Origin of the sequence: Parasynechococcus sp. (genome assembly GCF_045559935.1) — a bacterium.
Taxonomy (GTDB): Bacteria; Cyanobacteriota; Cyanobacteriia; order PCC-6307; family Cyanobiaceae; genus Parasynechococcus.
Map to the genome: position 1 here is coordinate 557,881 of NZ_JBJLJL010000008.1, position 224,521 is coordinate 782,401.

Consider the following 224,521-nt stretch of genomic DNA (forward strand, 5'->3'; position numbering starts at 1 on the left):
TCTGAAGTTGTTCTGGCCCATCCGCTCCCATGGCGTTCACCACATAGCTGCGATCAGCTCTGATCCAGTTCTCCAGGCTGGAACCGGAGACTTCCAGATGGCACTGCAAGCCGATGGCATGGCGTTTGACCCGGAACACCTGCTCCTTGCAGTGCAGTGATGAACCCAGCAGTGTTGCTTCGGAGGGCAGGCGGATGCGATCGCCATGCCAATGCAGCACGGTCTCGCTGGGATGAAGCCCCTGCAGCAGCGGCTCCTCGCTTGGGTCAACAACCCAGTGGATGGCACCGAAGCCAACCTCCTTCAAGGGGTGCGCCGGGTGGCCCACCAGCAGCTGTTCAACGCTTCCCCCGGCCGCCATCGTCAGGAGTTGTGCGCCCAGGCAGATCCCCAGGACCGGTTTCTGCTGCTGATGCCAGGACGTCAGCCAGTCCAGTTCCCGTTGCAGCCAGTCCATGCCTGGCTGCAGGCGGTCGTTCACGCTCATGGGGCCTCCCAGCACCAAGGCGATGGTGTTGCGGCACCCATCCGGATCAGGGAAGGGATCTCCCAGAGATGGCCGCCGGACGTCGATCTGCATTTGCCGTTCCCGGGCCAGATCGGCAATCAGGTCGGGACCTTCGTGGTCGACATGCTGCACCACCAGCAGGGTGGTGCTCAAAGCAGCAGATAGCGCTGCGCGAGGGGAAGCACCTCCGCGGGTTCGCAGGTGAGCAGTTCGCCGTCGGCGAACACTTCATAGGTCTGCGGGTCCACGCTCACATTGGGCAGGCTGGAATTGAGCTTCAGAGCGCTTTTGCCAACGCTGCGGGTGTCTTGGACGGCCAGGCAGGTCCGTTCCAGCCCGAGTTGGCTCTGGATGTCGGCATCCATCGCTGCCTGGCTGACGAAGGTGAGGCAGTTGTGGACCAGTGCCTTGCCGAACGCTCCGAACATCGGCCTGCCATGCACAGGGCCCGGGGTTGGGATCGAGGCGTTGGCATCACCCATCTGGGCCCACACGATGGAACCTCCCTTGAGCACCAGTTCAGGACGGATGCCGAAGAAACCAGGCTTCCAGAGCACCAGATCGGCGAGTTTGCCGGTTTCGACGGATCCAACCTCGCTGCTGATGCCGTGGGCCAGGGCCGGATTGATGGTCACTTTGGCGATGTAGCGCTTGAGCCGGTGGTTGTCGTTGCGATCGGAATCCTCCGGGAGCGCTCCCCGCTGCACCTTCATCTTGTGGGCCGTCTGGAAGGTTCGGGTGATCACTTCGCCAACGCGGCCCATGGCCTGGGAATCGCTGGCAATGATCGAGAAGGCACCCAGGTCGTGAAGGATGTCTTCGGCGGCAATCGTTTCGCGGCGGATGCGTGATTCGGCAAAGGCCACGTCCTCAGGGATCTTCGGATCCAGGTGGTGACACACCATCAGCATGTCGAGGTGCTCCTCGAGCGTGTTGCGGGTGTAGGGCCGGGTGGGGTTGGTGCTGCTGGGCAGCACGTTCGCTTCACCGCAGATCTTGATGATGTCGGGGGCATGACCACCGCCGGCACCTTCTGTATGGAACGTGTGGATGGTGCGACCCTTGATCGCGGCGATCGTGTCCTCAACGAAGCCCGCTTCGTTGAGGGTGTCGGTGTGGATGCAGACCTGCACATCCATCCGGTCCGCGACCGACAGACAGGCATCGATCGCTGCCGGTGTCGTGCCCCAGTCCTCATGCAGCTTGAGCCCGCAGGCCCCTGCCAGCACCTGCTCTTCCAGGGCCTCAGGTGTGCTGGCGTTGCCTTTGCCGAAGAAGCCCAGATTCACCGGCAGGCCTTCAGCGGCCTGCAGCATGCTGGCGATGTGGAAGGCGCCGGGGGTGCAGGTGGTGGCGTTGGTGCCGGTGGCTGGTCCGGTTCCGCCACCCATCAGGGTCGTCACACCACTGGCCAGGGCGGTTTCGATCTGCTGCGGGCAGATGAAGTGGATGTGGGTGTCGATGCCACCGGCGGTGAGGATGTGGCCCTCGCCGGCGATCGCTTCGGTGCCCGGTCCCACGATGATCGTCACCCCCTCCTGAGTGTCAGGGTTGCCGGCTTTGCCGATGCCCACGATCCGGCCGTCCTTCAGGCCCACGTCAGCCTTGACGATGCCCCACCAGTCGAGGATCAGGGCGTTGGTGATCACCGTGTCCACGGCGCCACCTGCCCGTGGGATCTGGGACTGGCCCATGCCGTCGCGGATGACTTTGCCGCCCCCGAATTTCACCTCATCGCCATAGACGGTGTAGTCCTTCTCGACTTCGAGGATCAGATCGGTGTCGGCGAGGCGGACCCGGTCGCCTGTGGTTGGTCCGTAGGTCTCGGCGTAGGTCTTGCGGGAGATGCGGAAAGGCATGGATCAGGCGTCAAGGGGTCCGTTGATCTGGCCGTTGAAGCCGACCACACGCCGTGCGCCGGCGAAGGGAATCAGGTTCACGTCCCGGCTGTCGCCGGGCTCGAACCGGATCGCTGTGCCGGCGGGGATGTCGAGCCGTTGCCCGCGAGCGGCGATCCGGTCGAACTGCAGAGCGGCGTTGGCTTCAGCGAAGTGGAAGTGGGAGCCCACCTGCACGGGGCGGTCGCCGCTGTTGGCGACGCTGATGGTGGTCACAGGGCGACCGGCGTTGAGTTCGATTTCGCCGGGTTCCGGAAGCAGTTCGCCGGGAATCAGGGGTGGCATCAGGGACGTCCTCAGCGAATGGGGTCGTGCAGGGTGACGAGCTTGGTGCCATCGGGGAAGACCGCCTCGATCTGCACTTCATGCACCAGCTCCGCGACACCGTCCATCACCTGATCACGGCTCAGCCAGGTGGTGCCCTCCTGCATCAGTTCCGCAACGCTTTTGCCGTCACGGGCGCCTTCCAGAACCAGGAAGCTCAGCCAGGCCGTCGCCTCAGGGTGATTGAGCTTGAGGCCGCGGTTGAGCCGTCGCTCAGCCAGCAGGGCCGCGGTCACGATCAGGAGCTTGTCCTTTTCCTGAGGACTGAGATGCATGGGAAGACTCGGTCATGGTCAGTGTGTCTCCGCAATGGCCTCAGCAGTGTTCTCCTTGAACATCAAGCTCTGCAACGGCTGGTCCTGCAAGGGCTGTTCTTGTAAAGGCCAGACCCGCGGGATGCGGGGAAGGGCGAGACCCCGCAATGCCCGTGTCCGAGCCCAGATGCGGCTGAACCAGAAGCGGGCATCCCGGCTCGAAGGACCGATGTAGCGGGCAACAAGCCCTTGATCCAGCGTGCTGCAGCGCATCGTGCCGATCAGGCCATGCCGGTCGTCCCGTGCATCCTTCAGCAGCATGGAGATCGCTTCGGGACTGAGCGGCTTGGGTGCCGCCCACACCAGGGACCCGAACACCGGTGCACCGGCCAGTCCGTGGCAGTCCGTCAGGCTCGATCCACCGAGCTCCAGCCGATCCACCAGCTCCCAGCGCGGTGATTCGGCTCCATGGCGCTGAATCTCCAGGCATGAGCGCCAGCATCCCTGATTCAGCCGTTCCTCCGCGGCGGTCCGCCCCAGCCGCACGATCTCCGCACTGAGAAATGAGGCGTTCTCCGGCAGGCACACCCTCAACGATTGGTGAAACAGTGCATCGGCGTACAGCACCATTTCCTGAGGCAGCCATTCCAGATCGCTGTTGTCATCCAGGGTGCAGGTCACGCCCTGCCTGGACCAGGCTCCATCGGGATTCAGGCGGCTGCGGCCGACAGAGCCATAGACCTTCTGAGCAGCCACGCTGGTGATCAGGCTGCGGCTTTCAGCTTTCAGGTTCAAGTCGATGCTGAGCTGATCGCCGCCCACCAGGCCACCGGCGGTGTGAAGAAGGGGCAGCTCGCAGCGGCCGTCGTCCCCCGCCTCCGCCCGCAGCAGTTTGAACGGAGCACGGCAGCCACCCTGGTGACGGGTTCTGCCGCCGTCATTGGTTGTGAACTGCAGCCTGCAGTGGCCGTGCCAGGGCTCGAGTCGTTGCATGGTTGCCACGCTCCATGGCTGCTCTCGACATCTCTGTAGCAATCCATACCAAGCCATCCGCTGCTGCTGGGCAGGCTCCCAACCAATCGGGATGGGATGGGTGATGGAATCGGTGCTTGTGCTGGAGCAGCGCCTCGCTCCCAATTCCTTGAAGCCAGATCTGCGATTGCCCCTGACGGCTGATGAAAGAACGGTGCTGCGAGGTCGTCGCCGCACGGTCTGCGGCCGGGAGGTGCTGCTGCAGTTGCCGCGGGACCAATCGCTCCAGCCCGGAGATCAACTCTGTGATGCTGATGGAATCACGCGGGTGGAGGTGACAGCGGCACCCGAGGCGTTGCTGCGCGTGCAGGCCGCGACTCCACTGGAGTTGATGCAGGCCGTCTATCACCTGGGCAATCGCCATGTTGCCCTCGAGCTTCATCAGCAGGAGCTGTTCTTGCTGGATGATTCCGTCCTCGCCGATCTGCTGAAGAGCCGAGGTCTCAAACTGAGTCGGTGCGTCCGGTCGTTCGCTCCGGAGGCGGGTGCTTATGGAGTGCATCAGCACGGATGACATCGCTTGCCCTGCTTCAGCTGGTGAGTCCGGCTTTACCGGTCGGAGGATTCAGTTATTCCGAGGGCCTGGAAGTGCAGATTCAGGCCGGCATGCTCGCGGACGAAAGGGCTCTCGAGGGCTGGCTGGAGGCAGAGCTGACCAGGGGCTCCCTGCGGCTGGAGGCAGCGTCGCTGGTGACTCTCGCCGATGACTGCTCGGCCTGGGTTCGGCGTGGGGATGCTGCGGCGCGCCAGCGTCTGTTGAATCTGGACGGCTGGCTCCTGGCGACGCGTGATGCCGCCGAGCTGCGCGCGCAGCATCGTCAGATGGGCCAGTCCTTGCTGCTGTTGTTGGCAGAGATGGGCCATTCCCTGCCGGCTCCTTTATCTCTGGCCTGGCCGGCGTCATGGGCCTGGGCCGCGAGGGCTTTGAAGCTGTCAGACAGAGAAATGGTGCAGGGTTACCTCTACAGCTGGGTAGCCAATCAGCTCAGTGCAGCGGTCAGGCTGTTGCCGTTGGGTCCGTCCCGGGCCCAGGTGCTGCAGCAAAGAGCGCTTCCCTTGATCGCCGATCAGGCTGAGCAGCTGCTTGATCGTGATCCTCGGACGTTGTGGAGTGGTGGTGTCGGTGTCGGGCAGGCGCAGCTCGCCCATGCTGAGCTCTATTCACGCCTGTTTCGAAGCTGATGAGCAGCAAGCTGCGTTTAGGAGTCGCCGGCCCGGTTGGCTCAGGAAAGACAGCGCTGGTGGAAGCGTTGTGCCGCCGCCTGCGTGATCAGCTTCAGCTCGCTGTCGTTACCAACGACATCTACACCCAGGAGGATGCCCAGTTCCTGACGCGGGCTGGTGCTCTGGAGCCTGAACGGATCCGAGGCGTTGAGACCGGCGGTTGCCCGCACACGGCGATCCGAGAGGACTGCTCGATCAACCGGGCTGCAGTGGCGGAGCTTGAGGCTCAGTTTCCGGGTCTTGATCTTGTGCTGGTGGAAAGCGGTGGTGACAACCTCGCCGCCAGTTTCAGTCCGGAACTGGTCGATCTCTGTATCTATGTCATCGATGTGGCTGCTGGAGACAAAATTCCACGGAAGGGAGGGCCTGGTATCACCCGTTCGGACCTTTTGGTGATCAACAAAATCGATCTGGCATCCATGGTGGGTGCAGATCTTGTGGTCATGGAGCATGACACCAAGCGGATGCGTGGTGAGCGCCCCTGGTGTTTCACAAACCTTCAAACCGGAGAAGGCCTCGAGAGCGTGGAGGCATTTGTGTTGCAACAGCTACCGAATTAAGTCAACGAATCGCGGCAATTCCCAAAATGTTATTGTCGATACAAAGCGGGTCCAAGTCGGTTCATACGGTCCCATGGTCGCCCTCATGGCGGTCTCATCCACCGTGTGTCTTTGCTTTATGAATTCAACGTTTACGAAGCGTCTGCTCGCTGCATTCGCGGCCACGACAGTGGGAGTCACGATGACCGCCTGTGGCGGTGGCAGCGATGATTCCGCTGGTGGTGGTAGCGACTTTGATGGTGAAATCAAGGTTGGCATCCTTCATTCCCTTAGCGGAACGATGGCGATCTCCGAAACGACTCTGAAAGAAGTCGAGGAGATGGCGATCAAGGAAATCAATGAAGCCGGCGGTGTCAAGGTCGACGGCAAGAGCTACAAGATCACCTACACCTCTGAAGATGGTGCCTCGGATTGGCCCACCTTCGCAGAGAAGTCTCAGAAGCTGATCGACGCCGACAAGGTTGCCGTTGTGTTCGGCGGCTGGACATCGGCTAGTCGGAAAGCAATGCTTCCGGTTTATGAAGCCAAGGATCATTTCCTCTTCTACCCGATTCAGTACGAAGGCCAGGAGTGCTCCAAGAACATCTTCTACACCGGCGCTGTTCCGAACCAGCAAGCTGAGCCTGCAGTTGATTGGCTGTTTGAGCAGTTCGCCGACAAGTACGGCAAGAAGGTCTACCTGGTCGGTTCTGACTACGTTTATCCCAGAACTGCTAACACCATCATCAAAGAGCAGGTCAAGAGCCTGGGTGGTGAGACGGTCGGTGAGGACTACATCCCTCTCGGCAACACCGAGGTGGCGCCTATCATCGCCAAGATCAAGAAAGAGTTCCCTGATGGTGGAATCATCATCAACACTCTGAATGGCGATTCCAACGTTGCCCTGTTCAAGCAGTTCAAGGCAGCAGGAATCACTCCTGACAAGTACCCGATCATGTCCTTCTCCATCGCTGAGGAGGAGATCCGTCAGATTGGACCTGAGTATGTGGGCGGCACCTACGCAGCCTGGAACTACTTCATGTCCCTCGGGACTGAAGCCTCCAACACCTTCAACGCAGCATTCCTTGCTGAGTACGGTGACGAGCGTGTGACGAACGATCCTATGGAGTCGGCCTACAACATGGTTTACCTCTGGAAGGCTGCTGTTGAGAAGGCCGGCACGTATGAGGATCTTGATGCAGTGCGGAACGCACTGATCGGCATCAAGCTTGATGCTCCTCAGGGTCCGATTGAGATGTATCCCAACCACCACATCTCGCAGACTGTGCGGATTGGTGAAGCCAAGGAGAATGGCCAATTCGAGATTCTCTGGGATAGCAAGACTCCCGTTCCTCCCATTACCTGGAACCAGTACGTTCCTGAGACCAAGGGTTACAAGTGCGACTGGACGCTTGATCGTCCTGACGCCGGAAAGTTCAAGATGTGATCGTTACGTCTGAACTCATTTGAATAGTGGGCCACAATAAACTTGTGGCCCCTTTTTTTTACCCCATGTACTGATGGAATTAATTTTTTCACAGCTCCTTGATGGGCTCAGCATCGGGTCAGTACTGCTTCTCGCAGCGACGGGCCTGGCCATCGTTTTTGGTTTGATGGGAGTGATTAATCTCGCTCATGGCGAGTTGATGATGGTTGGAGCTTATGTGACTTTTGTCACACAAAATATGTTCAAGCCACTCGGCGAAGGCATTTTCCAACTTTATTATCTTTTTGCGCTCGTTTTTGCCTTCATCATCACTGGCCTCGTCGGAGTTCTTCTGGAAAGAACATTAATACGACAGTTATATGGACGACCTCTTGAAACATTGCTCGCTACGTGGGGTGTCAGCCTCGTTCTGATTCAATTCATTCGTAGTGTTTCAACAAGCATGGTTGTAGGGATATTAGTTGCCATCATCCTTGGTTATTGCTTTCAGCGTTTCTCACCTACAAAACTCAAGAGCGCTTCGTTTTATCCCTATCTTTCAGGACTCGTTTGGGTTGTGGCATCAGTGATTGGTTTCATTTCAATCACTGCGATGTCAGCTTCTAAACCACTGTCTAAAGCCTGGTTCGGGCCTCGAAATATTGATGTGACGGCCCCGAAATGGTTGCAAGGAAGCTGGGGTTCGATTGCGGGGATTGAGTTGCCGGGTATTCGAATCTTCATCATTATCCTCTCTGCTCTGCTGCTTGGTTTTGTGGCATGGTTTCTTACAAAGAGTGTCTGGGGATTACGCATCCGTGCCGTGACTCAAAACCGTCAGATGAGCAATTGCCTGGGTATTCCCACTGACAGCGTCGATAGCATCACCTTTGGCATTGGATCTGGCCTGGCTGGTGTGGCTGGGAGTGCGATTACCTTGCTTGGCTCCGTGGGTCCCAATCTCGGTGCTGCCTATATCGTTTCCTGCTTCATGGTCATTGTTCTGGGAGGGGTGGGAAATCTTGTCGGTACTGTGATTGCTTCGATGATGCTTGGAATCATTCAATCCATCATTGGATCCGGCGCCATTCTGATTGCTTTCCCAGACATACCAGCTGCTCCTGCTGCTGTCATTGAGTTCTTCGCAACAACGAGTATGTCCTATGTGTTGATCTTTATCTTTATTATTTCGTTCCTTCAATTTAAGCCAACTGGGATGTTCCCCCAGAAGGGCCGATCCGTCGAATCCTGATCTTTGCATTTTCATTTTCCATGAAAATTTTCAAAAAGCTGCTTCCTTGGCTTCTTCTAGCCTTCGCATTCTTTGTTCTACCGACGATTCTTTCACAGTTCCGCCTCAATCTTTTTGGAAGGTATTTTTCTCTAGCTATCATTGCTTTAGGCATTGATCTTATCTGGGGATACACCGGACTTCTCAGCCTGGGTCAAGGTATCTTTTTTGCCTTGGGTGGTTATGCCATAGCCATGCATCTTCTGTTGGTGACCAATAATGATTTCACCACGGGAGCCAATGGGCTACCAAAGTTCTTCGAGAATTACGGTGTTGATAATCTCCCATTTTTCTGGCAACCATTCTGGTCCTTCCCTTGGACACTGATCGCTATTTGGTTGATTCCTGCGGTGGTTGCTGGTCTTGTTGGATATCTGATTTTTAGAAACCGCATCAAGGGTGTTTATTTTTCCATTATCACCCAAGCATCCTTGATGGTTTTTTACCATTTCTTCAATGGACAGCAGAAGCTCGTTAATGGAACAAATGGTCTTAAAACCAGCACCACTGAGATATTCGGAATGATTGTGGGCTCAGACGATGCTCAACTCATGTTTTATCGAATCACTCTCATAATTCTGCCTTTTGCCTACCTTCTTTGTAAGTTTCTGACCAGCGGACGTTTCGGTGATGCTTTGATCGGTATCAGAGACGATGAGGCCCGTTTGCGTTTCAGTGGTTTTAATCCAGTTCCATTCAAAGTCATTGTCTTTCTGGTTGCTGGCGCCTTAGCTGGTATCTCTGGGGCACTTTATACAGTTCAGTCAGGTATCGTTTCACCTCAATATATGGCCATTTCAATGTCCATTGAAATGGTGATTTGGGTTGCTGTTGGTGGTCGTGGAACATTGATCGGACCGATTATTGGTGCTGTTTTAGTCAATTATCTGCGAAGTCTGGTTAGTGAAGCGCTGCCTGAAGCCTGGTTGTTTGTGCAGGGTGGCTTGTTCATCTTTGTGGTTGTGTTGATGCCCGATGGCATTTATGGATGGTTTAAGAACGGCGGATTTACATCGATGATGGCAGCCTTTGGAATTGCAAAGAAATCTTCAACATATCCAAAGCTGGAAATGGATGAGGGTTATACGACTCAATCTCAATAATCTTTTCTTGCTCAACCTTCGCTTTCATGTCAACCAACACTGTTTAAGCTATGTCAACACCAATTCTTGAATTAAATGATGTCAGCGTTGATTTTGATGGTTTCTTTGCATTGACTGATCTCTCCATCTCTCTGGAGCATGGTGAACTAAGGTCAATCATTGGACCCAATGGCGCTGGTAAAACAACTTTTCTAGATGTCATCACTGGAAAGGTTAAGCCAACCAAAGGCTCAGTCTCCCTGAGAGGTTCTAGTATTATTGGTTTGTCGGAACAGAAGATTTCAAGATTAGGTGTTGGTCGAAAGTTTCAGACACCTCGCGTGTTTGAAAATCTTTCGGTCTCCAGAAATCTTGAGTTGGCTGCTTCACCGAGCAAGATGCCATTCAGCCTGATGTTTGAAAAGCTGAATAATACGGCTAAAGATGAGGTCTATCGCTTGATGGATTATGTGGGCCTTGCTCCTTACGCCAAGGTCTTGGCCGGTTCCTTGTCTCATGGTCAAAAGCAATGGCTTGCGATCTCAATGCTTGTTGCTCAATCTCCAGACATCATTCTTCTGGATGAGCCAGTGGCAGGTTTGACCGATGAAGAGACGAACAAAACAGCTGAACTGATTAAATCCCTTGCAGGTGAACATACCGTGGTGGTCATTGAGCATGATATGGAGTTTATTCGTGATCTTGCCGCACCAGTCACTGTGTTGCATCAAGGGCAGTTGTTGACGGAAGGTTCACTCGACGAAGTGAAGTCTGATCCAAAAGTGATTGAGGTTTATCTCGGTCAATCCGAATAACGTCATTATTTAATTTGCCAATCTCTGAAGAACCATGGTACAAACTAAAACCACCGCGCATCCCAGCTCCACAAAAACTATTCTTCGAGCTAGCGGCTTGAATGTGTATTACGGTGAGAGTCACATTCTCAGAAATGTTGACCTGCATATCCCTGAGGGGGAAATGATTTGTTTGATCGGTCGTAATGGAGTGGGAAAGACAACCTTTCTGAAGACGATCATTGGTCTTCTCGAGCAACGATCTGGTTCGATTGAATATGATGGAAAAATGTTGATGAATCAACCTCCTTATAAACGTGCCAGGGGAGGAATTGGTTATGTTTCTCAAGGTCGAGATATCATTCCTCGAATCACGGTTCGTGAGAATCTTCTGATTGGGATGGAATCACTCCCTGGCGGGATGGGACGAAATCGGCATATTGACCCGATTGTCTTTGAACTCTTTCCGATCCTGGAGCAGTTTTTGAATCGTCGTGGCGGTGATCTCAGTGGAGGTCAGCAGCAACAACTTGCCATTGCACGTGCACTGCTTGGTAAGCCAAAACTTCTTTTGTTAGACGAGCCGACTGAAGGGATTCAGCCTTCGATCATTCTTGATATCGAACGTGCTGTCAGGCGCATCATTGATGAAACAGGCATCAGTGTTCTTCTTGTTGAGCAGCATCTTCATTTTGTTAAGCAGTCCAGTTTTTATTATGCAATGCAACGCGGTGGTATTGTTTCGAGTGGCCCGACGTCTCAATTGTCTGATCAAGTGATTGGAGAATTCCTTACAGTTTAATGAGTGCAAAAAAAGGGGGGATGCGATCATGATGATCACATCCCCCCTTTTTTAATGTGCTGATTCTTTTCAGCAACCTCGATTCAACATCCAAGGACGTGAATCGTTTGTGCGTAGTCGAGGTTTGCTGGCCTCAGATGCGCGGGATGAGTTTTTCTTACTGATAAGTTTCGGTTCTTTTGCTTCTACTTTCAATCGGATTGAAGAGGATAACATCATGGGTGGATTGAAAACCCTCTTCCCTTCACTGCCACAGGTAGGACATTCTGTTTGTATGGCACGTTGATCAATAGATCGCCATACTTCATAGGTGTCACATTCACCAGATTGGCATGAATATTCGTAGACAGGCATGTTGCTGGTATCAGTGAATAATGAATAAGTAGATAGTGTTTAACATGGAAGAATGTCCTTGTCGAAGATCGACGTTGGTATGGCGAGCGTGCAGCATGCGTTTGGAATATCGACGATTCCGCTGATGCGTCCTTCGACTGGGGCGCAGCTCAGCAAAAGGTAAGCCTGTTCACCTGTGTAGCCAAACTTTTTCAGGTATTCAATGGCGTTGAGGCAGGCTCTGCGATAAGCGATATGTACATCCATATAGTATTGCTTGCCTTCGAATTCATCGACTGAAATCCCTTCGAAAACCAGATAGTCAGAGTAGTGAGGTTCAACAGGGCTTGTCTTAAACATAGGATTGACCATCCCATATTTAGCCATTCCGCCTTTGATCAGCTCAACATGAAGATCGAGATATCCAGACATCTCGATGGCGCCACAGAATGAAATTTCACCATCTCCTTGAGAAAAGTGAATGTCACCCATGGAGAGCTTTGCACCCTCGACATAGACAGGGAAATAGATGCGTGTCCCTTTCGTCAGGTTTTTGATGTCGCAGTTTCCTCCATGTTCGCGAGGAGGAACAGTTCGAGCTGCCTCGTTGGCAATCCTTTCGAAATCCCCAGAGGCAACGTTCCCGAGAATGGCACTGTTTGGATTCGGCAGAGCTGCCAGAACAGGTTCCGTTCCTGAGAGTCCAGCCCCGTAGGTTCTGCGGTCTGGAGCGGTCTGAACCAGCTCGGTTTCTCGGCGGTTCCACTCCTGAAGCAGCTCCATGGAGGGAGCACAGCCAATCAGGCCTGGGTGGGTGATGCCAGCGAAACGAACTCCGGGAATGTGGCGAGAGGACGTGTAGATCCCTTCCAGATCCCAGATTGCTTTGGCTGCTTTAGGAAAATGATCTGTCAGGAATCCTCCACCATTTTCTTTGGCGAAGATTCCAGTAAAGCCCCATTCATCTCCTTGAAGTGCTCCAACTTCGAGGATATCGACCACCAGGATATCTCCTGGCTGAGCACCATTGACCCAGATTGGTCCACTTAAGACATGAACGACCTCAAGATTGACATCAGCGATATCTTTCGGGTCGTCGTTATCTTTAATCTGACCATCGGTCCAATCTTTGCACTCAATGCGAAAGATGTCGCCTGGATTTACTGACGCGACCGCCGGAATATCAGGATGCCAACGATTATGTCCAGGCATTTCCTGTTGATCCATTGGCTTGGTGAGATCAACCTTGAAAAGGGTTTCGGGCATTGAGAATGAAAAGCCGACACCCTGTATTGAAGGCAATCAAAAAGGGCCAAAAAGTGACCCTTTATACGCAAAGCAAGATTGCGTCGTTTTGAAATTAAAACTTTGTTCTAAGTGCTACTTTTTAAGGCGCTTGCTTGTGATATTAAAGCTTATTTTTTTAAGTTAGCCGCACCTTGCTCTTGGTATGGAGTCAAGGTGCGGCAGTGACTTTGGTCAGCTTGCCGCTGCTGCGGGAATCGATTTTTTGACTCCGTTCTGTGGCATCGGTCCCAATTTGACTCCATCGGGGTAGTACTTCCAGCCATCGCGGATGCGCACTTTTTCGTCCCAAGGGAGTTTGTATTCTCCATTGGCAAGATCCTTGACCCACGTGAGGTAATTCTCTTTCTCTCCCCCGGGTTGACCGACATAAGCCCGGCATCCCAGGTTGAAGATGTTGTTTTCGAGGGCCCAGTTTTCTCTTGCTTTATCAACCAGTCGAGGGAACAGCTCAGCAGTAACGATTTCCCAAGGATTCCTGTGGCCCTGCTGGATTACATTTCCATCGTAATTGCAAACTGTTCCTTCGCCGAAGTAATAGAAGACGCCGTCATAACCAGCTAAGTTTACAGAAATCGTGTACATCAGATTCTGCCAAGCGTTGGTTCGGTTGGTCCAGATCCATTGATCATTCACCTGGGTTGAGTAACCAGAGATGCGGATATAAACGTTGGCTCCTTTGTAAGCAGCCTCCCGAGCGAGTTCTGGGAACATGCCGTCATGACAGATGCACACTGCAAGCTTGGAGCCCTTGGGGCCGTCGCACACCGGCATTCCGTAGTTTCCTGGAGACCATGGCTCAATCGGCACCCATGGCTGGAGTTTTCTGTAGTGAAGAGCAATTTCACCATCTGAATTGATGATGATGGCCGAGTTAAATGGAGGCAGGCTTGGGTCGTCGTTCTGCTCCATAAGAGAGAAAACACCCCAAACATCATTCTCTTTGCAAGCCTGTTTGAAGCGATCAATCTCAGGAGAATCGATGCGTAGCAGCATCTCGTCGTAGGTCCAAATCGCTGTGTTTAAACCTTGAGTGGAGTATTCAGGCATCACAATCAGATCTGCCTCCGGGTAACCAGCCTTGGTTGACGCTACGGCTTTGCAAATCTGATCAACTTGTGTCTGGATATCCGCTGGACCTGTAATGACAGGCACAGGATATTGAATCATTGCAACCAGCAATGATTCATCCCATGAGCTGACGCTGCCGGTACTAGCCATTGAGCGAGAATGAGAACCATTCCCATATTCGGGTCAGAAGGAGGGTTGATCCGTATCAACCGCAACTGTTGGATCATGTTGTTGATCGAACCGTTCGGCGAGTTCGGGATGTCTGGCCCCCCTCAGTCGCTCAGTTGTCCTGGAAGTCGCCTTTGCGGCAGAGGTTCTGCGCTAAACGTTTGGCCCAGCCAGGCGCTTTTTCGCGTCCTTTGTCCTTGGCCTCTCCATCGAAGTAGAGCAGCAGTTGCCAATCCGTCTTGCCTCCTTCCACTCCGGGTTTCTCATCGTCGGACAACCAGCGACCGTAAATGTTGTCGTACTCAGGCCAGTTGGGCAGGTCAGGCATGCTGCAAACCGCATTCACTTCTGCCCTGATCCCTTCGGAACCATCGGTGATGACGCTGATGCCTCCATCGAACAGACCATTGGGTTCTCCGGGCTTGAAGGCGTGGGTCAGGCGCACCTCTGTGTCTCCCTCCACCACGAGTGTGTCACCGAGTTCGGCTTCATGGCTGGGAGTTTCCCTGGCTTGATTTGTGCATGCCTGCATGGCTGTCATGGACAGCGCCATCAGGCATGCCATCGCCCCATTCCGTAAGAGATCCTTCACGTGCATCCAGACAGTGTCCTGCCATTCATGTGACGTCGTCCACTCTGCTTGGCCGTCCTTCTGTGAAGACTCATTACCAGTTGCCATTTTGTTTCGGCGCGAACGACACGTGAGGACGAATTCTTGCCAAGCTCTGTCTGTATCAAACGCTACCAAACGTTCACCCTGATACAGGGCGCAGTGGTTCGCAGGTCATGGAACGGGGGCCTGTTCATCAACGAGAGGACGCCATGTCCAAACTTCAGTCTCAAAGCCAGAAAGTCCAAACATCTCAACTGCTCTACCGGCCCTCCGGGCGGAAGACGACAAAAGGCGAGATCATCCGGTCCAAGAAAACGGCTGAGCTTCTCCGTCTGACGCAGGACGGGATCCAACAGTCTCAGCCTCCTCTTGCAACAGGATCAGCCAGTGTGAAGCCACTGCGGCGTGGAGGCTTCCTTCGCTCAAGGATGACTGCTGAGCTGCTCGGGGTGGATCTGATCGGCCGCTGACGATTCGGTCGGAGCCGGGTGGGGGGTGACGCCTCAGCAGGCTCCGAGTGTCTCTTCGGCTGGTTCATCCTGCGTTGCATATTCCTTGACATCAGCTCTGACCTGAAGCATCTGGCCTTGGAGTGACATCCTCCAGATTTCGAGGCGAGCATTTTCAGGTGCTTCGAACCAGAACAATTCAGTCGGCAACACGACTTTCTCTCGATAGAACTGATCCTGGCCGACGCATTTCACGATCACCATTCGATCGGTGTCGTTGTGATAGACGCATTCCATTGTTGAGCCATCTTGAATAGTGGCATCTTGAAGAATTTTCGCCCCAACAAGTGTTGGATTGGTCACCGATTGGATCCTGTTTCCGATTTGGTTTAGACGGCTTGATACCAAAGTCGATTTTTCTGTAGCGTTTGTAACTTTCAGCGTTCCCGGTGTTGCTTCGCCTGTGTTCCTGAGGGTTGTTTGCGTGGTGCTGGATCAGTGGTGCCGGATGGCAGCAGGGCCTTGTTCGTTTGAGATCAGAGAAAACACACAGTTGCAGTTTTTCGTCTCAAATGAAACATTTGTTTTTGTGGCGCCCCGAGAAACTGATTCTGTCTTGTCATAGAGGCTGTGATGCAGAACTCAATCAGCATCTCCATGAGTCAATCCTTTGAAATGGAGCGCATCAACCGTGCCATTGATGAAACAGCTGATCCTGCCCAGCTGCAGACAATTGCCAAGCAACTGTTGCAAGCATGGTATTCGCAAAAAGCTGCGACGAATTGGGTGATCCGCCAGCACCAGCAAGGGATCTGACAGTTCTATGTTGATGGGAAGGCCTGGACAAAGGCCTTCCGAATTGATATCAGTAGCCTTTTTTAGGCCACCAATTCAGTAGATGTTGTTCTGGGCTTGTGATTGGGTCGCCTCAGGGTCTGTGCTCGCGTCGACGTCGCAGACATGGTTCGATCCGCTTGCCCGGCATCACTCAAATCAGCTTGGAGAGATGGGTTACAGCTTTTCAGTCGCGACCAGCTCGGCAATTGGTGGGCAATCGGTGATGCCATGAGATCTGACAATCCACTTCTCAGCAGTTCAGCAAAACGATGCACGGCCAGTTCCTCTCCGTGTCGGTCGTACGGCAGACGGTTGATGGCTGAATCGATGCCGAACTGTCGGACCCGATCTTCACCGACCCGTCGATAAAGCACCTCAAGGGTTGGTATTTGATCCATGGTCATCACGGATCCTTCGTGTTCCATCAATCCTCGCAGCACGGTGCCGAAGATCTCACCAGCCATGCGCTGGAGCCCTTCGCTGGGTTTGCTGCCAAGTTCCTTGTGTTTGTGATCAAACAGGCCAAGGTCCACCTGAGCGATGCGGGTCGGGGCCACATGGCGAAAGACCTCCGACAGAAGTCCGACCTCCAGCCCCCAATCGGATGGGATGCGGAGGTTCATGGCCAGATCGGTTGTGAAGGCAAATTCTCCTGCGAGTGGATAACGAAAGGACTGCAGATACCGCAGGTAGGGAAGCGGGCCGAAGATCTGCTCCAGGCTCACGAGCAGGGGGCCGACAAACAGCCTTGTTGCGCGTCCCTGCAGCGCCTGCGTTTCCAGCGAGAGCCTGCTGTAGAAGGCTTTCACATAAGCCACTCCATGGGAGCGATCCAGCAGCGGACGCAGCATGCGTTCCGGGTAAGCGGAACCGAAGGTGCGGATGTCGGCATCGAACAGACCCACCACTTCAGCGTCCTGACAGGCGACACCGAGTCCTTGCCAGACCGCCCAACCTTTGCCTGGCGGTCCGGTGACATCCAGTCCCAGCTCACCCATCGATTCAAGGAGCTGCTTGACCGCCGGTCCATTGGTCCAGTGCACCTGAACCGGGAAGGGCATGCCGGCGAAAAAGGCTTCCGCATGCGCCACATCCTCCGCCGCCGGCGCCGCCAGGGCGATCACAAGGCGGTTCAGACCCTTCAAGGTTGAGAGGGTGTCGCGGATCAGGCCAAGGGCGGGTCGGCTGAATTCCTCCATCAGGCAAGGAATCAGCAGCGTCGTGGGCCGTTGCGTCAGCTCTCGGTTGAACGCGACGGAATCGAGATTGCCTAGGCTGTAGTCATGAACCGTGGTGATCAGGCTTTGCTGAAAATCCATGCGGTGTTCAATGCGACAACGGTGGCTGAGGTCCTGGCCCATACCTGAACGGTGTTCAGGAGAAACAGAATGCAGCTCCCGCGCGACGAAACGCTGCAGGCACTGCTCCATGACCTCTACCTCGACGATTCTTCCGTTGATCCCGAGGTGCTGTCGTCGCAATTGCTGCAGATTCTGCGTGGTAGTGCAAACGATGGCGATTGCATTGCCGTCGATGAGCGCTGGTCAGGGGCTGATGCCGTTCTGATCACCTATGCGGATACGGTGACAGAGCAGGAGAAGCCCGGCCTTCAGAGCCTGCGGCTTCTGGTGAACCGTCACCTCAACCCCTTCGCATCTGTCATTCACGTGCTGCCTTTCCTGCAGTCCACCAGCGATGGCGGTTTCGCAGTGGCCAGTCATGACCAACTTGAGTCGCGTCATGGTGACTGGGGTGATCTCTCCGCGCTTGCCGGGGGGCGACGCCTGATGGCTGATCTGGTGCTGAATCACATCTCGGCGTCCCATCCCTGGGTCCAACAGTTTCTGTGCGATGACGAACCGGGTCGCTCCTGTGTTCTGGAAGCCTCTCCCTCCACCTGCTGGGACGCTGTGGTCCGGCCCCGCAGTTCTTCCCTGTTCACCCAGCTCTGCGGTCCCGCGGGAGTGCGTCAGGTCTGGACCACCTTCGGTCCTGACCAGGTCGATGTGGACTGGCGCAGTCCGGAGGTTCTGCTCGGGTTCACGCGATTGCTGGCACGGATGGTCCGCCACGGGGTGCGCTGGGTGCGACTCGATGCCGTCGGTTTCATCTGGAAGACCCCAGGCACCGGATGTATCCATCTGCCCCAGGCCCACCGGATCGTCGAGGTGATGAGGCATCTCATGGATGCGGCCTGCTCACACGGCGTGGTGGTGACGGAGACGAATGTGCCGGAGCAGGAGAACCTGTCGTATCTGATCAGTGGCCGGGAGGCTCATCTGGCCTACAACTTTCCCCTGCCACCCCTGTTGCTGGAAGCAGCGATCAGCGGTCGTGCAGACCTGCTGAATGGATGGCTGAGCCGATGGCCTCAGCTCCCGGAAGCAACGGGTCTGTTCAATTTCACGGCCTGTCATGACGGGGTTGGGCTGAGGGCCCTCGAGGGGCTGATGCCTGAGAGACGTCTGCTGCAGCTGTTGATCGCCTGCGAACAGAGGGGTGGCTTGATCAGCCATCGTCGACTGACCAGCGGCGAAGAGGCGCCGTATGAAATCAACATCAGTTGGTGGAGCGCCATGGCGGATGGGGGAATCGATCCTGCCCACCACCAGCGGGCCCGGTTTCTGATGACTCAGCTGCTGATCCTTGCCCTGCCGGGAGTTCCGGCGTTCTACCTTCCCGCCCTGCTGGCTGCGCCCAATGATCTCGGACGCTTCCGTCGCACGGGTCACCGTCGGGATCTCAACCGACCTCAGTTCAAGGCCGAGGCTTTGGAGCGTCGTCTTCAGGATCCCGACAGTGATGCCACGGCGGTGACGACGATGCTTGCTCGGGCTCTGGACGTTCGCAAGACCCAGGCTGCGCTCCACCCGGACGCAGCGCTTGAGGTGCTCAGCACGGGCCGATCCGATCTTGTGGTTCTGCGCCGTTCCCGCCATGGTCAGGTCCTGCTGGCGATTCACAACCTCACTCCCTCCCGCCTGACGCTGGCGCTGGGGGGATTCGTCGACCCTGTGACAGGCCCCTGGGTCGATTGTCTCAACGGCTCGACTGAAGCGCTCAGCTCTCTGCTGCAGTTGGAGCCCTATGCCGTGCACTGGTTGATTCAGTCATGAGAGAACGCCTCAGTTCCCGGTGGTGGGTGGTGACGGATCTGGATGGCACCCTGCTGGACCATGCCTACGACTGGACTCCGGCCGAAACGGCCCTGAGATGGCTCCAGCAGCGTGGAATTCCTGTGATTCCCTGCACCAGCAAGACCGCGGAGGAGGTGCGTCAGTTCCGGGCAGCGGCTCAGCTGAACGATCCCTACATCGTTGAGAACGGCGGTGCCATCCACGGTTCATCCGACACAGGTGAGGACTGGGAGGAGGCTCTTGGTCCCGGTTGGACAGCTTTGAAGCCACAGTTGTCTGAGCTGGCCGAGGAGCTCGGTGAACCGCTGCAAGCTCTCGATGAACTGACGGATGATCAGGGAGAGCGCCTGCTTGGACTCTCCGGCGAGCGATTGCAGCAGGCCCAGCGCCGTCGTTGGAGTGTCCCTTTCGTTCCCCCGTCCGTGCAGATTCAGCCTCGCCTCGAGGCTCTGGCGTCAGTCCGCGGTCTGGCAGTTGTGCGCGGTAACAGGATGTGTCACCTCCTCGGAGCCGACGTCAGCAAAGGCAGGGCGTTGAATGTTCTGCGGCAACGTGTCGGTGCACCCGGGGTGAAGGTGCTGGCCCTCGGGGATTCGCCCAATGATCTTCCTCTGCTGGAGGTGGCTGATCTCGCCGTTGTTGTTCCTGGCCCTGCAGGTCCTCATCCGGAGTTGAGTGTGAACGTGGCGAGCGGTCGCTTTCAACTGGCTCGGGATATTCATGGCGCTGGCTGGGCTGAATCGGTCCGGCGCCTGCTTCCGGAGGATTAGCACGAAATCGTCTCAATATCAGCACGATACAGTGATTATATCGTGCTAATTCAGCAGGCTCTGCCAAAAGCGCTCTGTGTCAGCCAGAGTTCGCGGCAGTCCGTTCAAGGCGATCACCGGTCGGCAGCTCAGGCTGTTGATCAGAACGGCCTCGTCGTCTGGGTTCAGGTCTGATCCAAGCTCCGCTTCCTTCACCAATCCCAGCGTCAGCGCCCGTCCCCGCATCACCCCCGGCAGGCATCCGCTGCTCAGTGGTGGCGTCAGCCAGGAACCGTTGCGCCTCACCATCAGATTGGCCACTGTGCCGCAGCACAACTGACCTCGGGTGTTCAGAAGCAGGGCGTCATCGCACCCTTGCAACGTGGCTTCCCGACGTGCCAGAACCGCCTGGCTGTAGGCAAAGGTTTTGCATCGACTGATCAGGCTGTCGGCGTTGCGTCGTTCCTGTTGACAGATGATCGCTGTCACAGCGCTGAATGTCGGTGCTCCGGACTCGAGAGTCATCCAGAATCGATGTTGTGCCGGTTGAGGCACATCGATTCCCCGCCGGCCTGATTCGCCTCGGCTCCAGTTGAGTCGGAGGACAGCGCTTTGCCTCTGCAGACCACAGCGCTGGGTCGCTTCCTCGATCAGCGGCTGCAGATGGCTCCGCTCCGGGGGTGGTGCCATGCCAAGCAGGTTGGCGCTGATGCTCCATCGCTGCAGATGTTCCTCCAGCAGTCGAGGTTCACCACTCTCAATGAGCACAGTTTCGAAGAGGCCATCGGCGAGTTGCAGTCCACGGTCGTTGAGGGGCAGGCTCAGCTCATGCGGAGCCCCCCACTGCCCGTTCAGCCAGGCGATCGCTCGGGTCATGCAAGAGCCTCCAGCAGTGGTTGCAGTTTCCACATCAGCTCTTCCGCTTCGCCATCGGGGTCGGAGTCAGCGACGATGCCGCAACCGGCGTGGGCCCGCAGAGTGATGCCGTTTCGCATCAGCGATCGGATCAGAATGTTGCTGTCGAAACGTCCATCCCAATCAACGCGGATCAGTGACCCGCAATAGGGACCACGGCTGGTTGGTTCCAGTTCATGCAGGCGCTGACAGGCCCGCAGTTTCGGGGCACCGCTGATCGACCCCCCCGGCCAGCATGCCTGCAGCAGGTCCACCCAGCTCAGGTTCTGCCGCAGCTGGCCTTCCACCACGGAGGTGAGGTGGTGCACCGAGGCGTAACTCTCCAGACCCACCAGTTGTGGCACCTCGATTGAGCCCGGAATGCAGACCCGGCCGAGATCATTGCGCAGCAGATCGACGATCATCACGTTCTCGGCTCTGTCCTTGTCGCTGGAGACCAGCTCCGCTGCCAGGTCGGCGTCCTGTTCCGGTTCTGGGTGGCGTGGTCGCGTGCCTTTGATCGGTCGTGTCTGGACCCGGCCCGCGGAGTCAACCTCCAGGAAACGTTCCGGTGAGGAGGAGAGCAGCGCTTCTCCGTTATCGGCGATCACCAGTCCGGCAAAAGGGGCAGGACAGCGTTGCCGAATCCTCTGGAACAGCTCCAGGGCTGAGCCATGGGCCGGCCAGGTGGTGCTGCAGCAGGCGGTGAGGTTGGCCTGGAAAAGGTCGCCGTCCGCGATCAGTCTGCGGATGTGCCGAACGCCATCGGCGAAACTCCGCGCATCGGTGTGGTGCGTCCAGGAACCAAGAGGGATGGCCGGACCACGATCGAACTCCGAGGTCTGGCAGGCGGCAAGCCCTTCCGCAAGCTCTTCCATGGCTTGAGGATCCGTGCCAACGACCCACAGTTCCCTGCGCCGGAGATCGAAATTCAGGACGGGGTCATGGCGGGCGATCCAGAGACTGGCCATGCCATCGCGCGACCAGGGGTTGCCGGGTTCACACCAGGCGGCAGCTTCGTAACTGAGCCATCCGGTCCAGTGACCCGGGCCGAGTTGATGCAGGGCTGCAAAGGGATCCCGGGCGTTGGCATCTCCCGGCAATCCCCGGCAGCAGATGATCTCCCGGGGGTTGCTGGCGATGGTGACCCTGTGCCCCAGTTCGCTCCCGTCACCATCGAGCCAGATCAGTCCCCTCTCTCCGTTCTCTGCTGCCAGTTGCCGGGCCACCGCGACAGGCTCGCGCCAGGGCAGCTCCAACCTCTGGGGGGTGATCATGGTTGGTTGGCGCTGCAGAGATCAGCCCGGCCAGCCTCCCGCAGGGCGGCATCACGGATGCGACAGCTGTCGCAGACTCCGCAGGGTGTGCTGCCTCCGCTGTAACAGCTCCACGTTGCCTGGATCGGCACATTCAATCGAAGGGCTTCTTCCACAATTCGGGTTTTGCTCCAGTGCACCAACGGTGCCCACAGCTGTGTGCCATGTCCTTCCCGACCGGCTTTGCTGGCCAGATCCGCCAGATCCTGAAAGGCATGCAGGTAGTCGGGGCGGCAGTCGGGGTAGCCGGAATAGTCGACGGCGTTCACGCCCAACACCAGCCGTTCGGCGCCTCGGGCCTCAGCGAGGCTGAGGCCGATCGCGATGAACACCGTGTTCCGTCCCGGTACATACGTCGGCGGGATCACACCATCTTGAACTCCATCGGTGGGAATGGTGATGGCGGCATCGGTCAGAGCTGACCCCCCCCAGGCGGCAAGGTTGACGGCAATGCGGTGGTGTTCTGCGAGGCCAAGGTGATCCGCAACTGCGGCAGAGGCCTCCAGCTCTCGGCGATGGCGTTGGCCGTAATCAAAGGACAATCCGATCACCCGGAATCCATCCTCTAATGCGAGGGCTGCTGCTGTGGCGGAGTCCAGTCCTCCCGAGAGCAGGGCGATAGCCGTTGCGGACGTCATCCTTTCATTCTGAAGTCTGGCGTGTCATCCAGCTGTATGGTCTTCCAGGAAGGGTTGACTGACATCGATTTCTGGTTCTGATTACGATCTTCCAAACAATTTTATGCCGCGTAAATAATGTACGGCTTTTGCGAATCGAGCTTTGATGTCCGAATTGAACATCAGTGCTAGCGTCCAAATGAAGCATTCATCTGACCATGTCTGAAGAACAGCAGGCCTCTCAGCAGTCTCAGGCCAAGATCAAGCTTGGAGATACAGAATACGATTTCTCCTCTCTTTCGGACCCAGCCAAACAGCTTGTTGCTGCTCTTCGTTCGTCGGAAGCTGAGATGAAGAGTCTGCGCAACCAGATGGCTTTGATGGACGTGGGTCGTCGTGCTCTTGTCGCTCAGCTTCGTCTTGCTGTTGAGAATCCTGAAGCATTCGCTAAGTTACAAAATACGGAATCCAGCTCTGACGGCGGTCAGGGCTGAACCCATCAGCATGCGGCTTTGACTGAATGGCAACTGACAACAATCATCCAGTCTGGGAATACAGAGTCATTCATTTGAATGTCTCTCCTCCAGCCGGGTCCTCGCAAGCTAAGAGTGCCCGGCCTGTTTCTGATGGGCCCCCGCCTCCATCGGTGAAGCAGCCTCCAAAGCCCACTCCATCAGCTGAACCGCAGAAATCGGGTTCTCCAAACCCGATTTTCTCTCAGGCCTATCTTGAACAGGAGTTTCCAAGCTTCTACTCCCATCCTCCTTCCTCTCGCCAGGGTGCTGGTGGAGGAGGAGGTCAGAGTTCTCATCCAGCACACCAGCTTCAGAGCTTTCTGAACACCAATGGTGAGCATGGTTGGGAATTGGTTGGATTTTATCCAGTCGGCCCATTGATGCTGATGATTTTCAGACGTCAGAAATTCGTTGAGGCCGAGAAGGTTCTGATCGATCCAAGTGAATCTTCCGCAACGTCGTCATCTCCGGATTTGGTTTCGAAAATTCTCGACCGACTGGAGCAACTTGAATCAGCTGTTGGTGCTGGAGCTGCAGCAAAACCAGAGGTTGAGGATTCACAGGATTCCAGTCAGCCAAGAATTCTTTCCAGTGATGAATTGCGTTCACTTGAGAAGTTGCCACCTCTCACAACGCAGCAAGCTGCTGAAGCCATTGGCTATCGATCAGTTGAAACATTGCAACGCTTTTTAAGACGCTATGGTTCGAAGCCAGGATTGGTAAAGGCAAACATCAGTGGTGCCGCTGTTGTCTTTCGCGGTAAATTGGTAGATCCTGAATCGGGGCGAGAGCAGGGGATGTGGTGTGTCTTGCCTGATGCGATGTCTTGATTGCAATCAGGTTTCCACAGGAGTTGTCAGCTGATTCAGGGAATTCAACAAGTCTGAAGGATTTGTATCTTCGGCGATTCCATTTAAATTCTGTTGTAAGGACAGGCCTGGGAATGTGCCAAAGGCGTGTCTCAGCATCAGTTTGCCGTCCTGCAGATCGATATTTCGATTCTGATCAATATCGATGATGCTTTCTGTTTGACTTGATAGGGCTATTGAATTGATCTGTTCGTCTTCTTTGGTGTTCAAATGGTTGCTTAGGATCAATGCATTATCCAGGAGTTGCTGGTAGCCCGTTAGGTTGTCATTTGTACTGTTGAAGACGGGTATCAGTTGTTCAAGGTGTTGGCCACTAAGCTTTTCTGTCGCTCGTAATGTGAGCCAATCCATAGAGCTTTGTTCGATTATGGTTTCCGACGAGATCAGAGTTTGGCCATTTTCTAGAGTCGCTTTAATGGGGGTCTGATCTGCATTGTCAATGCTTAGTTCAAAATCGATTTCCTTGCGCTGGTCGATAATTTCAATTGATTTGAATCTCACGGTGTCAGGTGCTGTAATTGTATTGTCGGTTAGAGATAAATAAGGCAGAGTGCTGAATACGCCACCTGCATTGGCAACTGGTGAGCTTGCTAATATGTCGACAAAGAGCAAGTCTGTTTCTGTCTTTGTCTTTCCAAAGACAGTAAAACCGCCATTCTGGTTGTCTAGATTGTTGCTGTTGTCGGCAAGATTGAAAAACCACTGGTTGGTGGCGCTATCGGGATCGTTGCCAATTTTGGCCATCGCAATCGTGCCTCGTGTATTGCTTCGCTCACTGCTGAATTCGTTCTGTACTGGCGAAAAGCTTTCAATGGTGGATGGACTTGTCTGGTTGTCAGACCATTGAAAGCCTCCTCCCTGAAGCACAAATCCTGCAATCAGACGATGAAGAATAACGTCTGTATATTTTCCCTCTTCAACGTAGCGTTCAAAGTTAGCGACGGTCTGCGGTGCCCCGGATATTTCGTCGTCAAGTAGAGAGACATCAATCCAGTCCTGAGTAAGGACGATCGGTAGTTGATCGCCAAGAACGGAATTGATGCGTTCAGCTAAATTATCACTAAGGAGAAAACGTGCAATTCGATGCCCGCCTTGAAATGTTTGGAGGTCGATGGAATGAGTTTCACTGGAAGCCGATCGATAGATGATCGGCTTCCAGTGATCATTTTGAGTCAACCACTCATCAAAAATAGCCTGCAATTCCTGATATTCCAAAGCAGTTGATCTGTCCTCCCTTTATGTTGCCTGTTGATCTGAGATTAGACTGTTCAGATTTTCGATAATGTCGGCGTGCGTGACTGTGTCGTTGCTGAAACCGTTTGAGAGAGATGTGCTTGGGAAGGTGCCAGTGGCCTGACGCAGAATCAGTGCCAGATCACTCGTGTCGAACGTACCAGAGTTGTCAATGTCAAGCACCTTGTCTGGTGTTTGAATGCCAAGGTCAAGATATTTTCTAACGGAAGATTCCGTTGTGCGTTCTCCACTGGTCGACACCAGTTGATTCAGAACTGGATCAGTTTCCAGACTGCCTTCAAGATGACGGCGTGTGATAGCCAGTCCATCGGCGAGGGCATTGATGATGCCATCAGAGTCCACATCCAATTTCCAGAGTACTGTCTCAACTTCAACAGCTACACCATCTTCGTTGATGACAGTGGTGGTGGTTGTGTCTGGAGCAGCGGCCGTCAAGCTGGCGAATGCCAAGCCACCTGGTGAGACGATCTCACCATTCACTTGCTTGTCATCATCGCCACGCCCACCATCTCTGACATAGAGAGCCATGACATCGTTTGTGCCATTTGAATCTGAGTCTTCAAGGAGTGCTCCGGTACCGGTTGTGCTGTCGTACGTAAAGATGAAAGCATCACCATTATTTGGTTTGCGATACCAGATCAGGTCTCGAGTCTCTTCAGGATCACTCAACTGAGCAATGATTTCATCACTGAGTTGAATACCAATTCGTTGTAGTCCGAGATCCTGTGTGGTGGAAGCGTGATTGGAGTTGAAGTTCTCTCCTTGTAGTGCGTTTCCTGGATTCCCTTCAGCAAGGAACCCAGAGAGTGTGCTGCTTCTCGATCTTGCAGAAACATCAACTGGTTGGCTGATCGGAGTGAGATCTTCCGCTTCGTCCTTCGTGTCGTTGCCCAGTTCTGAAATTTCTTTCGCTCCGAACTCTTCTGTAGAACCGGTACTGGTGAGTTCTGCAGGCTCGTTGTTGTTCAGTTCGGTGATGTTCTCAGACGAGACCTGATCGGAAACCGATTCTGGAACGTCCTTCGTGACAACGACAGCGACTGTTGAACTGGTTGAGCTGCCATCCTCTGAGGTGAGGGAGCTCTTGAACGCGATTGGGTTTCCTGAGAGTTCCTGACCCATGGCACCCAATTCTTTTTCCAGCGCAGCTTTCAGCGTGTTGACTTCATCGGTCGTTGGTTCTGTTAGCTTGGCCAATCCCATTAAGTCGTTTTTATCAATCTTGACGGAATCAGACGAGTCACTGGTTTCTCCGAAGAAGCTGTCAAAAATGTCATCATAAGAAACGATTCCTGTGCTGATTTCAGTTTGTGCCGCCTCCAAAGTGTCGTGGCTTTTGGCTATTAGGCTGTAACTCGTTGGATTGAAGGAATAGATGTGAGGATTAACAGTGAATTGATAGGTCTTGCCACTTTCATATTTATCTGTGGAGAGATCAAATAGCAGTGTTTCATCTGAGGGAGTGAACGTGAAGGAGCCATCGTCGTTGACTGTTTCTGTCCCCCAGTTCACGCTCCATTCTTCGTAATTTAATAAATTATTCAGGGCAACCAGGTTCACGTCTTCGGTGAAATCAGTGGCTCTGAGGGTGTAGATTTTTCCACCATTCAGCTTCAGTGTCCACCAGTCTTCTGGATCAAGTGAATTTAACTCACCTTCTGTCGGCACACCATCGACTGTGATCGAGCCGCTGGTTGAATCTTTCGTGTCTGTATCAACGTCAAGACTTATGGATGTATCCAGAGTTGCACTTATTGCGACTGATGGAGCCTCAAGGCCTGGGGTTGGAGGTGTCCAGGAATTGATTTCGAGTCTGTAAGAACCTGCTTCGACATATTGGCTAAATGTTCCTGTCCAAGATTCATTTAACCATTGGCCGCCAAGGTCAAATAAATTCATGAATACATCACCTTCGAAATCTTCAGGCGTTGTCAGGCTAAAGGTGAGATTTCCTGCAACATCAACATTGAAAATCTTTTCTTTTCTATAGTTATCTAGGCTGACATTGAAGTCATGGCTGGTTGAATCTTCCGTGAATGTCTTTTCTGCTTCAAAGGTTGCAGCACTTGTGCTGATTTTTAATTGATAGTCTTGGCTGATTTCATTCCATGTTTCGCCATGTTCAACAATGAGTCTCCACTCGCCGGCAGGTAATTGGAAGCTGACATTCCGCTCATCATTTGTCGGGGATTCTTGCCAATCATCTTGTTTTGAATTGAATGAGCCACCGACATAGTCAAATGTTCTTTCATTCTCCAAGACAAAATCAAGGTTTGCATCGCCGTCGTCGTCGAGTGTTTCTCCATTGACGTCTGTCAGATCAATGGTGACTTTGGAAAACTCCTTTAGTTTGAATACGTATTCATCGATGAATTGAAAATTGCTGCTCAAGCTGGAGACATTTCCGTTGTCTTGAATGTAAAGTCCATCATTGAACACAACATTGGTAAGATCATTCAGTAAGAACCATGAGTTGGCATCTTCAAAGCTGAAGTCAACAGAGTTATTCCACACTTCAAAATCACGAATCTTGCTGCTGTTTTTCAGGCTGTCTTTCAATGAATTTCCTGAATATGTCAATTTGACGACATCAGTCGATGTGACAGCGCTGTCAAGTTGAAACTCGAGATCCCCCCACCGATTCAGGATGACACTGGTTGCTGTGATTTTTTTGGTTTTATTGTCACTGTCGGTTGCTTCAAGTGAGAAATTAGACGGATTTGGTAGATTCTCATTGCTGAGTTCAGCTTCTCCAATATAGATTCCGTTTGGATCTTCCAGTTGAAGGTGCATCATCTTGCCTGCTACATCGGCATACATGATGTGAGGCCCTTGTTCATCAGGTGATTCATTCTTCAGCGGTAAGAAGTAGAACGGTTCAGCAGCAACCCCATTGAGGTTCGTGAATGCGTTATCTGCTTCTGTGCTGCTGTCAGAGAAAGTAGAAAGGGACGGGTCATAGGTTGCCTCCACGAATGTTCCCGAAGGAACTGATTCACTCAGTGTGAAGACCAGTTTCTTTCCATCCACAGCAATGTCTTCTTCACTCAGTGTCAGACTGGTTTCAACACCACGTGCTGGGTCATAAGAATAGAATTGGAAGTCTGCTTTTTCAGGGACGGTTGCCTTTTCAGAATCCGTGGAGAAGTCAGCATCACCATAAAATTCAAGAGTGATTTTTTTGCCCTTCACTACGCTTGTCTCAGGATTGAGCATGATCTGCTCACTGAAATCAAAGCCCATTTGACTGAAAGCAGCCCAGTTATCGACTTTGACTTTTTCTCCAGCTTCAAGTCTTTGGCCATTGACGTCGACAAAGCCATGGCCGGCTTTGGTCAAGACACCTTCTTCATCATAAACATCATCACTTAGTTCGAAGGAGACTTTACTCTCCGGTGTCAGGATTATTTCGCCTTCTTCTTTCAAGGTAATGATGAGTTGGTGTCCCCATTCCACTCGAACGTCATATTTTTCAGGGTCAACAAGCTTTTTGTCGATCTTCAGTTTAATGTCGCCTGGCTTGTATGTTGATCCATTGGCCTCAATCTTGGCCAGTTCGTCCATCCCTACATAGTCCACTTGGATGCGTCGATTGGAATCTGAGTCCGGACCAAGAGGATCTGTCCATGCCCATTCAAAGCCGGGCTTGCGTAAACCGAAATTGTTGACCCATTCATAACTTTCTGTATGGAAGGAGCTGTTGTATGCCTCTTCTGCTTCCATGAATGCGAGGTCATTGCTTTCGTCAAAGACAACGTACCCCCACATATCAACCAAAGGCTTTTCGCCGTCTTCGGGAATATTGAAGTCAATGGTTGAACTTTTAAGAGTTCTGAATTCGTCACTTTCGTCAACGATATCTCCAAATGTCAGCACTTGATCTGCGAAGAGCTCAATCTCGTCAAGTGCTTTTATGGATTCCAGTTCTTGATCGGTAAAGCTAAGTCCTTGCCCATTCCGTGTTGCATGAGGACCTGTTCCCTCATCAGGGTCTCCACCATGGCCACTGACATTCCACGTGAAAATTTCGTCTCCAACAGTGATTTCTAAACCTGGGCCGTAATCCTTATCGGCTGGATCGCCATCGTGATGTTCGAAGTCGCCTTGAGGAGGCTGCTGCCCTTCGCCATTGTCATCTTCGAAGTCACCTTGAGGAGGCTCCTGATCTTCGCCATCGTGATCTTCGAAGTCGCCCTGAGGAGGCTCCTGACCTTCGCCGTTGTGATCTTCGAAGTCGCCTTGAGGAGGCTCCTGACCTTCGCCATCGTGATCTTCGAAGTCGCCTTGAGGAGGCTCCTGACCTTCGCCATCGTGATCTTCGAAGTCGCCTTGAGGAGGCTCCTGACCTTCGCCGTTGTGATCTTCGAAGTCGCCTTGAGGAGGCTGCTGCCCTTCGCCGTTGTCATCTTCGAAGTCGCCTTGAGGAGGCTCCTGGCCTTCGCCATTGTCATCTTCGAAGTCGCCTTGAGGAGGCTGCTGCCCTTCGCCATTGTCATCTTCGAAGTCGCCTTGAGGAGGCTGCTGGCCTTCGCCATTGTCATCTTCGAAGTCGCCTTGAGGAGGCTGCTGCCCTTCGCCATTGTCATCTTCGAAGTCGCCTTGAGGAGGCTGCTGGCCTTCGCCATTGTCATCTTCGAAGTCGCCTTGAGGAGGCTGCTGCCCTTCGCCATTGTCATCTTCGAAGTCGCCTTGAGGAGGCTGCTGCCCTTCGCCATTGTCATCTTCGAAGTCGTCTTGAGGAGGCTGCTGGCCTTCGCCATTGTCATCTTCGAAGTCGCCTTGAGGAGGCTCCTGTCCTTCGCCATTGTCATCTTCGAAGTCGCCTTGAGGAGGCTCCTGGCCTTCGTCCTCGTGCTGAAGGGCTACTGCATCGAGATCGTCTGGATTATCGGTGTCATCATCTTCACTGTCATCAGAATAAGGATTGACCTCAGTTACAACAGCTTCAAGCCCTTTGGATTCCGCATAAAGGTCGACCAGAGCCCTGAACTGTTGCCCATCAGTAATGGAGTTATGACCTGGGCTCGATACTGATCCGAAATCGAATGACTCATACAGTTCAAGACCGTCGAAGAAGCTTTCAAGCTTCTGCTGCAGATGGCCCGTAAGTAGTTCCGGTGTGAATGCTGTTTCTCCTTCCTCCAAGGCCAAGGGGATATGGATTTCAGATTCGTATTGAGGCCCGTATGGATCTTTAAAGCCTCCACCTGACATCATAAACAGTTCTTCCTTTTCAAGATCACTGAGAGGAGATTCTTGATTAGAATCACCCCCGTAGATGTCAACCAATAGTGTGTAATGGCGATATTCTGAGTGGGTGTGGCCTGCTTCATTTTCTTTTGGGATCTCGATTTCAACATTCAGCAAAAGATCATCGCCACTATCAAATGCTTTTCCTTCTACTTTCAGTGTTTTGGCAGCAAGTCTTTGCTGATCCCAGGGAAGATGCCATGGTGTTTCGAAGAAGACATTCGGGAAGTAATCAGACCACTCTGGGTAATCAACCGAATCATCAATGGCAAGGACACCCAGACCATCCCCGTAGCGATCAATCGTGACAACATTAGTTTCTTCCCAGTTCTGCCAGGAGCGAGTGATCAGGCTGAAGCCATCGGGATCAGCCGCTACAGCAGTTCCTTCTTCATTTAGTTTTCCAAACCAGATTGAGTTATAAACTCTATCGAGTTCCCCATCTTGATGTTGTAGAGTCAAAGTAACACTGAAGTCACTCAGCCCTTCTCCATCTGTCAGAGCGGAAAGTTTGAGGCCAGGGTTGACCACTTCAGTACTTTCAGCACCACCACCCATCTCCGTGTTGCCACCAGTTCCTTCCTGATCTGGATTGAAGGGGCCTTCTTGCATCTCGTTGGGCGCATCCTCCTCTTCACCGGGAGGATTTTCGGTATCGGCCTGATGGTTCGGTTGATTGCCAGTGATTGGGACTTCACCGGTGTTATCAATTTCATCGTTGTGCGATGTTGATACATTCTGTACATCGTTCTGCTCTGTCTCTTCCTCTTGCATGACTAGCTGAGTGGTATGGATGTCTTGATGTTCTTCGTTCATATCAGGCTCTCCCTCATTCATCATTCCGTTTTCATCATGTCCGATTGGTGGCTGGCCTTCTGGCATGTCATTCGGTCCTTCATCGCCACCCATCTCGTCATGCCCAACCCCATAACCAGGCATGAAGTGACTTTCGATGTATTTAGTCCACGTGACATCCGTTGCTTGCGCCCAAGCTGCTGCATCCGTGATTGAACCAATTAAGACCTCGAGGCTTTCTAATTGATGAATGTCCTCGAGGGTAATTTGAGAGGCGCCTGCTGGACCTATGGAAAGTGTGGCACTGGTCAGATCTTCATTGCCGATAACAACATCAAAAACAGACTTATCGAAAAACAGATAAGTTTCGTTTGCATTGATACTTTGTTCTGCATCTTGTTCGTCATTGCTTGCCAGTGCATCTGCTGGTATTGTTTCTTTGATCAGGTCGTCATATGACATTCGAATTTCCCATGATTCTGGAATCGCATAATCTGTAGCTTCGAGAGACGGAATAGCGCCCTCCTGTTTCAATGAGATTTCAATCTCGCTAAATGCTGCTTTTACGTCGTTGAGCTCAAGCTTTGTCCAGGTTGTGAACACATCTCCATCTGCAGCATCTGGATTCAAGGTTTCAACGACAAAATCTTCTGTGATGAGTGGGTCGAGACTTATAAAATCAATATCTCCTGCCATGTCCCAATCAATTCTGAATTGTGTTTCTGTCTTGCTGACTGCCATGCGAAGTCCATCATTTGCACCGTATGAGTTCTCAGACAAACTTTCGAGACGCTCGGAGATTTTGTCGTCATTGAACGAAACGACTTTCCCTGTTTTGTTTGTGAGATTAAAAATTGTTTCGCGTCCTGTCTCTTCGAGATTCGAAACTTTGTATGTCGCGAACGATTTGATTGAGTTAGGTAATCCCTCATGTTCGGCAAAGCCTAGTTCAACTCCATTATCGAGGCCAAGATTGGTTCCATTGAGAACGATTTGATTGTTGTTGATGTCAAAATATCCCTCAGCTTCTTCCATGCCATTAATTGAGTATTCGGCTTCTCCTATCCTGACGTCCAGTTGAAATGCATCAAGAGACCAGAAATCAGAAATTGGATAACTTTCAGCTAATAATGGTCCGACAACAACGTCGGTAGAACCCTCTGTCTCTCCCTCAATTTTGAAGTCAACTTCGAAGCTATAGCCTTCTTGAATTTCTTCACTGACAAAGACGAAGATGTAATCTTCTCTCATCCCTGGCATCATCCCTGAGTCGGGATACATGAGGCTGAATGGGTCAGTAAAGCTGGGTATATTGTTTTCAATAACTGTTCCGTCTTCATCTACTAGCTTGACCGTTCCTGTGAAATTGCCAAGATCATCAAAATGTTCAGATAGATCACCCATAAACGACAGTTCTGCCAAAGTTGCTTTATTAGCTTCGCTGTGTGCTGGTGCACCATTTGATCCATGGAAAAATTCACGGAAATTTGAGGAATCGTAGTCGTCGGTACCGCTTAATTTGTTGGCGATAGAAACGAACGTCGACGAGTAGTTCTCTGCAATGTCAGGATTTCCTTGAGTCTCTGAGATTGTGTCTTCGTCATTCCCTTCGTGTCCGTCATCCACGTCATTTGCAAATTCATCGTTGTTTTCATCATCTATCTGATTGTTGAAAATGGCGTCTTCTTCTTCGTTGTCAGGGTGCTGTAGTGCGATGTCTTCAAAATTGTCACCATCTTCGCCGTCGTCTAGCTCAGCATCGGGATCCAGCTCGTCGTCTTCGGCCTGGTTGTCGTCGATATCTTCTTCTTCGCCGCCGTCTAGCTCAGCATCTGGATCCAGCTCGTCGTCTTCGGCCTGGTTGTCGTCGATATCTTCTTCTTCGCCGCCGTCTAGCTCAGCATCCGGATCCAGCTCGTCGTCTTCGGTCTGATTGTCGTCGATATCCTCTTCGCCGCCGTCTAGCTCAGCATCCGGATCCAGCTCGTCGTCTTCGGCCTGGTTGTCGTCGATACCCTCTTCGCCGTCGTCTAGCTCAGCATCCGGATCCAGCTCGTCGTCTTCGGCCATGGTTGTCGTCGATATCTTCTTCTTCGCCGCCGTCTAGTTCAGCTTCCGGATCAAAGGGATCCCCTGGGCCATCACCATTCTCTCCATGGTCGGGCCCAAAGCCTTGATCTTCGTTTCCTGGTCCGTCCCCTCCCTCCGGTGGCTCCTCCTGTTCGTTGATGATCCCTGCCCAATTCTCTAATTCATCAATCATCCACATTCTGTGCTTGAGCAAATCGCTCCAGAACCACCCAAGAGCAGGTATCTCGCTGAGGCCACTGGTTTCCAGTTCACCATCGAGCCAAGCATTGACCACATATCCGTATGCATCGAGACCGTGGAGCTTGCTCATGATGAGAAACCAAGGGTGATTTAGCATTTCCTGCATTCGAAGCATGCTTTGCTTCGGCAGGAGCTCATCCTTTTATGATAGATATTTTTTTCATATTTGTCGAGTCTGCTTGGTCATTGGTCATGCTCATTATTGGATTCTTGATGCCCCCATATCTTAATTTCTTGTTAAGGGGTCTAGTAAATCAGTCATTGAGAAATTCGTGTTTCCGCAAGAATCTATCTATTGAATTTGATCAATGAGTCTATTGCGGATGATGTTATTTCGATTGTTTTTCAGTGCCCTTTGAGCCGCGACAACCCGTGAATGTCAGCCTGATATCTGTTCTGTGCGCTTCTGGTTTAGGTATTAATTTGTTGTATATCTGATATGAGTTCTTTCGCCCTTAATCAATAAAAAACCGCCAGCTGGTGACTGACGGTTTTGTGGGGATGTCATTAGTGCCTTATGGTGGCACTAGATGTCAGAGTTGTTATAGGAAGTCGAAGCCAGAAACAATATCAGAACTCGAATTATTCTCTTCGTCCTGGAAGTTGACCTCGATCTTTCCTAATGAACCATCAAGTTCTTGGAGGGCTTTAAAACCATATTTATCACCATCAACGATCAGCTTGTCACGCTTGCCAAAGTTGTCAATTGTCAGCTTTTTCTTGATGTTTTTCATTGAGTCGATTTGTATTTTGTCTTTTTGATTGTCGTCACCCATATTGAACTCGGCCTTTTTGACCTCACCCTCAATAACCACTTCGTCTTTACCGCTTCCAAGGTCAAAGGTTGCCTTTTTAACAGTTGCATCAGCTCCAATCACAATATCGTCTCCACCGGCACCGGTATCAACTGTCGAATTTTTGAGGGTCCCACTCTCAAACGTTGCCTTGTCTTTGCCTTCCTGCATGGTGAAGGTCGCGTTGTTCAGCACCTTGGATGTACTGACCAAATTTGCAGTAACGCCTTCCTCGAAAACAAATGTCGAGTTTTTGATTTTGGATCCATCAATACTGAGGTCAGGCTTGTTGGCGACAATTTCAACATCTTCAACTTTCTCAGTGGCTTTCAATGTCAGGCGACCAGTGTTGTCTTCGGCGACTTCGACCTTGTCTGCTGTTTCAGGTTTGACTGTGACCTTTGAGCCACCGGTTGTTGTCGCGACCACACCCTTGTCTGTCGCTTGAACTGCAATATCTGAGGAGGTTTTGATATTGTTGACAGCGGCTTTAGCTGCTTCGGAAGCGTTGCTGGTTGGTGCTTTGATAGCAGCACCCTGAGGCGTTGTTCCAATGGCAGGTTCACCCGCACTTGTTGTGATAGGAGGTGTTTGATTGGAAGCACTGGGTGCAGATGGAGGTGTGCTTGTCTCTGCGGGCGTGCTCGGAGTCGAGGGAGTTGAGGGAGTCGTTGGTGCAGTTGGCGTAGTTGGTGTAGTTGGTGTAGTTGGTGTAGTTGGCGGAGCGGGAATATCATTTTCAATGATCTCAGAAATCTCAACATTATTGAATGTATTGTTCTCGTCTTTGAAACTATTTGCAGGAATTGTAATTGTTGTATCGCCGGAAACGTTGTTTGCTGATGGTGTAAATGTTCCGTATCGGATCAACTGATCTGTTGAACTTGCATCTAGCAGAGTGAGCTCTCCGCCTGTAACGCTGATGTGTTCGAGCTTGAAGTCGGTTGGTACACTTTGAATGAACTGAATTGCGATCTGACTTGCGTCTAAGTCGACATCATTTAGGTCGTGGTTGATTGTTATTGTGGGAGGGACAAGTGTGTTGATGTCAATGAACGCTTGCGCTAGCTCGTTGTTAACGTTTCCGGTCAGGTCATTAAATTTAAATCTTGGTACTGTGATGACGCCGTCAGTTAAGCTATTGGCATTAGGAGTAAACACTGCGGTATAGGGGTTGTCACTTGCGTCAAAGTTGCTTAGAGCACCACCAGTGACCACGATGTCTTCAATTGCAAAACTCTGAGGAGATTGTGTTTGCACCTCTTCAGAGAGTGTAAAGGTGATGTTGGCAGTTTCTCCAATTGTTAGATTTTGGTCACTAACTCCGATCTCGACCGATGGAGGCGTTGTGTCCCTGGTGTCGACCGAGAGTGTTATTGATCGTTCAGTGTTGGCGTTCCCAGCAGCATCAGTGAATTTTTCGGCGTCAACAGTCAGAACACCATCAACATTGCTGTTGAGAGTGGGAGTAAAGGTCGCGGTGTAGGAGTTGCCGCTTCCGTCAAATCCGCTCAGAGTACCACCAGCCACGGTTATATCTTCGACCGCAAAGTTTGTTGAGGCCTCTGAGAGGGTGAAGCTGATGTTGGCCGTTTCACCAATGCCGAGAGAGTCGACGTTCGAGGTGATCGTTACCGTTGGAGCAGTGACATCGGTATTCACCGACATTGTGATTGATCCAGCAGTGTTGGCATTCCCAGCCGCATCAGTGAATTTGCCCGCGTCGATGCTCACGACACCATCGGCAATGCTGTTATCCGCTGGTGTGAACGTTGCGGTGTACGTGGTTCCTGTGCCGCTGAAGCTGCTGAGAGTACCGCCGCTGACGGTGACATCATCTTCGGTGAAGTCAGCTGAATCCTCTGAAAGGGTGAAGGTGATGGTGGCTCTTTCATTGGCGGCCAGTGCGTCATCGCTGGTGGTGATCGCAACTGTCGGAGCTGTGGTGTCAGGAACGACAGTGTTCACCGTCATGCTCACGGATGCATCGCCGGTGCTTGCATTGTCGGCGGCATCTTTGAAGGCACCTGCAGCCACGGAAACAACACCAGTTGTGGTGCTTTCGGGGGTGGGGGTGAACATGGCGGCGTAGCTTGTGCCGCTTCCAGAGAAGTTGCTGATGGAACCACCGCTGGCGGTGACATCGTCAACAGTGAAGTCTGTCGAGGCTTCAGACAAGGTGAAGGTGATGGTTGCTGTATCGCCAACACCCAGTTCAGCGCTGTTCGTTGTGATCGCCACCGTTGGGGGTGTCGTATCCCTGGTGTCAACAGTCATGGAGACTGAGCCAGCACTTGTATTGGCGTTGCCGGCAGCGTCCGTGAATTTGCTTGCGTCAACGGAAACAACACCTTCTGTGGTGCTGTTGGCAGTCGGCGTGAAGGTGGCTGTGTAAGCCGTGCCACTCCCTGCGAAGTCACTGAGCGCACCACCCGTCACTGCGACGTCGTCAATGGTGAAGTCGGTTGCTTCTTCCGAAAGCGTGAAGCTGATGCCAGCTGTTTCACCAATCGTCAGTGATGCGTCATTGGTCGTGATCGCGATTGTGGGTGGTGTTGTGTCTGGAGCGACAGCATCACCCAGTGTCACGACACCATCGATGACATCTGTTGTGGTGAGTGGGGTGTTCGATCCGTCAACAATTCCGTTGATCGAGACTGTCTCCTTGGTCAGATCGAAATCAAATATTGCGTCAGCGGTTCCGGCTGGAATTTTGAAGACAAGACTTCCAATTCTGATCGGGTTGTCTTCAGCAACGGCTGAGGCATCCGCCACCGGAATTCCGTTAGCACTTGCGCCACCAGCAACTTTGATAACACCGGACTCTCCATTCTCTGTTGCTGAGGCCGCAAGCGTCGTAAGCAGTGGATCATGATCTCCATTCATTTCGTAGCCGGGATCAACCAGCCACCCAACCATGTTGGATCCTCTCAGCCTTGAAACGTCGTTATCCGTGGGATAGTTGTTGAGCAGCTTGGAAATCTCAACTGCTGATCCATCTTCTACGAAATTGAGTACAGCGGCGTTGTAGCCAATCTCAATCTCAAAACCACTGATGTGAGTCGGGCCTGGGTCAAGGAAAACAATGTCAACCGGGAGAGTGACTGTTTGTTCCGTATCAGCGGATTCGACTGTCGCAGATCCGATCCTGACGATTGGGTCGATGGGATTGACGCCTGCACCGGCAAGCTGGGCGATGCTATCGCTCACGTAGTCGTTCACTTGCATGAATTCAGAGTTCTCTAGACCAACTATAGTTCGTAGCCCCTGAATTGCATCGCCAACACTCAGTGAACCGTTTCCATCTGTGTCACCGATGATCGCTGGATCAGTGTAGGAATAGCCAGTAAAGCCTTCATCCAGCCCGACGATGTTGCGCAGAACGCTGATGGCATCGCCGACTTTGATTTCTCCATCGCCATCGTTGTCGCCCATGATGGCGATCTTCATCAGAGCAGATGACCCCAGGATGTCCAGCGGCGCACCTGTGTCTTTACGGCCGGATGCCTCAACTCCGAACAGCTCTTCGGATCGGAATGTACTGTTCATCGGCACGCTGGCATCGATGCGGAACAGTTCACGATCGTCTTCGATAGCGGCCAGTTCAGAGGGTCCGGTCAAAGTCACGCTCAAGCGACCAACGCTCTGCTCGAGATCCGTGGTGCTGATGCTCCAGCCTGCATCGGTGAGGTCACTCGCCAGCGTGATCGTGTTGCTGCCGGCAATGGTGAGTGAACCGGGTTCAAAGTGAAGTGTGACGCTTAACTCGCGCAGATCAGTGGTGTCGGTGATGTAAACGGGGATTCCGTCTCCACCTTCAAGATTCACCTCCTGGCCAGGAGCACGGGTGAAGCTTGGCAGGTAAACCAGCCTGCTTTCATTCGTCACGGTCTGGATGGTGGTGGATTCCACCGTGTCGTCGGTGGTCAGCTGCAAGCTTCCAGCGACAGTTCCGATCAGAGCATTGCCGGTGGAGGGATCCATGGCCAGGGAGCCATCGGCATTCAGACCCTGCAGGTGACCTTTGCGGATGCGGAAGTCGTATTGACCCGGTTGGGCCATCTCAGCGGGATCACTGGGGACGAAGGACAGACGGCTGGTGACCGCATCCTTATGCACGGATCCAGCAATCTCGGTTTCAGCTCCATCGACTGTGCGAACCAGGAAGACCGATTTGCTGTTGCCAGCGACCCTCAAGCCACCGATGTTCACGGGAATGTTGAGGTTGAATCCTGCGGTTGTTCCGCTCTGCTCAGCTTCTGTGGTTTCCAGCACAGCCTGACGGATCTCGAACGCGTACTGGCCCATGTTGCGGCCGAGTTCGATGTAGTCAGCTTCCGTGAGGGAGCCATCGAAGCCAGGTTGTGAACCAGCTGTGTCTGTTTTGGTGTCGAGCTTCAGTTTCTGATCCGTTGCCGCACCTTCTCCGGAGAGCATGGCGACGTAATCGCCGACGGCCAGCTGAATCACCAGTTGTTCAGTGAGTCCTTGTGCAGGATGCTCCAGGCTTGCGGACGACGTCAGCTCAGTGCCATCGGCTTTGAACAGTCGGATGTCGGGATCTGCCTGCTGGGTGGAGTCACCCAGGATCTTGGTGCGGAGTTCATAGGACCCTGCCTGTTCGATCCGGAAGCGGAACAGGTCGATGTCGTCGGCTCCGACGAAATCACTGCGAACAGGTGCATCATCATCCAGTCCCAGCTCTGCGCGGTAGAGGGCCGCGAACGGGTGTGTGTTCTCACCACCATCGGCCCCGATTTCGCCCTCAAAGATCAGGCCTGTTGCGGGAACCGATGGGATGTCCAGTTCCACTGCTGCATTGTCCTCACCTGTAGTGATGCCAGTGGCTTCAAGGGAGTCGGCAATCAGATCGAGATCGAACGTGCTGCCCTGCAGGGTTGAGAGGTCTGATCCGTCGTAGCTGACGGAGTTGTTCAGAAAGCCTGTGAGGGTGCTGTTGCTTCGGCCGGTGACCGCTGCAGCCAGAGATGCTGCGATGGTGTAATCGCCCGTGCTTCCATCCACGGAGTGACTGAGGTTTTCTGGGTTGACGATGTCATTCCCTGAACCCCGTACTGCTAGGAAATACTCGGTGCCGGGGTTGATGCTTGCACTGAAGTGGGCGTCACGGTTTTCATCGTTGGGGTCAGTGATGCTGACATCACCTTGATTATCATTGCCATTGACGCGCAGGTATTCAGATCCAGCATCGTTCATCGTGTAAAGATCCAGAGCCACGTCGAGTCGCTCCGTGGCAGCAACACCTTTGGCTTCAACACTCAGAATTCGTGAGTTTGTGCTTGTTGCATTGCCTTCTCCATCGCGATCGAAGAAGATCCTGAAATAGTCAATATCTGAAGGCCCCACCAGTAGGTCGTTGGTGGTGATGTCATCCCCGATTGTTCCTGAACCTGTGAAGCTGTTGCTGCTGAGATCAATATCGGTGATTGAAGTCGCGCCGATGTAACCATCGGCATCCAGTTCTAGGCTGCTGAAATTGGGTTGATAATCAATGTGTATCTGATAACTACCTTCATTGACAGTGTTGACTGAGCGGCCGTTGATTGAGGTCGGCTCATAGTCCTGTTGACCTTCTAGTTGGGATACCCCGATGTAATACGTCTGATCTTCAAGGACTTCTACGTTGAGATGACTTCCTTTGTGATCCGCCTCAGTGCTTTCAGTGACATTGCCAGCGATGTCCTGGGCATAGCTGCTCGCCGTGTCGCTGGCAATTTCTTCTCCCCGAGAGTTGAAGACACGAAGCATGGTTGCTTTTGTCTTCTCATTGGCATCTGCTACCGCGTCGACATCAATCAGTAATCTGCCATCTGTCGTTGCGTTCAGGGTGTAAAGGTCAACGTCGTCGACGAGAAGCACATTCCTTGTAGTGCCATCCTCTCGGTTGAGATCGGTTCCGAAGGATTCGCTCAGGGAAAGACTGTTGCCGGGCGTTAATTCAATAGTGTCGGCATTGATGAGTGTTCCGTTCGGGTCAGATTGAACGTTGGTATTGACGATCACGTGCAACTGCGTAATGCCTGTAGACCCGCGGAATCGATCCGTGGCAGCAGCAGCGTCGTAGCCATCTACCGTTCCATCAGGGCTAGCGTCTGGTCCGGTTGTGTCAGCAGGAACAGCCTTATATTCCTCGTTGCCGTAGCCAGAAACCGCGACGGCGTAAATTCCTGGATCAAGGTTCAGATCAAGACGTGAATAAACATCATGGCCATAATCATCATTAACAGCCAGTTCGTTGCCATAAGTTTCACTGCTTGGATCGGCATCAAATAGTCTGAGGACTGTGTCAATCTCCGCATCGTAGAAACCATCCATGTCGGCATCCATATCGAAGGCTCCAATCACCCCGACATCGGTGTTGCCATCGGCAGCACGAATGCGGAAAGACGTGTCCCTTCTGTCTTTCCCGGGGTCAAAAGCCATGTCCTGCACAGGAGTGAATTTGACGGCAAACATGTTTGCGGTCGTGGTGTTATCTGCTGTTCCATCTGCCGTGACCTGATAGGAGGAATTGACGGCTGCAAGATATGAGGTATCAAATGTACCAATGGCATCTGAGATGGCGCTACCGTCGAACAGAACGATGTCTGCCAGATCAAAGTTGCTTACGTTCTCCCGATTGAAATCAAACAGGAGGTAATGTTGTGTATTTGCCTTCAACGTGTCGACCATATTCGTTGGGCTGCTGATTGCTGCTGTGAGTGTTCCCCCATTCACCTCATAAGCTTCCACATAAGCCATGGGACTTGCTTTCGGACTGGTGAGAATCGTGATGGGTGTCTTGACACCTGCACGATCTTCGCTGGGGATTTCGAACGTGATCATGTCGACATCTTTCTGGCCGACGGTGTACCAGTTGCTGGCAGCCTCACCAGTCACTGAATAGTCAATCGGATCTGTTCCGATCCAGACGGGGACATCGAAGCCGTTTTTGAAAGAAGCTGAATTGATGATGTCGAGCGCTCCTTCACCGGTGGTTGGGTCGGCTGCGAAGCGCGCCGTTGCCAAGGTGCCATTGCGATCCTGTGCTTCGACTTCTCGGAGGGGAGCTGTGGAGATGTTGAGTACGTAGCGGCCTGTATCGGCTTCGATAGCGTTCTCTTCGCGGAGAGGGTTGTAGCCGTCGTTGTCGTAACCGCTGACGCCGAGGTAGTACTCACCATCAGCAAGTCTGGCATTGATCTTCGATTGGAAGGGGAGTGTGCCGGAGTCGTCGTCGTAGCCGATCTGCTCGCCAAAAGCATTGAATAAGCGCAGGATTGTGTCGACGGAAGGGTTGACTACTTCACCGGCATTATTTTTCAGGAAGCTCGTTTCGATGGTGACGCGGGCCCCTTTGGCCTGCACAGGATCAGCTCCATCGACCAATTCTCCCGAGTTGTCGATGGCTGCAAAGTTGACATCAGAAGTGTCAACTACAAATTTGTACAAGTCGATGTCTTCTGGTATCCATCCACCAAACAGGGTGTCATCAGGTGCATTCCCAGTCGTCATCAGACGATCACGTCCGATCCAGTTTCCAGCAAATCCATCCGAGTTGATTACATGCGTCGCTGATGTTCCGTTCAGGGCGTTTGTTGTGATTGCCGTTGTGTCGATGGTCAGCGAGCCGAGATCGTCAGCTTCATGTTTTGTGGTGTCTTGATCCGTTCCTCGATACTCGAGGTTTGCTTCTTGCTGGTTCAAGCTCAGGTCGTAATGCACCCCTTCGGTTGACCAATCCCAACGCATGTCGGTCCAACCGTAAAAATTATCGTTCAGTGTTGATGTATTGCCGAAATAGATGTCAAAACTGACCTCGTCGTAATCGACGACTTTTCCTGCTTCACTGCCCAACCCAGATTCACCGTAGCCGATCACATCACGGGCGTAGAGACCTGCTTGCGTGTCGCCAGCCTCTCTGTTGAGAAAATCTGCATCGAAGTATTCGTCAACGCCAACGAGACCGAGCGCGGAGTCATCCAGCGGGGCATTAGCAAACACGCTATCGATAATGTAGTAACCCTCATTGTTGGCTGTGTATTTCAACTCACGTGATTCATCCACATCAGTTGTGCCGGCATCATCTGCTCTGCCGTTCTGGATGGCTTTCCAGTTTCCGTATAGATTGTTGTTCTGCTCTTGGGTGCTTAATCCAAAGGATCCCTCGTGAGCAAATCCGTAACCTTTGTAGAAGTCTCCATCACCTGCTCCAAAGTAATAAGTGAACGTGTAATAGGCGTAATCGGTTGGGTTGGTACCAACGACGTCGGCCTGAAGTTCAGGAGAGAATGCGTATTTTTCATTGTTCTGGAAGAAGTTGTAAGCTTCACCGGTTTCTGACCCGAGTCCAGCATTGCCTCCTCCCAGAGTGTGGATAGCGAATGCAGCTCGGGCGTTGGCATCCAGACTGCTGTCATCAGAACTCAGTTTGGTTCCGGCCGGTGTAACAACATTGCCATCCTCGTCCAGGATGTTGTGGGATACCTGGAAGTCGTAGTAGTCATCGATCAAGACTTTTTTATCAAGTTTCTCCACCTCATCGGCATCCCGCTTCAGGGTTTGTACTGAGGTGATGGTGTAAATACCATAATCACCAACCACTTGCTGGTTCAGGCTGTAAAGAGGGGTCTCATCGACGACACGGGCATAGCCATGACCTGTGTAGAGCTCAGAATCAATGGAATTAGCCTGTGTCTGCGCGCTGTCACCGCTCAGGAAACCGGGAAGTGTCGTGGTTCTTTCGACTACATCATTGATGTCAACCTGGACGTCGATGGTTTTGGTGATCTGATCACCGATGGCGCCTTCTGGAACATCATCAGAGATCTCAACTTGAAATTGAAAGTGCGGCCTTGATTCGCTTGCAAGAGTTTCATAATCAGGATCGACCTTGAAACTCAGCAAACCTGTTGATGAATTAATTGTGAAGAAATTGGCATCGCCGGTATCAGCGCCAACCAGGTTGAAGCTGAAATCTGTAGTGCCGTCGTCATCAATCGCAGTCAGTTGTCCAACAGTGCGATTGCTTCCTTCATTGATGGAGAAATTGGTTGCTGAGCTGAGTTCAAACTCCTCATTGAGGTTGACTAGTGGGATGGTGAATTGTGTGTCTGCGGTTGATCCATCTTCAGATGTCGCCCGTACAGTGACTGTGACATCGGGATTGGCTTCGAAATTGAGTGCGTCTGGAACCTGAACAGTGATGACACCTGTGTTGGGATTGATTGCGAAGGTATCCGCAGGTGCATCGCCCTCTGCCACCACAAGGCTGTAGGTCACACCGTTGTTGCTTCCATCGGCATCGGTGCTTGAGGCCTGGATCCCTGTTGCAGTGCCGGAGATGGCATTTTCGTTAAGAGAATCACCAGTGCTGTTGATATCGATCGGTGCACTGACCGGAGATTCGTTGACATCGTTAACCCTGATGGTGAGTAGCTGAGCTTTGGATGTACCCGCGCCGTTGCTGGCCGTGAGCTCGACGGAATAGACGTTGTCTGTATCGGTATCGGATGGAGCTTCGAAGTCTGGTGCTGCGACAAAGCTCAGGGAACCATTGCTGGCCTCAACGCTGAACAGATTTTGGTCTGCCCCTCCAGAAATACTGTAAGTGTATGGACCCTGAGATTCGGGGTCAGTGATTGCCTGACCGCCCACAAAGTCATCCGTTGTGCTAACAGTTGTGGTTCCTTCGTCTACACTTCGGCTTGCAGAACTGTTGAAGTAAGGATCGGCTTCACGCACATTTTCCACACCGATTGTGAACTGACGGCTTGTTGTGGATCCATCAGATGATTCCGCGACAACTTCAATCGTGTGGCTTTCTGCTGTTTCAAAATCAATACCAGCGCCGTTCTTGACCGTGACAACTCCGCTGTTGGGATGAATGGTGAAGAGAGCATCATCTGATCCATCACTCAGCGAATAGGTGATGGTGTTGTTGGTGGCATCTTGGTCGATTGCATTTGCTGTGATGTCAACCTCTGTGCCTGCTACAGATCCTTCGGCGACGACGCCATCAAACAATCCGTTGTTGATTTCGATGGTTTCACCCTGACGATCAGCCGGCTCGAGGAATTCGACGTCGTGTTGATCAACATCAGTAATCTGAACTTGAATGTAACGCCTCTTGCTAAGTGGAATGGCCTGACCACTCGCATCGAGCTCGTTTCCCGGACCACCGCTATCTCGAACTTCAATGGTGAGATCGAAAATCCAGTTTCCGTTTTGCTTCAGTGTTTCGTGATCAGGTGGAGTGATTAGGCTTAATTCTCCGGTCGCCTCATCGATCTGGAACAGTCCTGGTGTTGTATCGGTGGCTGAGCTGTCGTCAACGATGCTGAAACTAAGAGCATTCTGATCGGCTGCGTCAGGGTCGTTGGCGAGCAACGTGGTAACGGCCGTGCTGCCTTCCGGAACGAGGTAGACGTGTTTTTCTGTCGGGTCCTGATTGATCGGAGAATCAAGAAATGCTGGTCGCTCGTTGATATCGCTGACATTGATCGTAATTTCCTGAATTACACCAATTTCTGTATCTGCACCATTGATCGTGGCGACTTCGTTTGAGCGAACATTGACTTTGTAGATATTGTCTGAATTGCTATCAGCGGCTTGCTCGTAATCCGGACTTTCTTTGAAGTTGAGGACTCCAAAGGTGTTGTTGCCAATTTGAATTGGATTGATAGTGAACAATTCTTGATCATCACCTCCTACAATGGTGAAGTTCTCGTTGCTTCCGCTCAGTTGGGCGGCGAGCGTCACGTTTTCATCAACGGCATAACTTGCTTTGGTGCTGTAGCGGTAGACAAACCCATATTTCTGGATATCTAAATATGCATTTTCGACGAGATCTGCTTCGTTTTGATTTGTGAATCCTGAATCAAATGTTCCGTCGCTGCCGTCCTCACCAAAAGCATCTCCTTTTTCTGATCCCAGCCCTGATGTACCAAAGCCGTACACCTGAATGGCATTTCCGTGCTCGGTATCGACGTCGTTGTACGTTGTCAGTTCAACGCGGCCGACGTCACCTTCGGCGCCATTGACGATGCTGTGAATTACATACATTCCTGTTCCAGTTGTTGCTGACCCTTCTGTGTCTGTCAGTGAAACATTGGAGATTATGACGCTGTTATTCTCATCTGGTGTCAGGCCTTCTGCATAGATTGAATCTGCATCTGTTGCGTATCCATAGCCTTTGTATGAATCACCGTTGCTGTATGTGTAAGTGAAGTAATAGGTGATTTTATCTCCACCATCGGTTGGTGCTACAAACATTCTTTCAACCTGCTGAACGGCTGAGTAGACATTCATCCTTTTGTAGTTCTTGAATGTCGCCGTGACATTGTTATTTTCATCATCACCATCGAACACCTGAACAGCGGTGCGATCGAGGATGTCTGCCACTTCACGGGTGGACAGAAGACGGCCTCCGAAGGTGAGTGCAGCATCCTGGAGCAGAGCAACTGCTCCAGCGACCATTGGCGAAGCCATGGATGTGCCGGCTTTCGACCCGATTCCGTTTCCAGGCACTGTGGACGGGATCATCGCTCCTGGAGCGAACAGCATGCCGTCGTAAGTGCTCAGGCGTTGGGAGAAGGCTGTAATCCGGTCGGCTCCTGTTTCGAAGTCAATGGATCCTCCACCCGTCTGAACATTTTGGAGGGAGTTGTCTTTCCACACAGCTCCGACCGCCAGGGAACTTGCAATGGCGGGAGACATCAGGTTCTCCCTCAGTTCATTGCTGAGGTGGTTTGCGAAATAACTGTTGCCTGCTGCTGAAACAACAGTTATTCCGTGCTCTTCCAGCTCTTGAATGATCTCTCTGACCTGTTGAACTGATTCATCATTTTCTGGACGGGTGGCGAAGAAACCGCCTCCCAGAGACATGTTGACGGCAATAATGTTGTGCTCTGTCCGATTCTGAAGAACCCAGCGAAGAGCTTCATTGATATCAGCGGCATTCATTCCATAGGCGTCGCCGACGCGTAATCCAAGTACATCAACACCCGTTGCAACACCAATTTCTGGATCGCTGGAGCCAACGGTTCCAGCAACGTGAGTTCCGTGCCCCACATTGTCGATGAATTCCTCGGAGGCTGCTTGTAGCTCTGCGTCGGATATTGTCTTGTCATTGTTTGTGTCAAGCAGAGTTATCTGACGGGTCGTGCCATTCCCTGCACTGCCGATGAAATCGACATATCCAACAAAATTATCTTTCAGTTTGTCGTGAGTTCCCTCGACCCCTGAATCGAGAACAGCAACGCTGAAATTTTTGTAGTTATCAATGTTTTCACCGTTTACCAGAGGGCGTTCACCATCGATTTCGGAGTAACGAGGGTCGTTGCGTAGCCCCGTTAAACCGATCAGATCAAAGGCTGGGTTGTTGACCACCAGCCGTTCAGCTGGTGCGTCGTCGTTAACGATGATGGTGGAGGCACTGAACTGACCGGACTGCAGCACCGAGTTTCCGGTCGGATTGCTCAGCTCAATGCTCAGTTGCTCGTCAGACTCAAAGATGCTGTCTTGGCTGATGGACAGGGTGACGGTTTTGGCGTCACCATCTCCATCGCCGAAGCTGACCGTACCGCTGGTGGCGCTCAACAGGTCATCACTGTTGATCACACCATCACCAGTGGTTTTGATGTTCCAGTTGACGGTGGCTTGGCCGGTCAGATCGCCTGTGCGGGCGATGTTGAACGTGATAACTCCGGCTGTGTCTGCTTCGGAAACGTGTGCTGCGCTGGCCGTGACCGCGATGCTGCTCAAAGCCTGCGTGGCTGTCTCCACAACGGCGAAGCCATTGCTTGCCACTCCGCCGTAGTTGGGTGCTGTCGTCGACAGGTAGACGTTGATCGGACTCTGACCTTCGGTGAACGTCTCTGATGCCGTGAAGCGGAGATCAAACAGCTTGATACCACTGTCGCTGAGAGCCTTTTCATCTCCTGGCCAGTCCAGCTCTCCGTTCCAAGTGGTGTTGGGATCGTCGTCGAACAATTCGTTCGCGACGATGTAATTGAAGGCAATCCCTGTATCTGTTGATGCGTTTCCATCGATCTCACCCGCGTCCAGTCCTGTAAAGGTTCTACCGCTTGATTCGAGCGAGCCGCGCAGATCAGATTCACTGAATGCCGTGGGTACCTGGAATAGATCTGTTCCCAGGTCTGCGTTGTAGCCATCAAAGGTCAGGGCTGAACTGTCGAAAGTCACCACAGCTCCAACGCCAGCCAGGTTCACGCTTGCTGGATCATTGTCGACATCGTCAGACGCAACGCGATAGTACACAGGTACTAGCAGGGACTTGGAATCGTCTGCAAGAACTGGTGTTACGAGGATCGATTGCGTCTTCGACATGACTTCCTGCTGAGGATTGACACACTCACCTAAGTCTAGCCAGCATTCATCTGCTTGTCAGTTAAATCTAAGGTTTGAAATGGTGCGTTAATGCTTTTTCACTCAAGAAATATGCAAAGCAGGCTTCTATCGACCTGTAATGATCAATATCTTTTAACCAAAGTTTCACTTGCTTTCCGATTAATACCATATCAAAGCCGTTCCTTGGGTGATCCAGATCACCGAAAGTCAGATGGTTTGGATGAATGCCAATCCTTCGGTCAGGGCATTCAGGGGTTGGTTGTTGTCTCCTCCGAAGCCGCCGACTGCTTTTCCTTGCTCTAGCCAGGCCTCGGGTTGTCCGGCGTTTGTGTCGCTTCCAACCAGCATATGGTTTTCGGAGGCGAGCCCCTGAATGCCCTGAATCAGAGCTTCTCCAGGAAACGTTCCCAGAAGATGGCGTAGCAGAATGTGACCTTCCAGGGACGCTGTAGTTTCTCCATCGGCATTGAAGTCTGATTGCCAATTCGTAATTTCATCCGGCTCAGTGATCACATCAGCGACTGATTCCGGCGCTGTTTCACTCAGCTGGTTGATGCCGGCGTAGCGGATCACTGTTTCTGAGGCTCGCTCCCAGCGATCTACTTGTCGTACCTCCAGTGCCTGTGCTGCTTCATTGGTGAGTGTCAGGCTGTCACTGCCGTCACTGTGTAATTCCAGCACACTGGCATGACGGTCTATCGGATTGACTTGCGTTGTCCAGTCGGATTCATTTTCCCAGCGATATTGCCAGCTTCCAGCGTTGACCAGTTGATTGATCTGAAGTTGTGTTCCATTCTGATCAAGGGCAAGGATGGGTTCCGGTGGCTTCCCAGGAGCCTGTCCAATGACAAGATCACCGCTGCGTTCCTCTCGCAAGCGTTCATTGGCGGCGTCGGCCGTGAACAGCAGGGCATTGCCGTGTCGGTCGCCGATTAGCCAGTCCTCTCCCCTGTCATCCTCCAGTCCCCAGATGGCTGCCATTGCTGTGAGGTCAGCGTCGGAATAGAAGTCAGGCCATCCTTCGTCTGGCCGGGTGTACGACATTGTCGTCTCCGATGCATCCGGATCACCGAAGCGTTCTCCGGCGACGTCCCCATCGCTGTTGTCAAAAGGGTGTTCCAGGCCCATGACATGCCCGAGTTCGTGAACGATGGCAAAGTCGAGATAATCCTGGTCATTGGCCAGCACGGGAGCATTGATGACGATTTCCCACCAGGATCGACGTCGTCCCTCGTTGCTGAGTGCCAGGCCCAGTGTTGTTCCTGATCCGCCGACTTCGATTTCAGTGTCAAAGTAAATATTGATCTGACTGCCATTGGGTGTGTTGCTTTCGACGAAATCTAGATCAAGTTGTTGATCCAATTTCTGGAAAACATTCAAAATCCAGTTGTATCGTTCATCGTCGATTGCCATGGTGGTGATCCACTGAGGCCCGACGCTGCCGCCTCCGATGTAGGTGTCGCCACTCTCGTCATGGATATAAATGCGAACAACTTCGCTGTCGTCTCCAAAGATGCGTGCACTTGCTCCTGCTAATTCAGGGCTGATCAGTTCTGCAATCGATGGAATCATGGCACTTGTGTACTCCTTGCGCAGAGCTGCTGAACTTGATCGTTGCGACACTCATCTCGACCCTAGCCGTCTTACGGGGTCAGGTGATCGGTTCCCTGTTCTGTTTCACCATCAGTTCGTTCAGCAGGTTGACGATGCCCTGTTGAAAGCTTGTTCCATATCCACCATCGGCGAGCGCTGCCCGTATCGAGGCTTTGGACTCTGGCTGGACAAAGAAGGTGATGGCGGATCGACCCAGGCGGCTGGCCTGTACCTGGCTCATCGGTGAGTTCGAAGCTGTCATGGTTGTTCGACCTTTCAGGGTCTGAAGCGTGACCCCAGCCTCTTGGCATTAGCAGGCTTTTTGTACCCCCATTTGGGGGGTAAAAGCATGCTTTTTTTCCCCAATCGGGGGATCGGCCTCTTTCCCGCTACCGCAGTCCCAGCCATTTATGGGTCTGCAGTCCGAGCTTCCAGCGACGCTGGCACCGCACATGCTCAATGGACAGGCGTTGACCGTCTTCGCTTTGCCAACCCGGTTGCAGCAGAAGCACGGTTCCAGGACCGGTTTCTGAGGCCATCTCCTCAGCGAAGCTGAGATCGTCCTGTTCATGGACGATCACCTTGAGCTCGTCGCAACGCTGAAGCAGTTCTGTGCGCGGAGGAGAGTGGCGTTTGGGCGAGAGTGTGATCCAGTCCGGAGAGCCGCTGAGGCGGTCGACACCGCTGGTTTCCAGGTGTGTTTCGTTGCCATGTTCCGCGAGAACGTCTGTCAGGCGTGACAGGTCGTGGTGAAGGGGTTCTCCTCCGGTGATCACCGTGAAGGCTGCGCCATTGCGTGCGGCTTCGACGGCTTCCTGTGCCAGGGCATCGATGCTCCGTCGAGGATGGTTCTCCAGAGGCCATGAATGCTTGGTGTCACACCAGGTGCAGCCCACCTTGCATCCAGCCAGTCGGATGAAGAAGGCACTGCGTCCGCAGTGATGCCCCTCACCCTGAAGAGAGTGGAAGGTCTCCACAACGGGAAGCGAATCCGGAGGACTCATCGCTGAGTCTTCAGTGCCTCCACTGGAGATGCTGGCAGGCGTTGTTGAGCTGCCTCAATCAGGCCTCGAAACAGTGGATGGGGCCGACCAGGGCGTGAAAGGAATTCCGGGTGGTACTGGCAGGCTGTGAAGAAGGGATGTCCTTTCAGTTCGATCAGTTCCACCAGGCGACCGTCCGGTGAGGTGCCGCTCACCACGTAACCGGATTCGAGGAACAGGTTGCGGTAAGCATTGTTGAACTCATAACGATGACGATGTCTCTCGTAGACCACTTCATCGTCGTAGAGGCGATGCGCCAGGGTTTCCGGTGCAATGCGGCATGGATAAACCCCGAGACGCATGGTGCCCCCCAAGTCCACAACATCCTGCTGTTCCGGCAACAGATGGATCACCGGGTGAGGCGTGCCGGCATCGAGTTCAGCGCTCGTCGCTTCCGTGAGGCCAGCCAGGTTCCTCGCCCACTCGATCACGGCGGTCTGCATGCCGAGACAGAGACCGAGGAAAGGCACCCGTTGTTCCCTGGCCCAGCGGATGGCAGCGATCTTGCCGTCGACTCCTCGATTACCGAAGCCTCCCGGCACCACCACCGCGTCCATGCCGCGCAGCAGTGCATCGGCACCCTCACTCTCAATCTGTTCGGCACAGACCCAGTGCAGGTCCAGGGAGGCGTCCTGGGTGAGGCAGGCGTGCCGCAGGGCCTCCACAACTGAGAGGTAGGCATCGTTCAGCTGGATGTACTTGCCCACCAGCGCCACCTTCACCGCCGGGCCGGGGTTGCGGAGTTTGTGCACCAGCTGAGCCCAGCCGTCCATGTCGCTGTCGTGATCGGTGAGATCCAGCACGTCGAGCACTTCGCGACAGAGCCCCTCCACCTCAAGGTTGAGAGGAACGGCATAGATGCTGTCGGCATCCAGGGAGGGGATCACGGCTCGTGTGGGGACGCCGCAGAAGCCTCCGATCTTGCGCTTCATCTCCTCACCGAGTTTGCGGTCGCTGCGGCAGACGAGCACATCGGGCTGGATGCCGATGGATCGCAGCTCCTTCACCGAGTGCTGCGTGGGTTTGGTCTTCAGCTCTCCGGAGGTTCCGATGAAGGGCAGCAGTGTGACGTGGATGTAGGCGAGGTCGCGGCGCCCCACATCCCCCCGGAATTCACGGATGGCCTCGAGAAAGGGGAGCGATTCGATGTCGCCAACTGTGCCTCCGATCTCCGTGATCACCACATCGGCATTGCTGTTCGCTGCCACCCGGTGGATGCGCTCGCGGATCTCCCCTGTGATGTGGGGGATCACCTGCACCGTCCCACCGTTGTAGTCGCCTCGTCGTTCTTTGTTGATCACCGCCTGGTAGATCGATCCCGTGGTCACGCTGTTGAGGCGTGACATGGCGGTGTCGGTGAAGCGTTCGTAATGACCAAGGTCCAGATCGGTCTCGGCGCCGTCTTCGGTGACGAACACCTCACCGTGCTGGATCGGGCTCATCGTGCCCGGATCCACATTCAGGTAGGGATCCAGCTTGAGGATCGAGACGTTGTACCCGCGGGATTTCAGCAGTCGCCCCAGGCTTGCGGCCACGATCCCCTTGCCGATGCTGGAGACGACACCACCGGTGATGAAGACGAATTTGGCCATGACCTGCCTGGCGATTCTTTACGGTACCTTTCGTCGCCCTTGGCCTCCAGAGCCCCAGGCAACGATCCGTTCAGTCCTCTAGCAGGCTGCGCAACATCCAGGCGGTTTTTTCGTGGATCTGCAGGCGCTGCGTGAGCAGATCAGCACTGGGCTGATCGTTGGCTTCATCAGCCACTGAAAACACGCTGCGGGCCGTTCGCGCCACTGCCTCGTGACCGTCCACCAGTTCGCGCACCATCTGCATCGCTGCTGGTGTGAGGCTGGACGAATCCTCAAGCGAGGCCAAGGCGCTGAGGGTGCTGCCGAATGGTGCCGGTACTCCGAGGGCCCGAATCCGTTCTGCGATCTCGTCGAGGGCAGTCCACAGCTCCGTGTACTGCTCCATGAACATCAGATGGAGCGTGTTGAACATCGGTCCAGTGACGTTCCAGTGGAAGCCGTGCGTTTTGCCGTAAAGCACATAGGTATCGGCCAGCACCCGACTCAGACCTTCGGAAATCTGTTGACGTTGCTGGGCGCTGATGCCGATGTCGATGGAAGCGCCCATGGTTGCTGGTGTGATGACGATGGGATTGTGGATCAGGAATCCAAGCCCTGGATGTAATCGCGAACCTTGCTGCGGCGCTGGGGCTGCCTCAGTTTCAGCAGGGCACGGGTTTCGATCTGGCGCACTCTCTCCCTGGAGAGTTTGAGCTGCTCCCCGATCTGGGCCAGGGTCTGGGGCGTGTCGTCCTCCAGTCCGAAGCGTCGACGCAGCACAGCGGCCTCCCGGCTGGTGAGTTCATCCAGCAGGTGCTCCAGGTCGTTGTGCAGTTCATCGTGGGTGAGGGTCTGTTCCGGAGTGGCCTTGCCGTCTTCGATGAGATCCCCCAGTTGCGTGTCCTGATCGCGACCGACACGGGTGTCGAGTGAGACCGATCGGGGCACCCGCGCCAGGGTCTGCCGCACGGTGTCTTCCGAGAGACCCAGTTCACGGGCCAGATCGGAGATTGAGGCAATCCTCCCCTCGTTGCTGGCGATTTCCTGCTGCACCCGTTTGATGCGGTTCAATTTCTCGGTGACGTGCACCGGCAGTCGGATGGTGCGGCTCTGGGTCGCGATCGCCCGGGTGATGCCCTGACGGATCCACCAGTAGGCATAGGTGCTGAAGCGGAAGCCACGGGTGGGATCAAACTTTTCCACCGCCCGTTCCAGGCCGAGGGTGCCTTCCTGCACCAGATCCAGCAGTTCCATGCCCCGTTGTTGATATTTCTTGGCGACGGCCACCACCAGGCGAAGGTTGGCCTGGATCATGTGGTCCTTGGCCCGTCTCCCCTCACGCAGTGCCGTCCTGAGCGTTTTCGGCTCCAGAGAGGCCTGCTGCGCCCAGGCGGAATAGCCGGCCTCGAGCCTGTTCTGCAGTTCCTGAAGACTGATCCCTGCGGCCCTGGCCCACTCCTGTCGAGTCGGCCAGTGGCTGTGTTGATTCGCTTCGCGTCGCTGCAGTTCCTCCAGGCGATGCAGCTCGCTGATGGCGGGATCGTGCTCGGCAAGATCCTTCTGCTGGTGCAGCAGCGTTTCACGCTGTTGCACCAGGCGCGCCAGGGTCACCTCCTCCTCATTGGTCAGCAGATCAACGCGGCCGATGTCCTGCAGGTACAGCCGCAGCAGATCCGTCGTGCTGCGGCTGCGGCGTTCACGGGTTTCCCCTGTCCGTCGGGGTTGGCGGGGCAACAGCGCAAAGCAGAGGTATCCGACTTCACTGTTCCCTCTGGATTCTTCCGGTGCGAGAAAAGCGCCGAATCCCTTCGGGATCTGCTCAGGCTTCTGTGTCGGGATCCACCCAGGTGCTGGCGACGTGCAGCTCCTCCAGCTGCTTGTCGGCCACGCCGCCGGGGGCGCTGGTCATCAGGCAACGGGCCTGTTGGGTCTTGGGGAAGGCGATGGTGTCGCGGATCGATTCCTCACCGGCCAGCAGCATCACCATGCGGTCCACTCCGAAGGCCAGGCCGCCGTGAGGTGGGGCGCCCACATCGAGAGCATCCATCAGGAAGCCGAACTGCTCCTGGGCTGCCTCCAAGGGCAGACCGACGGTCTGCAGCACCTGGCGCTGCAAGGCGGAGTCGTGGATGCGCAGGGAGCCACCGCCCAGTTCCAGACCATTGAGCACCAGGTCGTAGGCCTGGGCACGGGCTGAGGGCAGAGTGCTTGCCCATTGGGTCGGATCACTGCCGAGATCCTGGATGTTCGGTGCGCAGAAGGGGTGGTGCAGCGCTTCGTAGCGGTTTTCGTCGCTGTTGAATTCGAACATCGGGAAGTCCACCACCCAGAGGAAGTTCCACTGGTCGTTGTCGCGCTCGGCCTTGACCATGCCCAGCTCCTTGGCCAGGTACTGGCGCACGCGGTCGAGCGCCTTGTTCACCGTGGCGGTGTCTCCGGCTCCGAACAGCAGCAGCGTTCCGGGTTCCGCGCCAGTGCGGCTGAGCAGCTCCTGCTTCTGCTCGTCGCTGAGGTTGTCCTTGATGGCGCCGATGGTGTCGATCTCGCCGCCATCCCGCACGCGGATGAAGGCCAGGCCACCGGCTCCGGCTTTCTGGGCTTCGCTGAACACGTCGCCGCCGGGCTTGATCCGCACATTGGAGAGGGCGTCGTTGCCGCCGGGGACGGCGATGCATTTCACCGATCCACCGGATTGGACGGCACCGCTGAACACCTTGAAGCCCATGTCCTTGACGATGTCGCTCACGTTGGTGAGCTCCATGCCGTAACGGGTGTCGGGTCGGTCGGTGCCGTAGCGCTCCATGGCGTCATGCCAGGTCATGCGCGGGAATGGCCTCGGCAGTTCGATGCCCTTCACACCCTTCCAGATGGAGCAGATCAGGGATTCGTTCAGCTCCAGGATCTGCTCCTGGTCCATGAAGCTCATCTCAATGTCCAGCTGGGTGAATTCCGGCTGGCGATCGGCGCGCAGGTCTTCGTCGCGGAAGCAGCGAGCCACCTGGTAGTACCGCTCGATGCCGCCCACCATCAGCAGCTGCTTGAACAGCTGGGGTGACTGGGGCAGAGCGAACCATTCGCCACCGCAGACGCGGCTGGGCAGCACGTAATCGCGGGCGCCTTCCGGGGTGGAGCGTGTGAGCACCGGGGTTTCCACCTCAATGAAGCCCTCGCTCTCGAGAAAGCGGCGGGCCGCCTGGATCGTCTGGGCCCGCAGACGCAGGTTGTCGTTCATGCGCTTGCGGCGCAGATCCAGGTAGCGATGGCGCAGCCGCAACTCCTCGCGTGTGTTTTCCTCGTCGTGCACCGACACCGGAAAAGGCAGATTGCCCTTCACGCTGTTCAGCACGGTGATGCCGCTGGCCAGCACCTCCACGGCACCGGTGGCCAGCTTGTCGTTCAGGGATTCCGCTGGTCGGGCCCGCACCTTGCCGTTCACTTGCAGCACGGTTTCGCTGCGCAGGTGTTCCGCAACGGCAAAAGCCTCGGCTCCGAGGTCAGGGTCCACTGTGATCTGGACGGTGCCGCTGCGATCGCGCAGATCGATGAAGATCACCCCGCCGTGGTCTCGACGCCGGTCCACCCAGCCGCAGAGCTGCACAGCGTCGTCGATGTTCTGCTCGCGCAGGTCGCCGCAACCGTTGCTGCGCATGGGGTGTCTCAGATGGTGACAGGCGAGTTTCCCATAGCTCAGGCCCGCCTCAGGCCCGTCGATAGAAGGGCCGTTTGACAACGGTGGCGGGTTGGGCCTTGCCGCGGATCTCAACGCTCAGTTCGGTGCCGACTTTGGCCAGCGCCGGTGGCACCGAGGCCAGGGCGATGGGCTCCTCAAGGGTCGGAGACCAGGTTCCGCTGGTGACGATGCCGATGTGTTCGCCGTTGTGCAGCACTGGGTAGTCATGGCGGGCGATGGCGCGTCCCTGCAGTTTCAGCCCCACCAGTCGTCGGGACGGGCCGACTTCGGCAGCCCGTTCCAGCGCCTGCCGGCCCACGAAGTCCGCAGGCATTTCGAGGTGCACCAGCCATCCCAGCCCTGCTTCGAAGGGGGTGGTGTCAGCGTCCATGTCCTGCCCGTAGAGATGCATGGCTGCTTCGAGGCGCAAGGTGTCCCGTGCTCCCAGTCCGCAGGGAGTGACGCCCTCCTCCAGCAGCTGTTTCCAGAACTTCGGCCCGTCGGCGGCGCTGAGCAGCAGCTCCGCGCCGTCCTCACCGGTGTACCCCGTCCGGGCCGTGAACACCGGTTGACTCAGCCCTTCAAGGGTCAGGTCTCGGTGCCCGAAGCGGGGAAGCCCACTCAGATCGCTGCCACTGAGACGTTCCAGCAGGGGGATGGCCTGCGGACCCTGGAGGGCCAGCAGCACACCGTCAGCCTTGCTGTCGGTGACCGTCAGTCCAGCCGGTTCCATCCGTTCACGGATCCAGGCGGTGTCGTTGTCGGCGCAGGCCGCGTTGATCACCAGAACAAGTGAGCCGCGATCAGCATCCAGGGCACCGCGGTCGTAGACGATCAGATCGTCGCGGATGCCTCCGCGGTCGTTGAGCAGCACCGTGTAGCAGGCTTCACCCGGGCCGATGCGGTGAAGGTCGGTTGGGACGAGCTGTTGCAGAGCATCCTTGGGCTTCGGGCCCTCCAGTCGCAGGACGCCCATGTGGGAGATGTCGAACATCCCCATCCGTTCACGGACAGCTTTGTGTTCCTGAATCAATCCGCTGAACTGCACCGGCATCTCCCATCCGGCAAAGGGGACCATGCGGCCACCGCCCTCGCGGCAGAGGTCGTGGAGCGGGGTACGCAGGAGTGCCATGGCCCATCAGTGGCGACGCGCAATCTTATGGACCGCTTCAGCAGTTGGAAGTGAAACCGGAAATTCGTGTGCTGACTTCGTCCATTTTCTGAACCGTCCTTACCCTGAGCTTTCATTCAGGGGATCTCCCCGTGTCCATGCGGCTCTGTTGCCGAACCTGTCAGCACTGCTCCGGTGGAGGAGCGGCTGCTGCCGGTTGGTGCCGCTTGCGCCGTCTGGAGGTTCACGCTGAGGTGGCTGATCTGGTGGTCTGTCACCACTGGACGCCAAGGTCGCCGGAGCTGCCCAGGATCGGCGCCGCCGTTGTCCAGGAGATGGACCATCAGCTGGAACTTGACCGGGCCTTGGCTTGAGGCCGACTCAAGAAACCGAGCCAATTTGCACATGTGTGCTCCTGCTCACCTTGTAAAAGCAGAGATGATCAGAAGATGATTGTTTGGATTTGATTGGACTTGAGTGCTTCCGGCACCAAAGCGACGCCGCTCGAGCTGATGGAGGAGCACCCTGAGGGGGACCGCCTCACCCTTCCGACCGGTGCGTTGGTGTTTCGGAGGGGAGAGCCGGTTCAGGCGATCCACGTCGTTCAGAGAGGCCTCGTGGAGCTCAGCAGTGGCCCTCGCAATCGCATGCGTTACGGGCCTGGTGAACTGTTCTTCTACGAAGATCTCGTTGCGGCCACCGAATATCACAGTCGTGATGCAAGGGCACTGACTCCGCTGGCGCTGATCCGATTGAATCGGACCGGTTTTCTGACCTTGATTCATCGGCATCCCACCCTCGTGCTCGATCTGCTGCTGAAGCAGCACCAGCGGCTGCGGCAGCAGCGCAGCCAGGCGCGGCACTTCTATTGACGGTTTCCGAGCAGCAGCAGCAGGCTGCGGGTGACCTTGGCGGCCAAGACAGCGCTGATCCCACTGGTGTCGAGCTGCGGAGCGAGTTCCACCACATCGGCCGCCACCAGCTGATGGTGTTGCAGGATCTCGATCACGGCGGCGAAGTCCCGCCAGTGGAAGCCTCCGGGTTCCGGTGTGCCTGTGCCGGGTAGGACCGCTGGATCAAACCAGTCCAGATCCACCGTGAGATAGATCGGTTTCCCTTGCAGTGGTGTCAGGGCTTGCCGCAACGCTTCTGCATCCGTGATCCGACGACCGCTGGCCTTCAGTTCCTGGAACTCTTCTCGGGTGCCGCTGCGGATCGCCAGTTGCAACAGCTGTCCGCTGGGCAGCACGTCCAGACAGCGACGCATGGCACAGGCATGGCTGTGCCGTGTCCCCAGCCAGCTGTCGCGCAGGTCAGCGTGGGCGTCGAGCTGCACCAGCACCAGATCGGGGTGCCGTTCCGCCACGGCGGCCACAGCGCCGGAGCTGATCGAGTGTTCTCCACCGAGCATCAAGGGCCGTAGTCCCTGGGTCAGAACCGTGGCTGTGGCCTGACGAACCAGCTCCAGCACCGGCTCGGGGGCTCCGAAGGGGATCTCCACGGCTCCCAGATCGGCGAAGCTCAGATCCTCCAGGTCCCGATCCAGCTGGGGGCAGTAGGTCTCCAGTCCCTGGCTCACCTCACGGATGGCTGCTGGTCCGAAGCGGGTTCCAGGACGGAAGGAGGTGGTGCCGTCATAGGGCACCCCGAAGAGCCCAACCTGGCAGCCGGAGGGATCGCGTTTCGCTGCCATGAAAATGGTGCCGCTCCTGTCGAACAAGGGCGGCTTGTCCGGATCAGCCATGGTTGATCTCCCGATCGATGAATGCGGGGACGGCCTGGAAGGCCCCTTGCTGCCAGCGCGGACTCCAGATCTCGCAGTCGGAGGTCACGACCGCTGCCCGCTGGCTGTCGCTGTGGAGATACCGGGGGCCATCCTTGGCTGCGAAGGTCCAGCTCCACCATCCGCTGGGGTACATCGGCACCCAGCCGTACATCGGATCCGCGTGGCCGAACACCTCCCGGATCAGTTGCACCATGGCGACATGCACCTCTCGGAAGGCTTCCGGTGATTCACTCTGGGTGCCGAACACGCCGCCAGGTCTGAGAATGCGTCGGCACTGCTCGAAGAAGCCCCGGTTGAACAGGCCTTCTGCCGGGCCGGCGGGGTCGGATCCATCCACCAGCACAACGTCATAACTGCTGTCCGGGGCGTCTGCAGCCCACGCAATGCCATCCCCCACGGTGAGATGCAGGCGGGGGTCGCTCCAGGCGGATCCGCCAAGCGATGGCAGATGGGTCCGGCACAGATTCACAACTTCGCCGTCGATCTCCACCATGTCCAGATGCTGCACGCCCTGATGGCGCAGACACTCCCGGGCGGTGCCGCCATCTCCGCCGCCGATCACCAGCACGCGCTCGATCGCCTCGGCGCCGCAGAGGGCCGGATGGACCAGAGCTTCGTGATAGTGACGTTCCTGCCTCTCGGCCGTCATCCAGCAGCCATCCAGCAGCAATGCATTGCCGTAGCGCTCACTGCGGATCAGGGTGATCCGTTGGAACGGACTGGTTTTCTCCACCAGCACCTCACCGGCGAGTCCGTAACGGACCTGCCGATGTTCCTCATCAACCCAAACGGGCATGGTGATCCGACCTCCGACTGTTTCCAGCTAACTCCGCAGCCGGGGGAAGATGCCAGCGTGAATGCATGGTGCAGGATCTCGTCGTCAACAAGCGCCTGGTGATCCCTGCCGGGGAGTTGCAATGGCGTTTCTCAAGGGCTTCAGGGCCCGGCGGACAGGGCGTGAACACCACGGATTCCAGGGTGGAGCTGCTCCTTGATCTGGAGGCCTGCTCGGTGCTCGGTCCCATCCGTCGGGCACGGTTGCTGGAGAGGCTGGGGTCAAGGCTGTCCGATGGTTGTCTGCGTGTCGTGGCCGCTGAGGAGCGGTCCCAGTGGCAGAACCGCCAAGCCGCCATGGCTCGGCTGTCGCATCTCCTGCGGGAGGGCCTCAAGCCCCCTCCTCCGTCGCGGAAGGCCACGCGTCCAGGTCGGGGTGCTGTGAAGCGGCGTCTGGAGGCCAAGAAAAAGCGCGGTGATCTCAAGCGGCAACGTCGCAACAAGCCAACACTTGAGGAGTGATCCACCGCCATCCATGCGGATCGAGCAGCAGACCATCGGGTTGACCGTTGATGACAGCCTGATGAGGATCCACGTGGCCCGGCCCGTGGCGCCTGGACCCTGGCCCGGCATTCTCTTCTATTCGGACATCTATCAGCTCGGGGACCCGATCCTGCGGCTGGCCAACCGGTTGGCGGGGTATGGCTTCGTGGTGGCTGCACCGGAGATTTTTCACCGGGTTGAGCCTGTGGGCACCGTGATTGAACCCGATGCAGTCGGGCGTCTGCGTGGCAATGACGCCGCACGCCGCACGGAGGTCAGCGCTTACGACACCGATGCCCATGCTGTTTTGCAATGGTTGGAGCTGGATGAGGCCGTGGATGCCGCTCGCCTTGGGGCAATCGGTTTCTGCATCGGCGGTCATCTTGCGTTCCGGGCGGCTCTACGCCCGCAGATCAAGGCCACGGCCTGCATCTATCCGACAGGCCTTCAGAACGGTGGGCTCGGCCGTGGCGTCGCCGATTCACTGCAGCGGGCCGGGGAGATTCAGGGAGCGCTTCTGACGGTGTTCGGGTCCGAAGATCCTCACGTTCCCGGAGAAGCTCGTGAGCAGATCCTCAGTGCTCTGGTTGAACTCCGGCACGAGACGGTGCTGTTTGACGCCAATCACACGTTTCTCAGGGATGACGGTTGGCGCTGGGATCCGCCACTGGCGGATCAGGCCTGGGCAACAGTCACGGCGTTTCTGCAGCGGGAGCTGACTGCTCAGCTTTGATCTGGGCCTTGGCCTGTTGCCAGAGAGTTTCCAGCTCAACGATGCTGCGGCCCTGAAGATCGCCGTCCAGGGCGGCTTCAACCCGGGAAAAGCGATCCAGGAAGCGCCGGTTGGTGCCGGCCAGCCCTTCCTCCGGTTCGATGCCACACCATCGGGCCACGTTCACCAGGGTGAACAGCAGGTCACCGAGTTCCTCCTGGGCATGGCCCCGATCGCCGCTCGCCACCGCTTCCTTGAGCTCATCGAGCTCCTCGTGCACCTTCTCCCAGACCCCGTCGATGCTGTCCCATTCGAAGCCCGCCTTGGCGGCCTGCTTCGAAATGGTCATGCTCGCGGCGAGAGCGGGCAGTGCGCGCACTTTCCCGGCGAGACGATCGCTCAGGGGGCTGTTGGAGCATCCGTGGATGTCCGCCTGTTCAGCCGCCTTGATCTCCTCCCAGCTGCGGAGGTCGCCACCGAAGACGTGCGGATGACGGCGGATCAGCTTGTCGGTGATGCCCCGAGCCACCGTGTCGAGGTTGAAGCGCTTCTCCTCACTGGCGATGCGGGCGTGAAGCACCACCTGCAGCAGCAGGTCACCGAGCTCTTCATTGATGTGGTCGTCATCGCCGTGGCGGATGGCGTCCGCCACCTCATGGGCCTCTTCCAGCAGGTATGGCACCAGGGATGCATGGGACTGGGCCAGATCCCATGGACAGCCGCTGACGGGATCCCGCAGCCTGGCCACCACATCGATCAGCTCCTGCAGGGCCTCGGAGCGGGTGGCAGCCATGGTGCTGGGTTCGCTTGCGCGCCCACCCTCTCACCGACGGTGCTGCCCGCGCCATTCCGATGGCCAGGGGTCACCGTCGAGGAGCAGATGCAGCCAGACGCTCGCCTCCAGGCTCAGCAGCAAGGCCAGAGCTGGTGCGGGATGACGACGGATTCCCTGCAACAGCGCCTGGGGCAGTTCGGCGATGGATCGGCCGGGCAGCAGCGCCATCACCAGACCTGCCCAGCCAAGCAACACCAGCAGGCGCAGCAGCGTGCCGATCACCGGACCGTGGGACCAGAACGACCGATGAGGCAAGAGGGTGCGGTAGGGCCACCAAAGCCACTGCAGGGCTCCCCAGCGACGAAGCGCCAGTGATCGGGTGTCAAGGTCCGGTGAAAGCCAAAGCCCCCCGATCAGAAAGGAGGCTGCCGCGATCAGTCCCGCCTGCCAGCCCAGAACCAGCGCGACAACGAGGCCCCATGGCAGGCTCCAGAGAGCTGTGGCGCGATCGTGATTCCGGCCTGAGGCCATCACGGGGTTCAGGCAGTGCTGGGATCAGCGTGCCGTGTTCAGGCAGAATCAGCAGCGAGGGCGATTAGCTCAGCGGTAGAGCACCTGCCTTACAAGCAGATTGTCACTGGTTCGATCCCGGTATCGCCCATTGGTCCATTCAGGTACGTCACTCCGGTTGATCTCCGTGTGTTCATGCCACAGGTGGAACGCAAGAGGTTGTGTCGGGAGATCGATCAGCACAATCAAACTGCCCTGCCTTTCCCTTTCGGGTTTTGTATAGCTTTCAGCCTGCCATTGTTCTTGGGGAGGCATCAGGCTTCCCGACAAATACTCAGATGGTGATGGCTGAGGTCATCTCCATCGTTTGAAGCACTGGATGTTGAAACGGTTCTGGGAAACTGAAGTCATCGGATGAATCGTGATTGTGAGGCTGAGTATTATTCGAATCCACTTTTGCAGGAACCACAAGCAATTCACTCCCCCAGTCGAGCTAAAGATGCTGAGAATTGTCTGAAAGTTTTTGCCTGAATCGTTACTTATATCGGGCATCACGATCACTTTGGCCAAGGAGTCACCGGCTGTCACTCACTGCCTTTCCCCGTTGTGCTCGCCGCGAGCTTGCTCGGTTTGGGCGGGATGGCTATAAGAAATTGTCCCGCCTGGCTTGCGCTTCGTGAAAATCTCGCAATCCATTGGAATTCAGTTGCAAAAACGGAAGGAACTGCTCTACAACCTCGGCGCGATTTCCTCCTATACGTCGATGCTGATATTTCTTTGGCATGGCATCGTCATCCTGTCGTCCAAACAGCAGCCAAAGCACACACTTGTTTTGTATGCCGCGTCTACATTATTTTCAATTCTTGTGATGGCTCCCTACAAGTGGGATAAAAAGTGGATGCGCATTAAAACGTCGATTGGCATGGCTGTGTTCGGCCTTTCGTTGCTGATCTATTTGTTCTGTTTCTGGGCGTACTGATTTTTTCTGCCACGGGAATCTTCGCGATGATCGATTGGCATCATTTCGGATTCAGTAACGGAAGCTCGGCCGTGTCGTTCTGTAAGCATGGCCAAAAGTTGCCTGATTCCACCCTTGATCGGCTCGAACATGTCCGTGTCCTGATGCGGCGGATGGCATGAAGGTTCCGAAGTTCCCGGTGCTGCTGTGCCGATAGTTGTAGCCGCCGCCGTAATGAGGCGTCGAAAAATAACTGTGATTCTGAGCGACGGCGGGAGTTGCGCTCAGAAGGGAAGCAACGACACAGGAGGCCAATGCGCGAATCATGGATTTCCATTCAGTCTGGTTCACTTCACTGTGATCAACTCTTTTCACCCATGGGTGAGCATTGCCTGAGAGGTATTTTGGAATTGCCTGGTTAGAAGATGATGGTTTCAGCGAATGCTGATGTTGTATTGCGTCATGTTGCTGATTAAATTCTCGAGCTGATGGCGGGTGATGGAGGTCTGTCTGATCATGCGCTCACGATTTTCGATGGGTGCCATGCCCTCAAGTTTTTCAAGAATTTTGCTCATCACCATGCAGCTCTGAATCACGTCTCGCTGGGCTTTGTTGAAATCTATTGTTCCGTTTTGGCTTAACTCTTCACGCAGTGATTGTCTGGCCGACTCGATCAATTCGCTGGCATGGCGTTGTCGATGGAGCGATCTCAGCTGTTGAGGTGAAGCGGATGTAGGAATGGAACTGGTGCCCTGAGATCCTTCAGGAATTTGCATGTTGACTGCTTCTCTTTCCATTCAGCCTTTCATGGCCGCGATCTCTGGAAAGAAGCAGCAGCTCAGTGCTGCATGAGAATTTGATGAAGCCCAACGCTCGTTGACTGTTCAAAGTCACACGGTCAGATCCTCTGAAGTTGAGTCACCGCTGTCGCAGCCTGTGAAAAGGCGCTGCAGCGATGACTTGCCTCTGTTCGCTGGAGGCTCGGAAGGATCAGAAGCAGAAGGGAAGGAACTGGGTACGGCAGGCTGCATAGCCGTCAATCAGAGCGCCGAGGCCGATCTGGTGAGCGATCCCGGCGCCGGTGAGACCTTCGGTGAGGATTCCGATCACGATTCCGAGCATGGCCGCGCGTCCGTTGAAGAGCTCAGCACGCTTGAGCTGCTCAAGATGAATGTCGCGGGCAGCAGTGGACTGAAACCAGGTCTCGTTGGCTTGGTTGGACTGCATGACCGTTACGCGATTGATACAAAATGTAACGCGTTTGTTTCGATTTGTCTCCTGCCCGCTTCTCCGCTCAGCGAAGCTGATACCTCTCGCCAGGGCTGGAATTCAGCCAGCGGGTCTCGGCGGGCAGGCATGTCGCTGTCTCTGCAGCCGATCCGGCCATCTGCAGCAGGCCGCTGAGTGCTCCTTCGAAGCGAACATCGCCGCCTGATGTGCTGGCGAGGACGGTTCGAGGCTGGAAGCGTTTCACCAGCTCCGGCACGACGGTGCAGCCTTTGACGAAGGCTCCTGCCAGCGGCAGTCCGAGATCCACCATCGGTGTGATCACGGCATCCAGGCGTTGTGGCGGAAGACTGGGATCCAGGAAGCCGTGTGGCTCCAGATACAGCTGGCCGTCGGGATGGTGCAGGAGATAGCCGTTCTCCACCTGCGGGACAGGCGCGCCGGCAGTGGCGCGAATGGTCAGCTGTTGATGTTGGCTGCTTTCGCCAGGCTTGAGCTCCGTCACCGCGTGGAAGCCGAGTGACTTCACCACACGGGCAGCAGCAGCCGAGCCGACCACCGGCAGATCCCTGGGCAGCAGGCGCAGCGTTGCTGGGTGGGCATGATCGGCCAGTCCCTGGGTGAGCAGCAGCAGATCGAGGTCACCAGGAATCGGCTGTTCTGTTCCGAGTTCCCCCCGGAGAAACCAAGGCCCTGGAGGGAAGCTCAGCATGCCCCGCAGCCATGGATCCACCAGGATCCGCAGCGAGCCCACCTCGAGCAGCCAGCCGTTCGCTCCCAGATAGGTGGCAGCGAGGGTCATGACGGCAGCTGCTGCCGATCCCGGCAGCGTTGACAGAGGCCGAAGAACTCAAGCGTGTGAAACAGCAGTTCAAAATCCTTCTGTGTGTCCTGGGGCACGCTCAGGCCATGGATCGGGCAGTGATCAAGCGGTCGTGTTTCTCCGCAGTCCACGCAGGTGAGGTGGTGCCGGTCCTGTTCCACCGGGGCATACAGCGCCTCGCCGGTCGGCAGATGGCGACAGCGCACCATCCCCTTCTGCTGCAGCTGTCTCAGGTTGCGGTACACCGTGGCCAGACCCATGGCTGAGGCGCCACCAGCCAGGCTGCGGTGCAGCTGCTGCCCGCTCATTTCGTCACCGCAGTCCCTGAGGGCGGCGAGCAAGGCTCTCTGACGGGTGCTTGGGGCGGGCAGGGTGTCCGTCATCCGATCAATGCGCCACCAGCCAGCGTCCGCCGACGCTAATCAAGAGAAGCCCAGCCATGCCGATCCGCCAGTTCCGGTCGAAGGATCGCATCAGCCGCTGCGACAGCGCCACTGCTCCGGCCCATCCGATCACCACCACAAGGGTCTGTGCAAATCCGATCACATGCGGGTCCGCCTGCCATTGCGGCCAGCCTTCAGGCAGCAGCGTGCCGCCTTCACCCATGCCGAGGGGCAGATGGCGCGCCAGCAGCAGCGACCAGAGCAATGGCAGGCCGGCGTACAGCCAGCGGCGGTCGAGCCAGAGTCCCGCCATGGCGGGCAGGGCGAGCGCCAGCACAGCGATGCTCAGCCGTGGAAGCAGAGCTCCCTCCTGAAGTGAGTCAGGAGTCAAGGGCAGCCAGCCGAGCAGTCGCTGCCAGTGATGCAGGCAGATGCCGCCGGCCAGCACGAGGATCAGACCTCGCTCCCCATCAGGGGGCTGCATGCGCGGCTGAAGGTCCGCGGCAGGCGGTCGCAGCCGCAGCTGCACGGAACGGTTCGGGCAAGCCTGTGCGCAGGTCAGACACAGCACGCAGTTGCGGTTGTCACTGAGGTGAGCCGGGTGCGTGCCCAGAGGACAGCCCTGGCTGGCCAGCCCTTCGCCGTCCGCAGGCCCCCCCTTGAAACAGGCGTAGCTGCTGCAGCTGCCTCCGCAGGTGCCCGCTTCAGCCCGCAGTTCCAGGATCGAGAGTTTGGCGAACAGGCCGTTCATGCCGCCCACGGGGCAGAGATGCCGGCACCAGAAGCGCTTTTCAAACACCAGGGAACCCAGCACGGCACCGGCGGTGATCAGCAGCAGCAGACAACTGCTCAGCCAGGCCGTGTCCTCCAGATTCCACACCTCCTCCCACACCAGGATCGCGGCGAATCCCGCCGCCAGCAGCGGAGCGGCCCAGCGATCACTGTCGCCATGGGGCCAGACCCGCTTGCGCCAGGGAGTCAGGCGCTGAGCGATCTCACCCCAGACCATGAAGGGGCAGACGGCACACCAGAGACGACCCACCAGCGGGTAGGTCAGCAGGATCAGCGGCCACCACCAGGCCCAGAACAGGATCAGAACCGGATTCTCAGCGCGGTTCTGGGGGCCGAGCCAGAGCGCCAGATTGGCCGCCACGAACAACCAGCTCACCAGGCCGAACAACAGACCGTTCCAAAGAGAGGGGGAACGCATCCATTCGCGCAGTTGCGGTTTCCAGCGCCAGAGGTCAAAACGAAGCCTCCGTTCCCGCTGGTTCGTCCAGAACACGGCTTCCGGCAACACCGTCGGCGGTGCTGCGGCGCTGGTCTGCCCCACCTGACTGTCCTGATGGGCCTGGCGCAGGGCCCGATCCACCAGTTGTTCCAGTTCGCGGATGTTGTTTGGAAAGTCGTGGTTCTGCAGGCGACGCACGATCGAGTCCGGCAGCTGCGGTGCTCGGCTCCAGCCGCGATTCGTGCTCTGCAGCCGCAGCTGGTACCGCAGCCAGTCCCCCAGGTCGGAGCGGCGCACCCGCAGAGGAGGCACCCTGATGGGGATCACGATGGCATCGAGGCATGGGACGGGGCTCTCACTGGTGAACATCACCCGCCCTTGAAATCCCGGCTCCTGACCGCGGGCCAGGGCCACCAGCCGCTGCTGCAGAAGTGGTTCCATCCGATCGATGCCACTCACCAGAAGGCTGTTCTCACCCAGATGGTCGAGAAGCTGGCGACCACTTCCCTGCAGATCCGCCGTGTCCAGGCGCAGCAGCAGCCGACGACGCTCCCCGGAGCCGAAATGGATGAGAGCTGCGAGATTGTCCTTCTCGAGACCAGGTTCACCACTGATCAGCACGGGCCGGCGATCAGCGTCACGGGCAGCCTCCAGCACGGCGGTGCGCAGACGCTGGGCATAGCGACTGGATCCCACCACCCCTCGGCGCGCCCGCCCCAGCACGTAGGGAGCGAGCCGTTGGAAGTCCGTGCCGGAGTCAGGCACCAATCAGCTGTTCGCTCAGGTTCCAGAGGCGTTCGCGTTCCACTGGATTGTTGGCGGTCGGGGCGACGCGACAGCGGCTGGGGTGGCCTCGAAGGCCACCGAGCTGGTTCGGTCCGTAGTGCTCTCCGCCCTGGGCCGAAGGGGCAGTGGCGGCATGCAGCTGGGGCAGGGCTCCCATGGCAGCGCTCTGGAACAGGGGATCCATCAGTCGGTAGACCAGGGCTTCGGCTCCGTTGCCGCCACTGGCGATGGCGGTGGGTTGCAGCTGGGTCCGAGCCAAACCGGGGTGGGCAGCCAGGGAGCGGATGGTGCTGCTGCGCTGACGCAAGCGGGAGTCCAGCTCCAGAGCGAACATCACGTTGGCCAGTTTGCTCTGGCCATAGGCGCCATAGCGCTCATAGCGTTGTTCCCAGTTCGGATCATCCCAGTGGATCCGTCCGAAGTACTGGGCCCCCGACGTGACGGTCACCACGCGGGCATCCGGACGGTTCTCCATCAGGGGCAGCAGCGCTTGGGTGAGGGCCTGGTGCCCCAGGTGATTCACGCCGAACTGAAGTTCATGACCTTGAACGGTGGTGCGGCGAGGGGGCGCCATCACCCCGGCATTGTTGATGAGCAGATCGAGATGGCCGTAGCGATCGCGAACGCTTTCGGCAGCGCGTTGCACGCTGCTCAGGTCGGCCAGGTCAAGCTCCAGCAGCTCCAGTCGGCTGAGCCCCTGATCCTGCAGCTGTTGCTGTGCTGCTTCGGCTTTCCTGCTTGAGCGACAGGCCAGAATCACGGTTGCCTGACGGGCGGCGAGTGCCTGGATGGTTGCCAACCCGAGGCCACTGTTCGCGCCGGTGACCAGGGCAAGGCGACCCTCCTGCGAGGGGATGTCCTCAGCGGTCCATGCCACGGGAGATCAATCTTCCGGGAAGAGCAGTTCGGCCAGTTCGTCAGCATCCACGTCGTAGACACGGGCGAGACTGGTCTCGATGGCGCTGGTGACCTCGCCGGGCAGGAAACGCATCGAATTGAGTGCGTCCTCGGCGATGTCGTCCGTGAGGAGTTTCTCCTCACCATCGAGCTTCTCGTCGTTGATCACCGCCATCACCCAGCTCTGATAGGCGTAGACCAGGTCGGCGAACTCAAGTTCGGGATCGTTCAGGTCCAGGGCCATCGGGGGTCCAGCCGTTCCTTCCAGTCTGACCTTTCGCCGGAGAGGATGTAGCCCATGGATTCCGCTGATGTCACTGGCCTCCAGGCCACCCTCTTCGATTTCGCGATCACAGAGCTGGTGCGTCAGCACCGTCAGAGCTTCCAGCCGCTCTGGACCCGTGACAGCTGGGTCAAGCTGTTGATCTGGCTGTCTCTCAACTGCGGTTCCCCTGGAGATGAGGAAGGGATGAAACAGTTCGTCGAGGCCCTCGGACCTGTGGTCACATCAAGGATGCGTCGTGTGTTCTTTGAGCGGGAACTGGATGATCTCGATCTGCAGGTGATGGGTGATCCTGCGGAGCAGCATGTGCTGGTGATGCCGATGGCTCCAGGTGTGCCGCTCGATCTGGAACGGGCCACCGCTGCCGTTCAGCGGGTCGGTCTGCAGGAGCTCGTGGTGGCCGATCAAAACCGCTGGCAACAGCTGGATGCGGTGGTGGCGATTCCAAGGCTGGAGGTGGCGACATGACGTTGATCGGCCGTTACCGGAATGGCGGTTTCGAGGCCGTTGCCGATGCCGTGATCGAGTTTTTCGGCCGTCGGGAGGATCTGCAAAGACCGGGGGTGGCTTTCGGGCCTGCCGCAGACCGGGAGCCGGCCAAGCAGAGCACCGATATCAGCCTGGTGGCCATCGACCGCAGCGATGCAGAAGCCTTTGCCTTGTCCCAGTTGATCCTGCGGGGTGTGAATGCTGGCCTTGAGCGATACCTGCAGGAGCGGCCGCTGTTCCGCGAGTGCTGTCCGGATCAGGAGTTGTTCGTAGTACCGATCTTCAATCTTCAGCACTACGCACCCGGAGAAGGCTTCAAGCGTTGGCACTGCGACTGGACCATCGGCGAGGAGGCCACTGAGCCGGTCCATCGGGTGCTGGCCTGGATTCTTTACTGCAACTCGGTTGATGAGGCAGGAACGGAGTTTCACTGGCAGGACCATCACGAACCGGCGGAGCGGGGCAAGCTCGTGATCTTTCCAGCCGGCCCGTCTCACATTCACAGGGGTCGTGTCAACGATCAGCAGAACAAGCTGATTGCCACCGGTTGGATCAATGCAGGATCAAGGGATGCTTATCTCACGCGCTTGGCAGCGGAGTGACGTCCATTGTTCAACGTCATTCCTTCTGCTGATCGTTGATCTGTGGCTCTGCTTCCTGCTGCTCGGGAAGCAGGCTCCGGTTGGCTTGATGTCTGATCTCGAGTGTCTGCTGTTTGGAAGGTGGCCACTCCATTGGATAAACCTGCCGTTGCGGAAAGGGAATTCCGATTTCGTTTTCTTCGAAGCGGCTCCAGATCACCTGGCGAAGATCGCTTTCAACCTGAAATGCTTCCAGGGGATTCCTGACCCAGAAAAGAACTTTGTAATTGATGGAAGAATCCGCAAAACCGGTTGTGAAGGCTGCTGGAGCTGGGTACGGCAGAACCTTTTCATGTTCTTTGGCGAGTTCGACAAGAATGTCGATTACGCGGCCCGGTTCATGGTGATAGGCAGCTCCAACATCCACGGCACCGCGACGTGACGTCTCTTGAGCCGTGAACGATTCCGCTTCCTGGGTGAAGAACGTTTGGTTGGGGATCAGCAATTCTGCGCCATCCCGTCCGCGTTTGAGTTGTGTGGCTCTCAGCCCCAGCTTTCGAACGGTGCAGGGGTCACCATTGATCATCAGGATTTCACCAGGTCTCACGGTTCCTTCAAACAACATCCAGATGCTGCTGATGAAGTTGGAGATGATTTCCTTCAAGCCGAAGCCGATGCCGACAGACAGTCCTCCAGCGATCGTCACCATGGCGGCTCCGTTGATGCCGAGATAATTGGCGACAACAACGATTCCCACCCCGATCAGGCTGTATTGGAGGATGACTTCCAAGGCGGTTCTGCTCTGCTTGCTGAGCCCGAAGAACTGGGTGAAGAAACCGGAGAGCAGTCCTGCCGGCTGTCTGGACAACGTGACAATGGCGTAACCCAACATCAAGGCTGTGAGCAATTTGCCGATGGTGAGCACTACGCCGAACACGGTTCCGATCGGGAGCATCGCCAAAGCTTCCCGGCTGCCCAGCATCTGAAAAAACGTCAGGATGATGACCACGAGAACGACGGGTCTCAGGATCGTCTGATCGATCTCATCAACTGGCCATCTTGGATGTCTTTCCTTGACCAGGTTTTTGATCGGAACCAGCGCACGCCAGAGCAGCCAAAGACCTCCCAGAAAGCTGAGGAAATGTCCGGGCAGCCCAAGGGCTCCCAGGAGGAATCCGCTCAGGAAGGCAAGGCCAGGTGTGACGATTCGGCGCACACCAATCGTCTGAATTCTGTGCAGTTGTTTGACGATCTGGTTTTCCAGAACCAGAAGGCTGACCATCAGAATGATCTGCAGAATAACTTCGCCGCGTTGTAGATAACCCAGCCAGCCAATGGCTTCAACAAAAATACCTTGAATCATGATTTTTTCTCCATCATGGTTTCAATGATGAGATCGGTTGTTTCTTCCGGAGTTTTAATGTCGTAAATCGTTCGTTGCAGTGCTGTGGTGATCACCTTGTATCGAGCGGGATCTCTGAAAACCACCGAGTTGGTGAAGCTTCTCCGAAGTTCATCGCTATCGTTTCGAAGCTCAAATTGAGCTAAGGCTTGTTCTCCTCCCACGATTTTTGAAGCAACAATCTTGGCGGCATTCTTATTCACAGGAAAGCTATTTCGGTTTTCCAACACATAGGTTTTCTGGGCCCAGGGCTTCGTGATGAAATCCATCAGCCCGAGAGCTTTCTCTCGTTGAGCTTTGCTGGAATTAAGGCCCAGTGACCAGACCTGGAGCTTTGTGATGGATTGGAATTTGTCCTTGTTGATATTTTTTGGCAAAGGTGAAACGCCAAGCTTGTCTTTCAGCTTTCTGCGAAGTTCTGGAAGGCTTGAGCTCCAGCATGTGATCCAGTCGAGATTGCCTTCCAGAAAAGAGGAGCGCAGAGATTGTTGACTATTCATAAATCGTACATTCTGTTGATAGCTCATGTGTTCAAGCCAGTGAAGCCAATCAGTTATCTTCTTCTTGGACTTTGCGTCGGGTGCTGTTCCGCGCATCGCTGAGGCCATAGGTTGTTCGGCTCCGTACAATTCAGTCGTCCAGAAAATGTCTTTCAGGTTAAGTGACATCCCGAACGTTGTGTCTTTATGAATATCGTTGCCGAACTCCTGCTTGGTTTTTGGTGGGTTTTTTATTTTCTCCTTGTTGTAACAGGCGACTTGGATGTACTGGGCCACGGGCCTGCCTAACAGGTTTCCCTGGCGATTGGTGACCAGTTGGAAAAGGTGATCTGGAGTGCCCTCTCGCTGTGGTGTTGTGAGTTCAACGGTATCAATTAATCCTTTTTCGTGAAGAGCGTGAGTTGTGTTGCTGTCCGTAATGATGATGTCTGGTCCGAATCCGGCCCAGGTTTGGTTGCTGATCTGATGGACGAAATTTTCGTTGTCGTAGAGGGCTAGTTTGATTCTGATGCTTGAGTCGTAATCACGAAATTCCCGGATCACGCTTTGAATTTTTGATTGGAGCTCGTCGTAGTCCTCGGCGTTGACAATTTCTTCAATACCGACTGTTTTTGCCACTCTCAGAACCACCGGAATGCCGGCGTTGCTGGTGCCGCATCCGTTCATGCTGAGACCGATGCCTGCAAAGGCGGCCAACATTGCCCAATGGCTGCGTCTGAGCACGGATCCACCAATCGTCCGACCCAATTTATGTGGATTTCCCGGTTGAGGCCCCCTTTTGCGACCATGACCCACGCACTGCTCCGCATCCGTGCCTGATCTGGCCAAGACCTACGACCCGGTTGGTACGGAAGCTCGTTGGCAGCAGGCCTGGGAGGACCAGGGGGCGTTTCATCCCGATCCCAAAGCGCCTGGTGAACCGTTTTCGGTGGTGATCCCGCCGCCGAACGTGACCGGCAGCCTGCACATGGGCCATGCCTTCAACACAGCCCTGATCGACACGATCGTGCGCTACCAGCGCCTGGCGGGAAAGAACGTGCTCTGCCTGCCCGGCACCGACCACGCCTCGATCGCGGTGCAGACGATCCTCGAGAAGCAGCTCAAGGAGGAGGGCAAAACCCGCCACGACCTGGGCCGGGATGCCTTTCTCGAGCGGGCCTGGCAGTGGAAGGCGGAAAGCGGTGGCCGCATCGTGGGCCAGCTGCGGCGGCTTGGGTTACTCGGTGGATTGGAAGCGCCAGCGCTTCACCCTTGATGAGGGTCTCAGTGAGGCGGTGAAGGAGGCCTTCGTGCGGCTGCACGAGCAGGGGCTGATCTACCGCGGTGAATACCTGGTGAACTGGTGCCCCGCCTCGGGCTCGGCGGTGAGCGATCTGGAGGTGGAGATGAAGGAGGTGGATGGCCACCTCTGGCATTTCCGCTATCCGCTCAGCAGCGGCGACGGCCATCTGGAGGTGGCCACCACCCGGCCCGAAACGATGCTGGGCGACACGGCGGTGGCGGTGAATCCCACCGACGAGCGCTACGCCCATCTGGTGGGTCAGACCCTCACGCTGCCGTTTGTGGGTCGCGAAATTCCGATCGTGGCCGACGACCACGTGGAGAAGGATTTCGGCACCGGCTGCGTCAAGGTGACGCCGGCCCACGACCCCAACGATTTCGCCATCGGCCAGCGCCACGGTCTGCCCCAGATCACGGTGATGCGCAAGAACGGCACGATGAACAAGGAGGCGGGGCAGTTCGAGGGGCTGGATCGCTTTGAGGCCCGCAAGGCCGTGGTGGCTGGTCTCGACGAGCTGGGGCTGCTGGTGAAGGTGGAGGATTACCGCCACAGCGTTCCCTATTCCGACCGCGGCAAGGTGCCGGTGGAGCCGCTGCTCTCCACCCAGTGGTTTGTCAAAACCGAGCCTCTGGCGGCTCGCTGTCGCGAGGCTCTTGAGAAGAAGGATCCCCGCTTCATCCCGGAGCGTTGGGAGAAGGTGTATCGCGACTGGCTCACCGACATCCGCGACTGGTGCATCAGCCGCCAGCTCTGGTGGGGCCATCGCATCCCCGCCTGGTTCGTGATCAGCGAGACCGGCGGCAAATACACCGACACCACCCCTTATGTGGTGGCCCGCAACGAAGCCGAAGCCCTGGAGAAGGCCCAGGCTGATTACGGCGCGGCGGCTGAGATCGAGCAGGACGAAGACGTGCTCGACACCTGGTTCTCCAGTGGTTTGTGGCCCTTCTCCACCCTGGGTTGGCCCGATGCCGATAGCGCTGATCTGCAGCGCTGGTACCCCACCAGCACCCTGGTGACGGGCTTCGACATCATCTTTTTCTGGGTGGCCCGGATGACGATGATGGCCGGCTCCTTCACCGGCGAGATGCCCTTCCAGGACGTTTACATCCACGGCCTGGTGCGGGACGAGCAGAACCGCAAGATGAGCAAGAGTGCCGGCAACGGCATCGATCCGCTGCTGCTGATCGAGCGTTACGGCACCGATGCCTTGCGCTTCGCTCTGGTGCGGGAGGTGGCTGGTGCGGGTCAGGACATCCGCCTGGACTACGACCGCAAGACCGACACCTCCGCCACGGTGGAGGCCTCGCGCAACTTCGCCAACAAGCTCTGGAACGCCACTCGCTTCGCCCTGATGAACCTGGACGGCGAAACGCCGGCTCAACTCGGTGACCCCGACCCCGCGGCCCTGCAGTTGGCGGACCGTTGGATTCTTTCGCGCCTGGCCCGGGTGAATCGGGAGACGGCCGAGCGCTACAGCAATTACGGCCTGGGTGAAGCTGCCAAGGGGCTTTACGAGTTCGCCTGGAACGACGTCTGCGACTGGTACCTGGAGCTGAGCAAGCGCCGGCTCAACCCGGGTGAGAACCCCTCAGCCGAGGCTCTCGCCGATCAGCGGGTGGCCAAGCAGGTGCTGGCCAAGGTGATCAGTCAGATGCACCTGATGCTGCATCCGTTGATGCCCCACCTCACCGAGGAGCTCTGGCACAGCGTCACCGGCGAGCCGGAGACCAACTTCCTGGCTCTGCAGCCCTGGCCGGCACTGGAGGAGAGCGCTCTGGATCATGCCTTGGAAGCCTCGTTTGCTGAGCTGATCGGCGCCATCCGTGTGGTGCGCAACCTGCGGGCGGTGGCGGGCCTCAAGCCCTCCCAATCGGTGCCGGTGCGTTTCGTCACCGGCCGCGGCGAGTTGGCGGCTGTGCTGAGCAAGGGCACGGCCGACATCACGGCCCTAACCCGGGCGGAGTCGGTGGCGGTGATGGCGCCGGCGGAGGCTGATGCGGCTCCGGTAGCCAAGGCTCTGGCGGGGGTGAGCGGTGAGCTGCAGGTGCTGCTGCCGATCGAAGGCCTCGTCGATCTCGATGCGCTCAAGGGCCGCCTCGAAAAAGACATCGCCAAGGCCGAGAAGGAGATCAAAGGCCTGGCAGGGCGGCTGGGGAACCCGAACTTCGCCGACAAGGCACCGCCGGAGGTGGTGGCCGAATGCCAGGCCAACCTGGATGAGAAGCAGGCTCAGGCGGATCTGGCCCGCAAGCGGCTGGCGGATCTGAGCTGATTCGGTGATTCAGGTTGAGGGGCTGAGCAAGATCTACCGGGTTGCCGAGAAGCAGCCCGGGTTGGCCGGCACCCTGCGCCATTTCATCCGCCGCCGCACCCGGGACGTGACCGCGGTGCAGGACGTGTCGTTCGCGATCGAGCCCGGCGAGATGGTGGGCTTTCTCGGTGCCAACGGCGCCGGCAAAACCACCACCTTGAAGATGCTCTGCGGCTTGATCCACCCCAGCGCCGGGGAGGTGCAGGTGGCGGGGTACCGGCCCCAGCGTCGCCAGGCGGAGTTCCTGCGCCGGATCACCCTGGTGATGGGGCAGAAGCAGCAGCTGCTCTGGGACCTGCCGCCGATGGATTCCCTGCGGGTGAATGCGGCGGTCTACGGCATCCCCGATGGGGTGGCCCGGCGGCGGATCAGCGAGCTGGCCGATCTGCTGGAGCTGGGGGAGGAGCTCACCCGGCCGGTGCGCAAGCTTTCTCTGGGCCAGCGAATGAAAGCTGAACTCCTGGCGGCGTTGCTGCACGAGCCGGAGGTGCTGTTCCTCGATGAACCGACTCTGGGGCTGGATGTGAATGCCCAGGCCCGGGTGCGGCAGTTTCTGGCGGACTACAACCGCCGCACGGGCGCGACGGTGCTGCTTACCAGCCACTACATGGCCGACATCACGGCGCTGTGTCCCCGGGTGCTGCTGATCCACCAGGGGAGGTTGTTCCACGACGGCCCCCTGGAGGCGTTGGCCGATCAATTGGCGCCGGAGCGGGAGGTGCGGCTGGAGCTGGAATCCCCCACGACCCCAGAGGCCCTGGCTGGTTTGGGGCGTCTCGAGCAGTTGGAGGGTTGTGATGTGCGGCTGCTGGTGCCCCGCGATCAGCTCACCGCCGTGGTGGCGCAGCTGCTGGACCGCTTTCCCGTGCGCGATCTGGATGTGACCGATCCACCGATCGAAGAACTGATCGGTGGCCTCTTCCGGCAGGGGCGCGTCTGATGCGGATCTTCGGGCTGAACCGTCGGATCATCCGGGTGCTGCTGGGAACCCAGTACGCCCACATGCTCGAGTACCGCGCTGAGATCGCCCTCTGGGCGCTTTCGGGTGTGCTGCCATTCATCATGCTCAGCGTCTGGAGCGGCAGTGACGCGCGGTCTGGGCTTGGGCTGGATGGTGTGGCCCTGGATCGCTATTTCCTCAGCGCCTTTCTGGTGCGTCAGTTCTCCGTGGTGTGGGTGGTCTATGCCTTCGAGGAGGACGCCCTGCTGGGCCGCTTGTCGCCCTACCTGCTGCAGCCCCTGCATCCGCTCTGGCGTTATGTGGCGGCCCACCTCGGTGAGCAGCTCACGCGTCTGCCCTTCGCGGCCCTGATCGCAGCCGTGTTCTTTACGGTGCAGCCCCAGGCCTTCTGGTTGCCGTCGCTGGGGGGCTTTCTGCTGGCCTGGCTGGCCATCTGGATGGCCTTTGCCATCGCCTTCCTGTTCCAGAGCCTGATTGCGGCCCTGTGCTTCTGGAGTGAGAAGGCCAGTGCCCTGGAGCGGCTCCAGTTCATTCCCTTCCTGTTCCTTTCCGGCCTGCTGGCGCCGCTCACGGCTTTTCCGCCGGCGGTGCGGGCCTTGGCCCAGTGGACGCCCTTCCCGTATCTGATCGACTTTCCCGCCCGGGTGCTGGCAGGCCAGCCGGTGGACCTGCTGGCGGGCTTCGGGGCGCAACTGGCCTGGATTGCCCTGCTGTTGCCGCTGGTGCTGCTGCTGTGGCGGGCCGGCGTGCGGCGCTACAGCGCCATGGGGGCCTGATGGGGCGGTACTGGCGAACCCTGCGTCGCTTCTGGGGCACGGCCGTGGCGGTGCAGCTGGAGTATCAGGCCAATGTGCTGATCGAGCTGCTGGCGGTGGCGATGAGCCTCAGCGGCAGCCTGTTTCTGCTCTCGCTGTTCTATGGCCCCGATCAGACGTTGGGGGGCTGGAGCTGGGCTCAGGCCCTGATGGTGCAGGGGCTCTACACGGTGTTCGACGGCATGGCCACCACCTGGCTGCGCCCCAACCTCGGGGCGATCGTCACCCATGTGCGCGAGGGCACCCTGGATTTCGTGCTGCTCAAACCGATCGACAGCCAGTTCTGGCTGTCGCTGCGCACGCTGTCGCCGGCGGGCCTGCCGGAAATTGGCCTGGGGCTGGGGCTCCTGGCCTGGGGCAGCCATCAGGCCGGTGTGGTGCTCACGCTGCCCTCCTTTTTCACCGTGGTGGTGATGCTGCTGGCCGGTGGCTTGATCCTTTATTCGCTCTGGTTTCTGATCGCCGCCACCAGCATCTGGTTCGTCAAAACCTGGAATGCCACCGAGGTGTTGCGAGCTCTGCTGGCTTCGGGGCGTTATCCACTCACTGCCTATCCACCGGCCTTGCGCCTGCTGTTCACCCTGGTGCTGCCGGTGGCCTTTCTCACCACAGTTCCCGCCCAGGTGCTGCTGGGTGAAGCCGCCGCTCCGATGTTGCTGGCGGGTCTTGCGCTGGCTGTCCTGTTTTTCGCTGCTGCCCGCGCGTTCTGGCTGTATGCCCTGCGGTTTTACACCTCGGCGTCCAGTTGAGTGCAATGCTCCGCACCGTCGGTGCGACGGTCTGTCTGATGTCAACGCTTCAGCAATGGCTCCCTGATCTGTTGGAGGTTCTGCGCTCACCGCTGGGGGCGGTGGCGTTCATTCCCCTCTATGCGCTCTGGGTCACGCTGCTGCTGCCTGGCGTGTGGGCATCGATGGTGGCGGGGGCGCTCTACGGCACCTGGATCGGCAGTGGACTCGTGTTCCTGGGAGCCTGCCTTGGAGCGGAAGTTGTGTTTCTGCTGGGTCGCAGCTGGCTGCGGGAGTGGGCGAGAAGGCGGTTGCAGCAGGTGCCGAAGCTGCAGGCGGTGGAACAGGCCGTGAGTCGGGAGGGCTTGAAACTGGTGCTGCTCACCCGGCTGTCGCCGGCGTTTCCGTTCTCCCTGCTCAACCTGGCCTACGGCCTCAGCGAGGTGTCACTCCGGGACTACAGCATTGGTTTGATCGGCATCATCCCCGGCACGGTGCTGTTCTGCGGCCTCGGAGCTCTGGCGGGCGATGTGGCTCGCTTCCGGGAGGTGCTGGCCGGGGAGGCAGATCCACTGACCTGGGCACTGCGGGTGGCCGGTGTGCTGGCGACGGTTGGGGTGGTGGTGCTTGTCAGCAGGACTGCGCGGCGCGCACTTCATGACGTGGAGTCGTCGCTCTGATCCGGGTCGGGCAGGGGCCAGTCGCGGATGGCGGCAAGGGCCACAAACCAGGTCAGACGCAACCGTGCCATTGGTCCTCGCCGTTGCTCCAACTCGGCCAGCTTGGCTCGGCCGCAGTCGGTCTTGATCCAGCGGTGAAGGGGCTGGTTCGTCATGCGTTCAGCAGACCTTTCAGCTCATTTTCATCGATCACCTTCACGCCAAGACTTTCGGCTTTGGCGAGTTTGCTGCCAGCTTCTTCACCTGCCACCAGATAGTCGGTCTTCTTGCTGACGCTGCCGGTCACCTTGCCGCCGGCGGCCTCGATCAAGGCTTTGGCGTCACTTCGGCTGAGGGTCGGCAGGGTTCCTGTGAGCACCAGGATCCTTCCGGCGAGGGCTTGATCAGCATCTGAGCCGGAGCTTGACCGGTCGTCCGGTGCCGCCTTCAGGTTCAGTCCCACACCCCTGAGCTCCTCCAGCAGCTGATGGTTGGCCGGGTTGGCAAACCACTGGCTGAGGCTGCGGCTGATCTCCGGTCCGATGCCATGCAGGGCCGCGATGCTGTCGGGCTGTTGACGGGCTGCCTCCGCCAGGTCATCCACGTTTGGGAAGGCGGCCGCCAGGGCTTTGGCATTCACCTCACCGATGTGGCGGATGCCAAGCCCATAGAGCTGTCGTGGCCAGGGTTTCCCGGTGGATGCCTCCAACGCACGCACCAGGTTGGCGGCGGACTTCTCCCCCATCCGCTCCAGACTTGCCAGCAGGGCGGCATCCAACCGGTAGAGATCGGCGATGGAACGCACCAGCCCGCGTTCCACCAGCTGCTCGATCAGCTTGCCCCCAAGACCATCCACATCCAGGGCACCCTTGCTGACCCAATGGCGCAGGGCCCCGCGCAGGATCGCCGGGCAGCTGCTGTTGATGCAGCGGGTGGCCGCCTCCTGCTCCTCCCTCACCAGGGTGGAACCACATTCCGGACAGACTGTGGGGAGGCTGACGGGTTTGGCATCAGCAGGCCGCAGCTCCGCCAGAACCCGCACCACCTCCGGGATGATCTCGCCGGCCTTGCGCACCACCACGGTGTCGCCTTCATGCAGGGCCAGTTCTGTGATGCGGTCGGCATTGTGCAGCGTCGCCCGGCTGACGCTGGTGCCGGCCAGAGCCACCGGTTCGAACTCGGCCACGGGGGTGACGGCTCCGGTCCGTCCCACCTGAACCACCACGCGAAGCAGCCGGCTGGGGGCTTCCTCAGCCGGGAACTTCAAGGCGATGGCCCAGCGGGGCGCCTTCTGCGTGAACCCGGCTTCATCCTGGAGACGCAGATCATTCAGCTTCACCACCACGCCATCGGTGGCGTATGGCAGTGCCTTCCGTTGCTGTTCCCAGCGATCGCAGAAGCCACGGATGGCCGCCAGATCCGGGCACAGCTCGCGGTTGGGATTGACGCGGAAGCCGGCCTCGATCAGCCACTGCAGCGCTTCCCATTGGGACGTGCCCTCCGCTTCAGGTGGCCGATGCAGGGTGTAAGCGAAGAAATCGAGGCGGCGCGCCGCCACCACCTTGGGGTCCAGTTGCCGCAGGGTGCCCGCGCAGGCGTTGCGCGGATTGGCGAACAGGGTCTCCCCCCGCCCCTCTCGCTCGGTGTTGATCGCAGCGAAGGTGTCGTCGGGGATGAAGGCTTCACCACGCACTTCCACCCATTCGGGCGGGTCTTCGACCTGAAGCCGCAAGGGGATCGAACTGATCGTCCGCACATTGGCGGTGATCTCTTCACCGCTGGCACCGTCGCCTCGGGTGGCTGCCCGTTCCAGCACCCCATGGCGGTAGCTGAGGGCAAGGGCGTTGCCATCGATCTTCAGTTCACCCACCAGTGGCAGTTGCGTGTCAGCTGGACGATCCAGCACCTTCAGCAACCGTTCATGCCAGGCGGTCAGTTCGTCCTGATTGAAGGCATTGTCGAGGCTGAGCAGAGGGATGCGGTGGGCAACGCTGACGAATCCCTCCGCCGGAGAACCGCCGACGCGTTGGCTGGGGCTGTCGGCGCTGACCAGGCGTGGGTCGGCCTGCTCGAGATCAACCAGTTCCCGGTAGAGGCGGTCATAGACCGCGTCCTCCAGCAGGGGGGCATCCAGCACGTAGTAGGCATGGGCTGCCCGGTTGAGCAGAGCCCGCAGTTCCGCTGCCCTGGCCTGCCCCTCAGGCATTGACCCTGTTGATGCGCGCGATGCGCCAGTTGTCCTCCACCTTGGTGAAGGTGAAGTCAAGAGGCAGCTCGTCGTCGTTGTCTGCCTTCAGTTTCACGGTGAGGATCACGTCGCTCTCCTGCATCCGGGGCCGCCCGGACTTGAGATTGCGATAGCGGTTGAGTTTGAGGCCGGCGAGGAAGCGCATGAACTGCTGACGGTTCACATGCTGCCGGTAGCCCTTGGTGGTGAGCAGGTAGGCCGCATCGATACGACCGGCAGCCACCTGGGTGAAGAACTGCTTGATCAGTGGATTGATGCCGCGGGCGCTGAGCACCAGGCGAACCGCGGTGTATGTCCAGAACAGGAGCAGAGCCCCACCACCGGCCAGCAGGGCCTTGATCCCCACCTCGCGTACAAGACCCAGTTCCATCGCCTGCCTTCAAAGCAGCGACGAGTCTGACTGACCAAGGCAGGATGACGCTCAACCGCAGCCTGTTCTCCGTTGCCGTTGCTGCCGTTGTTGCCGCTGTTCCACCGGCTCAACCGTGAACATTTCGAAGGTTCCCTGGTGAGTAGGAGCGCCGATCTCCCTCTGGTGGCCCTGCGCTGGAGCGATGGCCGCATGAGCCGCACGGCTGGCTGCTACCGGCGCGGCCCAGGCGTCGCAGGGGATCGCGGCTGTGAAATCGTTCTGTCCCGACCGGTGCTGGAGCCACTGCCCCGGGCTGCCACGGAAAGCACGCTCTGTCACGAGATGATCCACGCCTGGGTGGATCTGGTGCAGAAGGTGCGTGAAAGCCATGGGCCGCGATTCCGGGAGCGGATGGCGGCCATCAATGCCTCTCAGGACAGCTTCCAGGTGCAGGTGCGTCATTGCTATCCCGTTCCGGCTCGTGCACCGCGTTGGTGGGCGGTCTGTCCGATCTGTGGGCAGCGCTCTCCCTACAGGCGGCGACTGCGCAATGCAGCCTGCCGCCGCTGTTGCGATCGGTTGCATGGGGGGCGATGGGATGCCAGTTGCCTGCTGCGGTTCGAGCCTGCCGACTGAGATGGAGACCTTTCTGATGACCCTGCAGCTCGGCGGGATGACGATCGCGTTGATCGGCCTGCGACGGGAACGCTGGCTTCGGCGCCGGCGTCGGTAACGTCGAAGCATGGAGCAACGCATGGAACGCCGGTTGGACACCTGGCTGGAAACCGGTCGCCAGCTGGTGGATGGGGTGTCAGGTCGGCGTCCCGGTCAGCGTCGGACGTCTCTGGATCTGGATTCGATGGGGCGCTGGGTCGGCGAGAAGGTCGATTGGCTGTTGGACGACGATGACGACTGGCGTGAGCCATGGCAGGAACAGACGTCACCGGAGACATCCAGTCGAGGCGGCAAGCGGCCGCTCCAGGCGGTGTCCCGCCGCCGGCCACCGGCTGCCGACGACAGCTGGCCGGAGGATGAGAGTTTCCGTGTGCAGCGCTGGCAGAGAACCGCCGGGCTTGATGGGCAGCTCGATGAGCAGCCTGTCCGGCAACCGATGCGTTCTCCACGTCGCGTGCTGCCACGCTCAAGTCGTCGCCGAGACTGACAGCAACGGGTCCTCTGGATACGTTTCAACCAGAGTTATGGCTCCCAAATGAGTGACCTGATCGTGGTTGGCTTTCCGAAAGCCGAGGAAGCTGAGCAGGTGCGTCTCGAGTTGGCCAGCATTCAGCAGGAGCATCTGATCTCCCTTGAAGATGCTGTGGTGCTGGAGCATGGCGAGGACGGTCACGTCCATCTGCGCCAGGCCATCAACATGGCGGCGGCCGGCGCTGTCAGTGGCAGCTTCTGGGGCATGCTCGTCGGACTGCTGTTCCTCAGCCCACTGCTGGGTGCGGCTGTCGGCGCCGGTGCTGGTGCTGCCTCAGGAGCACTCACCGACATCGGCATCAATGATCAGTTCCTGCGGGAGCTGGCCGAAACCCTGCCCAAGGGCAGCGCTGCTCTGGCTCTGCTGGTGCGGGACGGCACGCCTGATCGCGTGATCGAGCGCCTGCGCAGCCATGCCCCCAACGCCCGCCTGGTGAAAACCAACCTCAGTCATACCGATGAGGACAAGCTGCGTGATCTGCTGAAAGCAGCTGCTCAGCAGGCTGAAGCACTGCGTCTTTCCTGACGCGCACGCCCTGACACCCGGTAGGTGCAGCCCCTGGCAGCGAGCTGGTCGTTGACTTCCTCGACCAGCTCCCGGGGCATGTCCTCGGCCATCTGATCGGCCGTGGCGTTGATGGACGGGGATCCCAGCTCAAGAGCTTCCAGCAGTCGGGTCCACTGATCCACAAGCAGACTGCGGCTCATGGGTTCGTAGCCCTGGGATTCCAGATGCGTCCCGCAGACCGTCCGGTTCCAGAGCACGGAGCGTCCCTGGCCGTGAGGACCGGCATTCATTGCGGCACCGGCTTCCAGGGCGGCAGGGGTCGGACGGCCGCGGCGATCACGCCAGCCCTGCTGTTCCAGGCTGCGCCCGCAGTGAATGGCCGAAATGCCGTAGATCCGACCGAGGTCGGTGAGGCTGAGCCAGAGAGGTGTAACAGCCATGACACGGAGAACCTGTGTGCTCACATGTTCCTCGGAGCACATGTATTGGCAAGTTGTCAAGAGCAAATCCCAACAAATTCGGGCATTTGTTCATGAATTCCTTTGAAGCTCCTGGCGCAATGTTGGGCCCAGCCAGGTTTCCAGCTGTGGGCTAAACACTTCCCGGATCACAGTCAGGGCCTTGCCTCCGCGGAAGAAGCGGTAGTGGCGACTCCAGAACGGTCCGCGCAGTCCGAAGGTCATCTCAAGCCAGTCGGCATTGACCAGGGCGAGGCCATCCACTTCTCGGAACAGTTCGGAACGGCCTTCCGTGAGACTCCGCCAGATGGGCTGGTTGCGATCGCGCAGGTGCAGATCCGCTTCCGTCTGGTTCCACCAGCTCTCTGCCCAGGCCAGAGGGAGACCGTCGCAATGAAGCCAGACCTGACGCCGCAGCAGCGGGGGGGTCAGCTCTTTCACTTCTGGGGGTGCATCGGGATGATCGAGCGGCTCCGGCGTCATGCCGATCAGATCAACGGCGACAGGCTGTCCGGTGAGCAGCCTGAGATGACGGGTCGGGCTGCCGTCACCCAGCAGCATCAAGCGCCACGGGCCCGGCAGCTGACGCGGGCCCTCCCCGGTCAGCACGGCCGCGGTGGGGGCCTGCCAGAGATGCTGCGGAGAGGGCAGAAGTGAGCCAGCAGATGTCAGTGGATCCCTCCCACCGCCAGGCTGCGGCGCTGGCCGTCGCGGCTGATCACGGCCCCGCTTTCGCTGACGGACTCCAGCACCCAGCCGCTCGACCCGATGGCGGTTCCAATCCCGCTGGAGAGGGAGTTGCTGCCCAGCTGAAAAATCGCCGAGCTGCTGTTGCCGGGTCCCTGCACCACACCGGTGAGCTGAGGCAGCTCGTCCTGAACCACTGGCGCGCGCGACGGGGGGTTGGGTGTGTCCGGAGAGGCAGAGTCAGCGGTTCCAGCGCGACTGTGGGTGCTGGCGAGAGCCTGGGTGCCGGCGTTGTCACGGCTGGAGGTTCCGGTTTCGGCTCTGCAGTGCTGATGGGTGGTTGCGGACGCAATCGCTCGATGAGCAGCAGCTGGCGTTCCTGCTCGAGGCGTGCACTGGTGGTCTGCCAGTTGCCGGTCAGCCAGGCCATGCAGACAACTGATGCTGCCGTGACGGCGGTCAGCAGTGGAATCTGCCAGCTGTCAGCCCCGCGTGGCGGGTTGTCCGCAGGGGGCAGCGGCTGTGGTTCGTGTACAGCAACATCAACCGGCACCAGATGGTTGGCATCCCTCCGAAGTGCCGGGTCGGCGAACACCCTGTCCATCACCTGCTCGGCGCGCAGGTTCCAGTAAGCACGCGACGTGGGAAGGCGTGATGCCAAGGCTGATGGCCGATGGTCCCAACGCTATCGAGCCTGACCGGCAGCGGCGAGGTCCTTCTGCTGCCGTTGACGCAGCTCCAGCCACATCAGCAGAGCTGTGATGTCCGCCTGGCTGACACCGGGAATGCGGCTGGCCTGCCCCAGGGTGGCGGGACGGATCTCACTCAGTTTTTCGCGAGCCTCGCGCGACAGGGTGCCGATGCCGGCGTACTCCACATCGGAGGGCAGCTTGCGCTGGCTCTGACGTTTCACCTGATCGATCTGCTGCTGCTGCCGTTGCAGATAGCCGCTGTACTTGATGTCGATTTCGGCGCCTTCCCGCACCGGCAGAGGCAGGTCGGCATCGGCGAGGCCGTGCTCCACCAGATCGGCGGCGTGCATGCCCGGTCGGCGCAGCAGGTCCGCCAGGGTGATCGAGCCCTTGATTGCCGCACCGGTCTGCTGCTCAACCGCCGCTGCAGAGGGATCGCTCGCTTTCAGCCGCACCGTTTCCAGCCGACGCTTCTCGGCCTCCATCGCCTGAAGTTTGTCTTCGAAGATCCGCCAGCGCCGGTCGTCGATCAGGCCGAGTTCGCGGCCGAGAGGAGTGAGGCGCCGGTCGGCGTTGTCGCCCCGCAGGATCAGCCGGTATTCGCTGCGGCTGGTGAGCACTCTGTAGGGCTCGCGAAGGTCCTTGCTCACCAGGTCGTCGATCATCGTGCCGATGTAGCTGCCCTCACGGGGGAAGTGCACCGGCTCCTGGCCTCCGATGAGCCGAGCGGCATTGATGCCGGCCACCAGGCCCTGAGCTGCGGCCTCCTCGTAGCCGGTGGTGCCGTTGAGCTGACCGGCGCTGAACAGGCCCTGGACCCGTTTGGTTTCCAGGGAGGGTTTGAGCTGCGTGGCGGGCAGGTAGTCGTAATCCACCGCATAGGCGGGTCGCAGCATCAGGCATTGCTCCAGGCCGGGCAGGGTGCGCAGCAGCTGCAGTTGGATCGATTCCGGCAGCCCTGTGGAGAAGCCCTGCACGTAGATCTCCGGGGTGTCCCGTCCTTCCGGCTCCAGGAAGATCTGGTGGCTGTCCTTATCGGCGAAACGAACGATCTTGTCTTCGATCGAAGGGCAGTAGCGGGGACCTTTGCTGTCGATCACACCTCCGTAGATGGCGGTCTGCTCGAGGTTGTCGCGGATGAGTTGATGGGTGGCGGCGGTGGTGCGGGTGATGTGGCAGCTCATCTGCTCACCGCTCGTCCAGGCTGCCGGATCAAAGGAGAAGAAGCGATCGGCTGCATCGCTGGGCTGTTCCTCCAGCTGATCGAGGGCGATGCTGCGCCGGTCCACCCGCGCGGGGGTGCCCGTCTTGAGTCGGTCAGTGTGGAAGCCGAGTTGCTGGAGGGCTTCCGTGAGGCCTTCGGCGGCCTGCTCGCCGGCGCGGCCTGCTGCCATCGATTGATGCCCCACCCAGATGCGGCCTCCCAGAAAGGTGCCGGCGGTGAGGATCACGGCTGCGGCGCTGTAGGTGCTGCCGAAATAGGTGCGGATACCGGTGATGCGTTGCTGAGCGCCGTCGCCACTCACCTCAAGGCCAGTGACCATCGCTTCGCGCAGGGCCAGGTTGGGGGTGTGCTGCAGCAGCTGCAGCATCTGGCGGGAGTAGAGGCGTTTGTCGGTCTGGGCGCGCAGGGCCCAGACAGCGGGTCCGCGGCTGGCGTTGAGGATGCGTTTCTGGATCGCTGTGGCATCGGCCAGGCGACCGATCACGCCACCGAGGGCATCGACTTCGTGGACCAGTTGGCTCTTGGCCGGTCCGCCCACGGCGGGATTGCACGGTTGCCAGGCGATTCGGTCGAGATTGAGGGTGAACAGGGCCGTGTTCAGCCCCAGCCGTGCAGCGGTGATCGCGGCCTCACAGCCGGCGTGACCACCTCCCACGACGATCACGTCGAAGACTTCGCTCGGGGTCGTGGTGAAGCTCATGGATTCATTATCCGCAGCTACGGAAGCGGATCTGATCCGCCGGGGGTCTTGCTTCGCTGCAGCGTCTCCTGAGGCAGCTCCCCGTACTGCTTTCTGTAGCGGCGAGCGAAGTGGCTGCGACTGGTGAAGCCCAGATGAGCCGCGATCGCTCCAACTCCTTGCAGGTGGATGCCATCACAGCGGTTGGGATCCAGCAGCAGCTGCCGCACCAGATCGAGGCGGATCGATCGCTGAAGCTTCTGCGGGGTTTGACCGAAATGCTCCTGACAGCCCTTGAACAGGGAGGTGCGCGACTGATACAGGACCGCACTCAGCTCATCCATGGTGAGGTTCTGGTCGGAATGACACGAAAACCAGTGCAGCAGCTCGATGGCCGCTTCATGGCGAGCTTCTCTTTGACCGAACGTCATGGAATCCACCTCGACATCCTCGAAAGCGCGTAGCAGGCATCCGATCAGCTCGTCCACCTCTCTCGGATCGGTGGCCTGATCGTGTTGCTCAATCAGGTGTCTCAACCGGGCTCGCAGTTCCGAGCGCAGAGGTTCACGCAGTTCCAGCTGATTGGTGTCTTTCCAGCGATCCAAGGTCAGCTGTCCTGCCCTGTGCTGGCTGTGTCGCTCCAGCAGGTGATCTCTGGAGATGGTCACCGTGGCCAGGGTGGTGCCTGCCGGCAAACGCAGATCGAAATCGTTCAGCTGGTCGTTGTAACCCATCATTCCGGGCCAGGGCATGCAGACCCCCTGGGCCCGGATGGGATCAGTCGCTGGTGGGTCACTCAGCGGAATGGCGATCGTGCAGGGCCTCGGGCGTCGGGTGCCGCTGAGGAACAGCGTCTGGTTGATCTCCAACTGGTTGAGACGGAAGAAACCGCAACTGATGATCCGCAGACGTCCCACCAGAGGGCCTTCGCTGAGTTGGAGTGCGCTCAGGTTTGGAGAGACAGGCTGGGACAGGCTCTGGAGATCGGCGCAGCTCTGAAAGCGGGCGTCCAAAACCTTCACCGTTAGGGGCCCACCAGAACGCTCCGCAATTCTCAGCTGGTGGCTTCCCTTCCGGAGAACTCAACAACCGGAAGGTCACCGGATTCTCACGCCGCCAGGTTGCGGAAGCGGGTGAACTGGGGCTCGAACAGCAGCTTCACCGTGCCCACCGGTCCGTTGCGGTGCTTGGTCACGATCACTTCGGTGATGCCTCGATCCGGAGTTTCCGGGTTGTAGTACTCGTCGCGGTAGATCATCAGCACCAGATCGGCATCCTGTTCGATTGAGCCTGATTCCCGCAGGTCGCTCAGCATCGGCCGTTTGTTGGTGCGCGATTCCACGCCACGGCTCAGCTGGGAGAGGGCGATCACCGGCACGTTCAGTTCCCGGGCCATGCCTTTCAGGGCACGGGTGATCCGGGAGATTTCCTGCACCCTGTTGTCCGGGCTGGAGCCTTCCATCAGCTGCAGGTAGTCGATCACCACCAGCCCCAGCTCTTTGCCTTGTTCCGCCATCAGCCTCCGGCAGAGGGAACGCATTTCCAGCACGCCGGAGTTGGGTTTGTCGTCGATGTAGATCGGCAGCTGGCCGAGGCTGTTGATGCCCTGCCCCAACAGTGGCCATTCCTCCTGCTGCAACCGGCCTGTACGCAGCCGGCCAGCTTCAATGCCCACCTCCATCGACAGCAGCCTGTAGGTGAGCTGCTCCTTGCTCATCTCCAGAGAGAACACGCAGACCGGCAGGTCGTGCAGCTGGGCCACGTTCTTGGCCAGGTTGAGCACGATCGAGGTTTTACCCATGGCTGGACGACCGGCCACGATGATCAGATCACTCCTCTGGAGACCCTGGGTCATGGCATCCAGGTCGTAGAAGTTCACCGGGATCCCGGCTACCGAGGTGCCCAGAGAGCGACTTTCAATCTCTTCAAAGGTCTGGGTGAGGATCTCGGCGGTGGGAGTGAGTCCCTTCGAGGGCTTTTCCTGGCTGATGGCAAAGATCGTCTGCTCCGCCTGATCCAGCACCTGATCCATGGGCAGGCTCTGATCGAAGCCCAGCTTGATGACCTCGTTGCCGGAGCGGATCAGCTGACGGCGGAGAAATTTGTCCATCACCAGTCGCGCCACCTGCTCGATCGAGGCCGTCGAGCTCACCCGCTCCACCAGTTCGATCAGACGGCCGTTGCCACCCACCTTCTCCAGGGAACCGGTGTCCGCCAGCCAGGCGGTCATCGCCGTCAGGTCTGTGGGTTTGCCCTGACCGTGCAGCATCAGGGCGGTTCGAAAGATTTCGCGGTGGGCATTCAGATAGAACGCCTCCGGTTGCAGAACATCGGCGACACGACCGATGGCGTCAGGGTCCAGCAGGATGCCTCCCAGAACCGCTTCCTCCGCCTCGAGGTTCTGGGGCGGAACGGAATCGGGCAGGGCCTCGAAGCTGGGCTCTTGATCACGACGCCCACGGGCGAAGCCGCGGCGTCCCCCTTCGGCTGACTCGCCTTGATCACCAAGGGGAACACTCACCATGGCGGCCGGTCGACGCAATCAGGTTTCACACTCTGGCCCGGCTGCGCCGTTTGGCCAGGGGTCAATAGCTGACCACCTCGAGATTGATCTCAGCTGTGACCTCGGTGTGCAGCTTCACGGTCACGGTGTACTTGCCCGTGCGATGAATCTCCGGAACCACGATGTCGCGGCGGTCGATCTCCTTCTTGGTGGCGTCTTCGATGGCTTCGGCCACGTCACCGTTGGTCACGGTTCCGAACAGGACGTTGTCTTCACCGGTCTGCTTCTTGACCGTGAAGCGGCCGATGGTGTCAAGGGCGGTTCGGAAGTCGAGAGCCTGCTGCTTGAGGGCGGCCTGGCGCTCTGCTTCCTTGGCACGTCGATGCTCCACCTGCTTCATCACCGCGGGGGTGAGAGGAACGGCCTTGCCGAAAGGCAACAGGAAGTTCCGTGCGTAACCGGGAGCGACTTCCACCAGATCCCCGTCCTTTCCGAGACTGAGGACGTCCTCGTTCAGGACGACTTGAACACGCTTGGGCATGGGACCGGGACGGACGACGGTTTCGGTGCGATCGACCACGTTACGACGTGGCCGATCGGGATTGGATTCAGGAGGCGCCGCCTACGTAGCGGGCGGTGCGAACCCGGCTGGCGAGGCCGAAGCGTTTCAGCAACCGGATGTGCTGCCAGGTGAGGTCGAATTCGAACCAGCGCAGACCATGGCGGGCGCTGGCGGGATGGGCATGGTGGTTGTTGTGCCAGCCCTCGCCGAACGAGAGCAGTGCCACCCACCAGCAGTTCCTGGAAAGATCCGGACAGTCGAAATTCCTGTAACCGAAGGCATGGGTGGCGGAATTCACCAGCCAGGTGACGTGATACACCACCACGAGGCGCAGTGGAATCGCCCAGAGAACCAGTCCAAGTCCACCACCGTGGATCTGAGCCGCTTCGCCGATCCAGTAAAGGCTGAGTCCGAGAGGAATCTGCAGCAGCAGGAACCAGCGATCCAACCAGCGATAGAAGGGATCGCACTGGAGATCGCCTGCGTATCGGTCCAGCTCTTTCAGAGCGGGAATCTCGTGCAGCATCCACTCGCTGTGGCTCCACCAGAGTCCGCGACCGGCATCGTGATGATCGGTGACCTGATCGGAGAAACGGTGGTGGTGGCGATGCAGTCCCACCCATTCAATCGGACCGCTCTGGCAGGCCAGGGTTCCCATGAGCACCAGCATGCGCTCAACCCACACCGGGACGACGAGGCTGCGGTGGGCGACCAGGCGATGCAGTCCGAGCGTGACCCCCAGCACGGTCATCCAGTACAGAACCCCGAAGGCCACAAAGCCCTGCCAGCTCCAGAACCGTGGCAGCAGGGCGACCGTTGCAAGGACATGCATCACCAGCATGAAGCTGGTGGTTCCCCACTTGATGCGTCGCTGCCTCGCCGGCAATGGACCGCGGGGGGCCATCACCGCCGCCCGCTGCCGAAGCTCGCGGGTGTCAGCTGTTTGGGTGGATACCAACAGGAAACTCCAGGGTTTGGCAGAACCGCTCGTGCGCAAACACGGTGAGTGGTTTTTGCCTGTATTGACGGAAATCTAAAGGAATTGACGCTGCAACCAGTGGTGAAACCCCTACGGGAGAGACGCAGCATGGAGGCACGCAGCAGGCCTGGAGCCGGGAGTGACATGGTGAAGACTGGTGAAGTAACAGCCTCAATGCGGGCGCGGGCCCGTTCTCTTGTCGCGGATGTGGCCCTGTCGCAGGCATCGTCAGCGGCACAACGCACGGCAGCGGTTGAACCGCGACTTCAGCGGGTGTTGGCCGCGATGGCCGAGGAGCGTGTCGGCACGCAGCATTTCGCCTCTCTGACCGGATACGGACACGGGGACCAGGGACGCGATGTGGTGGATCGGGTGTTTGCGCGCGTGCTCGGCGCTGAGGCTGCGGCCGTGCGGCTTCAGTTCGTCAGCGGTACCCATGCGATCGCTGCGGCACTGTTCGGTGTGCTTCGCCCCGGGGATCGTCTGCTGTCGATCACAGGCCGGCCCTACGACACCCTGGAGGAGGTGATCGGTCTGCGGGAGCAGGGGCAGGGATCCCTGGCTGAATTCGGTGTCCGCTACGACGAACTGGAGCTGACACCGGACGGTGGGATCAACACAGCTGCACTGGATCAGGCTCTGGAGGTCCCGACCCGGATGGTGCTGATTCAGCGCAGCTGCGGCTACAGCTGGCGCCCGTCGATTTCCGTTGCGGAGATCGGACGCTGCTGCGAACGCATCCACGCGTCTCAGCCCGATTGCGTCTGCTTCGTTGACAACTGCTATGGCGAATTGGTGGAAGAACAGGAACCACCGCATGTCGGAGCGGATCTGATCGCCGGTTCCCTGATCAAGAATCTCGGTGGCACCATCGCTCCGGCCGGGGGCTACGTGGCCGGTCGGTCTGATCTGGTGGAGCAGGCCTGCTGCCGTCTCACGGCTCCGGGAATCGGCCGGGAGGGTGGAACCGGTTTTGATCTCCAGCGTCTTGTGCTTCAGGGTTTGTTCCTGGCGCCGCAGATGGTCGCGGAGGCCCTGATCGGAGCGGATCTGGTGGCGGGGGTGTTTCAACGGCTCGGGTGTGCCGTTCAGCCTGCGCCGGGAGCGTTCCGCAGTGATCTGATCCAGGCGGTTCGCCTCGGTTCACCGGAGGCACTCAAGGTGGTGTGCCGTGCATTCCAGAGCATGTCTCCGGTCGGTTCCTACCTGGATCCTGTGCCCGCTTCGATGCCTGGTTACGCCAGCGATCTGGTGATGGCGGGCGGAACCTTCATCGATGGTTCGACCAGCGAGTTCTCCGCGGATGCTCCGTTGCGGGAACCGTTCAATCTCTTCGTGCAGGGCGGAACCCACCGGGCCCATCTCAGCCTCGCGCTCCAGGAGGCACTGGCGGCTCTTGATGCTGCGGAGCTGCGCGATCTCCCGCAGACTGGTGCGAGCTGCTGATCCGCCAGACGATGGCGTTTGCGTTTCCTGAATCCTTCCGCTTCGCCGACAGCCACGAATACGCGAATGCCGACGGCGAGCTGGTGCGAGTCGGCATCAGCGCTTTTGCAGTGGATCAGCTGGGGGACATCGTCTTCGTTGATCTTCCTGATGTCGGCGCCAGTCTCAGCAAAGGCGACAGCTTCGGTTCGGTGGAATCCGTCAAGGCCGTGGAGGACATGTACGCCCCGATCGACGGCGAGGTGGTGCAACGCAACGAGGCTGTGCTCGCGAGCCCAGAGGAACTTCAGAACGATCCACACGGGGAAGGCTGGCTGCTGGTGATACGGCCCGGCAACGCATCCCAAATGGAGTCCCTGCTTGATGCGGCGGCCTACAGCGCCAAGGTGAACGCCAGCTGACATCGGCCGCCGGTCTCCCTTCTTTACGATCGGCGGGATTTTCGCTGCCGCTCCCCTTGGTCTCCCCCTTCCTCGAGCGGCATCTCGGCCCGGGCAACGCCGAGCAGCGGTCCATGCTGAAGACCCTCGGCTACAGCGACATGGCGGCCTTCATCGCCGATGTCGTGCCATCGGACATCCTCGATGAGCACCCTCCTTCGGAGGCCATGCCGGAGGGCTGCAGCGAATCGGAGGCCCTGGAAGATCTGCGCCGCATCGTTGCCGACAACACGGTTCGCCGCTCCCTGATCGGCCTGGGTTACCACGGCACAGCAACGCCGGCACTGATCCAGCGTCACGTCTTTGAAAATCCCGCCTGGTACACCGCTTACACGCCCTATCAGGCTGAGATCGCTCAGGGTCGCCTGGAAGCGCTTCTCAACTTCCAGACCCTGATCAGCGAGCTGACCGGTCTTCCGATCGCCAATGCGTCTCTTCTGGACGAGGCCACGGCAGCTGCTGAGGCGATGGGGCTGAGTCATGCCGTCTGTCGTCGTGCTGAGGCCCGTCGCTTCCTGGTGGATGCCGCCGTCCTGCCACAGACCTGGGCTGTGCTGCAGACCCGCGCCGAGCCTTTGAACATCGAGCTGGAGCGGTTGGATCCCGGCGATTTCGTGCTCGATGCCACGGTGTTCGGCGTACTGCTGCAGCTGCCCGGCAAGGAGGGCCAGGTCTGGGACCCCACTGCTCTGATCGAGCGGGCTCATGAGGCCGGGGCTCTGGTGACCGTGGCCATCGATCCCCTGGCTCAGACCCTGATCGCGCCGGTGGCCTCCTTCGGTGCTGACATTGCCGTCGGCAGCGCCCAGCGCTTCGGCGTGCCGATGGGTTTCGGCGGACCTCACGCCGCTTTCTTCGCCACCAGGGATGCCTACAAGCGCCAGATTCCCGGCCGACTGGTGGGCCAGTCCAGGGATGCCCAGGGCCAGCCAGCTCTGCGCCTGGCTCTTCAGACCCGTGAGCAGCACATCCGACGCGACAAGGCCACCAGCAACATCTGCACGGCGCAGGTGCTGCTGGCAGTGATGGCTTCCTTCTATGCGGTTCACCATGGGCCGGACGGATTGACCGCCATCGCACAGCGGATCGTGCGCCTGCGACGTCGACTGGAGGCTGCTCTGGTGGCCCTGGGTTACCCGGTTGCTCCTGGAGAGCGGTTCGACACCGTGGTGATCCGTTGCAGCGATGCCGCTGCCGTGCATCGAGCGGCAGCCGAGGCGGAGATCAACCTGCGGGTGGTGCCTGAGGGGGCTGCGCCTGATCAGGCGGAAGGCTTCGGCATCACCTTGGATGAACTCAGCAACGAGTCGGAACTGAAGCGGCTGGTGCTGCTCCTGGCTGCTGCTGCTCAGCGACAGACGCCTCCGATCACCGAAGTTGTCTCCGGTTCCCTCGACGGCGTGCCCGGTCGCGAGGAGCCCTGGCTGACGCAAGCGGTGTTCCATTGCCATCGCAGTGAAACCGAGTTGCTGCGGTACATCCAGCGCCTGGTGAGCCGCGATCTCTCCCTCGTGCACGGCATGATCCCGTTGGGCAGCTGCACGATGAAGCTCAATGCCGCCGCCGAGCTGCTGCCGGTGAGCTGGCCTGCCTTCGCGTCGCTGCATCCCTTCGCCCCTGAGGATCAGGCCCGTGGCTACCGCCACATGGCGGATGATCTGGAGCGCTGGCTTGCTGCTCTCACAGGTTTCTCAGCGGTCTCCCTTCAGCCCAATGCCGGCTCGCAGGGGGAGTACGCCGGCTTGCTGGTGATCCGGGCCTGGCATCACTCGCGGGGGGACAGCCATCGGGACATCTGTCTGATCCCCACCAGTGCCCATGGCACCAACCCCGCCAGCGCCGTGATGGCGGGCCTGAAGGTGGTGCCTGTGGCCTGCGATGACGAGGGGAACGTCGATCTGGATGATCTGGCGGCCCGGGCTGAGGAGTTCAGCGACCGTCTCGCCGCTCTGATGGTGACCTACCCCTCCACGCACGGTGTCTTCGAGCCAGGGATCCGTCAGATCTGTTCGGTGGTGCATCGCCACGGCGGGCAGGTCTACCTCGATGGAGCCAATCTCAATGCCCAGGTCGGTCTCTGTCGGCCGGGAGCTTTCGGGGCTGACGTCTGCCACCTCAATCTGCACAAGACCTTCTGCATACCCCATGGCGGTGGTGGTCCGGGTGTCGGCCCCATCGGAGTGGCGGAGCATCTGGCCCCGTTCCTGCCCGGTCATCCTCTCCAGTCAGACCAGCCCACCGCGATCGGGCCGGTGTCAGCTGCCCCTCTCGGTAGCGCCAGCATCCTGCCGATCAGTTGGATGTACCTGCGCATGATGGGGGCGGAGGCTCTGCGCCAGGCCAGTGCGGTCGCGCTGCTGTCAGCGAACTATCTCGCTCATCGGCTGGACCCCCACTACCCGGTGTTGTTCCGGGGGACCACCGGCTGCGTCGCTCACGAATGCATTCTCGACCTGCGACCGCTCAAGCGGGATGCGGGTGTTGATGTCGATGACATCGCCAAGCGCTTGATGGACTACGGCTTTCATGCGCCGACGGTGAGCTGGCCGGTGGCGGGCACCGTGATGGTGGAACCCACCGAGAGCGAGAGTCTTGCCGAACTGGACCGCTTCGCTGACGCGTTGATCGCGATCCGTGAGGAGGTTCGGGACATCGAATCCGGTCGGATGGATCCGGTGAACAATCCCCTGAAGCGGGCTCCCCACACCATGGCCGTGGTCACAGCTGATGTCTGGGATCGTCCCTACAGCCGCGCCACCGCCGCTTTCCCTTTGGCTGATCAGCCGATGAACAAGCTGTGGCCTGCGGTCGGACGCATCGACAACGCCTTCGGTGATCGGAATCTCATCTGCACCTGCCCGTCGGTGGAGGACCTGGCTGAGCAACCCGTTGCCGCCTGAAACGCCGGATCATCTGGTGTTGCCTTGCTCAGGCGTGTAAATTTTCACTGAAAACCGAAAACTTGATTTGGTTCGATTAGGACCACCATCGACCAGCTGCAAACTATTCGACAACTGATTCGTCTGTCGGGGGACACCATGGATCGGAAGACCATCTTCAAAAGCGATCAATCATCGGACCGAGTTGAACCGGTCCTGCCCGCATTGCCTGAGGGTCTGGAATCCGCTCTGCAGCGGGGCCACACCCTTCCGATCGAAGGAACGAATGTCGTGAGGGTTCCCTTCGGCGTGCGTCGCTCCCGCCGTGTGCGGGCGGAACGGCCTGATCATTGGGCCACTCTGGTGATCCCGTTGCAGCCCATCGGTGATCCCACGCCTCCGCCAGCCGCTGCCTGAACAGGGTCTAGGCAGCGTGAATCTCCGACGTCTGTTCTGACAGTCGCCAGTCCAGCAGTGCTTTCACATCGGCCAGAGAGCAGGACGGTGTCCGAAACGGGAGCAGACGCATCGGACTGCGTTCCGGTCTCACCAGCCAGCTCTGGTTGGTCTGAGGCAGCAAGAGAAAGCCGCGATAACGCACCACGGCCTGTTGGCTCATCAGGAATCCCATCGCTCAGGGGATCATCGGTTTGTGTCTCCGTCATTTGAGGCCACAACATCTGGTGTGCTCGTCATCAACGGAATCTTTTTGGGATCACGGTGCCTGGTCTGAAGAATCTCCATGCATCCCGGAAAAAACCTGTCACTCAAAGGCCTTGCAGCGCAATCGATGTGATTCAAGCGACAGTTTTCAGTTATTTTGGATACAACGTGATCAAGCCAACACCGTCCAGATCTGGTGTGTCATGGCAGAGCGAACAGCAGGATGTCAGCCTCCGCATCGGCGGCGCTCAGATCATCGATGACAGCATCCATTCGCTGGAAGCCCAGCCCATCGCCTTGCTGCAAGCGCTCCGGAACAGCGTCGCTGCCGTTGAGATTCACCGTGCCACTGATGACCTGAAGCCAGAGCAGCGGCCCGCCGGTCGAGGGGAGCGTCAGTTGGCTCGTCTGTGCCGGTCTGGCACGCCAGAGATGCACGCTTCGGGCAATCCGCATGGCACCGTTGTTGCTCTGAGGAGAGATCAGCGGTGTCCATTGGGCATCGATCGGGAAGGATTTCTGCTCGTAGGCGGTGGGAATGCCACGCTCCTCCGGTTCGATCCAGATCTGAAGAAGCCGGCAGGATTCCGTGCTGTTGTTCATCTCGCTGTGGGTGATGCCGGTGCCGGCCGACATCCTCTGCACCTCTCCGGCATGGATCACGGCGCTGTGCCCCATGGAGTCCTTGTGGCTGAGTTCACCGTCCACCATCACCGTGATGATCTCCATGTCCCGATGCGGGTGCATGCCGAAGCCTCTGCCTGCCGCGATGGTGTCGTCATTGATCACCCGGAGGGGGCCGAAACCCATCCAGTCGGGGTCGACATGGCCGGCGAATGAAAAACTGTGCCGGGAGTCGAGCCAATCCAATCGGCTGTGAAAACGCTGAGCTGCCGGGCGGAAGATGACGGTTGGAGCTTGCGTTGTCTCAGCCGGTTGCATGGTGGTTCCGGGGTGGGATGGACAAAAGGCTGTTCTGATTCAGAGCAGCAGTGGGCTCATCTGCAGTAGCCGCTGCAGCAGGTCGTTGATGGTGTCGTCCTTGGCGGGTCTGGCGTTGTTGCTCAGCAGTTGACGTCCAACCACCTGAGCGCCGAGGTGGGTGAGCTGGATGCGTAAGGACAGGAGCAGTTCCATGCCGCCACCTCCGGAGAAGGTGGCCATGGCGATGGGCCGGCCATTGAAAAGCGCTCGGAAATCCTCCCCGGTCACCGACAGCCAGGCGATGGCATTGGAGAGTGATGGTGGGATCGAGCCGTTGTATTCCGGAGCGCAGATCACCCAGCGTGTGGCTGTCATCAGCTGCTGCTGAACCGGTTCCACCGCTCGCGGCATTCCCTGGGCCTGGGAGCGGGGGGTGAACAGCGGCAGATCGATCTCCGTTAAGTCGAGCACCTCAGCGGTCTGACCAAGGGCTCGGGCCTGCTGGGCAAATCGCTCAGCCAGTTTCAGGTTTTCCCCATTGCTGGCGGAGATCACCAGCAGATCCGTGCGTGCTGTGTTTTTCATACCCAGAGCATTGACCAAGGTGTTTCAGGAACCTGCTGGAGATGGCCACCAAGCGGGGGAGAGCGTCAGGCTGCTTTCAATTCGGCTTCGCGGTAAGGCACGAAGCTGGCTTTGCGTGCTCCACAGATCGGGCACTGCCAGTCGTCGGGAATCGCTTCGAAGGGCGTTCCCGGGGCAAGGCCGGAATCGGGATCGCCTTCCGCCGGGTCGTAGATCATCGAGCAGACCTTGCAGATCCACTTGCCGGCGACAGGGTTCTCGCTTTCTCCGGCGGCACCGTTGCCCTGAAGTGCTTGCAGGGCCACGCCGTAGCGTTCGGCATGGTGCTGCTCGATCGGGGCCAGCAGGCCGAAGTTCTTGGCGGCGGTGCGGAAGATGCCGGCGTGCTCTTTGGATTCATCGATCTGCTCGTTGAATTCCGCTTCGGCACCCCCATCCCTGTCGCTGCGAGCCTGGGCCGCGAACTCCGGATACATGGTGGTGAATTCGTAGGTTTCCCCTTCGATGGCCAGCTCGAGGCAGCGGCTGAGGATCGCCTGTTTCTCGCTTTCGCTGAGGCCTGCCGGGTCCTTCACCGCCAGCTCTGGGTGCAGAAGGCGGAAATGGGCGAAGGCATGCTCGGTTTCCTGCGCAGCGGTCTCCCGGAACAATTTCGCCAGCTCGTTGTGGCCGAGTTGTTTGGCGACGTCCGCAAAGAAGAGGTATTTGCGGTTGGCCATGCTTTCTCCGCCGAAGGCGGCATCGAGATTGGCCTGGGTGGAGGGTTTGGCGAGATCCATAAGCCGGGAGGAGCGATCCTCAGTGTAGGGCTAACTCATAGCCAGTATGAGTTAGCGGGGGCACATCCGGCTCTCGAGCTCAGTAATTCGCTCCGCTGCGCCGTTGATGCACCGCCGTGGATCCCTGGGTATCAAACAGGCCTCCATGATTCACCTGGGCATAAACAAGCCAGTGATCACCGCATTCCATGCGTTGTTTCACCTCCCCCTCGAGCCAGGCGAGTGCGTCCGGGAGCAGGGGCTGTTCGCTTGGGCTGTGGTTCAGCTCCAGTCCGGCGAAGCGGTCGGCGCCCGGTGCAAAGGGCTGGAGAAACTGCTTCATCAGTCCGTTTTCACGGCCTTCAGCCAGCACGTTCAGCGCGAAGCGATCACCCTTGTGCAGCAGTGCTTCCACGGCACGGTCCTTGGCGACCGCCACAGTGATTCCCGGTGGCGTGAAGCTGGCCTGACTCACCCAGCTGGCCACCATCGCTCCGCTCAGGTCTCCCTTGCGCGTGGTGAGCACGCACAACGAGCCGAGCACCCGTCCGAGGGCCACCACAGCAGGATCGCTGCGACTCTCGCTCAGCCCGCCGGCGCTGCGGCGCTGTGCACGCTTCTGCGTCTGCAGCAGTTGGCGGCCGAAACGGGTGCCTGTTTCCTCCAACTGCTTCACGCGCGCAGCGTCGGGGCTGAATTTCACCCGGATCGGCTCGAAACCGAAGCTGAAGCCGCCATCGCGCAGTTTGTTCTCCAGCAGATCAACGGCTTCTCCGCTCCAGCCGAAGCTGCCGAACACACCCACCGGTTTGCTGCGATCCCCTTCTGCCAGCAATGTGCCGAGAGCCGACACAATCGGTGTTGGCGCATGGCCCCCGAGTGTGGGCGAGCCGATCAGGATCGCGTCAGCCTGCTGAATCGCCTTCACCAGTTCATCCGCGGGGGTGAACTCACAGTTGAGGCTGTTCACACGGATGCCGGTGCGGCTCACACCCTGCGCCAGGGCATCGGCGATCGCGGCCGTGTTGCCGTAAGCGCTCGCAAACAGGAGCAGCACGGTCAGGCTGGCGTGTTGATGACGCTCCCCCCAGCGGCGGTAGTCACTGAGCAGGCTTCGCCAGCTGACTTCGATCGCCGGACCGTGGCCGGGCGCAATGGTGCGGATCTCCAGGTCTTCCAGCCGTTCCACCAGGGCATCCACCTGACGGGCCATGGGCGCCATGAGGCAGTCATAGAAATGGCGGCGTTCCTCTTCGGTGCTGCTGCGGTTGCTTTCCGCCCATACCGCCGTGCAGAGGTGGGCGCTGAAGAACTTGTCGCTCATCAGCAGACCCAGGCTCGTTTCAAACGCCAGCAGACCTCCCGGCCAGCGTGGCGTGGGGGCTGGGAGCAGTTGCAGGCTGCGGCCGAAGCCCAATGGCAGATCCTGCTCATGACGGATCACGCGAATCGCCGGCAGATCGGGTAGCGGCGGTTGTGCGTTCTCCTGGCCCGGAGGCGCGGGCTTGCGCAGGCTCCACAGCTCCTGCAACAGCTTGGCGCCGGCGTTGGAGGCGATCAGTTCAAGCCTGGAATAAGCCTCCGCCAGCATGCGCAGCAGAGCCACCCGGTTCGGGTTCACGTGACCGACCACCACCAGGAGTGGTTGATCACCGCCAGGAACCAGAGCGGCCAAGGCGGGCAGAAACACGTCGCCGTAAGCCGCCCCCGGGGGATGAACCAGAACGGCGGGCTGGTCGTCAGCGGCTTCGAACAGCACGCTGTTGGCCGTGCTCCCCCGCTCCAGGGCGTATTCCAGCTCGAACCGGCTGCGTTCAGGACTCAGGCCACGCAGTCCGACCACACCGTGATCAATCGGCAGCTGGATGGTCTGCCGTGTTGCGGTCGCGCTCATCAGTAGTGATTACCCACTTTGCGGTGATGCACAGCAGTGCTGGCATCGGCATCCGCCACATTGCCCTGTTCCACCACCGCATAGATCACCCAATGGTCGGGGCCTTCCATGCGCTGCTCCACCCGGCAGCCGAGATAGGCCAGGGCGTCTCCAAGAACCGGGCCCCCATCCGCGACACCGTCGAGCACGTTCACACCGGCGAATCGATCGGCACCGGGCGGGAAACGCTTCAGGAAATGTCTGAGCAGTTGCTGGTGGTTGTCCTGTCGCAGCACGTTGAGCACGAAGCGATCGCCAACCTGCATCAAGGCCTCGATCGCCCGGTCCTTGGCCACAGCCACGGTGAGCCCGGGAGGCGTGAAGCTGGCCTGACTCACCCAGCTCGCCACCATGGCACTGCGACGCCGCTCGTCCCCTTCACCCTGGCTGGCGGTCACCACGTACAGCCCACCACTGATCCGACCCAGGGCTCTGTCCAGCTCGCCATCCAGGCTCTTCATCGCGGCAATGGCCTTGTCCTTGGTCAGAAGCTGGCCAAGGTCGGTCCCGGCTTCTTCGCAGCGCTGGTAATCGCTTCCCTGTGGAAGCTGGCGGATGCGCAGCGGCGCAAAGGCTTGCTTCTGTCCCTGACTGCGCAGCTGATCGGCCACGGCATCGATGGGTTCATCGTTGCCACCGAACGCGTCGAAGACTGCGACGAGCTGCTTGGGATGAAGCGCTGCCAGCAGTGTGCCGATCGATGTCTGCAGGTCGGCGTCAGGTTCTGCCGGCCAGGTGGGAACCACCACTGCCTTGGCATCCCCGATCAGGGCGGTCAGTTCCTGAGGGTCCGTGGCGCGAAGGTCGACCAGCTGCACCTGGGCGTCGGCCTTGCCGACCCCATGGGCGATTGCCTGGCTGATCCGATCTGAGAATCCGTACTGGCTCAGGTAGCAAACCGCGGCGTAACTCTCGCCCTTGCTGCGCTGGCTGCTCCAATCGCGGTAGTCGCCCACCCAGTGACTGAGATGGTGGTGCAGGAGAGGTCCATGACCGACGGCGATGGTCTTGATCTCCGGCAGGCTGTCCATGCGTTTGAGGGCCTGCAGCACGCTGCGGGCATTGGGCCCCATCAGGCAGTCGTAATAGAAGCGGAAATCCGGTGCAATCGCGCCGGGATCCTGATCGAAGACATCGTCCGAGCAGTAGTGCAGCCCGAAGGCGTCACAGGTGTAGAGGATGCCAGTGCCGTGGTCGAAGGAAAAAATCGTGTCCGGCCAGTGCAGGTTGGGTGCACTGAGGAATTCGAAGCGGTGCTGAACACCGCTGTCGGGATTGGTGCCGAGATCCAGTTCTTCCCCGGATTTCACGGCACGGGACTGGAAGGGCCGGTGCACCTGGTCCTGCAGGAACTGGAGCGCCACCTTCGATCCCACGATCTCGATCTCTGGGTTGAGGTCGATCAGGTCGCCGATCAGGCCGGAGTGGTCGGGTTCCGTGTGGCTGACGATCAGCACGTCGATCGTCGTGGGATCGATCTGCTGCTTCAGGAGTGGTATCCAGGTGTCGCGGAATTTGGCGTGGCTGGTGTCGATCAGGGCCGTTCGCTCGCCCCTGACCAGAAAGGCGTTGTACGTGGTGCCGTTGCGCAGGCCGAACTCGATGTCGAAGCGGCTGCGGTCCCAGTCGAGGGAGCGGATTGTGGTGGTGTCCGCCGCGATGGCTTCGCACTGGAGGCCCAGACGGGGTGCAACGGGAGGGGCGACGACCATGGATCCAGCCTCGTGAAGGTTGATCGTACGAAGGCTTTCCCCTGCACCGCCCCCTGCAGAGTGGGCGGATGCAAGGAGATGGCATGGCACCGACGACTGCGGGTGTGAGTTCGCTGCGCAAGAGCATCGGCCCTGGGGTTCTGTTCGCCGCGGCCTGCATCGGTGGATCGCATCTGATGTCCTCCACCACTGCGGGTGCCCGTTTCGGGTTTGCCCTTGTGGGCCTGATCGTGATCACCAACCTCGTGAAGTACCCCTTCCTGAGGGTCGGCAGCCGTTTCACCGCAGCGACGGGTCTCTCGCTGCTGGAGGGTTTCCAACGGCGCCATCCGGCCTATCTGCCGCTCTACCTGCTGGTGACCCTGGCCACGGGCACGATGACGATCGCGGCGGTGAGTTTCGTGGCCGGTCTGCTGCTCACCAACGTGCCACCGCTCGCTGGGCAGGATCCCTACGGGCTCTCCATTGTGGTGCTGGTGGTGAGCGCTCTTGTGCTCGTGCTCGGTCACTACCGCGCCCTTGATCGTCTCTCGAAGCTGCTGGTGGTGCTGCTCACCCTGCTCACCGGAGTGGCAGCGATTTCGCTGCTGTTCCGGGGTTCCGTCGGAGACGTGGCCGGCAGCTGGGTGTCCACGGATCCCAGTCCCTGGACGCTGGCCAACCTCGGTTTTCTGATCCCCCTGATGGGCTGGATGCCGGGACCGGTGGAGATGTGCGTCTGGCCTTCGCTCTGGATGTTTTCCCGCGCTCGCGACACAGAGCACACGGCTTCGCCCCAGGAGGCGGATCTCGATTTCAATCTGGGCTACGGCGTTTCCCTGATCACGGCGTTCTTCTTCGTGACACTCGGGGCTTACACGATGTACGGCAGTGGCGACGGGATGCTCAGCGGTTCAACGCTGTCCTTCGCGCAGAAACTGATCCGGCTGTACACCGAAGCCATGGGGGGCTGGGCGGCCTGGGTGATCATTCCGGCGGCCTTCGCGGCCATGTTCAGCACCACGATCACCTGTCTCGACGCCTATCCCCGCAGCATCGCCGCCATCCAGGGACTCTGGAGTGGGCATGACAGCGGTGATGCCAGCCCGGGTCCCCAGCGGCGGCGTTTCAGTCTCTGGGTGGTCCTTCATCTGCTGGTGGCCGTGGCGGCGCTGGTCTGGGCCCGCAGCGGCGGGCTCAGCGTGAAGGATTTCGTGTTCGGCGCGATGACGGGCAGTTTCCTCACGGCGCCGTTGTTCGCCTGGATGGCGATGGACACCATCAACAGCTCTCTGGTGCCGCCGGCTTACCGCTACAGCCCTCTGATGCGCGGACTCAGCTGGTTCGGCCTGGCGTTTCTCACAGGCTTCAGCCTGCTGTTCATCGCCCGCTATTTCGTCGGCCTCGGAGCCTCCTAAACGACGAGGGAGGGGCCAGCAAAAAACCCCCGCCGAAGCGGGGGTGAGTCCGTTCTGTCCACCGCCGTGCGGTGCGTCAGCTTTCGACCTTCACCGTGACACTGGTGTGGCTGACGGCTTTGCCGGCGCTGATTTCCAGAATGCCGTCGCGGTAGGTGGCCTGCAGCTGATCGCGGTCGAGTCCTGTGGGGAATCGGAAGCTGCGGCTCCAGGTACCGTTGCGGAATTCGCTCAGCAGAGCGGGCTTCTCGGCTTCGCCGTCGCGTGCGCCACGGCGCTCGGCGCTCACCACCAGGGTGCGGTCGGTGGCTTTGACGTCGATGGACGCACGCTCCACACCCGGCAGCTCGAGGCGAACGGTGTAAGAGTCATCGGCTTCGACCACCTCGGCGTTGGGAACACGTTCGGCGGAGGCCATCTGCTGTTCGAGACGCTCGAACAGATCGAAGGGGGATTGATGCAGGGTCAGCATGATTGTTGATCCGAAGAGTGAACATCTGCGGACTGGGTTGAACGCCCGCAATGACAATCTGCGCGGCCTTGATGACATCCAGAAGGGCGAGAACCGTCTATTGAGGTTCGGTGCATACGACTGGGTTCGGTTGGCACCACTGGAATGTCGTTGAAACCGAAACGATGGATCCGAGCTCAGCTCCACCACCAGTCGCTGAAACAGGCCGCCTGGCCGCAGCGGCGGTTCTCTTCGTCCCAGAGGGTCCAGATGCGGGCATCGCGGATCTGGAACCGGCGCCCGCTGTGGCTGACGCGGGTGCCGCTGTAGCCACGAATCGCTTCCTTGGTCTGTGCCTCGATGAGGGCCGTCTGCCGCTCGCTGCGCTCCTCCTCCGGTGCTGTCAGGCGTGAGGGCATGCCCACGAGCTGCTCCCATCGCAGGCCCCAGAGCTGCAGAGCTGCGGCATTGCCGTAGATGATCAGCGGGTCGCTGCCCGTGCCATGGGCCAGCACGGGAAAGCCGCAGGCGAACAGTTCCTGGCAGGCCAGTCGCATGGACTGGCGCGAGCGTTCACAAGCCATGAGCGGGCGACCGAAGGCCCGCTGATGGGAACTCAGCAGCAGCGTCACCAGTCCACGCTTCTCCCCGGTCAACCAGGGGGCTTCATTCATGCCCTGATCAATGGCCCGCTGCCATGGCCTGGAGCATGGCCCGCTGGGCACTGGCCTGACCGTGGCCGCGAAGGTTGCTCAGAAACGTGCTGCGCGCATCTGGGAAGCGGGGGTCCTCGGCCAGCGGCAGATCGCCGGCGGCATCGAGGCCCGTGTCGCCCTCCATCGCTGCGGTGATCACCACAAGATCACCATCGAGGCTGCGGTTGTAGCGCCACCAGAGAGCGGGATCGAGAACGGCCGGATGCGGCAGGAGGGGAGGAGGCGTCTCCTCGGGGGGGGCGGCGTCCCCAGCTCTCTGCTCGGCGAGGCTGGCCAGGGCCTTGCGCCGCTGTTCCGCCAGGTCCTCCAGAAGCTTGGTGCGGGTGCGGCCCCGCAGCTGGAACAGCACGAAGGGGTCTTCGCTGAAGCGATCCCCCATCAGGAAATAAACGGCGCTGATGTGCTTGCAGGGGTTGGCCTTGTCAGGGCAGTTGCATTCGCTGCGCACCTCCTGAAGCTTGAACGGGAACAGGCGCTTGCCGCTGGCGGCGAAGGCACGTTCGATGTCCGCCGGCATGATCCCCGCCAGCAGCTGAGCGGACCAGCGCGCTTTCTGCGCCAGTGCTTCGAGCACGTAGGCCCAGTCTTCATCGCTCAGCACGTCCAGCCAGAGCTTCACCTTGTAGGGGTCCTCTCCCGTGCCCTGCACCCGGGCATGCACGCGCCGGCCTTCGAAGCGGATCGAGGTCACATTGCCTTCGCGGGCGTAGCTCCAGGCCCGCTCCAGCCGTTTCTTGAAGCGGTAGCCGTTGATCAGCTCCATCCACTGTTCCACCCACCAGGGCTGCTGGCCGAGCCCTTGATCGCCGATGGATGTGATGCCGTTGGTCGTGGTCATCGTGCTCAGGTGTCGTCGAGGGCAACCAGATCGCGGAGTTGATCGCCGGCGAGGCTTCCGAGCCAATCCTCGCCGGATCCGATCACATCCTCCGCCAGGCGTGATTTCTCTCGGATCATCCGATCGATCTTCTCCTCCACCGAGCCGCTGGTGATGAATTTATGCACCATCACGCGGTTGGTCTGGCCGATCCGATACGCCCGGTCCGTGGCCTGATTCTCCACCGCCGGATTCCACCAGCGGTCCACATGAAACACATGGCTGGCTCGGGTGAGGTTCAGACCGACTCCGCCAGCCTTGAGAGACAGCAGGAACAGCTGCGGGCCGCGGGGATCCTCCTGGAAACGATCCACCATCGCCTGGCGTTCGCTTTTGCGAGTGCCTCCATGCAGGAAGGGAACTTCCGCTTTCCAACGTTGCTGCATCCAGGCCCTCAGCAGATGTCCCCATTCCGCGAACTGGGTGAAGAGAAGGGCGCGATCGCCGGCTTCGATCACCTCGTCCAGGATTTCCTCCATGCGTTGCAGCTTGGCGGAGCGCCCCAGAAAGCCATCGTCCACCGCGTCTTCCCTCAGGGCCAGGGCCGGATGGTTGCAGATCTGCTTGAGCCGGGTCAGCAGCCCCAGCACCTGCCCGTGACGCTGGCCGCGGGGTGCTCGGGCGATGGCATCCAGGGTGTCCTCCACCGTTTTGCTGTAGAGGGATTTCTGCTCCCTGCTCAGGCCCACCCACTCGCTCAGCTCCACCTTCTCCGGCAGATCCGAGATGATCGATTTGTCGGTTTTGAGCCGGCGCAGGATGAACGGACCCACCCGCGCCTTGAGGTCCCGCAGTGAGGCCATGTCGCCGTACCGCTCGATCGGCATGCGGTAGCGCTGGCGGAAGAAGTCCTCTTCCCCAAGCACCCGGGGATTGAGGAAATCCATCAGCGCCCAGAGCTCGCTGACCCGGTTCTCCACCGGCGTGCCGGTGAGGGCGATCCGGAAGCGGTTGCTCTTGCTGGGGCGCGCCAGATCCCTGGCGGCCTGGCTCTGCTTGGCGCTGGGATTCTTGATCGCCTGGGCCTCATCGATCACCACTCCCTGCCAGTCCTGACTGTCCAGCAGCTCACTGTCCCGCTGCAGCAGGCCATAGCTGGTGAGGACCAGATCCACCTCCTTCAGGGCCTTGTGCAGCGTGGCCGGGGTGGAGGGCCGGCGTGGACCGTAGTGCTCCTGCACCGTGAGCTCCGGAGTGAACGCTTCCGCCTCCCGCTTCCAGTTGGTGAGCACGGAGGTCGGTGCCACCAGCAGCACCGGACGCTTCAGCTCCTGTTCAGCCTTGAGGTGCTGCAGGAAGGCGAGCAGCTGGATCGTTTTGCCCAGCCCCATGTCATCAGCCAGGCAGGCGCCCTGATCGAAGCGGTGCAGAAACGCCAGCCAGCCCAGCCCCCGTTCCTGATATGGACGGAGCTGACCGCAGAATCCTTCTGGAGCCGGCAGCGGGTCGGGCGCTTTCTGCTGGTGGTACTGCTCGAGAACCGCCTGCAGGCGGGGCCCGGCATCGAACTGATGCACCGGCAGACGCATCATCAGTTCGCCTTCCGCCGCCGTGAGCCGCAGCGCATCGTCCAGGCTCAGGTCGGTGGAGGCCCCGCAGAAGCGTTCGGCGTTCCTGAGATCGTTGGGCCGAAGTTCGATCCAGGCCCCCTTGTGCCGCACCAGCGGACTTCGCTTGTTGGAGAGCCGTTCCAGCTCCCGCAGGGTCAGGGTGACCCCCCCGATCATCAGATCCCAGCTCCAGTCGAGGGATTCACCCAGGGTGAAACCGCTGGAGCGTTCGGGCAGTTCCGCCTTGATGGCCAGACCCAGGCGACTGGCCAGGCCGCCCGACAGGCTTGGGGGGAGATCCACGCCGACTCCGGCATCCCGCAGCTGGCGCGCTGCCGTTCGCACCAGGACGAAGGCTTCCGCTGGCGTGAGCTGCATCGTCTCCGGAGTCGCGGTGTCCAGTCCCCGTTCGATCGGAGGGAAGACACTGAGCGCCCGTCCCAGTCCTTCCAGCAACACCTCACCGGGCTGATCCACCTTCACCTCCCCCAGCTGCAGGGTGTCGGCTCCTGATGCCCAGGCCGCGGCGGCTGGCAGTTTCAGGCTGGGGTCGGCTTCCGCCTGCAGGCCGAAGCGCAGTTCCCAGAGGTCTTCACCGTCCGAGGGCGTGTTCAGCTCCAGGCAGGTGCGGGCCGCGGCGACATCACCGGCGATCCCTTCCCTCCAGTGCAGGCTGGCGCTGGAAAGCCGTTCTGCCTCTTCATCGCTCACCTCCACCACGCCGGTGGACGACGCGAGGGCGTCCTGCCAGAGGGTCAGCAGCGGGTCCAGCCCATCGCCGGAGGGCCGGAAGTCCTTGCGCAACTGCGCATCCACGAGATCCTCCAGCAGCGTTGCGACCCGCAGACGACCGCTGCGTGGCCTGCAGCAGGCCACGGGATTGGCGGCTCGCATCGCTTCCGGCCGCAGCCGCGTCATGCGATTGCTGCGCCGCCCCATCGGTTCCCTCCAGGGAAGAGCGCAGGTGGCCACCAGGGGCAGGCTGGCGGCGAGATCCTCCAGTCGTCGCCGATCCTCCTCCCGGTTGAGCAGGGGCACCCAGCGGGCTCGGTGGGGGTACCCCTCGCCCTTGCTCAGCTCCATCTGCGGAATCCAGCGGCCACGGGCCACCAGGCTCAGGGCCCACCGCTGCAGATGGCTCCACCAGCGCAGTTCATCGGCCAGGTCGGGATGATGACCGGACAGGGGCAGTCGAGAGAGCCAGTCCGTGGCAGCCGACGGCTCCACCGCCAGACCCTCCACCTGCCAAGGCCACCATTCCGTCTGTTTCGGGATCGGTTCTCCCGCCTGCATCGGCAGGCCGGTCCAGCCCGTCGTCTCTTCATCGATCGGCTCGTCTGCCTTGCTGCGGCTTTTGCGGGGTTTCACCGTGCGGCTGGGCAAGGTGAGGCAAGCCGTGGCGTCGATGCTGCCGTCGGGCAGCAGATCCCGCTCCTGCAACCAGGCCTTGAGGTCTTCGCTGGCGAGGGTGAACGGATGCAGGGCAGGAGTCAGGCCCGGTCCCGCCGGAGTCGCCACGCGCCACGTGTCAGCCCACACCAGCAGGGCCGGCTGCCCTGAACTGGTGGATGAGCGGATGGCGGGAAGCCAGGTGGCGTGCAGCAGGCTCATGGCCGCGACGCGGGAAGGAAGCGGTGGAGTCCGTTGAGCAGGAGAGCACTGCCGATCAGCGGCAGCCAAGCCTGAAGGAGTTCCACGGTTAATAATGCCAGAGCGTCTGTCCGCAGGTTTTCGAGGCTCAGCGGCAGGCCGAGGCTGCGCACGCCGCAGACCGCTCCCACCAGTCCCGCCTGCAGGTGGCTGTCGTCTGGGTCCACACGCTGCAGATGAAAGGCCAGCAGCCCGTAGAAGAGACCACAACCTCCCGAGCGGATCGCCATCTCAAGCCCCCAGGGCAGGCTCATCAACCCTGCGCTGAGGCCGGCCAGCAGGGCCCAGCCGATCGACTGCCACCGCAGTCGGGCGCGGGCCTCGGATTCGCTGGGCAGTTCAGCCACGATGGTCGGCGGCTCAGGAGCGATCATGACGGCTGGAATCGCCTTCCCTCCCATGGCTGCCGCCGCTTCGTCGTCCTCAGCAGCGTCTGTGCCCCGCAGTGGTGAGGAGATCAGGGCAGCGTTTCTCAACTTCTACGCCGAGCGTGGTCACGCCGTGATCGCGAGCGCATCGCTGATTCCCGAGGACCCCACGGTCCTGCTCACCATCGCCGGGATGCTTCCGTTCAAGCCGGTGTTCCTCGGGCAGCGGGAGCGGCCGGCGCCGCGGGCCACCAGCAGTCAGAAGTGCATCCGTACGAACGACATCGAAAACGTTGGCCGTACAGCCCGGCATCACACGTTCTTCGAAATGCTGGGCAACTTCTCCTTCGGCGATTACTTCAAGCAGCAGGCGATTGAGTGGGCCTGGGAGCTGAGCACCAAGGTCTACGGCATCGACCCCAAGAACCTGGTGGTGAGCGTCTTCCGGGAGGACGACGAGGCCGAGCAGATCTGGCGCGATGTGGTGGGGGTGAACCCCAAGCGGATCATCCGCATGGACGAGGCCGACAACTTCTGGGCGTCCGGCCCGACGGGGCCCTGCGGCCCCTGTTCGGAGATCTATTACGACTTCAAGCCCGAGCTGGGCGATGCCGGCATCGATCTTGAGGACGACGACCGCTTCATCGAGTTCTACAACCTGGTGTTCATGCAGTACAACCGCGACGCTGAGGGCACCCTCACGCCGCTGGCCAACCGCAACATCGACACCGGCATGGGTCTGGAGCGGATGGCTCAGATCCTGCAGAAGGTTCCCAACAACTACGAAACCGATCTGATCTTTCCGCTGATCCAGGCGGCCGCTGATCTGGCGGGGGTCGACTACCACCAGCTCGACGACAAGGGCAAGACGTCGTTGAAGGTGATCGGCGATCACAGCCGTGCCGTCACCCAGTTGATCTGCGATGGCGTCACCGCCAGCAACCTGGGCCGCGGCTACATCCTGCGCCGTCTGTTGCGCCGCGTGGTGCGCCATGGACGTCTGCTGGGCATTGACAAACCGTTTCTGGTGCCGATGGGGGAAGCGGCGATTGCCCTGCTGCAAGGCGCTCACCCCAGCGTGATCGACCGGCAGGAGGTGATCCTCACGGAGCTGCGCAGGGAGGAGGCTCGCTTCCTGGAAACCCTCGAGCGCGGCGAGAAGCTGCTGTCTGAGGTGCTGGCTGGCAAGCCTGTGCAGATCAGCGGCGCTCAGGCCTTCGAGCTTTACGACACCTATGGCTTCCCGCTGGAGCTCACCCAGGAGATCGCCGAGGAGCATGGGCTCTCGGTGGACCTTGCTGGATTCGAGGCCGCCATGCAGGAACAGCGCCAGAGAGCCAAGGCCGCAGCCGTGAGCCTTGATCTCACCCTCCAGGATGCGATCGAGCAGGTGGCAGCGGACCAGGAGCCCACGGCATTTCGGGGCTATGCGGTGCTGGAGCATCCCAGCTGCGTGCAGGCCCTGGTGGTGAACGGCGAGCCGGCCACGACGGCCTCCCCCGGAGATGCGGTGCAGATCGTGTTGGACACCACGCCCTTCTACGGGGAGGGTGGCGGTCAGGTGGGGGATCGCGGCGTCCTCAGCGGTGCTGATCTGATCGTGGCGATCGAGTCGGTGAGTCGCACGCGGGACGTGTTTGTTCATGCCGGCCGACTCGAACGCGGTCAGCTGTCGCTGGGGGACACCGTCCATGCTCAGGTGGACCGCGCCTGTCGTCGTCGTGCCCAGGCGAATCACACGGCGACCCATCTGCTGCAGGCCGCCCTCAAGCAGGTGGTGGACCCAGGCATCGGTCAGGCCGGTTCTCTGGTGGACTTCGATCGACTCCGCTTCGACTTCCATTGCCCGAGTGCGGTCACCCCTGAGCAGCTGGCTCAGATCGAGACCCTGATCAACGGTTGGATCGCGGAGGCTCACGGCCTCGAGGTGCAGGAGATGGCGATCGATCAGGCCAAGGCGGCTGGTGCTGTGGCGATGTTCGGCGAGAAATATGCCGATGTGGTGCGTGTCGTCGATGTGCCCGGGGTGTCGATGGAGCTCTGCGGCGGCACCCATGTGGCCAACACCGCTGAGATCGGGCTGTTCAAGATCGTGGCGGAGAGCGGTGTGGCCGCCGGTATTCGCCGGATCGAAGCCGTTGCTGGCCCAGCCGTGCTCGCTTATCTGAATGAGCGTGATGCGGTGGTGAAGCAGCTGGGGGATCGCTTCAAGGCCCAGCCCAGTGAGATCGTCGAACGGGTGAGTGCTCTGCAGGAGGAGCTCAAAGCCACTGGCAAGGCGCTGGCCGCGGCTCAGGCCGAGCTGGCGGTGGCCAAGGCCGGTGCTCTGGCTGCCAAGGCTGAGCCCGTGGGCGAGTTCCAGCTGCTGGTGGAACGCCTCGACGGCGTGGATGGTGCCGGACTGCAGGGGGCGGCCCAGAGCCTGGCTGATCAGCTCGGGGATGGTGCTGCCGTGGTGCTTGGCGGACTGCCCGACCCCTCCGATCTGGGCAAGGTGATTCTGGTGGCGGCCTTCGGCAAGCAGGTGATCGCTGCCCAGCTGCAGGCGGGCAAATTCATCGGCGGCATCGCCAAACTCTGCGGCGGCGGCGGCGGCGGTCGCCCGAACCTGGCCCAGGCGGGAGGCCGCGATGGATCAGCCCTGACCGATGCTCTCGCCAAGGCTCGATCGGAGCTCGAAGCAGGCCTTCAGTCCTGAAGGTAGGTGGTCTGGCGCAGGCTGCTCTCCAGGTGATCCAGCAGGCGACGTGATTCATCGATGCGGAGCTGACCGGCGCTGATCGCGGCTTCGGCGGCCACCCGCAGTCGTTCCAGCAGAGCGCGTGGATCGTGTTCCATCGCCTCCAGGACATCGGCGTTGGTGTCCCCACGCACGACGTGATCCACCCGATAGCTCCCCCCGGGACTTAGCCGGATGTGAACGGCGTTCGTGGTCCCGAACAGGTTGTGCAGATTGCCCATCACCTCCTGGTAGGCGCCGCTGAGGAAGAGGGCGATCAGATAAGGCTCACCAGGCGCCAGGTCGTGGAGTTCCAGCAGCGGCTTGGGTTGGCCGTCACCGATGAAACGATCCAGGCGTCCATCGGAATCACAGGTCAGATCAGCCAGATTGGCCAGCCGGGTCGGGCGCTGGTCGAGCCTCTGAATCGGCAAGACCGGGAAGAGCTGATCGATGGCCCAGGTGTCCGGCGCTGAACGGAAGATGGAGAGGTTGGCGTAGTACGTACCGGCGAGCGCACTGCGGAGGGCTGAGAGTTCCTCGGGGACGGCTCCCTGCTCCGGTAACTGCCTGGCGATGGCATCGGCGCAGGCCCAGGTGAGTTGTTCGGCGGTGGCACGGTCGGGAAGCCCCATGTAACCGAGCCGGAAGGCGGCGAGGGCGTCCTGCTTGAACTTCAGGGCGTCATTCCAGGCTTCCTGCAGACGGACGAGCCGTGAATCCGTGGTGTCCGGCAGCCCCTGAATCGTGGCCAGGGTCTCCCTCAGGTTGCGGACGGTGAGCGGTTCTTCAGCAGCAGGATCGGGAATGGAGGCCGGCAGGGCGCTGCTGCCCAGCACGTCGAACACCAGCAGCGAGAAGTGACTGGCGATGGCCCGCCCGCTTTCACTCACCAACGTGGGCACCTCCACGCCGTTGGGTTCGCAGCATTCCCGCACCGTGGCCACCACGTCGTTGGCGTAGTTCTGCAGCGAATAGTTCGTCGAAGCCGCCGTGGCGGTTCGGCTGCCGTCGTAGTCGATGCCCAGCCCACCGCCGACGTCCAGGAAGCCCATGGGGGCTCCGAGCCGTCGCAGCTCCACGTAGATCTGAGCGGCCTCCTGGAGGGCGTCCTTGAGAACGGCAATGTCGTTGATCTGACTGCCGATGTGGAAATGCAGCAGACGCAGATCCTTGAGCAGATCGTGATCCCGCAGACGTTCCACGGTTGTCAGCAGGTCGGGAATCGAGAGTCCGAATTTCGCCTTGTCGCCCACTGAGCTTCCCCAGCGACCGGTGCTGCGGCTGGACAGTTTTGCGCGCACGCCGATGTAGGGAGCCGCTCCGAGACTGCCGCTCGCCTCGATGATGCGATCCACCTCGTCGGGTTGTTCGATCACAACCACCGGTTGTCGGCCGAGGCGCCGCGCCAGGATCGCTGTCTCGATGTAGAGGCGATCCTTGTAGCCGTTGCAGATCAGCAACGCATCCGGGTCATCGAGCAGGGACAGGGCAATCAGCAGTTCGGCCTTGCTTCCGGCCTCAAGCCCGAAGTTCCAGCGGCGCCCGCAGCTCACCAGCTCCTCCACCACGTGGCGCTGCTGATTGCATTTCACCGGGAAGACACCCTGGTAACGGCCCTGGTAGCCGTACTGGGAGATCGCGCGCTCAAATGCGGCGTGAAGCCGCTCCAGCCGGTCTTCCAGGATGTCGTCGAAGCGAATCAGAAGGGGCAGGCCGAGGTTGCGACCGCGCAGCTCGGACACCAGATCCACAAGGTCAAGACTGCCGCCGCGTTCTCCCTGCGGTTGAACGCTGATGTGTCCGCGGCCGTTGATCGCGAAGTAGGGCTCACCCCAGCGGTCGAGCCCGTAGAGCGCTGAACTGTTCTGGATCGACCAGCCTTCGCCGTCAGCCACCTGCGCTCGTCAACGTGCACGGCCGGAATCTAGGAACATTCCTGCCGGAGCTCAGCCTCTGTACTTGCCAAGCGGGCAGGCCAGCGCTGACGATGACGGCGCTTTCTGATTGATACCAACCCATGGCCGAACGCACGTTCATCGCCATCAAGCCCGACGGCGTCCAGCGCGGCCTGGTGGGAGAGATCCTCGGCCGCTTCGAGCGCAAGGGGTTCAAGCTTGTGGGGCTGAAGCAGACCACTCCCAGCCGTGAGCTTGCTGAGCAGCACTACGGGGTTCACAAGGAGCGCCCCTTCTTCGCTGGGCTGGTGGAGTTCATCACCTCCGGCCCGGTGGTGGCCATGGTCTGGGAAGGCGACGGCGTGATCGCCAGCGCCCGCAAGCTGATCGGTGCCACCAAGCCCCTTGAGGCTGAGCCCGGCACCATCCGGGGTGATCTGGCGGTGAACATCGGTCGCAATGTCATCCACGGTTCCGACGCCCCTGAAACAGCTGCGTTCGAGATCGGTCTCTGGTTCGACGCCTCGGAACTGAACGACTGGACGCCGTCGGATCAGGGTTGGCGCGTCGAGGGTTGATCCCTCTCCGCAAACCGTGACCAGTTGAAAGCCCTCAGCAGCGCTTCATCGCTGCTGCTGAGGGGTTCCTCTGAGATCGCCGCTGTCAGCAGCTGGGCGGTCACCGCGGCAAGCAGCACGCCGTTGCGGTGATGGCCGCAGGCCAGCCACAGACCGGAACTCGGGCCAGGTCCGAGCAGCGGGCCTTCATCCGGGGTGCAGGGGCGGAAGCCCCACCAGCGCTCCATCGGTGGCCAGCCCGCAGCAACCGGCAACAGGCTGGCGATTCCCGTCTGCAGCTGTTTCTGACCATCCGGGGTGAGCCCCTCGGAAAAGCCGGCCTCCCGTTCGCTCGTGGCTCCGACGACGACCAGACCGTCCTCCCGCGGAACGAGATAGATGCCGGGGCCGAAGATCACCCGCTTCAAGGCCTCGCGAGGGCCCTGGAGAGACAGCATCTGCCCCTTCACGGGGAAGACCGGCAGTTCAGGGACCAGCATTCGGCTCCAAGCTCCACTGCAGAGAACAGCTGCCCTTGTCTCGAAGACCTGTTCGTCTCCCTCAGCGGTACGCACCAGCACGCCCCTGAGAGCTCCATCGGAGTCCTGGGCCAGCTTGCTCACTTCGGCGCCCTCGAGAAAATGCACGCCGAGTGAGACGCAGGCTCGTTCCAGGGCCCGCATCAGCCTGCGGCGGTTGTCGATCTGTCCGTCCTGCTCAAACAGCAGACCAGTGGTCCAGTCCTCCCCCAGATCCGGGATCTCCTGCTCAAGTTGAGATCGGTTCAGAGATTGCCCAAGGGCAGCGGTGGGATAGGCATCCCGTTCTCCCGCATCCGTGAACGGCACCACGATTCCACTGGTGCGGAGACCGCAGGGGAGGCTGCTGTCGGCTTCGATCTGGGCCACCCAGCTCGGGATGCGCTCCAAGCTCGTTTCACCGAGCTGCAGCAGCTCGTCTTGCAGTCCTTCTGCGTGGGGGGCGAGCATGCCGGCGGCGACGAAGCCCGCTGCTTCGCTTCGCCGCCGGCTGATCACCAGAACCTGTCGCCCGCGTCTGGCCAGCTGATGCGCCATCGCCAGTCCCATCAGACCGCCCCCCAGGACAAGGATCCGCTCTTGGGCCGCGGTGTCGCTCACGTCGTCGGTCGCTTCCGTTTGTTCTAGGTCAACAGCTCGACAGGCACCGACGCTGCCTTTCCATAGGATTCAGGCGTCTGAACCGATGCCGAGATGGCCGCAGCAGAGCCCGCCTGGGAAGCCGTGATCGGCCTGGAGACCCACGTGCAGCTGGGCACCGACAGCAAGATCTTCACGGCGGCGTCCACCGCCTTCGGAGACGATCCCAACACCCACATCGACCCTGTGGTGTGCGGGCTGCCAGGCACGTTGCCTGTGCTGAACCAGAAGGTGCTCGAGTACGCGGTGAAGGCGGCGATGGCGTTGAACCTCAACATCGCCGAACACAGCAAGTTCGACCGCAAGCAATATTTCTACCCCGACCTTCCGAAGAACTATCAGATCTCCCAGTACGACGAGCCGATCGCCGAGGAGGGCTGGATCGAAGTTGAGGTGGCCGAGAAGGGCAAGGACTCCTATCTGAAGACCATCGGCATCGAACGCCTTCACATGGAGGAGGACGCCGGCAAGCTCGTGCATGCCGGCAGCGATCGCCTGGCCGGATCCACCCATTCGCTGGTGGACTACAACCGGGCCGGTGTGGCTCTGGCGGAGATCGTCAGCAAGCCGGACCTGCGCACGGGTCGCGAAGCGGCCGAATACGCCTCGGAGATCCGCCGGATCATGCGTTATCTCGGCGTCAGCGACGGAAACATGCAGGAGGGCTCCCTGCGTTGCGACGTCAACATCTCCGTGCGTCGGGGGCCGGATGCGCCCTTCGGCACGAAGGTGGAGATCAAGAACATGAACTCCTTCTCAGCCATTCAGAAGGCCTGTGAGTACGAGATCAAGCGTCAGATCAAGGCCTACGAGACCGGTGAGCCGATCGTTCAGGAGACCCGGCTCTGGGATGAGGGCAAGCAGCTCACCAAGAGCATGCGCAGCAAGGAAGGCGCCAGTGATTACCGCTACTTCCCGGATCCCGACCTCGGCCCGATCGAGGTGAGCGCGGATCAGCGGGAGTCCTGGCGCGCTGAATTGCCCGAGCTGCCGGCGGCCAAGCGGCATCGGTATGCCGATGAGCTGGGGCTGTCCCAGTACGACGCCCGGGTGCTCACCGACGAACGACCGATGGCGGACTACTTCGAGGCTGTTGTCGCCGCCGGTGCCGACGCCAAGCTCTCCGCCAACTGGATCACCGGCGACATCGCGGCCCATGTGAACAGCAATCGCCTTGGTTACGACGATCTGCCGTTCCGCCCGGAGCAGCTGGCCGAGATGGTGAAGCTGATCGACGGCGGCAAGATCAGCGGCAAGATCGCCAAGGAGATCCTTCCCGATCTGCTTGAGAAGGGAGGCTCACCCAAAGCGCTCGTGGACGAGCGGGGACTGGGGATGATCAGCGACCCCGCGGCGATCGAAGCGATCGTGAATGACCTCCTGGCGGCCCATCCGGGTGAGGTGGAGGCCTTCCGGGGCGGGAAGACCAAATTGCAGGGTTTCTTCGTCGGGCAGTTGATGAAGAAAACGGGAGGCAAGGCTGATCCCAAGCTCGCCAATCAGATCCTCAGCCGCAGGCTCAAAGGGGAATGACGACCGGACCCTCCATCCCTGATGCCTGGAGGGAATGGTTGCTGCACAATCGTGACCGCGGCTGCGATCCGGTTGGCTTGATCGATCGCGCCTTGGTTCAGGGGTTCGAGCGTGCAGCCATCGAAGCGGTGCTCGACTCGCCCGAAACAGTCCTGACGTCGGTCCCGCGATCATCGGCCCCCACACCGGACTGGCGTCGTTGGTTCGAGGCCCCGCTCACCCGACCGGACCATCTGCCGCGGGCCTGGCGGCTCGACACCCCCCTGGCCCAGCTCTATGAATTGCCCGGCCTGTTGTCCCGTCAGGAATGCCGGGAGCTGATCGAGGCCATCAACGGATCGCTCCAGCCTTCCACCGTCACCCGTGGAAGCAGCGACTACCGCACCAGCCGCACCTGCCATCTGCGGCAGGACCACCCAGGGTTTGCCGCACGCCTGGATCAACGCTTCGCGGCCCTGCTGGGCGTTGACCCACGGCTGTCGGAGCCGATTCAGGGGCAGCGTTACGACCCCGGGGAGTACTTCAAGGAGCACACCGACTGGTTCGCTCCCGGCACCAAGGAGTTCACCCAGCACACCAGCAACGGCGGCCAGCGCACCTGGACGGTGATGGTTTATCTCAACGCCGTGGAGGAAGGGGGTGAAACCCTGTTCCGTCGCCTCGGACGGCATTTCAGCCCCGTTCCCGGGATGGCGCTGGCCTGGAACAACCTGCAGGCCGATGGCACGCCGAACCCCTTCACCCTGCATGAGGCTCTGCCGGTCGAGTCCGGCAGCAAGTGGGTGATCACGAAATGGTTCAGGGCGGAGCCAGGACGCAACGGCTGAGCTGATCCTCCAGCTCCTGCTTGGTGCCGCGGTTGTCGATCAAGCGATCTGCCAGCGGGCGTTTGCGGGCCAGAGGCCACTGGGCACCGAGCCTGGCTCGGGCCTGCACCGCATCGAGACCGTCCCTCTGCATCATCCGCGCCAGCTGCTGCTGCTCGTCGCAGTCGACCAGCCAGATCTCGCTGCACAGGCCCGTGAGTCCAGCCTCGAACAGCAGGGGAATCATGAGCACCACCACCGGTTCATCCTCCAGGGCATCGAGGGCCTGATCGAACCGCTCTCGGACCACCGGATGAATCAGCTGCTCCAGCCAGGCCCGCTCAGAGGCGTCCCTGAACACGATGCGGCCCAGAGCGGCTCGGTTGATGGCGCATCCATCGATGGCCACAACCTCTCCGTAGCGCTCCAGCACGGCCAGGGTCTGAGGCTGTCCCGGTCCGATGGCGTCCCTGGCGAAATGATCCGCATCCAGCACAGGCCAGCCAAGAGCTTCCAGCCACCGTCCAACCGTGCTTTTGCCGCTGGCGATTCCCCCTGTCAGTCCAATGCGTCGTTGCATGCCGCAAAGGCAGGATGAGAACAGTCTCCCTTGACGGCGATGGCGTCCTCCTGGAAGCCGGTGCCCGGCGGTGTCACAGCACCCCAGGGCTTTCTGGCCTCAGGCATCGTGGCCGGATTGAAACCCTCCGGCAAGCCCGATCTGGCCCTGCTGCTCGCACCGCAGGGGGCAGTCTGCGCCGGCAGTTTCACCCGATCCTGTGTGCGGGCCGCCTGCGTTGACCTGTGTGCAGATCGCCTGCAACAGCAGGGTGGAGCAGCGCGGGCGGTGTTGATCAATTCCGGCCAGGCCAATGCCTGCACGGGTGACCGTGGTCTGATCGACAGTCAGCGTGCCACTCAGGCGCTGGCGGATCGTCTTGGCCTGGATGCGGAGGAGGTGCTGATCTGTTCCACGGGTGTGATCGGTGTACCGATCCCGATGGATGTGCTGCTGGCTGGCTTTGATCCTCTGGTGGAGGCTCTGAGGCCGGAGGGGGGTTCAGCCGCTGCCGAGGCGATCCTGACGACGGACCTGGTGGACAAACAGATCGCCATTGAGGCGGAACTCAACGGCCGCAGTGTGCGGATCGGTGGCATGGCAAAGGGGTCGGGCATGATCCACCCCGATATGGCCACGATGCTCGGCACCATCAGCTGTGATGCCGCGGTGCCTTCCCAGGTGTGGAAAGGCATGGTGCAGCGAGCGGTGGAGCGCTCCTTCAATGCCATCACCGTGGATGGAGACACCAGCACCAATGACACCGTGCTGGCCTTCTCTGCCGGTGAGCCCTTGCCGGAGTCCTGTCACGCCACGCTTGAGCAGGGAGTCACCCTGGTGGCGCAACACCTCGCCCGGGCGATCGCCCGGGATGGGGAAGGGGCCACATGTCTGATTGAGGTTCAGGTGGAAGGAACGTCCACCGAGGCCGGTGCACGACAGATCGCCAGGACGATCTGCGGTTCCTCGCTGGTGAAGACCGCTGTCCATGGTCGTGACCCCAACTGGGGCCGGATCGTGGCAGCGGCCGGTCGTTCCGGGGTGGCGTTCGATCCAGAGGCAGTCGCCCTCTGGATCGGGGCTCATCAGTTGATGGACGCAGGCCATCCCCTGGCATTTGATCGTTCTGCGGCATCGGCTTATCTCAGTGAGCGGGCCCATGGCCGCTACCTGGTGGATGATTCCGTTCGGATCCGTCTTGCCGTTGGCTCCGGGGGCGGACAGGGCACGGCCTGGGGATGTGATTTGTCAGATCAATATGTACGCATCAACGCCGATTACACGACATGACCGCAAGGCCTTGGCGTGACCGGATCATGCCCGTCAGGCATCCTGAGGATCCATAAACTGAAGCTAAACACAACGCGCCACAGTTGTGTTTAGGTGCGATGACTTTCGGTCTGGGATGCCAATGCTGGCTACTTTGACGATGTTGGGTATGAACGCCAATCCTGCATGGAGGCGACGCCAGGGATGATGAACGTGGATCAAAGATGGTCTCAACAAGGAGTGTCTGGCTCTTCTTACTCATTTCATTCAGCATCTGAACTGAGTCAACTGTTTCACTTGGTGGGTAAGCGTTTTGATGCTTTGCAGCTCACCCCCGGCAGGCTGAAAGGTGAGATGTCGATTGCTCAGCTTGGGGCTGTCACGCTTCTCAAGATCACCACGACGCATCGGATTCTTCTCAATGGTGATCGGGGTCCCGACTGCATCAGTTTCTGTATAGAAGCTTCCGGCCAAGCCAAAGATCACAAGGTCTTCTGCGTTCCCATGTCGGCTTATTCCGTTCATGGTTTCAAGCAGGGATTGCTGGAATCGCACTTCGAACTTTCCGCTGACTCCACCACTTATCTGACGATCACCTCGAGCCGACGCTTCAATGACTATCTGGAGCATTTCGGTTTGGAGTCAATGATTGGAGAGATGGAGATGAGCAATTCGTTGCAAAGCTTCCCGCTGATGCACCAGCATATGGCTAAAGAGTTTGAGTTTCTGATCCAGAACTCATTTGTAAACACCATCCGTCCACAGCAGGCAGGTCATCGCCTTTACGGCCTTTTCGTGAAGTGCCTAACTTGTCACGACGAAGAAGGTTGTTTTATTCCGATGGTTTCCACGCCTCGTCAGGAGCTGGTGCGAAGACTGATCGGCTGGGGCTTTCTTCATGGCACGGCAGATACCAACCTCGACCAGATCTGCCAAATGCTTTTTGCCTCAAAGGGCACGTTGATCCAAAGCACCAAGGAAGCCTTGGACATCGGACCGATGGAACTGCTGAAGCGTATCCGTCTTGAGAAGGTGAACGGCATGCTGCGTTCCCAAGAGCGACGCAAAACAGCTCAACTCACCACCGTTTCAGAGGTGGCTCAGTATTTCGGCTTCCGCAGCCGCGGTCATTTCGCGAGGGCCTATCAAGAGCTGTTCTCCGAAAGTCCAAGCGTCACGCTGAGCAAGGCCCGTGCCTGAACCACACAGGTCATTCATGGGCTCAATTCCAGACACCCTGGCTCGACGACGGGGGATCCGCGGCCGTGATCCCAAAAGTTCAGACCTTGGAGAAACCGACCTGTCTCACCCAATCGTCTGACTAAAAGTGAAGGGGTGAACTCCCCATAGGGCTGTCTCCATTCATGGCCAACCATTCACAAATCGACGGATCGATTCTGCCGTTTCCTGCAAAACCGTCGGGCAGCAAGGCCGGGACGACGATGCAGGAGTCGACGTATAGCCCGCTCCCCGATCCCAAGAGGCTTCCAGACGACGCACCCAACATCCTTGTGGTGCTGATTGACGATGCCGGTCCGGCAATGCCGGAATGCCTGGGCGGCGAAATTCATACGCCCACGCTTCAGGCGATCAAAGATGGTGGTGTTGGTTTCAATCGCTTTCACACCACAGCGATGTGTTCACCAACACGCTCCTCGCTGCTGTGCGGTCGCAACCACACCTTCGTGGGCAACGGCCAGATCTGTGAATTCGCTAACGACTGGGACGGTTATTCAGGACGGATTCCGGAAAGCTGTGCACTGCAGGCCGACGTTCTGCGCAATTACGGTTACGCCACCGGAGCATGGGGTAAGTGGCACAACACGCCCTCCAATGAGACCACGGCTGCAGGGCCCTTCGAAAATTGGCCAACGGGTCTTGGATTCGAATACTTCTATGGATTCCTCGCAGGTGAGTGCTCTCAATATGAGCCACACCTGGTGCGCAACACCACGGTGGTGTTGCCACCGAAAACAGCAGCAGAGGGCTACCACGTCAGTGAAGACCTGGCCGACGATGCCATCAACTGGCTGCAAACCCACAAGGCGCTCCGCCCCGATCAGCCCTTCTACATGTACTGGGCATCCGGAGCCCTGCATGGTCCTCACCATGTGAATAAGGAGTGGGCTGACAAGTACAAGGGCAAGTTCGACGAGGGCTGGGACGCGTATCGCGAAAAGGCATTTAAAAATGCCAAGGCCAAAGGCTGGATCCCCGAGAACGCCCAGCTCACGCCACGCCACCCCCGTTTGGCAGCCTGGGATTCCATCCCTGACGATCAGAAGCCCTTCCAGTCACGTTTGATGGAAGTGCTGGCAGGCTTTGCTGAACACACCGATCACCAAGTCGGTCGCATCGTCTCAGAAATTGAACGGCTGGGCTACGAGGAAAACACACTCGTTGTTTACATCTGGGGTGACAATGGCTCCTCCGGAGAAGGCCAGGACGGCACCATCTCGGAGCTGTTGGCTCAGAACTCCGTCGCCTCGGAAATTGAGCAGCACATCGAGGTTCTCAATGAACTTGGCGGACTGGATGTGCTCGGCTCCCCGCTGGTCGACAACATGTATCACGCAGGCTGGGCCTGGGCCGGCAGCACGCCTTACCAAGGTATGAAGCTGCAGGCTTCCTATCTCGGCGGCACCCGTAATCCCATGATGATCAAGTGGCCCAAGGGCATCGAGCCGGATCCCAAGCCGCGGTCGCAGTTCCACCACTGCAACGATCTCGTGCCAACGATCTATGAGCTGGTGGGGATCACTCCACCCAAGATCGTCAATGGCGTGGAGCAGGATCCCATCCACGGCACCAGCTTCGCCTATGCCTTCAATGCCCCGGATGCACCAGGTCAGCTCAAGACCCAGTTCTTCGACATCATGGGTTCTCGATCGATTTATCACAACGGTTGGATGGCTGGGGCCGTAGGGCCTCGGCTGCCCTGGGTGAAGGGCGTCGACCCCGACATCCTCACCTGGTCACCCGACACCGATGACTGGGAGCTCTACAACCTCGATGAGGATTGGAGTCAGAGCAGGAACCTCGCAGATCAGCATCCAGAGAAGTTGCAGATGCTTAAAAATCTGTTCCTGGTGGAATCGGCCAAATACAAAAACCTGCCGATTGGCGGTGGCCTCTGGACCATCATCTTCCACCCGGAGCTGAAGGTTGCCCCGCCAGCAACATCCTGGGAGTTGCCAGGCACCATCACACGCATTCCGGAACCCTGTGCTCCACGACTTGGTTGCCTCAACAACAAAGTCACGATCGACATGGAGATTCCAGAGAATGCCAGTGGTGTGCTCTACAAGCTCGGCGCCAATTCAGGTGGTCTCACCTTGTACATGGATCAGGGGGTTCTCATTTATGAATACAACCTGTTCATCATTGAACGCACCAAGCTGCGCTCTGCTGAGCCACTGCCGGCCGGTCGTCACAAACTGGAGATCGTCACCCAGCACACCGACGACGATCCAAGAGGTCCGCTGTCGATCAAGGTGTCCCTCAATGGCACACAAGTGATCGACGGCACTGTGCCAAGGGTTGCAGCTGTGCTGTTCACGGCGAATGATTGTCTGGATGTCGGCCAGGCGCTTGGTTCTCCTGTTTCGCTCGACTACCACGAACGTGCGCCATTCAAGTTCAATGGATCCATTCACACCATGCACGTGGAGTATCTCGAATAGAGCAGCCAAGCCAAAGTCAGCAACAACGTCTCTCGTGCAAATCAACGGGAGACGTCCAGTTGTTTCCGTATTTCTTTGAGCAGATCTCGTTAGGAGATCTGCTCTTTTTCTTTGAGTTCCAGGCTCAAAAAGTAATTCAGAAATGTGCGCACCAATGCCACGGCTCCCAGTTGGATCAACGCTGATGCTTCACGACTGATGGTGGTCTGGACGACATCAGCTCCAAGCTGAAACTCAAGGGCCAGGGCTACCCAGCCTCCAAATGTCAGTCGCGCTGCCGTCAGCGGCCCACGCTGCATCAGGCGCGGCGGGATCGCCCGCAGACGAAGTGGTCCGCCCGGACTGAACACAGCAATCAACCCAATCCCTACGGAAAGAATCGAAAGGCCCTCAAGAATCAAGCGCAATCCTTCCGCCGTATGCGTCAGCAGATGCTCGGCCCAGTCCATGAATCATTGGCTGCAGGTATGAGACGATTGTGGAGGAGGGAGAAGAGAATGACGAGTTGTCAAAACCCAGAGTGCAGCAATTCAGCACAATCGGGATCATGTTGAGATGCCTTTGTCTTCAGCGATATTTATCCTGTGGATAGAGGTCTGCCCCTTCCGCTCGGATGAGCAATGCCAATACGGAATTAGCCAAAACACGGAATCGAGCAGCTGCGGAGCGCACAACCCTGGCCTGGATCCGAACCGCCCTGACTCTGATCAGTTTCGGATTCGGTCTCGATCAAATCATCAGTGCCATCCGTGATGCAGGAGGTGAAACAAGCTCCCGCGACGATATTGGTGTGCAACTGATGTCGATGGTGTTTATTGGGGTTGGCATTTTCACGCTGCTCATTGCCATGAGGCAGCACAAACGTGAGCTCGTTCGTTTGCGAAACGATCCTTATCTCTACCGGGATGAGCCTTCGCTCTCGATTGCCACGGCAACAGCTGTTCTGTCGATCGGGGTGATTGCATTTCTCTGGATGCTTTCCGCATTTTTCTGAGCTCAAGGGGGCTCCCGCGTCACTGTCAAAACTCCCATTCTTTTCATGTCACTGCTGATTTCGCTGGCCCTGTTTTTCATCATGATGTCTCTGGGTCTCAATCTGCCCAGCCTGCAGTTCGGACTGCTGAAACGTCGGCCATGGCTGCTCGTGCGTGTCCTGTTGGCCACCTGCATGGTCCTGCCGATTGTGGCCTTGCTGTTGCTGCACAGTCCACTTGGGCAAGGGCTGTCTGCCGCCGTTTCAACAGCCGTGATGCTGATGGCGATCTGTCCCAGTGCTCCGATGATTGCCCTGAAGAGCACAAAGCTGGCAGCCAATCCTGAGTTGGCTACGCGGTTGCAATTCTGGTCGGCCTGCGCTGCCATCTTGAGTGTTCCGCTCTGGGTTGGTCAGCTGCCCACCGAAGCATCAGAGACGATCTGGAGCATTCCGGCCCAGGAGGTCGCCTATCAGGTGTTCACCGTGCAGTTGATTCCACTGTTGGTTGGCGTGTCACTGCGTCGGTGGTGCGCTGAGTGGTCTGAACGGTGGAATCCAGTCATTCAGAAGGCCTCCAAGATTCTGCTGTTGGTGTTGCTGGCCTTGATCTTGATCGTGGCGTTGCCGCAGGTGGCGCCGATGTTAATTGGCAACCTCAGAGGTGCTTTGCTGATGTTCATCCTGACCTGGATTGCTCTCGGTCTGGGGTTCGCCGTCGCCGGCGACGATGGGGTGGAACGCAGCACGTTGCCGCTGGTGCTGTCCATGCGAAATCCAGGTCTTGCTTTGCTGATCGTGCAACGCATGGCACCCAACGCTGTAGACCTCAAAGCAGCCGTGGTTGGTTATGTGGTTGTCACGGCAGTTGGCACGGCACCCTTCATGCAATGGCGCAAGGCGAACGCTTCCCAGGCTCAGATCACAGGGGACGTTTAAGTCAAAGCCATGCAACGTGAATCAGACCATCAAGAGCTGCTTTACATGAAGCCACGCCAAACGTCAGATTTGGCTTGCTTGCTGCTGACATCTGCCGTTGGCTACATCTGTAATCTCAAATTACCGTTGCTCCTGGCAGCAGCGATCAGCTGCATTCTGTTGATCCTGATCAGCCGGTTGCGTCATCGACTGAAATCACCAACCCGTTGGTGGACAGGGATCGGCCTCTGCTCAGGGAGTTTTCTTGGTACAGCTGCCTCGATGATGGATGAGATGCAGCAAGGTAGTGCCGCCGCGTTGGTCCACTCACCTCAGGAACGACTGGCGCTTGTTGTTTTGCTTGGCATTACCGGTGTCCTTGCCGGTCGTCGCGTTGGTATCGATCCCAATGCTGTGAGAGGACGCTCGATCGGAGACCTGCTGAAGTCGCTCAGTGGAACATTCACAGGGTTGTTCGGTGTGCTTGTTTCGATTGCCTTTGTCTTGAACGGGCTTGAAGAAGCGAGAACACTGTCCAGCCGACTGACCACGTCACTGACCATCATGATTCTTGCCCTGATCGGCCCAGGTTGGATCAGTCACATGCTTATCGTTTATCAGCGCAATCATCGGCACTGATTCAATTGAATTTCAAAAAGATGTTGGCTTTCAAATGTGAGAAGTGTTGCCTTTGTGCATCGGCTTGATTGAGCCAATATTCCCTATGTTGTTGTTGTTAACGGCTTTTCATTCAGGGCGACATCGGAGATCATTCTTTGATGAAGCGAGTGGTGGTTCGCGATCCGCCGGCCAGCAACGACCCCACAACGTGACCACATGTCGATCGGATCGAGCCCATCACTGTCAGAGTGGCTTTTTTCTGAACCGTGGAGACCGGAAGCACCCCTGACGTGCCGGTGGCTCGCAAGCCACGCTTCTGGGTCGGGCCACTCCTGGCCGGTTGCTGCTTCACCCTCGGCTATGGCATCACCCATCGATTGGTGACCCTGCAAAGCAATCCCGAAACACCGGAGCCTGAGCTGTTCGCTCCTGCGGAATTTCCCGGTGATTCGCTGAGGTCACTGCGCGACCGCCATGGTCAGACGTCCGGCGGCCTGCAGGTGGATGTGGCTGCCATCGAGGCGCGTCTGGAGGCCGAACGCAAAGCGGAGGAGGAAGCGCGTCTGGAGGCTGAGCGACGGGTGGAGGAATCCCTGCAGCTCAATCAGGCGGTTCAGCCGCTCTTGGAGGAGGCCAGATGGGAAGAGAAGCCCCTGGTCGAGACGGTTCCGGAGGAGCGGATCCAGTCGGATTCCGACCCGTTGCTCGGATCGCCTGTCCAACCGGTGGCCACGGAAGAGTCGCCTCCGCAGCCCTCCGCAATCCTGCTGCCTCCGCCGGAGCCTGTGCTCCCTGTGGTGCCGACTCCATCGGATCCCCCAGTCATGGCTCCCTGATCGGGGTCTGGATCTGCCACAGTCTGGTTTGTCGTTCTGAGCGTCATGGGATCGCCGGATGCCCTGATCCGCGCCACCGTCAATCGACTCGGTGCCCGCCTCGGCCACGGCCTGGCTGATGCCGCAGCGGAACTGGCAGTGCTGGCGCAGGATGCTCCGGAACGGCTACGCCAGGAGTGGGATCTGTTTCAGGAGGAGGTTCAGGCCGAGGCCGAACGGCTGGAACACGGTGAGACCATCACCGCCGACGGTGCTGTTGCAGCACCGTCGCAGGAGCAGTCATCCCAGGATCGGATTGACCTTCTGAGGGCAACGGTGGCGGAGATCAGTCGAGCCCTCGAGGTCAAACCCTGATGGCGCCAACCGTTCGCATGGCACCCCTGCGGCGGACCCGGAGAGCCCTGCGCATCTGGCGCACAGTTCTCACCCTGATCGCCCTGCTCTGGTGGGATGGTCAGACGTGGACCTACCGCGGCGGTGTCAGCCCGGAGAGACGGCAGGAGCGTCAGAGGCAACGAGCCCAATGGTTGACAGCTGAACTCCTCACGCTCGGCTCCGCCTTCATCAAGCTCGGGCAGCTGCTCTCCGCGCGACCGGATGTGCTCCCGGCGGGATGGGTTGCGGAGCTGGCGGAATTGCAGGATCGCGTTCCAGCCTTCAGTTTCGATCGGGTCCAGTCGGTTCTTGAGGAAGAACTGGGACAGCGATGTGCCGAAGTGGTGGATCTGGATCCCGATCCCCTCGGTGCGGCATCCCTGGCTCAGGTCCACCGGGCGAGTCTGCGCAGCGGACGCCAGGTGGTGCTCAAAGTGCAGCGTCCCGGCCTGGATTCACTGTTCCGTCTCGATCTTGATGTCATGCATCAGGTGGCGGTGGTGTTGCAGCGTCATCCCAGCTGGGGGAGGGGTCGGGACTGGCCTGCGATGGCAAGGGAATGTCGTCGCGTCCTGCTGCGTGAACTGGATTTCCGTGTGGAGGCCCAGTACGCCGCACGGTTCCGCCAGCAATTCCTGGATGACGAACAGATCCGTATTCCTGCTGTGATCTGGGAACTGAGCACCCGAAAGGTGCTGTGCCTCGACTATCTCCCCGGCATCAAGGTCAATGACAGAGAGGCCCTGGTGGAGGCCGGGATCGACCCATCCGCCGTCGCTGAGATCGGCGCTGCCAGTTATCTGAAGCAGCTGGTGCGCTTCGGCTTCTTTCATGCCGATCCCCATCCCGGAAATCTGGCGGTCGCCGCTGATGGCGCACTCATCTACTACGACTTCGGAATGATGGGGCTTCTGTCAGACGGTCTGCGTCGTCGACTGGGGGCCATGGTCCGGGCCGCCGCTTCCCGCGATTCAGCTGCTCTGGTGGAACAGATGCAGGCAGCCGGAGTGATCGCCGCTGACATCGACGTGGGCCCTGTCAGACGTCTCGTCCGGTTGATGCTTCAGGACGCGCTCACGCCCCCCTTCAGCTCCAATGTGATCGACAAGCTGTCCGGCGATCTGTACGAGCTGGTGTACGGCCAGCCCTTCCGACTGCCGGTTGAGCTGATTTTCGTGATGCGGGCCCTGTCCACCTTCGAGGGGGTCGGCCGCAGCCTGGATCCTGCTTTTAGTCTTGTCGCCATCGCCAAGCCCTACCTTCTGCCTCTGATGACCTCAAGTGGAGCCGGCTCCAGTGATCTGTTCAATGAGATCAGCCGCCAGGTGGGAGCTCTGAGCAGTCGGGCTGTGGCCCTTCCCAAACGGCTGGATGACAGCCTGGAACGTCTGGAACAGGGGGATCTGCAGCTGCAGGTTCGCCTTGGTGAGTCCGACCGTCAGTTCCGGCGGATGATCACAGTCCAGCAGTCGATCGGTCAGTCCGTGCTGCTGGGCTGTCTTGCCCTGAGCACGGCGCTGCTTGCAGCCAGCAGTCGTCCCTTCTGGAGTCTGCTGCCGGCTGCAGCGACCGTTCCCGTCGCGTTCGGCTGGATGTCCATCCAGCTGCGGCTTCGTCGTGATCAGCGCCTGGAGCAGATGCCTGGTTCCAGTCGCTCCTGAGTCGAAGATCACATCCCATTCGAGTTGATGATAAATTCATTTAAAGCGAAGTTGTTTGTTTGTCTGGATGTCGACTCCAAGGCTTTCTTCTGCACTTGAGCTGAAGCTTGCAATCGGCCGTTGGTTGCACTTGGCATGGCTGCTCCGCAGTCGCCACTTCCGTCGCAATCTGAAGGCCTGTGGTTTGTCTCCCCGCGAATTGATGCGGTCGATGTCTCACTCCGTTCGTTATCTGCGTCAATGTGAGCGTCGGCGTGATCCCTATCCGGTTGTGGTTGTGGATGGCTTTCTGGATGGGCGCATGATGACGTTGGTGTCCCAAAGTTTTCCTGGCTCCGATGACATGGAAGACATGCCTGTGGAGCGCACGCGTAATGCCATGGCCCGCAGGAACAGAAAGCTGTTTCGCCTCAATCCAGAGTCACTGGAAGGGTTGTCTGTGGATCGTGCCGCCTTCTGGGATGTGTTCAGTGCATTCATCGATCTCCTGTCTCCCGAGATGATGCATGCCTTGCCCGATCCTGCTCCTGATATGCGGGTTGAATCCTTTCAGTCAGGATTCAAGGTCCGCAAGGATCTCTGGATGGATCGAGGGGGATTTCAGATTTCCCCCCATACCGATGGTGTTCAGAAATATGCAACATTCCTGCTGTATTGCTCTGGTCACCCTTCTCTGGAGCAGGAGGGAACATCTGTTTTTGTGCCCAAAGACAATGGGTTTCGAAGTTGGAACGGTAAACAGTTCAAGTTTGATGATTTTGATGAAGTCTTCCGGGCGCCGTACCGCAAAAACCTCGTGTTCGGGTTTCGCAAGACCGACAACTCCTTTCACGGGAAATATCCAGGCGAAGCCACTGTGGAGGCCCGGAAGACCATTTCGATCACCGTGCAATCGAAGCGTCTCTTCAAGGTCTGAGGCAGGGCCTCAGCTGCGGCCCCGTGGTCCCTGGCCGACGGCGCCGGCATACACGGCCTGACTGCCAAGTTCGTCCTCGATGCGAAGCAGCTGGTTGTACTTGGCCACCCGCTCACTGCGACTGAGAGAGCCGGTCTTGATCTGGCCAGCTCGGGTGGCCACCGAGAGGTCGGCGATGGTGGTGTCTTCGGTTTCGCCGCTCCGGTGACTGATCACGCTGGTGTAGCCGTTGCGGCCGCCGAGATCGATCGCCTGCAGCGTTTCGGTGAGAGAGCCGATCTGGTTCACCTTGATCAGGATTGAGTTGGCGGTCGCGTTGTCGATGCCTTGCTGCAGGCGCTTGGTGTTGGTCACGAACAGGTCATCACCCACCAGCTGCACCTTGGCTCCGAGACGCTCGGTCAAGAGCTTCCAGCCGTCCCAGTCGTCCTCAGCCAGGCCGTCCTCGATCGAGATGATCGGGAACTTCTCCACCAGCTGCTCCAGCTGCCCCACCATCTCGGCACTGTCGTAGCTGCCGCCATCGAAGGCATAGCGACCGTTCTCGAAGAATTCGGTGCTGGCCACGTCGAGTGCCAGGGAGATCTGCTCACCGGGCTTGTAGCCGGCTTTCTCGATCGCCTGCACCAAAATCTCACCGGCTTCCACGTTGCCAAGATCCGGAGCGAAGCCACCCTCATCACCCACGGATGTGCTCATCCCCCTGGCCTTGAGCAGCCCTTTGAGGGTGTGGAACACTTCGGTACCCATGCGCAGAGCTTCGCGGAAGCTCTCAGCTCCGTGGGGCACCAGCATGAATTCCTGAAAATCAAGGCTGTTGGCAGCGTGGGCCCCACCGTTGATCACGTTCATGAGGGGAACCGGAAGCAGGTTGGCCATCGGACCCCCCAGATAGCGATACAGGGGGATTCCCAAGCCGTTCGCAGCAGCTCGAGCAGTGGCCATGCTCACCGCGAGGATGGCATTCGCGCCGAGATTGGATTTGTTATCGCTCCCGTCGAGATCGAGCATGGCGGCATCGACGGCGGCCTGATCCAGTGATGAAAGCCCGCAGAGCGCCGGAGCGATGCGCTCTTCGATGTGGTTCACCGCCTGGGTGACCCCTTTGCCCATGTAGCGCTCGCCGCCGTCGCGCAGTTCGTGGGCTTCATGGGCGCCGGTGCTGGCGCCGCTGGGGACGATCGCTCTCCCCATGGCTCCGTTCTCGAGCATCACCTCGGCTTCCACCGTGGGATTCCCGCGGGAATCCAGTACCTCTCTGGCCACGATGGTGTCGATGACGAGGTCGAGGGAGTCGATCACGTTGGACGGGGCATCAAACCCGGGGATCTTATGGGTCGACCCCCGCTACCGGGTTGTGATTGAACGCACGCAGCCAGAATGCCGGTAGATGTCGAGGAAGGATCCGAACCCATGCGGATGCTCCACACCATGCTCCGGGTCGGGGATCTCGAGCGTTCCATCGCCTTCTACACGGAGCTGCTAGGCATGCAGCTGCTGCGCCGCAAGGACTACCCCGGTGGACGGTTCACGCTGGCGTTCGTCGGATACGGATCGGAGCGGGAGAACACGGTGCTGGAACTCACCCACAACTGGGACACCGATGCTTATGACCTCGGTGATGGGTACGGACACATCGCTCTCGGTGTGGAGGACATCCGAGGCACCTGTGCCGGCATCGCCGACAAGGGAGGACGCGTGGTGCGCGAGCCGGGACCGATGAAACATGGCTCCACGGTGATCGCCTTTGTGGAAGATCCCGACGGTTACAAGGTGGAATTGATTGAACTTTCCTCCCGCGCGGACACCTGAGCTGAATGACGACTTCCCCCCCCGCTCGGGGCAGCCTCACGCACGAGCCCGATCGCTTCAGCGATGAGGCCTGGGATCTGCTGCTCGCCGGGCAGGATGTGGCCCGCCGCTGGCGCCATGAGCAGCTGGATGTGGAGCATCTGCTGCAGGTGCTCTTCAGTGATCCCGCTTTTCGCCGCTGGATCGCGCCGCTGTCGGTGCGTCCCGAGGATCTGCTCGATCGCCTGGAGGACGTGCTCGCCGAACAGCCTGCCGGCCGCGGCGATGAGTTGTTCATCGGGGAGGACCTTGAGGAACTGCTGGAGGCGGCGGAGCGAGCCCGGCAGCGCTGGGGGTCGCGATTGATCGATGTTCCGCATGTGTTGCTCGCTCTCGGTCGGGATCCCCGCATCGGTGCTGAGCTCTTCGCAGGCCTCGGACTGCCGGCGGATCGGCTGGAGGCCCAACTGCGTCAGCCGGTGATGCAGCCCTCTCCGAGCCCGAGACCTGTGGACCCACCGGTCAGTGAAGGCCCCGTGCGGTCCGCCCCCATTCCGGTTCCGGCACCTGTGCCCATGGCGCCGACACCATCCCCTGAGCCAGTCCCTGAGCAGGAGCTCGCTCCCCTGGCACCAACAGCGCTCGAGAGCTATGGCCGGGATCTCACCGCCGAAGCGGAAGCCGGTGAGCTCGATCCCGTCATCGGCCGCGATGGTGAGATCCGCAATCTGATCAAGGTGCTCTCACGGCGCAGCAAGAACAACCCTGTGCTGATCGGCGCTCCCGGAGTCGGCAAGACCGCCATTGCCGAACTTCTGGCTCAGCGCATCGTCGCCGGTGAGGTGCCGGAGTCTCTGCAGGGGCTCCGGCTGGTGGCGCTGGACCTCGGTGCCCTGATCGCAGGAGCCAAGTTCCGAGGTCAGTTCGAGGAGCGCCTGCGGTCGGTGCTGGAGGAGGTGAGCGGCTCCGACTCAGGAGTGGTGCTGTTCATCGATGAACTCCACACCGTGGTGGGCAGTGACCGCAGCAGCACCGATGCCGGCAGCCTGCTCAAACCGGCTCTGGCTCGGGGTGATCTGCGCTGCATCGGTGCCACGACGCCGGAGGATTACCGGCTCACCGTTGAGAAGGATCCCGCCCTCAACCGACGCTTTCAGCAGGTGTTGATCCGAGAGCCCGATCTGGCTCTCAGCCTCGAGATCCTGCGAGGCCTCAAGGAGCGCTACGAGCTCCATCACGGGGTGACGATCACCGATGAAGCGATCCAGACCGCCAATCGTCTGGCGGACCGTTACATCAGCGATCGCTGCCTGCCGGACAAGGCGATCGATCTGATCGATGAGGCCGCTGCCCAGCTGAAGATCGAGGTGACCTCCAAACCCCAGGTGGTGGAGGAGGCGGAAGCGGATCTGCGACGGGTGGAACTGGCGTTGCTGGCGGCGGAGCAGGCTCCGGAGGAGCAGCGGATCCAGCTTCAGCGCGAACGGTTGGAGGTTTCGCAGCGCCTGGAGGGTCTGCGTCGCCGCTGGCAGCAGGAACGCAGCCAGCTCGAGGAGCTTGCACAGTTGCTGCAGCAGGACGAGGACCTGCGTCATGCCATCGCTGAGGCGGAGCGTCAGGGGGATCTTGAGGAAGCCGCCCGGCTTCAGTACGACCAGCTGCACACGGTGCAGCAGCGGAAGGAAGAGCTAGAGGTTTCTCTGGCGGAGGCTCAGGCGGCCGGCACGGCCCTGCTCCGGGAGCAGGTGGAAGCCGGTGACATCGCTGATCTTGTGGCCCGCTGGACCGGGATTCCCGTGCAGCGACTGCTGGCCGGCGAACGTCGCAAACTGCTGGCGTTGGAGGCCCACCTCGGCGAGCGCGTCATCGGTCAGGTGGAAGCCGTTGCTGCCGTGGCCGCCGCGATCCGGAGGGCCCGGGCCGGCATGAAGGATCCGCGTCGCCCCGTCGGCTCCTTTCTGTTCCTGGGTCCCACGGGCGTTGGCAAGACCGAGCTCGCCAAGGCCCTTGCCTCGGCGCTGTTCGATGAGGAAGAGGCCCTGGTGCGCCTGGATATGAGCGAATTCATGGAGCGCAATGCGGTGGCCCGTCTGATCGGAGCGCCGCCCGGGTATGTCGGTTACGAGGAAGGGGGGCAGCTCACCGAAGCGGTCCGGCGTCGCCCTTACGCCGTGCTGCTGCTCGATGAGGTCGAGAAGGCCCATCCCGATGTGTTCAACCTGCTGCTGCAGGTCCTCGATGACGGACGTCTCACCGATTCCCAGGGGCGGACCGTGGATTTCCGCCACACCGTCGTGGTGATGACCAGCAATCTGGCCAGTCGCGCCATTCTTGAGGACGCCCGTCGGGAGACCTCGGATGTCTCCGGGCTGGACCAGCAGGTGGAGGCGGCGCTGGCGGCTCAGTTCCGGCCCGAATTTCTCAACCGCATCGATGAGCTGATCCGTTTCCATCCCCTGCAGATCGAGGATCTCGTCCGCATCGTGCGTCTGCAGCTGGCCGACCTTGCATCTCTGCTGGCCGAGCAGGGGCTCGCTCTGCAGGTCGATGACGCGGTGGCGGAGTTCATCGCCCGCCAGGGCTTCGAGCCGGAGTACGGCGCCCGCCCGCTGCGCAGGGTGCTGCGACGCCAGCTGGAGAACCCTCTCGCCACGGAACTGCTGGAGGACCGCTTCCGCGGTGTTCAGGGCGTTCGGGTCGCTCTGGCGGATGGTGAGGCGGGCACTCTCGCCTTCAGCCCATGGGGAGAAGAGGTGCATCCGGTAGGGTGACTGTTTGGCGAGGTGCTGAGGCCCCTTGTCAACACCCGGTTCCAGCCCCGTGAGCAGCCCCACTTCCGAGGACACCACCGCTGCAAGCTCAGAGATGGATGCCGAATCCCCCCGTCAGGGCGGGTTTCTGGCCGCCACGGTCGATGAGCTGAAACTGGTGGTCTGGCCCAGTCGTCAGCAGCTGTTCAGCGAATCCATCGCCGTGATCCTCATGGTCAGCCTGTCGGCGGCCACGATCGCTGCGGTGAGTCGCTTCTTCGGCTGGGCTTCATCCCAGGTGTTCCGCTGATCCGCACCCACTCTTCCCCTGTGTCTGACGATCTGATCACAACGGACGCCGCCGAGGTGCTCGACCTTCCCGCTCCCAACGAGGGGGAGGAGGGAACGCTGTCGGAGGAGACCGGAGCCAAGACGGCCATCGCCCGCTGGTATGCCGTTCAGGTGGCATCGAGTTGCGAGAAGAAAGTCAAAGCCACGCTCGAACAGCGTGCCGTGACCCTCGGCGTCAGCAACCGCATCCTGGAGATCGAGATTCCCCAGACGCCCGCTGTGAAGCTGAAAAAGGACGGCAGCCGGCAGTCCACGGAGGAGAAGGTCTTCCCCGGCTATGTGCTGGTTCGCATGGTGCTGGATGAGGACACGATGATGGCGGTGCGAAGCACCCCGAACGTGATCAACTTCGTTGGTGCCGAGGATCGTCGTGCCACGGGCAAGGCTCGCGGCCACATCAAACCGCGTCCCCTCAGCCGCACGGAGGTGGACCGCATCTTCAAGCGGGCTGCGGAGAAGAAGACCGTGGTGAAGGTCGATCTCACCGAGGGGGATCAGATCCTGGTCACCGGCGGTCCGTTCAAGGACTTCCAGGGCGAGGTGATCGAGGTCTCCGGCGAGCGCAACAAGCTCAAGGCGCTGCTGTCGATCTTCGGACGGGAGACCCCTGTGGAACTGGAGTTTTCCCAGATCAGCAAACAGAACTGACCAGGCGGCGGCCGTCTCCCTGCGGAGGGCGGCCCTGGAGGTGGTTCCCCACCTCGCCGCATCGGGCCCGAGGGTCCGGTGATCCGCAGCTGTCCAAACCCCCCAGCCGATGGCCAAGAAAGTCACAGCAGTCATCAAGCTGGCCCTGCAGGCCGGCAAAGCCAACCCTGCGCCACCGGTGGGCCCTGCCCTCGGTCAGCACGGGGTGAACATCATGATGTTCTGCAAGGAATACAACGCCCGCACGCAGGACAAGGCCGGGTTCGTGATCCCGGTGGAGATCTCGGTCTACGAAGACCGCAGCTTCACCTTCATCACCAAAACGCCTCCGGCGTCGGTGCTGATCACCAAGGCCGCCAAGATCGACAAGGGCTCCGGTGAGTCCGCCAAGGGCAACGTCGGATCGATCAATCGGGCTCAGCTCGAGGAAATCGCCAAGACCAAGCTTCCAGATCTCAACTGCAACAGTGTTGAGTCTGCGATGCGGATCATCGAAGGCACCGCCCGCAACATGGGCGTCTCCATCAGCGACTGACGTCGCGATTCCTTCATTCACTCTTACCGGGGGAGACATCACTGATGTCGTTCGCACCCCACATCTGTCATGCCAAAAATCTCCAAACGCGTGGCCAGCCTGGCCAGCAAGATCGAAGATCGTGCCTACGAGCCTCTCGAGGCGATCTCGCTTGTGCGTGAAAACGCCACAGCAAAATTCGACGAAACGATGGAGGCTCACGTCCGCCTCGGCATCGATCCCAAATACACCGATCAGCAGCTGCGCACCACCGTGGCGCTTCCCAACGGCACCGGTCAGACCGTGCGCATCGCCGTGGTGACCCGAGGAGAGAAGGTCGCCGAAGCCAAGGCGGCTGGCGCTGAACTCGCCGGCGATGAAGACCTGGTGGAGACCATCGCCAAGGGCGAAATGAATTTCGATCTGCTGATCGCCACCCCGGACATGATGCCCAAAGTGGCCAAGCTCGGTCGTGTGCTCGGCCCCCGCGGTCTGATGCCCAACCCGAAGGCCGGCACTGTGACGGCGGATCTGGCCGGGGCGATCAGGGAATTCAAGGCTGGCAAACTTGAATTCCGCGCCGACCGCACCGGAATCGTGCATGTGCGATTCGGCAAAGCCAGCTTCACGGCGGAGGCGCTTCTGGAAAATCTCAAGACACTCCAGGAGACGATCGATCGCAACAAGCCCAGTGGTGCCAAGGGCCGTTACTGGAAGAGCCTGTATGTGACCTCCACGATGGGACCTTCTGTGGAGGTGGATTTCTCGGCTCTGCAGGACATCCAGCAGGACGGCTGAACCCCTTGGTTCTATAGTTGACGCTTGGCGAAAGCCAAATCTCGGGCACGCGCCCGGCCAGAGACAGCAGGATTTCCAGAGCCCGATTCCATTCGGGCTCAACGAAGTAATCCCTGCCGAGGCAGACGCGACACGGTTTTTTCCCCTTTTGGGTTTGGATCGGCACGCGGCCTCGTCTTCGTTTTGAAGACTCGATCGGCCGCGTGTCCAGCTTGTTCCCCCTCGATCCGATCCAATCCCTATGGGCCGCACGCTGGAGAGCAAGCAGCAGATCGTCGGAGAGCTCAAGGAGCTCCTCGCCGAGGCCGAGCTGGCACTGGTTCTTGATTACAAGGGCCTGTCCATCAAGGAAATGTCCGACCTGCGGGATCGACTGCGGGCCGGCGACGGCATCTGCAAGGTGACCAAGAACACCTTGATGCGCCGCGCCATTGATGGTGACAGCTCCTGGGCCAACCTCGATTCCCTGCTGACCGGCACCAACGCCTTTGTCCTGATCAAAGGCGATGTTGGTGCTGGTGTGAAGGCTGTTCAGGCCTTCCAGAAGGACACCAAGAAGTCCGAGACCAAGGGCGGCCTCTTCGAAGGCAAGCTCCTGTCTCAGGACGAGATCAAAGCCATCGCGGATCTCCCTTCGAAGGAGCAGCTCATGGCTCAGATCGCCGGTGCGATCAATGCCGTGGCCACCAAGGTCGCGGTTGGTATCAACGAGGTTCCCTCCGGCATCGCGCGAGCGCTCAAGCAGCACGCCGAAGGCGGCGAAAGCTGAGCACTCTCTGCCGACATCACTGGTTTCACTGATCTGTTGCTTCTTCATTCACAACCATGTCCGCAAAAACCGACGAAATTCTCGAATCGCTGAAGTCCCTTTCCCTGCTTGAAGCTTCCGAGCTGGTCAAGCAGATCGAGGAGGCCTTCGGTGTGTCCGCCGCCGCTTCTGCCGGCGTCGTGATGGCTGCCCCCGGCGCTGCTGCCGGTGGTGATGGCGGTGAGGCCGCTGAGGAGAAGACGGAATTCGACGTCATCCTCGAAAGCTTCGATGCTTCCGCCAAAATCAAAGTCCTCAAGGCCGTGCGCAATGCCACTGGTCTTGGTCTCGGCGATGCCAAAGCACTTGTGGAGGCTGCTCCCAAGCCCATCAAAGAAGGCATCTCCAAGGACGAAGCCGAAGCTCTCAAGAAGGAAATCGAAGAAGTTGGCGGAAAGGTCACGCTCAAGTGATCCTTTCAGCCGGCTCGATGCCCGGTATCGGTCCCTGCTTTCAGGGACCGTTTTTTTTGTCCGATTTTTGTTCAGCAATAAAAAAACCCCGCCAAAGGCAGGGTTTTTCGGGTGGTAGGCATTCAGGAGTCTGTCCTTGTTTCGACCCTGAAGAGGCGTACAGCACTCCTCACACACTCAGAAACTAGAAGCGCGGTACGGCAGTGACGCGCCGTTCAGGTCGCTCTCTCAAGTGTCACTGTGACACTTGGCGGCTTCACCGCCCGTAAGGAATCACCTCAAGCCTGATCGGTTGGCCAGGGCTGAGCGTCCCCCGCGATGCCAGGCGGGGAGGAGCCGAGGGAGCCGTCGGGGCACCGAGCCGAGCGAAGCTGTCACCGCTGTCACCACCCGCGGCCCGCGCAAGCAGGCGGTTCATCGGGTCAGGGTGGGCGAAATACACATGACTCAGGGTCCGCCCTCTGTACACACGACGCTCCAGGCGCCAGCCATCGTCCAGACGAAGCCTGACGAAGCCGTTGCGATCGCGAGCAGGGATGACGGCACGACCGATGGTGACCGGTGTCGTGCTGCCGCCATGGCCTGCCTGCAGTTCCAGTGTGCTGCCTTTCTGTCTCAGACTCAGCCTGTAGCGGGTGCCCAGATCCTCTCCTCCACTGCGCAGCGAGTAGCCATTGCTGTCGAGATAACGGCTGCAGATGCCGGCGAAGTTGAAGGTGTTCAGCGTGGGATCCATCAGTCCGTCGGCTCGTGCTGTCCAGCACAGCGGCCGTTGTTTGATCTGCTCCAGCACCAGCAGTTTCCAGTCGCTTCGACCGACCGGTTGCGCCAGAACCGCGAATCTCTCCTGACGCAGCGGTTTGCTGTCAAAGACTCCCCTGGCCGCCAGCCCGGCCGGCAGCAGCAGCGAGAGTGCACCGACTGCGCTCACGCCCACAGCTCGGCGGTAGGTTCGCCACATGTGCGCCATCACGGGAGCACGTGTTGTACCGGATGACGCAGGCGGGAACCAATGGCTGATGGACGGGGGCGCGTGGTGGCTGCAGCCACGGATGGCGCCTGCAGCGGCAATCCCGGTCCTGGGGGCTGGGGTGCGCTGCTGCGGTTCGAGGACGGAAGTGTGGAGGAGTTCGGCGGGCATGACCCGGCGACCACCAACAACCGCATGGAACTCCAGGCAGCCCTCGAGCTTCTGAAACGGTTGAAGGAGCTTCCCCGACATCCCGATCTGACCCTGCGCACGGACAGCAAATACCTGATCGATGGCCTGGGCAGCTGGATGCAGGGCTGGAAACGCAGGGGCTGGAAGACCGCCGCCGGTAAGCCGGTGCTCAATCAGGATCTCTGGGTGGCCCTGGATCAGGCGAGGCTCCTGGATGTGCCGCTCACCTATGTGAAGGGTCACAGCGGTGATCCTGACAACGATCGCGTCGATCGCATCGCGGTTTCGTTCTCCCGTGGCCTGGGTCCTGACCTTCAGACGACCTCCGAAGCAGCGGACGAGCCCGCGCCAGCACCGCTGCAACAGTTGCTCAGCCGTCTCGAACTGGCCGATCGGCTTGCCGCAGGAGGCTTCACGCTTCAGGTCACGGAGCTGGCGCAGTTGGTGGAGCAACCCATGCGTCAGCTGGAGGAGCGCAAGGAACCATGGATCTGGAGGGACTGGCTGGTGGAGCCTCTCCAGGGGCAGCGATGGCGGCTGCAACGCCGCGAGGCAGGATCAGGAGAACCTTGATCAGCTGAATGGCTCCATCACCGTCAGCAGGATCGATCACCAGCGGCGCCTTCTATCGGCGCTGGCTGGCTCCGATGCTGGCCCGGGATGAGGGGATGGATGCCGAGCAGCTGTCCAGGATGGCCCTGGCTGCTCTCGCTCAGGCGAGTCTGCGGCGCCGCTGGCCGGGAGTCTCCACGGTTCTGGCAGGTCTGGCCATGGATCTGCAGCGCCGGGATCTGCGCCTCGAACAGGTGTTGTTCGGCTGCCGCTTCGTCAATCCGGTCGGCCTTGCGGCCGGTTTCGACAAGAACGGAGTGGCTGCCGGCATCTGGGACCAGTTCGGGTTCGGCTTTGCTGAAGTGGGCACGGTGACCTGGCACGGACAGCCTGGAAATCCCCGGCCGCGTCTGTTCCGCCTGGCGGAGGAGCAGGCTGCGCTCAATCGCATGGGCTTCAACAACGACGGTGCTGAGGCTCTGCTCCGGACCCTGAACCGGCAGGTTCTGCCGGCCCGGGGACAGCGTCCTGCCGTTCTCGGCATCAATTTCGGCAAATCGAAGATCACACCCCTTGACCTGGCGCCCGACGACTACGCCTCATCCCTCGAGCTGCTGGCTCCCCTGGCTGATTACGCGGTGATCAATGTCAGCTCTCCCAACACCCCCGGGCTGCGTGATCTTCAGGACACCACGCAGTTGCGCCGGCTGGTGGAGCGGTTGCGTCGTCTGGCAGGTTGCCCGCCCCTGCTGGTGAAGATCGCGCCTGACCTCGAGGATGAGTCGATCGACGGAATCGCCCGACTCGCTTTCGAGGAGGGGTTGGCAGGGGTGATCGCGGTCAACACGAGCCTCGACCGTCTTGGCCTCGAGCGCCGACGCCTCGTGCAGACCGGGCGGACCCTGGCGGAGGAGCCGGGCGGTCTCAGTGGCGTCCCTCTGCGGCAGCGCGCCATCGAGGTGATCCGCCGTCTGCGGGCCGGAGCCGGTCCCGCTCTCCCGCTGATCGGCGTGGGTGGCATCGACTCTCCTGAGTCCGCCTGGGAGCGGATCACGGCTGGAGCCTCCCTGATCCAGCTGTACACCGGATGGATTTTTCAGGGTCCAGATCTGGTGCCGCGCATCCTGGAAGGGTTTCAGCAACAGCTCGATCGTCATGGCCTGCGCACGGTGAGCGAAGCGGTGGGCAGCGGTCTGGCCTGGCGGGGTGAGGACGGGCCGGAGAGTGGCTGACACCTGTTCAGCCGCTGAACAGCCGATACTCTGCCCGCAGTGGTGCGCCACCTTTGGCCCTGCTCTCCTTCGCTGAGATTCCGCAGCTGCAGGCCTTCACGATGTCCGTGCAGCGCCTGCTGAAGGCTCAGCCCGTGCTGGCGGTGGTGAGCGATCAGCATCTGGTGGTCTGCTGGCAGCGCAGGCAGACCTGGTTCTGGCGACTGGGCCACTGGGCCCCGGACAGCTGCCGTGATGGTGTTCCCCTGCTGCGGGAAGCCATGGGGGAGCTGCTGGCCGATCTGCTGTTTGAGTCAGACGTCCTGGGCGCGGAGATCCTGCTGGTGTTGCCGGAGGCGTCCTGCGACTGGCGCGTGCTCGAAGGGGCCAGTCTGAGTCGACTTGAGCAGGCCGAGGACCGGTCCCAGTTGTTGTCCGAACTGACGTGGTCGATCGATCCCGATGCCACGGTGCTGGCGCTCTCCCCCTGTGCTGATGCTGTTCTGGCGTTGGGAGCGGCGCGTCCGACCGTGCAGGCCTGGATCGAGGTGGTTGAGATGGCGGATCTGCCTCTGCGGCGGATGGACTGGTGTCTCAGTGCGGGCTTGCGCGCCCTGAACCGGTTCTGTCCTGATTGGACCGGTGATCTTGCCTGGCTGCTGCACAGCTGCCGCGGTCTGCGGCTTGTGCTGATCCGCGCCGGCGTGCCCGAACTGGATCGCTGCGTGTCCTTGGACGTCGACGACCCCCTTGCAGCCTGGGAGCAGCTGGTGCAGGTGGTCGATGCCTGGCAGCAGATCAACCCTGCTGCGCCGCTGGGCTGGTGGCTCTCGCTTCCGGCGAAGGAGCGGGATGGATGGGCTGGTCGCTGCGTTCAGGCCAGGGGTGACACCCGGCTGGATCACGAGATCCCAGGAGCTCCGGTGGCCTGGGATCCCCTGGACTCCTCCGAGCTCGATCCTGTGGTGGAGTTGCTCCTTTCAGCACTGCCTGGGGAACGGGCCTGATGAACGAACCCCTCCGCCCCGATCTGCTGCGTGAGCATCGCCTCGCTCTCGGCCTGCCGGCATTGCCCCCTCCGCTGCGTCCCGCCCGCGGGCTGCTGCTGCTCGGGGGTGGTCTGGGGATGGTGGTGGTGCTGGCCAGCCTTGCTGTGCATCAGCTGCTCTTGGCCCGGGAACAGGCGCTCCAGCAGCAGGTCGACACTCTCGCGTCCGTGGAGCAGCGCGTTCAGCGCGCTCAGGCGCGCCTGGCGCAGCTGACGCAGCAACGAACAACCCTTGAGGCGGACACACGTCGCATCGTCGATCAGCTGGTGTCGGTGCGCTCCGGTTCAGCCTTCCTGGCGCAGTTGCAACGGGTCACCCCTGCTGATGTTCAGTTGAAGACGGTGCGTGTCCAGCCGTCTGAGATCAGCATCAGCGGCGTGGCCCGCAGCGCAGGGGGGACCGGCGCCTACGAACGCATCAATGCGCTGGCCCTGAATCTGGAGGCTCTGCCCGCGGTGCTGAGCGATGGTGCTGTTGTTCAGAAGGCGACCGCAGAAGAGGACGGGCTCACCTCGTTCAATCTGAAGGTGGCCATCGATCCCGCGGTACGCACCTCTCCGGAGGATCTTCGTGCTCTCGGTGCCGACGGACTGGCACGCCGCTATGCCCTTCTGCGCGATCGCGGGCTGGCGCTGTGACCAATCTCAACCCCGCAGCCCGCCGTCCGTTCCTCCGTCGCGATCACCTGCTGGTCGGCGTCCCTGCTGTCGCCGGTGTCCTCATCTCCATCGCGGTGCTGGTGCTGCTGGTGCAACCCGCCCGTCAGCGGGTGGGAGAACTGGAGACGCGGGTCGGGGATCTTCAGGCCCTCCAGCGTCGGCTGCCCAATCTGGAGGGGGAGCTCGATGGGGCATCCCTGGCCCTGCGTCGTGCCCAGCTTCAGCAGGGTCTGCTGGTGGATCTGATCGCAGGACGTGATCGCATCCGTACCTTCCTGGCCCTGCTCAATCGCGAGGCGGCGGGCTCGGGTGTGGCCATCCAGCTCTATGAGCCCATGGCCTCGCAGGCAGCGGCAGCATCTCCTCCCCCACAGGCCGGCCAGGGGGAGAAGGCAGCCAAGCCGTCCGGTGATCCGCTGCTGGCCCTGGGCTACACCAAAACATCGATCGCCCTGCGGGTGCTCGGGCCCTACGACGGGCTGCAGAGGTTCCTGCAACGCATGGAAACGCTGCAGGTGCTGGTGGAGAGCAGTGATCTTGCCCTGGAGAGTCGTGACGACGGGGAGATCAGCCTCGGCCTGCGGCTGAGTTTCTATGACCGCCAACCATCGTCGGAGTCTGAGAAGCCCGCTGCTGAAGCCGATCAGCAGACTTCGACACCACCTCCGGCCTGAGGCTGGTGGCCTGCCGGTGCCATCGATACCATCCGCGCAGACACCACCCTCCGGAGTTCCGTTCAGGCGTGCTTTTCAACGGATCCCGGAGATGGCTGCCCCTGGCGGTCATGCTCGGCGTGACGCTGACAGGCGTCAGCGCTCTGCCCAATGCCAGTCCTGCCTCCCAGGCCCGTGGGACGGTTCAGCCTGAGCTGAAGCTGCTGCAGCGCGACGGACGTCTTGATGTGATCATCTCCGGGGCCGGTCCCGGCGCACGGGTGCGTCAGCAGCGTCAACAGGCGAGCAGCTGGCAGGGTGTGCTCACCCTCGGGGAGGGAGCTGGCGCTGTCGGGTCGGCTCAGAAGCTGTCGATGCAGTCCCTGGGGCTGGCCATGGTTCAGCTGCGTTCGGAAGGTTCCGCGACGACGCTTCGGGTGGAGGCAAGTCCCGGTCAGGTTCTCTCCACTCCGGAGATCAGAGCCTCCGGAGATGATCTGATCATCAGTTTCACGGGCCTGTCCCCCCAGCGTCCGGGGCAGTCGAGCGGTCGTCTGGATCTGACCCGGCCCGGTCGTGTGGCCCAGCCTGGCTTCGTGCCTCCGATGCGCCCCCGGGCCGTGGCGCCTCCTCTGGGCGATATGGCCGTCGGCACGATGCTGATCAACAACCGCAGCTTCGTGCAGGTGAGTGGGCCTTCGGTGTCGCTCACCCTCAACAATGCACCTGCCAAGGACGCGCTGATGTCGTTGGCGAGGCTGGGGGGGTACGGCTTCGTCTTCGTCGGAGACGGTGCCGGTGGCAATGGTGAGAACGCCAGTGGCACACCGGTGAGCATGGCCTTCCGGAACGAGCGATTCGACCGGGCTCTCAACAGTGTTCTGCTGGCGTCCGGACTGCAGGGAAAGATGGATGGCCGCACGCTTTTGGTGGGGACATCAGTGGCCGCCAAGACCTTTGGGCCTCAGATGTCCAAGGTGTTCCGGCTCAATCAGGTCGACGTGGAGGGCGCCGCCCAGTACCTGGCCAGCATGGGCGCCTCGATGACCCATGTGAAGACCATTCAGATCACCACTGGGGAAGCGGCAACGGCGGGGGCCACTCAGATCAGCAACGCCGCCTCTCAAACCACCAACCAGGTCACTGAGACCGAGACCTACGGGAGCGCCACCGGGCCTCTGGTGGGTCTCAGCGGCGTGACCAATTCGCGATTGAACACCGTGACGCTGGTGGGAGATCCCGGCCTGATCAACATCGCCGAGTCCTATCTGCGGCAGCTTGATCTGCGGAACCGCCAGGTGGCCGTGAATGTGCAGATTCTCAGCGTCTCGCTCACCAACGACAAAACCATCGACGCTTCCTTTTCAGCGCGCATGGGTGACAAGTACGTGGTCAGTGAGAGCGGTAAGGCCCATATGAATTTCGGCCGATACCGGCCGGGAAGCCGTTCCGGCACCGGCCTGATTCAGGAGGGCGGGCCCGTGGAGCCGGGGACCTACGCCGCCGGGACGGCCGGAGTGGCGGAGCAGCAGGTCTTTGATCCGCCGTTCGTTGAGGCGCAGCAGGTGGTGGTCAATGCCGAGGGAGAAACGGAGCTGGTTCCCCGTCTCGATCAATTCGGTCGCCCGATCTACGTCCCCTCGACCGATCCGGCGGCGGCTCCGGCACTCAAGCCTGTGCTGGACAGCAAGGGCCGGCCCATCTACGTCGAGGGTCAGGATCCGTCCCGTTTCCAGCAGCCACAGGATTCGTTCTATGCCTACGTCGAATCACTGATCACGTCCTCCAGCGCCAAAACACTGGCCGAGCCGACTCTGATCGTGCAGGAAGGCGAGCAGGCGCAGGTGGAGACCGGTCAGAGCGTGATCACGGGTGTGGATGCCACGGAAACCGCCAATGGTTCGACGCAGTTTCAGAACACGCGTGAGAACGCAGGACTGACCGTTGACGTGTCGGTTCAGAAAATCGATGACAACGGCTTCGTGACGCTGACGCTTGATCCGGAGATCTCCGTTCCGATTCCCGCAGGCACGCAGCAGGGCGTCGCGATTTTCAACATCCAGGCCCGAAAGCTCAGATCCGGCCGGGTGCGCCTGCGGGATGGGCAATCCCTGATCCTCACCGGTGTGATCAACGAACAGGACCGTCAGCAGGTGCAGAAGTGGCCAATCCTCGGCGACATCCCGCTGATCGGACAGCTGTTCCGACAGTCGGCCTCCTCGCGCGTCAAGGATGAACTGGTGATCATCGTCACGCCCAGGATCCTCGATGACGATCAGGGCGGCAGCTTCGGTTACGGCTACCGAGCAGGCACCTCCGCAAGCCGTCAACTGGTGCAGTCACGCCCCTGAGTCCGATCAGGGAAGGATCGGCATCAGAGCCTTCAGGGCGATCGGGGCCAGGGTCTGAACGGTCGACAGCATGCTCCCCAGCAGTGCCGATCCCAGTCCGTTGCCAGCCGGAGTGGCTGCAGCGACGGGCTCCTGAACGCGGCTGCTGGCCCGCTTCAGCTGATCGGCTTTGATCGGATCACCCTGCTGCTCAAAAAGCACTCCGGCGTGAGCAAGGTCCCGCCCGGCCAGATCTGGCTTGCCCTGCTCTCCGCGGCTGAGCCCACGCGCCACCCAGCTCAACGCCTCCTGCGGATCCTGCAGGATGGCGGCGCTGAACAACTGCTCCGCCTCGATCCAGCGACCTGAGAGGGCAGCGTCAACGCCCGCATTGTGCAGGGAGGCGTGGCTGCGGATGCCGCGATCGATGCCCTGTGCTCCCTGCCAGTGGCTTTGATCCAGGGCGCCGACATCCAGGCGGGCGCCGCTGAGGTCTGCATGTCTCAGATCGGTTCCGTACAAACGGCTGCCACGCAGATCCGCACCACGCAGTGAGGCCCCCCTCAGGCTTGTGAAGCTCAGATCGCTGCCGCTGAGATCGGCGCCATCCAGGCGTGCCTCACCGAGGTTGGCCCGCTGCAGCCTGGCACCGGCCAGCTGCGCATCACGCAGATCCGCATGCACCAGATCCGCATCAGCCAGCCGGCAGTCCGGGCAATGACGCTGCTGCAGCACCCGGATCAGATCCCCGGGATCGGTGGGTTGCGCTGCCACGGGAGCCCCCAGCAGCAGGATCGAGAGCAGGCAGCCTCGAAGCGGCATGGTGGGATGGAGTGAGGGGGTCACGTCCCTGCGTTCTATCGAGGGTCGGGATGGGCGTCGACCTGCGCCATGGCGGAAACCGGGTGGCTCTGGCGGCGCAGCTGGGCTGTCGTCCCTCCGAGCTGCTCGATGCCAGTGCCTCCCTTGTGCCCTGGACGCCGTGGCTGGGCCGGTTGCCGCTCGGTGCGATCCGCGACTACCCCGATCGCAGCCATGCCGCACTGCGACAGGCGATCGCGACCTGTCACGGGCTTGATCCGGATCTGGTGCTGCCGGGCAACGGTGCTGCTGAGCTGTTCACCTGGGTGGCACGGGATGCCGCCGCCGCCGGTGTCAATCTTCTCCCGGCGCCGGGGTTCGCTGATTACGGGCGCGCCCTGCGTTGCTGGAATGCCGACTGCCGCGAGCAGAGCCTGCCGCTGCACTGGTCAGCGACCTTCCCACAACGTTTTCCATCACCGGCGGAGGCGGCCGTGCTCTGGATTTGCAATCCGCACAACCCAACGGGTCAGCTGTGGAGTCGCGCTTCGCTCGAACCGCTGCTGCAGCGGTTCTCTCTGGTGATCTGCGACGAGGCCTTCCTGCCGCTGGTGCCGGCGGGTGAGCGCCAGTCGCTGATTCCGCTTCTGGCTGATCACGACAACCTTGTGGTGGTCAGAAGTCTCACCAAGCTGTTCGGGATCGCTGGGCTGCGTCTTGGGTATGTCCTCACGCGCCCTGAACGGCTGCAGCGCTGGGCGGGCTGGCGTGATCCCTGGCCCCTCAACGGTGTGGCGGCTGTCGTCGGGGAGAGGTTGCTCTCGGATCCGGCGCGATACCGCCGCTGGTGCGCCAAGGTCCAGCGCTGGACGGCCAGCGAGGGGGCCTGGATGCAGGAGCAGCTCAGCCGTCTGGATGGAGTCTCCGCCCTTCCCTCCGCAGCCAACTACCTGCTGATTCACGGCGATCACTCCCTGGCGTGGATGCGGCAGGAGCTGGAACAGCGTCATCGCATCCTGCTGCGGGATTGCGGTTCATTCCGTGGCCTGGGCGAACGTTGGCTGCGCATCGGTCTGCAGACGCGGAGACGCAACCGTCGGATCGTCGAGGCTTTGCGTCGGGTTCAGTCCACAAGGCTGCTGAGCAGGTCCACCAATCGCTGATCGGCGTCCTGTACGGCCAGTTTCTCCATGCCCGTTCGCATCTCCTGCAGCAGCTCCGCATCCGTGCCGAGCAGCCTGAGGATGGTGTCCCGCAGTGCCGTTGCCTCGGGGGCATGCTGGTGCACGATCACGGCACCGCCGGTGCGAGCGGCGCAGGCCGCATTCGCTTCCTGATGGCCATCGGCAGCCTGGGGAAATGGAACCAGGATCGAGGGGGTTCTGCAGATGGCCAGCTCACTGAGGCTGCCTGCACCCGCTCGGCTGACCGCCAGATCGGCATGCTGCAACAGGCCGGGGATCTCATCACTGAAGGGGAGTTCCACCAGGTTCGGATGCTGAAGCTGTCCGACTTCAGGGTCGTTGCGACCAGTGAGATGCACGATCCGGCATCCCTGCTCCAGCAGCTCCGGGACCACAGCGCGGACCATGCGGTTGAGCCCGACCGCGCCCTGGCTGCCACCGATCACCACCAGCAGAGGGCCGTCGCTGATCGGCACCCAGTCCGGTAGCGGCTGGCTCTCCAGAAACGCAGTTCTCACAGGCATGCCTGTGAGCAGCGGGCGATGGCCGGGAATGCGATCCGACGCCACGGGGAGCCCCACGGCCACCGCACGGCAGAACCGGCCCATCAGTCGTGTCACGCGTCCTGGGATCGCGTTGGCTTCATGCAGAACGGCTGGAACACCGCACCAGCGGGCGGCCACGATCGCCGGAGCTGCGATGTACCCGCCGGTGGTGAACACAACCTCGATTCGCTCCCGTCGGATCAGTCGCCGGACCGTACCGATGGCGCCGATCAGACGGATCAGTTGAATGAGCTTGTTGAGCCCGCGACCCTGAAGCCCGCCTGCGCGAACCGTTGTCAGGGGAATGCTCTCCGGGACCAGCTGCGTTTCGAGCCGGTCGGGCACTCCCAGCCACCGCACCTGCCAGCCTTCCGGCAGGGCTTCCGCCACGGCAATCGCAGGGAAGAGATGCCCCCCCGTGCCGCTGGCGGCGATCAGAAGCCGGGTCATGACGGCAGACGTCCCCCCATGCGCGACTTAACTTAGGCCCACTGAATGGTTCCGACTGGTGCGTTCACTGATTCGGGCAGCGGTCTTCTCCATCCTCAGCGGAACGATGGTCGCGTTGTCCGTTGAGGGGGCTCGGGCTGCAGATGGTTTCGGTCCGCGTCTGGAGCAGGTGTTGAACGGCGGCAATTCAGCCGATCTGGCCGCCCTGGTCGCCGGTGATCAGTCGTCGGATCTGGAGCGTCGTTACGCGAGATTCAGCAAGGAGTTTCCTGAAGCCCGCTGGAGTGTTCGCCCTGCGGACTCCCTCAAGGACGGACGCCCGACCTTCGAGGTCACGGTCAATGGGGTGGGAGAAGCCGATGGGCTTCGCTACCGGCTGGAAGCCAGCCAGCGTCTTGCTCTGAGCATCGAAGGCGGGCGGATCCTCGACCAGCAGCTGCTGGAGGAACAGTCGCTGCTGCGCAGTGGCGATCAGCCACTGCCGGTGTCGCTTGAGATCCCCGATGCTGTGCTCACCGGCAGCCGCTACGACGTTGATGTGATTTTCGAACAACCCCTGGGTCAGGCCATCGTGGCTGGAGGGCTGATTCCGCTGACTCCCCAGGAGGTGGCGGAGCAGGCACGTCCCAATCTGCGTCTTGAGCCGATGGGTGGTGGCGGTCTGTTCAAGACCGTTCAGGCCCCGCAGACACCGGGATCCCAGTTCTGGGCAGCGATGCTGGTGCATCCGGACGGGGTCGTGACCATGACCAAACGGGTTCGCGTGGTCAGCTCCAAACAAGAGCTGGATCAGTGACGTAACGATATCGTTTCTCAGGCGTCACGATATCGAGTCAAAAAGGCGATGCAGGGCGGAGACGTCCTCGTCTCCATGTCCGCGCCCGATCAGTTCGGCCTCCTGCTGTTGGACCAGATTGCTGATGGGCAGCGTCAACTGAACGCTGTCTGCTTCCTTCAGGGCGATGCCGAGGTCCTTGTGATGCAGGGACAGGCGGAATCCCAGGGGATAACGCCCTGCGAGCATCCCGTCGGCGCGATTGCGCAGAGCCCAGGATCCCGCCGCTCCACTGCTCAGGGCCGCCACCACCTCTTGCATCGGCAGACCGAGCCGTGTCCCCAGGGCCATCGCTTCGGCGACGGCTGCATAGCTGCCTGCCACCAGCACCTGGTTCACGGCCTTCACCTGCTGTCCGCGCCCGACCGTTCCGAAGTGATGAACCGTTCCGCCAATGATCTCCAGCAGAGGCCGCACCCGTTCCAGGGCCTCAGCGTCTCCGCCGGCCAGCACGGTGAGGGTGCCGGCCCGAGCTCCCTCGGTGCCGCCTGTCACAGGGGCATCGATGTAACTCACGCCCTGTCGCCTCAGACGCTCTGCGGCGGTCACGGCCGTGGAGGGAGCGATGGTGGAACAGTCGAGCACCACGCTCCCGTTCGGGAGTGATGCGGCGGCTCCCTGGCGACCGAAGAGAACGGAGTCCACGGCAGCATCGTCACTGACGCAGAGGATCAGCACGTCCACATCCCTGCCCGCCTCTGCCGCGGAGCTGCAGGCCTGACTGCCCTCCAGGTCCGGATGCTGTTCCGTAGTTCTGCTGCGGGTGTGCACCTTCAAGGCCAATCCGGCCCGTCGCAGGTTCACCGCCATGGGCAGGCCGATCGCCCCGAGGCCCACCATCCCAACGCGCAGGTCAGATCTGGTCATGCCTTGCTCTGAGTTCATTCAGATCTTCGCTGGGTGATCCAGCCACATTGACAACCATTGATCTGCGGTTCCCCATGCGCCTGACGTCCCTGGCTCCCCTTGGCCTGATCGTTCTCACCATCGCTGCGCCGATGCCTCCGGCATCAGCCCAGTACATCTACGACGATGGAACGGACGTGGCGCTGCGCCGCGACAACGGTCTTCCCGCTGCGCAGCGCGACGAGCTGTTCAGAGCCAGGCGATCCTGGAAGCAGAGCAGCTTCGACCGCCGGGTCGGAATCCTGCGGAGTGAGCAGCGCTGCATCAACCGGGCCAACGATGCAGATGCTTTCCGGATCTGCCGGCAGAACAAGAATCGTGCCCGTCAGCAGCTTCGCGCCGACTACTCTGGCTGTGATCAATCCGGTTCGGCGTCGGGTCGGCCTGCCTCCTCTGGAGATGCGTCGGACGCGTTGACACGGATTGGGTCCATCTCAGGCCAGCGTTGGCGACTGGAGACGCTGATCATCCGAGAGTCCGACGATCTTGCGGAGAATCTCGATCGCATCCGACACACCGATGGAGCCGTCTTCATTGACATCCATCACGAGTCGTGGCTCGACACCCGGGAAGGCAGCGAGATCGTGCTCCAGCCCAACGATGTGCCGAAGCGTTGAGATGGCGTCGGACACGGAGTGTTTCCCATCCCCATCGCTGTCCCCCAGCAGTCCCACGAGCTGGGTGCTGGACGAGCCGTTGAGGGTGTTGTCCGCATCCACCTGGCCGCTGACTGACAGCATCGATGTGCTGCCGGTGGAGGCGTCGCTGTTCACCGATGCCTTGAGCTGCAGCAGGGTCGCCTGATTGGTGACGGGATCCACCGGGAGGTCGCTGGTTCCGCTGAGGTTCACCGTGAGCTGATGGGTGCTGGTGTCTGCGTGGCTGGCGGTGATGCTCCAGCCAGCCTCCTCCAGCGTGGGGTCCAGGCTGACGGGGTGGGAGGTGTCGAGCAGAAGAGCCGCGGGGTCATGGCGCACCGTCACACTCAGATTGCGGATGCTGCCAGGGTTGGCGAGCTGGACCGGAAGACCCGAGTGGCTGCCCACCTGGATGTCCTGCCCACCGGTTCGCGTGAAACGTGAGCTGATCAGGGTCGGGGCCGCTTCGGATGCCGTGATCTGCAGAGCAGTGGCGGAGCCGAGCTGGCTTGTCCGCGCCGCATCACGGAAGAACGCCACGTTCATCGTCTCCTGGTTTTCGGCGACCCCGTCCCTGGAGATCGACTGGGACCACACGAAGACTCCGTCGGCGTCAATGGTTCCCGAGCCCTGGAGCTGACCGCTGACGAGGTCACGGCCGGTCAGGCCGTCTCCACTGGCGCTCCAGTAGAGGGTTTTGCCTGCATCCGCCTTGTCGCTGACCGTGATCAGAAAGGCTTCGTCGCCTTCGCTGAGCGTGGTCCGGGGCGCATCGATCACCAGAGAGGATCGGCTGACGGCTGTTTCCGTGACGGTGAGGCGCAGCGGCTCGCTCGGGGCCTGCTGGAAGTAATCCGGATCGCGGCTGGCCCGGGCTGTGATGTCCAGCCACTCGTCCGCTTCCGCGTCGGCGTTGGCGACGATGTCGATCTCGATGGACACCGTTCGCTGCCCGGCGGCTGAATTCCGCGCGCAGGCCGGTGTCGAAGACGGCGTTGTCCAGCAGGACGTCATGGAAGAAATCCTGGTGATCTGCCATCCTTGCCAGCCCAGTTGAGATCCTCATGGCGGTCGAAGTCGATCAGCACCGAGGCGGCCTCCGAGAGATCGCCGTCGTAGCGGGTGAACACCAGGCGGGCTGTTGACGTTCCGGACGTGGGTTCCTGGATGGTGCTGCCGCCTTCGAACTGAACGCTCAGGGAGGGGGTTTTCCAGGTGCGGTTCAAGTCATGGTTTCCGGAATCGCTCAGCAGACTGACGCCCTCGACGGGGGTGGAGCGGGCTCCTGTTTCCTGACCGTGCAGCTGCTGGAGAGCCTGAATATCGAGGGGTGTGAACGCGGGATTGCCGTCGGAGTCGATGGCATCGACGTACGACATCACCGTTCCGTTGGTATCGATCGCCGCATCGACATCCCCATCACCGGATTCATGGGGGTGCTCGAGTCCGAGAGCATGGCCCAGTTCGTGAAAGGCGACGCCGGTCCAACCCGCCTCGCTCGATCCAGCGAAGGATGAGGATTCGTGGTGCGCATCGGCGGCAATCTCGATCGTGTAATCCTGCGGATCACCGCGCTCGAGCGTGCCGTCGTCGTAGGTCAGCCATGAGGAACGGTAGATACCCGAACTCTCGCCATCCAAGGTTGTCCTTGGCGTGTTGGGGTCAGTTCTCGGCGCCTCCTGGATGATCACCTGGGTTTTCGCGTGACCCAGCGGAACAACCGCGAACTCCGGTTCGATCAGGGTATCCGTGTAGGCCAGCACGTAGTCCCACCAGCTGCGTTTGCTGGAGGTGGCGCTGATCGTCTCATCGAACGAGACGTAGATGACCCCGTCCGTCACTGAAGAGATATTGCGCCGCCAGTTGCTCAGCGCTCAGCGACGAGCCGCCTTCGATGATGATCGCAGTGCTCATGGGGGGAGTCGCGCGAGCGCTTCGGCCGATACCGGCAACCTAGGCAGACCACCCGCAGCCAGAAACCGTGTGATCGAAGTGGATTTGAGCTGACTCGATCACCTGGGCTGCTGCTTGGCCCCGGCACAGCTCATCGAGGAGACCCTGAGTTCGTCCAAATCGGTTGAGATTTTGCCTGCTGGATCCCGTTTCGGTTGTCACTGTGCTGTCTCGACTCCGAAGCTGAATTCATCTCTGGTTCCGGTGCTGCTGATGCAACGTCTTCCTGGTGTTCTGCTGTCGGGCGTCATCGCCCTGCTCCCCGGACTGACCGCCTGCGGCAATGATCCTGGGGCGGGGCTCGGCAGCAAGGCCTCGGCAGCGGCACGCACCGGTCCGGAGGCCCAGTGCATGAGCGGCAACCGTGCCTATTTCGGTGACACCCACCTGCACACGGCCCTGTCGCCGGATGCCGGTCTGGCCGGCACCAAGCTGGGCTTGGACGAGGCCTATCGCTTTGCCCGCGGTGAGACCGTCACCAGCAACACCGGCCAGAAGGCGGCTCTGAAGCGCCCACTTGATTTCCTGGTGGTGGCCGACCATTCCGAGAACCTTGGCCTCGCCCAGGGCCTCGAGACCTCCAACCCGGAACTGCTCAAGTCGTCGCTGGGTCAGGAACTCCACGACCTGCTCAAGGCGGGCAAGGGCCGGGAAGCCTTCTATCTGCTTGTCCAGTGGATGGCCAAGGGATCTGAGGCCCTGATCTCCAACGACGCCTACATGACCAATGTCTGGCAGATGAACAACACGGTGGCCGAGCGCTACAACGACCCCGGCACCTTCACCAGCCTGATCGGCTACGAGTGGACCAGCCAACCCGGCGGCGGCAACCTCCACCGTGTCGTGATCTTCCGGGATGACAAAACCCTGACGGACAAGATCCTTCCGTTCTCCGCCTTCGATTCGGAAGACGCTGAGGATCTCTGGGCCTTCATGGCGGCTTACGAGAAACAGACCGGTGGGCGTGTGTTGGCCATCCCCCACAACGGCAACCTCTCCAGCGGCACGATGTTCCTGCCGCAGCACCAGAAAACCGGTGTTGCGATCGATGCGGACTATGCGCGGATGCGCCAGCGCTTCGAGCCGCTGATCGAGGTGACGCAGGCCAAGGGCACCGGGGAGACCCACCCCCTGCTGTCTCCGGAGGATGAGTTCGCCGGGTTCAACATCGTCGATAACTCCAACCTCGGCGGAATCAAGCCGACAACGCCGGAGATGATCCCCTACGAATACGCCCGTGCTGCCCTGCGCCGCGGCCTGAAGCTTGAGCAGGAGCTTGGGGTGAACCCGTTCAAGTTCGGCATGGTCGGCTCAACGGATTCCCACTCCTCGCTGCCCTCCACCGCGGAGGACAACTGGTGGGGCAAGTCACCGGCCCTTGAACCCATTCCGGAGCGCTGGAAAGACGTCCTGATCAAGTCTGCGAAGGATGCCTCCCTCGACCTCACCGCCCTGCAGCTGGGGGCCTCCGGCCTGGCAGGGGTCTGGGCGTCCGGGAACACCCGGACCGCCCTCTGGGATGCCATGGCCCGCAAAGAGGTGTTCGGCACCAGCGGCACCCGCCTGACCGTGCGGGTCTACGGCGGCTACGACTACACCGGTGATGAGATCAAAGGTGCTGACTGGGCGTCGGCCGCCTGCGCCAAAGGGGTTCCCATGGGTGGTGATCTGATGGCGGCCGCCGACGGCCAGGTTCCGTCGTTGCTGGTGCAGGCCCGCAAGGATCCTGATGGCGCCAATCTCGATCGCATTCAGATCGTCAAAGGTTGGCTGGATGACGCCGGCAAGACCCACGAGCAGGTGTTTGACGTTTCCTGGAGTGATGCCGACCAGCGCACCCGCGGCGCTGACGGCAAGGTTCCGTCCGTTGGCACCAGCGTGAATGTTCGAGAGGCGACCTACACCAACAGCATCGGCGCCACCAACCTCACGGCCCACTGGACCGACCCCTCTTTTGATCCCAGCCAGAAGGCCTTCTATTACGTGCGTGTCTTGGAAATCCCGACGCCCACCTGGCTGGCCTACGACCGCAAGAACTTCAATCTCTACGACGAGATGCCGGACAACGCGCCTTACACCAGTCAGGAGCGGGCCTACTCCAGTCCCATCTGGTACAACCCCTCCTGAGGTTCAGGCCAGCAAAAAGCCCGCCCCCGGTGAGGGGCGGGCCGATGGTCGTTCTGAGAGCAATCGGATCAGAGATCAGGCCTCGTTCAGGGCAGCAACGCCAGGCAGCACCTTGCCTTCCAGCAGTTCGAGGCTGGCGCCGCCACCGGTGGAGATGTGGGACATCTTCTCGGCGAGCCCGGCCTTCTCCACAGCAGCCACGGAGTCACCTCCGCCGATGATCGTGCAGCAGCCCTTGCCGCTCAGCTCAGCCAGGGTGGTGGCGATGGCGTTGGTGCCGGTGGCGAATTTCTCGAATTCGAACACGCCCATGGGGCCGTTCCAGATCACGGTCTGACAATCCCCCAGGGCGGCCTGGAACACCTTCACCGCATCCGGACCGATGTCCAGACCCATCCAGCCGTCGGGGATGGCGGTCACATCGGCCACCTGGCTGTTGGCATCGGGGGCGAAGTTGTCGGCCAGCACCACATCCGTGGGCAGCAGCAGTTCGACGCCCTTGGCCTTGGCCTTGGCTTCCAGCTCCTTGGCCAGCTCCAGCTTGTCTTCTTCCACCAGGCTCTTGCCCACCGAGAGGCCGCGGGCCTTGTAGAAGGTGAAGATCATGCCGCCGCCGATCAGCACCTTGTCGCACTTGTCGATCAGGGCCTCGAGCACGCCGATCTTGGAGCTCACCTTGGAACCGCCGACGATGGCAGCGAGGGGACGTTTGGGTTCATCGACAGCGCCCTGGAGGTACTGAAGCTCCTTCTCCATCAGGAAGCCGGCCACGGCGGGCTTGAGGAACTTGGTCACACCCTCGGTGGAGGCGTGGGCGCGGTGGGCCGCACCGAAGGCATCGTTCACGTACACCTCGGCCAGACCGGCGAGCTTCTCGGCGAAGCCGGCTTCGTTCTTCTCTTCCTCGGCGAAGAAGCGCACGTTCTCAAGCAGCACCACGTCTCCGTCCGCCATGGCCGCCACCTTGGCCTCGGCGTCGGGGCCGATGCAGCTGTCGGTCTTGATCACGGGCTTGCCCAGCAGCTCGCTCAGGCGGGCGGCCACAGGGGTGAGACGCATGGCGTCGTTCACCTGACCCTTGGGGCGTCCGAAGTGGGCGGAGAGGATCACCTTGGCGCCCTTGCCGGTCAGGTCATTGATCGTGGGCAGCGCTGCGCGGATGCGGGTGTCGTCGGTGATGGCACCGGCATCATTCAGGGGCACATTGAAATCAACCCGCACGAGGACGCGTTTGCCGCTCAGGTCTCCGGCATTGAGGCTGGCCAGGGAACGCTTCGCCATGGGGTTGTGTCGTGCGGTAAGAAATCGGGAGGAGATTAACCCCGTGTTCCTGGATCAGGGAGGAGCCATGTTCGAGACTGTCCTGTTTCCCATCGATCGGAGCCGTCAGGCTCTGGAGACCGCCGCCAAGGCTCTGGAGCTGGCTCGCAGTCACAGCAGTCGACTGGTGCTGCTGTCTGTGGTGGAGGCGGAGCGGCCCGGGATGCAGGACCATGGGGTGGTGGCACAGCTTCTTCAGCAGACCCGTGAGCAGGTGGAGCAGGCGGGAGTCCCCTGTGAGGTGGTGGAGCGGCAGGGCAAACCGGCCTTTGTCATCTGTGATGTGGCGGACGAGATGAATGTGGATGTGATCGTGATGGGCACCCGAGGTGTGAATCTCAGCAGTGACGGTGAGAGCACGGCGGCCCGGGTGATCCAGTTCGCTCCATGCCCCGTGTTGGTGGTGCCGTGAGCACACCTGCCATCCAGTGGTATCCGGGCCACATCGCCAAGGCGGAGCAGCAGCTCAAACGCCATCTCGACAAGGTGGATCTGGTGATCGAGGTGCGCGATGCCCGCATTCCTCTTGCCACGGGCCACCCCCACCTCAACCGTTGGTTGAAGGGCAAGCAGCACCTACTGGTGATCAACCGGCGCGACATGGTCACCGCCGCCGCCAAGGAGGCCTGGGAGGCCTGGTTCAAGGCCCAGGGTCAGCGGACGGTTTGGTGTGATGCCAAGGCCGGGACCGGCGTGAAGCAGGTGCAGCAGGCGGCGATCCGTGCCGGCGACCAGCTCAACGAACGCCGCCGCGGCCGGGGTATGCGGCCGCGGCCTGTGCGGGCCCTCACGCTGGGGTTCCCCAACGTGGGCAAGTCCGCCCTGATCAATCGTCTGGTGCGGCAGAAGGTGGTGGCCAGTGCCCGGCGAGCCGGGGTGACGCGAACGTTGCGCTGGGTCCGCCTGGGGCAGGACCTGGATCTGCTCGATGCACCAGGGGTTTTGCCTCCCCGACTCGATGACCAGCAGGCGGCCCTGCGGCTCGCCTTGTGCGACGACATCGGCCAGGCCGCCTACGACGGTGAACTGGTGGCTCAGGCCTTTCTACAAATGCTGCTCGATGTGGAATCGATGGCTGCGGCTGGGGTGAGGATTCCATTGCTGCAGGATCGTTATGGCATTCCCCTGAGCGGTGAAACGGCGGACCCAGCCCTTTGGCTGGATGCCGCAGCGGCCCGTCACACATCCGGGGAAACCGCGCGCATGGCCCAGCGGCTGTTGGATGATTTCCGCCGGTCGGCCCTCGGCAGCATCGCCCTGGAGCTGCCGGCATGAGTCCGCAGTGGAAACGTCCGCCGTTGCCGGAGGAGACGTTCACGGACCGCTTTGGCGAAGGGGAGGGAGAGCTGCTGTCGCTCCTGTATCCCAAACCACTGCCGATGCGGCTGGACCGTTGGCTGGTCAGCCAGCGCACGGAGCAGAGCCGGGCTCGGATTCAGAAGTTCATCGACGCGGGGTATGTGCGCGTCAACGGCAAGACCGGCAAGGCCAAAACACCCCTGCGTCAGGGGGATGAGGTGCAGTTGTGGATGCCGCCACCGGAGCCGCTGCCTTATCTCAAGCCGGAGCCGATGGATCTGGATGTGCTGTTTGAGGACGACCATCTGATCGTGCTCAACAAGCCGGCAGGGCTGACGGTGCATCCGGCGCCGGGCAACAAAGACGGCACCTTGGTGAACGGCCTGCTGCACCACTGCCCTGATCTGCCTGGGATCAGCGGCAAGCTGCGCCCGGGAATCGTGCACCGACTGGACAAGGACACCACCGGCTGCATCGTCATCGCCAAATCCCAGGAGGCGCTGGTGCGGTTGCAGGTTCAGATCCAGAAGCGGATCGCGTCCAGGGAGTATCTGGCCGTGGTTCACGGTGTCCCTGACGGGGACAGCGGCACGATCGTTGGTGCGATCGGCCGGCATCCGGCGGACCGCAAGAAATATGCGGTGGTGAGCAGTGAGTCCGGCCGGTATGCCTGCACCCACTGGAGCTTGCTGGAACGGCTCGGCGACTACTCCCTGTTGCGTTTCAAGCTCGATACCGGTCGGACGCATCAGATCCGGGTGCACTGCGCCCACATGAACCATCCGGTGGTGGGAGATCCCAGCTACAGCCGCTGCCGCAAGCTGCCGATCGACCTGCCAGGTCAGGCTCTGCATGCTTTGCAGCTGGGACTGGACCACCCCATCTCAGGCGACCGGATGGTGTTCGAGGCCCCTTTGCCCCCGGTGATGGAGAAACTGCTCGCGGTGCTGCGCCGACGAACCGGTTGAGAATCCGACCCTCAGCTGTCACAGAGGCTGGACATTTCCTTGGCCGCGCCTTGGATGGTGGCGTTACGCACTCTGCTGATCGATGGTCATCCGTGTCCGCTGCCGCAGGGTCTGGCTGGCCTCGTTGATGCGTTCGATCCGCAACGAGATCGTTCCCCTGCCGATCCGCCGCCGTCTGATCGTTGTGGATCTTCCCCGCGTTGCCTGACGATCCCTTCAGCGCGGAAGCCGGGGGCAGGCCTCGACGAGCAGGCGACTGATCGGGGCCTGAGGGGCTTCGAACAGCCGATCACCGGGGCCCTCCTCAACGATCCGCCCCTTGTCGAGAACGATCACGCGATGACAGAAGCCGCTGGCGACGGAGAGGTCGTGGGTCACGAAGATCATCGCCAGGCCCAGCTGGTGCTGCAGGTCCCGCAACAGGCTGAGCACCTCGGCCTGCACTTCCGCATCCAGCATGCTGACGCTCTCATCGCAGATGACCACCTTGGGCTCAAGGGCCAGGGCGCGGGCAATCGCCACCCGCTGCTGCTGGCCGCCCGATAGCTGTCGGGGCAGGCGGTGCTGAAACTGTTCCACCGGACTGAGCCCGACCCGCTCCAGCAGGCTGCGGGCCCGTTCCCGCGCTGAAGCCTTCGTTGCAATCCCATGGATCAGCAGGGGGTCTGCAATCGCATCGACCACCGGCAGGGCCGGATTCAGACAGGCCAGTGGATCCTGGAAGACCATCTGAAGCGCCCGCCGGGCGCTGCGCAGCTTCTCACCGCGCAGTTTCAGCAGGTCTTGTCCGAGCAGATCGACCCGCCCGCCGCGGATGCTGTTCAGGCCCATCAGGGCGCGGCAAAGGGTGCTCTTGCCGCAGCCGGAGGCACCGACCACTCCCAGCGTCTCGCCGGCCCGCAGGTTGAAGCTCACCCCTTCCACCGCCTTCAGCCACACCGGTGCCCAGGGCATGCCTCCGATGGCATGCCAGCAGCGCATCTCCTCGACCTGCAGAACCGTTTCCCGATCCGGTCGCTTCGGGGAGCGTCCCCCCTCTCTGGCCCGCGCCGAGGCGACGAGGCGCTGACCGACATCCGATCGCGGCTCGCGGAGCAGCTGCCGGCTCGGGCCATCGTCCACCTTGCGGCCCCCATCGAGCATCGCCATCCGCTCACACCAGCGGGCCGCCATCGCCAGATCGTGACTGATCAGAAGCAGGGCGCTGCCGAGCTCCTTGCAGAGACCGCTCAGTTCCGCCATCACCTGACCGGCAACGGCCACATCGAGGCTGGTGGTGGGTTCGTCGGCAATCAGCAGTGGCGGTTCCAGGGCGATCGCCAGGGCAATGGCCAGACGTTGCCGCATGCCGCCGCTGAGTTCGTGGGGATAGGCCCGGATCCGACCGGTGCCGATTCCCACCCGCTCCAGCAGTTCCTCGGCGCGCTGTCGGCGCCAGCGGGCGGAACTTTCCGGTCGGTGCGCCTGCAGGGTGTCGATCAGATGGCTTCCGATCGGCATCAGGGGATTGAGGCGGGTCATCGGGTCCTGAAACACCAGTCCGGCGGCCTGACCACGCAGATGACGGAGAGCCGCCCGATCCAGTTCTCTCGGGTCGCTGCCTGTGAGCTGAAGCCGCCCTTCGCAGCGACTCCCCGGCGGCAGCAGCTGCAGCACCGCACGCGCCACCGTGCTCTTGCCGCAGCCTGAGGATCCAACCAGGGCCAGGGTTTCGCCGGCCTCGAGGGTCAGATCGAGTCCGTTCAACGTCCAGTGATCGTTGCCTGGGTAGCGCAGTCGCAGCTGCTCGAGCTCCAGAACCGGCCGGGACATGGACAGGGCAGGGGGAGCAGAGACGAAGACCCCAGCACTGAATACCATGGATTGACCCGCCGGGTCGGATGCTCGACGCCGCTTCAACACCGGATGTGCCCCGGACCGATGCCGGTCCCGTTCCGGTCTCCTGCGGCCTTCCTGAACTGCGGCGACATGCGATCCGCAATCCGGACGACTACGCCATCCCGCTGCCGGAGTGGCTGCGTCAGTGCATCAGCAACGTTCCCCCCGGAATCGGCCAGAGCTGCCCCACGGATCCAGAGGCCCTGCTGGTCGCGGCCTTTGATTTCGGATTCCAGCTTCACGAGGGCCAGTTCCGCGCCAGTGGCGATCCCTACATCGTTCACCCGGTGGCGGTGGCGGATCTGCTCAGGGACATCGGAGCCAGCGCCAGTGTCATCGCCGCCGGCTTCCTGCACGACGTGGTGGAGGACACCGACGTCACGCCGGATCAGATCCAGCAGCACTTCGGCGCTGAGGTGCGAGAGCTCGTGGAGGGGGTGACCAAGCTCGGCGGCATTCACTTCAACAATCGAACCGAAGCCCAGGCGGAGAACCTGCGGAAGATGTTCCTGGCGATGGCCAGCGACATCCGAGTGGTGCTCGTGAAGCTGGCCGATCGCCTCCACAACATGCGCACCCTCGGTGCGCTCAAGTCCGAGAAGCAGCAGCGCATCGCCCGCGAGACCCGGGAGATCTACGCGCCTCTGGCGAACAGGCTCGGCATCGGCCGCTTCAAATGGGAACTGGAGGACCTCGCCTTCAAGCTGCTGGAGCCCGAGGCCTTCCGGGAGATTCAGCATGAGGTGGCCAGCAAGCGCAGCGAGCGCGAGGAGCGTCTGGCGGTCACGGTGTCGCTGCTGAATGACCGCCTCGGTCAGGCGGGCCTTTCAGGATGTGAGGTCAGCGGACGTCCGAAGCACCTCTACGGCATCTGGAGCAAGATGCAGCGCCACCAGAAGGCCTTCCACGAGATCTATGACGTGGCGGCTCTTCGGATCATCACGCCCAGTGTCGAGGCCTGCTACCGCGCGCTGGCGGTGGTGCATGACAGCTTCCGACCGATTCCCGGTCGTTTCAAGGACTACATCGGTCTCCCCAAGCCGAACGGCTACCAGTCCCTGCACACGGCCGTGATCGGCCGCCACCGGCCGATCGAGGTGCAGATCCGCACCATCGAGATGCATCGCGTGGCGGAATTCGGCATCGCCGCTCACTGGAAATACAAGGAGGGGGGGTCACCGGCGAGCAGCAGCAGTGATGCCGAGCGCTTCAACTGGCTGCGGCAGCTGGTGGACTGGCAGCAGGAGGGCGGCAGTGACGACCACAACGACTACCTCGCATCGATCAAGGAGGACCTTTTTGATGAGGAGGTCTTCGTGTTCACACCCAAGGGTGATGTGGTGGGCCTGCGCAAGGGATCCACGGCCGTGGACTTCGCTTACCGCATTCACTCCGAAGTGGGGAACCACTGCCACGGGGCGCGCATCAACGATCGGTTGTGTCCGTTGGCGACATCGCTGCACAACGGTGATTTCGTCCAGATCCTCACCAGCAAGACCGCTCACCCAAGCCTGGACTGGCTGAATTTCGTCGCCACACCCACAGCGCGCAATCGCATCAGACAGTGGTACAAGCGCAGCCACCGTGACGAGACGATCGAGCGCGGCAAGCAGCTGCTGGAACGGGAGCTGGGTCGTGACGGCTTCGAGGTGCTGCTGAGTGGTGAAGCGATGGCCCGCGTGGCCCAGCGCTGCAATGTGCCCTCCACCGATGACCTGCTGGCCTCACTGGGATTCGGAGCCGTCACCCTGCATCAGGTGCTCAACCGTCTGCGGGAAGAGATCCGGCTGCTGGCCGAACGTGAGGTGCCTCCCGCCGCTGATGAGGAACTGGCGCGGGCTCTCGTGCCTCAGCGGGATGCCAGCGCGGACAGGGAGCGCCGCGGGGTCGGTGAGGGGGCCATTCTCGGGATCGAGGGGCTGGATTACCGGCTGGGTGGCTGCTGCAGCCCGCTGCCGGGAGAAGCCATCGTCGGCACGGTCGCTCTCGGCAACCACGGCATCACGGTTCACCGGCAGAGTTGCGCCAACGTGGAGACGATCCCCACGGAACGGCGTCTGCCCGTCCGTTGGAACTCCGAGGCCAGCACGGGGCAGCATCGCTTCCCGGCGCAGCTGAGGATCGAGGTGATCGACCGCGTCGGCATTCTCAAGGACATCCTGATGCGTCTTTCCGACGGGGCCATCAATGTCAGCGACGCCAGGGTCAAGACCGCCCAGGGTCGTCCGGCCCGTATCGATCTGCGGGTGGAACTCAGCGGTTCCGACCAGCTCACCCACACGATGAATCAGATCCGATCGATGGCGGATGTCATCGACATCGCTCGCACCGGAGTCGGATAGCTGCCCTGCCGCGTCAGACCAGTCAGTCCAGGGAGCGACCGGCCTCTGTGAGCGCCTGACGGCGTCGGAACAATCCGTAGGCCAGCAGTCCCAGAAGCAGGGCCAGAACGGCTCCCACCACAACCGATCCCAGCAGGATGCGGTTGGTGAAATCCCAGCCCTGGGCCCAGAGGGTGCTGCGGGTGATGTCGTCCCATTCGGTGTCCGCCGAGCCGGGTCCGAGCACCCGGCGGCCCACCAGATAGTTGAACCAGTAGAGCGGAACGTAGGTGAGGGGGTTGCTGACCAGCGTGCCGGCCGCGGCCAGCAGAGGATTGCCGCGAATCATGGCGGCCACCCCAACGCTGAGGATCATCTGCAGCCCGAAGAAGGGGAAGCAACCGCAGAACACCCCCGCGGCCAGCCCCCGGGCACGGCAGGCAGGACTGCCCTCCTGTGCCCAGATCCACTGGAGGCCCCGCTGCAGTCGCTCGCCGGTGCCCTGGAGCATGGAATCGGGGGTGTCGCCGCGGATGGGGCGGATCCTAGGAATGGGATTCCCCGTTGCAGCCGATCTCTCTGAACCCGACCGACACCATCGCTGCCGTGGCCACAGCGGTGGCTCCGGGGCAGGGGGGAATCGCCGTGATCCGCCTCTCCGGGCCTGACGCTGAGGCGATCGGACGGGCCGTGGTGGTCTGTCCCGGCCGGCAGGACTGGAACAGCCACCGGATCCTGTACGGCCACGTGCTGGATGCAGGCCGATCCAGGCGCCTCGACGAGGTGCTGCTGCTGCTGATGCGTGGCCCCCGCAGCTTCACCGGCGAAGACGTGGTGGAGATTCACTGCCACGGCGGCGTCATCGCCGTGCAGCAGGTGCTGGAGCGCGTGCTGGCCCAGCCCGGAGTGCGTCGGGCGTTGCCGGGTGAATTCAGCCAGCGGGCGGTTCTGAATGGCCGCCTCGATCTCACCCAGGCTGAAGCGATCAGTGAACTGGTGGCGGCCCGCAGCCGTCGGGCTGCGGATCTGGCCATGGCCGGGCTGGATGGAGGCATTCAGCAGCGGATCACGGCACTCCGGGAGCGGTTGCTGGACCAGCTCACGGAGCTGGAGGCACGGGTGGATTTCGAGGAGGACCTGCCGCCGCTGGATGGTGAGGCCCTGCTGCTGGAGCTGCAGACGGTGCGCCAGGAGCTCCTCGCCCTGGTGGCGGACGGGGAGCGGAGCGACTCCGTGCGGAGCGGCCTGCGGGTGGCCCTGGTGGGTCGCCCCAATGTCGGCAAGAGCTCCCTGCTGAACCGGCTCAGCCGGCGGGAGCGCGCCATCGTGACGGAACTGCCCGGCACCACACGCGACCTGCTGGAGAGCGAGATCGTTCTGGACGGTGTGCCGATCACCCTGCTCGACACCGCCGGCATTCGTGCCACGCAGGATGTGGTCGAACAGATGGGCATCGCCCGCAGTGAACAGGCCCTCGCCACGGCGGACCTGGTGCTGCTGATCATCGACGGTTCGATCGGCTGGACCCCCGCTGATGCCGCTCTGCTGGCCAGGATTCCCGCTGGAGTGCCGCGCCTGATCGTGGCCAACAAGGCCGATCTGCAGCAAGGGCCCTGTCAGGAGCCTGCGGAGGTGAGCGTCTCGGCGCTGCATGGCGATGGGGAGGAGCAGCTGATCCAGGCCTTGCTGGGGGCCTGCGGTGCTGCCGACACCGGTGGCATGTTGCTGGCTCTCAATCAGCGTCAGCGGGATCTGGCCGCTGCGGCTGCCGCGGCTCTGGCCCGCAGCCGTGAGGTGGCGGAGCAGCAGCTGCCCTGGGATTTCTGGACGATCGATCTTCGGGACGCCATCCGGGCCCTGGGGGAGATCACCGGTGAGGAGCTCACGGAGGCGGTGCTGGACCGCGTGTTCTCGCGGTTCTGCATCGGCAAATAGGCTCGCCGGAGCTCCTGATCGCGGTGTGGACTGGCAGGCTCCGGCACTCATCCGTGCCCTCGATCAGTGGCTGGAGGAGGACATCGGTCGCGGTGATCTCACGGCGACCGCTCTCCGTGGCCGGACGGGAGCGGCGCACTGGATCGCCAAGCAGCCCGGCCGTTTCTGTGGAGGCCCTCTGGTGGAGCGGCTGTTCCAGCGTCTGGACCCCGGGGTGCGTGTCCGACTGCTGGTGGAGGAGGGAGCTGCCGTCGCATCGGATGCCCGCCTGCTGGAGCTGGAGGGAGCCGCCGAAGCTCTGGTGGCTGGCGAGCGCACGGCCTTGAACCTGGCCATGCGTCTGTCCGGGATCGCCACGGCCACCGCTGAGCTGGTGGCCCAGCTCCAGGGCTCGGGTGTGCGGCTGGCCGATACCCGCAAGACGACACCAGGGCTGCGGTTGCTGGAGAAATACGCCGTCCGCTGCGGCGGCGGCATCAACCACCGCATGGGGCTGGATGACGCGGCCATGCTCAAGGAGAACCACATCGCCTGGGCGGGGGGCATCACGGCGGCGATCGCGGCGGTGCGGCGTCAGGCCCCCTGGCCGACACGGGTGATCGTGGAGGCGGAAACCGACCACCAGGCCTGCGAAGCGGTGCAGGCCGGAGCCGATGGGGTGCTGCTGGACGAGTTCACCCCAGAGCAGCTCACCGATCTGGTGCCTCGTCTGCGAGAGCTCAGGACGAATGGCGTGGTGCTGGAGGCCTCTGGCGTTCAACCCGAAGATCTGAAGGCCTATGCGGCCAGTGGCATCGATCTGATTTCCACCAGTGCACCGGTCACCCGCAGCCGCTGGCTCGATCTGAGCATGCGCTTCACCTGAAGAGGGATGATCGGAGCCGGATGTTCCGGCGCGGATGCTCAGCCTGTCCCACACCCTGGACGCCCAGCTGCGGGCGGCGATGGCACGGGCCTTCCCCGAAGCCGATGGGCCATTGGATCCGCAGCTGGCGCCTGCCAGCAAGCCGGAATTCGGTGATTTCCAGGCCAACGGTGCCCTGCCGCTGGCCAAGCCGCTGAAACAGGCGCCGCGGCAGATCGCCTCAGCGATCCTGGAGCAGCTCCAGGCCGACACCGACTTCACCGATCTCTGCCTGGAGCCTCAGATCGCCGGACCTGGTTTCATCAACCTCACCCTTCGCCCGGAGCGGCTGGCGGCTGAGGTGGCTGCCCGGCTCGGGGACGCACGCCTCGGGGTGCCGGCGGCGGAGAACACCTCACCGGTGGTGGTGGACTTCTCCAGCCCCAACATCGCCAAGGAGATGCATGTGGGGCACCTGCGCTCCACGATCATCGGCGACTCGCTGGCGCGGGTGCTGGAGTTCCGCGGCCATCCGGTGCTGCGCCTCAATCACGTGGGCGACTGGGGCACCCAGTTCGGGATGCTGATCACCCACCTCAAGCAGGTGGCTCCCGAAGCGCTGGAGACAGCGGACGCCGTGGATCTCGGCGACCTGGTGGCGTTCTACCGCGAGGCCAAGAAGCGGTTCGATGAGGACGAAGCCTTCCAGACCACATCCCGGGACGAGGTGGTGAAGCTGCAGGGGGGCGACCCCGTTTCGCTGAAGGCCTGGGGACTGCTCTGCGATCAGTCGCGCCGTGAATTCCAAAAGATCTACGACCGCCTCGACATCCGCCTGAGCGAGCGCGGTGAGTCGTTCTACAACCCGTTCCTGCCGGCGGTGGTGGATGGCTTGAAGGACGCCGAGTTGCTGGTCACCGATGACGGTGCCCAGTGCGTGTTCCTCGAAGGAGTGCAGGGCAAGGACGGCCAACCCCTGCCGGTGATCGTGCGCAAGAGCGATGGCGGCTTCAATTACGCCACCACCGATCTGGCGGCGATCCGCTATCGATTCGGTGATGGCCCTGAGGGGGATGGCGCCCGCCGCGTCATCTACGTGACCGATGCCGGCCAGGCGAACCATTTCGCGGGGGTGTTCCAGGTGGCTGAGCGGGCCGGTTGGATCCCCGATGGAGCTCGCCTTGAGCACGTTCCCTTCGGTTTGGTTCAGGGGGAGGACGGCAAGAAGCTCAAGACCCGATCCGGCGACACGGTGCGCCTGCGAGATCTTCTCGATGAAGCGGTGGAGAGGGCTGAGGCCGACCTGCGCTCGCGTCTGAAGCAGGAGGAGCGCAGCGAGTCGGAGGAGTTCATCCAGCATGTGGCGGGAACTGTTGGTTTGGCGGCTGTGAAGTACGCCGACCTCAGCCAGAACCGGATCACCAATTACCAGTTCTCCTTCGACCGGATGCTGGCGCTGCAGGGCAACACGGCGCCGTATCTGCTGTATGCCGTGGTGCGCATCGCCGGCATTGCCCGCAAGGGGGGCGACCTGGAGGCGTCCACGGCTCAGCTGGCGTTCACCGAGCCCCAGGAATGGGCCCTGGTGCGGGAGCTGCTGAAGTTCGATGCGGTGATCGCGGAGGTGGAGGAGGAGTTGCTGCCCAATCGTCTGTGCAGCTATCTGTTCGAGCTCAGCCAGGTGTTCAACCGCTTCTACGACCAGGTGTCTGTGCTGAAGGCGCCACCCGAGGCACTGCCGTCTCGCCTGGCCCTCTGCCGCCTGACCGCTGACACCCTCAGACTGGGGCTCGGACTGCTGGGCATCGCCACCCTGGATCGCATGTGAGTCAAGCCGAGCGCCGCTTCACGCCGGCCGGTGCCCCTGCGGCCCGTCCTGCCGTTGAAAACCTGAAGGGCTACAGCGCACCTCTGGAAGGACGTCGTGATCTCCTGCGACTGGATTTCAACGAGAACACCATCGGTCCCAGCCCGCTGGTGGCCCAGGTGCTGCGGAGTTTCAGCAGCGAGGAGATCGCTGTTTATCCCGAGTACGACGGGCTGCAGGAGGCGGTGGTCCGCAACCTGCTGGAGACCGGTTGCCGTGCCGGACTGCAGCCGCATCAAGTCGGCGTGTTCAACGGCGTTGATGCCGCGATTCATGCGGTGTTTCAGGCCTATGGCGATGCCGGAGACCGTCTGCTGACCACGGCTCCCACTTTCGGCTACTACAGCCCCTGTGCGCGCATGCAGGGGATGGAGATCGAGGCGATTCCCTACGACGGTGCGGGGTTCTCCTTCCCTCTGGAGATGATTCGTGAGGCTCTCGAGGCACGATCGCCGCGGCTGCTGCTGATCTGCAACCCCAACAACCCCACGGGAACACGTCTGGAGCCGCAGCGGATTCTTGAACTGGCGACCGCAGCCCCCACCACGCTGGTGGTGGTGGACGAGTTGTATGAGGCGTTCACCGGCGACAGTGTGCTGCCGTGCGCTGATTTCTCGGCCACGCCGAATGTGCTGGTGTTGCGCTCACTGGCCAAAACCGCCGGGCTGGCGGGTCTGCGCATCGGCTTTGCCATTGGTCATGCCGATGTCGTCGATCGGGTGAGCCGCGTCACGGGTCCGTACGACGTCAACAGCGTGGCTGTGGCTGCGGCATTCGCGGCGCTGGCGGATCAGTCCTACGTCGATGCCTACGTCGCCGAGGTGCTGCGCGCCCGCGCCTTGACCCTGGAGGGTCTGAAGGCTGCAGGACTCCGTCATCACTGCGACGGCGGAAACTATCTGCTGATCTGGCCGAAGCGTCCTCCCCTCGAGGTGGAGGCGGATCTGCGCGCAGCCGGAATCCTGGTGCGTTCGATGGCTGGCAAACCGCTGATCGATGGCTCCCTGCGCGTCAGCCTCGGCACCAGCAGTCAGATGCAGCGTTTCCTGGAGGCTTTCCTCGCCATCGACCCGTGACGCGTCTGCTGCTGCTGGCCACCGGTGGAACCATTGCCGGGCGTGCTGCCGAGGCGACCCAGCTCAATGCCTACACCGCCGGTGTCATGGCCGGAGACGAGCTGCTGGCGGCGCTTCCGCAGTTGCAGGGGTTGGCGGATATCACGGTGGTGCAGATCGCCAATGTCGACAGCGCTGACCTGTTGTTTGGGCATTGGCGCGCGTTGGTGGGGCGCATTCGTGATGCCTTTGCGGCAGATCCAGAGCTGGCCGGGGTGGTGATCACCCATGGCACCAACACGTTGGAGGAAACGGCCTGGCTGCTTCAACTGCTGATCGATGACCCTCGACCCGTCGTCCTGGTGGGAGCGATGCGTCCGGCCACGGCCCTCAGTGCCGATGGGCCGCTCAACCTGTTTCAAGGCGTGCAGGTGGCGTTGAGCCCCGAAGCCCATGGCCACGGCGTGCTGGTGGTGATGGATGGCCAGATCCATGGTGCCCAGCGGGTCACCAAGGTGGCCACCCAGGGGGTGGGAGCCTTTGCCAGCCCCGGCAGCGGACCGCTGGGCTGGGTGGATGACGTTGGCGTGCATCTGCCCGTGAACGCGGCGGATCGCTTTTGTTTCTTCGCGGATTTGTCCTTGCCGGAGCACTGGCCGCAAGTGGCGATCGTGCATGGTTGCGTCGAGCCGCCTGGCTTCCAGATCACGGCTCTGCTGCAGGCTGGAGTGGATGGCCTCGTGTTCACCGGCACTGGAGCCGGTCAGCTCTCGCGATCGGAACGTCAGGCGCTGGAGGAATGGCAGGGGCCGCTGCCGCTGATGCTGCGTTCCAATCGCTGCGGTCGGGGCCCTGTCCATGACCGTGAGGACGATGCTGAGCTGGGCCTGCTTGCCGCCGCTGATCTCAATCCTCCGAAGGCACGTGTGCTGTTGCTTCTGGCTCTGATCGCCGGGCTGGATCGGGATGACCTCGCAGGCCTGCTCAGCGCATCACATCGATGACCGTGGTGTCGCTGAGGGAGCCGGGAAGACTCATTCTCGTACCGACCTGGCGAATCGTCGTTCCGGCCATGGCATCCAGGAACGGCTGGACTCCCTCCTGGTCGCAGTCGGCTGGGGCCTCGCCGTTGACGTATTGCACCGGAATCACCCGTTTGGGATTGAGCTGCTTGACCACGTCGGCAGCTTCCGCACCGTCGTAGATCTTGCTGCCGCCGCCCACGCCGATGATCAGCACATCTGGTCGGCCCAGCAACACCTTGTCCGCTCCACTGAGTGGACCTGCCGTGGCACCGAGATGGGCAAAGTTGAGTCCCCCCTGCTGCCAGCGCCAGAGGGTGGCGTCGCCGAAGCGGCGACCGTCGATGCGGTCGTGGGGGCTGGCGAAGCCCTCCAGCACCAGTCCGCCGATGCGATAGGAGCCCGGCGCCACCAGAAACCGGCCGCTGGCAACCCCACGGGCCCCTTCATCCGCCAGTTCGGAACTGGCCAGAATCACTCCGGCGTTGACCCGTGGTTCCCCGAGGCCCGCAGCGCAGCCAACCGCCCGATAGGGATTCAGCAGCACGCTCTGCCCACCTCCCTGAATCAGCAGCGATCGCTGTCCATAACTGCTGATGGTGACGCCGGTACCGGCAAGAGCTGAAGCCTGAAGGCCCAGAGCCAGTCCGGTTGCAGCCATCAGGGTGGTGCGCAGCACGGGCATCGGGAACAACCTGTGGCCAAGGACGCTAACAGCGATGCCCCTCGGCCTCCCGCAGGAAATTGGCCAGCAGTTGATGGCCGGCCTCCGTAAGCACACTTTCGGGATGGAACTGCACGCCCTGCAGGTGAGGGTGGTTCCGGTGCCGCAGCCCCATGATCGTTCCGTCTTCGAGCCAGGCCGTCACTTCAAGGCATTCGGGAAGACTGTCCCGCTCAGCGATCAGTGAGTGATAGCGGGTGGCGGTGAGGGGCTGAGGCAGCCCGGCGAAGACGCCTTCACCCCGGTGCAGAACGGCGGACGTCTTGCCGTGCATCTGTTCGACGGCACGGACCACGCGCCCACCGTGCACCTGGGCGATGGCCTGGTGACCAAGGCAGACCCCAAGGGTCGGAGTCGTTGGCGACAGCTCCCTGAGAATCTCGAGGCAGACGCCGGACTGGTCCGGATCCCCCGGGCCTGGGGACAGCAGGATCGCGTCGGGCCTGAGCTCTCGGATCGTCGTTAGATCGAGTTCGTCATTGCGGTGCACCCTCAGGTCAGCTGCGATCGGGTGCTGCGGAGCAAGCTCCCCCAGGTACTGGACGAGGTTGAAGGTGAAACTGTCGTAGTTGTCGATGACCAGCAGCATCGTCTCAGGGGGTGGGGATCAGAGCCCCAGACGGAGCAGCAGGGGGGGAAGCAGCAGGAACAGGGCGATCAGCAGTGAACTGATCGCAGCCACCAGCACGGAAGCGGCGGCACAGTCCTTGGCGATGCGGGCCAGCGGGTGGTAGCGGCGGCCGATGGCCAGGTCGACCACGGCCTCGATCGCCGTGTTCAGCAGTTCGAGCACCAGCACGGCGGCCACCGTCAGCACCAGCACCGCCATCCGGATCAGATCCAGCTGCAGCCAGGTTCCGAGACCGAAGACCACCAAGCCGATGATCACGTGGATCCGGAAGTTGCGCTGACTGACGAAGGCGTAACCCAGCCCCTGAGCCGCGTATCGGAAACTGGCCGGCAGATCTCCGGCGATGCGCCAGGATCCCCTCCGGACACCGCGCTGTCCTGTACCAGGCATGGCAGCGACCTCCTCAGGCACCGGGATGGGGGTGTCAGTGGGCATCTCGCAGGGGATCGGTGACCACCAGGCCTTCACCTCGGGGCTGAACACTACCGCCAATGTCCAGGAGATGCTCCTGCAGCGCCAGCATCGCCGCCAGGGATTGATCATCCGGATGATCCCAGCCCAGCAGGTGCAGCAGTCCATGGCTGACCAGCCAGCGCAGTTCGCGCTCCAGGCTGTGGCCCTGCTCCTCCGCCTGGCGCTCAGCCGTCTCAACGGAAACGACGATGTCGCCGAGCTCGAGGCAGGGGGTGTTGGGCCAGCCGTCGCTGGGATCCAGCGCTGCGAAGGAGAGCACATCGGTGCTTTCCGCCCGATCCCGCCAGTGCTCGTTCAGTCCGGCGATGGTGCTGTCATCGGTGAAGCGCAGCCCGAGGCTCACCTCCTCGGCGGTGCGCACCGGTGCCGGGCAGGTCAGCTGGGCATCGGTTCGGACCGCTTCGATCCAGCTGATCAGCTGTTCAGGCCAGGGAATCAGGCCCGTCTGAAGGCCTGGTCCGAGATCCAGGGCCAGGTCGAGGGAGATCACGGCTGGCTTCCGGTCAGTGCGGCAGGGTCGGACGCCCCAGCCAGGCCACCAGAACGATGAACCCGAGGAATCCAAAGGCGGTGAGGCCGAAATGCACCAGGCTCTGACGACCCTTGCGCACCATGTTGCGCATCGCCTGTTTGGTGAAGCTGGGGGGTGACGAGGTTTCCGTGGCCATCGGATTCAACTGTCGGCATCGTCGCCGGGACGGTCAACACCCTGCCGCAGGGAGGCATCGATGAAGGGGTCGAGTGCGCCATCCATCACACCCTGCACATCGTTGGTCTCCTCACTGGTGCGCAGGTCTTTGACCATCTGATACGGATGGAACACGTAGTTGCGGATCTGGTTGCCCCAGGCCGCTTCCACGATGTCGCCACGGATGTCGGCGATCTCAGCGGCTCGCTGCTCCTGGGCGATCACCAGCAGCTTGGCCTTGAGCAGCGCCATCGCCTTCTCCTTGTTCTGGAGCTGGGAGCGTTCCTGGGTGCAGCGCACCGCCAGGCCGGTGGGGATGTGCAGGATCCGAACCGCCGTTTCCACCTTGTTCACGTTCTGCCCGCCGGCGCCGCCGGAGCGACTGGTGGTGACCTCCAGATCCTTTTCGGGGATGTCGATGTCGACCTCCTCGTCGATCTTGGGCATCACCTCGATGCCGGCGAAGCTGGTCTGGCGCTTGTCGTTGGCGTTGAACGGTGAGATGCGCACCAGGCGATGGGTGCCTTTCTCGTTGCGCAGATAGCCGTAGGCGTAGCGCCCTTCCACTTCGATCGTGCAGCTCTTGATGCCCGCTTCCTCACCCTCGGAGAGTTCGTCCACGGTCACCTTCATGCCGTGGTCCTCGGCCCAGCGGGTGTACATGCGCAGCAGCATCTGAGCCCAGTCCTGGGCATCGGTGCCACCGGCGCCGGCATTGATGGTGAGAACAGCGCCCTCCTTGTCGTAGTCACCACTGAGCAGGCGCTCCAGCTCCCAGCGGTCCAGGCCCAGGCGAAGACCGTCCAGGCCCTGCTGGGCCTCCGCGAGCATGTCGTCGTCGGGCTCAAGGTCGTACAGCTCAAGAGTGGCCTGAGCGTCCTCGATCGACGCGCGCCAGTTCTGCAGTTGCTGCAGCTGTGCTTTCACCTCGTCGAGGTTGCGCATCTGCTTCTGGGCGTTCTGCTGGTCATCCCAGAAGTCGGGCTGGGCAGCCAGCTGCTCGAGATCCCTCTGCCTGGCGTTCAGTGCGGGGACGTCAAAGACAGTCCTGGGCATGGCCCAGGCGGTCAGTGAGCTCGGAGAGATCGCGCTTGAAGTCGGTGAGGTCCAGCAAGGACGGGTCCTTGATCAGGGATCGACGCTACCAGCGCCTTCGCTTCATAGAGTCCGGAGATCGGTGTCATTCGAGCCATGGCCAAGGTCGAGATCTACACGTGGCGCACCTGCCCGTTCTGCATCCGGGCAAAGCATCTGCTGGACAGCAAGCAGGTGTCGTACACGGAGTACGCCATCGACGGTGACAATGCCGCCCGCGATGCGATGGCCGAGCGCAGTGGAGGCCGCCGCAGCGTGCCCGAGATCTTCATCGATGACCGTCACATCGGAGGGTGCGATGAACTGCATGCGCTGGAGCGGGCCGGCGAGCTTGATCCTCTGCTCGCCGCCTGAGCCATGCGTCAGCTGTTCGTTCTGGATCCCCTGCAGCAGGTCCGTCCGGAGAAGGATTCCACGGCGGCGTTGATGCAGGCGGCCCAGCGGGCGGGCGATGACATCTGGGCCTGCACACCATCGGATCTGATCGCCCGGGGGGACGAGCCCCTGGCTGTGGCGCTGCCGGTGACACCGGACCCCTGGATCGGTGTCGGATCTCCGGAGCGTCAGTCGTTGTCTGGATTCGACGTGATCTGGATGCGCAAGGACCCGCCGGTGGATGAGGCCTACCTGTACGCCACCCATCTTCTGGAGGTGGCCGAGCGCGCCGGTGTGCGCGTGCTCAACCGCCCCAGTGCCCTCCGCGCCTGGAACGAGAAGCTCGGAGCTCTGCGCTTCAGTCGCTGGATGGCACCGACGCTGGTGGCCGGCCGTGTCAGCGAGTTGACCCGATTCGCGGAGGAGCAGGGTGAGGTCGTCCTCAAACCTCTCGGTGGTCGGGCCGGGCTTGGTGTGATCCGGGTGTCGGCCGATGCGCCCGGGCTCAAGGCCCTGCTCGATCTGGTCACCGATCAGGAGCGGCTGCCGGTGATGGCACAGCGGTTTCTTCCGGCTGTGATGGAGGGGGATAAGCGCATCCTGCTGGTGGACGGAGAGCCGCTTGGAGCGGTGAACCGGCGTCCCAGCGCCGGAGAGTTCCGCAGCAATCTGGCGGTGGGCGGTCAGGCCGAGGCGACGGTCCTGAGCGAGCGGGAACGTCGCATCTGCGAGGCGTTGACGCCATCCCTGCGCTCGGAAGGTCTCTTCTTCGTGGGCATCGATGTCATTGACGGCATGTTGAGCGAGATCAATGTCACCAGCCCGACGGGCATCCGCGAGGTGGAACGGCTGATGCAGCAGCCGCTTGCGGATCAGGTGATCGAACGGCTGCGTGGACTGCTCTGAGCGTCGGAGCTCCAGTCGAGCTGGTCGGCGAGGACGGCCAGCTTCAGACCCACTTCCTGGAGTTCCCGCTCAGCGATCGATCCCCGCACCAAACCGGCACCGGCGGTGAGATCCAGACGCTGGCCGCGGGCATGGCCGCAGCGGATGGCCACACGCAGCTCGGCATCTCCGGCGCTGTCGATCCAGCCGAACGGAGCGGCGTAGCCCCCCCGTTCGAACGGTTCCAGGGTCCGCAGCCAGGCCATGGCCTCCCGACGCGGCAGACCCGCCACAGCAGGTGTCGGGTGGAGCTGGTCCGCCAGCGCCAGAGCGGAGAGGCCGCCGGTCTCCGCCGTGATCGGTGTGTGCAGATGGGTGAGGCGGCCATGGCGTGCCAGCTGAGGCTGACGCCGTCTCCATGGCGTCAGGCCCGCCTGGCGCAGTTGATCGGTGATCGTTTCCACCACCAGTTCATGTTCTCTGCGGTCCTTGTCGGACTGCAGCAGCTGTTGACCGTCATCGCCATGACCGGCGGTGCCGGCCAGGGCATCGCTGCGCAGGCAGCCTCCCCGAAGACTCAGCAACCGCTCCGGTGAGGCTCCAAAGAACACATTCCCGGCTTCCCGCTGCCACAGAAACCGGCAGCTGCCCGCCTGCTGCCGCCTCAGGCGGCTCAGCAGAGGCAGCGGATCGAAGGGCTGCGTCAGATCGATCGACTGGCGCACCGCCAGCACCAGCTTGTGCAGATCGCCGCCGTTGACCAGCTCAAGGGCACGGTGGAGTGCACCGCTGTACTGGTCCTGCCAGGGCAGTGCGGCATGCCGGCTCCAGAGAGGTTCGGCCTTGTCCACGGGCTCGGCTGGCCGGGACTCCTCCAGATCCGTTGCCTTCAGCCAGAGCCGTTCGGCCAGATGACGGGCATCGGCGGCATCGGTGACGACGCCGTTGATGCGCAGCCAGCCGCGGCGTCCCTGGCGGCTCAGTTGCCAGCAGGGCAGCACCGCCTGGACCGAGGGCACCGTCATCGGGTCCTGCTGATGTCCGGTGGTCTGATCGAAGAAGCTGAAGCTGAGCAGCACCCGCGGTCTGGCCTGGGGCGGGCAGTCGGGCCGACCATCCACCAGCCGCCCCAGCGTCAGATCGGAGAAGCGCTGGGCCAGTTCGAAGCGGCGGCTTCCCGCCAACTCCAGCTGCTGGCAACGCCCAGCTGCCGCCAGACTCAGCCCCGGTGCACAGTCCCACAGCATCCGGAAGGTCTGCTCGCCGGCCAGCCCCGTCAGCGCCCACATGGGGTCAATGCCGTCGAGAGGCAGCGCCAGGCTGAGCAGGCCATCGTCGCCGCTCCGGTCCCTCCATCCGGACTCGGCAGCACTCAGCAGGTCATAGAAGCGTGAGTCAGCCGGCATCCGCGGCGAAGGCTGTGCAGGGGGACTGCTCAAATGTATGGGTCATCATCCGGACCGAGGCGGTCCAGTCCATGCCAGAGCCTCAGGATGTCGCATCCCGTTACGACAAGCGCCGTCGTCTGTGGATGGCAGCGATCAAATGGCCGATGTACTCGGTCGCTGTCATGCCGGTGCTGCTGGCCGCCGGCTGGCGGCTCGGGGCCGGTCTTGGCCTGCGCTGGGATCAGCTGCTTGGTTTCCTGCTGGCGGCGATCCTGCTGCTGCTCTGGGAGAACCTCAGCAACGATCTCTTTGATGCCGACACCGGCATCGATGAGCGGGGGAAGCCCCACTCGGTGATCAATCTCACCGGTCGTCGCGACTGGGTGGCCCTGCTCTCCAGCACGGCACTGCTGCTCGGCCTGCTGTTGATGGGCTGGCTGGCTCTGCGCAGCAGTCCCGCCGTTCTGCCGCTGGTGCTGCTGTGCTGCGGCATCGGATACGCCTATCAGGGGCCACCGCTCCGCCTGGGGTATCGGGGTCTGGGGGAGCCCCTCTGCTGGCTGGCCTTCGGCCCCCTCGCCACGTCGGCTGCCCTGCTGGTGCTGGCTCCCGAGGGAACCGCCGCGATTCCCTGGCGCATCGCCCTGACCCTCAGCGCGGGGCCGGCGCTGGCGACCACGCTTGTTCTCTTCTGCTCCCATTTCCACCAGGTGGAGGAGGATGCAGCCCACGGCAAGCGATCGCCGGTGGTGCGTCTCGGCAGCGCCAGGGCAGCGGCTCTGGTCCCATGGTTCGTGGCCCTCACCCTGGCCTTGGAATGGATCCCCGTCCTGCGGGGGCAGTGGCCTCCGACCGTTCTGCTGGCCGGCATCGGTCTGCCGGCAGCCACGGCGTTGATCCGTCTGCTGCATCAGCACCATGACCAGCCTGAGCGGATCGTCGGCAGCAAGTTCCTGGCATTGCGCTTTCAGGCCCTCAACGGTCTTGGTCTGAGTGTGGGACTGGCCCTCTCGGCGGTCAGGCTCTATTGATGAAGCCATGGACCTTCAGCTGCAGATCCGACCGTTCCGGTTTGCGCTGATTCAGCCGCTGCGCACGGCTGCAGGGGTGCTGCGGGATCGTTCCGGCTGGCTGCTGCGGCTCGAGAGCAGGGGTGGCCGAATCGGCTGGGGGGAGGTCTCCCCGCTCGATCAGGCACTGCTGCCCCGCTGCCGGCGTGAGCTCGAGACGCTGCCCAGCCCTCTGACGCGGGAGACGCTCGAGCCGCTGTTGCCACGACTCAGCGGCGCCATCGGTTTCGGCCTCGGTGGTGCGCTGGCGGAACTGGATGGGCTGGTTGGAGATCGCGCCAGGCGCGGCTGGCTGATGGCACCACAAGGGGCGGAGCTGCTGCCGGCCGGAGGCCTGATGCTGCCGCATCTGGATCGTCTGCTGGAGCAGCGCGGACGCCGTCGGGCGCTGACGCTGAAATGGAAGGTCGCGGCAGAGGCAGACGGGCTGGAGCGCCGCTGGCTTGAGCAGTTGATGGAACGCCTTCCGTCGACGGCGCGTCTGCGGTTGGACGCGAACGGCGGTTGGGACCGAACGACAGCGCTGGCCTGGATGCGCTCGTTGGTGGGAGATGCACGCTTCGCCTGGCTGGAGCAGCCCCTGCCCCCGGACGATCGGGACGGACTGGAATCGCTGGCGGAGCAGGGGCCGGTGGCATTGGACGAGTCCCTGATGCGCGATCCCAGGCTGCGGGAGACCTGGCCCGGCTGGCAGGTGCGCCGCCCAGCCGTGGATGGTGATCCGCGTCTGCTGCTGCGGGATCTGCAGGAGGGCATGCCGCAGCGGATGGTGAGCACCGCTTTTGAAACAGGGATCGGCCGCCGTTGGTTGCATCACCTGGCAGCACTCCAGATGCAGGGTCCGACCCCGGCGGCCCCGGGGCTGGCTCCAGGCTGGTGTCCTGCCGGCCCGCTGTTCTGCGATGACCCGCAGGTGGTGTGGGAGGCGGCGGCCTGATGGAGGCCTCTGCTCTGCTCAGCCGTCCCGGGGAGTCCGAATGGCTGCAGCTGGGAGACCCGCCAGTCCCGGAGCGATTGCTGCCGAAGGGGCCCGGAGTGGTGATCGGCAGCGGGGGCAGCACCGGTGGACGGCGCCTCTGCCTGCAGCCGGCGGCGCACCTGGATCGCTCCGCTGCCGCCACGGCGGATTGGCTGCGGAGCATCGGCATTGATCCGGCGGCCTGTCTGACGCTCAATCCCCTGCCGATGCATCACGTCAGCGGGTTGATGCCCTGGTGGCGCAGCCACTGCTGGGGAAGTCCGCACGCTCCGCTGGCTCCCGATCTGATGAAGCGCCCCGAAGCGTTGGTGCGTCATTGCAGCGACCTGCCGGACTGGCAGGGGCGTGTGCGGCTGCTCTCGCTGGTGCCGACCCAGCTCGCCAGGCTGATGGGGCAACCAGCCGCAGAGGCCTGGCTGCAGGGCTTTGCTGTGATCTGGGTGGGCGGCGCTGCGCTGCCGGCAACTCTGGCCGCGCGGGCCAGGGAGCGGGGCATCCGGCTGGCCCCCTGTTACGGCGCCACGGAGACGGCCGCGATGGTGGCGGCGCTTCCCCCGGATCGCTTCCTTGCCGGTGCAGCGGGCTGCGGTGATCCGCTCCCGGATGTGGATCTGCGTCTGACGGAAGCCGGCGGCCTGCAGGTCAGAACGGACCGTCTTGCCTGGGGCTGCTGGTGCCCTGATCAACCGGATCGGATCGCCCCGCTGGCCGATGCCGACGGCTGGTGGAGTTCCGGCGACAGGGCCGTCCTCGGAGAGGGGGGGGTGCAGCTGATCGGACGGCTCGATTCCGCCGTTCAGTCCGGCGGCGAGACGGTGTTCCCCGAGCAGCTCGAGCAACGTCTGATGGAGGCGGCCCGCAGGCAGCGTCTGCCGCTTGCGGCAGTGCTGCTGCTGGGCGTCGACGACGGTGAGTGGGGGGCAAGGCTGGTGGCGCTGATCCGGCCGCAGGCGGGCTGCTCCGAGGTGGACCTGCTGGCCTCTCTGCAGGCGGTCACGGTTGATTGGATGGCCGCGGAACGCCCAAGACGCTGGGTGCTCTGTGCGGACCTGGCGGTCAGTGATGCGGGCAAATGGCGCCGTGATCACTGGCGGCGTTGGCTAGAGCGGGTTGATGCGGCCGAGGCCTGAGGCCTCCAGCCAGCGGTCGACGCCCTCCGGCAGGTTGCAGCGCCGGCGGGTCGTCGCCTTGATCGCGACATGGCGGAGCAGGCCGCGGGCCACGCTGGAGCCGGCATGCAGAAAGTTGCTGCTCACCTCGAAACTGCCGGGATCCAGTCGCCTGGGCTCGAGCGTCACCACCAGACCATCGCCTGCGTGGACCGGTCCGAGGAAATCGGTGCTGCAGTGCACCACCGGCAGGGCCACATCGGGGAAGCTGTGCTGGCCGCGGCAGCCGGGAAACACGTCCGTTGGCTGCACACCGAAGGTCTGCAGGCTCTCCTCCCAGCTTTCATGACACCAACGCAGCAGCTGGTGAAAATGCATCACACCAGCAGCATCGGTGTCGCCGAAGCGAACCGTCCGTTCCAGGGTCAGCCAGGGCGGGATGTCCAGAGGACTCAGCGATCCACGGACCCCATGATCACGTCGATGGAACCAAGGATGGCCATGATGTCGGCCACCTTGTGTCCCTTGAGGATGTGGGGAAGGATCTGAAGATTGTTGCTGTCAGCGGCTCGGATCTTGAAACGCCAGGGCGTGACATCGTTGTTGCCCTGGATGAAGATGCCGATCTCCCCTTTTCCTGATTCCAGACGGGTGTACAGCTCACCGTCAGGGATCTTGAAGGTGGGCGCCACTTTCTTGGCGACGTACTGGTAATCGAAGCCTGCGGCCTCGCTCCCCTTGCCTTCGTTGAGACGTCGCGCCTCGAGATTCTCGGTGGGACCACCGGGGATCATGTCGCAGGCCTGACGCAGGATCTTGAGGGACTGGCGCATCTCCTCGATTCTCACGCGATAGCGCGCGTAGCAATCACCTTCCTTCTCCCAAGCCACCTGCCAGTCGAAATCGTCGTAGCACTCGTAGTGGTCCACCTTGCGGAGGTCCCAGGGCACACCGGAGGCCCTCAGCATCGGGCCGGACAGGCTCCAGTTGATGGCGTCCTGCTCCTCGATCGTGCCGAGCCCTTCGATGCGGCGTCGGAAGATCGGGTTGTTGGTGATGAGTTTTTCGTATTCGTCGATCTTCGGTGCGAACCAGTCGCAGAAATCGCGACACTTCTCCAGCCATCCCCAGGGGAGATCGGCTGCGACACCGCCGATCCGGAAGTAGTTGTTGTTGATCAGGCGCTGACCGGTGGCCGCTTCCCAGAGGTCGTAGATCATCTCCCGCTCCCGGAAGATGTAGAAGAAGGGCGTCTGGGCTCCCACGTCCGCCAGGAAGGGTCCAAGCCAGAGCAGGTGGTTGGCGATGCGGTTCAGCTCCAGCATCAGCACGCGGATGTAGCTGGCACGCTTCGGCACCGGGATGTCCGCCAGCTTTTCCGGAGCGTTGACCACCACCGCCTCGTAGAACATGCCGGCCGCGTAGTCCATGCGGCTCACGTAGGGCACGAACATCACGTTCGTGCGGTTCTCGGCGATCTTCTCCATGCCCCGGTGGAGGTAGCCGATCACCGGTTCGCAATCCACCACATCCTCACCATCGAGGGTCACCACCAGCCTCAACACCCCATGCATGGAGGGGTGGTGAGGCCCGAAGTTCACCACCATCGGCTCCGTGCGCGTTTCCAGCTGCGTCATGGGAGCCACGGATCGATCGATGAATCAATCTTAAGGAGTCCACCTCGGGTCGTTGCTTGCCGATCGCGCCTCAGTTCAGCCACGTGCCGGTGCTGGCGGATGCCGTTGTGGCAGCTGCGCAGCCTCTGGCGGAATCGGCCGGTCTGCTCATTGATGCCACCCTCGGTGGAGGCGGTCACAGCGCTCTGCTCCTGGAGCGGCATCCGGGGTGGCGGCTGATCGGTCTCGATCAGGACCCCACGGCTCGCGCAGCAGCGGCCGAGCGACTGGCTCCCTTCGGAGAGAGAGTTCAGATCGTCGCCACCAACTTCGCGGACTTCACCCCTGACGAACCGGCCCTGATGGTGCTTGCGGATCTGGGGGTGAGCAGTCCCCAGCTGGATGTGGCGGCGCGGGGATTCAGCTTCCGCCTGGATGGGCCTCTGGACATGAGGATGAACCCGGATCAGGGAACGGAGACCGCGGCGCAGCTGATCGGGAGGCTTGAGGAGGGCGAGCTGGCCGACCTCATCTACGCCTATGGAGAGGAGCGACTGTCGCGCCGCATCGCCCGCAGGATCAAGGCGGATCTGGCTGCGCAGGGGGCCTACAGCGGGACGGCCGCCCTGGCCTACGCCGTGGCCGGCTGTTATCCGCCGAAGGCGCGGCGGGGACGCATCCATCCCGCGACCCGCACCTTCCAGGCCCTGCGGATCGCCGTGAACGACGAGCTGGGTGTGCTGGACCGACTGCTTCAGCAGGCCCCGGACTGGCTGGAGCCCGCTGGGCGGCTGGGAATCATCAGCTTCCACTCCCTCGAGGATCGCCGCGTGAAGACGGCATTCCTGCGTGATGACCGGCTGGAAAGGCTCACCCGCAAGCCCGTCGTGGCCTCCGCGGAGGAACAGGACAGCAATCCCCGCAGCCGCAGTGCCAAGTGGCGACTGGCTCGGAGGATCGATGCCGGTTGATCCGATCTGGTGGCTGGCGCTGGCCCTCCAGCTGGTGGCCCTGCCGGGAACACTGCTGCCGGTGCTGCCGGGACTGCTCTGGCTGCCGGTCGGTGCCGGGCTCTGGTGCTGGCATGTCGGCTGGAGTGCCGGCTGGCCGCCGCTGCTGCTGGCCGCGGTGACCTTCGCCTTGGGGCTGATCGCCGATCTGCTGGCGGTGAGCCTGGCCACAGCGAGGCTGCAGGCTGGTCGCTGGTCTGCTCCGGCAGCGGTGGTCGGGCTCGGTTTCGGTCTGTTGGCCGGTGGATTCGGGGTGCTGATCGGTCCCTGGTTGATGGCAACCGTCGTGGAGGCATGGTCGCTGCGAGAGCGCTCTCCGGAGCTCGGCTGGAATGCCCGCGCTGTCCGCTCGATGCGGGTCGGCCTGGCGGTTGTGGCCGGACTGCTCGTCAGCCAGGTGGCTCAGCTGCTGCTGGCCTTGATCGGCGCGGTGGGGTTCGTGCTGCTCACCGCCCTTTGAGGAAATCGGCCCGGTCGTCGGAGCCGAACAGCTGGCGGTAGGCGGCACCGGTGATGCAGAAGACGAGGGGAACCGCCGCCAGCAGACCCAGAACCATCAGCAGAACGCCGATCAGAAGGATGATCGTCTGCAGCACCAGCAGGCCCAGCACCGGCCACCACTGACCCTTCACACGTTCAAAGCCGCGGCGGATCGTCGTGATCGGGCCACGACCATCGAGGAGTGCGATGAAGCCCAGGAAGGACTGGTTCACCTGCACGTACACCCCCAGAACCCAGCCGCTCAGCAGCGCAATGAGGGCCACGGGGCTCTGCATGAGCTTCATGACCATCGTCTGATAACCCGGGATCAGCACGTTGAGCTGCTGCGGATCGCTCAGATCGCTCGTGAAACTGAGATTCAGCAGCCGGGCGGCGGGCTGGATGGCCTCGGCGGCGGTCAGGGCAACCCCGATCACGATCAGAGCGATCGGCAACAGCAGCAGAGCCAGCACCAGCTGACTGCTGAACAACCGCCAGATCGCCGGACCGTTCAGGGCGGCGAGATCCGCGAAGGCCGGTTTTCTTCCGTCGAGCGCGATCCAGGCACCACGCACCAGCCCGATGCTGATCCAGAGATCGATCAGCGTTGTGGCCAGAAACCCGGCGATTCCGGGAAGCAGATCCACCAGCGACGACAGGATCGTCGCGACGACCGCGAAGCCGACGAAGCTCCACGGGGAAAGCAGGAAAGCCCTCCAGCCATCCCGGATCGCCAAGCCCGCATCGAGAGAGTGCCCCGGCGTGCTGGTCATCATCGGTTTCAGGGATCAGTCGGAAGGTACTGAGTTCAAGGGGTGAGCGCACGCACTGCCTGCGTGATCACACGGATCGCCTGCTCCACGTCCTGCTCGGTGGTGCTTCGTCCGAGGCTGAGCCGCAGGGAGGCTTCCGCCAGCTGTCGGCTGCGGCCGAGAGCCTGCAGCACATGGGAGGGTGAGCCGTTGCTGCAGGCGGATCCGCTGCTGCAGGTGAGTTCCGGACGCAGAGCCCGATGCAGGCGATTGCCATTGACCCCGGGGACGCTGATGTTGAGGTTGTGAGCCAGGCGTGGTGCCTGAGCTCCGTTGAGCAGGATCTGAGGAAGCTGTTCCTCCAGACCGCGGAGCAGGTGATCCCGCAGCTCCTGCAGTCGCGCGGAACGGGCATCCCGTTCCGCGACCGTCAGCCGTGCCGCGGCAGCGAACCCGACGATCAGGGGAGCCGGGAGGGTGCCGGGGCGCAGGCCCTGTTCCTGGCCGCCGCCCCACTGAAGAGGGGTGAGATCGATCCCCGGGCGGATCACCAGGGCTCCGATCCCTTTGGGGCCGTACAGCTTGTGGGCGCTGAGGCTGACCAGGTCCAGTCCCAGGGCATCCGGATCGAGGGGAATATGTCCGAAGGCCTGGGCCGCATCGCTGTGAACCGTGATGCCCCGTTGCCGGCAGATCGCGGAGAGTTCCGCCAGTGGTTGCAGCACTCCGATTTCGTTGTTGGCCGCCATCACGCTCACCATCACCGTGTCAGCGGTGATCGCATCCCTGAGATCGTCCGGGCTGATCAGGCCATCGGGTCCAGGCTTCAGCAACGTCAGCTGGAATCCCTCGCGCTGAAGCTGATGGAGAGGGTCGAGAACGGCGTGGTGTTCCGTGACCACGCTGATGAGATGGCCCGGCCGGTCTCCGGAACGCCTCCGGGCTCTGGCGTGGCCAAGCAGGGCGAGGTTGTTGGCTTCGGTGGCCCCGCTGGTGAACACCACCCGTTCGGGTTCCACCGCCAGGCATTCCGCCAGCTGCCGTCGCGCCAGGGAGACCGCGGCGGCGGCACTGAGCCCGAGCCGATGCTGCCGGCTTGAGGGATTGCCCCACTGCTCGCACCAGTACGGCTCCATCGCCTCCACCACTTCGGCAGCACAGGGCGTGGTCGCCTGGTGATCAAAGGCAAGTGGTGACGAGGTCAGATCAGAGGCGCGGGTTCTTGTCACCATGGTGCGCAGATTTCCGCCGCAACGCGCATGCGTTCTGTGCTGTCCAGGCTGATGTTGTCCGCAGCCGTTGCCTTGCCTGTGCTGCTGTGCACTGCGCCGATCCGCGGGATCGATCGTCAGGAGGTGCTGGAGCAGATGAAGAAATCCAGGCCTCAGGATCTGAAGGTGCTGATCGAGGAGCCCGATGCCGGAGGCCCGCGCATCATCGGCATCTATGCGGTGAGGACGCCCTCGTCCACGGACACCATGCGGCGTTATCAGATCTGGGAGGAATCCCCTTCCGATCTGAACATCTACTTCGAGTCGGTCGACTGCAGCGCCTCCAGCCCGGTTCGCGTCAAACGCACCGCGACGGCGGTGTACGTGCGGACGATCAATCCCGGGGGTCCGGTGAACGACACCAACCGTGAGGATCATCTGGTCTGGTGGGCGGCCTGTGTTCCGGAGCTGGCGGGCACCGATCCGGTCACGCTGAGGGACAAGGCCCTGTCTCTGGGGTATTCGACCCTGATTCCCGAACGTCAGGAGCAGTTACCCGCACTGGCTCCCTGAGCTCGTGCTTCATACATTGCACTGAGTGCGAGCCAGCCATGAGCGACGCCCCCCCACCCAGCACAGACGAGCAGGAGGTTCCGGCGCCGAGGCTGCTGCTGGTTGACGATGAGCCCGGTCTGCGAACAGCGGTTCAGGCTTACCTCGAGGACGAGGGATTCGATGTGACCACGGCCGTGGATGGCGAGGAGGGCTTCGTGAAGGCGCAGCAGATGCTGCCGGATCTGGTGATCAGCGACGTGATGATGCCGAGACTCGATGGCTACGGCCTGCTGAAGAAGCTGCGGGCCGACGAGCGTTTGGGAGGAACCCCGGTGATCTTCCTCACGGCCAAGGGGATGACGGCGGACCGCACCCAGGGGTACATGGCCGGCGTGGATGACTACATCCCCAAGCCGTTCGACCCGGATGAACTGGTGGCGCGGGTGCGCAACGTGGCGCAGCGCCAGCAGCGGTTGCTGCAGGAGGCGGCCCGGTTCGCTGACACGGACATGGGTCAGATGGCCAAGCAGATCACTGAAATCCGCTCCCTGCTGGCCCAGGCGGAAGCTCTGCCCGCGAAAGAGCCGGTGGTGCACAGCTTCACGCCGCGGGAGGCGAGCGTGCTGCAACTGGTGGCCGAGGGGCTGATGAACAAGGAGATCGCCCGCCAGCTGGAGACCTCGATCCGCAACGTCGAGAAGTACGTGAGTCGGCTGTTCAACAAGACCGGCACGTCCAGCCGCACGGAACTGGTGCGCTATGCCCTGGAGCACCGTCTGGTGACTTGAGGGCTGGCTGGCGCGAGGCGGCGCTCAATCAGGGCTGGACGTATCGCGACCGGGTGCCGGCTGAAGCGGCCGGCGCGTCCTTGATCGACTGGTTGGCTCAGCTCTATCGCCATTCGGATGCCGAGATGTGGCGTCAGCGCATCACCGCTGGTGAGCTGGATTGCAATGGGCTGCGCCTGGTGGCAGATCGGCAACTGCAGGGCGGAGAGATCCTCTGTTGGCGTCGCCCGCCCTGGCGGGAGGAGGCGATTCCCGATCAGTGGCAGACGATCCATGACGACGGCGATCTGCTGGTGATCAACAAGCCGTCGGGCTTGCCGGTGATGCCCGGCGGTGGCTTTCTGCGCCACACGCTCACGGCCTTGCTGGAGCCGACCGGTGCGCGGCCGGTGCACCGCCTGGGGCGGTTCACCTCCGGTCTGCAGGTGTGTGCCCGCACGCCGCAAACCCGTGCCTTTTGGTCGAAGCAGTTCCGGCCGGCCGGCGGTTGCCGCAAGGTGTATCAGGCCTGGAGCCAGCGGGTGCCCGGGTTGGAGTTGGGGCAGTGTTTGACGGTGAGCAGTGATGTGGTGGAACGGCCGCATCCGATCCTGGGCTGGATCTGGGGGCCGGAACCGCTCCACGATGCGCCGATCCGCAAACGGCTTTCAGCCCATTCCGAGCTGGAGCTGTTGGAGCGCACGGATGATGCCGATCGATTGCAGGTGACGATCACCACAGGCCGGCCGCATCAGATCCGTATCCATCTGGCGCAGCTGGGCAGCCCGCTGCTGGGGGATCCCTTGTATCTGCGCAATCGCGAGGTTTCAGCAACCGCAACCCCCGGGGACGGGGGCTATCGGTTGCATGCCTGGAGATTGGAAGCCGAGGGGCTCACATGGCGATGTTGGCCTTCCCCTGATTGGGGGATCTGCTGAACGGTTGCCATCCCTCATGTGGGGGATATTTGTTGCAAACTTTTTCTCATAAGGATGAATGCTTGTGTTCGGATGTCGCAAGTTCTTTGGCCTTTCTCAGTTGCTTTTAAGAGAGTTATTCGTTTGAAACTTTAGGGTTTTGGGGAGTTGAATTGTGTTGTTTCGTGGCGCTTCAGGGATCTGTTTCCGGTGATCTTTATTGGGGAGGAATGTCAGGTCAGTTGACCTTGACGAATTCTGGCGATACGTCTCTCAGTGACTGGTCATACACCTTCCGCACCACTCAGAAAGATGTTCAGGTGTGGTCGTCCAGCTACGACGTTGTTGATCTGGGGGATGGCACCTATGAGGTGACCATTCGCCCCCCGAGTTGGGGTGCCTCCATCCCTGCCGGAGGCTCCCTGAGTCTGAGTTTCAACGCCGTCAGCGTCGACCTTCCCACCAGCGGGACATTGACGGACGAGATGTTCTTTATTGATTCAGTTGTGGAAGGCTCGGGCCCTGAACCGGAGCCGGATCCCGAGCTCCAGCCTGAGGCTGAAGCACCGAACAGCGATTCCCCAGCGCGGGTCTTCGAGGTGGATGTCTACTCAGGAGAGGTCACCGACTTCCGCCCCGGCATCGATCGTCTGGATTTCGGCGGGCAGTCGGTTCACAACCTGATTCTCGGCAAAACGGAAGAGGGCTACGTCACCTTCTCTGAGCCCCTGGAATGACGCCCAGAAGATGACCCTGGTGGGGGTGACCTACGACCAGCTGGCCCTCGAGGACTACGGCGTCGTCGGCAATGAACACCTGCGTCAGGACCTTGGAGGGGTTGTCTCATGGGAGTTGGGTGTCGGCGACAGAGACCCCAACACCACGTACATCCGTTCCCATGCGTACGGCAGGGTCGAGACCATCACCGACTTTGATCCGACCACCGACAAGATCAGCTTTCTCTATTACGGCACCCGCGAGCGTCTTTCTGTGACGCAGGACGGTGCTGACCTGGTGATTTCGACGGAGCCAACCGGGCAGACCTTCATCTTCCAGAACACCAACCTGGCTGACATTCCTGGGGCCAGCCTGGAATTCCACTTCGATCAGATCGTTGAAGACAACCTCGAGATCCCCTTTGGGCGCTCGGTGCAGTCGTTGACGCTCAAGGACCGCACTGCTCTGCTGACCCCCGCAGCGCCTGCCGGTGAGCTGACGGATGGCTTCCAGACCCAGTCCGGCGATGCGGCGGTGAATGAGCAGCCCCCCCACGACAGCCACTCCATGGGCGACCACGGCTCCATGCCAATGGATCCCGACACGGAGATGGACATGGAGACGGCTCCAGAGATGGGCATGGACTCCGCCATGCCCAGCGACCCAGAGCCGACGGTTGAGGTGGAAACCGGTGCTTCGGGTCTGGTGGTGTCCGCCACGATCACGGGTGGTTGGTCGGGCACCTTCGCCGGAAACGTCACGGTGACCAACACCACCGGCACCTCGGTCGGCACCGACTGGACGGTGAGCTTTGTCTCCGATGCACCGTTGAAGAGCGTCAGCAACTTCGAGTTCACCAACACGCTCCGTGACGATGGCCGTTACGTCGTCACCCTGGCTCCCAAGTCCTGGTCGGCTCCCCTGGCCGCAGGTTCCGCCCAGAGCTCCTACTACCAAGGTTCCGGCGACTTCTCTGATCCGAATCAGGTGTTCGATCTCGCTGCCACGAGCGCCGAGGTGGCTCAGCCGGAGGCTTCTGAGCAGGACGCTGGCGAGGCTGTTGAGCCTCCCGCTGTCGAGCCCCCCGATGCTGAGGTCACGGTGACTGAAGACACCACGGTCGTTGAAGACGGCACGGTCACCATCGACTACGAACGCCCCAACGGCACGACCGACAAGCGGGTGGTGACCTATTTCGAGGAGTGGGGCATCTACAGCCGCGACGTCAATCTCTCCGACGTCGACGGCCAGTCGATGACCCACATGAACTACAGCTTCTTTGATGTGAAGGCCGATGGGTCGATCACTTTGTTCGACGAATTCGCAGCTCTGCAGAAACGCTTCTCCCAGTCCGATCAGGTCAGTCGCACCTTCACCTCCAGCGACTACGCCGCCATGGCACCGGAGCTGCTCGACATCTACGAAAACTCAGGGCGCTACACCGTTACCCAAACCGGTGGCGCCATCACGGTGACGTCGGTTCCCGTGGGCTGGAACGGCGTTGGCACCAACGATGCCGGCAACTTTGAGCAGCTGCGCCGCTTCAAGGAGCTCAATCCGGAGGTCAACCTCGGCTTTGCCCTCGGTGGTTGGACGCTGTCCGATGAGTTCAGCACCGCCTACGCCACGCAGGCGGGTCGCGACAAATTCGTCAGCGAGACCGTGCGCATTTTCGAGACCTACGACTTCTTCAACGTGGTCGATTTCGACTGGGAATACCCCGGTGGCGGCGGTAAGGCGGGCAATGCCGTTTCCGCCAGTGATGGGGCCAACTTCGAGCTGGTGTTGCGCGACCTGCGCACAGCCCTGAATGATCTCTCGGCCCGCACCGGGCGTGACTTTGAGGTGTCGATTGCCACGGCCGGTGGCCAAGAGAAGCTGGGCAACCTCAATCTCCAAGGCATCGACCCCAACGTCGACTTCTACAACGTGATGACCTACGACTTCCATGGCGGTTGGGAGAACGTCACGGGCCATCAGGCTGCGATGACCGGTGACGCCAACAACTACGACGTCACCGGGGCTGTTGATGTTTTTGAAACGGCGGGCATCGAGCTGAGCAAGGTCGTGATGGGGGCCCCGGCCTACACCCGCGCCTGGGGGAACGTCTCGGATGGCGGAACCTTCGGCTATCAACAACCCGGCTCCGGTCGTGATGCCACCGGTTCATTCGAGGCCGGCGTTTACGACTACAAGGATCTGCTCAACGATGTGGTCACGGGTCAGGCGCAATCTCTACTGGGACGACGACAACAAGGCGGCCTTCCTCTACGACGGTGATGAATGGAGCTCGATGGAAACCACAGCCACCATTGCCGGTAAGGCGGCCTATGTGGAGGAGAAGGGGTTGGGCGGAATGATGTTCTGGGCCCTCAGCAACGATGCGGCAGGCGAGGCGAGCCTGGTGGAGGCTGCTGATGACCTGCTGCGCAAGGGAGCCAGCTATGCGGAGGTGATCGAACGCGCCCCTAACTTTGACGCCATCATTGGCGGCAATGGTGATTTCAGCCTGTCGGATTTCACCGGTCTGGTTTGATCAGGAACTCCCTCATCTCGAGGGAGGATTTTGTTCGCAACAGTGATGCTCCGATGTGATCAGGACTTGCGGAACTCGATCAACCGCGAGAAGTAGAAGGGGGCCTTGTTCAGGCTGCGGCGCACCAGCTTGAAGCCACAGGCTTCCGCCGCTTTGACGATGCCCTCTTCCTTCAGGGTGTAGGCCCGGGTGGTTTTGCTGGGGCCGGGGAACAGCTGGCCGATGCCCTTCAGCAGCGCCAGCAGCGGGGTGTACGGCGCAAAGCTCACGATCAGGCGCTGCTCGGTGAGGCCGCAGAGGTGCTTCACCATCTCCTCGGCCGGCTGCTGGGGGTAATGGATGAACACATCCAGGCAGCACACCGTGTGGAACGAGCCGCTGAGGCTTTCCAGGTCGCTGGCAAAGAAGTTCAGCTTGCCCATGTCCAGGCCCGCCTCGCGGGCGCGGCGGTCCGCTTCCTGAGCCATGGCTTCGGAGATGTCGCTGGCGCTGATCGAGCCGGCCCCCATCTCGGCCAGCGGCAGGCTGAGGCTGCCGACACCACAGCCGGCATCACAGAAGCTCACATCACTGAGCTCACCGCTGGCCTGGATCCAGGACAGCACTTCATCCACGGTTTTCTGGTGACCGATGCGGATGTTGCGCTGCACCTTGTTCACGTCATCGCTTTCGCTGTAGATGCGGTTCCAGCGATCGAAGCCCGTGGTTTCGAAGTAGCCCTTCACCTCCTGTTTCTCGGCCTGTTTCTGCTCCAGCAGTTGATCGGGGGCCATCGAAGCAGGGTCGTGTTCGGCGGGATCTTAAGCAGCGCAGCCCCAGTGGAGTTTCCCCTCGCGTTGGCTCCAGCGCAGCAGGTTCGTCAGCTGCTGGCCCACCAACGCGTCGTTCAACGTCACAGCGGTGCCGATCACCCGTCGTGGTGCGACCGTCGCTCCCCAGATCGCAGCGCCCGGCTGCCCGCACCAGCCGGCCAGCCGTCTGACGCCCTCCAGCTGGGGCAGGGTCACCCCTGCCAGGGTGCCGTCCTCCAGTCGGCAGGTGCCGTTCGTCACCAGCAGCACCCGCTCATCCCAACGGTGTTCTCCATCGGCAAGGCCATAAGGAGCCAGGGCATCGCTCACCAGCACGACCTGGTCCGGTGCCAGCCGTTGCAGCAGCACCGCCATGGTGGGATCCACGTGCACCCCGTCGGCGATCAGTCCCAGGGCGATGCCGCCCCGCCGACAGGCTTCACCCAGGGGCCCCGGGGCCCGGTGATGCAGACCCGGCATCGCATTGAAGGCATGGGTGAGCATGCCCACCCCCTGATCAAACCCCACAGCGGCCTGGTCCGCCTTCGCGGCGCTGTGGCCGAGAGCCACCATGATTCCCAGTTCTTTGAGCCTGGCGATCACGGCGCTCGCACCCGGGAGTTCCGGAGCCAGCGTCATCAGGGCGATCTCCGTTTCGAACCCGCCGATGCGTTCATCGAGCGCCTCAAGGCTGGGAACCGCCAGGTGTTCCGGCGGGTGGGCGCCGCGGCGCTCATTCGCCAGAAAGGGTCCTTCCAGATGGGCTCCCAGCAGGCGGCAACGGCCGGCCTGTTCGTGGCGGCGAGCCTCCTGCAGAACGCTGAGGGCCTGCCGGAGTGGCGCAATGCCGCAGGTGACCAGCGTCGGAGCGATCGCCTCCACGCCATCGGCCCAGAGCTGGTCCAGCAGATCGATCAGACGCGGCAGATCGCTGGGCTTCAGTTCTGGGAAGGCCAGGCCCAGCCCACCGTTGATCTGCAGATCGATGCCGCGGGGACTCAGCCAGTCGCCGTTCCACGACTCACCGGCTGTGAGGTCTCCGGTCGCCATCGGCAGGATCTGCCGGATGATTCCTTCCGGAGTGATCTCCAGCTGGTGGAGCTGATCCAGCTCCCGATCGAGCGGGGCCGGCAGACGCACATCGATGATCCGTCGCATCGGGTCGGGCCTGGCAGGGTCGTGCGGGACGATGGCAGTCTCGCCGGAATGCCCTGTGACAGACGATCTCCCCCGCGTGGCCGTGGTGATGGGCAGCGATTCCGACCTGCCCACCATGGAGCCCGCAGCCGCGATCCTGCGGCAGCTTGGCGTTGAGGTTGAGGTTCGGGTGCTGTCGGCCCACCGCACCCCTCAGGCCATGATCGATTTCGCGGAAGGTGCCCGTGGGCGGGGCATCCGCGTCATCGTTGCCGGCGCCGGTGGTGCCGCCCATCTGCCGGGGATGGTGGCATCGCTCACGACCCTGCCGGTGATCGGAGTTCCGGTGCAGAGCAAAGCTCTCTCCGGCGCGGACTCCCTGCATTCGATCGTGCAGATGCCCGGCGGCATTCCCGTCGCCACGGTCGCCATCGGCGGAGGTCTCAATGGCGGTCTGCTCGCCGCTCAGATCCTTGCGGTTGAAGATGAGCAGCTTGCCATCCGGCTGGCGGATCACCGCCGCGGTCTGCACGATGCAGTGGTTGCCAAAGATGCCCGCCTTCAGGAGCAGGGCAGTGCGGCGTACCTGATGTCCATGAACCAGCCCTCGCCCTGAATGATGTCCTGGCCCGGTTGGTTGCGAGTCGGTCTTGCTCTGCCGCTGTTGGGCCTCAATGCCTTTGTGCTCAAACGGGTTCTGGTGCAGTTCGCCCCGTTTCCAGGTCTGTTTCTCACAGCGGCTCTGATCGCTTTTCTGCTGGATCTTCCCTGCCGCTGGTTGATGGCACGGGGCTTCAGTCGCAGCCTGTCGATCGCGGCGGTGGTGCTGGTCAGTGTCGGACTGCTCGTGTTTGCGGCCGTGGAGCTGGTGCCGCTGCTGATCGAGCAGCTGAGTCAGCTGATCAGTGCTGCGCCGTCCCTGCTGGCGGCGGCCGAACAACTGATCAACAGGGGCCAGGCCTGGGCGGTGGACCGCGGTCTGCCCGCTGATTTCGCGGATCTCAGCAGCGACCTTGTCACCCAGCTGAGTCGGGTGGTCACCCAGCTCAGCCAGCGTCTGCTGGCGATCCTCGGTGCCACGGTCGGCACGACCATCAACACCGTGATCGTTCTGGTGCTGGCTGTGTTTCTGCTGCTGGGGGGGGATTCGATCACCCAGGGGCTCGCCCGCTGGTTGCCGGAGCGCTGGCGTGATCTGGTGATCACGACCCTGGAGCGCACCTTCCGGGGGTACTTCGCCGGGCAGGTGGTCCTTGCCCTGATCCTCAGCGCCGGTCAGCTGGTGGTGTTTTCCGTCCTGAACATCCCCTACGGCGTGCTGTTCGCCGTGCTGATCGGTTTCACGACGCTGATCCCCTATGCCAGTGCGATCACGATCGTGCTGGTCAGCGCCATTCTCGGAATCCAGGATCCGCGCACCGGTCTGGAGCTGCTGGTTGCGGCGATCCTGGTGGGCCAGGTGGTGGATCAGGTGATCCAGCCGCGCTTGATGGGAAGCATCGTGGGGCTCCAGCCCGCCTGGCTGCTGATTTCGCTTCCCCTCGGAGCGCGCATCGGGGCCATCAACGGGCTGGGAGAACTGCTGGGATTGCTGTTGGCGGTTCCCGTCGCCAGTTGCATCAAATCGCTGGCTGATGCGATGCAACAGGAATCACCCCCCGCGACTGCAGGGCGTTGATCACCAGGGCGACGGACTGGGAGAGCTCCTGAGCACCGGTGTCGATGGTCAGTTCCGGATGTTCCGGGGCCTCGTAGGGGCTGGAGATTCCGGTGAACTCCTTGATCACCCCAGCGCGTGCCTTGGCATACAGGCCCTTGGGATCGCGGGATTCACACACGTCGAGGTCCGCGGCGCAGTGGATCTCGAAGAAATCTCCGTCCTCGACCAAGGCGCGGGCCTTGTCACGGTCAGCGCGGAAGGGGGAGACGAAGGCGGTCAGAACGATCACACCGGAGTCGAGAAACAGCTTGGCCACCTCGCCGATGCGGCGGATGTTCTCCTCACGGTCGGCATCGGAGAAGCCGAGGTCTTTGCACAATCCATGGCGCACGTTGTCTCCGTCGAGGACGTACGTGGCCAGCCCCTGTTCGAACAGAGCGGCATTCACCGCGTTGGCCAGGGTGCTCTTGCCCGACCCGGAGAGCCCTGTGAACCAGAGGATGGCGCTGCGGTGCCCCCGCTGTTCAGCCCGGGCTGAACGGTCCACCGACGCCTCGTGCCAGACGATGTTGGAGGCCTTGGGGGTAGCAGCGGTCATCACCACGGGCTCAAGTGGCGGCCATTCTCCCTTAACCCCCCGCCCGTTTCGGCCGGTAGCCCTCGGCCTTCAGCAAGTCCAGTGCCAGGTCCACCTGATCGCCCTGCAGTTCGATCACGCCGTCTCTTGCTGTGCCGCCGCTGCCGATGCGGGTCTTGAGCTTCTTCAGCAGTGCCTTGAGGCCGCTCGCGTCCAGCTCCAGACCGCGGATCATCGTCACCGTCTTGCCCCCCTTGCCGCCGCGGGTCGGCTGCACCCGCACCATCTGATCGGCTTTCGGCCGGGGCTCCGCCGACGGACCACTGGGCCGCTGCAGACTGTCGGCGCTGCTGAATTCCTGCCAGCCGCCCTTCGGCATCCGCCTTTCGCAATCGCTCTCATTGTCGATGACCAATGCCGCCGCCACTCCCCGCTGGGCGGACTCCAGCCGAGGGCTGGGCCGTTTGATCGAGCTGCTGATCGGGATCGGGTTGCTGCGCCGGCCGCTGTTCTTTCAGGCCCGGCAGCTGATCATCCGCACCGCCGAGCGCAGCGGCATTCCCTGGCGAGCCCGTCGCGAGGAGCTGCGTCAGGCCGCTGCACCGCTGCTGGAGTCGAGCACCACCACTGGTCTCACGCCACCGGCCTACTACCGCGCCCGCTTCCACGCCTATGAGCAGGGCAATCTCTGCTGGCAGGCCGCAGCGGAGGCGGAGCAGGCCACCGATGCCATGGCCCTGCGGGTCTGGCCCGACGACGATCTGACCCCAGCCCAGGCCCAGACGCGTCTGCGGGATGCCATCCATGCTGCTGTTCAGCCCTTGCTGCAGGGCCCGATCCGCCGAGTCGTGGATCTGGGCTGTTCTGTGGGGGTCAGCACCCAGGCGCTCGCCATCTGGCTGAATCAGCGGGCTGATGCCGCCGGGTTCGATCGCCCGACTGTGATCGGTCTGGATCTCTCACCCGACATGCTCGCGGTGGCCAGGGTGCGCGACAGCCAGGGACTGGTGGCCGAGTGGTGCCATGGCGCTGCCGAGAGCACCGGATTCGAATCGGGGTCCGTCGATCTGATCAGCCTGCAGTTCGTCTGCCATGAGCTGCCGCAGCAGGCGACCCACGCCGTCCTCGCCGAAGCAGGACGGCTGCTGCGTCCAGGCGGGGTGCTGGTGATGGTGGATCAGGATCCTGCCTCCTCTGTTCTTCAGCGGTTGCCGGCGCCGGTGGCCACGCTGTTGAAAAGCACGGAGCCATACATCGAGCAATATTTCGCCCTCGATATGCCGGCGGCGTTGCAGCAGGCCGGGTTTCGGGATCAGAGCATCCGTGCCTGCGACCCGCGGCATCGCGTGATCGCCTGCTTACGCTGACCCAACGCTCCACCGTGGATCCGTGACCAGCACCCTGCCCCCCACCAGCACTCCGGATCCATCCAGCCTGCAGCCATCGGTGCGTCCCGGAGCCCACGGTCGATTCGGTCGTTTCGGTGGCCAGTACGTTCCCGAAACACTCATGCCTGCTCTGGCGGAGCTGGAGCAGGCGGCCGCCCAGGCCTGGAATGATCCCGCCTTCACCGCCGAGCTGAACCAGCTGCTGAAGAACTACGTCGGTCGGGCCACACCGCTGTACGAGGCCGAGCGTCTCACCGCCCACTACCGACGCAGTGACGGTGGCCCTCGCATCTGGCTGAAACGTGAGGACCTCAACCACACGGGTGCTCACAAGATCAACAACGCCCTGGGTCAGGCCCTGCTGGCCCTGCGCATGGGCAAGAAGCGGATCATCGCCGAAACAGGCGCCGGTCAGCATGGTGTGGCCACAGCCACCGTCTGCGCCCGCTTCGGCCTGGACTGCATCATCTACATGGGCGCGGAGGACATGCGCCGTCAGGCTCTGAACGTTTTCCGGATGCGTCTTCTGGGGGCCACGGTGCAACCGGTGACCGCTGGCACCGCCACGCTCAAGGACGCCACCAGCGAAGCGATCCGCGACTGGGTCACGAATGTGGAAACCACCCACTACATCCTCGGATCCGTCGCCGGTCCGCACCCCTACCCGATGCTGGTGCGTGATTTTCATGCGGTGATCGGTCAGGAGGCCAAGCAGCAGTGCCAGGAGGCCTTCGGTCGCCTTCCCGATGTGCTTCTGGCCTGCGTCGGTGGTGGCTCCAATGCGATGGGACTCTTCCACCCCTTTGTGCAGGACACCTCCGTTCGGTTGATCGGCGTGGAGGCCGCTGGTGATGGCGTCGACACCGGTCGTCACGCCGCCACCATCACCGAGGGGCGGGCGGGCGTGCTGCATGGCGCCATGAGTCTGCTGCTCCAGGACGGAGACGGACAGGTTCAGGAAGCCCACTCCATCAGTGCTGGACTGGATTACCCCGGTGTCGGCCCCGAGCACAGCTATCTGCGGGAGATCGGTCGGGCTGAGTACGGCGCCGTCACCGATCAGCAGGCGCTCGATGCCCTGCGTCTGGTCAGCGAACTGGAGGGCATCATTCCGGCCCTGGAGACCGCCCATGCCTTCGCCTGGCTGGACACCCTCTGCCCCACGCTTCCCGAGGGCAGCGAGATCGTGATCAACTGCTCCGGTCGCGGCGACAAGGACGTCAACACCGTGGCGGAGAAGCTGGGGGACCAGCTCTGAGGCCGCGGTCGCTCAGCTGAGCAACAGCTCAAGGTGGCGTGCCACCCGCTGGACAGCAGCTTTCGCCGTGGCGTAGGCCATTCGCATCGGTCCCACCAGGGCCACCTGTCCGATGCCCTCGGATCCACATCGGTAGGGAGCCTGAACGACCGAGCAGGTCTGGAGAGCGGTATGGGGATGCTCCTCACCGATCCAGACCCGGGCCTGACTTCCCTGATTGACCAGCGCTTCGGGACGCTCATCGATCAGTTCCAGAAGCGGTCGCAGATCACTGGCGCTGTGGAATTCGGGTTCTGCCGCAAGGCGCGAAAATCCGTGCACCACCGTCGGTTCGCCGCCGGTCGGCGTGGGTTGATCCAGGGCGCTGCGCAGCACGCCTCCGCTTCGTTGCAGCTGTGGCGGCAAGGCATCCCAGTTCAGAGTCCCCTGTTCCAGCTGCCGATCGGTCCAGCGCTCCATCGCCGCCAGTTCCTCGGCAGCTCCATGGGGAAGCCTCAGGTTGAGGTGGCTGGCCCGGCCGCTGTCCTCCACCAGCAGCACCAGAAGCCTGTCTCCGCTCCTCACCAGCCGCACCGCTTCCAGCTGATTGCGGGGAGGGGCCGGCCGGGTGATCAGACTCATCAGCCCTGTGAAGTCCGTCAGTCGTCGCGCCAGTTGCAGCAGCAGATCGTCGAGGGCCGCCCAGCGCAGGCTGAGGCCCGCCAGCTCCCGTTCCAGCAGCTGCACCGCTGACCCGGGTTCCGGCAGCAGGCAGTCGACGTAGTGGCGGTAGCCCAGCGGGCTGGGAACCCGTCCGGCGGAGGTGTGCGGCTGCGTCAGCAGTCCGCGCTGCTCAAGAACGCCCATCGCGGACCGCACCGTGGCGGAGCTTGCGGGAATGCCGAAGCGTTGCACCAGGGTGCGGCTGCCCACGGGTTCGATCGTGTCCACATAGTGGTGGACCGTCGCCTGCAGCACCTGTCGTTGTCGGGCGGACAGGGGCTTCATCAGTAACGGGGCACCTGTGAATCCACCTGCACGCTCCAGGCGTCGATACCGCCCTCAAGGTTCCACACCTCTCCGTGCCTCTTCTGTTCCAACAGCCACAGGCCGAAATGCTGGCTGCGCACACCGGCATGGCACAGCACCACCACGGGGCGGTCGGCCGGAAGTCGCGAAGGAACCGTGTCGAGCCAGTCCCCGGAACGGCTCAGCGGCAGATGAACCACCGCAGCCGGGAAAGGCGCGATGGCCAGTTCGGCGTCTTCCCGCACGTCCACCAGCTGCGGAGGGTTGTCGCCACTTTCGATCCATCGCTGCAGCTCCGCAGCGGTGATCGGTCGGGGATGAAGGTTTGCCATGGCGCCATTCTGCGGCGATGGACAAAGATGAAGTCACACGATGTTGCAGGCCCATGAAGGCCCGCCCCTTCCTGAGTGCGCTGATCGCAGTGCTGCTCTCCCTGCTGCTGATCACGCTCGGCGTGCTGTGGGCCATGGACCGCCGCAGCCCGCTCCGCTTGGCGGAGGCGTCGCCGGAGCTGCCTCGTGCTGCCCGGTTTGTGCCACGTCAGGCGGCCCTTTCCCTTCATTGGCTGGCGGATCCGTCCCGTCTGCCGGCCTATGTCCAGGCGGTGGCTCCCGCATCGGAACGACGACAGGCGCGAGACGCCGCGCGGCGCTGGCGCGAGGGCGTCTTCGCTCTGGCAGGCCTGGATTACGACTCTGAGCTGGCCTCCTGGCTCGGCTCGGATGTCAGCCTCACCCTGCTGGATGCCGACGGATCCGGATCCGATCCCGGCTGGATCCTGGCTCTCTCCAGCCGCAGCAGCGATGGCGCCCGACTGTTTCTGCAGCGTTTCTGGCAAACCCGCAGCCTGGCCGGGACCGACCTGCAGGTGACCAGCTACCGCGGCATGGGTCTGATCAGTGGCCGTGGGGCTTTGCAGGGCAGGGCTCCGGTTCCTCTGGCCACGACGCTGATCGATGACGATCTGCTGCTGCTCGCGTCCGGTCGCGGCGTGCTGGAACAGGCCCTGGATGTGTCTCAACTGCAGGATCAGCACCAGCTGGGGGATGCGCAGTTGCAGCGTCAGCTGAAGGAGCTGGGTCAGGGGGTCGCCCTGATGACCGTGTCTCCCGCAGCTCTGCAGCACTGGTTCCAGCTGCCGGCGGCCCTTGCCGACCGGCCTGATCTGGAGGGGCTCGTGGCCCGGCTGCATCCGGACGGTCGTGATCTGGCGGTGGATGGTCTGCTGCGTTTCCGCGGCCCTCTGGACAGTGCCTCCTGGGCACCGGCCGATGGGCTGATTCCCGCAGCGGTCGGACGCCCCGTTTGGCTGGCGCAGCTGCAGGATCCTGGTCGTCTGATCCGTGCCGACGATGACCACCCCTTGGTGCAGTGGGTGGGTCCCCTGCTTCGGCACGTCCTCTCCGATCAGCCCGCGGCGGGTCAGATCGCTCGCCTTGATGACGGACCGCTGCTGTGGTTGCAGCAGGCGGAGAGCTGGCTGCTGGCCACCCGTCCTGGCCATCCGACCCGGTCATCGCTGAACGAGCGATTGCAGGAGGAGGGGCTGGCCCGCTCCGAGCTCTCCGGAGACGGCGAAACGCTGCAGGTCTGGACGCGGCTGGTGCGTCAGCGAGGACGCGGAGAGGGGCTGGATGCCCAGCTCGCCGTCGCCAGTGCCGGTGAGGCGGATCTCGACTGGTGGGGAGATTCCCTGGCCGCGCTGGAGCGTCGCAGGGAATCGCGAGGCATCTCGGATCGTCAGAACCAGTGGCGTGCCCTTCAAGGGGCCGAAGCGGCCAGTCAGTCCTTGCTGCTGGCGGATCAACCGGCCCGCAGCCTGCTGGGCCGCTGGTACCCGTGGAGGCTGGTGCAGGCACTCTCGGGTGATCCGCTTCAGGCGAGGGTCAAAGGTCTCGCCCTGGCGCTCGAAAGTGATCACAACGATGGGAACCGCTCCGTGCTGCCGATGCATGCCCGCCTCGAACTCGGTTGAGCTGCTGCTGTTGCGGCATGGCATCGCTGAGGAGCGTCCCGGTGGGCTGGATCATCCGGATCGGGCTCTCACCGCCCGGGGGCGCCAGCGGACCCGGGCCGTCATCGACGCACTCGTGTCCCGCGGCCTCTGTGTTGACCGCTTGATCACCAGTCCCTACCGGCGGGCACTGGAGACCGCGCAGATCGCCTGCGATGCCGGCCTCAGCCCTCAGCTGGAGCCGCACCCCAGGCTTCAGCCCGGTGGTGCGGCCGCCTCTCTGGTGCAGGCCTTGAGCGGGCGGGTCGGCTTGGTGGGCCATGAGCCTGATCTCAGCGATCTGGCCTGCTCCCTGCTGGGTCTGGTGCCGGGCTCTCTGGCGCTGCGCAAGGCCGGAGTCATCCAACTGCAAGGTTCCGGCGGGAGCTGGCAGCTGCAGGCCCTGCTGCGGCCTGGACTGCTGCTGGGCTCAGACGCTCCGGCTTAGGTTGCCAGCAGCGGCATCGAGGCGTTGGCACAGCAGCAGTCCGGCGAACTGCGCCATGCGCGCACCGGAATCGAACTTCGGCCCGGCCTGGACGGTGTTCCGGCCACCCAGTCCGCCATCTGCGACATCGATGGTCAGAAGGGCCTGCTCACCTACCGGGGGATCCCGGTGGATGACATGGCGGCCAACAGCAGTTTTCTCGAAACCGCGTTCCTGTTGATCTGGGGTGAGCTGCCCACGCGCGATCAGCTCGAGGCCTTCGAGCACCAGGTGCAGATGCACCGGCGGGTGAGCTTCCGGGTGAGGGACATGATGAAGTGCTTCCCGGCCTCCGGCCATCCGATGGACGCGCTGCAGTCGAGCGCCGCCTCGTTGGGACTGTTCTATTCCCGGCGGGCGATCGATGACCCGCAGTACATCTATGACGCCGTGGTCAGGCTGATCGCCAAGATCCCGACGATGGTGGCGGCTTTTCAGCTCATCCGGAAGGGTCAGGATCCGATCCAGCCCCGGGACGACCTGGCCTACTCCGCCAATTTCCTCTACATGCTCACGGAGCGGGAGCCGGACCCCCTGGCCGCCCGGATCTTCGATCGCTGCCTGATCCTGCACGCCGAGCACAGCCTCAACGCCAGCACCTTCAGCGCCCGCGTCACCGCCAGCACCCTCACCGACCCGTACGCCGTGGTGGCGTCTGCCGTGGGCACCTTGGCCGGCCCATTGCATGGAGGTGCCAACGAGGATGTACTCGCCATGCTCGAGCAGATCGGCGCAGCGGAGAACGCCGGCGACTACCTCGATGAGGCGATGGCCGCGAAGCGGAAGATCATGGGGTTCGGCCATCGTGAATACAGGGTGAAGGATCCCCGCGCCGTGATCCTCCAGGTTCTCGCTGAGGAGATGTTCGCCCGTTTCGGCCATGACGGCCTCTACGACGTGGCACGGGGGCTGGAGGTGGCGGCCGAGTCCCGACTGGGGGCCAAGGGCATTTACCCCAACGTCGATTTCTATTCCGGGCTTGTGTACCGCAAGCTCGGAATTCCCCGGGATCTGTTCACACCGGTGTTCGCTATCGCGCGGGTGGCCGGCTGGCTCGCCCACTGGCGTGAGCAACTCGGTGCCAACCGTATTTTCCGGCCCTCGCAGATCTATTCAGGCTCCGAACCACGCTCCTGGACGCCCATCAGTGAGCGTGAACCGGCTGCGGCCGCCTAAGTTGCAGGCACTTCCGACGACACCATGGTGAGCCCGGGACTGGACCTGGAATCGAGTTTCAGTCAGGCCCTCGAAGGCCTGGGACTCTCAGCGGACGTGGCCCGTCTGCTCTGGCTTCCTCTGCCGATGCTGCTGGTGCTGATCGCAGCGGTGGTCGGCGTGCTGGTGTCCGTCTGGCTGGAGCGAAAGATCTCCGCCGCCGTCCAGCAGCGCATCGGACCCGAGTACGCCGGTGCCCTCGGTGTTCTTCAGCCGCTGGCTGACGGCCTCAAGCTGCTGGTGAAGGAGGACATCATTCCGGCGCGGGCCGACAGTCTCCTGTTCACGCTTGGGCCAGTGCTGGTGGTGATCCCGGTGATCATCTCCTGGCTGATCATCCCCTTCGGCCAGAACCTGCTGATCAGCAACGTCGGCGTCGGCATTTTTCTCTGGATCGCCTTCAGCAGCATCCAACCCATCGGCCTGCTGATGAGTGGCTATGCCTCCAACAACAAGTACTCCCTGTTGGGTGGACTGCGCGCCGCCGCTCAGTCGATCAGCTACGAGATTCCCCTGGCATTGGCTGTGCTGGCCATCGTGATGATGAGCAACTCGCTCAGCACCGTTGACATCGTCAGTCAGCAGACGGGGGCTGGCATTCTCAGCTGGAACATCTGGCGTCAGCCGGTGGGCTTCCTGATCTTCTGGATCTGTGCCCTGGCCGAATGTGAGCGACTTCCCTTCGACCTTCCTGAAGCAGAGGAAGAACTGGTGGCGGGCTACCAGACCGAGTACGCCGGCATGAAATTCGCCCTCTTCTATCTGGCTGGATACATCAACCTCGTGCTCTCGGCAGTGCTGGTTTCAGTGCTGTATCTGGGTGGCTGGGGTTTCCCGATCCCCGTGGAATGGCTGGCTGGTTGGCTCGGGCAATCCGTGGATGCCCCGGTGGTTCAGGTGATCACCGGTTCCGTCGGCATCGTGATGACCGTGCTGAAGGCCTATCTGCTGGTGTTCGTGGCCATCCTCCTGCGTTGGACCACCCCACGGGTCCGCATCGATCAACTCCTGGATTTGGGCTGGAAGTTCCTCCTGCCTCTCGCTCTTGTGAACCTTCTGGTGACTGCCGCCCTCAAGCTGGCCTTCCCTGTCGCTTTCGGCGGCTGACCTGAACCTCCTTAAAGGTCCTGTGCCGTCATCATGGGCGCAGGCTTTTCACATCCTTCCTCTTCACCAGCCCTCGATCCATGTTCGGATTCCTCAGACAGGTCGGCGACTACACCCGCGATGCGGTGGATGCGGCCCGCAATCTGGCCCAGGGATTCGCGGTCACCTTCGATCACATGAAGCGCCGTCCGGTGACGGTGCAATACCCCTACGAGAAGTTGATCCCGTCCGAGCGTTATCGCGGACGGATCCACTACGAGTTCGACAAGTGCATCGCCTGTGAGGTGTGCGTCCGGGTCTGTCCGATCAACCTGCCGGTGGTCGACTGGGTGATGAACAAAGCCACCAAGAAGAAGGAGCTGCGGAACTATTCCATCGATTTCGGTGTCTGCATCTTCTGCGGCAACTGCGTTGAGTACTGCCCCACCAACTGCCTGTCGATGACCGAGGAGTACGAGCTGGCGGCTTTCGATCGCCACAGCCTCAACTACGACAACGTCGCGCTCGGCCGTCTGCCCACCAGCGTCACCACCGATCCTTCGGTCCAGCCGCTGCGCGAGCTGGCGTACCTGCCCGCCGGTGAAATGTCCCCTCACGGTGTGGCGGCGGATCGCCCCAGAGCCGGTCGTCTGCCTGCCGAAGTGCTCGAATCAATGGCACCGCCCGCAGGCGAGGATGCGGGAGAATCCTCCGTGGATGCCAAGCAGGGGGACGCATGACCATCGCCGGAACCACGGAGCTGATCTGTTTCCTGGCGTTGTCCGCCGTCGTTGTGATCGGTGCGGTCGGAGTCGTGCTGCTCAGCAACATCGTTTACTCAGCATTCCTGCTGGGGGGCGTGTTCATGGCGGTGGCAGGCCTGTACCTGCTGCTCAATGCCAGCTTCGTGGCCGCCGCTCAGGTGCTGGTCTACGTCGGTGCGATCAATGTGCTGATCCTGTTCGCGATCATGCTCGTCAACAAGCGCGAGGATCTCAAGGCGATCGATCGACTGAATCTCCGTCGCCTTGTCTCCGGCGGTGTCTGCGCGGCTCTCCTGGCTCTGCTGGTTCGAGTTGTGGTCACCACTCCATGGTCTCTGCCCGGCCCGCCGGCGATCGGTGAGGAAGCGACCGCACGCATCGGCGAACACCTGTTCACCGATTACCTGCTGCCCTTCGAACTGGCTTCAGTGCTGCTGCTGATGGCCATGATCGGAGCCATCGTTCTGGCTCGGCGTGATGTCCTCGCCACCGATGTCGCCACCGGTGAGGTGGCCGATCAAGGCCTGATCGAAAAGGCCCGTACACCTCTGCTGCTTGAGCGGCGGTCCTCCCCCTGATCCGAACCGAATGATGTCCGAGCTGCTCAACGGATTGCCGTCTCTTCAGGCCTATCTGCTGCTGGCCGCGATGCTGTTCTGCATCGGCGTCTGGGGCCTGATCAACAGCCGCAATGCTGTTCGGGTGCTGATGAGCATCGAGCTGATGCTCAATGCGGTCAACATCAACCTGATGGCCTTTTCCTCCTACGTCGACGGTGACCTCATCCGGGGTCAGGTGTTCGCCGTGTTCGTGATCACCGTGGCAGCGGCCGAGGCGGCCGTCGGTCTGGCGATTCTGCTGTCGCTTTACCGCAACAGGGTTACGGTTGATATGGAACAGTTCAATCTGCTCCGCTGGTAACGGCGGACCACCGGTTCGATGCGTCTCGAGCGGGTCTGGGTGATCTATCGGGCAGAGAGTCAGCCTGCTCAGAGGGAAGCCCGTCAGTGCGCCCGAGAGCTCAAGGAGATGGGTGTCGAGGTGGTGACCGCCATGTCGGGAGCCCGGGTGAACCCCTTCCCGGGCCTGCTGGCCATGGAGGAGCCGATGCCGGACCTGGCCGTGGTGCTCGGAGGAGATGGCACGGTGCTCGGGGCTGCCCGTCATCTTGCGGTGCATGAGATCCCGATTCTGTGCATCAATGTGGGCGGCCATCTGGGTTTCCTGACCCACGACCGCCGGGTTCTGCGTGGGGACGAGATCTGGCAGCGGCTGCTGAACGATCAATACGCCATCGAGCGCCGGATGATGCTCCAGGCGATGGTGGACCGTCGCTGCGCGGAGGAGCGAGCTGATTCCCCGGCTCCTCTGCTTCAGCCGGATCTGGAGGATGACGAAGAGCATCACTGGGCTCTCAATGATTTCTACCTGCGGGCCTACCGGGATGAGATCTCTCCCACATGCACCCTGGAGCTGGAGATCGATGGTGAGGTGGTCGATCAGATGCGCGGCGATGGGCTGATCCTCTCCACTCCCACAGGATCCACCGGCTATGCGCTCGCGGCCGGTGGACCGATCCTGCACCCAGGCATCGACGCCATCGTCGTGGCACCGATCTGCCCGATGAGCCTCTCCAGCCGCACGCTGGTGGTGCCTCCGAGAGCCAGGCTGGTGATCTGGCCGCTGGGCCACGCCGATCACCGCGTCAAACTCTGGAAGGACGGGGTCGGCTGCACCGTGATCGAACCGGGTGAATGCTGTGTGGTGCATCAGGCCCGGCACCATGCGCAGATGGTGCAGCTGGATCAGAGTCCCTCCTACTACCGCACCCTCGCCCGCAAGCTGCACTGGGCCAGCAGTCTCACGGCCTCGCAGCCATCGCAGAACTGATCATGGGTCTGGAGATCGAGCGCCGCTTTCTGGTCACGGATGACGGCTGGACATCCCACGCCGGGCCCCCTCAGCCTCTGCGGCAGGGATATCTGGCCTCCAGTGCCGAGGGCATCACGGTGCGCATGCGTCTGAGGGGTGAGGATCAGGCCTGGCTGACCCTCAAGGCTTCAGCGGATCCAAGTGGGATCGCGCGTCATGAATTTGAGTACGGCATCCCCGTCTCTGATGCCGAGGATCTGTGGCGGCTCGCGCCTCATCGGCTCGAAAAAATCCGTTATGCCCTCGATCTTCCAGGTGGGGAGTGGGTGGTCGACTGTTTTGCAGAAGCCAATGCGCCCCTGGTGCTGGCCGAAGTGGAGCTGACGCGGGCGGATGACGCTCTGGAGATCCCGGCCTGGTGCGGCAGGGAGGTGACGGGACAGGCCCGTTGGTCCAATGCCGTCCTCGCCAGCGACCCGCTGCAGAGTTGGGGTGCTGAGGAGAGGCAGCTCTGGGGATTCCGCTGAAGGTCCTGGAAGTTTCTTTGGATTTCCTTTAGGTTCAGGGGAATCCGGGCCGTGTCCATGGTGGGCCTCTACGACAGGCAAGGAATGCTCCGCTTCGTCGGCAGCAGCATCGATGCCTGCCTGGATTACGCGGCCCTGTTCGAGATCCCCCTGATCCCCTGCTCGCTGCAGTCCTTACCGGAGCCGATGATTCCTTCCGTCAGGATCCGAGGGACTCGGCATCTGGAAGGGCACAGCAATTGAATCCATCGCGGCAGATCTTGCCGTTGTCCATCGCCCAGTTCAGCAGCGCCACGCGGTTCTTGGATCCGGTCTTCGTGAAGACGTTGCTGACGTGGTTGTCGACCGTGCGTTTGCTGATCGTCAGTCGATCGGCGATTTCCTGGTTTGTCAGCCCTTCCGCCACCAGTTCAATGATTTCGATCTCCCGACCGGACAGGGCGATCTTGAGGGGATCCGTAGCGTCGGCGGATGACATGGTCCGGTCCCCCGTTTCCGCCATGTTAGGTCCGTGAAAGAACCTAATCCTGCATAGTGGGGCGCGGAAGCGGATCAAGGTTTGACGACGGCGCTGCAGCGCACGCTCCAAGCAGGGAATCTGGCGATCACCGCTGAGGTGATGCCTCCCCGCGGTGGGGATGCCTCTCACACGCTGGCCATGGCGGATTACCTGAAAGGGCGGGTGCACGCTGTGAATGTCACCGACGGAAGCAGGGCGGTGATGCGGATGAGCAGCCTTGCCGTGTGCAGGCTGCTGCTGGAGAAAGGCCTGGAACCTGTGCTCCAGCTGGCTTGCCGGGATCGCAACCGCATCGCTTTGCAGGGGGATCTGCTGGGGGCCCATGCCCTTGGGATCCACAACCTTCTCTGTCTCACCGGTGATCCGGTGCGGGCCGGCGACCAGGCCGATGCACGTCCGGTCAATGAGTTCGAGTCGGTGAAGCTGCTGCGTCAGGTGTCCGCCTTCAACAGCGGAGAGGATCCGGTCCAGGGAACCCTGGCGGATGGAGCCACCCAGCTGTTCGCGGGCTGTGCGGCCGACCCCCAGTCGCGCAGCTGGAGCGGGCTGCAGCGGAGGCTTCAGCGCAAGCACGATGCCGGTGCCCGCTTCGTTCAGACCCAGATGGTGATGGACGCAGCTGCGCTGGAGCGGTTCCAGCGGGAGCTGGCTGGTCCGTTGCAGTTGCCTGTCCTGGCCGGGGTTTTCCTGCTGAAGTCAGCCAAGAACGCCCGCTTCATCAACCGCGTCGTGCCAGGTGCCTGCATCCCGGACGATCTCATCGCTCGCCTCGAAGCGGCGGCTGATCCGGCGATGGAGGGGGTGGCGATCGCCGCCGAACAGGTGAAGCGTTATCTGGGCATCGTTCAGGGGGTCCACCTGATGGCGATCAAAGCCGAGCAGCGGATCCCGCTGATCCTTGATCAGGCCGGCATCAGCATCAGCTCGCTGCCGGGGTGAGGTCGGTTCCGAGCAGTTCCGCCATCGCTTTCTGCTGCGGGGAGGGCTCCACCAGGTCCTGTCGGCGGGCATCGGTGATCAACCAGTCCAGGGCTGCTTCCTGCAGATCGAAGTGGTTGCCGTCCTTGCCGACGCAGTAACGGCCGAACACCAGCTTTTCCAACAGCTGCACCCCAGCTCCGATGCGGGAGTAATCAAAGATGATCGAGTTATCGACCACAGCGCCCTCGCAGATGTGGCAGCTGGGCCCGATCATCGACGGCCCGATGATCGTCGCGCCATCCTCGATCTTGGTCATGCCCCCCACATAGACGGGGCCCTGAACATGAATCTTGTCCCAGTTGGCCGCCACGTTGAGACCGGTGTAAACCCCTGGGCTGACTTCCTTTCCGGGGATGCCCACCTGACGCACTTCACCCAGCAGCACGCTGCGGATCGCCTGCCAGTAGTCGGGGACCTTGCCGATGTCCACCCATTCGAAGTCCATCGGGATCGCGTAGAACGGCGCTCCGATTTCGGCCAGTTTCGGGAACAGATCCGAGCCGATGTCGAAGGACACACCGGAGGGGATGTGTTCGAAGATCTGGGGCTCGAAAATGTAGATGCCGGTGTTGATGGTGTCGCTGAGGGCCTCCTCGACCTTCGGCTTCTCCTGGAAGTGTGAGATGCGGTCCTTCTCGTCCGTCACCACCACGCCGTAGCTGCTCACCTGGTCCTTCGGCACCCGCTTGGTCACCAGGCTGGCCAGCGCTCCTTTTTCACGATGCCGCCGAACCGCTTCAGTGAGGTCCAGGTCGATCAATGCATCCCCGCAGAGCACCACAAAGGTGTCATCAAAGAAGTTCTGGAAGTCCTGGATCTTCTTGAGTCCTCCGGCGGAGCCCATGGCGTTGCCGATCAGTTCGCCGTCCTCGATGCAGCCTTCGAAGCTGTACGCGATCTCCACCCCGAAGCGTTGACCGTCCCGGAAATAATTCTCGATCTCCTCGGCCAGGTGCGACACATTGACCATCACCTCCTTGAAACCGTGCTCCTTGAGCAGTTCAAGCAGAAACTCCATCACCGGCTTCTGCAGGATCGGGATCATCGGCTTCGGGATCACATGGGTGATCGGTTGAACCCTGGTTCCCTTGCCAGCCGCCAGGATCATCGCCTTCATCGGCGTCGCGGACATCACAGGATGCTGAAGATTAAACCGTGTGTCAGGCGGCCACGACACTCCGGGTCGGCGATGTGGCTGGCACCTCGAGTCGACTGAGGGGCAGCTGGGTCATGGAGCCCGGTTCCGGGATCCTCCGCAGCCGCAGCGGACCGTGCAGCCATCCCGTCTGCTCCAGTTCCACCTTGCCCTGAGAGGACAGAAACAGCAGCGCCCAGAACACGCCGACCCGATCCGTGTCGAGGTCCGCAGCGGCCACGTCGCCCCAGTGCTCCACCAGTCGATCGAAGTCGACCCAGGCCAGGCAACTCTCCCACTTCTGCAGGGCCATGCCGAGAGCAGCCGTGGTCTCCGGCAGCTTTTCGCGGTGGGCCAGGCTTGCCACCTGGGCGATGGCTTCACGGTTGCTGTAGCGCTTCTGACGTTGACGGCGGCGTTGCAGCAGGTCATCCGATTCCAGCTGCTCGGCGATCGTCTCCAGCTGTTCGATCAGCTCTCCGAGGGTGACGGGCCGGCGCAGCGGAGGCGGTGCCACGGGGCGGCGCTGCAGATGGCGCTCAGGCCGACGCGGCAGATTGAAGGATGGATCCAGCCAGCCCTGGTCCTCGAATTCCGCCTCGAAATGGTCCTCCACCTCGGGTGGTGGAGGCAGCATGCTGATTTCCAGCATTTCCGCTTTCAGTCCCACCAGCACGGAAGCGGCCAGGAATGCTTCGCTGCTGTCGGCCAGATCCCGTTCGTAACTTCCGCCCCGCCCTGCGATCACGGCGGCGACCTGTCCTGGCACCTCGATGCGTTGACGCAGTTGATCCAGAAAGCCGTCCACGACGGCGATCACATCAACATCCCAGGGATCGAGATCTCCCCGCTCAGCAGCGTCCTGCAGCAGTCGGATCGCCAGACGGGCACCGGCATCGGCTCCAGTGGTCGGTCCAACCTGGGACAACAGATCACGATCGCTGGCTGAACCGTATCGATCAGCTGCTGCTTAGGCCAGTGGGCAGCGGCGATTCGCCTCAATCGGCAACGCCGGGCTCATCGTCCTGGCTGCTGCTGCTCACGGTGGTGGCAGGCAGCAGACCCAGCTGTGTTTCCACCGTTGAGCGGTAGCGGTTCAGATCGGTTTCCAGTTCCTGGATGCGCACCTGCTGGGCTTCGAATTCGCTGGCCTTGCTGAACTGCTCCACGTTGTTGAGCATTCCGGTCCAGGCAGCGAAGAACCAGGCGGAGATCGCTCCGATTCCGGCCACGAGCAGCAGGAGCCCCGCCAGAGGCAGGGTGTGATTCACCCCTGGAAGGATGTGGACTGTTGTTGGCTCGGTGTTCTCCAGGGTGAAGAACACCATCAGCAGGCCAAAGGCGAAGATCAGGCCGAAATTGATCTGGCGCATGGCGAGCGTCTGGCGGTGAACGGTCAGAACTTACGGACTTCCGACGTCAGTGGTGCAGTCCTCGACACTTGTTCACGCAGCAGGCAGGGCAGGGGCCTGCAGCCGCTCGCCACCCGCCATGGCCGGGACCGCCAGGGGCTGATTGCGGATCAGCGGAGCTGATGGCTGGCTGATCCGTTCCATGGCACCGAGATCCCGGCTCACGAGCGCTTCGATCGAGGTGCGGTAGCTGTCGGTCATCAGCCGTGGGTAGAGGCCGATGCCGATGATCGGCACCAGCAGGCAGCCGATGATGTACACCTCGCGGGGCTCTGCATCGACCAGGTTGGTGTGCGAGGTGAGTTCCTGCTTCTCCTTGCCGAAGAAGATCTCCCGCAGCATCGACAGCAGGTAGATCGGCGTCAGGATCACGCCCACGGCCGCCAAGCCGCAGATCACCACGCGGAAGGGCAGGGTGTAGGCCTCATCGGTGGCGAAGCCCGCGAAGACCATCAGTTCGCTGACGAAACCGCTCATGCCGGGTAGCGCCAGAGAGGCCAGTGCGCAGACGGTCCAGAGGGCGAACATGATGCGCATCTTCTGGCCGATGCCGCCCATCTCATCCAGCTGAAGCGTATGGGTGCGGTCGTAGGTGGCGCCGACCAGGAAGAACAGGCTGGCACCGATCAGGCCATGGCTGATCATCTGCAGCATCGCGCCGCTGGTGCCGAGGGCACTGAAACTGCCGATGCCGATCAGCACGAACCCCATGTGACTGATGGAGCTGTACGCGATCTTTCGCTTCAGGTTCCGCTGGGCGAAGGAGGTCAGCGCCGCATAGATGATGTTGACCACCCCGAGCACGATCAGCAGTGGTGCGAACTGGGCGTGAGCGGCCGGCAGCAGCTCGCAGTTGAAGCGCAGCAGGGCGTAGCCGCCCATCTTCAGCAGGATGCCGGCCAGCAGCATGTGCACCGGAGCTGTGGCCTCGCCATGGGCATCCGGCAGCCAGGTGTGCAGGGGGACGATCGGCAGCTTGACGCCGAAGGCGATCAGCAGACCGGCGTAACAGAGCAACTGGAAACCGGTGCCGAACTCCTTGGCTGCCAGGGCTGTGTATTCGAAGCTGGGAGTGCCGCCGCCGAAAAAGCCCATGGCAAGAGCCGCGAGCAGGATGAACAGCGAGCTGCCTGCGGTGTAAAGGATGAACTTGGTGGCGGCGTACTGACGTTTCTTGCCACCCCAGATGGCCAGAAGCAGATAGACGGGAATCAGCTCCAGCTCCCAGGCCAGGAAGAACAGCAGCATGTCCTGGACGGCGAAGACAGCGATCTGGCCGCCATCCATGGCCAGGAGCAGGAAATAGAACAGACGCGGCTTGAAGGTCACCGGCCAGGCCGCCAGACAGGCGAGCGAGGTGATGAAGCTGGTGAGCAGGATCAATGGCATGGAAAGGCCATCAGCGCCCACCGCCCAGGTGAGTCCGAGATCCGGAAGCCAGTTCACCCGTTCGGAGAGCTGCAGACCGCTGATGCTCGGGTCGTAGCCGTAGAGATAGGCAGCCACCGTGATCAGGAAGGTGATCAGGGTGATGCCCAGCGCGTACCAGCGCACCTGCTTGCCATCTCCGGCATCAGGGATGAACGGGACCAGCAGGGCTCCAACGATCGGGAAGAGAATCGACAGGCTGAGCCAAGGGACAGTCGCATTCACGGGGTCAGCCACCCCGGCGACAGCAAACTCGATCACGGGCGTCCAGGACCACCACTGGATGGACTGTAGAAATCACATCGGTGCTGTCATCACCTCGATAGGCGATGACACACACAGTGGGCTCCGGTTCGGGTCGCAGACTCAGGCCGTTGGAGCTCCGAGAACACCGAAAAGCACCACCAGGGCGATCACTCCGGCGAACACGATCAGGGCATAGAACTGAGCGCGGCCATTCTCGAGATACTTCAGTCCCTCACCACTGCCCAGGGTGAGCAGGCCGGTGAGGTTCACAACGCCGTCCACCACCTTGGCGTCCACTTCCAGCACCTCACGGGCCAGTTTTCGGCTCCCTCGCACGAACAACTTCTCGTTGATCGCATCGAGATACCACTTGTTGGCCAGGAAGGCATTGAGGCTGGGCACCCGCGCTGCAACAGCGGATCCGAGATCGATGCGGTGCAGGGCGTAAGCCAGCACGGCGATCGTGATGCCGGCCGCGGAGATCGCCACGGAGGCTCCTGCCAGAGGCAGGAACTCCTCCCAGCTGAACTGTTCGGCCATCTCGGCCGCTTCCTCGGGATTGAGCAGTCCGGCGAAGCGGCTGTTCCAGGGAGTGCCCACCAGTCCGATCAGCACGGAGGGCACCGCGAGCACGGCCAGAGGCAGCGTCATCGACCAGGGGGACTCATGCAGGCTGCCCGCATGGTGAGCGTGGTCCGTATCGAGGGACTGACCAGCGGCCGCCATCAGCTCAGCCTGCAACTGCTGATCTTCCCCGCGGAACTCCCCCTCGAAGGTGAGGAAGTACAGCCGGAACATATAGAAGGCGGTCATTCCAGCGGTCAGGAATCCCACCAGCCACAGCACTGGGTAGCTGTTGAAGGCCTGACCGAGGATCTCGTCCTTGCTCCAGAAGCCCGCCAGAGGCGGGATGCCGCTGATGGCGATGCAGCCGATCAGAAAGGTGATCGCCGTGATCGGCATCTTGCGGCGCAGTCCGCCCATCAGTCGCATGTCCTGCGCCAGGATCGGTTCGTGCCCGACCACGTCCTCCATGGCGTGGATCACGGAGCCTGAACCCAGGAACAGCATCGCCTTGAAGAAGGCGTGGGTCACCAGGTGGAACATGCCGGCCACAGGGGCGCCGCATCCCATCGCCAGCATCATGTAGCCCAGCTGGGACACGGTGCTGTAGGCCAGCCCTTTCTTGAGATCCATCTGGGTGAGGGCGATCGAAGCCCCCAGGAAGCAGGTGATCGTCCCGACCACTGCCACCACCAGCTGGACACTCGGGAACTGGATGTAGAGGGGTTCCAGTCGGGCCACAAGGAAGACGCCCGCCGCCACCATCGTCGCTGCATGGATCAGGGCCGAGATGGGAGTGGGTCCCTCCATGGCATCCGGCAGCCAGACGTGCAGCGGAAACTGCGCCGATTTGGCCATCGGCCCCATGAACACCAGCAGGCAGAGCAGCAGAGCAGCCCATGGGGCGACGCTGCCGTTGGCCAGTCCCTGTTGAAGACCATCGGCGATGCCCTGGAAATCGAAACTGCCGGTGGCCCAGAACAAGCCGAGGATCCCGAGCAACAGACCGAAGTCACCGACCCGGTTCACCACGAAGGCTTTCTGCGCGGCGTGGGCTGCACCGTCGCGGTCGTACCAGAACCCGACAAGCAGATAGGAACACATGCCCACCAGCTCCCAGAACACATAGATCTCGAGCAGGTTCGGGCTGATGATCAGCCCCAGCATCGAGCTGCTGAACAGGGCCAGGTAGGTGAAGAAGCGGACATAGCCCTTGTCGTGGGCCATGTAGCCATGGGAATAGACCATCACCAGCAGAGCGATGGTGGTCACCAGGGCCAGCATCACGGCGCCGAGCGAATCCACCACGTACCCCATCGGCAGGCTGAAGCTGCCGGCGCTGGCCCAGATGAAGAGATGTTCCACCGGAGCGGCACCGGCCAGCTGATCGGCGAGAACGGCATAGCTGAGGACTGCCGCTGCACCGACACAGCTGATCAGCAACAGTGCCACCGGCTTGCGCAGCCTGTTGATGGTGCGGTTGAAACTGATCAGTCCGAGACCGGTGATCACAGCCCCCAGCAGGGGCAGAACAGGGATCAGCCAGGCGAGTTCGGCGGCCGTGGACATCCGCTCCAGGCAGGAATGACCGGAGTGTAGGCAGCTCAGCCCAGCAGACTCTCGAGTGCTGAGTTGCGCACCGATGCCGCTGCCGTGGAGATGAAGCGGTGGGCCCACCAGAACACACCTACCGCGATCACGATGCCGAGCTGCGCGGGGCGGAGAAATTCGCTCCAGGCCAGAGGCTGGCGTCCGTCCAGCACAGCCAGAAAAGGCACCACCGACGTGCTGGCCTTCAGCTCCTCGAACGCTTCGCCGAAGCGGGCGCGCAGACGGCGATCGCCGTGCCAGACGGCGAATAAATGATGTCCGATCAGCCCGACGCAGGTGACGAGCATGAAACTGCTGCCGATCCACAGGGCATGGGTCACGCACCAGAGGATCTGTCCCACCGCCTGGGGGTGCCGGGAGATGCGGATGATCCCTGTGGCGTAGAGGCGAACCTGCGGTTTCAGCACCGCCGGAATCTCCAGCAGGTTGTACGTCGCGGGGTAGAGAAACAGGAAGCTGATGGCCGTGCCGATCCACACCAGCGGGACCATTCCAGGGACCCCCTGAAGATTCCAGAGGCGGATGCCGTCGTAGCGATGCGCCAGGAACCAGCCGATCACAACAACGGCGGATGGAATGCTCACGGCCGCGAAGATCAATCGCCAGGCCCGGGCTCCGATGCGCTCTTCCGCCCGGCTGCGGAGCGCAGCGCCGCCACTGTGGATCAGGGCGAAGAGCAGCAGCAGCACCAGCATCACCAGGCTGCTGTGGTGATCGGTCATCGGATCAGGCCGAACGGTCAGCGTTGATTCTGTGGGGTGGCAGGGCCGCCCCTACAGTTCCACCGCCGTTATCGGGCCACCATGGCCGATCTGCCGTTCACGCTTGATCAGCTGCGCATCCTGCGGGCGATCGTCAGCGAGGGCAGCTTCAAGAAGGCCGCGGACAGTCTTTACGTCACGCAACCGGCTGTCAGCCTGCAGATTCAGAACCTCGAGAAGCAGCTGGAGGTGTCTCTGTTCGATCGGGGCGGACGCAAGGCCCAGCTCACCGAGGCCGGTCACCTGTTGCTGAGTTACTGCGATCGCATCCTCAGCCAGTGCCATGAGGCCTGCCGCGCCCTCGATGACCTCCACAACCTCAGGGGGGGGTCGCTGATCGTCGGCGCCAGCCAGACCACGGGGACCTATCTGATGCCGCGGATGATCGGTCTTTTCCGTCAGAAGTATCCCGATGTGGCGGTGCAGCTGCAGGTCCACAGCACCCGCCGCACCGGCTGGAGCGTGGCCAACGGTCAGATCGACCTGGCGATCATCGGCGGAGAGTTGCCGCCGGAACTGAACGAGCTGCTGCAGGTTGTGCCTTATGCCAGCGACGAGCTGGCGCTGGTGCTGCCGGTGAAGCACCCCCTGGCCCGTCTCGTGGAGCTCACCAAGGAAGATCTCTACCGCCTCGGGTTCGTGTGCCTGGATGCTCAGTCCACCACCCGAAAGATGGTGGATCAGCTGCTGGCCCGCTCAGGCCTCGATGTGCAGAGACTGCGGATTGAGATGGAGCTCAATTCACTGGAGGCGATCAAGAATGCCGTTCAGGCTGGTCTCGGCGCCGCCTTCGTGCCTGTGGTGTCGATCGAGCGGGAGCTCGCCGCCGGAACGATTCACCGTCCGGTGGTGGCCGATCTGCAGGTGCGCCGTCAGTTGAAGCTGATCAGCCATCCAGCCCGCTACTGCTCGCGTGCCTCTGCGGCCTTCCGGCAGGACGTGCTGCCCGTGTTCGCCAGTCCGGACAGCCCGCTGAGGCAGATCAAGCAGCCTGCTGTTCCGGTGGTTCAGAACTGATCCGCCTCGGGGGTCAAGCCGACCGTGTCATCCGCCACACCCTTGGTGAGGAAACGGTTCTGGCTGATGTCTGTCTGGTAGACGCAACGGACGATGGGCTTGTCCCTGACCGAGCCGATGTAGGCGAACGTGTTCATCCGTTGTTTGCACTCCCGCTCCTGGTCAGAGGTGATCGCTCCCTCCTTGCGCAGCACGGACCAGTTCTCCCGACGGATCACGCATCCGGGCTGCAGGGTCGGCTGGGTGACGAAGCTGCTGGATGGGTTGAGAGTCGTGTACATCTCGATATCCATCACGAAGGCGCTCGCACCCCACTGACGGCAGAACTCCGGATCGGGCACGGCCATGTCCAGCTGCTGACTGCTGGCGATGTTGCCCTGATCTCCCTGTGTGGTGCTGGTGACGGCACTGCCGATGCCGATGCCCACGATCAGCACCCCGGCCAGAACAGCCGCGGTGAGGGTGTTGAAACTGAAACCCGGACCGCCGCCTCCAGGGCCGCCTCCCGGAGCGGGCGGGCGCCCGTAGCCGGCTCGGTCACGAGCCCCGGGCGGATAGCGGTCGTAACGGCTGTCCCGTGGATCGCGACTGTCCCGTGGCCCCCTGTCGTAACGGGACCGGTTCACAGGAGTTCGGGCGTGCGGGGCAGGCCCATCGAATAGTTCGTCACGCGTCCATCCGGGTTGTAGCTGAGCTCTCCTGCCTGCAGCAGCCGTCGGATCTCACCCTCCAGTTCCGTTCCGATGCGGCGGAGGCTGTAGTCGCTGAGTTCTCCTCCGGCAGAGGCATCCACAAGCCCCTTGAACCGCTGTTGAACGCACGTGAGGGCGCTGTCGCTCCAGATGAATTCATTGTCCGGATCGAGATCGAGGGTGAGCTGCTCGGGATCCGGCACGAGATCGTCGTTCTCCACCCGGGCCGTGAACAGACGCACGTGACGGGTGGTGCACTTCAGCAGGGTGTCAGCCATGACGCGCCGTCGGGTGGCATGACTTTAGGAAGCGACTGGACCGTCGGCCCTCTTAAGGTTGGTTTCAACTTTGAACCAGCCGCATGCGCGTCGCTATCGCCGGAGCCGGTCTTGCGGGTCTGTCCTGCGCCAAATATCTGGCAGATGCTGGCCATACCCCGATCGTGGTCGAGGCCCGCGATGTGCTCGGTGGCAAGGTGGCGGCCTGGAAGGACGAGGACGGTGACTGGTACGAGACCGGCCTTCACATCTTCTTCGGCGCCTACCCGAACATGCTGCAGCTGTTCAAGGAGCTGAACATCGAAGACCGGCTGCAGTGGAAGAGCCACTCGATGATCTTCAATCAGCCCGAGGAGCCCGGGACCTACAGCCGATTCGACTTTCCCGATCTGCCGGCCCCGGTCAATGGTGTTGCCGCCATCCTCGGCAACAACGACATGCTCACCTGGCCGGAGAAGATCAGCTTCGGCCTGGGTCTGGTGCCGGCCATGCTGCGGGGCCAGGGCTATGTCGAGGAGTGCGACAAGTACTCCTGGACCGAGTGGCTCAAGATCCACAACATCCCTGAACGGGTGAACGATGAGGTGTTCATCGCCATGAGCAAGGCGCTGAATTTCATCGATCCCGATGAAATCTCCGCCACCGTGGTGCTCACGGCCCTGAACCGGTTCCTGCAGGAGAAGAACGGCTCGCAGATGGCGTTTCTGGATGGTGCTCCGCCGGAGCGTCTGTGCCAGCCGGTGGTCGATTACGTCGAGAACCTCGGGGGTGAGGTGCACCTCGACAGTCCGCTGCGGGAGATCAAGCTCAATGACGACGGCTCCGTGGCGGCCTTCCACATCGGCGGCGTGAAGGGCAAGGACAGTTTCGATCTCACGGCTGATGCCTATGTGAGCGCCCTGCCGGTTGATCCCTTCAAGCTGCTGCTGCCGGAGCCCTGGAGGCAGATGGAGGTCTTCCAGAAGCTTGATGGGCTTCGCGGTGTCCCCGTCATCAACCTGCATCTCTGGTTCGATCGCAAGCTCACCGACATCGACCACCTGCTGTTCAGCCGCTCGCCTCTGCTCAGCGTCTACGCCGACATGAGCATCACCTGCAAGGAGTACGAAGATCCTGATCAGTCCATGCTGGAGCTGGTGTTCGCTCCTGCGAAGGACTGGATCGGCCGGCCTGACGAGGAGATCATCGAAGCGACCATGGGCGAGCTTCAGAAGCTCTTCCCGATGCACTTCGGGGGCGACAACCCCGCCACGCTGCGCAAGTCCAAGGTCGTGAAGACACCGCTGTCGGTGTACAAGACAACTCCGGGCTGCCAGCAGCTGCGTCCGGACCAGACCACCCCGATCAGGAACTTCTTCCTGGCTGGCGATTACACGATGCAGCGCTACCTGGCATCGATGGAGGGGGCGGTGCTCAGCGGCAAGCTCTGTGCCGGTGCTGTGGACCGCAAGCAGGATCAGCTGGCATCATCAACCTCTGTCAGCGAGCCGGTCGCGGCCTGAGTCATGCCCCTCGCAGCTCCGGACCTCGACGCAGCCTTCGAGGCCTGTCGTCTGGAGACGGCCGAGTGGGCGAAGACCTTCTACATCGGCACCCTGCTTCTTCCGCCGGAGAAACGGCGCGCCATCTGGGCGATCTACGTGTGGTGTCGCCGCACGGACGAGCTGATGGACAGCCCTGAAGCCCAGTCCCGTCCCGTGGAGGAACTGGCTGAGCGCCTGGATCGGTGGGAGGAGAGGACCCGCGCCATGTTCAACGGGGAGATCCGGGATGATCTCGATGCCGTGATGTGCGACACCCTCGAGCGCTTTCCTCAGGACATCCAGCCCTATCTGGACATGATCGAGGGGCAGCGGATGGATCTCACCTGGACCCGCTATCCCCGCTTCGAGGACCTCAAGCTCTACTGCTATCGGGTCGCCGGCACCGTCGGGTTGATGACCCAGGGGGTGATGGGCGTAGATGTGGCGTACACCTCGGCCCCCTGGAGCGATCGCCCGGACACTTCCGATGCAGCAGTGGCCCTCGGCATTGCCAACCAGCTCACCAACATCCTGAGGGATGTGGGGGAAGATCGCGGGAGGGGTCGCATCTATCTGCCGCAGGAGGACCTTGACCGTTTCGGTTACACCGAGGACGACCTGATGGCGGGACGCCTCAACAATGCCTGGCGCGAGCTGATGGGCTTTCAGCTGGCCCGCGCCCGTGACTGGTTCGCCCGTTCCGAATCAGGTGTGCGCTGGCTGTCCAGAGATGCCCGCTGGCCCGTCTGGACGTCTCTCAGGCTCTACAGGGGCATCCTGGATGCCATCGAGCGCATCGATTACGACGTGTTCAACAACCGCGCTTACGTGGGCAAGGTCAGCAAACTGCTTGATCTGCCGCGATCGTTCGTGCTGGCTCAGGCCCGCTGAATCGAAGGTCAACAAAAAGGCCCCGGAGTGATTCACCCCGGGGCTGCGAAGACTGTTGTGATCCTGCTTGTCGATCAGACCGCGGTCTTCTGATCAGCCAGCAGATCCTTGAGCTTCGACAGCTCACCGGCCCAGCGGGGATCGGGAGCTGCTTCGCCGGGGGCATCGCTGTGAACCACCTTGTTCACGGCCTTGCGGGCGACCTGGGGCTGGCCGTTGCCGCCGATTCCACCGGAATCGTTACGACGCCTGTTGCCACCGGTATTGCTTTCCCGGCGCTCGGAACGCTCAACCCGAAGAGCGCTGCCACCGAAATCCTTGCCGTTGAGTTGTTCGATCACAGCATCAGCGAGCTTCGGATCGTCGAGGTTCGCGAAGCCGAATCCGCGGCAGCTTCCCGTTTCACGATCCAGCACTGCTTTGAACCGGATCCCCTCCCCCACGCTCTTGAGAAGAGCATCCAGCTCCTGCTCTTCAAAGGTCTGCGGCAGGTTGCCGATGTACAGGCGGATGCTCATGAAGGAAGGTGAGTGCGATCTTTCGGTGTCTGACCGTCATCGTTGACACCTAGAGAGTTAATCACAAAGCACCGCCTTGATGGGACTGCCAGCGGTTGGCCTCTTCCAGAGCGGCGGTCCGCCCGGCGATCCGTCCGAAGGCCCGTTCATGGCGCAGATGCTCGAGAAGCCGTCCCAGCTCTGGGCCGGGAGTGATCCCCAGCTCCTGCTGCAGCACGGTGCCGTCGAGGGGAGCGGCCGGGTGGAAGAGGGGATCGTCCTGGTCGCGCCAGCGTTCGAGCCAAGGGCCGCGCAGCTGATGGGGCAGCTGCAGGATCAGGGCCGGCAGGTCGGCTTCCAGGTCTCGGTGGAGCTGCAGGCGGTTCTGCTCGGACAGGGTCGAGATCTCATCGCTCTGGTCCTTCAGGTGGATGCTCCAGCGCCGCAGGTTCCTGCAGCGCTGCCGCAGCAGGCGGCTGGCCCGCAGCTGCTCCAGGCCCGGATCACCGATCAGCGCTGTCAGCCTTGCCAGGGAGAGAGCGGTCTGACGTTCCACGATCGTCATCTCCGCAGCCGCCTTCGGATCCGGGACCGGTGGCGCTGAGCAGCTGGCATCACTCCAGGGAGCCAGCAGTTTCAGCCTCTGCAGGCAGTCGAGGGCGGCATCGGCGTGGGGTCCGGCGACCAGGCGCTGCAGCTCCGCCAGGATCCGCTCCGGTGCAGCGTCCGCCAGTCGCCCGCGGTGGCAGTGAATCCAGGAGGCCGTGCGGTCCTCCAGGGTCAGGGGGATCTCCGCCATCAACCGCAGACCCCGCAGCAATCGCAGCGGATCATCGATGAGGTTTCGCTCCCGCACAGCTGTCAGCAGACCCGCCTCCAGATCGCGGCAGCCACCGGTGGGATCCAGCAGGTCCCCTGGTGGGTTCAGGGGAAGCGCCATGGCATTGATGCGGTAGTCGCGGCGCTGCAGGTCCTCCGTGAGCGTTGATCCCTCCTGACGGGCGAGATCGATCGTCCATGCCCCCAGCACCAGCCGGGCCATGTCCCGTTCGGCATCCAGCACGACGCAGGTGCCCCCGAGCTCCCGGGCCAGCTCCCGCGTTCGGATCAGAGCATCGCCGGGCACGACGAGATCCAGATCAGGCTGATCCCGCATCCGGCCCAGAAGTGCATCCCGAATGGCACCGCCCACCAGGGCGGTGCCATTCGGCAGGCGATGCGGCTGCAGCGGCCACCGCTGCGGTGCCAGCCGTTTCAGAATGGCGTCCGAGGAGATCCCGGAAGGCATGTGCATCTGCGTGGATTGCCGCTGGGTCGACCGTTGCCAGGCCTATCACGCGGTCGAACGTCAGCACGGTGCGGCGCATCTGACCACGGCGCCGGATTTCGAACCCCGAGGTCCCCGGATTCACGTATCGGTCCTCGACCTCAAGGACGGCGGCAGCGGTGTCGAGTGGGATGTGCGCTCCTGTGAGAGCTTCGATGCGGACCCTGGGCGATGGGTTCGGTTGCGACCCGGTCATGCGGTACCCACATGAGTCGTCCTCTGCTGATGGCGCTGCACAGCTCTTCGGAGACCTTCGGGGTGGCGGTGCAGGACCCCCTGTTGCCGCAGGAAGGGCCACGGGTGGCGGTGTTCGACGACGGTCGTGCCCTCTCCAACACCCTGATCGGCCGGGTGGCTGCGTTGCTGCCGCAGGAGCGATGGTCCGATCTCGAGGGTCTCGCGGTGGCCACCGGTCCGGGCGGCTTCACCGGAACCCGTCTTTCCGTGGTGATGGCCCGCACCCTGGCTCAGCAGCTGAACTGTCGTCTGATCGGCGTGAGCAGCTATGCCCTGATGGCCGCGCGACTGGTGGAGCAACTGCCGCCGGAGCAGCGACGGTCACCGTTCTGGATTCAGCGGGAGCTGCCCCGGCGGGGCTGGGTCGCGGGCTGTTACCAGCGTGTGGACGGCCGCATCGAGGAGATCCGTGCTCCCCATCTGCTGCCCCCTGGGCAGCGGGTGGAACCGGTTCTCGCGGCTGAGGAGGACGTTGCCGCCGACGTGGAGCGTCTGCTCGCACTGCTGGGGCAGGCCCACAGCCTGGGAACGGCTGCACCCTGGCAGCCGGTGCTGCCCCTGTATCCCACCTCCCCTGTGGGGCCGGTCTGATGGCGGGGCTGCGGGCTGGACTTCTGCTCGGTTGCGGCGTGGCCGTCTGGCTGGTCAGCACCGGACCGCTGGCCCCCTTCCGGCGGGCGTTCCTGGATCGCAGCCCACCCCAGCTGGTGATGGTGCTCGGGGGGGATGTGGATCGCGAGCGGGTCGGAGCACGACTCGCCCGCGAACTCGATCTGCCGCTTCTGGTGAGTGGCGGCAGCAATCCGGAATACGCCAGTTGGGTGATGCAGCAGGAGGGGCTTGCGCCGGAGCGGGTTCAGCTCGACTACCGGGCCCGCGACACCCTCGGAAATTTCACCTCCGTTGTGGATGAACTGCAGACCCGCGGCGTGCGACACGTGCTGATGGTCACCAGTGAGGACCATCTGCCGCGCTCCATGGCGATCGGACAGGTTGTCGCCGGCAGCCGCGGCATTCACCTGACCGGTGTCCCGGTCTCATGCCAGCCGGACTGCCTGGAGGAGGGGGCTCTCAAGCGCTTCAGCGACTGGCTGCGGGCGCTTGCCTGGGTTGCCACGGGACGCGATCTCAGGGACGCGGCCCTGCCTGATCCAGCAGTGCGTTGATCCGTCGCTGCAGTTCGGCGGTGGTGGCATCCAGATCAGCCCGGCGACGGCCAGTGGGGGGCGGCACGAGATCTCCGATGCGCAACTGGATCGGCACCAGCCGGGGCCAGGTTCGACCGGTTCCCAAGGCTCGATGGCTGTTCACGATGGCCACAGGCAGCAGCGGCGCCCCACTGCGGGCCGAGAGCAGGGCAGCACCAGCTAGAGGCTGGTTGACCCGCCCATCCGCTTGGCGGGTGCCGTCGAGGAACACCCCGGTGGCCCAGCCCTCCTGCAGACGTGCGGTCGCGGTGCGGATCGCTTCGCGATCACTCGCCCCCCGGCGCACGGGGTAGGCGCCGCAGGCTCGGATCAGCGGGCCGAGCAGAGGCACCTCGAACAGTTCCGCCTTGGCCATGAAGGCCACTGGCCTTCCGAGGGCGTGGCCGAGCAGCGGCGGGTCGAGGTGGGAGCCGTGATTCGCCACCACCACCAGGGGGCCCTGGACTGGAACCCGCTCATTGCCCTCGGTCGACCCACGAAACAGGCCTCGGAACACCGGGAACACCAGCAGATTGCTGACCAGCCTGTAGGTCAGGCTCGGCTTCGGCGCCAGAACGATCGGTGCGGGATTGTCGGAATTCACAGTCCGAGATCACCCGCGCCGGCGATCTGGGAGAGGGTCACCCCATCCATGGAGCGCTTGGCCAACCCGCTGAGCACATTGCCCGGGCCGATCTCCACGACGGTGTCGATGCCTTGATTCCCCATTTCAGTCATCGTTTCCCGCCAGCGAACACCGGTGGTCATCTGCTGCATGAGGCGGGTCTTGAGCAGGTCCCCCTTCCGGGTGGGGATGGGGTCGCTGTTGCTCAGCACCGGGGTGCGGGCATCGCGGAACGGGGTCGCTTCCAGCTCTGCGGCAAATCCTGCAGCGGCCTCAGCCATGAACGGTGTGTGGAACGCCCCGGAGACGGCGAGGGGGATCGCCCGTTTGCAGGTCAGGGCTTCCGTGACTGCCTGCACCGCCTCGGGCTGCCCTGAGAGCACCACCTGGGCACTGCTGTTGTCATTGGCGATGAAGGCCCCTTCCGTGCCGGCCACCAGATCCTCCAGCTGGCCACGGTCAAAGCCGATCACAGCGGTCATCGCTCCACCACCAGCTGCGGCCATCGATTCGGACCGGCGCTTCATCAGCGTCAGGCCTGTTTCGAGATCGAAGACCCCAGCGGCATACAGCGCCACCAGTTCCCCAAGGCTGTGCCCTGCCACCAGAGAGGCTTCCCGGCCCTGACGGATCAGCTCATCCACCAGCAGCGACTCCACGACGAACAGCGCCGGCTGAGTGTTGCGGGTGTCGTTCAGATCGGTTGGACCATCGTTCGATTCCCCCTCCCCTCGGCAGATCGCCAGCAGGTCACGGCCGAGCACCTCAGAGGCCATCGCGAAGCGCTCCTCGGCACCGCGAAGGGTCATCAGCGGGTCCGCCATGCCCAGCTTCTGCGATCCCTGTCCAGGGAAGACCCAGGCAATCGCCATCGTTCGAGTGCAAGACGAGGCGGAGATTAGGCGGGCCCGCTCCAGCGCAGCAGAGCAGCCCCCCAGCTCAGGCCGGCGCCGAAGCCACTGCTGGCGATGCTGTGCCCTGGCTGGATCCGGCCGTCACGCACCGCTTCATCAAGCATCAGTGGAATCGTCGCCGCCGAGGTGTTGCCATAGGACGCCAGGTTGCTCAGCACCCTCTCCGAGGGAATCGCGAAGCGTTCGGCGACCGCGTCGAGGATGCGCTGATTGGCCTGGTGCAGCAAAAGCCAGTCCAGCTGGTCGGCGGCTGTCCCCGTCTGCGCGAGCAGGTTGTCAAGGATCGCAGGCACCTCCCGAACGGCGAACTTGTACACCTCCTGCCCGTTCATCCGGATCGGCTGGAAGCCCCCGCGCTGATGGCTGACCTGCCCCACCAGCGGTGCGCGGTCCTCCACCTGCGGCAGCTGCAGCACCTCTCCACGGCTGCCGTCGGAACGCAGCAGAAAGCCGCCGAGGTCGTCCTGATCGTTGTCACTGCCCTCCAGCACAAGGGCACCGGCGGCATCGCCGAACAGCACGCAGGAGCGGCGGTCGTCCCAGTCCACCCAGCGGCTGAGCTGATCGGCTCCGACCACCAGAATCCGGCGCATCGCTCCCGTGCGCAGGTACTGGGCCGCGGTGATCAGCGCGAACAGGAAACCGCTGCAGGCGGCCGTGAGATCGAAGGCCACGGCCCGCTGCGCTCCGAGCAGCGCCTGCAGGCGAGGGGCAGAGCCGAACAGATCGTCCGGAGTGGAGGTGGCCAGCAGGATCAGATCGAGGCTGTCGGCGTCCCAGCCGGCCATGTCGAGCGCCGCTCGGGCGGCGTCACAGCTCAGCTGAGACAGGGATTCATCAGCTCCCACCACCCGTCGCGCAGCAATGCCCGTGCGGCTTTTGATCCAGCTGTCGCTGGTCTCCACCCGTTGCCCGAGGTCCTCATTGCTGATCGATCGGGCTGGCGCGGCGCTGCCGCAACCCCTCAGCAGCACACCACCTGACCTGTGGGGCAGCTCGACCAAGGCGGTTGATCCCGGAAGTGGCGTCAGTCAATCACAGTCACTTCGCGCTGCCCCCGACCTTCGGCCGAACGCGGCTCTCGAGCTGTGCCAGATCGTCCATCACACCGTGACTCGCAGCGGAATGGGCGAGGCGCAGGGCACTGACCACCGAAAGGGCTTTGCTGCTGCCATGGCCGATCACACAGATGCCGTTGACGCCCAGCAGCAGGGCACCGCCGTGCTCGGCATGGTCAAGACGCTTCTTGATCCGCTTGAGATTGCTGCGCAGAAAGGCGGAGCCCACCTTGCCCCTCCGGCCGCGGGGCAGCTCCGCCCGCAGGACCCCGAGCAGGACGCTTCCGACCGATTCAAGGAACTTGAGCAGCACGTTGCCGGTGAAGCCGTCGCAGACCACCACATCGAAGGCGCCGGAGAGCACATCGCGGCCCTCGCAGTTGCCGGCGAAGTGCAGGCGCGTCTCCGTGCGCAGCAGCTCATGGGTGCGCTGAGCCAGTTCGTTGCCCTTGCACTCCTCCTCCCCGATGTTCAGAAGTCCGATGCGGGGGCGCTCCACCTGCAGCACATCACGGCTGTAGATGTTGCCGAGCAGGGCGAACTGGTGCAGATAGGCAGGCTTGCAGTCCATGTTGGCCCCCACGTCCAGCACCAGCACCGGTTGTCCGGGGTCCTTGGTGGGAAACAGCGCACCGATGGCGGGCCGATCGATCCCCTTGAGCCGCCCCAGCCGGAAGATCGCTGATGCCATCACCGCTCCGGAGTTGCCAGCGGAGTACACCGCCAGCGCCTCTCCGCGCTTCACCAGATCCATCGCCACATTGATGCTGGCGTCGCGCTTGCGACGCACCGCTGTGGCCTCTTCCCCCATCTCGATCGAGGGGCCGCTGGCCACCAGATCCAGATGGCCGGCGCTGACGGCGGCATTCACCTGATCTCCCAGTTGCAGGGCCGCCGCCGCTGCCAGCACCCGGTCGGTTTCACCGATGAAGCGGATGCGCAGGGGGAGGCGTTCGATGGCCTGAAGACAGCCTTCCAGGATCGGCCCCGGAGCGTGGTCTCCCCCCATGCCGTCAACGGCGACCCAGAGCCGGTCGCG

At 61.3% G+C, this 224,521-nt stretch carries 213 protein-coding genes, 1 tRNA gene and 2 pseudogenes (2 of these 216 running past the window's edge); 108 read left to right on the forward strand and 108 right to left on the reverse strand.

What is annotated here, in order from left to right; translation table 11 throughout:
- The 5 genes in view from ACJ0G7_RS07425 to ACJ0G7_RS07445 are tightly spaced (at most 18 nt apart) and all read right to left on the reverse strand, a layout consistent with a single transcriptional unit that may run on beyond the window.
- Positions 1-661 carry the 5' portion of a type 1 glutamine amidotransferase gene (locus ACJ0G7_RS07425; protein ID WP_407395580.1) on the reverse strand. It extends 89 nt beyond the left edge of the window, so 661 of the gene's 750 nt are visible here — the first part of the coding sequence; its start codon is at positions 659-661; its stop codon lies beyond the left edge, outside the window.
- Positions 658-2,367, reverse strand: coding sequence for an urease subunit alpha (gene ureC, locus ACJ0G7_RS07430; RefSeq protein WP_407395582.1), 1,710 nt, complete (start codon positions 2,365-2,367; stop codon positions 658-660). Before ureC ends, ACJ0G7_RS07425 begins: the two co-directional genes overlap by 4 nt.
- A gap of 3 nt (positions 2,368-2,370) precedes the next feature.
- Positions 2,371-2,691, reverse strand: coding sequence for an urease subunit beta (locus tag ACJ0G7_RS07435; RefSeq protein WP_043693780.1), 321 nt, complete (start codon positions 2,689-2,691; stop codon positions 2,371-2,373).
- An 11-nt stretch (positions 2,692-2,702) separates the two neighbouring features.
- Entirely contained in the window at positions 2,703-3,005 is a 303-nt protein-coding gene (locus tag ACJ0G7_RS07440) for an urease subunit gamma (protein ID WP_043693777.1), read from the reverse strand.
- 18 nt (positions 3,006-3,023) lie between these two features.
- Positions 3,024-3,977, reverse strand: coding sequence for an urease accessory protein UreD (locus ACJ0G7_RS07445; protein ID WP_407395585.1), 954 nt, complete (start codon positions 3,975-3,977; stop codon positions 3,024-3,026).
- Between the two features lie 103 nt (positions 3,978-4,080).
- Between ACJ0G7_RS07445 and ureE the strand changes: the two genes are divergently transcribed.
- The 8 genes from ureE to urtE all read left to right on the forward strand — a co-directional run bounded on the left by ureE (position 4,081) and on the right by urtE (position 11,174).
- The gene (gene ureE, locus ACJ0G7_RS07450; RefSeq protein WP_407395586.1) at positions 4,081-4,530 is read left to right on the forward strand and encodes an urease accessory protein UreE; all 450 of its coding nucleotides are present in this window, start codon (positions 4,081-4,083) and stop codon (positions 4,528-4,530) included.
- A complete protein-coding gene (locus ACJ0G7_RS07455; RefSeq protein WP_043693771.1) occupies positions 4,527-5,198 on the forward strand; it encodes an urease accessory protein UreF in 672 nt (223 codons plus the stop codon). Before ureE ends, ACJ0G7_RS07455 begins: the two co-directional genes overlap by 4 nt.
- Positions 5,198-5,800, forward strand: a complete 603-nt coding sequence (gene ureG, locus ACJ0G7_RS07460) for an urease accessory protein UreG (protein ID WP_407395588.1) — start codon at positions 5,198-5,200, stop codon at positions 5,798-5,800. The genes ACJ0G7_RS07455 and ureG overlap by 1 nt, the downstream gene beginning before the upstream one ends.
- A 118-nt stretch (positions 5,801-5,918) precedes the next feature.
- The gene (urtA, locus tag ACJ0G7_RS07465) at positions 5,919-7,226 is read left to right on the forward strand and encodes an urea ABC transporter substrate-binding protein (protein WP_407395872.1); all 1,308 of its coding nucleotides are present in this window, start codon (positions 5,919-5,921) and stop codon (positions 7,224-7,226) included.
- Between the two features lie 73 nt (positions 7,227-7,299).
- A complete protein-coding gene (gene urtB, locus ACJ0G7_RS07470) occupies positions 7,300-8,457 on the forward strand; it encodes an urea ABC transporter permease subunit UrtB (protein WP_407395589.1) in 1,158 nt (385 codons plus the stop codon).
- Positions 8,458-8,477: 20 nt separating this feature from the next.
- Positions 8,478-9,599 (forward strand): urea ABC transporter permease subunit UrtC, encoded by a 1,122-nt coding sequence (gene urtC / locus ACJ0G7_RS07475; protein WP_407395591.1) that lies wholly within the window; start codon positions 8,478-8,480, stop codon positions 9,597-9,599.
- A 50-nt stretch (positions 9,600-9,649) separates the two neighbouring features.
- On the forward strand, positions 9,650-10,393 hold the full coding sequence (gene urtD, locus ACJ0G7_RS07480; protein ID WP_043693756.1) for an urea ABC transporter ATP-binding protein UrtD: 744 nt from the start codon (positions 9,650-9,652) through the stop codon (positions 10,391-10,393).
- Positions 10,394-10,427: 34 nt separating this feature from the next.
- Positions 10,428-11,174 (forward strand): urea ABC transporter ATP-binding subunit UrtE, encoded by a 747-nt coding sequence (urtE, locus tag ACJ0G7_RS07485; protein ID WP_407395592.1) that lies wholly within the window; start codon positions 10,428-10,430, stop codon positions 11,172-11,174.
- A 69-nt stretch (positions 11,175-11,243) separates the two neighbouring features.
- Here the strand turns inward: urtE and ACJ0G7_RS07490 are convergent, their stop codons facing one another.
- From ACJ0G7_RS07490 to ACJ0G7_RS07510, 5 genes are all read right to left on the reverse strand, one after another.
- A complete protein-coding gene (locus ACJ0G7_RS07490; RefSeq protein WP_407395593.1) occupies positions 11,244-11,528 on the reverse strand; it encodes an FmdB family zinc ribbon protein in 285 nt (94 codons plus the stop codon).
- Positions 11,529-11,567: 39 nt separating this feature from the next.
- Positions 11,568-12,773, reverse strand: coding sequence for a formamidase (gene fmdA / locus ACJ0G7_RS07495; RefSeq protein WP_043693750.1), 1,206 nt, complete (start codon positions 12,771-12,773; stop codon positions 11,568-11,570).
- Positions 12,774-12,986: 213 nt separating this feature from the next.
- Positions 12,987-14,033 carry a formamidase gene (locus ACJ0G7_RS07500; protein ID WP_052378211.1) on the reverse strand — a complete coding sequence of 349 codons (1,047 nt, stop codon included), beginning with the start codon at positions 14,031-14,033 and terminating at the stop codon, positions 12,987-12,989.
- 130 nt (positions 14,034-14,163) lie between these two features.
- The gene (locus ACJ0G7_RS07505) at positions 14,164-14,592 is read right to left on the reverse strand and encodes a hypothetical protein (protein WP_407395595.1); all 429 of its coding nucleotides are present in this window, start codon (positions 14,590-14,592) and stop codon (positions 14,164-14,166) included.
- A 575-nt stretch (positions 14,593-15,167) separates the two neighbouring features.
- Positions 15,168-15,410: a DUF1830 domain-containing protein gene (locus ACJ0G7_RS07510; RefSeq protein WP_043693743.1), complete on the reverse strand. Its 243-nt coding sequence runs from the start codon at positions 15,408-15,410 to the stop codon at positions 15,168-15,170.
- A gap of 336 nt (positions 15,411-15,746) precedes the next feature.
- Here ACJ0G7_RS07510 and ACJ0G7_RS07515 point away from each other — a divergent pair, with 336 nt between their 5' ends.
- Positions 15,747-15,929, forward strand: a complete 183-nt coding sequence (locus tag ACJ0G7_RS07515) for a hypothetical protein (protein WP_043693740.1) — start codon at positions 15,747-15,749, stop codon at positions 15,927-15,929.
- Positions 15,930-15,991: 62 nt separating this feature from the next.
- On the opposite strand, the gene ACJ0G7_RS07520 is transcribed toward ACJ0G7_RS07515, so the two are convergent.
- Complete coding sequence (locus tag ACJ0G7_RS07520) at positions 15,992-17,269, reverse strand: glycosyl transferase (protein WP_043697103.1); 1,278 nt, start codon at positions 17,267-17,269, stop codon at positions 15,992-15,994.
- A 69-nt stretch (positions 17,270-17,338) separates the two neighbouring features.
- Between ACJ0G7_RS07520 and ACJ0G7_RS07525 the strand changes: the two genes are divergently transcribed.
- Both ACJ0G7_RS07525 and yedP read left to right on the forward strand, forming a co-directional pair.
- Positions 17,339-19,066, forward strand: a complete 1,728-nt coding sequence (locus ACJ0G7_RS07525) for a sugar phosphorylase (RefSeq protein ID WP_407395597.1) — start codon at positions 17,339-17,341, stop codon at positions 19,064-19,066.
- The gene (yedP, locus tag ACJ0G7_RS07530) at positions 19,063-19,857 is read left to right on the forward strand and encodes a mannosyl-3-phosphoglycerate phosphatase-related protein YedP (RefSeq protein WP_407395598.1); all 795 of its coding nucleotides are present in this window, start codon (positions 19,063-19,065) and stop codon (positions 19,855-19,857) included. Before ACJ0G7_RS07525 ends, yedP begins: the two co-directional genes overlap by 4 nt.
- 45 nt (positions 19,858-19,902) lie before the next feature.
- Here yedP and ACJ0G7_RS07535 read toward each other — a convergent pair whose 3' ends face one another.
- Genes ACJ0G7_RS07535 through queC form a run of 3 tightly spaced genes read right to left on the reverse strand, consistent with a single transcriptional unit; the run spans position 19,903 to position 22,684 of the window.
- A complete protein-coding gene (locus tag ACJ0G7_RS07535; RefSeq protein ID WP_043693729.1) occupies positions 19,903-20,712 on the reverse strand; it encodes an aminotransferase class IV in 810 nt (269 codons plus the stop codon).
- A complete protein-coding gene (locus ACJ0G7_RS07540) occupies positions 20,709-22,007 on the reverse strand; it encodes an anthranilate synthase component I family protein (protein WP_407395599.1) in 1,299 nt (432 codons plus the stop codon). The genes ACJ0G7_RS07535 and ACJ0G7_RS07540 overlap by 4 nt, the downstream gene beginning before the upstream one ends.
- Positions 22,004-22,684 carry a 7-cyano-7-deazaguanine synthase QueC gene (queC, locus tag ACJ0G7_RS07545; protein WP_407395600.1) on the reverse strand — a complete coding sequence of 227 codons (681 nt, stop codon included), beginning with the start codon at positions 22,682-22,684 and terminating at the stop codon, positions 22,004-22,006. The genes ACJ0G7_RS07540 and queC overlap by 4 nt, the downstream gene beginning before the upstream one ends.
- Positions 22,685-22,881: 197 nt before the next feature.
- Between queC and ACJ0G7_RS07550 the strand changes: the two genes are divergently transcribed.
- Together ACJ0G7_RS07550 and ACJ0G7_RS07555 are read left to right on the forward strand one after the other, a co-directional pair.
- The gene (locus ACJ0G7_RS07550; RefSeq protein ID WP_043693720.1) at positions 22,882-23,157 is read left to right on the forward strand and encodes a DUF6447 family protein; all 276 of its coding nucleotides are present in this window, start codon (positions 22,882-22,884) and stop codon (positions 23,155-23,157) included.
- 26 nt (positions 23,158-23,183) lie between these two features.
- Positions 23,184-24,008: a hypothetical protein gene (locus ACJ0G7_RS07555; RefSeq protein WP_407395602.1), complete on the forward strand. Its 825-nt coding sequence runs from the start codon at positions 23,184-23,186 to the stop codon at positions 24,006-24,008.
- Between the two features lie 6 nt (positions 24,009-24,014).
- Here the strand turns inward: ACJ0G7_RS07555 and ACJ0G7_RS07560 are convergent, their stop codons facing one another.
- The 12 genes from ACJ0G7_RS07560 to gcvT all read right to left on the reverse strand — a co-directional run bounded on the left by ACJ0G7_RS07560 (position 24,015) and on the right by gcvT (position 56,851).
- Positions 24,015-25,262, reverse strand: coding sequence for a peptidylprolyl isomerase (locus ACJ0G7_RS07560; RefSeq protein ID WP_407395603.1), 1,248 nt, complete (start codon positions 25,260-25,262; stop codon positions 24,015-24,017).
- A gap of 21 nt (positions 25,263-25,283) precedes the next feature.
- Positions 25,284-33,416: a hypothetical protein gene (locus tag ACJ0G7_RS07565; protein WP_407395604.1), complete on the reverse strand. Its 8,133-nt coding sequence runs from the start codon at positions 33,414-33,416 to the stop codon at positions 25,284-25,286.
- Positions 33,382-33,792 carry a hypothetical protein gene (locus ACJ0G7_RS07570; protein WP_407395606.1) on the reverse strand — a complete coding sequence of 137 codons (411 nt, stop codon included), beginning with the start codon at positions 33,790-33,792 and terminating at the stop codon, positions 33,382-33,384. Before ACJ0G7_RS07570 ends, ACJ0G7_RS07565 begins: the two co-directional genes overlap by 35 nt.
- A gap of 427 nt (positions 33,793-34,219) precedes the next feature.
- Positions 34,220-47,821: an Ig-like domain-containing protein gene (locus tag ACJ0G7_RS07575; RefSeq protein WP_407395607.1), complete on the reverse strand. Its 13,602-nt coding sequence runs from the start codon at positions 47,819-47,821 to the stop codon at positions 34,220-34,222.
- Positions 47,822-48,049: 228 nt separating this feature from the next.
- The gene (locus tag ACJ0G7_RS07580; RefSeq protein ID WP_407395608.1) at positions 48,050-49,414 is read right to left on the reverse strand and encodes a hypothetical protein; all 1,365 of its coding nucleotides are present in this window, start codon (positions 49,412-49,414) and stop codon (positions 48,050-48,052) included.
- Between the two features lie 79 nt (positions 49,415-49,493).
- Entirely contained in the window at positions 49,494-49,676 is a 183-nt protein-coding gene (locus ACJ0G7_RS07585; protein ID WP_407395610.1) for a hypothetical protein, read from the reverse strand.
- Between the two features lie 148 nt (positions 49,677-49,824).
- Positions 49,825-50,439: a 7-carboxy-7-deazaguanine synthase QueE gene (locus ACJ0G7_RS07590; RefSeq protein WP_407395612.1), complete on the reverse strand. Its 615-nt coding sequence runs from the start codon at positions 50,437-50,439 to the stop codon at positions 49,825-49,827.
- A complete protein-coding gene (locus ACJ0G7_RS07595) occupies positions 50,436-52,070 on the reverse strand; it encodes a CTP synthase (protein WP_043693701.1) in 1,635 nt (544 codons plus the stop codon). Before ACJ0G7_RS07595 ends, ACJ0G7_RS07590 begins: the two co-directional genes overlap by 4 nt.
- A 70-nt stretch (positions 52,071-52,140) precedes the next feature.
- Positions 52,141-52,617 carry a Dps family protein gene (locus tag ACJ0G7_RS07600; protein ID WP_043693698.1) on the reverse strand — a complete coding sequence of 159 codons (477 nt, stop codon included), beginning with the start codon at positions 52,615-52,617 and terminating at the stop codon, positions 52,141-52,143.
- Between the two features lie 32 nt (positions 52,618-52,649).
- Complete coding sequence (locus ACJ0G7_RS07605; protein WP_186484436.1) at positions 52,650-53,783, reverse strand: RpoD/SigA family RNA polymerase sigma factor; 1,134 nt, start codon at positions 53,781-53,783, stop codon at positions 52,650-52,652.
- Between the two features lie 85 nt (positions 53,784-53,868).
- On the reverse strand, positions 53,869-55,698 hold the full coding sequence (gene aspS, locus ACJ0G7_RS07610; RefSeq protein WP_407395614.1) for an aspartate--tRNA ligase: 1,830 nt from the start codon (positions 55,696-55,698) through the stop codon (positions 53,869-53,871).
- A 49-nt stretch (positions 55,699-55,747) separates the two neighbouring features.
- Positions 55,748-56,851 carry a glycine cleavage system aminomethyltransferase GcvT gene (gcvT, locus tag ACJ0G7_RS07615; protein WP_043693688.1) on the reverse strand — a complete coding sequence of 368 codons (1,104 nt, stop codon included), beginning with the start codon at positions 56,849-56,851 and terminating at the stop codon, positions 55,748-55,750.
- A gap of 137 nt (positions 56,852-56,988) precedes the next feature.
- Between gcvT and ACJ0G7_RS07620 the strand changes: the two genes are divergently transcribed.
- Together ACJ0G7_RS07620 and ACJ0G7_RS07625 are read left to right on the forward strand one after the other, a co-directional pair.
- Positions 56,989-57,204, forward strand: coding sequence for a hypothetical protein (locus tag ACJ0G7_RS07620; protein WP_253912865.1), 216 nt, complete (start codon positions 56,989-56,991; stop codon positions 57,202-57,204).
- Between the two features lie 99 nt (positions 57,205-57,303).
- Positions 57,304-57,702 (forward strand): cyclic nucleotide-binding domain-containing protein, encoded by a 399-nt coding sequence (locus ACJ0G7_RS07625; protein WP_043693681.1) that lies wholly within the window; start codon positions 57,304-57,306, stop codon positions 57,700-57,702.
- On the opposite strand, the gene speB is transcribed toward ACJ0G7_RS07625, so the two are convergent.
- Both speB and speE read right to left on the reverse strand, forming a co-directional pair.
- Positions 57,696-58,574 (reverse strand): agmatinase, encoded by an 879-nt coding sequence (speB, locus tag ACJ0G7_RS07630; RefSeq protein WP_043693678.1) that lies wholly within the window; start codon positions 58,572-58,574, stop codon positions 57,696-57,698. The two genes, ACJ0G7_RS07625 and speB, sit on opposite strands and share 7 nt — an antisense overlap.
- Positions 58,567-59,412 carry a polyamine aminopropyltransferase gene (speE, locus tag ACJ0G7_RS07635; protein WP_043693676.1) on the reverse strand — a complete coding sequence of 282 codons (846 nt, stop codon included), beginning with the start codon at positions 59,410-59,412 and terminating at the stop codon, positions 58,567-58,569. The genes speB and speE overlap by 8 nt, the downstream gene beginning before the upstream one ends.
- Positions 59,413-59,477: 65 nt before the next feature.
- Between speE and arfB the strand changes: the two genes are divergently transcribed.
- Complete coding sequence (gene arfB, locus ACJ0G7_RS07640) at positions 59,478-59,912, forward strand: alternative ribosome rescue aminoacyl-tRNA hydrolase ArfB (protein WP_043693672.1); 435 nt, start codon at positions 59,478-59,480, stop codon at positions 59,910-59,912.
- A 13-nt stretch (positions 59,913-59,925) separates the two neighbouring features.
- Positions 59,926-60,666, forward strand: coding sequence for a dienelactone hydrolase family protein (locus ACJ0G7_RS07645; protein WP_407395616.1), 741 nt, complete (start codon positions 59,926-59,928; stop codon positions 60,664-60,666).
- Here ACJ0G7_RS07645 and mazG read toward each other — a convergent pair.
- A complete protein-coding gene (mazG, locus tag ACJ0G7_RS07650; protein WP_407395618.1) occupies positions 60,626-61,438 on the reverse strand; it encodes a nucleoside triphosphate pyrophosphohydrolase in 813 nt (270 codons plus the stop codon). The genes ACJ0G7_RS07645 and mazG overlap by 41 nt on opposite strands.
- A 30-nt stretch (positions 61,439-61,468) precedes the next feature.
- Positions 61,469-61,951, reverse strand: coding sequence for a DUF2227 family putative metal-binding protein (locus ACJ0G7_RS07655; RefSeq protein ID WP_407395619.1), 483 nt, complete (start codon positions 61,949-61,951; stop codon positions 61,469-61,471).
- A gap of 58 nt (positions 61,952-62,009) precedes the next feature.
- Here ACJ0G7_RS07655 and ACJ0G7_RS07660 point away from each other — a divergent pair.
- Both ACJ0G7_RS07660 and ACJ0G7_RS07665 read left to right on the forward strand, forming a co-directional pair.
- Positions 62,010-62,081 (forward strand) — tRNA-Val (locus ACJ0G7_RS07660).
- A gap of 525 nt (positions 62,082-62,606) precedes the next feature.
- The gene (locus ACJ0G7_RS07665) at positions 62,607-62,909 is read left to right on the forward strand and encodes a hypothetical protein (protein WP_156957158.1); all 303 of its coding nucleotides are present in this window, start codon (positions 62,607-62,609) and stop codon (positions 62,907-62,909) included.
- A 413-nt stretch (positions 62,910-63,322) separates the two neighbouring features.
- On the opposite strand, the gene ACJ0G7_RS07670 is transcribed toward ACJ0G7_RS07665, so the two are convergent.
- The 7 genes from ACJ0G7_RS07670 to ACJ0G7_RS07700 form a co-directional block, all read right to left on the reverse strand.
- On the reverse strand, positions 63,323-63,664 hold the full coding sequence (locus ACJ0G7_RS07670) for a hypothetical protein (RefSeq protein WP_407395621.1): 342 nt from the start codon (positions 63,662-63,664) through the stop codon (positions 63,323-63,325).
- A gap of 214 nt (positions 63,665-63,878) precedes the next feature.
- Complete coding sequence (locus ACJ0G7_RS07675; RefSeq protein ID WP_043693656.1) at positions 63,879-64,115, reverse strand: chlorophyll a/b-binding protein; 237 nt, start codon at positions 64,113-64,115, stop codon at positions 63,879-63,881.
- A 67-nt stretch (positions 64,116-64,182) separates the two neighbouring features.
- A complete protein-coding gene (locus ACJ0G7_RS07680; RefSeq protein ID WP_407395623.1) occupies positions 64,183-64,917 on the reverse strand; it encodes an MBL fold metallo-hydrolase in 735 nt (244 codons plus the stop codon).
- Positions 64,914-65,321: a transcriptional repressor gene (locus ACJ0G7_RS07685; RefSeq protein ID WP_407395624.1), complete on the reverse strand. Its 408-nt coding sequence runs from the start codon at positions 65,319-65,321 to the stop codon at positions 64,914-64,916. The genes ACJ0G7_RS07680 and ACJ0G7_RS07685 overlap by 4 nt, the downstream gene beginning before the upstream one ends.
- Positions 65,322-65,325: 4 nt before the next feature.
- The gene (locus tag ACJ0G7_RS07690) at positions 65,326-67,320 is read right to left on the reverse strand and encodes a 4Fe-4S binding protein (RefSeq protein WP_407395625.1); all 1,995 of its coding nucleotides are present in this window, start codon (positions 67,318-67,320) and stop codon (positions 65,326-65,328) included.
- A complete protein-coding gene (locus ACJ0G7_RS07695; protein WP_043693645.1) occupies positions 67,310-68,215 on the reverse strand; it encodes an oxidoreductase in 906 nt (301 codons plus the stop codon). The genes ACJ0G7_RS07690 and ACJ0G7_RS07695 overlap by 11 nt, the downstream gene beginning before the upstream one ends.
- Before the next feature lie 6 nt (positions 68,216-68,221).
- Positions 68,222-68,479 carry a hypothetical protein gene (locus tag ACJ0G7_RS07700; protein WP_043693643.1) on the reverse strand — a complete coding sequence of 86 codons (258 nt, stop codon included), beginning with the start codon at positions 68,477-68,479 and terminating at the stop codon, positions 68,222-68,224.
- A 54-nt stretch (positions 68,480-68,533) separates the two neighbouring features.
- Between ACJ0G7_RS07700 and ACJ0G7_RS07705 the strand changes: the two genes are divergently transcribed.
- Together ACJ0G7_RS07705 and ACJ0G7_RS07710 are read left to right on the forward strand one after the other, a co-directional pair.
- Positions 68,534-68,986: a hypothetical protein gene (locus tag ACJ0G7_RS07705; protein ID WP_043693641.1), complete on the forward strand. Its 453-nt coding sequence runs from the start codon at positions 68,534-68,536 to the stop codon at positions 68,984-68,986.
- Positions 68,983-69,609, forward strand: a complete 627-nt coding sequence (locus tag ACJ0G7_RS07710) for a 2OG-Fe(II) oxygenase (RefSeq protein WP_407395627.1) — start codon at positions 68,983-68,985, stop codon at positions 69,607-69,609. The genes ACJ0G7_RS07705 and ACJ0G7_RS07710 overlap by 4 nt, the downstream gene beginning before the upstream one ends.
- 16 nt (positions 69,610-69,625) lie before the next feature.
- Here the strand turns inward: ACJ0G7_RS07710 and ACJ0G7_RS07715 are convergent, their stop codons facing one another.
- Both ACJ0G7_RS07715 and ACJ0G7_RS07720 read right to left on the reverse strand, forming a co-directional pair.
- On the reverse strand, positions 69,626-70,951 hold the full coding sequence (locus ACJ0G7_RS07715) for a mechanosensitive ion channel family protein (protein ID WP_407395628.1): 1,326 nt from the start codon (positions 70,949-70,951) through the stop codon (positions 69,626-69,628).
- Complete coding sequence (locus ACJ0G7_RS07720; RefSeq protein ID WP_407395629.1) at positions 70,948-72,213, reverse strand: extracellular solute-binding protein; 1,266 nt, start codon at positions 72,211-72,213, stop codon at positions 70,948-70,950. Before ACJ0G7_RS07720 ends, ACJ0G7_RS07715 begins: the two co-directional genes overlap by 4 nt.
- Positions 72,214-72,301: 88 nt before the next feature.
- Between ACJ0G7_RS07720 and ACJ0G7_RS07725 the strand changes: the two are divergent.
- The 5 genes and pseudogenes from ACJ0G7_RS07725 (at position 72,302) to ACJ0G7_RS07745 (ending at position 78,270) form a co-directional block, all read left to right on the forward strand.
- Positions 72,302-75,047, forward strand: a pseudogene (locus ACJ0G7_RS07725) (valine--tRNA ligase).
- A 4-nt stretch (positions 75,048-75,051) separates the two neighbouring features.
- Positions 75,052-76,026 (forward strand): ATP-binding cassette domain-containing protein, encoded by a 975-nt coding sequence (locus tag ACJ0G7_RS07730; protein WP_407395630.1) that lies wholly within the window; start codon positions 75,052-75,054, stop codon positions 76,024-76,026.
- A complete protein-coding gene (locus ACJ0G7_RS07735) occupies positions 76,026-76,823 on the forward strand; it encodes an ABC transporter permease (RefSeq protein WP_407395632.1) in 798 nt (265 codons plus the stop codon). Before ACJ0G7_RS07730 ends, ACJ0G7_RS07735 begins: the two co-directional genes overlap by 1 nt.
- Positions 76,823-77,611 (forward strand): ABC transporter permease, encoded by a 789-nt coding sequence (locus tag ACJ0G7_RS07740; RefSeq protein WP_043693621.1) that lies wholly within the window; start codon positions 76,823-76,825, stop codon positions 77,609-77,611. The genes ACJ0G7_RS07735 and ACJ0G7_RS07740 overlap by 1 nt, the downstream gene beginning before the upstream one ends.
- 38 nt (positions 77,612-77,649) lie before the next feature.
- The gene (locus ACJ0G7_RS07745; protein ID WP_253912863.1) at positions 77,650-78,270 is read left to right on the forward strand and encodes a TVP38/TMEM64 family protein; all 621 of its coding nucleotides are present in this window, start codon (positions 77,650-77,652) and stop codon (positions 78,268-78,270) included.
- Here ACJ0G7_RS07745 and ACJ0G7_RS07750 read toward each other — a convergent pair.
- The 3 genes from ACJ0G7_RS07750 to ACJ0G7_RS07760 are packed head-to-tail and all read right to left on the reverse strand — an operon-like array spanning position 78,246 to position 80,867.
- Entirely contained in the window at positions 78,246-78,425 is a 180-nt protein-coding gene (locus ACJ0G7_RS07750; protein WP_407395634.1) for a hypothetical protein, read from the reverse strand. The genes ACJ0G7_RS07745 and ACJ0G7_RS07750 overlap by 25 nt on opposite strands.
- Complete coding sequence (gene ligA, locus ACJ0G7_RS07755; protein WP_407395635.1) at positions 78,422-80,455, reverse strand: NAD-dependent DNA ligase LigA; 2,034 nt, start codon at positions 80,453-80,455, stop codon at positions 78,422-78,424. Before ligA ends, ACJ0G7_RS07750 begins: the two co-directional genes overlap by 4 nt.
- The gene (locus tag ACJ0G7_RS07760) at positions 80,448-80,867 is read right to left on the reverse strand and encodes a hypothetical protein (protein WP_043693608.1); all 420 of its coding nucleotides are present in this window, start codon (positions 80,865-80,867) and stop codon (positions 80,448-80,450) included. Before ACJ0G7_RS07760 ends, ligA begins: the two co-directional genes overlap by 8 nt.
- A 72-nt stretch (positions 80,868-80,939) precedes the next feature.
- Between ACJ0G7_RS07760 and ACJ0G7_RS07765 the strand changes: the two genes are divergently transcribed.
- The 3 genes from ACJ0G7_RS07765 to ACJ0G7_RS07775 all read left to right on the forward strand — a co-directional run bounded on the left by ACJ0G7_RS07765 (position 80,940) and on the right by ACJ0G7_RS07775 (position 82,581).
- Positions 80,940-81,485 (forward strand): SprT family zinc-dependent metalloprotease, encoded by a 546-nt coding sequence (locus ACJ0G7_RS07765; RefSeq protein ID WP_043693605.1) that lies wholly within the window; start codon positions 80,940-80,942, stop codon positions 81,483-81,485.
- 106 nt (positions 81,486-81,591) lie between these two features.
- Positions 81,592-82,011 (forward strand): hypothetical protein, encoded by a 420-nt coding sequence (locus ACJ0G7_RS07770; protein ID WP_407395636.1) that lies wholly within the window; start codon positions 81,592-81,594, stop codon positions 82,009-82,011.
- Between the two features lie 48 nt (positions 82,012-82,059).
- On the forward strand, positions 82,060-82,581 hold the full coding sequence (locus ACJ0G7_RS07775) for a DUF1269 domain-containing protein (RefSeq protein WP_043693597.1): 522 nt from the start codon (positions 82,060-82,062) through the stop codon (positions 82,579-82,581).
- Here ACJ0G7_RS07775 and ACJ0G7_RS07780 read toward each other — a convergent pair.
- From ACJ0G7_RS07780 to ACJ0G7_RS07815, 8 genes are all read right to left on the reverse strand, one after another.
- Positions 82,551-83,003, reverse strand: a complete 453-nt coding sequence (locus tag ACJ0G7_RS07780) for a hypothetical protein (RefSeq protein ID WP_043697093.1) — start codon at positions 83,001-83,003, stop codon at positions 82,551-82,553. The genes ACJ0G7_RS07775 and ACJ0G7_RS07780 overlap by 31 nt on opposite strands.
- A gap of 90 nt (positions 83,004-83,093) precedes the next feature.
- On the reverse strand, positions 83,094-83,672 hold the full coding sequence (locus tag ACJ0G7_RS07785) for a chorismate lyase (RefSeq protein ID WP_407395874.1): 579 nt from the start codon (positions 83,670-83,672) through the stop codon (positions 83,094-83,096).
- Between the two features lie 17 nt (positions 83,673-83,689).
- Entirely contained in the window at positions 83,690-83,905 is a 216-nt protein-coding gene (locus ACJ0G7_RS07790) for a hypothetical protein (RefSeq protein ID WP_407395637.1), read from the reverse strand.
- Between the two features lie 488 nt (positions 83,906-84,393).
- Complete coding sequence (gene mnmG, locus ACJ0G7_RS07795) at positions 84,394-86,325, reverse strand: tRNA uridine-5-carboxymethylaminomethyl(34) synthesis enzyme MnmG (protein WP_043693585.1); 1,932 nt, start codon at positions 86,323-86,325, stop codon at positions 84,394-84,396.
- Between the two features lie 17 nt (positions 86,326-86,342).
- Entirely contained in the window at positions 86,343-87,326 is a 984-nt protein-coding gene (locus tag ACJ0G7_RS07800) for a helix-turn-helix transcriptional regulator (protein WP_407395638.1), read from the reverse strand.
- A gap of 86 nt (positions 87,327-87,412) precedes the next feature.
- Complete coding sequence (gene dnaB / locus ACJ0G7_RS07805; protein ID WP_043693578.1) at positions 87,413-88,828, reverse strand: replicative DNA helicase; 1,416 nt, start codon at positions 88,826-88,828, stop codon at positions 87,413-87,415.
- A 61-nt stretch (positions 88,829-88,889) separates the two neighbouring features.
- Positions 88,890-89,348: a 50S ribosomal protein L9 gene (gene rplI, locus ACJ0G7_RS07810; protein ID WP_043697090.1), complete on the reverse strand. Its 459-nt coding sequence runs from the start codon at positions 89,346-89,348 to the stop codon at positions 88,890-88,892.
- 67 nt (positions 89,349-89,415) lie between these two features.
- Entirely contained in the window at positions 89,416-90,273 is an 858-nt protein-coding gene (locus ACJ0G7_RS07815; protein ID WP_407395877.1) for an acyl-CoA desaturase, read from the reverse strand.
- Between the two features lie 219 nt (positions 90,274-90,492).
- Here ACJ0G7_RS07815 and ACJ0G7_RS07820 point away from each other — a divergent pair, with 219 nt between their 5' ends.
- The 4 genes from ACJ0G7_RS07820 (at position 90,493) to ACJ0G7_RS07835 (ending at position 95,530) form a co-directional block, all read left to right on the forward strand.
- Complete coding sequence (locus ACJ0G7_RS07820; RefSeq protein ID WP_407395878.1) at positions 90,493-91,794, forward strand: aminotransferase class I/II-fold pyridoxal phosphate-dependent enzyme; 1,302 nt, start codon at positions 90,493-90,495, stop codon at positions 91,792-91,794.
- An 11-nt stretch (positions 91,795-91,805) separates the two neighbouring features.
- Complete coding sequence (gcvH, locus tag ACJ0G7_RS07825) at positions 91,806-92,195, forward strand: glycine cleavage system protein GcvH (RefSeq protein ID WP_043693574.1); 390 nt, start codon at positions 91,806-91,808, stop codon at positions 92,193-92,195.
- Between the two features lie 56 nt (positions 92,196-92,251).
- Positions 92,252-95,134 carry an aminomethyl-transferring glycine dehydrogenase gene (gene gcvP / locus ACJ0G7_RS07830; protein WP_407395640.1) on the forward strand — a complete coding sequence of 961 codons (2,883 nt, stop codon included), beginning with the start codon at positions 92,252-92,254 and terminating at the stop codon, positions 95,132-95,134.
- A 138-nt stretch (positions 95,135-95,272) separates the two neighbouring features.
- Positions 95,273-95,530, forward strand: a complete 258-nt coding sequence (locus ACJ0G7_RS07835) for a hypothetical protein (RefSeq protein ID WP_043693568.1) — start codon at positions 95,273-95,275, stop codon at positions 95,528-95,530.
- A 7-nt stretch (positions 95,531-95,537) separates the two neighbouring features.
- Here the strand turns inward: ACJ0G7_RS07835 and ACJ0G7_RS07840 are convergent, their stop codons facing one another.
- The 6 genes from ACJ0G7_RS07840 to ACJ0G7_RS07865 form a co-directional block, all read right to left on the reverse strand.
- Complete coding sequence (locus tag ACJ0G7_RS07840) at positions 95,538-95,744, reverse strand: hypothetical protein (protein ID WP_043693566.1); 207 nt, start codon at positions 95,742-95,744, stop codon at positions 95,538-95,540.
- Between the two features lie 233 nt (positions 95,745-95,977).
- Positions 95,978-96,718 carry a pirin family protein gene (locus ACJ0G7_RS07845; protein ID WP_407395642.1) on the reverse strand — a complete coding sequence of 247 codons (741 nt, stop codon included), beginning with the start codon at positions 96,716-96,718 and terminating at the stop codon, positions 95,978-95,980.
- Between the two features lie 39 nt (positions 96,719-96,757).
- Entirely contained in the window at positions 96,758-97,285 is a 528-nt protein-coding gene (locus tag ACJ0G7_RS07850) for an NADPH-dependent FMN reductase (protein WP_186484398.1), read from the reverse strand.
- Between the two features lie 65 nt (positions 97,286-97,350).
- Positions 97,351-98,064: a rubrerythrin family protein gene (locus ACJ0G7_RS07855; RefSeq protein ID WP_407395644.1), complete on the reverse strand. Its 714-nt coding sequence runs from the start codon at positions 98,062-98,064 to the stop codon at positions 97,351-97,353.
- 79 nt (positions 98,065-98,143) lie between these two features.
- Positions 98,144-99,937 (reverse strand): flavin reductase, encoded by a 1,794-nt coding sequence (locus ACJ0G7_RS07860; protein WP_407395646.1) that lies wholly within the window; start codon positions 99,935-99,937, stop codon positions 98,144-98,146.
- Positions 99,937-101,688: a diflavin flavoprotein gene (locus tag ACJ0G7_RS07865; protein ID WP_043693547.1), complete on the reverse strand. Its 1,752-nt coding sequence runs from the start codon at positions 101,686-101,688 to the stop codon at positions 99,937-99,939. Before ACJ0G7_RS07865 ends, ACJ0G7_RS07860 begins: the two co-directional genes overlap by 1 nt.
- Positions 101,689-101,771: 83 nt before the next feature.
- Here ACJ0G7_RS07865 and ACJ0G7_RS07870 point away from each other — a divergent pair, with 83 nt between their 5' ends.
- Entirely contained in the window at positions 101,772-103,085 is a 1,314-nt protein-coding gene (locus tag ACJ0G7_RS07870; protein WP_043693544.1) for an NRAMP family divalent metal transporter, read from the forward strand.
- A gap of 76 nt (positions 103,086-103,161) precedes the next feature.
- Here ACJ0G7_RS07870 and ACJ0G7_RS07875 read toward each other — a convergent pair whose 3' ends face one another.
- From ACJ0G7_RS07875 to ACJ0G7_RS07895, 5 genes are all read right to left on the reverse strand, one after another.
- Entirely contained in the window at positions 103,162-103,557 is a 396-nt protein-coding gene (locus tag ACJ0G7_RS07875; RefSeq protein WP_407395647.1) for an Hsp20/alpha crystallin family protein, read from the reverse strand.
- Between the two features lie 176 nt (positions 103,558-103,733).
- Positions 103,734-104,210, reverse strand: a complete 477-nt coding sequence (locus tag ACJ0G7_RS07880) for an MEKHLA domain-containing protein (RefSeq protein WP_043693538.1) — start codon at positions 104,208-104,210, stop codon at positions 103,734-103,736.
- Between the two features lie 7 nt (positions 104,211-104,217).
- Complete coding sequence (locus ACJ0G7_RS07885; RefSeq protein ID WP_043693535.1) at positions 104,218-105,090, reverse strand: SWIM zinc finger family protein; 873 nt, start codon at positions 105,088-105,090, stop codon at positions 104,218-104,220.
- Between the two features lie 5 nt (positions 105,091-105,095).
- A complete protein-coding gene (locus tag ACJ0G7_RS07890) occupies positions 105,096-108,290 on the reverse strand; it encodes a DEAD/DEAH box helicase (protein WP_407395649.1) in 3,195 nt (1,064 codons plus the stop codon).
- On the reverse strand, positions 108,287-108,703 hold the full coding sequence (locus ACJ0G7_RS07895; protein ID WP_407395650.1) for a hypothetical protein: 417 nt from the start codon (positions 108,701-108,703) through the stop codon (positions 108,287-108,289). The genes ACJ0G7_RS07890 and ACJ0G7_RS07895 overlap by 4 nt, the downstream gene beginning before the upstream one ends.
- A gap of 25 nt (positions 108,704-108,728) precedes the next feature.
- On the opposite strand from ACJ0G7_RS07895, the gene alaS reads away from it, so the two are divergent.
- Positions 108,729-111,395, forward strand: a complete 2,667-nt coding sequence (gene alaS / locus ACJ0G7_RS07900) for an alanine--tRNA ligase (protein ID WP_407395880.1) — start codon at positions 108,729-108,731, stop codon at positions 111,393-111,395.
- Here alaS and speA read toward each other — a convergent pair.
- Complete coding sequence (gene speA / locus ACJ0G7_RS07905; RefSeq protein WP_043693528.1) at positions 111,386-113,314, reverse strand: biosynthetic arginine decarboxylase; 1,929 nt, start codon at positions 113,312-113,314, stop codon at positions 111,386-111,388. The genes alaS and speA overlap by 10 nt on opposite strands.
- A 122-nt stretch (positions 113,315-113,436) precedes the next feature.
- Here speA and ndk point away from each other — a divergent pair, with 122 nt between their 5' ends.
- Positions 113,437-113,892, forward strand: coding sequence for a nucleoside-diphosphate kinase (ndk, locus tag ACJ0G7_RS07910; RefSeq protein WP_043693526.1), 456 nt, complete (start codon positions 113,437-113,439; stop codon positions 113,890-113,892).
- Here ndk and ACJ0G7_RS07915 read toward each other — a convergent pair.
- Positions 113,868-114,959 (reverse strand): NAD(P)/FAD-dependent oxidoreductase, encoded by a 1,092-nt coding sequence (locus ACJ0G7_RS07915; RefSeq protein WP_407395882.1) that lies wholly within the window; start codon positions 114,957-114,959, stop codon positions 113,868-113,870. The genes ndk and ACJ0G7_RS07915 overlap by 25 nt on opposite strands.
- Before the next feature lie 144 nt (positions 114,960-115,103).
- Here ACJ0G7_RS07915 and gatB point away from each other — a divergent pair, with 144 nt between their 5' ends.
- Together gatB and ACJ0G7_RS07925 are read left to right on the forward strand one after the other, a co-directional pair.
- Positions 115,104-116,582 carry an Asp-tRNA(Asn)/Glu-tRNA(Gln) amidotransferase subunit GatB gene (gatB, locus tag ACJ0G7_RS07920; protein ID WP_043693520.1) on the forward strand — a complete coding sequence of 493 codons (1,479 nt, stop codon included), beginning with the start codon at positions 115,104-115,106 and terminating at the stop codon, positions 116,580-116,582.
- The gene (locus ACJ0G7_RS07925; RefSeq protein WP_043693517.1) at positions 116,579-117,409 is read left to right on the forward strand and encodes a 2OG-Fe(II) oxygenase; all 831 of its coding nucleotides are present in this window, start codon (positions 116,579-116,581) and stop codon (positions 117,407-117,409) included. The genes gatB and ACJ0G7_RS07925 overlap by 4 nt, the downstream gene beginning before the upstream one ends.
- Here the strand turns inward: ACJ0G7_RS07925 and coaE are convergent.
- A complete protein-coding gene (coaE, locus tag ACJ0G7_RS07930) occupies positions 117,381-117,968 on the reverse strand; it encodes a dephospho-CoA kinase (RefSeq protein WP_407395652.1) in 588 nt (195 codons plus the stop codon). The genes ACJ0G7_RS07925 and coaE overlap by 29 nt on opposite strands.
- Before the next feature lie 39 nt (positions 117,969-118,007).
- On the opposite strand from coaE, the gene argJ reads away from it, so the two are divergent.
- From argJ to ACJ0G7_RS07945, 3 genes are all read left to right on the forward strand, one after another.
- Complete coding sequence (gene argJ / locus ACJ0G7_RS07935) at positions 118,008-119,237, forward strand: bifunctional glutamate N-acetyltransferase/amino-acid acetyltransferase ArgJ (protein ID WP_407395654.1); 1,230 nt, start codon at positions 118,008-118,010, stop codon at positions 119,235-119,237.
- 165 nt (positions 119,238-119,402) lie between these two features.
- Positions 119,403-120,416, forward strand: coding sequence for a helix-turn-helix domain-containing protein (locus ACJ0G7_RS07940; protein ID WP_407395655.1), 1,014 nt, complete (start codon positions 119,403-119,405; stop codon positions 120,414-120,416).
- Between the two features lie 242 nt (positions 120,417-120,658).
- Positions 120,659-122,899 carry an arylsulfatase gene (locus ACJ0G7_RS07945; RefSeq protein WP_407395657.1) on the forward strand — a complete coding sequence of 747 codons (2,241 nt, stop codon included), beginning with the start codon at positions 120,659-120,661 and terminating at the stop codon, positions 122,897-122,899.
- Between the two features lie 89 nt (positions 122,900-122,988).
- Here ACJ0G7_RS07945 and ACJ0G7_RS07950 read toward each other — a convergent pair whose 3' ends face one another.
- Positions 122,989-123,348, reverse strand: coding sequence for a DUF1622 domain-containing protein (locus ACJ0G7_RS07950; protein ID WP_407395659.1), 360 nt, complete (start codon positions 123,346-123,348; stop codon positions 122,989-122,991).
- 164 nt (positions 123,349-123,512) lie between these two features.
- On the opposite strand from ACJ0G7_RS07950, the gene ACJ0G7_RS07955 reads away from it, so the two are divergent.
- The 7 genes from ACJ0G7_RS07955 (at position 123,513) to ACJ0G7_RS07985 (ending at position 129,199) form a co-directional block, all read left to right on the forward strand.
- Positions 123,513-123,893 carry a YidH family protein gene (locus ACJ0G7_RS07955; RefSeq protein ID WP_043693501.1) on the forward strand — a complete coding sequence of 127 codons (381 nt, stop codon included), beginning with the start codon at positions 123,513-123,515 and terminating at the stop codon, positions 123,891-123,893.
- Between the two features lie 45 nt (positions 123,894-123,938).
- Positions 123,939-124,811, forward strand: a complete 873-nt coding sequence (locus tag ACJ0G7_RS07960) for a bile acid:sodium symporter family protein (RefSeq protein ID WP_407395661.1) — start codon at positions 123,939-123,941, stop codon at positions 124,809-124,811.
- Between the two features lie 9 nt (positions 124,812-124,820).
- Positions 124,821-125,429: a hypothetical protein gene (locus ACJ0G7_RS07965; RefSeq protein WP_407395663.1), complete on the forward strand. Its 609-nt coding sequence runs from the start codon at positions 124,821-124,823 to the stop codon at positions 125,427-125,429.
- Between the two features lie 248 nt (positions 125,430-125,677).
- Positions 125,678-126,247 carry a hypothetical protein gene (locus tag ACJ0G7_RS07970; RefSeq protein WP_407395665.1) on the forward strand — a complete coding sequence of 190 codons (570 nt, stop codon included), beginning with the start codon at positions 125,678-125,680 and terminating at the stop codon, positions 126,245-126,247.
- 45 nt (positions 126,248-126,292) lie between these two features.
- Entirely contained in the window at positions 126,293-126,601 is a 309-nt protein-coding gene (locus ACJ0G7_RS07975) for a hypothetical protein (protein WP_043693490.1), read from the forward strand.
- The gene (locus ACJ0G7_RS07980) at positions 126,601-128,283 is read left to right on the forward strand and encodes an AarF/ABC1/UbiB kinase family protein (RefSeq protein ID WP_043693487.1); all 1,683 of its coding nucleotides are present in this window, start codon (positions 126,601-126,603) and stop codon (positions 128,281-128,283) included. The genes ACJ0G7_RS07975 and ACJ0G7_RS07980 overlap by 1 nt, the downstream gene beginning before the upstream one ends.
- A 130-nt stretch (positions 128,284-128,413) precedes the next feature.
- Positions 128,414-129,199, forward strand: a complete 786-nt coding sequence (locus tag ACJ0G7_RS07985; protein ID WP_156957152.1) for a hypothetical protein — start codon at positions 128,414-128,416, stop codon at positions 129,197-129,199.
- Positions 129,200-129,208: 9 nt separating this feature from the next.
- Here the strand turns inward: ACJ0G7_RS07985 and eno are convergent, their stop codons facing one another.
- Positions 129,209-130,501 (reverse strand): phosphopyruvate hydratase, encoded by a 1,293-nt coding sequence (gene eno, locus ACJ0G7_RS07990; RefSeq protein WP_043693480.1) that lies wholly within the window; start codon positions 130,499-130,501, stop codon positions 129,209-129,211.
- 111 nt (positions 130,502-130,612) lie between these two features.
- Between eno and gloA the strand changes: the two genes are divergently transcribed.
- From gloA to rplL, 8 genes are all read left to right on the forward strand, one after another.
- Positions 130,613-131,011 carry a lactoylglutathione lyase gene (gene gloA / locus ACJ0G7_RS07995; RefSeq protein WP_043697074.1) on the forward strand — a complete coding sequence of 133 codons (399 nt, stop codon included), beginning with the start codon at positions 130,613-130,615 and terminating at the stop codon, positions 131,009-131,011.
- A 5-nt stretch (positions 131,012-131,016) separates the two neighbouring features.
- On the forward strand, positions 131,017-133,761 hold the full coding sequence (locus tag ACJ0G7_RS08000; RefSeq protein WP_407395668.1) for an ATP-dependent Clp protease ATP-binding subunit: 2,745 nt from the start codon (positions 131,017-131,019) through the stop codon (positions 133,759-133,761).
- Between the two features lie 49 nt (positions 133,762-133,810).
- On the forward strand, positions 133,811-134,050 hold the full coding sequence (gene secE / locus ACJ0G7_RS08005; RefSeq protein ID WP_071839710.1) for a preprotein translocase subunit SecE: 240 nt from the start codon (positions 133,811-133,813) through the stop codon (positions 134,048-134,050).
- 20 nt (positions 134,051-134,070) lie between these two features.
- A complete protein-coding gene (gene nusG, locus ACJ0G7_RS08010; protein ID WP_043693474.1) occupies positions 134,071-134,739 on the forward strand; it encodes a transcription termination/antitermination protein NusG in 669 nt (222 codons plus the stop codon).
- A 109-nt stretch (positions 134,740-134,848) separates the two neighbouring features.
- Positions 134,849-135,274 (forward strand): 50S ribosomal protein L11, encoded by a 426-nt coding sequence (gene rplK / locus ACJ0G7_RS08015; RefSeq protein WP_043693471.1) that lies wholly within the window; start codon positions 134,849-134,851, stop codon positions 135,272-135,274.
- A gap of 69 nt (positions 135,275-135,343) precedes the next feature.
- Positions 135,344-136,051, forward strand: coding sequence for a 50S ribosomal protein L1 (rplA, locus tag ACJ0G7_RS08020; RefSeq protein ID WP_043693468.1), 708 nt, complete (start codon positions 135,344-135,346; stop codon positions 136,049-136,051).
- A gap of 241 nt (positions 136,052-136,292) precedes the next feature.
- Complete coding sequence (gene rplJ, locus ACJ0G7_RS08025; protein WP_043693464.1) at positions 136,293-136,820, forward strand: 50S ribosomal protein L10; 528 nt, start codon at positions 136,293-136,295, stop codon at positions 136,818-136,820.
- A 56-nt stretch (positions 136,821-136,876) separates the two neighbouring features.
- Positions 136,877-137,272, forward strand: coding sequence for a 50S ribosomal protein L7/L12 (gene rplL / locus ACJ0G7_RS08030; RefSeq protein ID WP_043693461.1), 396 nt, complete (start codon positions 136,877-136,879; stop codon positions 137,270-137,272).
- Positions 137,273-137,528: 256 nt separating this feature from the next.
- Here rplL and ACJ0G7_RS08035 read toward each other — a convergent pair whose 3' ends face one another.
- Positions 137,529-138,233: a DUF3747 domain-containing protein gene (locus tag ACJ0G7_RS08035; RefSeq protein WP_043693456.1), complete on the reverse strand. Its 705-nt coding sequence runs from the start codon at positions 138,231-138,233 to the stop codon at positions 137,529-137,531.
- A gap of 51 nt (positions 138,234-138,284) precedes the next feature.
- Here ACJ0G7_RS08035 and ACJ0G7_RS08040 point away from each other — a divergent pair, with 51 nt between their 5' ends.
- The 6 genes from ACJ0G7_RS08040 (at position 138,285) to ACJ0G7_RS08065 (ending at position 144,909) form a co-directional block, all read left to right on the forward strand.
- Complete coding sequence (locus tag ACJ0G7_RS08040) at positions 138,285-139,007, forward strand: ribonuclease H (protein ID WP_043693453.1); 723 nt, start codon at positions 138,285-138,287, stop codon at positions 139,005-139,007.
- A gap of 8 nt (positions 139,008-139,015) precedes the next feature.
- On the forward strand, positions 139,016-140,218 hold the full coding sequence (locus tag ACJ0G7_RS08045; protein WP_407395669.1) for a quinone-dependent dihydroorotate dehydrogenase: 1,203 nt from the start codon (positions 139,016-139,018) through the stop codon (positions 140,216-140,218).
- 53 nt (positions 140,219-140,271) lie between these two features.
- Positions 140,272-141,204: a hypothetical protein gene (locus ACJ0G7_RS08050; protein WP_043693446.1), complete on the forward strand. Its 933-nt coding sequence runs from the start codon at positions 140,272-140,274 to the stop codon at positions 141,202-141,204.
- Entirely contained in the window at positions 141,204-141,884 is a 681-nt protein-coding gene (locus ACJ0G7_RS08055; protein ID WP_407395670.1) for a PilN domain-containing protein, read from the forward strand. Before ACJ0G7_RS08050 ends, ACJ0G7_RS08055 begins: the two co-directional genes overlap by 1 nt.
- Positions 141,881-142,579 (forward strand): hypothetical protein, encoded by a 699-nt coding sequence (locus tag ACJ0G7_RS08060; protein ID WP_043693439.1) that lies wholly within the window; start codon positions 141,881-141,883, stop codon positions 142,577-142,579. The genes ACJ0G7_RS08055 and ACJ0G7_RS08060 overlap by 4 nt, the downstream gene beginning before the upstream one ends.
- A gap of 110 nt (positions 142,580-142,689) precedes the next feature.
- Positions 142,690-144,909 carry a hypothetical protein gene (locus ACJ0G7_RS08065; protein ID WP_407395672.1) on the forward strand — a complete coding sequence of 740 codons (2,220 nt, stop codon included), beginning with the start codon at positions 142,690-142,692 and terminating at the stop codon, positions 144,907-144,909.
- Between the two features lie 6 nt (positions 144,910-144,915).
- On the opposite strand, the gene ACJ0G7_RS08070 is transcribed toward ACJ0G7_RS08065, so the two are convergent.
- The gene (locus tag ACJ0G7_RS08070) at positions 144,916-145,710 is read right to left on the reverse strand and encodes a pentapeptide repeat-containing protein (RefSeq protein WP_407395883.1); all 795 of its coding nucleotides are present in this window, start codon (positions 145,708-145,710) and stop codon (positions 144,916-144,918) included.
- Between the two features lie 50 nt (positions 145,711-145,760).
- Here ACJ0G7_RS08070 and ACJ0G7_RS08075 point away from each other — a divergent pair, with 50 nt between their 5' ends.
- Positions 145,761-146,852 carry a threonine-phosphate decarboxylase gene (locus ACJ0G7_RS08075; protein WP_052378206.1) on the forward strand — a complete coding sequence of 364 codons (1,092 nt, stop codon included), beginning with the start codon at positions 145,761-145,763 and terminating at the stop codon, positions 146,850-146,852.
- On the opposite strand, the gene murG is transcribed toward ACJ0G7_RS08075, so the two are convergent.
- On the reverse strand, positions 146,813-147,868 hold the full coding sequence (gene murG / locus ACJ0G7_RS08080; RefSeq protein WP_407395673.1) for an undecaprenyldiphospho-muramoylpentapeptide beta-N-acetylglucosaminyltransferase: 1,056 nt from the start codon (positions 147,866-147,868) through the stop codon (positions 146,813-146,815). The genes ACJ0G7_RS08075 and murG overlap by 40 nt on opposite strands.
- Before the next feature lie 58 nt (positions 147,869-147,926).
- Here murG and ACJ0G7_RS08085 point away from each other — a divergent pair, with 58 nt between their 5' ends.
- Positions 147,927-148,664 carry a hypothetical protein gene (locus tag ACJ0G7_RS08085; protein ID WP_043693426.1) on the forward strand — a complete coding sequence of 246 codons (738 nt, stop codon included), beginning with the start codon at positions 147,927-147,929 and terminating at the stop codon, positions 148,662-148,664.
- A gap of 24 nt (positions 148,665-148,688) precedes the next feature.
- On the opposite strand, the gene ACJ0G7_RS08090 is transcribed toward ACJ0G7_RS08085, so the two are convergent.
- The 4 genes from ACJ0G7_RS08090 to ACJ0G7_RS08105 form a co-directional block, all read right to left on the reverse strand.
- Positions 148,689-149,570 (reverse strand): NAD(P)-dependent oxidoreductase, encoded by an 882-nt coding sequence (locus tag ACJ0G7_RS08090; protein ID WP_407395674.1) that lies wholly within the window; start codon positions 149,568-149,570, stop codon positions 148,689-148,691.
- 143 nt (positions 149,571-149,713) lie between these two features.
- Entirely contained in the window at positions 149,714-149,971 is a 258-nt protein-coding gene (locus tag ACJ0G7_RS08095) for a hypothetical protein (RefSeq protein WP_407395675.1), read from the reverse strand.
- 72 nt (positions 149,972-150,043) lie between these two features.
- Positions 150,044-151,261 (reverse strand): dockerin type I repeat-containing protein, encoded by a 1,218-nt coding sequence (locus ACJ0G7_RS08100; protein ID WP_407395676.1) that lies wholly within the window; start codon positions 151,259-151,261, stop codon positions 150,044-150,046.
- Entirely contained in the window at positions 151,258-152,088 is an 831-nt protein-coding gene (locus ACJ0G7_RS08105) for a hypothetical protein (protein ID WP_407395678.1), read from the reverse strand. Before ACJ0G7_RS08105 ends, ACJ0G7_RS08100 begins: the two co-directional genes overlap by 4 nt.
- A 325-nt stretch (positions 152,089-152,413) precedes the next feature.
- Here ACJ0G7_RS08105 and ACJ0G7_RS08110 point away from each other — a divergent pair, with 325 nt between their 5' ends.
- The gene (locus tag ACJ0G7_RS08110) at positions 152,414-154,327 is read left to right on the forward strand and encodes a DUF3604 domain-containing protein (protein WP_407395679.1); all 1,914 of its coding nucleotides are present in this window, start codon (positions 152,414-152,416) and stop codon (positions 154,325-154,327) included.
- Between the two features lie 75 nt (positions 154,328-154,402).
- Here the strand turns inward: ACJ0G7_RS08110 and ACJ0G7_RS08115 are convergent, their stop codons facing one another.
- Complete coding sequence (locus tag ACJ0G7_RS08115) at positions 154,403-155,608, reverse strand: phosphoglycerate kinase (RefSeq protein ID WP_043693415.1); 1,206 nt, start codon at positions 155,606-155,608, stop codon at positions 154,403-154,405.
- A gap of 67 nt (positions 155,609-155,675) precedes the next feature.
- Here ACJ0G7_RS08115 and ACJ0G7_RS08120 point away from each other — a divergent pair, with 67 nt between their 5' ends.
- The 4 genes from ACJ0G7_RS08120 to ACJ0G7_RS08135 all read left to right on the forward strand — a co-directional run bounded on the left by ACJ0G7_RS08120 (position 155,676) and on the right by ACJ0G7_RS08135 (position 158,122).
- Positions 155,676-156,059 (forward strand): universal stress protein, encoded by a 384-nt coding sequence (locus tag ACJ0G7_RS08120; RefSeq protein ID WP_043697061.1) that lies wholly within the window; start codon positions 155,676-155,678, stop codon positions 156,057-156,059.
- The gene (gene ylqF, locus ACJ0G7_RS08125; protein WP_186485736.1) at positions 156,056-156,922 is read left to right on the forward strand and encodes a ribosome biogenesis GTPase YlqF; all 867 of its coding nucleotides are present in this window, start codon (positions 156,056-156,058) and stop codon (positions 156,920-156,922) included. The genes ACJ0G7_RS08120 and ylqF overlap by 4 nt, the downstream gene beginning before the upstream one ends.
- The gene (locus tag ACJ0G7_RS08130; protein WP_043693408.1) at positions 156,919-157,914 is read left to right on the forward strand and encodes an RluA family pseudouridine synthase; all 996 of its coding nucleotides are present in this window, start codon (positions 156,919-156,921) and stop codon (positions 157,912-157,914) included. The genes ylqF and ACJ0G7_RS08130 overlap by 4 nt, the downstream gene beginning before the upstream one ends.
- Before the next feature lie 82 nt (positions 157,915-157,996).
- A complete protein-coding gene (locus ACJ0G7_RS08135) occupies positions 157,997-158,122 on the forward strand; it encodes a hypothetical protein (protein ID WP_256381013.1) in 126 nt (41 codons plus the stop codon).
- A gap of 8 nt (positions 158,123-158,130) precedes the next feature.
- Here ACJ0G7_RS08135 and ACJ0G7_RS08140 read toward each other — a convergent pair whose 3' ends face one another.
- On the reverse strand, positions 158,131-159,774 hold the full coding sequence (locus ACJ0G7_RS08140) for an ABC transporter ATP-binding protein (RefSeq protein ID WP_043693405.1): 1,644 nt from the start codon (positions 159,772-159,774) through the stop codon (positions 158,131-158,133).
- A 20-nt stretch (positions 159,775-159,794) separates the two neighbouring features.
- On the opposite strand from ACJ0G7_RS08140, the gene ACJ0G7_RS08145 reads away from it, so the two are divergent.
- Positions 159,795-162,134 carry a RelA/SpoT family protein gene (locus ACJ0G7_RS08145; protein WP_407395681.1) on the forward strand — a complete coding sequence of 780 codons (2,340 nt, stop codon included), beginning with the start codon at positions 159,795-159,797 and terminating at the stop codon, positions 162,132-162,134.
- 22 nt (positions 162,135-162,156) lie between these two features.
- On the opposite strand, the gene ACJ0G7_RS08150 is transcribed toward ACJ0G7_RS08145, so the two are convergent.
- The gene (locus ACJ0G7_RS08150) at positions 162,157-162,624 is read right to left on the reverse strand and encodes a DUF2062 domain-containing protein (protein ID WP_043693397.1); all 468 of its coding nucleotides are present in this window, start codon (positions 162,622-162,624) and stop codon (positions 162,157-162,159) included.
- Between the two features lie 68 nt (positions 162,625-162,692).
- Between ACJ0G7_RS08150 and mnmE the strand changes: the two genes are divergently transcribed.
- From mnmE to ACJ0G7_RS08175, 5 genes are read left to right on the forward strand one after another with little or no spacing between them, the layout of a single operon-like run.
- Positions 162,693-164,048 carry a tRNA uridine-5-carboxymethylaminomethyl(34) synthesis GTPase MnmE gene (mnmE, locus tag ACJ0G7_RS08155; RefSeq protein WP_407395884.1) on the forward strand — a complete coding sequence of 452 codons (1,356 nt, stop codon included), beginning with the start codon at positions 162,693-162,695 and terminating at the stop codon, positions 164,046-164,048.
- A 25-nt stretch (positions 164,049-164,073) separates the two neighbouring features.
- Positions 164,074-164,913, forward strand: coding sequence for a carboxylating nicotinate-nucleotide diphosphorylase (gene nadC, locus ACJ0G7_RS08160; RefSeq protein WP_407395683.1), 840 nt, complete (start codon positions 164,074-164,076; stop codon positions 164,911-164,913).
- 34 nt (positions 164,914-164,947) lie between these two features.
- Positions 164,948-166,720: an arginine--tRNA ligase gene (gene argS / locus ACJ0G7_RS08165; RefSeq protein WP_407395684.1), complete on the forward strand. Its 1,773-nt coding sequence runs from the start codon at positions 164,948-164,950 to the stop codon at positions 166,718-166,720.
- Positions 166,717-167,835: a histidinol-phosphate transaminase gene (locus ACJ0G7_RS08170; RefSeq protein ID WP_043693383.1), complete on the forward strand. Its 1,119-nt coding sequence runs from the start codon at positions 166,717-166,719 to the stop codon at positions 167,833-167,835. The genes argS and ACJ0G7_RS08170 overlap by 4 nt, the downstream gene beginning before the upstream one ends.
- Positions 167,832-168,818, forward strand: coding sequence for an asparaginase (locus tag ACJ0G7_RS08175; protein ID WP_407395687.1), 987 nt, complete (start codon positions 167,832-167,834; stop codon positions 168,816-168,818). The genes ACJ0G7_RS08170 and ACJ0G7_RS08175 overlap by 4 nt, the downstream gene beginning before the upstream one ends.
- On the opposite strand, the gene ACJ0G7_RS08180 is transcribed toward ACJ0G7_RS08175, so the two are convergent.
- From ACJ0G7_RS08180 to prfB, 6 genes are all read right to left on the reverse strand, one after another.
- Entirely contained in the window at positions 168,799-169,521 is a 723-nt protein-coding gene (locus ACJ0G7_RS08180; protein WP_407395688.1) for an MBL fold metallo-hydrolase, read from the reverse strand. The two genes, ACJ0G7_RS08175 and ACJ0G7_RS08180, sit on opposite strands and share 20 nt — an antisense overlap.
- A gap of 25 nt (positions 169,522-169,546) precedes the next feature.
- Positions 169,547-170,149, reverse strand: a complete 603-nt coding sequence (locus ACJ0G7_RS08185) for an anthranilate synthase component II (protein WP_407395689.1) — start codon at positions 170,147-170,149, stop codon at positions 169,547-169,549.
- An 18-nt stretch (positions 170,150-170,167) separates the two neighbouring features.
- Positions 170,168-170,581 carry a diacylglycerol kinase family protein gene (locus ACJ0G7_RS08190; RefSeq protein WP_253912860.1) on the reverse strand — a complete coding sequence of 138 codons (414 nt, stop codon included), beginning with the start codon at positions 170,579-170,581 and terminating at the stop codon, positions 170,168-170,170.
- Between the two features lie 34 nt (positions 170,582-170,615).
- Entirely contained in the window at positions 170,616-171,152 is a 537-nt protein-coding gene (gene ybeY, locus ACJ0G7_RS08195; RefSeq protein WP_052378315.1) for an rRNA maturation RNase YbeY, read from the reverse strand.
- A gap of 16 nt (positions 171,153-171,168) precedes the next feature.
- Complete coding sequence (locus ACJ0G7_RS08200) at positions 171,169-171,333, reverse strand: DUF3285 domain-containing protein (RefSeq protein ID WP_071839706.1); 165 nt, start codon at positions 171,331-171,333, stop codon at positions 171,169-171,171.
- A 5-nt stretch (positions 171,334-171,338) separates the two neighbouring features.
- A protein-coding gene (gene prfB / locus ACJ0G7_RS08205; protein WP_156957149.1) for a peptide chain release factor 2 occupies positions 171,339-172,467 on the reverse strand; the annotation gives its coding sequence in 2 pieces (ribosomal slippage) (positions 171,339-172,391 and positions 172,393-172,467; 1,128 coding nt in all).
- 77 nt (positions 172,468-172,544) lie between these two features.
- Here prfB and grxC point away from each other — a divergent pair.
- Complete coding sequence (grxC, locus tag ACJ0G7_RS08210; protein WP_043693359.1) at positions 172,545-172,802, forward strand: glutaredoxin 3; 258 nt, start codon at positions 172,545-172,547, stop codon at positions 172,800-172,802.
- A 3-nt stretch (positions 172,803-172,805) separates the two neighbouring features.
- Positions 172,806-173,729 carry a glutathione synthase gene (gene gshB / locus ACJ0G7_RS08215; protein ID WP_043693356.1) on the forward strand — a complete coding sequence of 308 codons (924 nt, stop codon included), beginning with the start codon at positions 172,806-172,808 and terminating at the stop codon, positions 173,727-173,729.
- On the opposite strand, the gene ACJ0G7_RS08220 is transcribed toward gshB, so the two are convergent.
- Complete coding sequence (locus ACJ0G7_RS08220) at positions 173,696-175,114, reverse strand: isochorismate synthase MenF (protein WP_043693352.1); 1,419 nt, start codon at positions 175,112-175,114, stop codon at positions 173,696-173,698. The two genes, gshB and ACJ0G7_RS08220, sit on opposite strands and share 34 nt — an antisense overlap.
- A 71-nt stretch (positions 175,115-175,185) precedes the next feature.
- Between ACJ0G7_RS08220 and menA the strand changes: the two genes are divergently transcribed.
- Genes menA through ACJ0G7_RS08235 form a run of 3 tightly spaced genes read left to right on the forward strand, consistent with a single transcriptional unit; the run spans position 175,186 to position 178,275 of the window.
- Positions 175,186-176,127 (forward strand): 2-carboxy-1,4-naphthoquinone phytyltransferase, encoded by a 942-nt coding sequence (gene menA, locus ACJ0G7_RS08225; RefSeq protein ID WP_043693349.1) that lies wholly within the window; start codon positions 175,186-175,188, stop codon positions 176,125-176,127.
- A 7-nt stretch (positions 176,128-176,134) separates the two neighbouring features.
- Positions 176,135-177,103, forward strand: a complete 969-nt coding sequence (locus ACJ0G7_RS08230; RefSeq protein WP_407395693.1) for an o-succinylbenzoate synthase — start codon at positions 176,135-176,137, stop codon at positions 177,101-177,103.
- Positions 177,085-178,275 (forward strand): AMP-binding protein, encoded by a 1,191-nt coding sequence (locus ACJ0G7_RS08235; RefSeq protein WP_407395694.1) that lies wholly within the window; start codon positions 177,085-177,087, stop codon positions 178,273-178,275. The genes ACJ0G7_RS08230 and ACJ0G7_RS08235 overlap by 19 nt, the downstream gene beginning before the upstream one ends.
- Here the strand turns inward: ACJ0G7_RS08235 and ACJ0G7_RS08240 are convergent.
- Both ACJ0G7_RS08240 and ACJ0G7_RS08245 read right to left on the reverse strand, forming a co-directional pair.
- Positions 178,246-178,701: an acyl-CoA thioesterase gene (locus tag ACJ0G7_RS08240; protein WP_407395885.1), complete on the reverse strand. Its 456-nt coding sequence runs from the start codon at positions 178,699-178,701 to the stop codon at positions 178,246-178,248. The two genes, ACJ0G7_RS08235 and ACJ0G7_RS08240, sit on opposite strands and share 30 nt — an antisense overlap.
- Positions 178,702-178,706: 5 nt before the next feature.
- Positions 178,707-179,891, reverse strand: a complete 1,185-nt coding sequence (locus ACJ0G7_RS08245; RefSeq protein WP_043693339.1) for an NAD(P)H-quinone oxidoreductase subunit H — start codon at positions 179,889-179,891, stop codon at positions 178,707-178,709.
- A gap of 56 nt (positions 179,892-179,947) precedes the next feature.
- Between ACJ0G7_RS08245 and rsmH the strand changes: the two genes are divergently transcribed.
- Both rsmH and ACJ0G7_RS08255 read left to right on the forward strand, forming a co-directional pair.
- Positions 179,948-180,841, forward strand: a complete 894-nt coding sequence (gene rsmH, locus ACJ0G7_RS08250; protein WP_407395696.1) for a 16S rRNA (cytosine(1402)-N(4))-methyltransferase RsmH — start codon at positions 179,948-179,950, stop codon at positions 180,839-180,841.
- Positions 180,831-181,340 (forward strand): DUF456 domain-containing protein, encoded by a 510-nt coding sequence (locus ACJ0G7_RS08255; RefSeq protein ID WP_407395697.1) that lies wholly within the window; start codon positions 180,831-180,833, stop codon positions 181,338-181,340. The genes rsmH and ACJ0G7_RS08255 overlap by 11 nt, the downstream gene beginning before the upstream one ends.
- Here the strand turns inward: ACJ0G7_RS08255 and ACJ0G7_RS08260 are convergent.
- The gene (locus tag ACJ0G7_RS08260; protein ID WP_407395698.1) at positions 181,327-182,133 is read right to left on the reverse strand and encodes a hypothetical protein; all 807 of its coding nucleotides are present in this window, start codon (positions 182,131-182,133) and stop codon (positions 181,327-181,329) included. The two genes, ACJ0G7_RS08255 and ACJ0G7_RS08260, sit on opposite strands and share 14 nt — an antisense overlap.
- Positions 182,134-182,168: 35 nt before the next feature.
- Complete coding sequence (locus tag ACJ0G7_RS08265) at positions 182,169-183,344, reverse strand: cysteine desulfurase family protein (protein WP_407395700.1); 1,176 nt, start codon at positions 183,342-183,344, stop codon at positions 182,169-182,171.
- A gap of 27 nt (positions 183,345-183,371) precedes the next feature.
- Between ACJ0G7_RS08265 and ACJ0G7_RS08270 the strand changes: the two genes are divergently transcribed.
- The 5 genes and pseudogenes from ACJ0G7_RS08270 (at position 183,372) to ACJ0G7_RS08290 (ending at position 188,815) form a co-directional block, all read left to right on the forward strand.
- Positions 183,372-183,896 (forward strand): hypothetical protein, encoded by a 525-nt coding sequence (locus ACJ0G7_RS08270; RefSeq protein WP_043693329.1) that lies wholly within the window; start codon positions 183,372-183,374, stop codon positions 183,894-183,896.
- A gap of 38 nt (positions 183,897-183,934) precedes the next feature.
- Positions 183,935-184,666 carry a response regulator transcription factor gene (locus ACJ0G7_RS08275; protein ID WP_043693326.1) on the forward strand — a complete coding sequence of 244 codons (732 nt, stop codon included), beginning with the start codon at positions 183,935-183,937 and terminating at the stop codon, positions 184,664-184,666.
- Positions 184,663-185,583, forward strand: coding sequence for a pseudouridine synthase family protein (locus tag ACJ0G7_RS08280; protein WP_407395701.1), 921 nt, complete (start codon positions 184,663-184,665; stop codon positions 185,581-185,583). Before ACJ0G7_RS08275 ends, ACJ0G7_RS08280 begins: the two co-directional genes overlap by 4 nt.
- A gap of 209 nt (positions 185,584-185,792) precedes the next feature.
- Positions 185,793-186,299: a cellulose binding domain-containing protein gene (locus tag ACJ0G7_RS08285; RefSeq protein ID WP_407395702.1), complete on the forward strand. Its 507-nt coding sequence runs from the start codon at positions 185,793-185,795 to the stop codon at positions 186,297-186,299.
- 631 nt (positions 186,300-186,930) lie between these two features.
- Positions 186,931-188,815 (forward strand): annotated as a pseudogene (locus ACJ0G7_RS08290) (glycoside hydrolase family 18 protein).
- 59 nt (positions 188,816-188,874) lie between these two features.
- Here the strand turns inward: ACJ0G7_RS08290 and bchM are convergent.
- Together bchM and ACJ0G7_RS08300 are read right to left on the reverse strand one after the other, a co-directional pair.
- Entirely contained in the window at positions 188,875-189,588 is a 714-nt protein-coding gene (bchM, locus tag ACJ0G7_RS08295; RefSeq protein ID WP_407395703.1) for a magnesium protoporphyrin IX methyltransferase, read from the reverse strand.
- Between the two features lie 27 nt (positions 189,589-189,615).
- On the reverse strand, positions 189,616-190,764 hold the full coding sequence (locus ACJ0G7_RS08300; RefSeq protein ID WP_407395704.1) for an N-acetylglucosamine-6-phosphate deacetylase: 1,149 nt from the start codon (positions 190,762-190,764) through the stop codon (positions 189,616-189,618).
- 31 nt (positions 190,765-190,795) lie between these two features.
- Between ACJ0G7_RS08300 and purE the strand changes: the two genes are divergently transcribed.
- A complete protein-coding gene (gene purE, locus ACJ0G7_RS08305) occupies positions 190,796-191,359 on the forward strand; it encodes a 5-(carboxyamino)imidazole ribonucleotide mutase (protein ID WP_407395706.1) in 564 nt (187 codons plus the stop codon).
- Entirely contained in the window at positions 191,360-192,421 is a 1,062-nt protein-coding gene (locus tag ACJ0G7_RS08310) for an AI-2E family transporter (RefSeq protein WP_043693307.1), read from the forward strand.
- On the opposite strand, the gene cysC is transcribed toward ACJ0G7_RS08310, so the two are convergent.
- Together cysC and ACJ0G7_RS08320 are read right to left on the reverse strand one after the other, a co-directional pair.
- Positions 192,363-193,001, reverse strand: a complete 639-nt coding sequence (gene cysC / locus ACJ0G7_RS08315) for an adenylyl-sulfate kinase (protein WP_043693304.1) — start codon at positions 192,999-193,001, stop codon at positions 192,363-192,365. The two genes, ACJ0G7_RS08310 and cysC, sit on opposite strands and share 59 nt — an antisense overlap.
- A gap of 31 nt (positions 193,002-193,032) precedes the next feature.
- The gene (locus ACJ0G7_RS08320) at positions 193,033-193,359 is read right to left on the reverse strand and encodes a translation initiation factor (protein WP_043693300.1); all 327 of its coding nucleotides are present in this window, start codon (positions 193,357-193,359) and stop codon (positions 193,033-193,035) included.
- A 28-nt stretch (positions 193,360-193,387) separates the two neighbouring features.
- Between ACJ0G7_RS08320 and ACJ0G7_RS08325 the strand changes: the two genes are divergently transcribed.
- Both ACJ0G7_RS08325 and trpB read left to right on the forward strand, forming a co-directional pair.
- Entirely contained in the window at positions 193,388-194,347 is a 960-nt protein-coding gene (locus ACJ0G7_RS08325; RefSeq protein ID WP_043693296.1) for a class I SAM-dependent methyltransferase, read from the forward strand.
- 22 nt (positions 194,348-194,369) lie between these two features.
- Positions 194,370-195,626, forward strand: a complete 1,257-nt coding sequence (trpB, locus tag ACJ0G7_RS08330; RefSeq protein WP_407395709.1) for a tryptophan synthase subunit beta — start codon at positions 194,370-194,372, stop codon at positions 195,624-195,626.
- Between the two features lie 12 nt (positions 195,627-195,638).
- Here the strand turns inward: trpB and ACJ0G7_RS08335 are convergent, their stop codons facing one another.
- Positions 195,639-196,613: a heat-inducible transcriptional repressor HrcA gene (locus tag ACJ0G7_RS08335; RefSeq protein ID WP_043693291.1), complete on the reverse strand. Its 975-nt coding sequence runs from the start codon at positions 196,611-196,613 to the stop codon at positions 195,639-195,641.
- Complete coding sequence (locus ACJ0G7_RS08340) at positions 196,613-196,966, reverse strand: rhodanese-like domain-containing protein (RefSeq protein ID WP_043693288.1); 354 nt, start codon at positions 196,964-196,966, stop codon at positions 196,613-196,615. Before ACJ0G7_RS08340 ends, ACJ0G7_RS08335 begins: the two co-directional genes overlap by 1 nt.
- A gap of 53 nt (positions 196,967-197,019) precedes the next feature.
- Between ACJ0G7_RS08340 and ACJ0G7_RS08345 the strand changes: the two genes are divergently transcribed.
- The 10 genes from ACJ0G7_RS08345 to ACJ0G7_RS08390 all read left to right on the forward strand — a co-directional run bounded on the left by ACJ0G7_RS08345 (position 197,020) and on the right by ACJ0G7_RS08390 (position 204,821).
- Complete coding sequence (locus ACJ0G7_RS08345) at positions 197,020-198,609, forward strand: DUF3352 domain-containing protein (protein ID WP_407395711.1); 1,590 nt, start codon at positions 197,020-197,022, stop codon at positions 198,607-198,609.
- On the forward strand, positions 198,587-199,075 hold the full coding sequence (locus ACJ0G7_RS08350) for a SixA phosphatase family protein (protein WP_407395712.1): 489 nt from the start codon (positions 198,587-198,589) through the stop codon (positions 199,073-199,075). The genes ACJ0G7_RS08345 and ACJ0G7_RS08350 overlap by 23 nt, the downstream gene beginning before the upstream one ends.
- 24 nt (positions 199,076-199,099) lie before the next feature.
- On the forward strand, positions 199,100-200,290 hold the full coding sequence (locus ACJ0G7_RS08355; protein ID WP_407395713.1) for a citrate synthase: 1,191 nt from the start codon (positions 199,100-199,102) through the stop codon (positions 200,288-200,290).
- Positions 200,291-200,317: 27 nt separating this feature from the next.
- Entirely contained in the window at positions 200,318-201,436 is a 1,119-nt protein-coding gene (nuoH, locus tag ACJ0G7_RS08360; protein WP_173402162.1) for an NADH-quinone oxidoreductase subunit NuoH, read from the forward strand.
- Between the two features lie 80 nt (positions 201,437-201,516).
- Positions 201,517-202,155, forward strand: a complete 639-nt coding sequence (gene ndhI, locus ACJ0G7_RS08365) for an NAD(P)H-quinone oxidoreductase subunit I (RefSeq protein ID WP_043693271.1) — start codon at positions 201,517-201,519, stop codon at positions 202,153-202,155.
- On the forward strand, positions 202,152-202,757 hold the full coding sequence (locus ACJ0G7_RS08370) for an NADH-quinone oxidoreductase subunit J (RefSeq protein ID WP_043693268.1): 606 nt from the start codon (positions 202,152-202,154) through the stop codon (positions 202,755-202,757). The genes ndhI and ACJ0G7_RS08370 overlap by 4 nt, the downstream gene beginning before the upstream one ends.
- A gap of 13 nt (positions 202,758-202,770) precedes the next feature.
- Positions 202,771-203,100, forward strand: a complete 330-nt coding sequence (gene nuoK, locus ACJ0G7_RS08375; protein ID WP_043693263.1) for an NADH-quinone oxidoreductase subunit NuoK — start codon at positions 202,771-202,773, stop codon at positions 203,098-203,100.
- An 18-nt stretch (positions 203,101-203,118) separates the two neighbouring features.
- Positions 203,119-204,069 carry an NAD(+) kinase gene (locus tag ACJ0G7_RS08380; RefSeq protein ID WP_043693261.1) on the forward strand — a complete coding sequence of 317 codons (951 nt, stop codon included), beginning with the start codon at positions 203,119-203,121 and terminating at the stop codon, positions 204,067-204,069.
- 2 nt (positions 204,070-204,071) lie between these two features.
- Positions 204,072-204,578 carry a CYTH domain-containing protein gene (locus tag ACJ0G7_RS08385; RefSeq protein ID WP_043693259.1) on the forward strand — a complete coding sequence of 169 codons (507 nt, stop codon included), beginning with the start codon at positions 204,072-204,074 and terminating at the stop codon, positions 204,576-204,578.
- Positions 204,579-204,635: 57 nt separating this feature from the next.
- Positions 204,636-204,821 carry a hypothetical protein gene (locus tag ACJ0G7_RS08390; protein ID WP_071839702.1) on the forward strand — a complete coding sequence of 62 codons (186 nt, stop codon included), beginning with the start codon at positions 204,636-204,638 and terminating at the stop codon, positions 204,819-204,821.
- Here the strand turns inward: ACJ0G7_RS08390 and ACJ0G7_RS08395 are convergent.
- Entirely contained in the window at positions 204,778-205,056 is a 279-nt protein-coding gene (locus tag ACJ0G7_RS08395) for a helix-turn-helix transcriptional regulator (RefSeq protein WP_043697044.1), read from the reverse strand. The two genes, ACJ0G7_RS08390 and ACJ0G7_RS08395, sit on opposite strands and share 44 nt — an antisense overlap.
- A gap of 81 nt (positions 205,057-205,137) precedes the next feature.
- On the opposite strand from ACJ0G7_RS08395, the gene ACJ0G7_RS08400 reads away from it, so the two are divergent.
- Positions 205,138-206,037, forward strand: a complete 900-nt coding sequence (locus ACJ0G7_RS08400) for a methylenetetrahydrofolate reductase (RefSeq protein WP_407395714.1) — start codon at positions 205,138-205,140, stop codon at positions 206,035-206,037.
- Here the strand turns inward: ACJ0G7_RS08400 and ACJ0G7_RS08405 are convergent.
- From ACJ0G7_RS08405 to ACJ0G7_RS08430, 6 genes are all read right to left on the reverse strand, one after another.
- On the reverse strand, positions 206,018-207,196 hold the full coding sequence (locus ACJ0G7_RS08405; protein WP_043693253.1) for an NDP-sugar synthase: 1,179 nt from the start codon (positions 207,194-207,196) through the stop codon (positions 206,018-206,020). The genes ACJ0G7_RS08400 and ACJ0G7_RS08405 overlap by 20 nt on opposite strands.
- A 43-nt stretch (positions 207,197-207,239) precedes the next feature.
- Complete coding sequence (locus tag ACJ0G7_RS08410) at positions 207,240-208,142, reverse strand: segregation/condensation protein A (RefSeq protein WP_043693250.1); 903 nt, start codon at positions 208,140-208,142, stop codon at positions 207,240-207,242.
- A gap of 70 nt (positions 208,143-208,212) precedes the next feature.
- On the reverse strand, positions 208,213-208,587 hold the full coding sequence (locus tag ACJ0G7_RS08415) for a lipopolysaccharide assembly protein LapA domain-containing protein (RefSeq protein WP_043693247.1): 375 nt from the start codon (positions 208,585-208,587) through the stop codon (positions 208,213-208,215).
- A gap of 72 nt (positions 208,588-208,659) precedes the next feature.
- Entirely contained in the window at positions 208,660-210,315 is a 1,656-nt protein-coding gene (locus tag ACJ0G7_RS08420) for an NAD(P)H-quinone oxidoreductase subunit 4 (RefSeq protein ID WP_043693245.1), read from the reverse strand.
- Positions 210,316-210,420: 105 nt separating this feature from the next.
- Positions 210,421-212,433 (reverse strand): NAD(P)H-quinone oxidoreductase subunit 5, encoded by a 2,013-nt coding sequence (locus ACJ0G7_RS08425; protein WP_407395717.1) that lies wholly within the window; start codon positions 212,431-212,433, stop codon positions 210,421-210,423.
- A gap of 35 nt (positions 212,434-212,468) precedes the next feature.
- Positions 212,469-213,197 carry an NnrU family protein gene (locus ACJ0G7_RS08430; protein ID WP_043693240.1) on the reverse strand — a complete coding sequence of 243 codons (729 nt, stop codon included), beginning with the start codon at positions 213,195-213,197 and terminating at the stop codon, positions 212,469-212,471.
- An 81-nt stretch (positions 213,198-213,278) separates the two neighbouring features.
- On the opposite strand from ACJ0G7_RS08430, the gene ACJ0G7_RS08435 reads away from it, so the two are divergent.
- Entirely contained in the window at positions 213,279-214,253 is a 975-nt protein-coding gene (locus ACJ0G7_RS08435; RefSeq protein WP_043693236.1) for a LysR family transcriptional regulator, read from the forward strand.
- Here the strand turns inward: ACJ0G7_RS08435 and ACJ0G7_RS08440 are convergent.
- On the reverse strand, positions 214,244-214,879 hold the full coding sequence (locus tag ACJ0G7_RS08440) for a DUF3172 domain-containing protein (protein WP_043693233.1): 636 nt from the start codon (positions 214,877-214,879) through the stop codon (positions 214,244-214,246). The two genes, ACJ0G7_RS08435 and ACJ0G7_RS08440, sit on opposite strands and share 10 nt — an antisense overlap.
- Positions 214,876-215,223 carry an NAD(P)H-quinone oxidoreductase subunit M gene (locus ACJ0G7_RS08445; RefSeq protein WP_043693228.1) on the reverse strand — a complete coding sequence of 116 codons (348 nt, stop codon included), beginning with the start codon at positions 215,221-215,223 and terminating at the stop codon, positions 214,876-214,878. Before ACJ0G7_RS08445 ends, ACJ0G7_RS08440 begins: the two co-directional genes overlap by 4 nt.
- 83 nt (positions 215,224-215,306) lie before the next feature.
- Here ACJ0G7_RS08445 and pds point away from each other — a divergent pair, with 83 nt between their 5' ends.
- Both pds and ACJ0G7_RS08455 read left to right on the forward strand, forming a co-directional pair.
- Positions 215,307-216,725, forward strand: a complete 1,419-nt coding sequence (gene pds / locus ACJ0G7_RS08450) for a 15-cis-phytoene desaturase (protein WP_043693225.1) — start codon at positions 215,307-215,309, stop codon at positions 216,723-216,725.
- 3 nt (positions 216,726-216,728) lie between these two features.
- Positions 216,729-217,637: a phytoene synthase gene (locus ACJ0G7_RS08455; protein ID WP_043693222.1), complete on the forward strand. Its 909-nt coding sequence runs from the start codon at positions 216,729-216,731 to the stop codon at positions 217,635-217,637.
- A gap of 74 nt (positions 217,638-217,711) precedes the next feature.
- Here the strand turns inward: ACJ0G7_RS08455 and ACJ0G7_RS08460 are convergent, their stop codons facing one another.
- Positions 217,712-218,155, reverse strand: a complete 444-nt coding sequence (locus tag ACJ0G7_RS08460) for an RNA-binding protein (RefSeq protein ID WP_043693219.1) — start codon at positions 218,153-218,155, stop codon at positions 217,712-217,714.
- A 61-nt stretch (positions 218,156-218,216) separates the two neighbouring features.
- Positions 218,217-219,428, reverse strand: coding sequence for a CCA tRNA nucleotidyltransferase (locus ACJ0G7_RS08465; protein ID WP_407395721.1), 1,212 nt, complete (start codon positions 219,426-219,428; stop codon positions 218,217-218,219).
- On the opposite strand from ACJ0G7_RS08465, the gene ACJ0G7_RS08470 reads away from it, so the two are divergent.
- The 3 genes from ACJ0G7_RS08470 to ACJ0G7_RS08480 are packed head-to-tail and all read left to right on the forward strand — an operon-like array spanning position 219,421 to position 220,864.
- Positions 219,421-219,672, forward strand: coding sequence for a Ycf34 family protein (locus tag ACJ0G7_RS08470; RefSeq protein WP_043693213.1), 252 nt, complete (start codon positions 219,421-219,423; stop codon positions 219,670-219,672). The genes ACJ0G7_RS08465 and ACJ0G7_RS08470 overlap by 8 nt on opposite strands.
- Positions 219,669-220,289: a tRNA (adenosine(37)-N6)-threonylcarbamoyltransferase complex dimerization subunit type 1 TsaB gene (tsaB, locus tag ACJ0G7_RS08475; RefSeq protein WP_407395723.1), complete on the forward strand. Its 621-nt coding sequence runs from the start codon at positions 219,669-219,671 to the stop codon at positions 220,287-220,289. Before ACJ0G7_RS08470 ends, tsaB begins: the two co-directional genes overlap by 4 nt.
- Entirely contained in the window at positions 220,289-220,864 is a 576-nt protein-coding gene (locus ACJ0G7_RS08480) for a YdcF family protein (RefSeq protein ID WP_043693208.1), read from the forward strand. Before tsaB ends, ACJ0G7_RS08480 begins: the two co-directional genes overlap by 1 nt.
- Here the strand turns inward: ACJ0G7_RS08480 and ACJ0G7_RS08485 are convergent.
- The 4 genes in view from ACJ0G7_RS08485 to plsX are tightly spaced (at most 37 nt apart) and all read right to left on the reverse strand, a layout consistent with a single transcriptional unit that may run on beyond the window.
- On the reverse strand, positions 220,827-221,489 hold the full coding sequence (locus ACJ0G7_RS08485; protein WP_407395725.1) for a lysophospholipid acyltransferase family protein: 663 nt from the start codon (positions 221,487-221,489) through the stop codon (positions 220,827-220,829). The genes ACJ0G7_RS08480 and ACJ0G7_RS08485 overlap by 38 nt on opposite strands.
- On the reverse strand, positions 221,486-222,382 hold the full coding sequence (gene fabD, locus ACJ0G7_RS08490) for an ACP S-malonyltransferase (protein WP_407395727.1): 897 nt from the start codon (positions 222,380-222,382) through the stop codon (positions 221,486-221,488). Before fabD ends, ACJ0G7_RS08485 begins: the two co-directional genes overlap by 4 nt.
- Positions 222,383-222,408: 26 nt before the next feature.
- On the reverse strand, positions 222,409-223,428 hold the full coding sequence (locus ACJ0G7_RS08495) for a beta-ketoacyl-ACP synthase III (RefSeq protein ID WP_255475501.1): 1,020 nt from the start codon (positions 223,426-223,428) through the stop codon (positions 222,409-222,411).
- A 37-nt stretch (positions 223,429-223,465) separates the two neighbouring features.
- On the reverse strand, positions 223,466-224,521 hold the 3' portion of the coding sequence (gene plsX / locus ACJ0G7_RS08500) for a phosphate acyltransferase PlsX (protein WP_407395729.1). 255 nt of this gene lie beyond the right edge of the window; the window shows 1,056 of its 1,311 coding nt (coding positions 256-1,311); its start codon lies beyond the right edge, outside the window; its stop codon occupies positions 223,466-223,468.

Excerpts from the sequence above, each read along its gene's own strand:
- ACJ0G7_RS07580 (WP_407395608.1), bottom strand. The coding sequence starts at position 49,414 with ATGATTCCATCGATTGCAGAACTGATCAGCCCTGAATTAGCAGGAGCA.
- ACJ0G7_RS07955 (WP_043693501.1), top strand. The coding sequence starts at position 123,513 with ATGAGCAATGCCAATACGGAATTAGCCAAAACACGGAATCGAGCAGCT.
- gloA (WP_043697074.1), top strand. The coding sequence starts at position 130,613 with ATGCGGATGCTCCACACCATGCTCCGGGTCGGGGATCTCGAGCGTTCC.
- urtE (WP_407395592.1), top strand. The coding sequence starts at position 10,428 with ATGGTACAAACTAAAACCACCGCGCATCCCAGCTCCACAAAAACTATT.
- ACJ0G7_RS08270 (WP_043693329.1), top strand. The coding sequence starts at position 183,372 with ATGCGTTCTGTGCTGTCCAGGCTGATGTTGTCCGCAGCCGTTGCCTTG.
- ureC (WP_407395582.1), bottom strand. The coding sequence starts at position 2,367 with ATGCCTTTCCGCATCTCCCGCAAGACCTACGCCGAGACCTACGGACCA.
- urtD (WP_043693756.1), top strand. The coding sequence starts at position 9,650 with ATGTCAACACCAATTCTTGAATTAAATGATGTCAGCGTTGATTTTGAT.
- ACJ0G7_RS08285 (WP_407395702.1), top strand. The coding sequence starts at position 185,793 with ATGTCAGGTCAGTTGACCTTGACGAATTCTGGCGATACGTCTCTCAGT.
- ACJ0G7_RS07670 (WP_407395621.1), bottom strand. The coding sequence starts at position 63,664 with ATGCAAATTCCTGAAGGATCTCAGGGCACCAGTTCCATTCCTACATCC.
- gatB (WP_043693520.1), top strand. The coding sequence starts at position 115,104 with ATGGCCGCAGCAGAGCCCGCCTGGGAAGCCGTGATCGGCCTGGAGACC.
- ACJ0G7_RS07685 (WP_407395624.1), bottom strand. The coding sequence starts at position 65,321 with ATGACGGACACCCTGCCCGCCCCAAGCACCCGTCAGAGAGCCTTGCTC.
- ACJ0G7_RS07535 (WP_043693729.1), bottom strand. The coding sequence starts at position 20,712 with ATGACCCGAGCGATCGCCTGGCTGAACGGGCAGTGGGGGGCTCCGCAT.
- ACJ0G7_RS08370 (WP_043693268.1), top strand. The coding sequence starts at position 202,152 with ATGACCATCGCCGGAACCACGGAGCTGATCTGTTTCCTGGCGTTGTCC.
- ACJ0G7_RS07515 (WP_043693740.1), top strand. The coding sequence starts at position 15,747 with ATGCAGAACTCAATCAGCATCTCCATGAGTCAATCCTTTGAAATGGAG.
- ACJ0G7_RS08275 (WP_043693326.1), top strand. The coding sequence starts at position 183,935 with ATGAGCGACGCCCCCCCACCCAGCACAGACGAGCAGGAGGTTCCGGCG.
- ACJ0G7_RS08470 (WP_043693213.1), top strand. The coding sequence starts at position 219,421 with ATGTGCATCTGCGTGGATTGCCGCTGGGTCGACCGTTGCCAGGCCTAT.
- ndk (WP_043693526.1), top strand. The coding sequence starts at position 113,437 with ATGGCCGAACGCACGTTCATCGCCATCAAGCCCGACGGCGTCCAGCGC.
- ACJ0G7_RS07620 (WP_253912865.1), top strand. The coding sequence starts at position 56,989 with ATGCGGCTCTGTTGCCGAACCTGTCAGCACTGCTCCGGTGGAGGAGCG.
- ACJ0G7_RS08425 (WP_407395717.1), bottom strand. The coding sequence starts at position 212,433 with ATGTCCACGGCCGCCGAACTCGCCTGGCTGATCCCTGTTCTGCCCCTG.
- ACJ0G7_RS07915 (WP_407395882.1), bottom strand. The coding sequence starts at position 114,959 with ATGGGACTGGCGATGGCGCATCAGCTGGCCAGACGCGGGCGACAGGTT.
- ACJ0G7_RS07850 (WP_186484398.1), bottom strand. The coding sequence starts at position 97,285 with ATGAAAAACACAGCACGCACGGATCTGCTGGTGATCTCCGCCAGCAAT.
- ACJ0G7_RS07505 (WP_407395595.1), bottom strand. The coding sequence starts at position 14,592 with ATGACAGCCATGCAGGCATGCACAAATCAAGCCAGGGAAACTCCCAGC.
- coaE (WP_407395652.1), bottom strand. The coding sequence starts at position 117,968 with ATGCAACGACGCATTGGACTGACAGGGGGAATCGCCAGCGGCAAAAGC.
- ACJ0G7_RS08460 (WP_043693219.1), bottom strand. The coding sequence starts at position 218,155 with ATGAGCATCCGCCTGTACATCGGCAACCTGCCGCAGACCTTTGAAGAG.
- ACJ0G7_RS07740 (WP_043693621.1), top strand. The coding sequence starts at position 76,823 with ATGGGGCGGTACTGGCGAACCCTGCGTCGCTTCTGGGGCACGGCCGTG.
- ACJ0G7_RS08255 (WP_407395697.1), top strand. The coding sequence starts at position 180,831 with ATGCCGGTTGATCCGATCTGGTGGCTGGCGCTGGCCCTCCAGCTGGTG.
- ACJ0G7_RS07700 (WP_043693643.1), bottom strand. The coding sequence starts at position 68,479 with ATGGCCCTGGACCTGAACGATCCCGAACTTGAGTTCGCCGACCTGGTC.
- urtB (WP_407395589.1), top strand. The coding sequence starts at position 7,300 with ATGGAATTAATTTTTTCACAGCTCCTTGATGGGCTCAGCATCGGGTCA.
- ACJ0G7_RS07950 (WP_407395659.1), bottom strand. The coding sequence starts at position 123,348 with ATGGACTGGGCCGAGCATCTGCTGACGCATACGGCGGAAGGATTGCGC.
- ACJ0G7_RS08070 (WP_407395883.1), bottom strand. The coding sequence starts at position 145,710 with ATGCCGCTTCGAGGCTGCCTGCTCTCGATCCTGCTGCTGGGGGCTCCC.
- ACJ0G7_RS07940 (WP_407395655.1), top strand. The coding sequence starts at position 119,403 with ATGGAGGCGACGCCAGGGATGATGAACGTGGATCAAAGATGGTCTCAA.
- yedP (WP_407395598.1), top strand. The coding sequence starts at position 19,063 with ATGAGAGAACGCCTCAGTTCCCGGTGGTGGGTGGTGACGGATCTGGAT.
- ACJ0G7_RS07540 (WP_407395599.1), bottom strand. The coding sequence starts at position 22,007 with ATGATCACCCCCCAGAGGTTGGAGCTGCCCTGGCGCGAGCCTGTCGCG.
- ACJ0G7_RS08480 (WP_043693208.1), top strand. The coding sequence starts at position 220,289 with ATGGCGGGGCTGCGGGCTGGACTTCTGCTCGGTTGCGGCGTGGCCGTC.
- ACJ0G7_RS07525 (WP_407395597.1), top strand. The coding sequence starts at position 17,339 with ATGCAGCTCCCGCGCGACGAAACGCTGCAGGCACTGCTCCATGACCTC.
- ndhI (WP_043693271.1), top strand. The coding sequence starts at position 201,517 with ATGTTCGGATTCCTCAGACAGGTCGGCGACTACACCCGCGATGCGGTG.
- ACJ0G7_RS08150 (WP_043693397.1), bottom strand. The coding sequence starts at position 162,624 with ATGCTCCAGGGCACCGGCGAGCGACTGCAGCGGGGCCTCCAGTGGATC.
- ACJ0G7_RS07440 (WP_043693777.1), bottom strand. The coding sequence starts at position 3,005 with ATGCATCTCAGTCCTCAGGAAAAGGACAAGCTCCTGATCGTGACCGCG.
- ureG (WP_407395588.1), top strand. The coding sequence starts at position 5,198 with ATGAGCAGCAAGCTGCGTTTAGGAGTCGCCGGCCCGGTTGGCTCAGGA.
- ACJ0G7_RS07715 (WP_407395628.1), bottom strand. The coding sequence starts at position 70,951 with ATGATTCAAGGTATTTTTGTTGAAGCCATTGGCTGGCTGGGTTATCTA.
- ACJ0G7_RS08110 (WP_407395679.1), top strand. The coding sequence starts at position 152,414 with ATGCAACGTCTTCCTGGTGTTCTGCTGTCGGGCGTCATCGCCCTGCTC.
- ACJ0G7_RS08035 (WP_043693456.1), bottom strand. The coding sequence starts at position 138,233 with ATGTGGCGAACCTACCGCCGAGCTGTGGGCGTGAGCGCAGTCGGTGCA.
- rplL (WP_043693461.1), top strand. The coding sequence starts at position 136,877 with ATGTCCGCAAAAACCGACGAAATTCTCGAATCGCTGAAGTCCCTTTCC.
- ACJ0G7_RS07895 (WP_407395650.1), bottom strand. The coding sequence starts at position 108,703 with ATGATCGCTCCTGAGCCGCCGACCATCGTGGCTGAACTGCCCAGCGAA.
- ACJ0G7_RS07500 (WP_052378211.1), bottom strand. The coding sequence starts at position 14,033 with ATGGCTAGTACCGGCAGCGTCAGCTCATGGGATGAATCATTGCTGGTT.
- speB (WP_043693678.1), bottom strand. The coding sequence starts at position 58,574 with ATGGCTGATCCGGACAAGCCGCCCTTGTTCGACAGGAGCGGCACCATT.
- ACJ0G7_RS08190 (WP_253912860.1), bottom strand. The coding sequence starts at position 170,581 with ATGCCTGGTACAGGACAGCGCGGTGTCCGGAGGGGATCCTGGCGCATC.
- ACJ0G7_RS07520 (WP_043697103.1), bottom strand. The coding sequence starts at position 17,269 with ATGGATTTTCAGCAAAGCCTGATCACCACGGTTCATGACTACAGCCTA.
- ACJ0G7_RS08220 (WP_043693352.1), bottom strand. The coding sequence starts at position 175,114 with ATGCCGGCTGACTCACGCTTCTATGACCTGCTGAGTGCTGCCGAGTCC.
- murG (WP_407395673.1), bottom strand. The coding sequence starts at position 147,868 with ATGACCCGGCTTCTGATCGCCGCCAGCGGCACGGGGGGGCATCTCTTC.
- fmdA (WP_043693750.1), bottom strand. The coding sequence starts at position 12,773 with ATGCCCGAAACCCTTTTCAAGGTTGATCTCACCAAGCCAATGGATCAA.
- ACJ0G7_RS08000 (WP_407395668.1), top strand. The coding sequence starts at position 131,017 with ATGACGACTTCCCCCCCCGCTCGGGGCAGCCTCACGCACGAGCCCGAT.
- ACJ0G7_RS07945 (WP_407395657.1), top strand. The coding sequence starts at position 120,659 with ATGCAGGAGTCGACGTATAGCCCGCTCCCCGATCCCAAGAGGCTTCCA.
- ACJ0G7_RS07820 (WP_407395878.1), top strand. The coding sequence starts at position 90,493 with ATGGTGAAGACTGGTGAAGTAACAGCCTCAATGCGGGCGCGGGCCCGT.
- ACJ0G7_RS08145 (WP_407395681.1), top strand. The coding sequence starts at position 159,795 with ATGCTCGACGCCGCTTCAACACCGGATGTGCCCCGGACCGATGCCGGT.
- rplA (WP_043693468.1), top strand. The coding sequence starts at position 135,344 with ATGCCAAAAATCTCCAAACGCGTGGCCAGCCTGGCCAGCAAGATCGAA.
- ACJ0G7_RS08345 (WP_407395711.1), top strand. The coding sequence starts at position 197,020 with ATGAAGGCCCGCCCCTTCCTGAGTGCGCTGATCGCAGTGCTGCTCTCC.
- ACJ0G7_RS08120 (WP_043697061.1), top strand. The coding sequence starts at position 155,676 with ATGTTCGAGACTGTCCTGTTTCCCATCGATCGGAGCCGTCAGGCTCTG.
- ACJ0G7_RS08350 (WP_407395712.1), top strand. The coding sequence starts at position 198,587 with ATGCCCGCCTCGAACTCGGTTGAGCTGCTGCTGTTGCGGCATGGCATC.
- ACJ0G7_RS08465 (WP_407395721.1), bottom strand. The coding sequence starts at position 219,428 with ATGCACATGCCTTCCGGGATCTCCTCGGACGCCATTCTGAAACGGCTG.
- ACJ0G7_RS07565 (WP_407395604.1), bottom strand. The coding sequence starts at position 33,416 with ATGGCCGAAGACGACGAGCTGGATCCGGATGCTGAGCTAGACGACGGC.
- gshB (WP_043693356.1), top strand. The coding sequence starts at position 172,806 with ATGCGTCAGCTGTTCGTTCTGGATCCCCTGCAGCAGGTCCGTCCGGAG.
- ACJ0G7_RS08115 (WP_043693415.1), bottom strand. The coding sequence starts at position 155,608 with ATGGCGAAGCGTTCCCTGGCCAGCCTCAATGCCGGAGACCTGAGCGGC.
- cysC (WP_043693304.1), bottom strand. The coding sequence starts at position 193,001 with ATGACCGCTGCTACCCCCAAGGCCTCCAACATCGTCTGGCACGAGGCG.
- ACJ0G7_RS08430 (WP_043693240.1), bottom strand. The coding sequence starts at position 213,197 with ATGACCGATCACCACAGCAGCCTGGTGATGCTGGTGCTGCTGCTGCTC.
- tsaB (WP_407395723.1), top strand. The coding sequence starts at position 219,669 with ATGAGTCGTCCTCTGCTGATGGCGCTGCACAGCTCTTCGGAGACCTTC.
- ACJ0G7_RS07680 (WP_407395623.1), bottom strand. The coding sequence starts at position 64,917 with ATGACCCTCGCTGCCACCTATCTGGGAGCGAACGGCTGGCTGCTCGAG.
- gcvH (WP_043693574.1), top strand. The coding sequence starts at position 91,806 with ATGGCGTTTGCGTTTCCTGAATCCTTCCGCTTCGCCGACAGCCACGAA.
- ACJ0G7_RS08340 (WP_043693288.1), bottom strand. The coding sequence starts at position 196,966 with ATGGCAAACCTTCATCCCCGACCGATCACCGCTGCGGAGCTGCAGCGA.
- ACJ0G7_RS08075 (WP_052378206.1), top strand. The coding sequence starts at position 145,761 with ATGGGCGTCGACCTGCGCCATGGCGGAAACCGGGTGGCTCTGGCGGCG.
- ACJ0G7_RS08325 (WP_043693296.1), top strand. The coding sequence starts at position 193,388 with ATGACCAATGCCGCCGCCACTCCCCGCTGGGCGGACTCCAGCCGAGGG.
- ACJ0G7_RS07760 (WP_043693608.1), bottom strand. The coding sequence starts at position 80,867 with ATGGAACTGGGTCTTGTACGCGAGGTGGGGATCAAGGCCCTGCTGGCC.
- ACJ0G7_RS08310 (WP_043693307.1), top strand. The coding sequence starts at position 191,360 with ATGATGTCCTGGCCCGGTTGGTTGCGAGTCGGTCTTGCTCTGCCGCTG.
- ACJ0G7_RS07880 (WP_043693538.1), bottom strand. The coding sequence starts at position 104,210 with ATGAATGAAGCCCCCTGGTTGACCGGGGAGAAGCGTGGACTGGTGACG.
- pds (WP_043693225.1), top strand. The coding sequence starts at position 215,307 with ATGCGCGTCGCTATCGCCGGAGCCGGTCTTGCGGGTCTGTCCTGCGCC.
- ACJ0G7_RS07885 (WP_043693535.1), bottom strand. The coding sequence starts at position 105,090 with ATGACCACGACCAACGGCATCACATCCATCGGCGATCAAGGGCTCGGC.
- ACJ0G7_RS08380 (WP_043693261.1), top strand. The coding sequence starts at position 203,119 with ATGCGTCTCGAGCGGGTCTGGGTGATCTATCGGGCAGAGAGTCAGCCT.
- ACJ0G7_RS07455 (WP_043693771.1), top strand. The coding sequence starts at position 4,527 with ATGACATCGCTTGCCCTGCTTCAGCTGGTGAGTCCGGCTTTACCGGTC.
- ACJ0G7_RS07510 (WP_043693743.1), bottom strand. The coding sequence starts at position 15,410 with ATGGAATGCGTCTATCACAACGACACCGATCGAATGGTGATCGTGAAA.
- rplI (WP_043697090.1), bottom strand. The coding sequence starts at position 89,348 with ATGCCCAAGCGTGTTCAAGTCGTCCTGAACGAGGACGTCCTCAGTCTC.
- ACJ0G7_RS07445 (WP_407395585.1), bottom strand. The coding sequence starts at position 3,977 with ATGCAACGACTCGAGCCCTGGCACGGCCACTGCAGGCTGCAGTTCACA.
- ACJ0G7_RS07890 (WP_407395649.1), bottom strand. The coding sequence starts at position 108,290 with ATGAGCCTGCTGCACGCCACCTGGCTTCCCGCCATCCGCTCATCCACC.
- ACJ0G7_RS07845 (WP_407395642.1), bottom strand. The coding sequence starts at position 96,718 with ATGCAACCGGCTGAGACAACGCAAGCTCCAACCGTCATCTTCCGCCCG.
- ACJ0G7_RS08385 (WP_043693259.1), top strand. The coding sequence starts at position 204,072 with ATGGGTCTGGAGATCGAGCGCCGCTTTCTGGTCACGGATGACGGCTGG.
- dnaB (WP_043693578.1), bottom strand. The coding sequence starts at position 88,828 with ATGGTGAGTGTTCCCCTTGGTGATCAAGGCGAGTCAGCCGAAGGGGGA.
- argS (WP_407395684.1), top strand. The coding sequence starts at position 164,948 with ATGCTCAGCCTGTCCCACACCCTGGACGCCCAGCTGCGGGCGGCGATG.
- ACJ0G7_RS07705 (WP_043693641.1), top strand. The coding sequence starts at position 68,534 with ATGGATTCCGCTGATGTCACTGGCCTCCAGGCCACCCTCTTCGATTTC.
- ACJ0G7_RS08390 (WP_071839702.1), top strand. The coding sequence starts at position 204,636 with ATGGTGGGCCTCTACGACAGGCAAGGAATGCTCCGCTTCGTCGGCAGC.
- ACJ0G7_RS07770 (WP_407395636.1), top strand. The coding sequence starts at position 81,592 with ATGGAGCAACGCATGGAACGCCGGTTGGACACCTGGCTGGAAACCGGT.
- ACJ0G7_RS07550 (WP_043693720.1), top strand. The coding sequence starts at position 22,882 with ATGTCTGAAGAACAGCAGGCCTCTCAGCAGTCTCAGGCCAAGATCAAG.
- ACJ0G7_RS08435 (WP_043693236.1), top strand. The coding sequence starts at position 213,279 with ATGGCCGATCTGCCGTTCACGCTTGATCAGCTGCGCATCCTGCGGGCG.
- ACJ0G7_RS07600 (WP_043693698.1), bottom strand. The coding sequence starts at position 52,617 with ATGGGCGCTTCCATCGACATCGGCATCAGCGCCCAGCAACGTCAACAG.
- rplJ (WP_043693464.1), top strand. The coding sequence starts at position 136,293 with ATGGGCCGCACGCTGGAGAGCAAGCAGCAGATCGTCGGAGAGCTCAAG.
- arfB (WP_043693672.1), top strand. The coding sequence starts at position 59,478 with ATGGTGCAGGATCTCGTCGTCAACAAGCGCCTGGTGATCCCTGCCGGG.
- ACJ0G7_RS07435 (WP_043693780.1), bottom strand. The coding sequence starts at position 2,691 with ATGCCACCCCTGATTCCCGGCGAACTGCTTCCGGAACCCGGCGAAATC.
- ACJ0G7_RS07645 (WP_407395616.1), top strand. The coding sequence starts at position 59,926 with ATGCGGATCGAGCAGCAGACCATCGGGTTGACCGTTGATGACAGCCTG.
- ACJ0G7_RS07590 (WP_407395612.1), bottom strand. The coding sequence starts at position 50,439 with ATGAGTCCTCCGGATTCGCTTCCCGTTGTGGAGACCTTCCACTCTCTT.
- mnmG (WP_043693585.1), bottom strand. The coding sequence starts at position 86,325 with ATGAGCTTCACCACGACCCCGAGCGAAGTCTTCGACGTGATCGTCGTG.
- ACJ0G7_RS07925 (WP_043693517.1), top strand. The coding sequence starts at position 116,579 with ATGACGACCGGACCCTCCATCCCTGATGCCTGGAGGGAATGGTTGCTG.
- ACJ0G7_RS08395 (WP_043697044.1), bottom strand. The coding sequence starts at position 205,056 with ATGTCATCCGCCGACGCTACGGATCCCCTCAAGATCGCCCTGTCCGGT.
- ACJ0G7_RS08185 (WP_407395689.1), bottom strand. The coding sequence starts at position 170,149 with ATGCTGCTGGTCATCGACAACTACGACAGTTTCACCTTCAACCTCGTC.
- ACJ0G7_RS07710 (WP_407395627.1), top strand. The coding sequence starts at position 68,983 with ATGACGTTGATCGGCCGTTACCGGAATGGCGGTTTCGAGGCCGTTGCC.
- ACJ0G7_RS08055 (WP_407395670.1), top strand. The coding sequence starts at position 141,204 with ATGAACGAACCCCTCCGCCCCGATCTGCTGCGTGAGCATCGCCTCGCT.
- bchM (WP_407395703.1), bottom strand. The coding sequence starts at position 189,588 with ATGGCCCCCGATCAACTGCTGGAGCAGAAACAGGCCGAGAAACAGGAG.
- ACJ0G7_RS08265 (WP_407395700.1), bottom strand. The coding sequence starts at position 183,344 with ATGGTGACAAGAACCCGCGCCTCTGATCTGACCTCGTCACCACTTGCC.
- argJ (WP_407395654.1), top strand. The coding sequence starts at position 118,008 with ATGGCGTCCTCCTGGAAGCCGGTGCCCGGCGGTGTCACAGCACCCCAG.
- nuoK (WP_043693263.1), top strand. The coding sequence starts at position 202,771 with ATGTCCGAGCTGCTCAACGGATTGCCGTCTCTTCAGGCCTATCTGCTG.
- ACJ0G7_RS07865 (WP_043693547.1), bottom strand. The coding sequence starts at position 101,688 with ATGGTCGTCGCCCCTCCCGTTGCACCCCGTCTGGGCCTCCAGTGCGAA.
- speE (WP_043693676.1), bottom strand. The coding sequence starts at position 59,412 with ATGCCCGTTTGGGTTGATGAGGAACATCGGCAGGTCCGTTACGGACTC.
- ACJ0G7_RS07735 (WP_407395632.1), top strand. The coding sequence starts at position 76,026 with ATGCGGATCTTCGGGCTGAACCGTCGGATCATCCGGGTGCTGCTGGGA.
- ACJ0G7_RS08320 (WP_043693300.1), bottom strand. The coding sequence starts at position 193,359 with ATGCCGAAGGGCGGCTGGCAGGAATTCAGCAGCGCCGACAGTCTGCAG.
- ACJ0G7_RS08300 (WP_407395704.1), bottom strand. The coding sequence starts at position 190,764 with ATGCGACGGATCATCGATGTGCGTCTGCCGGCCCCGCTCGATCGGGAG.
- ACJ0G7_RS08140 (WP_043693405.1), bottom strand. The coding sequence starts at position 159,774 with ATGGTATTCAGTGCTGGGGTCTTCGTCTCTGCTCCCCCTGCCCTGTCC.
- ACJ0G7_RS07745 (WP_253912863.1), top strand. The coding sequence starts at position 77,650 with ATGTCAACGCTTCAGCAATGGCTCCCTGATCTGTTGGAGGTTCTGCGC.
- ACJ0G7_RS07980 (WP_043693487.1), top strand. The coding sequence starts at position 126,601 with ATGGCGCCAACCGTTCGCATGGCACCCCTGCGGCGGACCCGGAGAGCC.
- purE (WP_407395706.1), top strand. The coding sequence starts at position 190,796 with ATGGCAGTCTCGCCGGAATGCCCTGTGACAGACGATCTCCCCCGCGTG.
- grxC (WP_043693359.1), top strand. The coding sequence starts at position 172,545 with ATGGCCAAGGTCGAGATCTACACGTGGCGCACCTGCCCGTTCTGCATC.
- ACJ0G7_RS07875 (WP_407395647.1), bottom strand. The coding sequence starts at position 103,557 with ATGCTGACCCTGCATCAATCCCCCTTCGATCTGTTCGAGCGTCTCGAA.
- aspS (WP_407395614.1), bottom strand. The coding sequence starts at position 55,698 with ATGCGCAGCAACGGTTGCGGCGACCTGCGCGAGCAGAACATCGACGAC.
- ACJ0G7_RS07595 (WP_043693701.1), bottom strand. The coding sequence starts at position 52,070 with ATGGCCAAATTCGTCTTCATCACCGGTGGTGTCGTCTCCAGCATCGGC.
- ACJ0G7_RS08455 (WP_043693222.1), top strand. The coding sequence starts at position 216,729 with ATGCCCCTCGCAGCTCCGGACCTCGACGCAGCCTTCGAGGCCTGTCGT.
- ACJ0G7_RS08260 (WP_407395698.1), bottom strand. The coding sequence starts at position 182,133 with ATGACCAGCACGCCGGGGCACTCTCTCGATGCGGGCTTGGCGATCCGG.
- ACJ0G7_RS07750 (WP_407395634.1), bottom strand. The coding sequence starts at position 78,425 with ATGACGAACCAGCCCCTTCACCGCTGGATCAAGACCGACTGCGGCCGA.
- ACJ0G7_RS07835 (WP_043693568.1), top strand. The coding sequence starts at position 95,273 with ATGGATCGGAAGACCATCTTCAAAAGCGATCAATCATCGGACCGAGTT.
- ACJ0G7_RS07965 (WP_407395663.1), top strand. The coding sequence starts at position 124,821 with ATGCAACGTGAATCAGACCATCAAGAGCTGCTTTACATGAAGCCACGC.
- ACJ0G7_RS07855 (WP_407395644.1), bottom strand. The coding sequence starts at position 98,064 with ATGGATCTCGCCAAACCCTCCACCCAGGCCAATCTCGATGCCGCCTTC.
- ACJ0G7_RS08090 (WP_407395674.1), bottom strand. The coding sequence starts at position 149,570 with ATGACCAGATCTGACCTGCGCGTTGGGATGGTGGGCCTCGGGGCGATC.
- ACJ0G7_RS07775 (WP_043693597.1), top strand. The coding sequence starts at position 82,060 with ATGAGTGACCTGATCGTGGTTGGCTTTCCGAAAGCCGAGGAAGCTGAG.
- ACJ0G7_RS08405 (WP_043693253.1), bottom strand. The coding sequence starts at position 207,196 with ATGAAGGCGATGATCCTGGCGGCTGGCAAGGGAACCAGGGTTCAACCG.
- ACJ0G7_RS07585 (WP_407395610.1), bottom strand. The coding sequence starts at position 49,676 with ATGAGCCAGGTACAGGCCAGCCGCCTGGGTCGATCCGCCATCACCTTC.
- ACJ0G7_RS07655 (WP_407395619.1), bottom strand. The coding sequence starts at position 61,951 with ATGGCCTCAGGCCGGAATCACGATCGCGCCACAGCTCTCTGGAGCCTG.
- menA (WP_043693349.1), top strand. The coding sequence starts at position 175,186 with ATGCCAGAGCCTCAGGATGTCGCATCCCGTTACGACAAGCGCCGTCGT.
- ACJ0G7_RS08100 (WP_407395676.1), bottom strand. The coding sequence starts at position 151,261 with ATGACGTCCTGCTGGACAACGCCGTCTTCGACACCGGCCTGCGCGCGG.
- queC (WP_407395600.1), bottom strand. The coding sequence starts at position 22,684 with ATGACGTCCGCAACGGCTATCGCCCTGCTCTCGGGAGGACTGGACTCC.
- alaS (WP_407395880.1), top strand. The coding sequence starts at position 108,729 with ATGGCTGCCGCCGCTTCGTCGTCCTCAGCAGCGTCTGTGCCCCGCAGT.
- ACJ0G7_RS08180 (WP_407395688.1), bottom strand. The coding sequence starts at position 169,521 with ATGCCCGTGCTGCGCACCACCCTGATGGCTGCAACCGGACTGGCTCTG.
- ACJ0G7_RS08065 (WP_407395672.1), top strand. The coding sequence starts at position 142,690 with ATGCTCGGCGTGACGCTGACAGGCGTCAGCGCTCTGCCCAATGCCAGT.
- ACJ0G7_RS07555 (WP_407395602.1), top strand. The coding sequence starts at position 23,184 with ATGGCAACTGACAACAATCATCCAGTCTGGGAATACAGAGTCATTCAT.
- ACJ0G7_RS08445 (WP_043693228.1), bottom strand. The coding sequence starts at position 215,223 with ATGGCTGACACCCTGCTGAAGTGCACCACCCGTCACGTGCGTCTGTTC.
- ACJ0G7_RS07570 (WP_407395606.1), bottom strand. The coding sequence starts at position 33,792 with ATGCTTCGAATGCAGGAAATGCTAAATCACCCTTGGTTTCTCATCATG.
- ACJ0G7_RS07960 (WP_407395661.1), top strand. The coding sequence starts at position 123,939 with ATGTCACTGCTGATTTCGCTGGCCCTGTTTTTCATCATGATGTCTCTG.
- ACJ0G7_RS08230 (WP_407395693.1), top strand. The coding sequence starts at position 176,135 with ATGGACCTTCAGCTGCAGATCCGACCGTTCCGGTTTGCGCTGATTCAG.
- ACJ0G7_RS07575 (WP_407395607.1), bottom strand. The coding sequence starts at position 47,821 with ATGTCGAAGACGCAATCGATCCTCGTAACACCAGTTCTTGCAGACGAT.
- ACJ0G7_RS08415 (WP_043693247.1), bottom strand. The coding sequence starts at position 208,587 with ATGCGCCAGATCAATTTCGGCCTGATCTTCGCCTTTGGCCTGCTGATG.
- ACJ0G7_RS07675 (WP_043693656.1), bottom strand. The coding sequence starts at position 64,115 with ATGCAGTCCAACCAAGCCAACGAGACCTGGTTTCAGTCCACTGCTGCC.
- ACJ0G7_RS07975 (WP_043693490.1), top strand. The coding sequence starts at position 126,293 with ATGGGATCGCCGGATGCCCTGATCCGCGCCACCGTCAATCGACTCGGT.
- ACJ0G7_RS07840 (WP_043693566.1), bottom strand. The coding sequence starts at position 95,744 with ATGGGATTCCTGATGAGCCAACAGGCCGTGGTGCGTTATCGCGGCTTT.
- ACJ0G7_RS08200 (WP_071839706.1), bottom strand. The coding sequence starts at position 171,333 with ATGGCCACGGAAACCTCGTCACCCCCCAGCTTCACCAAACAGGCGATG.
- rplK (WP_043693471.1), top strand. The coding sequence starts at position 134,849 with ATGGCCAAGAAAGTCACAGCAGTCATCAAGCTGGCCCTGCAGGCCGGC.
- ACJ0G7_RS07490 (WP_407395593.1), bottom strand. The coding sequence starts at position 11,528 with ATGCCTGTCTACGAATATTCATGCCAATCTGGTGAATGTGACACCTAT.
- ACJ0G7_RS08245 (WP_043693339.1), bottom strand. The coding sequence starts at position 179,891 with ATGACGCAGCTGGAAACGCGCACGGAGCCGATGGTGGTGAACTTCGGG.
- ACJ0G7_RS08130 (WP_043693408.1), top strand. The coding sequence starts at position 156,919 with ATGAGTCCGCAGTGGAAACGTCCGCCGTTGCCGGAGGAGACGTTCACG.
- ACJ0G7_RS07860 (WP_407395646.1), bottom strand. The coding sequence starts at position 99,937 with ATGAGCGCGACCGCAACACGGCAGACCATCCAGCTGCCGATTGATCAC.
- urtC (WP_407395591.1), top strand. The coding sequence starts at position 8,478 with ATGAAAATTTTCAAAAAGCTGCTTCCTTGGCTTCTTCTAGCCTTCGCA.
- gcvT (WP_043693688.1), bottom strand. The coding sequence starts at position 56,851 with ATGGCACTCCTGCGTACCCCGCTCCACGACCTCTGCCGCGAGGGCGGT.
- ACJ0G7_RS07815 (WP_407395877.1), bottom strand. The coding sequence starts at position 90,273 with ATGGCCCCCCGCGGTCCATTGCCGGCGAGGCAGCGACGCATCAAGTGG.
- ACJ0G7_RS07780 (WP_043697093.1), bottom strand. The coding sequence starts at position 83,003 with ATGGCTGTTACACCTCTCTGGCTCAGCCTCACCGACCTCGGTCGGATC.
- ACJ0G7_RS08335 (WP_043693291.1), bottom strand. The coding sequence starts at position 196,613 with ATGAAGCCCCTGTCCGCCCGACAACGACAGGTGCTGCAGGCGACGGTC.
- ligA (WP_407395635.1), bottom strand. The coding sequence starts at position 80,455 with ATGCCTGAGGGGCAGGCCAGGGCAGCGGAACTGCGGGCTCTGCTCAAC.
- ureE (WP_407395586.1), top strand. The coding sequence starts at position 4,081 with ATGGAATCGGTGCTTGTGCTGGAGCAGCGCCTCGCTCCCAATTCCTTG.
- mazG (WP_407395618.1), bottom strand. The coding sequence starts at position 61,438 with ATGGCTGCCACCCGCTCCGAGGCCCTGCAGGAGCTGATCGATGTGGTG.
- urtA (WP_407395872.1), top strand. The coding sequence starts at position 5,919 with ATGAATTCAACGTTTACGAAGCGTCTGCTCGCTGCATTCGCGGCCACG.
- fabD (WP_407395727.1), bottom strand. The coding sequence starts at position 222,382 with ATGGCGATTGCCTGGGTCTTCCCTGGACAGGGATCGCAGAAGCTGGGC.
- ACJ0G7_RS08135 (WP_256381013.1), top strand. The coding sequence starts at position 157,997 with ATGGTCATCCGTGTCCGCTGCCGCAGGGTCTGGCTGGCCTCGTTGATG.
- ACJ0G7_RS08040 (WP_043693453.1), top strand. The coding sequence starts at position 138,285 with ATGGCTGATGGACGGGGGCGCGTGGTGGCTGCAGCCACGGATGGCGCC.
- ACJ0G7_RS08045 (WP_407395669.1), top strand. The coding sequence starts at position 139,016 with ATGGCTCCATCACCGTCAGCAGGATCGATCACCAGCGGCGCCTTCTAT.
- ACJ0G7_RS07870 (WP_043693544.1), top strand. The coding sequence starts at position 101,772 with ATGGCACCGACGACTGCGGGTGTGAGTTCGCTGCGCAAGAGCATCGGC.